Annotated in this window: 154 protein-coding genes and 1 pseudogene (1 of these 155 only partly in view); 103 read left to right on the forward strand and 52 right to left on the reverse strand. The window is 72.4% G+C overall.

Features of this window, described 5'->3' with window-relative positions; all coding sequences use genetic code 11:
- The 5 genes from FXF51_RS02295 to FXF51_RS02315 form a co-directional block, all read left to right on the forward strand.
- Nucleotides 1-47, forward strand: the 3' portion of a protein-coding gene (locus FXF51_RS02295) for a hypothetical protein (RefSeq protein WP_148432519.1). The gene continues 241 nt to the left of window position 1, outside the view; only the last 47 of its 288 coding nucleotides appear in the window; its start codon lies off the left edge, out of view; its stop codon occupies nucleotides 45-47.
- 133 nt (nucleotides 48-180) lie between these two features.
- Nucleotides 181-639, forward strand: coding sequence for a hypothetical protein (locus FXF51_RS02300; RefSeq protein ID WP_148432520.1), 459 nt, complete (start codon nucleotides 181-183; stop codon nucleotides 637-639).
- A gap of 12 nt (nucleotides 640-651) precedes the next feature.
- Nucleotides 652-1167 (forward strand): hypothetical protein, encoded by a 516-nt coding sequence (locus tag FXF51_RS02305; protein ID WP_148432521.1) that lies wholly within the window; start codon nucleotides 652-654, stop codon nucleotides 1165-1167.
- On the forward strand, nucleotides 1164-2399 hold the full coding sequence (locus FXF51_RS02310; RefSeq protein WP_148432522.1) for a hypothetical protein: 1236 nt from the start codon (nucleotides 1164-1166) through the stop codon (nucleotides 2397-2399). The genes FXF51_RS02305 and FXF51_RS02310 overlap by 4 nt, the downstream gene beginning before the upstream one ends.
- Nucleotides 2400-2445: 46 nt before the next feature.
- Nucleotides 2446-4506 carry a hypothetical protein gene (locus tag FXF51_RS02315; RefSeq protein WP_148432523.1) on the forward strand — a complete coding sequence of 687 codons (2061 nt, stop codon included), beginning with the start codon at nucleotides 2446-2448 and terminating at the stop codon, nucleotides 4504-4506.
- A gap of 11 nt (nucleotides 4507-4517) precedes the next feature.
- Here the strand turns inward: FXF51_RS02315 and FXF51_RS02320 are convergent, their stop codons facing one another.
- The gene (locus FXF51_RS02320; protein ID WP_148432524.1) at nucleotides 4518-5111 is read right to left on the reverse strand and encodes a hypothetical protein; all 594 of its coding nucleotides are present in this window, start codon (nucleotides 5109-5111) and stop codon (nucleotides 4518-4520) included.
- 155 nt (nucleotides 5112-5266) lie between these two features.
- On the opposite strand from FXF51_RS02320, the gene FXF51_RS60435 reads away from it, so the two are divergent.
- From FXF51_RS60435 to FXF51_RS02360, 11 genes are all read left to right on the forward strand, one after another.
- Nucleotides 5267-5416, forward strand: a complete 150-nt coding sequence (locus FXF51_RS60435; protein ID WP_187414120.1) for a hypothetical protein — start codon at nucleotides 5267-5269, stop codon at nucleotides 5414-5416.
- A gap of 71 nt (nucleotides 5417-5487) precedes the next feature.
- Nucleotides 5488-6027 (forward strand): NUDIX hydrolase, encoded by a 540-nt coding sequence (locus FXF51_RS02325; protein ID WP_148432525.1) that lies wholly within the window; start codon nucleotides 5488-5490, stop codon nucleotides 6025-6027.
- A complete protein-coding gene (locus FXF51_RS60440; protein ID WP_187414121.1) occupies nucleotides 6027-6170 on the forward strand; it encodes a hypothetical protein in 144 nt (47 codons plus the stop codon). The genes FXF51_RS02325 and FXF51_RS60440 overlap by 1 nt, the downstream gene beginning before the upstream one ends.
- 165 nt (nucleotides 6171-6335) lie before the next feature.
- Nucleotides 6336-6560 carry a hypothetical protein gene (locus tag FXF51_RS02330; RefSeq protein WP_148432526.1) on the forward strand — a complete coding sequence of 75 codons (225 nt, stop codon included), beginning with the start codon at nucleotides 6336-6338 and terminating at the stop codon, nucleotides 6558-6560.
- Nucleotides 6554-7402 (forward strand): hypothetical protein, encoded by an 849-nt coding sequence (locus FXF51_RS02335; RefSeq protein ID WP_148432527.1) that lies wholly within the window; start codon nucleotides 6554-6556, stop codon nucleotides 7400-7402. The genes FXF51_RS02330 and FXF51_RS02335 overlap by 7 nt, the downstream gene beginning before the upstream one ends.
- Nucleotides 7399-7599, forward strand: coding sequence for a hypothetical protein (locus FXF51_RS02340; RefSeq protein WP_148432528.1), 201 nt, complete (start codon nucleotides 7399-7401; stop codon nucleotides 7597-7599). Before FXF51_RS02335 ends, FXF51_RS02340 begins: the two co-directional genes overlap by 4 nt.
- Nucleotides 7599-7865 carry a hypothetical protein gene (locus FXF51_RS02345; protein WP_148432529.1) on the forward strand — a complete coding sequence of 89 codons (267 nt, stop codon included), beginning with the start codon at nucleotides 7599-7601 and terminating at the stop codon, nucleotides 7863-7865. Before FXF51_RS02340 ends, FXF51_RS02345 begins: the two co-directional genes overlap by 1 nt.
- Complete coding sequence (locus FXF51_RS02350) at nucleotides 7862-8203, forward strand: hypothetical protein (RefSeq protein WP_148432530.1); 342 nt, start codon at nucleotides 7862-7864, stop codon at nucleotides 8201-8203. The genes FXF51_RS02345 and FXF51_RS02350 overlap by 4 nt, the downstream gene beginning before the upstream one ends.
- A gap of 217 nt (nucleotides 8204-8420) precedes the next feature.
- Nucleotides 8421-8585: a hypothetical protein gene (locus tag FXF51_RS60445; RefSeq protein ID WP_187414122.1), complete on the forward strand. Its 165-nt coding sequence runs from the start codon at nucleotides 8421-8423 to the stop codon at nucleotides 8583-8585.
- A 65-nt stretch (nucleotides 8586-8650) separates the two neighbouring features.
- Nucleotides 8651-8920: a helix-turn-helix transcriptional regulator gene (locus FXF51_RS62370; protein ID WP_262379242.1), complete on the forward strand. Its 270-nt coding sequence runs from the start codon at nucleotides 8651-8653 to the stop codon at nucleotides 8918-8920.
- The gene (locus FXF51_RS02360; RefSeq protein ID WP_148432531.1) at nucleotides 8917-10281 is read left to right on the forward strand and encodes a tyrosine-type recombinase/integrase; all 1365 of its coding nucleotides are present in this window, start codon (nucleotides 8917-8919) and stop codon (nucleotides 10279-10281) included. Before FXF51_RS62370 ends, FXF51_RS02360 begins: the two co-directional genes overlap by 4 nt.
- A 103-nt stretch (nucleotides 10282-10384) precedes the next feature.
- On the opposite strand, the gene FXF51_RS60450 is transcribed toward FXF51_RS02360, so the two are convergent.
- Complete coding sequence (locus tag FXF51_RS60450) at nucleotides 10385-10537, reverse strand: hypothetical protein (RefSeq protein ID WP_187414123.1); 153 nt, start codon at nucleotides 10535-10537, stop codon at nucleotides 10385-10387.
- The gene (locus FXF51_RS02365; RefSeq protein ID WP_148432532.1) at nucleotides 10534-10869 is read right to left on the reverse strand and encodes an ArsR/SmtB family transcription factor; all 336 of its coding nucleotides are present in this window, start codon (nucleotides 10867-10869) and stop codon (nucleotides 10534-10536) included. Before FXF51_RS02365 ends, FXF51_RS60450 begins: the two co-directional genes overlap by 4 nt.
- A 61-nt stretch (nucleotides 10870-10930) precedes the next feature.
- Between FXF51_RS02365 and FXF51_RS02370 the strand changes: the two genes are divergently transcribed.
- On the forward strand, nucleotides 10931-11272 hold the full coding sequence (locus FXF51_RS02370) for a VOC family protein (RefSeq protein ID WP_187414124.1): 342 nt from the start codon (nucleotides 10931-10933) through the stop codon (nucleotides 11270-11272).
- A 140-nt stretch (nucleotides 11273-11412) separates the two neighbouring features.
- Here FXF51_RS02370 and FXF51_RS02375 read toward each other — a convergent pair whose 3' ends face one another.
- The gene (locus FXF51_RS02375; protein ID WP_148432534.1) at nucleotides 11413-12291 is read right to left on the reverse strand and encodes an SCO6745 family protein; all 879 of its coding nucleotides are present in this window, start codon (nucleotides 12289-12291) and stop codon (nucleotides 11413-11415) included.
- A gap of 118 nt (nucleotides 12292-12409) precedes the next feature.
- On the opposite strand from FXF51_RS02375, the gene FXF51_RS02380 reads away from it, so the two are divergent.
- Nucleotides 12410-12895, forward strand: coding sequence for a CGNR zinc finger domain-containing protein (locus tag FXF51_RS02380; protein ID WP_148432535.1), 486 nt, complete (start codon nucleotides 12410-12412; stop codon nucleotides 12893-12895).
- Nucleotides 12896-12968: 73 nt separating this feature from the next.
- Here FXF51_RS02380 and FXF51_RS02390 read toward each other — a convergent pair whose 3' ends face one another.
- From FXF51_RS02390 to FXF51_RS02400, 3 genes are all read right to left on the reverse strand, one after another.
- Complete coding sequence (locus FXF51_RS02390; RefSeq protein ID WP_148432536.1) at nucleotides 12969-13928, reverse strand: hypothetical protein; 960 nt, start codon at nucleotides 13926-13928, stop codon at nucleotides 12969-12971.
- A 14-nt stretch (nucleotides 13929-13942) separates the two neighbouring features.
- Nucleotides 13943-15127, reverse strand: coding sequence for an ROK family transcriptional regulator (locus FXF51_RS02395; protein ID WP_148432537.1), 1185 nt, complete (start codon nucleotides 15125-15127; stop codon nucleotides 13943-13945).
- Nucleotides 15128-15209: 82 nt separating this feature from the next.
- Nucleotides 15210-16400, reverse strand: a complete 1191-nt coding sequence (locus FXF51_RS02400) for an aminotransferase class I/II-fold pyridoxal phosphate-dependent enzyme (protein ID WP_187414125.1) — start codon at nucleotides 16398-16400, stop codon at nucleotides 15210-15212.
- A gap of 167 nt (nucleotides 16401-16567) precedes the next feature.
- Here FXF51_RS02400 and FXF51_RS02405 point away from each other — a divergent pair, with 167 nt between their 5' ends.
- Genes FXF51_RS02405 through FXF51_RS02415 form a run of 3 tightly spaced genes read left to right on the forward strand, consistent with a single transcriptional unit; the run spans nucleotide 16568 to nucleotide 19050 of the window.
- On the forward strand, nucleotides 16568-16816 hold the full coding sequence (locus FXF51_RS02405) for an acyl carrier protein (protein WP_148432539.1): 249 nt from the start codon (nucleotides 16568-16570) through the stop codon (nucleotides 16814-16816).
- A gap of 27 nt (nucleotides 16817-16843) precedes the next feature.
- Nucleotides 16844-18001, forward strand: coding sequence for a hypothetical protein (locus FXF51_RS02410; protein WP_222871081.1), 1158 nt, complete (start codon nucleotides 16844-16846; stop codon nucleotides 17999-18001).
- Nucleotides 17998-19050: an NAD-dependent epimerase/dehydratase family protein gene (locus tag FXF51_RS02415; protein WP_222871082.1), complete on the forward strand. Its 1053-nt coding sequence runs from the start codon at nucleotides 17998-18000 to the stop codon at nucleotides 19048-19050. The genes FXF51_RS02410 and FXF51_RS02415 overlap by 4 nt, the downstream gene beginning before the upstream one ends.
- Here FXF51_RS02415 and FXF51_RS02420 read toward each other — a convergent pair.
- The 3 genes from FXF51_RS02420 to FXF51_RS02430 all read right to left on the reverse strand — a co-directional run bounded on the left by FXF51_RS02420 (nucleotide 19001) and on the right by FXF51_RS02430 (nucleotide 23507).
- Nucleotides 19001-19813 (reverse strand): phosphatase PAP2 family protein, encoded by an 813-nt coding sequence (locus FXF51_RS02420; RefSeq protein WP_187414126.1) that lies wholly within the window; start codon nucleotides 19811-19813, stop codon nucleotides 19001-19003. The genes FXF51_RS02415 and FXF51_RS02420 overlap by 50 nt on opposite strands.
- A 178-nt stretch (nucleotides 19814-19991) precedes the next feature.
- Nucleotides 19992-21971, reverse strand: a complete 1980-nt coding sequence (locus FXF51_RS02425) for an MMPL family transporter (RefSeq protein ID WP_187414127.1) — start codon at nucleotides 21969-21971, stop codon at nucleotides 19992-19994.
- A gap of 384 nt (nucleotides 21972-22355) precedes the next feature.
- Entirely contained in the window at nucleotides 22356-23507 is a 1152-nt protein-coding gene (locus tag FXF51_RS02430; protein ID WP_148432542.1) for an endonuclease/exonuclease/phosphatase family protein, read from the reverse strand.
- 98 nt (nucleotides 23508-23605) lie between these two features.
- Between FXF51_RS02430 and FXF51_RS02435 the strand changes: the two genes are divergently transcribed.
- Nucleotides 23606-25036 carry an FG-GAP repeat domain-containing protein gene (locus tag FXF51_RS02435; protein ID WP_148432543.1) on the forward strand — a complete coding sequence of 477 codons (1431 nt, stop codon included), beginning with the start codon at nucleotides 23606-23608 and terminating at the stop codon, nucleotides 25034-25036.
- A 188-nt stretch (nucleotides 25037-25224) separates the two neighbouring features.
- Here FXF51_RS02435 and FXF51_RS02440 read toward each other — a convergent pair whose 3' ends face one another.
- Together FXF51_RS02440 and FXF51_RS02445 are read right to left on the reverse strand one after the other, a co-directional pair.
- Nucleotides 25225-26400 (reverse strand): hypothetical protein, encoded by a 1176-nt coding sequence (locus tag FXF51_RS02440; protein ID WP_222871083.1) that lies wholly within the window; start codon nucleotides 26398-26400, stop codon nucleotides 25225-25227.
- 103 nt (nucleotides 26401-26503) lie between these two features.
- A complete protein-coding gene (locus tag FXF51_RS02445) occupies nucleotides 26504-27496 on the reverse strand; it encodes a LacI family DNA-binding transcriptional regulator (protein WP_148432544.1) in 993 nt (330 codons plus the stop codon).
- Between the two features lie 268 nt (nucleotides 27497-27764).
- On the opposite strand from FXF51_RS02445, the gene FXF51_RS02450 reads away from it, so the two are divergent.
- The 6 genes from FXF51_RS02450 to FXF51_RS02475 all read left to right on the forward strand — a co-directional run bounded on the left by FXF51_RS02450 (nucleotide 27765) and on the right by FXF51_RS02475 (nucleotide 37053).
- Complete coding sequence (locus tag FXF51_RS02450; RefSeq protein ID WP_148432545.1) at nucleotides 27765-29312, forward strand: ABC transporter substrate-binding protein; 1548 nt, start codon at nucleotides 27765-27767, stop codon at nucleotides 29310-29312.
- Between the two features lies 1 nt (nucleotide 29313).
- The gene (locus tag FXF51_RS02455; RefSeq protein WP_187414128.1) at nucleotides 29314-30249 is read left to right on the forward strand and encodes a carbohydrate ABC transporter permease; all 936 of its coding nucleotides are present in this window, start codon (nucleotides 29314-29316) and stop codon (nucleotides 30247-30249) included.
- A complete protein-coding gene (locus FXF51_RS02460; RefSeq protein WP_148432547.1) occupies nucleotides 30246-31088 on the forward strand; it encodes a carbohydrate ABC transporter permease in 843 nt (280 codons plus the stop codon). Before FXF51_RS02455 ends, FXF51_RS02460 begins: the two co-directional genes overlap by 4 nt.
- Entirely contained in the window at nucleotides 31085-32719 is a 1635-nt protein-coding gene (locus tag FXF51_RS02465; RefSeq protein ID WP_222871084.1) for an alpha-L-arabinofuranosidase C-terminal domain-containing protein, read from the forward strand. Before FXF51_RS02460 ends, FXF51_RS02465 begins: the two co-directional genes overlap by 4 nt.
- Before the next feature lie 11 nt (nucleotides 32720-32730).
- The gene (locus tag FXF51_RS02470; protein WP_222871085.1) at nucleotides 32731-34551 is read left to right on the forward strand and encodes a glycoside hydrolase family 2 protein; all 1821 of its coding nucleotides are present in this window, start codon (nucleotides 32731-32733) and stop codon (nucleotides 34549-34551) included.
- Nucleotides 34552-34731: 180 nt separating this feature from the next.
- Nucleotides 34732-37053: a WD40 repeat domain-containing protein gene (locus FXF51_RS02475; protein WP_148432548.1), complete on the forward strand. Its 2322-nt coding sequence runs from the start codon at nucleotides 34732-34734 to the stop codon at nucleotides 37051-37053.
- A gap of 19 nt (nucleotides 37054-37072) precedes the next feature.
- Here the strand turns inward: FXF51_RS02475 and FXF51_RS02480 are convergent, their stop codons facing one another.
- The gene (locus FXF51_RS02480) at nucleotides 37073-38194 is read right to left on the reverse strand and encodes a cobalamin-independent methionine synthase II family protein (RefSeq protein WP_148432549.1); all 1122 of its coding nucleotides are present in this window, start codon (nucleotides 38192-38194) and stop codon (nucleotides 37073-37075) included.
- Between the two features lie 184 nt (nucleotides 38195-38378).
- On the opposite strand from FXF51_RS02480, the gene FXF51_RS02485 reads away from it, so the two are divergent.
- From FXF51_RS02485 to FXF51_RS02505, 5 genes are all read left to right on the forward strand, one after another.
- On the forward strand, nucleotides 38379-41726 hold the full coding sequence (locus FXF51_RS02485) for a hypothetical protein (protein WP_148432550.1): 3348 nt from the start codon (nucleotides 38379-38381) through the stop codon (nucleotides 41724-41726).
- A gap of 154 nt (nucleotides 41727-41880) precedes the next feature.
- The gene (locus FXF51_RS02490; protein WP_148432551.1) at nucleotides 41881-42294 is read left to right on the forward strand and encodes a molybdopterin-binding protein; all 414 of its coding nucleotides are present in this window, start codon (nucleotides 41881-41883) and stop codon (nucleotides 42292-42294) included.
- A 66-nt stretch (nucleotides 42295-42360) separates the two neighbouring features.
- On the forward strand, nucleotides 42361-42717 hold the full coding sequence (locus FXF51_RS02495) for a hypothetical protein (protein ID WP_148432552.1): 357 nt from the start codon (nucleotides 42361-42363) through the stop codon (nucleotides 42715-42717).
- A gap of 29 nt (nucleotides 42718-42746) precedes the next feature.
- Nucleotides 42747-44006: an MFS transporter gene (locus FXF51_RS02500; RefSeq protein ID WP_148432553.1), complete on the forward strand. Its 1260-nt coding sequence runs from the start codon at nucleotides 42747-42749 to the stop codon at nucleotides 44004-44006.
- Nucleotides 44007-44009: 3 nt separating this feature from the next.
- Entirely contained in the window at nucleotides 44010-44609 is a 600-nt protein-coding gene (locus FXF51_RS02505; protein WP_148432554.1) for a VOC family protein, read from the forward strand.
- Nucleotides 44610-44622: 13 nt separating this feature from the next.
- Here the strand turns inward: FXF51_RS02505 and FXF51_RS02510 are convergent, their stop codons facing one another.
- From FXF51_RS02510 to FXF51_RS02570, 13 genes are all read right to left on the reverse strand, one after another.
- A complete protein-coding gene (locus FXF51_RS02510; RefSeq protein WP_262379243.1) occupies nucleotides 44623-46230 on the reverse strand; it encodes an arylsulfatase in 1608 nt (535 codons plus the stop codon).
- Nucleotides 46203-47708, reverse strand: coding sequence for an alpha-N-arabinofuranosidase (locus FXF51_RS02515; RefSeq protein ID WP_148432555.1), 1506 nt, complete (start codon nucleotides 47706-47708; stop codon nucleotides 46203-46205). The genes FXF51_RS02510 and FXF51_RS02515 overlap by 28 nt, the downstream gene beginning before the upstream one ends.
- Nucleotides 47702-48940, reverse strand: a complete 1239-nt coding sequence (locus FXF51_RS02520) for a family 1 glycosylhydrolase (protein ID WP_148432556.1) — start codon at nucleotides 48938-48940, stop codon at nucleotides 47702-47704. The genes FXF51_RS02515 and FXF51_RS02520 overlap by 7 nt, the downstream gene beginning before the upstream one ends.
- A gap of 12 nt (nucleotides 48941-48952) precedes the next feature.
- Nucleotides 48953-49786, reverse strand: a complete 834-nt coding sequence (locus FXF51_RS02525; protein ID WP_148432557.1) for a carbohydrate ABC transporter permease — start codon at nucleotides 49784-49786, stop codon at nucleotides 48953-48955.
- Nucleotides 49783-50733: a carbohydrate ABC transporter permease gene (locus tag FXF51_RS02530; RefSeq protein ID WP_148432558.1), complete on the reverse strand. Its 951-nt coding sequence runs from the start codon at nucleotides 50731-50733 to the stop codon at nucleotides 49783-49785. The genes FXF51_RS02525 and FXF51_RS02530 overlap by 4 nt, the downstream gene beginning before the upstream one ends.
- 2 nt (nucleotides 50734-50735) lie before the next feature.
- Nucleotides 50736-52016, reverse strand: coding sequence for an extracellular solute-binding protein (locus FXF51_RS02535; RefSeq protein WP_148432559.1), 1281 nt, complete (start codon nucleotides 52014-52016; stop codon nucleotides 50736-50738).
- 183 nt (nucleotides 52017-52199) lie between these two features.
- A complete protein-coding gene (locus FXF51_RS02540) occupies nucleotides 52200-53393 on the reverse strand; it encodes a flavin-dependent oxidoreductase (protein ID WP_148432560.1) in 1194 nt (397 codons plus the stop codon).
- Between the two features lie 121 nt (nucleotides 53394-53514).
- Nucleotides 53515-54894 (reverse strand): TrpB-like pyridoxal phosphate-dependent enzyme, encoded by a 1380-nt coding sequence (locus FXF51_RS02545; protein ID WP_262379244.1) that lies wholly within the window; start codon nucleotides 54892-54894, stop codon nucleotides 53515-53517.
- Nucleotides 54895-54905: 11 nt separating this feature from the next.
- The gene (locus FXF51_RS02550; RefSeq protein WP_148432561.1) at nucleotides 54906-55622 is read right to left on the reverse strand and encodes a transglutaminase-like domain-containing protein; all 717 of its coding nucleotides are present in this window, start codon (nucleotides 55620-55622) and stop codon (nucleotides 54906-54908) included.
- Nucleotides 55619-56770, reverse strand: coding sequence for an acyl-CoA dehydrogenase family protein (locus tag FXF51_RS02555; protein WP_148432562.1), 1152 nt, complete (start codon nucleotides 56768-56770; stop codon nucleotides 55619-55621). Before FXF51_RS02555 ends, FXF51_RS02550 begins: the two co-directional genes overlap by 4 nt.
- Nucleotides 56771-56785: 15 nt before the next feature.
- Nucleotides 56786-57160, reverse strand: a complete 375-nt coding sequence (locus FXF51_RS02560; protein ID WP_148432563.1) for an ectoine synthase — start codon at nucleotides 57158-57160, stop codon at nucleotides 56786-56788.
- Entirely contained in the window at nucleotides 57157-57426 is a 270-nt protein-coding gene (locus FXF51_RS02565; RefSeq protein WP_222871086.1) for an acyl carrier protein, read from the reverse strand. The genes FXF51_RS02560 and FXF51_RS02565 overlap by 4 nt, the downstream gene beginning before the upstream one ends.
- A gap of 103 nt (nucleotides 57427-57529) precedes the next feature.
- On the reverse strand, nucleotides 57530-57943 hold the full coding sequence (locus FXF51_RS02570) for a hypothetical protein (RefSeq protein ID WP_148432565.1): 414 nt from the start codon (nucleotides 57941-57943) through the stop codon (nucleotides 57530-57532).
- Nucleotides 57944-58184: 241 nt separating this feature from the next.
- Between FXF51_RS02570 and FXF51_RS02575 the strand changes: the two genes are divergently transcribed.
- From FXF51_RS02575 to FXF51_RS02585, 3 genes are all read left to right on the forward strand, one after another.
- Nucleotides 58185-59078 carry a DMT family transporter gene (locus FXF51_RS02575; RefSeq protein ID WP_148432566.1) on the forward strand — a complete coding sequence of 298 codons (894 nt, stop codon included), beginning with the start codon at nucleotides 58185-58187 and terminating at the stop codon, nucleotides 59076-59078.
- Between the two features lie 82 nt (nucleotides 59079-59160).
- Nucleotides 59161-60615 (forward strand): AMP-binding protein, encoded by a 1455-nt coding sequence (locus FXF51_RS02580; protein ID WP_148432567.1) that lies wholly within the window; start codon nucleotides 59161-59163, stop codon nucleotides 60613-60615.
- 99 nt (nucleotides 60616-60714) lie between these two features.
- A complete protein-coding gene (locus FXF51_RS02585; RefSeq protein WP_148432568.1) occupies nucleotides 60715-62028 on the forward strand; it encodes a cation:proton antiporter in 1314 nt (437 codons plus the stop codon).
- Nucleotides 62029-62376: 348 nt separating this feature from the next.
- Here the strand turns inward: FXF51_RS02585 and FXF51_RS02590 are convergent, their stop codons facing one another.
- Nucleotides 62377-62685, reverse strand: coding sequence for a hypothetical protein (locus FXF51_RS02590; RefSeq protein ID WP_148432569.1), 309 nt, complete (start codon nucleotides 62683-62685; stop codon nucleotides 62377-62379).
- A 223-nt stretch (nucleotides 62686-62908) separates the two neighbouring features.
- Here FXF51_RS02590 and FXF51_RS02595 point away from each other — a divergent pair, with 223 nt between their 5' ends.
- From FXF51_RS02595 to FXF51_RS02610, 4 genes are read left to right on the forward strand one after another with little or no spacing between them, the layout of a single operon-like run.
- Nucleotides 62909-63775 (forward strand): alpha/beta fold hydrolase, encoded by an 867-nt coding sequence (locus FXF51_RS02595; RefSeq protein WP_187414129.1) that lies wholly within the window; start codon nucleotides 62909-62911, stop codon nucleotides 63773-63775.
- Nucleotides 63776-63804: 29 nt separating this feature from the next.
- Nucleotides 63805-64671, forward strand: coding sequence for a thioesterase domain-containing protein (locus FXF51_RS02600; RefSeq protein WP_148432571.1), 867 nt, complete (start codon nucleotides 63805-63807; stop codon nucleotides 64669-64671).
- Between the two features lie 33 nt (nucleotides 64672-64704).
- Nucleotides 64705-65760, forward strand: a complete 1056-nt coding sequence (locus FXF51_RS02605) for a glucose-1-phosphate thymidylyltransferase (RefSeq protein ID WP_148432572.1) — start codon at nucleotides 64705-64707, stop codon at nucleotides 65758-65760.
- Nucleotides 65761-65785: 25 nt separating this feature from the next.
- Nucleotides 65786-67333, forward strand: coding sequence for an MFS transporter (locus FXF51_RS02610; RefSeq protein ID WP_148432573.1), 1548 nt, complete (start codon nucleotides 65786-65788; stop codon nucleotides 67331-67333).
- A 145-nt stretch (nucleotides 67334-67478) separates the two neighbouring features.
- Here the strand turns inward: FXF51_RS02610 and FXF51_RS02615 are convergent, their stop codons facing one another.
- On the reverse strand, nucleotides 67479-68681 hold the full coding sequence (locus FXF51_RS02615) for an acyl-CoA dehydrogenase family protein (protein ID WP_148432574.1): 1203 nt from the start codon (nucleotides 68679-68681) through the stop codon (nucleotides 67479-67481).
- Nucleotides 68682-68847: 166 nt separating this feature from the next.
- On the opposite strand from FXF51_RS02615, the gene FXF51_RS02620 reads away from it, so the two are divergent.
- From FXF51_RS02620 to FXF51_RS02630, 3 genes are read left to right on the forward strand one after another with little or no spacing between them, the layout of a single operon-like run.
- The gene (locus tag FXF51_RS02620; protein ID WP_222871087.1) at nucleotides 68848-70029 is read left to right on the forward strand and encodes an acyl-CoA dehydrogenase family protein; all 1182 of its coding nucleotides are present in this window, start codon (nucleotides 68848-68850) and stop codon (nucleotides 70027-70029) included.
- Nucleotides 70030-70049: 20 nt separating this feature from the next.
- Complete coding sequence (locus tag FXF51_RS02625) at nucleotides 70050-70454, forward strand: SgcJ/EcaC family oxidoreductase (protein ID WP_148432576.1); 405 nt, start codon at nucleotides 70050-70052, stop codon at nucleotides 70452-70454.
- A gap of 1 nt (nucleotide 70455) precedes the next feature.
- Nucleotides 70456-71820 (forward strand): FAD-dependent oxidoreductase, encoded by a 1365-nt coding sequence (locus tag FXF51_RS02630; RefSeq protein WP_148432697.1) that lies wholly within the window; start codon nucleotides 70456-70458, stop codon nucleotides 71818-71820.
- Nucleotides 71821-71874: 54 nt separating this feature from the next.
- Here FXF51_RS02630 and FXF51_RS02635 read toward each other — a convergent pair whose 3' ends face one another.
- Both FXF51_RS02635 and FXF51_RS02640 read right to left on the reverse strand, forming a co-directional pair.
- On the reverse strand, nucleotides 71875-73017 hold the full coding sequence (locus tag FXF51_RS02635; protein ID WP_148432577.1) for an epoxide hydrolase family protein: 1143 nt from the start codon (nucleotides 73015-73017) through the stop codon (nucleotides 71875-71877).
- A 14-nt stretch (nucleotides 73018-73031) separates the two neighbouring features.
- Nucleotides 73032-74561 carry a 4-hydroxyphenylacetate 3-hydroxylase family protein gene (locus tag FXF51_RS02640; protein ID WP_262379245.1) on the reverse strand — a complete coding sequence of 510 codons (1530 nt, stop codon included), beginning with the start codon at nucleotides 74559-74561 and terminating at the stop codon, nucleotides 73032-73034.
- A 136-nt stretch (nucleotides 74562-74697) separates the two neighbouring features.
- On the opposite strand from FXF51_RS02640, the gene FXF51_RS02645 reads away from it, so the two are divergent.
- Nucleotides 74698-75690, forward strand: a complete 993-nt coding sequence (locus FXF51_RS02645; RefSeq protein WP_262379246.1) for an acetylserotonin O-methyltransferase — start codon at nucleotides 74698-74700, stop codon at nucleotides 75688-75690.
- On the forward strand, nucleotides 75687-76925 hold the full coding sequence (locus tag FXF51_RS02650) for a cytochrome P450 (protein ID WP_148432579.1): 1239 nt from the start codon (nucleotides 75687-75689) through the stop codon (nucleotides 76923-76925). Before FXF51_RS02645 ends, FXF51_RS02650 begins: the two co-directional genes overlap by 4 nt.
- A 42-nt stretch (nucleotides 76926-76967) precedes the next feature.
- Here FXF51_RS02650 and FXF51_RS02655 read toward each other — a convergent pair whose 3' ends face one another.
- Nucleotides 76968-77840 carry an arylamine N-acetyltransferase family protein gene (locus FXF51_RS02655; RefSeq protein ID WP_148432580.1) on the reverse strand — a complete coding sequence of 291 codons (873 nt, stop codon included), beginning with the start codon at nucleotides 77838-77840 and terminating at the stop codon, nucleotides 76968-76970.
- A gap of 164 nt (nucleotides 77841-78004) precedes the next feature.
- Here FXF51_RS02655 and FXF51_RS02660 point away from each other — a divergent pair, with 164 nt between their 5' ends.
- Genes FXF51_RS02660 through FXF51_RS02670 form a run of 3 tightly spaced genes read left to right on the forward strand, consistent with a single transcriptional unit; the run spans nucleotide 78005 to nucleotide 81116 of the window.
- Nucleotides 78005-78799: an FkbM family methyltransferase gene (locus FXF51_RS02660; RefSeq protein WP_187414130.1), complete on the forward strand. Its 795-nt coding sequence runs from the start codon at nucleotides 78005-78007 to the stop codon at nucleotides 78797-78799.
- Complete coding sequence (locus tag FXF51_RS02665) at nucleotides 78796-79542, forward strand: enoyl-CoA hydratase/isomerase family protein (protein WP_148432582.1); 747 nt, start codon at nucleotides 78796-78798, stop codon at nucleotides 79540-79542. Before FXF51_RS02660 ends, FXF51_RS02665 begins: the two co-directional genes overlap by 4 nt.
- An 8-nt stretch (nucleotides 79543-79550) precedes the next feature.
- Nucleotides 79551-81116 carry a CoA-transferase gene (locus tag FXF51_RS02670; protein WP_222871088.1) on the forward strand — a complete coding sequence of 522 codons (1566 nt, stop codon included), beginning with the start codon at nucleotides 79551-79553 and terminating at the stop codon, nucleotides 81114-81116.
- Here the strand turns inward: FXF51_RS02670 and FXF51_RS02675 are convergent.
- Complete coding sequence (locus tag FXF51_RS02675; RefSeq protein WP_148432583.1) at nucleotides 81088-82311, reverse strand: kynureninase; 1224 nt, start codon at nucleotides 82309-82311, stop codon at nucleotides 81088-81090. The two genes, FXF51_RS02670 and FXF51_RS02675, sit on opposite strands and share 29 nt — an antisense overlap.
- A complete protein-coding gene (locus FXF51_RS02680) occupies nucleotides 82311-83096 on the reverse strand; it encodes a tryptophan 2,3-dioxygenase (protein ID WP_148432584.1) in 786 nt (261 codons plus the stop codon). Before FXF51_RS02680 ends, FXF51_RS02675 begins: the two co-directional genes overlap by 1 nt.
- Before the next feature lie 182 nt (nucleotides 83097-83278).
- Here FXF51_RS02680 and FXF51_RS02685 point away from each other — a divergent pair, with 182 nt between their 5' ends.
- Nucleotides 83279-84565: an acyltransferase family protein gene (locus FXF51_RS02685; RefSeq protein ID WP_187414132.1), complete on the forward strand. Its 1287-nt coding sequence runs from the start codon at nucleotides 83279-83281 to the stop codon at nucleotides 84563-84565.
- Between the two features lie 55 nt (nucleotides 84566-84620).
- On the opposite strand, the gene FXF51_RS02690 is transcribed toward FXF51_RS02685, so the two are convergent.
- The 4 genes from FXF51_RS02690 to FXF51_RS02705 all read right to left on the reverse strand — a co-directional run bounded on the left by FXF51_RS02690 (nucleotide 84621) and on the right by FXF51_RS02705 (nucleotide 88407).
- On the reverse strand, nucleotides 84621-85079 hold the full coding sequence (locus tag FXF51_RS02690; RefSeq protein WP_148432586.1) for a DUF1579 family protein: 459 nt from the start codon (nucleotides 85077-85079) through the stop codon (nucleotides 84621-84623).
- 73 nt (nucleotides 85080-85152) lie between these two features.
- Complete coding sequence (locus FXF51_RS02695) at nucleotides 85153-85560, reverse strand: DoxX family protein (RefSeq protein WP_148432587.1); 408 nt, start codon at nucleotides 85558-85560, stop codon at nucleotides 85153-85155.
- 17 nt (nucleotides 85561-85577) lie between these two features.
- Nucleotides 85578-87047 carry a multicopper oxidase family protein gene (locus FXF51_RS02700; RefSeq protein ID WP_148432588.1) on the reverse strand — a complete coding sequence of 490 codons (1470 nt, stop codon included), beginning with the start codon at nucleotides 87045-87047 and terminating at the stop codon, nucleotides 85578-85580.
- 67 nt (nucleotides 87048-87114) lie between these two features.
- Nucleotides 87115-88407, reverse strand: coding sequence for an extracellular solute-binding protein (locus FXF51_RS02705; RefSeq protein ID WP_148432589.1), 1293 nt, complete (start codon nucleotides 88405-88407; stop codon nucleotides 87115-87117).
- A gap of 146 nt (nucleotides 88408-88553) precedes the next feature.
- Here FXF51_RS02705 and FXF51_RS02710 point away from each other — a divergent pair, with 146 nt between their 5' ends.
- The 10 genes from FXF51_RS02710 to FXF51_RS02755 are packed head-to-tail and all read left to right on the forward strand — an operon-like array spanning nucleotide 88554 to nucleotide 99759.
- Nucleotides 88554-89771, forward strand: coding sequence for an NAD(P)/FAD-dependent oxidoreductase (locus FXF51_RS02710; protein ID WP_222871089.1), 1218 nt, complete (start codon nucleotides 88554-88556; stop codon nucleotides 89769-89771).
- Between the two features lie 11 nt (nucleotides 89772-89782).
- Nucleotides 89783-91546 carry a non-ribosomal peptide synthetase gene (locus FXF51_RS02715; RefSeq protein WP_148432591.1) on the forward strand — a complete coding sequence of 588 codons (1764 nt, stop codon included), beginning with the start codon at nucleotides 89783-89785 and terminating at the stop codon, nucleotides 91544-91546.
- Between the two features lie 11 nt (nucleotides 91547-91557).
- Nucleotides 91558-91770, forward strand: coding sequence for an MbtH family protein (locus FXF51_RS02720; RefSeq protein ID WP_148432592.1), 213 nt, complete (start codon nucleotides 91558-91560; stop codon nucleotides 91768-91770).
- 3 nt (nucleotides 91771-91773) lie between these two features.
- A complete protein-coding gene (gene hppD / locus FXF51_RS02725; RefSeq protein WP_148432593.1) occupies nucleotides 91774-92835 on the forward strand; it encodes a 4-hydroxyphenylpyruvate dioxygenase in 1062 nt (353 codons plus the stop codon).
- Nucleotides 92832-94184, forward strand: coding sequence for a condensation domain-containing protein (locus FXF51_RS02730; protein WP_148432594.1), 1353 nt, complete (start codon nucleotides 92832-92834; stop codon nucleotides 94182-94184). The genes hppD and FXF51_RS02730 overlap by 4 nt, the downstream gene beginning before the upstream one ends.
- Before the next feature lie 5 nt (nucleotides 94185-94189).
- Complete coding sequence (locus tag FXF51_RS02735; protein ID WP_148432595.1) at nucleotides 94190-95542, forward strand: nucleotide disphospho-sugar-binding domain-containing protein; 1353 nt, start codon at nucleotides 94190-94192, stop codon at nucleotides 95540-95542.
- 35 nt (nucleotides 95543-95577) lie between these two features.
- Complete coding sequence (rfbB, locus tag FXF51_RS02740; RefSeq protein WP_148432596.1) at nucleotides 95578-96561, forward strand: dTDP-glucose 4,6-dehydratase; 984 nt, start codon at nucleotides 95578-95580, stop codon at nucleotides 96559-96561.
- An 18-nt stretch (nucleotides 96562-96579) separates the two neighbouring features.
- On the forward strand, nucleotides 96580-97851 hold the full coding sequence (locus FXF51_RS02745) for a class I SAM-dependent methyltransferase (protein ID WP_148432597.1): 1272 nt from the start codon (nucleotides 96580-96582) through the stop codon (nucleotides 97849-97851).
- A gap of 13 nt (nucleotides 97852-97864) precedes the next feature.
- Nucleotides 97865-98605, forward strand: a complete 741-nt coding sequence (locus FXF51_RS02750) for a class I SAM-dependent DNA methyltransferase (RefSeq protein ID WP_148432598.1) — start codon at nucleotides 97865-97867, stop codon at nucleotides 98603-98605.
- Complete coding sequence (locus FXF51_RS02755; protein ID WP_148432599.1) at nucleotides 98605-99759, forward strand: aminotransferase class I/II-fold pyridoxal phosphate-dependent enzyme; 1155 nt, start codon at nucleotides 98605-98607, stop codon at nucleotides 99757-99759. The genes FXF51_RS02750 and FXF51_RS02755 overlap by 1 nt, the downstream gene beginning before the upstream one ends.
- Nucleotides 99760-99768: 9 nt before the next feature.
- Here the strand turns inward: FXF51_RS02755 and FXF51_RS02760 are convergent, their stop codons facing one another.
- Together FXF51_RS02760 and FXF51_RS02765 are read right to left on the reverse strand one after the other, a co-directional pair.
- A complete protein-coding gene (locus FXF51_RS02760; RefSeq protein ID WP_148432600.1) occupies nucleotides 99769-102891 on the reverse strand; it encodes an AfsR/SARP family transcriptional regulator in 3123 nt (1040 codons plus the stop codon).
- A gap of 261 nt (nucleotides 102892-103152) precedes the next feature.
- Nucleotides 103153-103344, reverse strand: coding sequence for a hypothetical protein (locus FXF51_RS02765; protein ID WP_148432601.1), 192 nt, complete (start codon nucleotides 103342-103344; stop codon nucleotides 103153-103155).
- A 298-nt stretch (nucleotides 103345-103642) separates the two neighbouring features.
- Between FXF51_RS02765 and FXF51_RS02770 the strand changes: the two genes are divergently transcribed.
- From FXF51_RS02770 to FXF51_RS02830, 13 genes are all read left to right on the forward strand, one after another.
- Nucleotides 103643-103987, forward strand: coding sequence for a hydroxyisourate hydrolase (locus FXF51_RS02770; protein ID WP_148432602.1), 345 nt, complete (start codon nucleotides 103643-103645; stop codon nucleotides 103985-103987).
- Nucleotides 103988-103992: 5 nt separating this feature from the next.
- A complete protein-coding gene (locus tag FXF51_RS02775) occupies nucleotides 103993-105726 on the forward strand; it encodes a 2-isopropylmalate synthase (protein WP_148432603.1) in 1734 nt (577 codons plus the stop codon).
- 16 nt (nucleotides 105727-105742) lie between these two features.
- Complete coding sequence (locus tag FXF51_RS02780) at nucleotides 105743-108517, forward strand: AAA family ATPase (RefSeq protein ID WP_148432604.1); 2775 nt, start codon at nucleotides 105743-105745, stop codon at nucleotides 108515-108517.
- A 62-nt stretch (nucleotides 108518-108579) separates the two neighbouring features.
- Nucleotides 108580-108789: an acyl-CoA carboxylase epsilon subunit gene (locus tag FXF51_RS02785; protein ID WP_148432605.1), complete on the forward strand. Its 210-nt coding sequence runs from the start codon at nucleotides 108580-108582 to the stop codon at nucleotides 108787-108789.
- Nucleotides 108790-108860: 71 nt separating this feature from the next.
- A complete protein-coding gene (locus tag FXF51_RS02790) occupies nucleotides 108861-109778 on the forward strand; it encodes a hypothetical protein (protein ID WP_222871090.1) in 918 nt (305 codons plus the stop codon).
- A gap of 10 nt (nucleotides 109779-109788) precedes the next feature.
- Entirely contained in the window at nucleotides 109789-110754 is a 966-nt protein-coding gene (locus tag FXF51_RS02795) for a DUF1702 family protein (RefSeq protein ID WP_148432606.1), read from the forward strand.
- 156 nt (nucleotides 110755-110910) lie between these two features.
- Complete coding sequence (locus FXF51_RS02800) at nucleotides 110911-111894, forward strand: DUF1702 family protein (RefSeq protein WP_262379247.1); 984 nt, start codon at nucleotides 110911-110913, stop codon at nucleotides 111892-111894.
- Nucleotides 111891-113834, forward strand: coding sequence for a CRTAC1 family protein (locus tag FXF51_RS02805; RefSeq protein WP_222871091.1), 1944 nt, complete (start codon nucleotides 111891-111893; stop codon nucleotides 113832-113834). The genes FXF51_RS02800 and FXF51_RS02805 overlap by 4 nt, the downstream gene beginning before the upstream one ends.
- A 4-nt stretch (nucleotides 113835-113838) precedes the next feature.
- On the forward strand, nucleotides 113839-114813 hold the full coding sequence (locus FXF51_RS02810) for an enediyne biosynthesis protein (protein WP_148432608.1): 975 nt from the start codon (nucleotides 113839-113841) through the stop codon (nucleotides 114811-114813).
- On the forward strand, nucleotides 114810-120527 hold the full coding sequence (locus tag FXF51_RS02815) for a type I polyketide synthase (RefSeq protein WP_148432609.1): 5718 nt from the start codon (nucleotides 114810-114812) through the stop codon (nucleotides 120525-120527). The genes FXF51_RS02810 and FXF51_RS02815 overlap by 4 nt, the downstream gene beginning before the upstream one ends.
- Entirely contained in the window at nucleotides 120524-120958 is a 435-nt protein-coding gene (locus FXF51_RS02820; RefSeq protein WP_262379248.1) for an acyl-CoA thioesterase, read from the forward strand. Before FXF51_RS02815 ends, FXF51_RS02820 begins: the two co-directional genes overlap by 4 nt.
- Before the next feature lie 22 nt (nucleotides 120959-120980).
- Nucleotides 120981-121511, forward strand: coding sequence for a flavin reductase family protein (locus FXF51_RS02825; RefSeq protein ID WP_148432610.1), 531 nt, complete (start codon nucleotides 120981-120983; stop codon nucleotides 121509-121511).
- Between the two features lie 35 nt (nucleotides 121512-121546).
- Nucleotides 121547-122884 carry a cytochrome P450 gene (locus tag FXF51_RS02830; protein WP_262379249.1) on the forward strand — a complete coding sequence of 446 codons (1338 nt, stop codon included), beginning with the start codon at nucleotides 121547-121549 and terminating at the stop codon, nucleotides 122882-122884.
- 70 nt (nucleotides 122885-122954) lie between these two features.
- Here the strand turns inward: FXF51_RS02830 and FXF51_RS02835 are convergent, their stop codons facing one another.
- The gene (locus FXF51_RS02835; protein WP_148432612.1) at nucleotides 122955-123719 is read right to left on the reverse strand and encodes a helix-turn-helix domain-containing protein; all 765 of its coding nucleotides are present in this window, start codon (nucleotides 123717-123719) and stop codon (nucleotides 122955-122957) included.
- Between the two features lie 420 nt (nucleotides 123720-124139).
- Here FXF51_RS02835 and FXF51_RS02840 point away from each other — a divergent pair, with 420 nt between their 5' ends.
- Genes FXF51_RS02840 through FXF51_RS02860 form a run of 5 tightly spaced genes read left to right on the forward strand, consistent with a single transcriptional unit; the run spans nucleotide 124140 to nucleotide 128809 of the window.
- Entirely contained in the window at nucleotides 124140-124643 is a 504-nt protein-coding gene (locus FXF51_RS02840) for a SigE family RNA polymerase sigma factor (RefSeq protein ID WP_148432613.1), read from the forward strand.
- A gap of 9 nt (nucleotides 124644-124652) precedes the next feature.
- Nucleotides 124653-125222, forward strand: a complete 570-nt coding sequence (locus FXF51_RS02845; protein WP_148432614.1) for a DUF5987 family protein — start codon at nucleotides 124653-124655, stop codon at nucleotides 125220-125222.
- Nucleotides 125219-126856 (forward strand): GMC family oxidoreductase N-terminal domain-containing protein, encoded by a 1638-nt coding sequence (locus FXF51_RS02850; protein WP_148432615.1) that lies wholly within the window; start codon nucleotides 125219-125221, stop codon nucleotides 126854-126856. The genes FXF51_RS02845 and FXF51_RS02850 overlap by 4 nt, the downstream gene beginning before the upstream one ends.
- A 10-nt stretch (nucleotides 126857-126866) precedes the next feature.
- On the forward strand, nucleotides 126867-128006 hold the full coding sequence (locus FXF51_RS02855; RefSeq protein ID WP_148432703.1) for a carboxymuconolactone decarboxylase family protein: 1140 nt from the start codon (nucleotides 126867-126869) through the stop codon (nucleotides 128004-128006).
- Nucleotides 128003-128809 (forward strand): TIGR03084 family metal-binding protein, encoded by an 807-nt coding sequence (locus FXF51_RS02860; RefSeq protein ID WP_148432616.1) that lies wholly within the window; start codon nucleotides 128003-128005, stop codon nucleotides 128807-128809. Before FXF51_RS02855 ends, FXF51_RS02860 begins: the two co-directional genes overlap by 4 nt.
- 72 nt (nucleotides 128810-128881) lie before the next feature.
- Here FXF51_RS02860 and FXF51_RS02865 read toward each other — a convergent pair whose 3' ends face one another.
- Both FXF51_RS02865 and FXF51_RS02870 read right to left on the reverse strand, forming a co-directional pair.
- Entirely contained in the window at nucleotides 128882-129100 is a 219-nt protein-coding gene (locus FXF51_RS02865) for an EF-hand domain-containing protein (RefSeq protein ID WP_148432617.1), read from the reverse strand.
- A gap of 44 nt (nucleotides 129101-129144) precedes the next feature.
- Entirely contained in the window at nucleotides 129145-130641 is a 1497-nt protein-coding gene (locus FXF51_RS02870; protein ID WP_148432618.1) for a benzoate-CoA ligase family protein, read from the reverse strand.
- Between the two features lie 195 nt (nucleotides 130642-130836).
- Here FXF51_RS02870 and FXF51_RS02875 point away from each other — a divergent pair, with 195 nt between their 5' ends.
- The 5 genes from FXF51_RS02875 to FXF51_RS02895 all read left to right on the forward strand — a co-directional run bounded on the left by FXF51_RS02875 (nucleotide 130837) and on the right by FXF51_RS02895 (nucleotide 136003).
- Nucleotides 130837-131868, forward strand: coding sequence for a hypothetical protein (locus FXF51_RS02875; protein ID WP_148432619.1), 1032 nt, complete (start codon nucleotides 130837-130839; stop codon nucleotides 131866-131868).
- Nucleotides 131869-131960: 92 nt separating this feature from the next.
- Complete coding sequence (locus tag FXF51_RS02880) at nucleotides 131961-132947, forward strand: LuxR C-terminal-related transcriptional regulator (RefSeq protein WP_187414133.1); 987 nt, start codon at nucleotides 131961-131963, stop codon at nucleotides 132945-132947.
- Between the two features lie 87 nt (nucleotides 132948-133034).
- Nucleotides 133035-134645 (forward strand): acyl-CoA carboxylase subunit beta, encoded by a 1611-nt coding sequence (locus FXF51_RS02885; RefSeq protein ID WP_222871092.1) that lies wholly within the window; start codon nucleotides 133035-133037, stop codon nucleotides 134643-134645.
- A 312-nt stretch (nucleotides 134646-134957) separates the two neighbouring features.
- On the forward strand, nucleotides 134958-135239 hold the full coding sequence (locus tag FXF51_RS02890) for a hypothetical protein (protein WP_148432621.1): 282 nt from the start codon (nucleotides 134958-134960) through the stop codon (nucleotides 135237-135239).
- Nucleotides 135236-136003 (forward strand): 4'-phosphopantetheinyl transferase family protein, encoded by a 768-nt coding sequence (locus tag FXF51_RS02895; protein WP_148432622.1) that lies wholly within the window; start codon nucleotides 135236-135238, stop codon nucleotides 136001-136003. The genes FXF51_RS02890 and FXF51_RS02895 overlap by 4 nt, the downstream gene beginning before the upstream one ends.
- Before the next feature lie 118 nt (nucleotides 136004-136121).
- On the opposite strand, the gene FXF51_RS02900 is transcribed toward FXF51_RS02895, so the two are convergent.
- From FXF51_RS02900 to FXF51_RS02910, 3 genes are all read right to left on the reverse strand, one after another.
- On the reverse strand, nucleotides 136122-136580 hold the full coding sequence (locus tag FXF51_RS02900) for a hypothetical protein (RefSeq protein WP_148432623.1): 459 nt from the start codon (nucleotides 136578-136580) through the stop codon (nucleotides 136122-136124).
- Nucleotides 136580-137122, reverse strand: coding sequence for a hypothetical protein (locus FXF51_RS02905; protein WP_148432624.1), 543 nt, complete (start codon nucleotides 137120-137122; stop codon nucleotides 136580-136582). Before FXF51_RS02905 ends, FXF51_RS02900 begins: the two co-directional genes overlap by 1 nt.
- Nucleotides 137123-137188: 66 nt before the next feature.
- Entirely contained in the window at nucleotides 137189-137803 is a 615-nt protein-coding gene (locus FXF51_RS02910) for an isochorismatase family protein (protein WP_262379250.1), read from the reverse strand.
- 436 nt (nucleotides 137804-138239) lie between these two features.
- Here FXF51_RS02910 and FXF51_RS02915 point away from each other — a divergent pair, with 436 nt between their 5' ends.
- Nucleotides 138240-139481, forward strand: a complete 1242-nt coding sequence (locus tag FXF51_RS02915; RefSeq protein ID WP_148432626.1) for an acyl-CoA dehydrogenase — start codon at nucleotides 138240-138242, stop codon at nucleotides 139479-139481.
- Nucleotides 139482-139508: 27 nt separating this feature from the next.
- Here FXF51_RS02915 and FXF51_RS02920 read toward each other — a convergent pair whose 3' ends face one another.
- Nucleotides 139509-140459, reverse strand: coding sequence for a prephenate dehydrogenase (locus FXF51_RS02920; RefSeq protein WP_148432627.1), 951 nt, complete (start codon nucleotides 140457-140459; stop codon nucleotides 139509-139511).
- 162 nt (nucleotides 140460-140621) lie between these two features.
- On the opposite strand from FXF51_RS02920, the gene FXF51_RS02925 reads away from it, so the two are divergent.
- Both FXF51_RS02925 and FXF51_RS02930 read left to right on the forward strand, forming a co-directional pair.
- Nucleotides 140622-141485, forward strand: coding sequence for an alpha/beta hydrolase (locus FXF51_RS02925; protein ID WP_187414134.1), 864 nt, complete (start codon nucleotides 140622-140624; stop codon nucleotides 141483-141485).
- A gap of 87 nt (nucleotides 141486-141572) precedes the next feature.
- Nucleotides 141573-142181 carry a carboxymuconolactone decarboxylase family protein gene (locus tag FXF51_RS02930; RefSeq protein ID WP_262379251.1) on the forward strand — a complete coding sequence of 203 codons (609 nt, stop codon included), beginning with the start codon at nucleotides 141573-141575 and terminating at the stop codon, nucleotides 142179-142181.
- 56 nt (nucleotides 142182-142237) lie between these two features.
- On the opposite strand, the gene FXF51_RS02935 is transcribed toward FXF51_RS02930, so the two are convergent.
- Nucleotides 142238-142630 carry a nuclear transport factor 2 family protein gene (locus FXF51_RS02935; RefSeq protein WP_187414135.1) on the reverse strand — a complete coding sequence of 131 codons (393 nt, stop codon included), beginning with the start codon at nucleotides 142628-142630 and terminating at the stop codon, nucleotides 142238-142240.
- Between the two features lie 186 nt (nucleotides 142631-142816).
- On the opposite strand from FXF51_RS02935, the gene FXF51_RS02940 reads away from it, so the two are divergent.
- Both FXF51_RS02940 and FXF51_RS02945 read left to right on the forward strand, forming a co-directional pair.
- Entirely contained in the window at nucleotides 142817-143380 is a 564-nt protein-coding gene (locus tag FXF51_RS02940; protein WP_148432631.1) for a carboxymuconolactone decarboxylase family protein, read from the forward strand.
- On the forward strand, nucleotides 143377-144915 hold the full coding sequence (locus tag FXF51_RS02945) for an NAD(P)-binding domain-containing protein (RefSeq protein ID WP_148432632.1): 1539 nt from the start codon (nucleotides 143377-143379) through the stop codon (nucleotides 144913-144915). Before FXF51_RS02940 ends, FXF51_RS02945 begins: the two co-directional genes overlap by 4 nt.
- Here FXF51_RS02945 and FXF51_RS02950 read toward each other — a convergent pair.
- Entirely contained in the window at nucleotides 144912-146030 is a 1119-nt protein-coding gene (locus tag FXF51_RS02950) for a glutamate--cysteine ligase (RefSeq protein WP_148432633.1), read from the reverse strand. The genes FXF51_RS02945 and FXF51_RS02950 overlap by 4 nt on opposite strands.
- A gap of 139 nt (nucleotides 146031-146169) precedes the next feature.
- On the opposite strand from FXF51_RS02950, the gene FXF51_RS02955 reads away from it, so the two are divergent.
- Nucleotides 146170-149343 (forward strand): hypothetical protein, encoded by a 3174-nt coding sequence (locus FXF51_RS02955; RefSeq protein ID WP_148432634.1) that lies wholly within the window; start codon nucleotides 146170-146172, stop codon nucleotides 149341-149343.
- 96 nt (nucleotides 149344-149439) lie between these two features.
- Here the strand turns inward: FXF51_RS02955 and FXF51_RS02960 are convergent, their stop codons facing one another.
- Entirely contained in the window at nucleotides 149440-150378 is a 939-nt protein-coding gene (locus tag FXF51_RS02960) for an AraC family transcriptional regulator (protein WP_148432635.1), read from the reverse strand.
- 108 nt (nucleotides 150379-150486) lie between these two features.
- Between FXF51_RS02960 and FXF51_RS02965 the strand changes: the two genes are divergently transcribed.
- The 12 genes and pseudogenes from FXF51_RS02965 to FXF51_RS03020 all read left to right on the forward strand — a co-directional run bounded on the left by FXF51_RS02965 (nucleotide 150487) and on the right by FXF51_RS03020 (nucleotide 167314).
- Nucleotides 150487-151335, forward strand: coding sequence for an NAD(P)H-binding protein (locus FXF51_RS02965; RefSeq protein WP_148432636.1), 849 nt, complete (start codon nucleotides 150487-150489; stop codon nucleotides 151333-151335).
- Between the two features lie 14 nt (nucleotides 151336-151349).
- Nucleotides 151350-152351, forward strand: a complete 1002-nt coding sequence (locus FXF51_RS60455; protein ID WP_222871093.1) for a hypothetical protein — start codon at nucleotides 151350-151352, stop codon at nucleotides 152349-152351.
- 179 nt (nucleotides 152352-152530) lie between these two features.
- Nucleotides 152531-153901, forward strand: coding sequence for a three-helix bundle dimerization domain-containing protein (locus FXF51_RS02975; RefSeq protein WP_262379253.1), 1371 nt, complete (start codon nucleotides 152531-152533; stop codon nucleotides 153899-153901).
- A 666-nt stretch (nucleotides 153902-154567) separates the two neighbouring features.
- Nucleotides 154568-155791: a hypothetical protein gene (locus tag FXF51_RS02980; protein ID WP_148432638.1), complete on the forward strand. Its 1224-nt coding sequence runs from the start codon at nucleotides 154568-154570 to the stop codon at nucleotides 155789-155791.
- Nucleotides 155792-156790: 999 nt separating this feature from the next.
- Complete coding sequence (locus tag FXF51_RS02985) at nucleotides 156791-157714, forward strand: hypothetical protein (RefSeq protein WP_148432639.1); 924 nt, start codon at nucleotides 156791-156793, stop codon at nucleotides 157712-157714.
- 176 nt (nucleotides 157715-157890) lie between these two features.
- On the forward strand, nucleotides 157891-158898 hold the full coding sequence (locus FXF51_RS02990; RefSeq protein ID WP_148432640.1) for a hypothetical protein: 1008 nt from the start codon (nucleotides 157891-157893) through the stop codon (nucleotides 158896-158898).
- Between the two features lie 60 nt (nucleotides 158899-158958).
- Complete coding sequence (locus tag FXF51_RS02995) at nucleotides 158959-160038, forward strand: helix-turn-helix domain-containing protein (protein WP_148432641.1); 1080 nt, start codon at nucleotides 158959-158961, stop codon at nucleotides 160036-160038.
- 118 nt (nucleotides 160039-160156) lie between these two features.
- Entirely contained in the window at nucleotides 160157-162196 is a 2040-nt protein-coding gene (locus FXF51_RS03000) for a SpoIIE family protein phosphatase (RefSeq protein WP_148432642.1), read from the forward strand.
- A 52-nt stretch (nucleotides 162197-162248) separates the two neighbouring features.
- Entirely contained in the window at nucleotides 162249-163418 is a 1170-nt protein-coding gene (locus FXF51_RS03005) for an erythromycin esterase family protein (RefSeq protein ID WP_187414136.1), read from the forward strand.
- Nucleotides 163419-163449: 31 nt separating this feature from the next.
- Nucleotides 163450-163953: a MarR family winged helix-turn-helix transcriptional regulator gene (locus tag FXF51_RS03010; RefSeq protein WP_148432644.1), complete on the forward strand. Its 504-nt coding sequence runs from the start codon at nucleotides 163450-163452 to the stop codon at nucleotides 163951-163953.
- Nucleotides 163954-164084: 131 nt separating this feature from the next.
- Nucleotides 164085-164972 (forward strand): annotated as a pseudogene (locus tag FXF51_RS03015) (LLM class flavin-dependent oxidoreductase); the annotation flags it as partial.
- Nucleotides 164973-164977: 5 nt separating this feature from the next.
- Nucleotides 164978-167314 carry an LLM class flavin-dependent oxidoreductase gene (locus tag FXF51_RS03020; RefSeq protein ID WP_222871094.1) on the forward strand — a complete coding sequence of 779 codons (2337 nt, stop codon included), beginning with the start codon at nucleotides 164978-164980 and terminating at the stop codon, nucleotides 167312-167314.
- Nucleotides 167315-167321: 7 nt separating this feature from the next.
- Here FXF51_RS03020 and FXF51_RS03025 read toward each other — a convergent pair whose 3' ends face one another.
- Nucleotides 167322-168131, reverse strand: coding sequence for an aminoglycoside 3'-phosphotransferase (locus FXF51_RS03025; protein ID WP_148432646.1), 810 nt, complete (start codon nucleotides 168129-168131; stop codon nucleotides 167322-167324).
- A gap of 131 nt (nucleotides 168132-168262) precedes the next feature.
- Between FXF51_RS03025 and FXF51_RS03030 the strand changes: the two genes are divergently transcribed.
- On the forward strand, nucleotides 168263-169492 hold the full coding sequence (locus FXF51_RS03030; RefSeq protein WP_148432647.1) for an alpha/beta fold hydrolase: 1230 nt from the start codon (nucleotides 168263-168265) through the stop codon (nucleotides 169490-169492).
- 31 nt (nucleotides 169493-169523) lie between these two features.
- Here FXF51_RS03030 and FXF51_RS03035 read toward each other — a convergent pair whose 3' ends face one another.
- Nucleotides 169524-170267 carry an SAM-dependent methyltransferase gene (locus tag FXF51_RS03035; protein ID WP_148432648.1) on the reverse strand — a complete coding sequence of 248 codons (744 nt, stop codon included), beginning with the start codon at nucleotides 170265-170267 and terminating at the stop codon, nucleotides 169524-169526.
- Nucleotides 170268-170439: 172 nt separating this feature from the next.
- Between FXF51_RS03035 and FXF51_RS03040 the strand changes: the two genes are divergently transcribed.
- Nucleotides 170440-171753 carry an FAD-binding oxidoreductase gene (locus tag FXF51_RS03040; RefSeq protein ID WP_148432649.1) on the forward strand — a complete coding sequence of 438 codons (1314 nt, stop codon included), beginning with the start codon at nucleotides 170440-170442 and terminating at the stop codon, nucleotides 171751-171753.
- Between the two features lie 73 nt (nucleotides 171754-171826).
- On the opposite strand, the gene FXF51_RS03045 is transcribed toward FXF51_RS03040, so the two are convergent.
- Nucleotides 171827-173512 carry an RICIN domain-containing protein gene (locus FXF51_RS03045; protein WP_262379254.1) on the reverse strand — a complete coding sequence of 562 codons (1686 nt, stop codon included), beginning with the start codon at nucleotides 173510-173512 and terminating at the stop codon, nucleotides 171827-171829.
- Nucleotides 173513-173763: 251 nt separating this feature from the next.
- On the opposite strand from FXF51_RS03045, the gene FXF51_RS03050 reads away from it, so the two are divergent.
- Nucleotides 173764-174393, forward strand: a 630-nt coding sequence (locus tag FXF51_RS03050; RefSeq protein ID WP_148432651.1) for a GNAT family N-acetyltransferase, incomplete at its 3' end; no start/stop codon positions are given.

The raw sequence follows: 174393 nt of genomic DNA on the forward strand, positions 1-174393 counted from the left end.
AGAATCAGATCACCATTCGCCAGCGCGCCCACCTCCGACGCCGCTGAACCCCAGGCCCCGGCGAGCACCGCAGCGACGCCGCCCACCGCACAGCCCGTCGAGCAGCCCGAACCCGCCGCGCAGCCTGCGTCGTCGCCGGCCCGGCCGCGGCGCACGTGGCTGGCCCGGTTGGAGGCCCGGATGCCCGCCCTCGGCGCCCAGCGACTGCCGTCCACGGCGGTCGTGCGCGCCTACCACGCGGACGGTGGCTACGTGCCGTGGGAGTCGGGCCTGCTCGCTGCGGTCTGCCGCGTGCACGGGGTGTGGATCGCGACGCCGTGGTGCTTCATCTTCACGGCGGTCGCGTGGCTGGGCGCGGGCGACTACCGCCGCCGCCTGCGGAAATTCCGCCAGGAGGGGCTTCCCGGCCTGTGCCGGTCGCAGCTCCCGCCGCTGGACGCCCTCCACGGGTTCTCCCGCGTGTGGGTGGCGGGGTGGTCGGCGGTGGCGTGGACGAACCTTAAGATCACCCGGCTGCCGGTGACGCTGTGCTACGTGTTCCCCGCGACTGGCCCTCTCTGGTGGCCGCCACTGTGGTCGCTGTTGCGGCCCTTCTTCGCGCCCTTCTTCGCAGGCCTTCTATCGGTCTTCTCCAGGTGAAAGGGACATCTCATGTACTGGTGGGACTTCGCCTCCGCTTTCCTCCTCGGCGTCGGCCTGGTCATGGGCCGCTTCCGCCGCAAGGACAAGAACAAGCCGCTCAACGGCCCCGCTGGGGGCGCCGCGGCGCAGGGTGCCCCCGGCGCCGCTCCGGGCGGGGGCGCCCGTGGTGCCGCACGCGGCAAGCTCGGCATGTGGGCCGCCTTGGTACTGCTCGTGTCCAGTCTGCTCGGCACGTTGACGATCGTTGGTGGCTGGGCGGCCAGCATGGGGTCGTGGTTGGCGGTCAGCTTCATTCTCGCGGCGATCGTGCTCACGACCACGTCCGGCATGCTCGTGGCCGGGGTGGTTCTTGATCTCAAGGACGGCGTGCCCGACCGGCGCACGCTGCTGGCGTGCATCTGCGGCCCGCAGATCGTCATGATCGCGCTCGGGGCGTTCCTCGGCGCTGGCGTGCACGACACCTTGGTCAACCAGATCAAGGTCACCCAAGCCGAGGTCTTCAACGTGGCACAGGGCGGCCGATGAACACCGTCCTCGCCGCCATCGTCACGATCGCCCTCTTCGTGCCGGTCGCGATCTACTTCTTCAGCGTGATCGGCCGCGAGCGCGAACAGCCGGAACCCCAGCGGCAGGAAGCACCGCAGGTCGAAGAGGGCGGCACCGCAGTCGCCGTCACCGTCAATCGTCCCGAATCCGGCCGGACGACGAACGTTGCGCTCACCTGGATCAAGCAGGTGATCAACGGGGGCCGGGACAAGCCAGCGATCGAACCGCCACCACCCCCTCCGCCCAAAGACGACGTCGGGCCGGAGTGGACGCCGCCGGCCGACCTCGACGACCTGCCCGACCTGCGCGACTTCGACGTCCAGGTGGAGGTCAACCGGCCCGCCCCCGACACGACCTCGCCGCCGGAGAACCCTCCGGCGGCCGAGGCCGTCGCGATCGAACGCGGGCTGCTCGACCGTGTGCGGGACTGGCTCGGCAGCGCAGGCGACGCACCTCCGCCGCCGATCAAGCCGGTCCGGCCGGACCCAGACTGGCTCGACATCACCGCAGACCCCCGCCGCCTCCCGGAACCGCGCCTACCGGGCCTGCCCGCCTCCGACGCTCCGGCCATGCCGGAAGTGCAAGTCGAACGGCTCCCCGACGTGGCAACCATCGGGACCGGCGAGCCGACCGCGCCGCCGCCCCCTGCCCTTCCACCGGCCGACTCCGTCGTCGAGATCGAACCTGTCGAGGTCATCGCCCCCATCGAACTGCAAGGAGTGGACGACGTGGACCTTGTGCCCACCGGACGCAGGACCATGGCCCGCGTCCCCACGCCGCACGGCATCCAAGCCGCGATGCGCACCATCGGCTACACCATCCTCTACACCTGGCTGAAAGCCTTCCGCAAAGCCAACGGCGACGATCTCGGCAACGCCCAGCGCATGCACCGCATGGCACTCGGGCACGCCCAGCGCGCTCGGGTGAAACTGGCGATCGCCTCCAACCTGCTGCTGGCCGTCCAAGCCGACAGGCTCGGCCCGCACGTGATCCGCAACTGCACGGCGACCTGGATGCACGCCCACCGCGAGGCCTCGGCCGCCTACAACGTGGCCATCTACACCGGTGAACTCGTCCGGGCCTCGGGCGGAGTCCCCCTGTCGATCAAGGCCGCAATGAAAGCGCTCGAACGTGACCACGGCGGCATGGCAGCCGCCGCGCGCAAGATGACCGTCGAACCCGTCCGCGACATGGGCTGGTACCGCCGCTAACCCCCTCACACCCACGCCCATGCATCACCCTGAAGGAGTACATCTCGTGGCCGCCACGCCCACCGCACCCGCGCAGCCCCAGACGGAGCAGGTGCCGCCGACCAGCCCTCCTGCACCACCGCAGCAGGAGAGCCAGTCCGGGCTGGCCAACGCCACCGCCTGGAACTGGAACCAGATCCTGAACCGGCGCCACCGGTTCCGCCACACCTGGCCCGCGCACGCCGCCGTACCCGCCATCTGGGGCGCAGGCACTCTCCTCCACGCTCTCGGCGTGCCCGGCTTCTACGTCGCCGCCGGCGGAGCCACCGCCTACGGAGTGACCGCCCTCGTGCGCACGTTGTGGCCGAAGCTGCGCACCACGCTCGCATCCCGCCTGTGGTGGGCGGGAGCCGGCGTGTGGCTCACCCTCGCCTCCGAAGTCGGCGCGACGGGGCTCATGCAGACGCTGATGTTTCTCGGCGCCGGAGCCACCGTCCTTCCGCGCATCTACCGCTACCGAACCCGCATCAGCCTGCCGACACGGCCACGGCGGGAAGCCCTGCCCACGGCGGACAAGCCGCAGGAGCAGGCACCGGACCCGTACGTGGTCCGATGGGACGCCACCACCGGCAAGACGAACCGTGGCGTGCTGCCCGGATCCAAGCTCACCCAGCGGACCCCGTTCGCGTACGGCGGCGCCCGCGGCATTCACTACCGGCTCATCCTCGATGGACAGATCACCCGAGAGGCCACTTCCGCCCGCGAGAAGGTCTGTGGTGACTTCGGCGTCACGATCGACGAGATCCAGATCGAGGCGCCTTCGGACCGGCGGCTGAACGCGGCCGAGGTGACCTTCCTGAACAAGCTCGCCGTCGAAGACGTGCAGTGGTGGACTCAGCCCGGGTTGGACATGGAGACCGGCGTCTGGCGCATCGGCCCGTTCGCGGACGGGCGCGGCGACGCTGCCCTCCAGCTGTGGGAGCCGGAGTCGGGGCCGCTGCCGGTCACGATCATCGGCGCGCAGCGGACCGGCAAATCCACGCTGCTGCGGTCGGCCGCGTGCGAGTTCAAGGACAAGCCGATCCGGCTGCTGTACGGCGACCCCATGAACGGCCAGTCCTGCCCCGAACTGCTGCCGTATCTGCCGAAGAACGGCGTCGGGCTCGGCCTGGACGGGATCAAGACTCTGGTCGAGTACGTCCACGCCGAGATGCAGCGACGCAGCCGCATGCTGGCCACGGTGGAGCGGACAGACCGGCACGGCAACAGGGTGCGCGGGGTCCAGTCCTACGACCGGCCCGGCGCGCACGGCCTCGACATGCTGGTGCTCGCGATCGACGAGTTCCACAAGGTGGCCCGCGACCCCGACATCGTGGACCTGGTGTACGACATCCTCGCCGAAGGGTCGAAGACCGGCATCGTCCCGTGGATCATCGACCAGAACTCCTACGTCGCCTCGTTTGGCGGCGGCGACATGCTGGGCCTGCTCAACGCGGGCAACACGATCCTGCTCCGCAACGGCGACCCGTCCATCGCCCGCGACACCATCGGGGACGTCATGGACGTCTACCCGCACATGATCGAACTGACCTTCCCCGGTGGCGGGCACACGAAGGGGTGCGGCTACGTGAAGGGCGCCACTAAGCGGCCGGTCATGATGCGGATCAGGGATGTGGACAATCTGCACGCCGTGCTGGGCGGCGCGCCGCCCGCACCGATCACGTGGCTGCCTGCCGCGCCTGGCGAAGCTGACACCCCACCTGTGACCGGGATGACGGCCAGCACCGATGAGAACGATCCGGGCGGTGACACGACGGGCGACGACCTGCCAGAGAACACGCCCACGCTCGGCGACGACTCGGCCAGCCTGCTCGCCGACCCCACCGACATCGGCCAGTTGATCGAGTTCGTGAAGCTCGACCCGGCCGAACTCGCGGTGGCCGAGTCCGCGATTCTGCCCCTGCTCGACGGGGCCGAGCAGGGGCTCACCCTCACTGACCTGGAGCTGGCCACGCAGATGCAGCCGATGGCCGTGCTGATCGCCGTGCGCTCCCTGGAGGGCAAGGCGGAGATCAAGCCGGTTGACGAACACGGCACACGGTATCGGCGCGTGAGGAGGGCGTCATGACCGGCGGGTGGTCATGCACCGAGACGCGTCAGCCGATCGTTGAGGGTCGGCGGGTCCAGCCGCCCGCCGCCGAGATGGCTGTGGTTGGAGCGGCCAGCCAGCCACCGCAGAGCCTCTGTCACGCTCTGCCGCCCCACCCAGGAGACGGCCAGCTCGTCCGCCTCATGCACCCGGCCGCGCAGCGCGTGCGCGGACTCGATCCGGGAACGCCACCCCAGCACGCTGAAAATCAGGCCAATGCCGCCCACGAACAGGAACGGGGCCAGCCCGATCAGCAGCCCGAACAGAGCGACGATCGTGCTGCACCCCAGCAAGAAAGGCGCCCACAACCCGGCCAGCTCAGGCGTACCGAGGTGGACACGGGCCAAGTGCACGGCGACGATGCCCTTCACCACGTCACGCGGCGCCTCCACAGCCAGACGCTCACCCACCGTGAGCACCGGCCGCGGCCGACCTGCCACGGGCGCGGCGATCGCCACCTCAATGCCGTCACCGGCGATGAGCACCTCAGGATCGCGGAACCAAGCTGCCTCAGCCGGAAGCGGGATCTCCGCGACCCGCTCGGAGATGAGCTGGGCGTACGACTGCGCGTGGGAACCCTGCATGTCCGCAGGGTAAGCGCCGCCCGGCTTCCCGTACAGCACAGGAGGCCGTGCTGTCTCCATGTTGGCGAAACCGCCAACTAATTTTCGCGCTTCCTCCGGCCGCCCGGCCGGAGGGGAACCGGCCCCGCTCGGGGGTCACGGACGAAGGGAAACGCATGGTGATCAACACCGGGATCTACTGCTCGAACGGCGGATCCATCTCGCTGTCGGGTGTCGCCATCGGCGACGGCGCCACCGTGATCCTCGGCGTTGACGAAACGCAGACCGACACCGACGTCACCGTCACCGTCACCGACCAGGAGTAGTACCCGACCGGGTTGGCGCGGCACAGCCGTTGCCGCGCCAGCCCCGACCATCAAGGAGACCGAACACCCCCATGAAGACCTGCGACAACACCAGCGTCGGCGCCATCATCCTCGACCAGCACGGGCGGCTGCTCGTGTTCGACCGCAACACCGACCCGCCCGGCGTCGCCGGCCCCGCCGGGCACATCGACGACCACGGCACCGCCGCCGACGCGGTCATCGCCGAGGTGGCCGAGGAGGTCGGCCTGACCGTGACCACGCTCGACCTCATCGCCGAGGAGTGGCAGCCCAACCAGTGCCGCCGGCTGCCGGGCCCGGCCGGTGTCGGTCACCACTGGGCCATCTACCGGATGCAAGTCACCGGTGACCTCGCGCCGAGTGCGAGGGAGACGCGCAACGCCCGGTGGGCTGGCCCCGCCGAACTGCAGTCGCTGACGCAGCGCACGCTCCAGCACGCCTACAGGCTGGTCTCCAACGAGGAGTTCCGCGCTCGTCCGGGGATCGAGCCAGTGTGGCTGCTGTGGCTGGCCGCTGCGGGCCTCGTTGAGGTGCATCCGGAGTACACGCCGCTCGTGCACGAGCTGATCGCGCGGCCCCTGGCGGTGGGGTAGTGCGCTACATCGACGCTGCGCACCAGCAGGCCTACCAGCATCCGGGCGACGACGTCTTCACCGCGCTCGCGTGGCTGGACACCAAGCACCTGACCGGCGAGACCCCGTTCGAGGGCAGCCGAACCGAAGGGCTCGTCACCTGAACGAGCGCCGACACCGGCAAGCAGGACATGCAGCTCACCGGAGGACCCCGGCTGGCTGGCCGACCACTTCGCGGAGCACTGCTCCGAGTTCACCGACGTCCGTATCTACACCCGCGACGTCCGGCTGACGATGTCGGCCTGGACGGAGATCGAGAGGACATCCGCATGAGCAACACCGTCACTGCGCTGGGCAAGACCGCCGCCCTGCTACGTGCCGACAACGAGACCCTGACCGACCAGCAGATCATCGATGCCCAGCTCGCCATCGCGGTCCTGCTGGAGACGCTCGACGCCTTCAGCACCACTCTGCCGCCGGAACTGGTGGCGGTGGCGCAGCATGCAGCCGAGACCGTGCTCGCGATGTACCCGCCGGAGGTTCAGCCGTGCTGACCCTGCCTCCCATCGACCTGCCCGGGAACGTCCACCACGTCAAGGAAGACAATCCCGTTTATGTCACCGGCGCCGACAGCTACCGGATGAGCTGGGCCGCCGTCATCGAACGCACCGACCCTCGGTGGGACGGACTCACTGCAGGATTCATCGAGGAGTACCGGCCGACCAGCACGTTCGGCGTCGCCGGGATTGAGAGCCAGGAGCACTCGCTGATGTGGTTGGGCGCGGCCGACGTCATCGCCCGGTTCGTCGCCAACCCGGTGGCCGTACCGTGGGGGGAACTCGGCGAGCACGGCGGCTACGGCGACAAGTGGCCGAACGGCGACGCGTGGAACGCGTTCATTCCCCACACGACGTGGAACCCTGGCGGGCAGGGCGTCGTCACCGAGTACTCGTTCGACGACGGCAACGGCAGCGTCGTCGTGTACGAGCTGCTCGGCCGGCCCGCGCTGCTCTCTCCCGGCGTGCGCGAGATCGGGGATGGCCCGGTGCCGGTGGTGACGTTCCACTGCACCCGCTGCCACTACGACGGCGACCACAGCGACCGGTACATGTCGGCCCGTCCCGACGACCGCCGCACCGTCTGCCGGAAGGCGCGGCAGCACATGCGGCCGGGCCGCTGCCGAGGAGAGGAGGCCAACGCGCGCGGCGACCAGATGATCGCCGCTGTGCGAGAGGTCGTCGGCAGGCCCGTCACCGGCAGCACGAAGGGCCTGCACGCGGCCTGGTGCCAGAAGCGGGATCTCGACTCGGACGGCGTCATGGTGTCGAGCTCGTGCGCGGAAGTTCAGGCGGCGCGTACGCACACAGCCCAGCACCAGGCGGCGGTGGCGAGATGAGTGACATCCCCTCGGCGATCGAGGAACTGCGTGCTGACGTGGCCAAGCCGTACAACGCCAAGCACACCTCGTACGTGGAGCTGGTCGGATCGGCGGCGGACCTGCTCCAGGCGATCCACGACACCCGGTCCGGCTGCTCTGAGCGGGTGGTCGTGGCGGCCGAGCGGTTCGCAGCGGCAACGCTGCTGGAGGACTGATGCGGAGCCTTCTGATCGGCCTCGCTGCCGCGGGCTACTTCGCGGCGGCGAGCTGCCAACCCGCCACGCAGGAGCTGACCGGTGTCGTCATCGGCTCTCAAGGCGGCGATGACATCAACGCGGCCGACCCGTACGAGCGGCCCATCGTGAACGTTGAGGACGCCCACAGCCAGATCTGGAGCGTGTGGGTCTCCCCGCAGGAGCGGGACGCCTGTGCCGAAGTCAACAGCCCCTACCCCGACTGCAAGAAGGCGGCCAGGCCGTGACGTACGCGCACGCGGACGGGCGGCCGGCGGGCGCCCGGATCACGCCGGAGACACATCCATGCCGGTGGCTGGCCGAGGAGGTGGTGCTGTTCCGGCAGGGCATCTGCTCCTACCAGGTCGAATACGGCAACTGGGGACCGCCGAAGCACTGCGGGGCCCCCTCGGACCCGGAAGCCGACTTCGGGCACTGCCGCGAGCACGCGCTCCAGATCGAGGAGGAGCGCAGCGCGAACTGGTGGCACGGGCTGGGTGAGGAGCACGACGATCCGTCCATCGACTGGAGGCGTCACTCGGAGCTTCTCGTGGAGGCCGAGACCGGTGGTGTGTCCGCCGGATGATCCAATGCTCCGACGATCGAATGATCAAGCAAAGCAGCAGGTCGCAGGGTTAGTAGACAGAATCAGAACGCCGACCATATGGTGATAGCGACGCGCGCTGATCGCGTCTCCCGCGCCGCACGCCGACACGTGATCAGCTCGGTGGTAGCAGGGAAGACGCGGTCACGCGGCCTCCAATCTCTCAGGTCGCGCGGAAAAGCCCCCAAGGAGGAGCGCCGTGAAGATCCGCATCGTCGGCCTGCCTGACGAAGCGCCCCAGGCCGCCAACCTCATCGCCCGCACCTTCGACGTCATCGAGATCTCCGAACCGATCCCGTCCCGTGGCGCCAGCCGCAACGTGCGCATCTACATCGAGGCGCGACTCCCGGAATCCACCGAATAGCAAAACGGCCCCGGGCTGCCACCCGAGGCCGTACCGCCTACAAACGAATAGGAGTACTCACCATCATGTCATCATTACCCGGTCGCAGCCAAGCCCCAGTTGGCGGAACCGCCAACGAACGCTCCAAATCACATCCGAGCAGGTCCCGCTCCAAGGGCCCGCAATGGCTCACCATCGACGAGATCCTGCACGAGCTCGGCGTTCCCCGCCGCACCTGGCAGAAGTGGCACACCCGCAAGCAAACACCCAGGATGCTCAGACTCCCGAACGGGGAGTACCGCATCCACCGCGACGACTACCAGGCATGGCTGGCCGGTCTGGAGGTGGACGCGTGAGCCGGTCGTACAAGGTCACCTTCTGGAAGATCAAGCGCAACACCTCCAGCAAAAAGCCCTCGTACGTCGTGCGCTGGACCGTCGAAGGTAAGGAGAACTCCAGAACACTCGGCGGCAAGGAACTGGCCGAGAACTTCCTCTCCGACCTCCGCCAGGCCGCCCGGCGCGGCGAATGGTTCGACACCGAAACCGGCCTGCCCGAATCAATGCTCAAGGCCCAGAATTCGCGCACCTGGCTGGAGTTCGCGCGGGCCTACATGACCTCCCGGTGGCCGCACTTGGCAGCGAAATCCCGGGAGAACATCGTCGAGAGCCTTGTCGTGGTCACGATGACGCTGACGCTCGACCGCAAAGGCCGACCCGACACCGAGATCCTTCGACGAGCGGTGCGCAAGCATGTGTTCCTTCCCGAGGAACGCCAGCCAGACCCTGACGCCCAGATTGTTGCCGCGCTGCGGTGGCTCAACGCGGCCTCGCTGCCAATGAACGAACTCAAGGAGGCGCGCCACACCCGCGCGGTACTGGAGGCCCTGGCCGTGGTGCAGGACGGCACCAAGGCGGCGACCACGTCATTCCGGCGCAGACGGGCCGCGTTTCACACCGCTTTGGAGCACGCCGTCGAACTCGGTGATCTCGATTTCAATCCGCTCGATCGCGTCAAGTGGAAGCCCGCCAAGTTGTCCAACGTGGTGGATCGACGGGCGGTCGTCAACCCCCGCCAGGCGCGCGAATTGCTTACCGCCGTGACGTATGTCGGGCGCACGCGTGGGCCAATGATGGCGGCGATGTTCGCCTGCATGTACTTCGCCGGCTTGCGCCCCGCCGAGGCGCAAGGACTTCAGAGGAAGGGCTGTGTCCTGCCGGTCGAAGGATGGGGCCAGGTCACGCCGTCCAAGACTCGGCCGCAGAGCAACAGCGACTTCACCGACTCTGGAGGGTTGTTCGACGAGCGCGGCCTCAAGCACCGTGCGGAGAACGAGGAGCGGCCCGTGCCGATCCCGCCCGAACTGGTCGCCATCCTGCGTGCCCACATCGAGACCTTCGGCGCCGCATGGGACGGCAGACTGTTCTACACCCGCGGCGGCGGCACCTTCACCGTGTCCGCCTACACGCAAGTGTGGAAACAAGCACGGGAACTCGCTTTCACCCCCGAGCAGGTCGATTCCCCGCTGGCGGGGCGCCCCTACGACCTGAGACATGCAGCGGTGTCACTGTGGCTTAACGCCGGAGTTCACGCCCCCGAGGTCGCTGAGCGGGCCGGACACAGCGTGGACGTGCTCCTGAAGATCTACGCCAAGTGCATCGACGGGCAGCGCGAGATCGCCAATCAGCGCATCGAAAAGGCGCTGGGGGAAGAATGATTTACAGGACGCCGCTCCGGAATAGAAGCGGAATGACCAGTGTGACCGCACTCCACAGATCGCACTCCGTAGCAGGTCCGAGGGTCTTTCCGGGTGCGAAGCGCTATTCCTCCTGGAACCGGATGCCCACCGCGCGGGCCGGATCGACCCAGCTGTGGCGGCCCCGCACGTACCAGGCGTCGATCTCGTCGGTGAAGACGCGGAACGCGGTGTCCGGGTCGACGGGCACGGTGACGCTGGCCCGCACGGAGTTCATCGGGTGCGCTCCACGTGGTCCTTGAACGAGCCGAGCTGCTCGGCCCAGAACGCCTGCACCTGGTCCAGCCACGCCTGCAACGCCGTGAACGGCTGCTGGCGCAGGGTGTAGAGGCGCAGCCGCGCGTCGGCCCCGCCGGCCTCGGCCTGCACGATCCCGCTCGCGCGCAGCACGCGCAGGTGCCTGCTGAGCGCGGGCGCGCTCATCTGGACGGCCTGCGCCAGCTCCCCGGCGGGACGCGGGCCCTCCCGCAGCAGGTCGATCACCTTGCGGCGGGTGGGGTCGGCGAGCGCCGCCAGCGTCGCGTCAATTTCGTTAACGTTAGTGTTAATTGTTGCCTACTTCCGCTAGGCTGTTAACGCTTCAGGCAACAATTATCGCGGAGGTATGCGGATGGCTGTCCAGCTCGGCTACTACACCCTGTCCGTGCGGGACCTGGACCGGGCGGCGGCGTTCTACGGGGCGCTGTTCGGCTGGGAGTTCAGGCGCGAGCACGAGACGTACCTGCACGTCACCAACACCGCCGTCGCCATGGGCTTCGTCGCGGGCGGGCCGTCGTCCCAGCCGAACGTCTACTACCACGTGGATGACATCGGCAAGGTCGTCGAGCGGGTGCGCGAGCTCGGCGGCACCACCGGCGAGATCCTCGACAGCAAGTCGGGGCGCGGCTGCTCCTGCACCGACGACCAGGGCACCGAGATCAGCATCTGGCAACCCGCCCCGGGCTTCGCCTGACCCGGCCGCCCAGCCGGACCCGGCTGATCCGCTGGGCTCGGCTGACCTGCTGGCCCGCTGGCCCGACAGATACTGCTGACCTGCTGGCCCGCTGGCCCGACAGACCCTGCTGGCCTGCTGACCGCATGGTTTTGCCGGCCTCAGTCGGGCACCTGGACGGTCGCGATGCCGAGCGTGCTGGTCATCGGCAGCAGCCCCGCCTCGAACACCGCCCCGAGGAACGGCGCGGCGAGCTGCCCCAGCCGCCCCGCCCGCTCCTCGCCGAACCGCCGCCACGGCTCGAAGGCCAGGTCGTCCGTCATCCGCTCGACCTGGTCGCGCAGCGCCCTGCCGCGCTCGGTGGCCTGCCCGTCCGGCTTCACCAGGCCGCGGGCGGCCAGCCGCTCCAGCGCCTCGGCCCACTCCTGCTCGCTCCAGCCCCGCCCGGCGAAGTTCTCCACCGGCGCGGCCCCGACCGCGGCGAACGACACCAGCGACTCGCACCCGTCCAGCCCGGCCGCGGCCAGCGCCGCCAGGTGGCCGTCGCCGCGGTGCTCGCGCAGCACGGTGGCCGCCTGCCAGAGCACCAGGTGCGGCTCGTCCGGCCAGGGCAGGTCCAGGTTGGCCGCCGCGAACGGCCGTCCCTCCACCGGCACGCTCTCGGCCACCCGCCTGGCCAGCTCCGCCGCCTCCGTCACCGCCGGCCCCGCCACGCGGTCGCCCAGCAGGTGGCGGTACGTCTCGTCCACCGCCTCCAGCCGCGCCCGCAGCACCTGCTCCGGCGCGGCCACCTCCCACACGGCGGGGAAATGCTCGGCGATCATGCGCGGGCTGAAGCTGTAGCAGGCGGCCGTGGCCAGCCGCGCGCCGGCCCGCCCGAGCGGGGCCGTGCGGTAGGCGAAATAGCTGGGCCAGCGCGACTCCACGTCGTAGCCGAGCGCCGCCGCCCGCCCGAACGCCTGCGGGGAGAAGTACAGCACGGCGTGGATCGGCTCCAGTTGGTGCCACATGCGGCGGGCAAGCCTGGATGGTGCGCTCATGACGAATCCCTCACTGTCTAGATAAGCTATGCCAGTGACGATAGAGGCATGGCGCATCACTGGTCAATCGCAAATAGACAGTTATGTCGGGAGGTGGGCGGAGCTCGCCGTCCTGCTCGTGAACGAGCTGCACGTCACCCAGGCCCGCGGCCGGGCCGTCACGCCGCCGCCCGACCGGCGCGCGGCGCTGGAGGAGGCCTTCACCCGCCAGGACTGGACACCGGGCCACACCTTGACGTCCGCGGACGTGGACCGCCTGGCGGAGGTGGCCGCCGAACTGCACCCCGCCTTCTCGGGCGACGTCACCTCGCTCAACCAGGCCCTGGTGCGTCACGCCGCCGTGCCCAACCTGCACGGCGACCCGCCGGTCCTCGCCTTCCACGCCCCCGACGCCGAGTGGGCGGACGCCTGGGCCGCCGACGCCGGCACCGCACTGGCCATGGTGATCGGGGTAGGGCAGGGGCGGCGGCTGCGGTCGTGCGAGGCGGACGGGTGCGAGCTGGTGTTCTTCGACGTCACCAGGAACGCGTCACGGCGGTTCTGCGGGCTGCCGTGCCAGAACCGCGCCAAGGCCAGCGCCTACCGCGCCCGCCGCCGCACCTGACGCGCCCCCCTCCGCGCCCGCTGCCGCGTCCCCTTCGCGCCCCCCTCCGAGCCCGCCGCCGCGCGTGCAGCGCTCACTCAGCCGGGAGCCGCAGCACCCGCAGCTCGTGCGCGCCGTCCTCGCGGGTCATCTCGTAGTACAGCCACCACTGCCCCTCCACCACCAGCGCGTCCAGGTACCGGACCGACCCGCTCCGGTGCGGCGAGGTCACCCAGGGCCGCTCACCCGACAGCCGCCGCCAGCCGAACAGATCACCGGACACCGCGACCCCGCACCGCTCCTCGTAGTTCTCCTCGTGCGAGCCCGACCCGTCGTAGAACCCCACGAACCCGCCCGGCACGGCCACCACGCTGTTGAGCCGCGCCTGGAACCGGTCCCATCCCTGGCCGACCCCCAGTACCTCCCCCTGCCAGGTGAAGCAGGCCCCGCCGTCCAGGCTGGTCGCCAGCCCCGTGGGATGCGTGGTGGCGCCCACGTTGTAGATGTCGGCGCTGGCGTGCGCCTCGCCGCCGAGCCCGGGCAGCGCCGCCGCGTAGCTGGCGAACAGGTACGTGACGGGCCCGACCCGCAGCACGTACGGATCCTTGACCCCCTCGGTCCCGGTGGAGGCCGCGGTCAGCACCGGCCGCGCCGTGGCCACGTCGAACTCCGACGGATGCGCCACCGGGCCGAGCGCGTCGATCCGCCACCGGTTGTCGGCCGGGTCCACGTACGACAGGTAGAGCAGGAACCCGCCCCCGTCCGCGGGCGTCAGGCAGAACCGCTCCATGGACGGCGTGCGCAGCTCGTCCTTGTGCACCGACCACACGTCGGTGAAGCTCACCCCGTCGTCGCTGACCGCCACCGCGCAGCGCCACCCGCGCTCAGCCCCGGCCCCGCGGGGACGCCGCCGCCGGTAGGTCAGCCAGAACCGCTCACCGTCGTGCAGCACGCCGGGGCAGCCTGCCCAGTAGCCCTCCTCGTCCTTCTCCGGAGCGAGCACCACCGTGCCCGCCAGCGGGTCGAACGCGGGAAGCGGAGCGTGAGAGATCATTTCGTCCTCGTCTTTCAGGCGTCGTAGAAGAACCGGTCCAGGGCGACGGCGGCGCTGCCGATCACGCCGGCGTCCGGGCCGAGGGTGGCGCGCCGCACCTGGACGGCGTCGCGCAGCACGGGGAACGCCCTGGCCCGCAACGCCTGCCTGACCCGGTCGAAGATCGGCTCGGGAGCGGTGCGGAAGGCGCCGCCCAGCAGGATCAGCGCAGGGTTGAGCAGGTTGACCGCGCTGGCCAGGCCGGTGGCGAGGTGACCGGCGACCTCGTCCAGCGCCGCGTCCGCGCGCCCGTCGCCCTCGGCGGCGGCGGACGCCAGGCGGGCGAGAGGATCGGCGCCGTCCCCGCTGTGGCCCCCCGTGATGAGCGGGCCGAGGAGGGCGCGGGCCTGTTCGGCCAGGTACGGCTCCGCCACTACGGTCTCCAGGCAGCCGGTGGAGCCGCACGCGCACGGCCTGCCCCGCTCCACCACCTTCAGGTGCCCCAGCTCCGTGACCCCATGGGTGCCCGACCTGAACGGCTGCCCGCCGATCACCACGCCCGCGCCCACGCCGGTGCGGACGTACACGTACAGGAGCGGATCCGCTCCGCCCGTGTCGCCGTAACGGGTTTCGGCCAGCGCCATCGCCCGTACGTTGTGATCGACCACCGCCGGCACGCCCAGCGCCCGTTCCAGCGGATCGGCGAACGCGACGTCGCGCCAGCCCAGGTTGACCGACAGCACGTTGCGGCGCTGCCCGGGGTCCACCGGGCCCGGGGCGGCGACGCCGATGCCGAGCAGCCGGTCGCCCGCCTGCCCGGCCAGTGCCGCGGCGGCGTCGGCGATGCGGGCCACGACCTGTTCGGGCGGCTCGCCCGCCAGGTCGAAGCCGAACGAGCGCACGTCCCGCGCGCGGGCCTTCAGGTCGCACAGCCCGAGCCGTACGGTACCCGCGCCGACCTGGACGCCGATGACCTGCCGGGCGCCGGCGCGCAGCCGGATGCCGGTCGAGGGCCGCCCGACGCGGGTGCCGGGCCCGTCCGTGGCGCCCTCGCTCACCAGGCCCTCGTCCAGAAGCTGGGCCACGACCTTGGTCATGGTCGTGGGGGACAGGCCCAGCCGGCGTGCCAGGTCGGCGCGGGGCTGCGGCCCGTGGTCGCGCAGGGTGCGCAGCACGAGGCGTCTGTGCAGCCTGCGGACGTCCTGCACCGGTGTCGGCATGGCGGCCCTCCTTAATAACTAACGGGTAGAAAATAATTAAGGGAAGCCCTTTCGTCAACGGGAGGACCCGGGGCAGAGGTGGTCAGGCGTCTTCGAGCAGGCCGAGCCGTCCGGCGACGGTGGCCACCGCGGCCAAGATGCGATCGACCTGCCCGTTCGTGTGCGCCGCCGTCACGCTCAGCCGGATCAGCGCCTCACCTTCAGGGACGGCCGGCGGCAGCATGACGTTCGCCAGCACCCCCTCCTCCAGCAGGCCCGCCCAGAATCGGCAGGCCGTCAGCCGGTCGCCCACCCGCAGCGAGACCGTCGGGGTGCCGCCCGCCGCCCGCGCGAACCCGAGCGCCACCAGCCCCGCACGCAGCCGTTCCGCCGCCGACATGACGGCCCTGCGCCGCTCCGGCTCCGTGCGGATGATGTCGAGGGCGGCCAGCGCGGCGGCCGTGCAGGCCGGGGGCAGCGACGCGGAGAACAGCGCGGACCGGGCGCTGTGCCGCAGGTACTGCACGACGTGCCGCGGCCCCGCGACGGCCCCGCCGAGCGTGCCGAAGCACTTGGAGAACGTCACCGTCTGCACGTCCACGGCCGACTGCAGCCCATGGTGCTCGGCCGCCCCGCGCCCGCCGGCGCCCAGCAGCCCGGCGTCGTGCGCGCTGTCGAGCACCACCCGCGCCCCGTGCCGCGCCGCCAGCTTGGCGATGCCCGGCAGGTCGCACAGATCGCCGCCGACCGAGAACATGCCCTCCGTCAGCACGATCGCCCCCGCCTGCGGGTCCGCCGCCTCCAGCATGCCGGCGAGCTGGGTCATGTCGTTGTGCCGGTAACGCCGCAGCGTGGCCTGGCCGAGACGGGCGGAGTCGATGAGCGAGGCGTGGATGCGCCGGTCGGCGAACAGCACGTCACGCGGCCCGAACAGCGCGCTCAGCGCGAGATTGGCCTGGTAGCCGGTGGTGACCACCATCGCGGCCTCGTGCCCGAGGAACTCGGCCAGCTCCCCTTCCAGCGTCTCGTGCAGGGCCAGCGTGCCGTTCAGCACCCGCGAACCCGAGTTGCCCGACCCCAGCCGGTGCAGCGCCTCGGCGCCCGCCTCCTTCAGCCGCGGATCGTCCGCCAGCGCCAGGTAGTCGTTGGAGCCGGCCATCAGCACCCGCCGGCCGCCCACCACCACCTCACCGCCGCCGGGCCGCCCCTCCACCGGCAGGTAGTAGGGGTACAGGCCCGCGGAGGCCAGCGTCTCGGCCTCCGGGAGACGGCACTTGCTGAAGGGGTCCGTCACTACGCGGCACTCACTTTCCGGCTCCGTCCGAAGCATTCCGGCGACTCACTCCGCATCAGGCGATCGTAGCTGACAGTGGTTGAACGTGATAGTAGAGTAATCGCTGCTGGTGTGGGGCTCGCCGGCAGTCATTGTCCCGACAAGCGACAGCCGACAAGGACGTACGCATGACAGAAGACGAGATCTTCCACCAGTTGCGCGGCCTGTGCGCCGAGATCCTCGCGGTGGATCCGGCGCTCATCACCCCCGACACCGACCTGCGCGAGGAGCTGGAGGCCGACAGCCTCGACATGGCGGAGCTGGCCGTGGCCAGCGGCGACCGCTTCAACCTCCTGGTGGACTTCGATCTCGCCAAGCACGTGCGCACCCTCGGCGACGTGACCGTCCTGGTCCGCGCCGGGGTCCGGGCCGGCTGACGCGCGCCGTCGTCGCAGGGGGTCGCCATGCCGGTCACGTTCTCGCCGCAGCGTTCCGCCGAGCCCGTCAGGGGGCCCGTCAGAGGGCGTCGCGGGCTCGCGGAGTTCATCGAGCTGCCGTACCGGCTGCACGGCGGCGATCCGCACTTCGTGCCGCCGCTGCGCGGCGACTGCCGGCGGCTGCTCGACCGGCGGCGCAACCCGTTCTTCCGGTACGGCGAGGCCGAGCTGTTCACCGTACGCCGCGGCGGGCGGGTCACCGGCCGGATCGCCGCCGTGCACAACCCCCGGCACAACGCGGTCCACGGCACGCATGACGGGTTCTTCGGGCAGTTCACGTGCGCCGACGACCCCCGGGCCGCGCGCGAGCTGCTGGAAGCGGCGGCGGAGTGGCTGCGCGGGCGCGGGCTGAATACCATGCTGGGGCCGGTCGACTTCACCATGAACGACGAGTGCGGGGTGCTGGTCGACGGGTTCGACGCGCCGCCGAGCGTCATGATGCCGTACAACCCGGCCTACTACCCGGAGCTGCTGGAGTCCTGCGGGCTGGCCAAGGTGAAGGACCTGTGGGCGTGGGACGGCGCGGGCCGGGAGCCGCACGAGCGGCTGCTGCGCATCGCCCGGCGAGCCGAGCAGCGCCACCGGCTCACCGTGCGATCCCTCGACCCGGCCCGCTTCGACGCCGACCTCGACGGGGTGAAACGCGTCTTCGACAGCGCCTGGCAGGGCAACTGGGGCTTCACGCCGATGACGGACGAGGAGTTCGCCGCGGCCAAGCAGCGGCTGCGCGACGTCGTGGACCCGCGGCTCGTCCTGCTCGCCGAGGTGGCGGGCGAGCCGGTGGCCGTCGCGCTGGTGCTGCCCGACTTCAACCAGGCCGTCGCCGCGGCGCGAGGCCGCCTCAGCCGCTTCGGCCTGCCCATCGGCCGGGTCCGGCTGACCCTGGCGGCGCGGCGCATCGACCGGGTGCGCGGCGTGCTGTTCGGCGTCGTCCCCGCCCTGCGCAGGCACGGCGTGGAGGCCGCGGTCATCGCCCGCGCCTACGAGGCCATCGCGGCGGGCGGTTACCACGGCGGCATGGAGCTCGGCTGGACGCTGGAGGACAACCAGGCCATCAACCGGTACCTGACCCTGCTCGGCTGCACCCGGTCCAAGGTGTACCGCATCTACGGGCGGGAGCTGTGACCGACGGGCACGACCTGGGCGCCGGCGTCTCCGGCAGGCGGTACCCGGTCATGGACGGCTCCGGCAGGCGGTGCCCGGTCACGGGCGTCACCGGCACGCGATATCTGGTCACCGGCGCCACCGGCTTCGTCGGCAGGCGGCTGACCAGCATGATCCTGGCGCGCGGCGGCACCGTCACGGCCCTGGCCCGGCCGTCGCCGCGCGCCAGGGCACTGCGGGAGCTGGGCGTCCAGGTGGTGCCCGGCGACCTGGCCACCGGGCGGGGCGTCGAGGAGGCGGTGCGGGGCGCCGACCGGGTGATCCACCTGGCCGCCACCCTGCGGGCGCGCACCGCCGCCGGGTTCCGGGCGGTCAACCGTGACGGCGTCGAACGGCTGGTGCGCGCGCTGGCCGCCCAGCGCAGGCCCGCGCGCCTCGTCCTGTGCTCCTCGCTCGCCGCCGGCCCCGCGATCTCCCTGTACGGGGCCAGCAAGCGGGCCGGGGAGCAGGTCGCCAGGGAGCACGCGGGGCGGGTGCCCGCGGTCATCCTGCGGCCCGGCATCGTGTACGGGCCCGGCGAGGAGGCGCTGCTGCCCGCGTTGCTGCCCATGGTGCGGCTGGGCGTGGTCGTGCAGGCCGGGTGCGGCCCCCGGCGCTTCGGGATGGTGTACGTGGACGACCTGTGCACGGCCCTGCTCGCCGCCGCCGAACGCGGCCCCGTCCTGCGACCTGCCCCCAGTCCTGTGTCCTGCCTCGGCCTGTATCCCATCAGCGACGGCAACGCCTACGACATGGCCGACATCTGCCGCGCCCTCGCCCGTGCCGCCGGCTGCCGCACCCCCCTCGTACTGCCGCTGCCGATGCCCGCCGTGCACGCGATGGCAGCCCTGGCCGAGCTCGTCACCCGGGGCGCCGTCCCCGCGCTGAACAGGGACAAGGCCCGGGAGATGGGCCGCGCCGACTGGACGTGCACCCCGGACGACGCCGTACGCGAGCTGGGGTTCGCCCCCGCCACCACGCTCACCCGGGGCTTCGAGGCCGCGCTCGCCGCGCTGCGCACCGCTCCATGACGGCGTGCACGGCCAGCGCCACCGCCAGCCCGGCGACGGCGTCGGTGAGGTAGTGGTACCAGTCGTACACGACGGCGACCGTCAGCCCTGACGTCAGCGCCCACAGCACGGCACGGACGGCCCTGGAGACGTGCCGGCGCAGGCAGAGCAGGGTGATCCAGGCACCCGCCACGTGCGTCGAGGGGAAACACGCGCCGGGCGGGTCGAAAGCGGCCATGATCTCGTTCTGCACGGCGGTGACCGCGTACCCGGACGGGCCGTGCACGGCGAACAGCTCGGGCAGCGCCAGGGCCGGGCCGGTCAGCGGGATCGCGATGAACCCCAGGTAGCTGGGCAGGAACACGGCCAGCGCGGCGAACACGTACCGCTCGGCCAGCGGAACCCTGCCCCAGGCGTACAGGATGGCCGGGATGAGGAAGACGCCGTAGAAGGAGAAGTAGCAGAGGGTCAGCACCTCCGTGGTCAGCGGGGAGCCGATGGCGGCCGTCACGGCGGAGTTGGGGTCGAAGCCGAGCAGCGCCGTCTCCCAGGCGTGCAGGTCGCCGTCGAGGTAGCGGCCGTGCAGGACGCGGGAGGTGCGGGCGGCGGCGCCGTACGCGAAGGGGAGCAGGAGGAACGGCCCGGAGAACCGGACGAACCGCACTGCCTTCACGCGGGGGAAACGCCGCTCGGCCTGTGCCAGTACGAGCAGGAACAGGCTCGCGAGCGCGTACCCCGCGAGCAACGCCTGCCCGTCGGCCAGGCGCCCACGAAACAGGACCACAATGAGCGCCATTATCGCGAAATAGCCCAGCATCAGCCATTCGGCGGGGCGGAATGTGACTCCGCGGCCATAGGCCCGCGCGAAAAAGCCGCCACGGAAATCCGTGCCCGTGACAGGGGCGTGCCGAAACGCCGCGTCGATTCCGCGCGGGCGGCTGAGCGCCTCCTCGGGCGAGAGGTCAGGAAGTGGCACGCGCGGGCCACCAGATTCGCCGCCCCATGTGGTGGGCGAGCGCCGGCACCAGGAACGACCGCACGACCACGGTGTCGATGACGACCCCGATCGCCACCAGCAGGCCGAGCTGCACGACCGGCACCAGCGGCAGCACGGTCAGCACGAAGAACGCCGCCGCCAGCACCACCCCGGCCGCGGTGATGACCCCGCCGGTGGCGCGCAGGGCGTGCAGGGTCGCCTCACGGGTGTCCAGGCGGACGGCCTCCTCGCGGACGCGGGCCATCAGGAAGATGTTGTAGTCGATGCCGAAGGCCATCAGGAAGACGAACGCGTACAGGGCGAAGGACGCGTCCACCACCGGATAGCCCAGGAACTGGGTGAACAGCGCCGAGCACAGGCCCAGCGTGGCCGCGAACGACAGCACCACCGTGCCCATCAGCAGCAGCGGCGCCACCAGCGAGCGCAGCAGCACGACCAGGATCAGCCCGACGACCAGCAGGATCAGCGGCACGACGAGGAACGCGTCGTCGAGGACCGCCTTCTGCACGTCGAGCAGCTCGGTGGTGAACCCGCCCACCAGGGCCGCGCCGCCCGCCGCGCCGCGCACCGCGCCACGCAGGTCCTCCACCAGGCGCTGGGCGTCCGGCGTGTTCGGCTCGGCGGCGAGCACCACGTCGAACGTGCGCCACGGGGCGGGCGGCCCGGGCCGCATCGCCACCACGCCCTCCGCCTCGTGCACCACCCGCTCCACGGCGGCGCTCTTGTCCTGCCTGGCCAGGACGACGACCGGCGCGCTGGCCGGATAGTGCCGCCGCAGCGCGTCGTAGCCGGCCACGGAGTCGGTGCGCATCGTGAACAGCGACGACGGCGGGATGCCCGAGGTGTCGAGCGTGGTCAGCCCCATGCACAGCATGGTCAGCAGCAGCGCGGAGCCCGCCCAGGCCAGGCGGGGCCGCTGGCCGACGAAGCCCGCGACGCCGCGCCACAGCCCGTCGCGCGCCACCTCCCCGGGGCGCGGCGTGCTCGGCCAGAACGCGCGCCGCCCGCCCAGCAGCATCAGCGCGGGCAGCAGCGTCACCATCACGGCCGTGGTGATGAGGATGCCGACGGCTGCCGCCGCGCCGATGGAGCGCAGCGCGTGCGTGTCGGCCACCACCAGGCAGCCGACGCCGCCCGCCACGGTGAGCGCGGAGGCGATGACCGTGCGGATGCCGCCCGACAGCGCGTCCTTCAGCGCCGCCGCCTGGTCGGCCGTCGCGCGCAGCCGCTCGCGGTAGCGGGCGACGAGCAGCAGCGCGTAGTCGGTGGCCACGCCGAACACCAGCACGGTGAACACCTCGGGCGTCGCGGCCCGCAGCGTCATCAGCCCCGAGCGGGCCAGCGCGTAGATCGCCGCGGCGGAGCACAGGTAGGCCACCACCACGGCCAGCATGGGAATCACCCACAGGACCGGGCTGCGGTAGACGGCGAGCAGCACCAGGAGCACCACGGCCAGGCTCAGCGCCAGAAGCGTGCCGTCGACGCGGCGGAAGGAGTCGACGTAGTCGGCCGCGGCGCCGCCCGCGCCGCTCACGTGGCTGATCAGCCCGGCGGGGCTGCCCTCGGCGGCGATCTGGCGCAGCCGTTCGACGAGCGGGCTGACGAGCACGCCCGGCTTGCCGGACAGCAGCACGGTCACCTGCAGCGCACGCCCGTCGGCGCTGGGCACGGGCGCGGACGCCATGCCGATCACGTCGGGCACGCTCGCGAACTGCCGCAGGTCCTGCCGGGCCGCCCTGATGTCGGCGCGCTGGAGCGGGCCGGGGCGTTCGTAGACGACGAGGGCGGGCACCACCCGGCCGGACTGCTTGGCCAGCAGGTCGAGAACGCGTGCCGACTCGGCGCCCCTGGCCAGCATGGAGCTGCCGCTGGTGACGCGGACGTCGTCCAGCGGGCCGCTCGCGAGCACGGCCGCGACGGCGATGGCCACCCATGCGATGACCACCCCGGCCGCGATTTTTCGCGCAACCCCCATACGAAACAAAACCGACAATTCCCGCCCACCCCCGGCCTCGGTGTGAAAGTGCCGGCCGGCACGTAGACGATAAATTCCCCGTCCTGCTTAAACAACTTTTTGCAGGAGTCTCATATTCGCGTCATGGCCGGAACAAACGGGACATCGCCGTATTCTTTTTCGGCTGCTTGACCGCTTTCCGCCCGTGATGCCGTACGCGCGGCGCGCCGCCTCTTCTCGCCCGGGCAGGCGGGCAGGCGGTGCGCCGCGCGGCCGAGGGAGGGGCGGCGGGTCGCCTTGGACTGGGGAGGGGCGGCGGGTCGGCGTCCGAGCGGGGAAGTGGCGGGTCAGGGTCCGAGCGGGAGAGGTGGCGGGTCAGCTCTGGATGCGGAGGTCCGCGAAGAGGGCGCGGTGATCGGACCCCGGCACGTCGAACACCCGCGTCGCCGCCGCGGATCCCCGCCCGTCCGTCAGCACGTGGTCGATGGCCACCAGCGGCGGCAGCGAACGCCCGTGCGGCCACGTGGGCGTCAGCCCCTGACCGGTGGAGGCCGCCGCGTCCGTGTAACCGGTGTCCAGCAGGCGGCGGAAGACCGCGTGGTCGAGGGTGGCGTTGAAGTCGCCCGCCAGGATCCTGGGCGGCCCCGAGGACGGCGCCGGCGGCAGGGTCGCGACCCCGGCCTCCCACTCGGGCACCGTCGAAGGCACGGGCGCGACCGGGTGCACCACCACCACCTCCACGGCCGACCCGCCGGGCAGAGCCACCTCGACCACCGGCATGTGGTGCCCGACCGGCTGGAACAGGCCCGTGCGCTCCGTCATCGGGTAGCGCGAGTACACGCCGCTGCCCTCCGGGCCCCGGTAGTCGGCCCTGCCTACGTGGTACGGCAGCAACCGCGCCAGCCCGGCGGCCGACAGGCGGTCCCGCGCCGAGTACGTCAGCTCCTGGATGCTCAGGACGTCCACGTTCAGCCTGCGGACCAGGTCGACGATCACTGCCGCGTCGCCGCGCCCGCCGTTGAGGTTGGCCGTCAGCACCCGCAACGTCCGGCCGGCGGCGGACTCGGACGCGGTGCCAGTGCCGGTGCCGGTGCCGGTGCCGGTGCCGGAGGCGGGCGCGGTGCCGGTGCGGGAGGCGGGCGCGGAGTCGGTGCCGGACGCGGTGCCGGACGCGGTGCCGGACGCGGTGCCGGACGCGGTGCCGGAGGCGGGCGCGGAGGCGCTGGTGCTGCTGCCGAGTGCGCGTGGCAGCACGCACCAGGCCAGGCACACGCACACGGCCAGCATGATCGCTGTCGCGGCCCTGCTGCGCAGGAGGGCCGCGATGGCCAGCATCACCAGCGCGGCGAGGGCGAAGTACGGCGTGAACGAGACCAGCGGGACCAGGATGACGCCCGACTCCAGCCCGCCGAGCCGCACCGCGGTGCCCGCCGCGAACAGTACGGCCATCGCCACGGCCAGCCGCCTGCGCCACACCCGGCGGGGGCGGGTCCGCCGTTCCGTCTCCACGACCTCTTGCACCAGCACAGCCGCACACGCTAAGCGACCATTCTTAACGCCACATGAGGATGGGGCCTCTGGGCAGATGAGGGAACGTGGGTCGTGCTGTCCTAAGCTGTCGGGCTGTGCCGCGAAAGGCGATGATCTTGCTGGTGGCCGCCCTCGTGGTGGCGGGCTGCGGGGGCGACCCGGGGGCGGGTGGCTCGGCGGCGTCGCCGCGCCCCGGCACCACCGCCTCGCACCCCAGCCCCGGCGACGAGCCGCTCGGATCGAGCGCGCCATCCGGATCGAGCGCGCCATCCGGATCGAGCGCGCCATCCGGATCGAGCGAGCCGCTCGGATCGAGCGCGCCAACCGGGTCAAGTGCACCGCCCGGCTCCGCGACGCCTGCCGGGTCCGGTGCGACGCCGGGCTCGACCAGGCCCGCGCGCGGGAAGGCCGACGACGTCAACGGTGACGGGTACGCCGACCTGGTGGCGGAGTTCGGCCCCGCCGACCGCAGGCGGCTCGGCGTCGTCCACGGCTCCCCGAAGGGGCTCGTCCCGTCGAAGGGCGCGGTCGTGCCGCCTGACACGTTCACCTCCTGGCTGATCGGCAGCGGCGGCAGCAGGGCCGACCTCGACGGCGACGGATTCGGGGACGTCCTCGGTTACGGCGGGCCGCCCGGCCGGCCGCAGGGCCCGCACGTTCTCTGGGGCGGCCCGGACGGCATCGCCGCGACGGCGTCCCCCACCCCCGTCCGGCTGCCCGCCATCTCCGGATCGGCCAGCTACCGCGCCGTCGCGGGCGACTTCGACGGGGACGGCGCCGCCGACGTGGCCGTGGCCACCCCGCCCAGGTCGGGCGGGCTCGCCGCGGACCTGACCGTCCTGTACGGCCCCTTCACCCGGGACGGCGCCGCCACCCGCAGCGGCGTCCAGCCGTCACCGACCGGCGAGGACTTCTGGCGGATGGCCGCCGACGAGATCGACGGCCGCCGCGCCACCGCCTTGATCGTGTACCAGGGGGACGACGGCGAGCAGGTCAGCGGCCTGCTGCTCGCCGCCGGGCCCGGCGGCCCCGCCCGGACGGGCAGGAAGCTCAACCCGGGCATGGCCGCCGCGTTCGGCGACTTCGACGGGGACGGGGCCAGGGACGTGGCGGTCGGCGACGACGGGAGCCGCAACAACGAGCCCGGCTACGAGACCGAGCCGCCGTCGGTGGACCGGACGCTGACCGTCTACTACGGGGACGGGCGGCAGGCGGCGTTCAAGGGCACGTCGGGTGCCGCCGTCGCTGGTGACTTCGACGGTGACGGGCGTGACGACCTGGCCTTCGGGGGCGCGGCGCAGGTGGCCGCCACTGCTCCGAAGGTGTTCTGGGGTGCGGCGGGCGGGCTTCGTGCCGGGACGAGTGTCGCCGGGGTGGGGGAGGGGGTGCCGTTGGCGGCGGGGGATTTTGACGGGGATGGGGATGATGAGCTGGTGCTCGTAATGGGGAAGGAGGACTCCGTCGTCGTGGTGACGGACGGCAGGAAGGCGCTGACCCGATTCGAAACCAACGACGTGCCGTCGTAGCGGCGCGCGGCCGGCCGCCGCGCGTGTCGTGCCGCGCGTGTCGTGTCGTGCCGGGTCGTGTCGTGCCGGGTCGTGTCGTGCCGGGTCGTGTCGTGCCGGGTCGTGTCGTGCCGGGTCGTGCGTGGCGGGCCGTGCGTGTCGTGCCGGGCCGTGCGTGCCGGGCGCGTGACCTCGCGCCCGCCACGTGATCAGTGCTGCAGCGCCTTGAAGTCCTTCAGCCAGTAGTTCGGCGCCGACAGCCCATCCCCCCGCCCCCTGACCGTGTACGGCGCGAACACGCTGTTGAGCAGCCACGGATCCTTACCGGGCCCGAAGTCCCGCACCATCAGGTCATCCTGCTTGAACCCATACGTGGCCACCGCCAACCGCCCCGTCCCCCGATAAAGCGCCATCTGCTCCCGCAAGAAGCCCGCCTGCTCCACGAACCAAGAACTGCTGGTCAGAAAGTCGGACCACTGCTTCCGGCTGAACGGCGAGTCGATGGCGGCCTTGATCACCTGCCAGACCCGGGTGTCCGGGGCGAACCCGTACCGCTCGGCGAACGACGCGGACACCGTGTCCTGGAGGTGCTGCTTCCAGTACCACACCAGCGAGAACTCGGTCACGAGGTACGTCTGGTCGTCCCGCATCCGAGGCAGGATGTAGTCGAGGAAGGCCTGCGCGTTCCCGGGCGCCGGGATGTGCGGGTGAATGTCGACGCCCTGGATCTCGGGCGTCTCCCGGACGAAGGTCATCCAGCGTTCGGCCGCCGGGGTGCGGCGGTCGGCGAGGTCGAGGCGGTTGAGCGCGCCCATGTAGAGGGTGGTGCGGCAGCCGGGGCCGCAGTGTTCGCGGCGGTGGCCGATGATGTGCCGGGCGACGGTCTCGTAGAAGACGTTGAGGCGTTCGTCGCGTTCGGCGGGCAGGCTCTCGATGAACGGCTCGTTGCCGATGGCGAGGATGTCCACCTTGTCGAGCACCGTGGGGAGCACGCGGTCCAGTCGCGCGAGTTCGGTGGCCATGGCGGCGCTGCCGGGCTGCGGGAAGGAGGCCGCGTTGTAGGGCCATTTGAGGCTGAGGATGGTGTCGTAGCCGCGCCGGCCCGCGTCGGTGATGGTGCTGATGGCGAAGTGGCCGGCGGGGTCGCCCTGGTCGGTGGCGGGCATCGGGTAGAAGCCGCGCACCCAGCGGGTGCCGGACTCGCGTAGTTCGCGGTAGTCGAGGGCGTCGAGGTTCTGGTTGAAGTTCGCGCCGAGGGCGCCGTACGCGGTGGGCAGCGGACGGTTCACGGGCTTGCCCTCCGAAGCGGCGGTGGCGGCGTGAGTGAGGGGCGAGACCGTGGCGAGGACCGCGGTCAGCGCGACGAGCGACAGTCGACGAAGCAAGGTGCCTGCTCTCTGACGGGTTGGGGGGAGATCGTCATCGGCGCGATTCATGTTTGCGCTAACTTGATCGGCCTGTCAATGGCCGTCCCGCCGGAGTGAGGGCTCAGCGAGGAGGGGCGGTGGAGGCGCGGACGATCAGCTCGGGGCGGACGAAACGGCTGCTGGGCTGGGCCGAGGCCGCTCCGGGCGGGCCTTCGACGCGCGCGATGAGGTGCTCCACGCAGCGCCGCCCGACCGTCTCCAGATCCTGCCGGACGGTGGTCAGCGGCGGCGTCAGGTACGGCGCGAAGTCCAGGTCGTCGAACCCGACGACGCTCAGGTCGTCAGGCACCCGCCGCCCCAGCTCGGCCGCCGCCCGCAGCACGCCCACGGCCATCTGGTCGTTGGCGGCGAACACGGCGGTGGCCTCGTCGTCGGCGAGCAGCCGCAGCGCGGCCTCGTACCCCGAGCGGGGCGACCAGTCGCCGGCGACGGGCGGCGGCACCGCGCGCCCGGAGCGCTTGAGCTGCCGCTGCCAGGCGGCCCGCCGCCGCTGCGCCGGGTTGGAGCCGGCCGGGCCCGCCACGTGGTGCACGGTGGCGTGCCCCAGGCCGAGCAGGTGGTCCACGGCGGCGCGGGCGCCGGCGGCCTCGTCCATGCCGAACGTCGGGTGCTTGTGCGCCGCCCTGCTGTCGGCGATGACCAGCGGCACCTCCTCGGGCAGCCGCAGGTGCGGGGTGTCGAGGACGCGGGCCTCGACCACGATCACGCCGTCCACCGCGCGGTCGGTGAGCCCGCGTACGGCGGCGCGCACCTCCTTCTCGGTGGGCCCGTCGACGATGGCCACGCTGACCGAGTAGCCGCGCGCCTGCGCGCCGGTCACGACCGCCTCGACGATGCGCACGTTCAGCACGGCGCTGAGGTTGAACGTGACCACGCCGATCGTCCCGAACCGGCCGGTGGCCAGCGCCCTGGCGGCGATGTTGGCGCGGTAGCCGAGCTGCTGCATGGCCGCCTCGACCCTGAGCCGCGTCTCGGAGGTCACCCGGTCGTTGCCGTTGACCACCCGTGACACGGTCTGGCCTGAGACTCCGGCGAGCTTGGCGACGTCCGCCATCGACGGGCCTCCGGACGCCCTCGTCCCCGGTGGTCGCACCACGCCCGGCTGTCTCCCTTCATCAGGGCAGCGCGTTACGGGGCTGCCGCGAGGTGGAACGCCGACAGGCTACATCGGTGGCGGGCCTTCACGAACATGTTCTTGACGCTGATAGGCCCGCAGCCTAAGTTAGCGCAAACATAGATCCGCTCCGGGGGATCCCTGGCTGGCCGGGGAGAGCGGACCAGGTCGGTGACCGAGTCGTACACACAGACATAGAGGAGTCGCCATGGGGCGGCATCACCACCGGATCTCTGCAACCACGGGCGCTGGGCCCGTTCGTCGGCACCCGGGCGATCTCACCCGCCGCCGCCTCTTCGGGGGCGCGGGCGCCGCCGTCCTGGCCGCGGCGCTGGCCGCCTGCACCGGCGGCGGGCAACTGGCCGAGAAGAGCGCGAGCGCGGGCAGCGGCGGCGGCGCCCTGCAGTGGTGGGACCAGTTCCGGCCGCTGACGAAGATGTTCCAGGACGCCCTGTTCACCCCGTTCACGCAGTCGCACGCGGGCGTCACCGTCGAGCGCCGCCAGATGGACGCCCCCGACCTCGGCCAGGCGCTCCAGGTCGGCAGGCGCAGCAACCAGATGCCCGACGTGCACTCGCTGGCGGGCCTCGGCACGGTCTCGCCCGCCGCCCTGGTGAGCGAGGGCTGGTTCCAGCCGATCGGCAAGCTCGCCGACTTCGCGGGCAGCCCGATCGGCGAGTTCGTCTACGACGGCATCCACCGCTTCGACGGCGAGATCTACTCCTTCCCGCCGTTCTCCGGCCGCTGGCACGAGGCCGTGCCGTGGTTCAACACCGCGATGCTCAAACAGGCGGGCGTGGACCCCGAGGAGGAGCCGGGCACCTGGGACGAGCTCCGCGAGATCGCCCGCAAGGTCGCCACCGGCAACGACGGCGGCGCCGCCGGCCTGGTGCTGCCGAGCAAGGAGCCGGAGTACCTGCGGACGCTGGTCGAGCGGCTGGCCATGACCGCCGGCGCGCCCGGCCCCGGCAACGTCGACTGGGCGACCGGCGCCTACGTCTACGACACCCAGCCCTACCTCGACGCCATCGAGTTCCTCGTCAGCCTCCAGAAGGACAAGGTCGTGCACCCCGCCTCGGCCTCGATGGGCGCGCGCGACGCCCGCGCCCGCTGGGCCGCCGGGCAGGCCGGCATCTACCTGTGGGGCGCCTGGTTCATCGGCGGCCTGCTGGTGGACGAGCCGGAGGCGGTCGAGCGCGGCGTCGGCACCTGGCACATCCCCTGCCCCGGGACCACCAGGAACTTCGTCTACAGCCCGCCCTCGTCCGGCACGTTCTGGGTGTCCAGCCAGTCCAAGCAGGCGAAGACCGCCGCCGAGCTCATGCTGCAGATGACCACCAAGGAGTTCCAGACCAGGCTGGCCGAGGCGATGGACCAGCCGCCCGCGCTGGCCGCCGAGGTCATCGAGGACGCCAAGGTGCACGACGCGTACAGGAAGTGCGTCGCCAACTTTCAGGAGGACGTGAAGATCGGCCCGGTGCCCGAGGTGGGCAACCCCGGAGTCTGGCAGGTGCTGGCCGAGATGCGCGACGTCCATCCCAACCTCGGCGACATCGTCCAGTCGGTGCTGACCGGTGCCTCCACCGACGCCGGCGGCCAGCTCCGCCGCTTCAACGACCAGATCAGCGCGGAGCGCGAGCGCGCGCTGAAGGCGGTGCGCGAGGAGAAGGGCGTCGAGGTGGACCTGAAGGCGTGGGTGTTCGCCAACTGGGACCGCGAGAAGGACTATGGCCAGCAGGACTACGCCGGGCGCTGAGATGACCACGACGACCTCCCCGCCCCCGCCCAGAGGACGGGCGCGGCGCCTGCGTCAGGACTGGTGGATCTACCTGTTCCTGCTGCCGACCGTCCTCGGCTACGGCGCCTACACCGTCTACCCGCTGCTGGCCTCCTGGTGGTACGCCCTCCTCGACTGGCCCGGCTTCGCCAGCACGGGGACGTTCGTCGGGTTCGAGAACTTCGAGCGGCTCATCGGCGACGACCTGTTCTGGAACGCGTTCTGGAACTCGCTGGTGTTCCTCGTCATCGCCGTCCCGCTGCGGGTCGGCCTGGCGCTCCTGCTGGCGCTGGTGCTGAATGCGCGCAAGACGCCGTTCAAGGGCTTCTTCCGCACCCTGTTCTTCCTGCCCGTGGTCACCACGGGCGCGATCGTGGGCGTCGTGTTCACCCTGCTGCTCGACGCGAGCGGCCCGCTCAGCCTGTCGCTGGTCTGGTCCGGGCTGATCGACTCGCCGCAGAACTTCGCCGCCAACGCCGGCACCTCCCTGTACGCGGGCATCGCCGTGTGGGTGTGGAAGTGGCTGGGCATCACGCTGATCTACTGGCTGGCCGCGCTGCAGACGATCCCGCGGGCCGTGCACGAGGCCGCGATGATCGACGGCGCCGGCGCGTGGGCGGAGTTCCGGCACGTGACGATGCCGCTGCTGGTGCCGTTCCTGGTGATCATCACGCTGATCGACACCGTGGCCGCGTTCAACGTCTTCGACCTGATGCAGACCCTGACCGGCGGCGGCCCGTCCTTCTCGTCCGAGGTGATCGAGATCTTCATCTTCCGCACGGCCTTCCAGGCCACCGTCCCCCAGCTCGGCTACGCCTCCGCCGCCGCCGTGCTGTTCGGGCTGCTGACCGTGGTGCTCGCCGTCGCCCAGGCGCTGGGCATGCGGTGGGCGCGCGGGAGGAGGGGGGAGCCATGACCTCGCGGCTGCGTCTTCCTGGCGCGCGGCAGGTGGTGACGTTCGTCCTGCTGCTGGTGCTGGGCGGGCTGTGGGTGTATCCGTTCGTCTGGCTGGTGTCGGCGTCGCTGAAGACGTCCTCGGAGATCTTCGGCAGCGGCCTCGGCCTGTTGCCCGAGCAGCCCGTCTGGGAGAACTACGCCCGCGCCTGGAGCGAGGTCGGCTTCGCGGGCTACTTCGTCAACACGCTGGTCATCACGGTCGGCACGGTGCTGCTGGTGGTCGTGCGCAGCGCCCTGGCAGGGTACGTGCTCGGCCGCTACGACTTCATCGGCAAGAAGTTCCTCATCGGCCTGTTCCTGGTCACCTTCTTCCTCCCCGAGGGCTACACGATCATCCCGATCACGCAGCTCACCGACCAGCTCAGGCTGCTCAACACGCACGCCGGCGTGATACTCGGGCTGGGCGCGGGCGGTCAGATCGCCTCGACCCTGCTCTACGCGGGCTACTTCCGGCGGCTGCCGAAGGAGCTGGAGGAGACGGCGCGGCTCGACGGCGCGGGCCCCTTCACGGTCTTCTTCCGGGTGATGCTGCCGCTCGCCTGGCCGATCACCGCCACCGTGGTGATCCTCACCTACCTGTTCGCCTGGAACGTCTACCTGCTGCCCCTGGTGTTCACGCTCAGCGAGCCCGACCTGCGCACGCTGGCCGTCGGCATGACCGTCTTCGTGGGCGAGCGGGGCACCGACTGGTCGGGCATGGCCGCCGCCGCCGTGATCTCGCTCATCCCGGTGATCGCCGTGTTCGTGGCGCTCCAGCGCAAGTTCGTCGACAGCCTCGCGGGAGCGGTGAAGCAATGACAGAAACGGAGCCCACCGGCATGCGGGAAGCACTCGTCACCATCGACACCCGCCGGCCGGCCGGCCGCATCGACGACGACGTCTACGGGCACTTCCTGGAGTCGGCGTTCTTCGGCAACATCGAGGGCGGGGTGTTCGACGAGGGCTCGCCCCTGTCCGCCGACGAGCCCGGCCTGCTGCGCGGCGTGCGCGCCGACGTCCTGGAGCTGGTGCGCGAGCTGGGCCCTGGCCCGATCCGGTGGCCGGGCGGCAACTTCACCTCCGCCTACCACTGGGAGGACGGCATCGGCCCGCGCGACGACCGGCCCAGCAGGCTGGAGCTGGCCTGGGGCGAGCGCGAGAGCAACCGGTTCGGCACGGACGAGTTCCTCGCCTGGTGCGAGGCGGTCGGGGCGGAGCCGTACCTTGTGCACTCGGCCCGGGACGTGGACGAGGCGGTGCGCTGGATCGAATACACCAACTCCGCCCGCGACACCACCCTGACCGCCCGCCGCGCGCGGAACGGCAGGGCCGAGCCGTGGAACGTGCGCTACTGGGGCGTCGGCAACGAGGTCTACGGCCCCTGGCAGATGGGGCACCGCACGGCCGACGAGTACGCCGCCGCCGCCCGCGAGCACGCCCTGTTCATGCGGCTGGTCGACCCGGACGTCAAGCTCGTCGGCGTCGGCATCCCGTGGCGGCAGGAGGAGTGGACCCGCCCGCTGCTCCAGCGGGCCGGCTCGCTGCTCGATCACCTCTCCCTGCACCTGTACGGGGCCAGCACCCACCTGTGGACCGGCGACGACTACGACGCCGTCGTCGCCCAGTCCCTCTACTTCGAGCGGGAGCTGCACACCTACTCCCAGCTCGTCACCGCCCTGGCCGCCGAAGCCGGCCTGGACCGGCCGCCCGCGCTCGCCCTGGACGAGTGGACGATGCGGCACCTCGAACCCGAGGAGTGGCCGCGGCCGCAGCCCGGCGACGACGGCGGCGTCGCCCCGCGCGACACCGCCCCAATGGACGACCCGCTCAAGGTGCGGGTCAACCGGTGGAGCCCCAGGACGGTCGGCGACGCGCTCTTCTGCGCCGGCGTCTTCCACGCCATCCACCGCACCGCCGGGCTGCCCGCCCCCGTCGCCATGGCCAACCCGGTCAACCTGGTCAACGCCAACGGCCTGGTCGTCGCCCGCCCCGGCGGTGCGCTGCGCTCGGCCATCTACCACGTCTGGCACCTGTACCGGCACCACACAGGGCGCACCGTGCTGCCCTGCGAGGTGACGGGACCGGCCAGGACCGCCTCCGTCACGCTCGGCGACAACCGCGGTCCCGACGGCCGGCTGCTCACCGCGCCCATGACCGTTCCCTACGTGGACGTGTCGGCCACCCGCGCCGACGACGGCACGCTGCGGATCGCCGTCGTCAACCGGCACCGCGACGCGGCCGTGCGGCTGCGGGTCGTGCTCGACGGCTCCCAGGCCGGCACGCCCGCCACCGCCAGGATCCGCACCCTGGGCGCCGACGTCCCTGCCCTGGACGCGGTCAACACGCTCGCCGCCCCCGACACGATCGCCGTACGCGACCTGGGCGACGTCGCGTCCAGCGGCGGCGGGTGGGACGTCGCCCCGCACTCGGTGACCGTGCTGTCTTTCTGATCAGGAGAACCGTGACCGACCACCCCCGCCCGCTGCTGGTGCGCCCGCACTGGCAGGACCTGTCAGGCCCCTGGGGATTCGCCACCGACGACGAGGACCGCGGCCTGGCCGAGGGCTGGCACGACGACCCCGCGCCGTACACCCGCACGATCACCGTGCCGTACCCGCCGGAGAGCGAGCTGTCCGGCCTGCGCGACACCGCCCCGCACCCCGTCGTGTGGTACCGCCGCACGCTGCGCCCCGACCGGGCGCCCGGACCGGGGGAGCGGCTGCTGCTGCACTTCGGCGCCGTGGACTACCGCGCCCAGGTCTGGGTCAACGGCGTGCACGCGGGCGGCCACGAGGGCGGGCACACGCCGTTCTCCTTCGACGTCACCGACGCGCTCGTGCCCGGCGCCGAGCAGGTCGTCGTGGTCCGCGCCGAGGACGAGTGCGACGACGCCACCCAGCCGCGCGGCAAGCAGGACTGGCGGGCCGAGCCGCACGACGTCTGGTACCACCGCACCACCGGCATCTGGCAGCCGGTGTGGGCGGAGGTCGTGCCCGGCCTGCACGTCCGGCGGCTGCACTGGACGCCCGACGTGCCCGGCGCCGCCGTCACCGTCGAGGTCGAGCTGTCCCGCGCGCCCGAATCCGAGGTGGACGTGCACGTCGTCCTCACCCTGGAGGACGAGGTCCTCGCCGACCAGACCTGCCGCACCGGCCGCCGCGACGGCCGCTGGACGATCGCGATCCCGGCCGCCAGGCACCAGCTCGAACAGGCGCGGCTGCTGTGGACGCCCGAACGCCCCACCCTGCTGGACGCCCGTGTCGAGGTGCTGCGCGACGGCCGCACGATCGACGCGGTCACCTCGTACACGGCGCTGCGCAGCACCGGCGTCCGCGACGGCCGCTTCCTGCTCAACGGCCAGCCCCGCTTCCTGCGGCTGGTCCTGGCCCAGAACTACTGGCCAGGCTCGCACCTGGCCGCGCCCGCAGGCGCGCTGCGCAGAGAGGTGGAGCTGGTCAAGGAGCTGGGGTTCAACGGCGTGCGCGTCCACCAGAAGGTGGAGGACCCGCGCTTCCTCGCCTGGTGCGACCGGCTCGGGCTGATGGTGTGGAGCGAGCTGCCCAGCGCCTACGAGTACGCGCCCAGGACCGTCGAGCGGCTCACCCGCGAATGGCTGGAGGTCGTCGCCCGCGACCGCAGCCATCCGTGCGTGGTGACGTGGGTGCCGTTCAACGAGAGCTGGGGCGTGTGGCACGCCGCCGACGTGCCGGAGCAGCGGCACGCCACCGCCGCGCTCTACCACCTGACCAAGGCGCTCGACGGCACCCGGCCGGTGATCTCCAACGACGGGTGGGAGCACACCGAGAGCGACATCTGGGGCCTGCACGACTACGCGCCGACCGGCGCGTCCATCCGCGAGCGCTACGCCTCCAGGGACGCGGTCGCGCGCGTCCTCGGCGACCGGCCGCCCGCCCGGCGCGTCGCCCTGCTCGGCGACCCCGTCAGGCGGGGACAGCCGGTCGTGCTGTCCGAGATAGGCGGCCTCAGCCTGCGGCCGGAGGCGGGGGAGGCCTGGCACGGGTACGCCGCCGTCGCCACCGCCGGGGAGCTGGCCGAGGAGTTCCGGCAGTTCGTGGACGCGGTGCTGGACAGTCCCGAGCTGGCCGGGTTCTGCTGGACGCAGCTCACCGACACCGAGCAGGAGACCAACGGGCTGCTGACCGCGGGGCGGGAGCCCAAGCTGCCGGTGGAGGTGGTGCGGCGCGTCCTGACCAGGCCCGCCCGGTCGGCGCCCGCCGAGGCCATCGACGCCGCCCGCCGCGCCGCCCGCCAGGAGGAATGACCGCCCCGGCGACGCGCGCCATGGGGGCGGCGGGTCCCGGTGGTGAGGCCATGGGGGGCGGTGTGGCAGGACGTGTCGCCCCTTCCGGTGAGAACGGAACCGAGACGTCCGTGGTGAGGGCGGGCGGGCCGCCGCCGGTCTACCGTGACGGGTGCCCCCTGTCGTTCGTGGAGGTCCGCGGTGCTCGACCGGCTGCGCTCATCGGCCAGACCCGCCGCGATCGCCCTGGTGATGGCGCTGGTGGCGGCGCTCGTGGCCGCCGTCGCCGTGCTGACCGTCACGAACGTGCGGGCGGGCGCAGGACGGGACCGCGCCCTCGCCCAGCGCGACCTGGCCCTCGCCCGCGCGCTCGTCGCCCAGAGCCAGGTCCTGGCCGCCACCGACCCCCAGACCGCCAGGCTGCTCGCCGTGGCCGCGACCAGGATCGCCCCGCAGTCCGCCGAGACGCGGTCCGCCGTCCGGGCGGCGGTGACCCGGCCGCAGCTCGCGGTGCTGCGCGGCTTCCCCGGCGAGGTGCACGCGGTCGCCTTCAGCCCCGACGGCGCCACCCTCGCCGCCGCCGGCCGGGCCGCTCCGCTGCGCCTGTGGGACGTGGCCCGGCTCGCCCCCGCCCCCTGGCCGGCCGGGGAGGAGCAGGGCGACGGCATGGCCGTGGCCTACAGCCCCGACGGCGGACGCCTGGCCGTGGCGGGCGCCGACGGCGGCGTACGCGTCTGGGACACCGCCACCCGCCAGGGCTGGACCGGCGGCGGCGGCGCGGCCTGGGCCAGGCAGTGGACCGCGTTCAGCCCCGACGGGAACCTCCTCGCCACCACCGGCGGCTCAGGCGGCGCCTCCCGGCTGTGGGACGCCGGCACCGGCACGCAGGTCGCCGCCCTGCGCTCGCTCGAAGGCGCTCCCGGGCCCGTCGCGTTCAGCCCCGACGGCACGCTCATCGCCGCCGCCTACCCGGGCGGGCCGATCAGGACGTTCGAGGCCGCGTCCGGCATGCTGACCGGCGACCCACTCGAACCGCCCGCCGGCAGCCTCACGCCCGAGCCCCGCGAGGAGGTGGCCGCGCTCGCGTTCAGCCCCGGCGGCGGCCTGCTGGCCGGGACCACGGGCAGCGAGCAGATCCAGCTCTGGGACGTCACCACCCGCCGGCCCGCCGGCCGCCCGCTCACCGGCCACACGGGGCTGATCACCTCGGCGGCCTTCAGCCCGGACGGCCGCGTCCTGGCCACCGCCGGCCAGGACCACACGGTCAGGCTGTGGGACGTGCGGGGGCGCAGGCCGCTGGGCGAGCCGCTGACCGGGCACACGCACGCCGTCAACGCCGTCGCCTTCAGCCCCGGCGGCGGCCTGCTCGCCAGCGCGGGCGCCGACGCCACCGTCCGCCTGTGGCGGATCCCGCGCGCCACCCGCCACCCGCTCACCCTCCCCGGCACAGGCGGCGCGGTCCCGGCCGACCGGCCGGTCCCCGAGCGCTGGTACGACCGCTCCGACGACACGCAGGCCGTGCTCAGCGCCGACGCGGGCCGGCTCGTGGTCCAGCCGTACGACGGCACCCGGCCCGGCTTCGGCAGCCTCTGGTCATGGGACGTGCGCGCGGCCCGCTGGCGCGGCGAACGGCTGCGCATCCGGCCCGACGACCTCGTGGACGGGGTCGCGGTCAGCCGTGACGGCCGCTCCGTGGCCGCCTCCGGCCGCGACGACGCCGGGCACGGGCTCCCCACCGCCGTGCTCGACGGGCCTGCCGCCGTTCGCGGCCGTCCCCTCGCCTACAGCCCGGACGGACGGCTGCTCGCCACAGCCGTGCAGGAGGCCGCCACCGTGCCGGACGCCGAGGTGCAGGTCTGGACGTTGCCCGAGGGCAGGGCCAGGGGCGAGCCCGCGGCCGGGCAGTCGGGGCGGATCACGGCGGCGGCCTTCGACGCCACCGGGGCCGTGCTCGCCGCCGGGGCTTCGGACGGCACTGTGCTGCTGGTGGAGACGGCTACGGGCAGGCGGCTCGGCCTCCTGCGCGCCCACAGCCTGCCGGTCACCGCGGTGGCCTTCGCGCCGGGCGGCGGGCTGCTGGTGACGGCGAGCGAGGACCAGACGGCCCGGCTCTGGGACGTGACCACGGGCCGCCCGCATGGTGCCTCCCTCACCGGCCACACCGGACGCGTCCACGCGGTGGCCTTCGCCCCCGGCGGCGCGTACCTCGCCACCGCCGGGCAGGACCGCACGGTCAGGCTGTGGGACACCGCCACGGGACAGCCGCTCGGACCACCGCTGGCCGGGCACGGCGGCGAGGTGCGCGCGCTGGCGTTCACGGCCGGCGGCAGGACGCTGGTCGCCGCCGCGGCCGACCTCGTGCAGGTCACCGGCGACGCCTACGCCGTCTGGAAGTGGGACACCACCACCCTTGCCACCGACCCCGCCGCCACCGCCTGCGCCCAGGCGGCCCGCTCGCTCACCCCTCAGGAGTGGGCGGCACACGTGCCCGGCCTGCCGTTCCGCGACGTGTGCCGCCGGTGATGCCTGACGCGGCCCCGGCTCAGCCCCAGACCATCCGCGCCGTCTCCACCACCAGCTCCAGCTTGCGCCGCTCCTCGTCCACGGTGAGCAGGTTGCCCCTGACGGTGGAGGCGAAGCCGCACTGCGGGCTGATCGCCAGGTTCTCCATCGGCACGAACTTGGCCGCCTCGTCGATGCGCCGCCGCAGCTCGTCCTGCGACTCCAGCGCCGGCACCTTGGAGGACACCAGCCCGAGCACCACGGCAGTGCCCTCGGGAACGAACCGCAGCGGCTCGAAGCCGCCCGCCCGCTCCGTGTCGTACTCCAGCAGGAACCGATCCACCGGCACCTCGCCGAACAGCCGCTCCGCCACCGGGTCGTAGCCGCCCTTGGCCGACCAGGCGCTGCGGTTGTTGCCCCTGCACAGGTGCAGCGCGACGGTGACGCCGGGGTCCAGCGCCTTGGCCGCGCGCACCTGCTCGGCGTCGATGGCGACGGCCGCGTCCAGGAGCGCCTTCCCGTCCGGCGCGCCCGGCCCGAGCACGCGGGCGCGGAAGCCCGCGTCGATGACGAAGTCGTAGGCCAGCGAGTCGAGCTGGATCCACCGAACGCCCTGCGCCAGCAGGCCCCTGATCTCCTCGATCCGCAGCTCGACCAGGTCGCGCAGCAGGTCGGCGGGGCTGGGGTAGGCGGCGGCGCTGAGGTCGGGACGCCACAGCAGGCTCCCCATCGAGCAGCTCACCATGGTGATCTTGTACGGGCCGGGGGCGTGCCGGGCCAGGAAGGCGGCCTCGACGGCGGTCAGGTTCGTCTTCTGGGTGAGCTTGCCGGTGGCCACCACCATGTCCCACGAGGTCTCCTCCGGCGGCACCGGCTCGCCGTCGCCGCGCCACCACTCGGTGGACGGCAGCGGCACGGGCGACACGCCGCCCAGCGACTCCAGCAGACCCGCCAGCCAGGTCTGCCGCCGCATCTCCCCGTCGGTGAACACCTCGATCCCGGCCTGGCGCTGCAGCTCGATCGCGGCCAGCGCGGCTTCGTCCGCCAGCTCGGCCAGCTCCTGCGCGCTCAGCTCGCCGCTCTCGCGCGCCTGCCGGGCTCGCAGCAGCTCGGGCGGGCGCAGGAGGCTGCCAACGTGCTCGGCATGGGGTGTCGCGGGCATGCTTCCTCCTCGGACGTTCGATGGGTGGTACGGGCGGCCCCCGGATCGTGGCGCGGGGCCGTAGGAGCAGCGTCCGCCTCACCGCGCCTGCCGTCCACCCCCGCATCACCGGCCGGCGCCTCGCGAACTCTCCGGCCCGCCCCTTCGTTGATCCACGTGTGGCAGGCACGGGAGGGGAGCGTACGTGGCGCAGGCCGGGGCGATCGCGAGCATCGACGGTTGGATCGGGCGGGAGGCGGACGTGGACCGGGTCGTGGCCGCGCTGACCTCGGACGACAGCGGGCTGATCGTGGTGGCGCCCGAGCTGGACGGCGTCGAGGGGCTCGGGGTCACCGCGGTCGTGGCGGCGGCGCTGCGCCGTCCCGAGGTGGTCGCGCGCTTCCCTGAGGGCGTCGGCTGGCTGAACGCCGGCGGCTCCCACCCGGACGAGCAGGCCGCCGAGTTCACCGAGGTGCTGGAGAACCTGCACGGGGAGGACGTCGAGCCGTTCTCGCACGTGGACCCGGACGACCTGATCAGCGCCGCCCACGACGAGGAGGCGGCCGACGAGCTGCTGCGGGGGCAGATCTTCCGGCCGGGTTCGCGGCTGATGGTGCTGGACGGGCTGCGGCACGCCGGTCTGGTGGTGCCGCTGGCGTTCACGGTGCCGGGCTGCACGTGGCTCGTCACGGTGCGGGCCGTCGGGGAGGAGCCGTCGTTCGTGACGACGGTGGGTGTCGGGCCGATGAGCGTCGCGGAGGGCACGGCGCTGCTGCGCCGCGACCTGCCCGCCCTGGACGAGGACACGGCCGCCCTGCTGGCGGAGCGCGCCGGAGGCTGGCCGCTCGCCCTCACCATGGCGCACGGGCTCATCGTCAGCCAGGTCGTCACGGGCGAGCCCGCCACCGAGGCGGCCACCCGCCTGGCCGCCCGGCTGCCCGGCCGCACGGACCTGACCGCGCCCGCGTCCCGGGCCGCCCTGATCGGGGCGCTCGTCGATCACTCGCTCGACTGGCTGCGCACCGTGGACCCCGCCGCCGCCGGACGGTTCCTCCAGCTCGGCCTGTTCGGCCCCGGCGAGGGCATCCCCATCGGGGTGGCCGCCCTGCTGTGGAGCTCCGGCGGGGGCGTCACCGGCGGGCAGATCGGCGCGCTCATCGCCCGGCTGGAGGGAATGCGGCTGGTGCGGCGGCGTACCGACCATCCGGTGCTGGGCCTCGCCGACGGGGTGGCGGAGCGGGTGCGGGAGCTGCTCGGCGGCGAGGGGCTGGAACGGGCCCGCCGCGCGCTGGTCGACGCCGACCCTGGCCAGACCCCCGAAGGCTGGGCGGACCTGCCCGGCACGGGGGAGTGGATGATGCGCAACCTGGCCCGGCTGTACGCGGAGGCGGGTGACGCGGACGCGCTGCGGGAGCTGGTGTGCGACGTGTCCTGGCTGGCGTCCCGCATCCACCACTCGGGGGTGGACGCCGCCCTCGAAGACCTGGCCAGGGTGGGTGACGGTGGCCTGGAGAGCCCGGCCGGGGCTGGTGACGGTGGCCTGGAGAGCCAGGCCGGCGCGAGTGACGGTGCTGTCGCGTCGCTCGCGCGCGTTCTGACGGGCTCGTCCCATCTGCTGGAGAGCGCGCGTGAGCTGGGTGTCGGCGTGCTGCCCACGCTCGCCGCCCGCCTGCACGCCACACCCGGCGCGGGCGAGGACATGCGGCGGTGGCTGGCGGAACGGGGATCGCCCTGGCTGGAGCACCGCGGCACCCCGCCCGACCTGCCGCACCAGGCACTCCTGCGCACCCACCACACCCCGGCGGAACGGCTGACAGGCCTGGCCATGTCCCCGGACGGCGCCTGGCTGGCCGCCACCGGTGACCAGGGGCGGGTGTCGCGGTGGGGCATGGACGGCAGGGGGATGCGGACCCTGCTCGGGCACGAGAACGAGGTCACCTGCGTGGCCGTCGCGCCCGGCGGTGCGTGGCTGGCCACCGGGAGCTGGGACGGGACCGTCCGGCTGTGGGAGGAGGACGGTCACCCGCGCGCCGTCCTCGACGACCTGCCGGGAACGCCCGAGGCGGTCGCCATCGCGCCCTGCGGCGAGTGGGGAGTGGCCGGCGGGCAGGGGTTCCTGTGGTTCTTCCACGCGGACGGCACGGTGCGCGCCGCTCCAGAGGAGGCGGTGGAGGATTACGAGGACGTTGCCATCGCGCCCGACGGCACGCGGGTGGCGGCGGTCGGCCCGGACGTCACCGAGCTGTGGGCGGCGGACGCGAGCCGCCGGACGGTCGTCGAGGCAGTGTGGGAGAGGGACGAGGACGAGGACGACCGGCCGGACGGCGATGCGGCGGGCACGGGCGAGGAGGAGGGCGGCGTCAACGGTGCCGAGGCGGTCGCCGTCGCGCCCTCCGGCGATTGGCTGGCGCTGCTCAGCCCGCACGGCACCCTCCGCCTCCTCAACCCCGACGGCACCCCGCGCACCGAGCTGGACACGGTTTTCACCCACGGCACCGGCCTGGCCATCGCCCCCGACAGCACCTGGCTGGCCGTCTCCGACTTCGACGACAACATCGCCATCCTGACCCCCGACGGCACAGTGCGCGCCCGCCTCCACGGCCACACCGCCACGATCACCGGCCTGGCCGTCACCCCGGACGGCTCCCTCCTGGCCTCGGCGAGCGGCGACCGCACGGTCCGCCTCTGGGACGTGCCGCCCACCACGGGGGAACCCCCCGCCCGCCACGACCTGCGCGGCATCGCGGTGGCGGGCGACGGCTCGTACCTGGCCACGGTGAGCGTGTCCGGTCTGACCTTCTGGAACCCCGACGGCACCGCACGCGCCAGAGGCCCGCGGGAGTGGCTGAGGAGCGTGGCCGTAGCCCCCGACGGCGCGTACGTGCTCGGCCTCGACCCCGAGGGCGGCATCCGCCTGTACGACCGGGACGGCACGGTACGCGTCACCGAGACCCCGCCCGGGACCGGCTCCATGGTGGAGCTGTCCTCGGCCATCGCCCCGGACGGCACGTGGCTGGCCGTCGCCGCGGACCGCACCGTACGCGTCCTGACCCGCGACCTCGACCCCGTCGCCATCCTGGGGCCGCACGAAGAGGAGGTGACCGCGCTGGCCATCGCCCCGGACGCGTCCTGGCTCGCGGTCGCGTCCGGCCACCAGGTGCGGCGCTGGACCCGCGACGGCCGCCCGCTGGGCCCGCCGGCGGAGACGGAGAGCCTGGTCGAGGCGCTGGCCGTCGCCCCCGGCGGCGGCCACGTGGCGGCGGGCACCATCGACGGCTCCGTCGAGCTGTTCGACCTGACGGGGACGCGAACGGCCCGCTTCGGCCAGGACGACTGGCTCGTCGATCTGGCCTTCTCCCCGGACGGCACCCGCCTGGCCACCGCCGGCAAACACGGCTGCCTGCGCGTCTGGGACGTCGCCGGATACGCGACCGAGTGCGGGATCGTCGTGGACGGCGACCTGTACGGCTGCGCCTGGCACCCGGACGGCTCGGCGCTGTACGCGGCCGGCGGCGCCGGACTGTTCGCCTTCACCTACCATCGCGGGACGTGATCCCGGGTCTGCGATCGGGGTCGTGGAGCTGTGGGAGCGTTCCGCGACCCTCGAACTCCTCGACGGCCCGCTGAGCGACAGCGCGCGGGACGCGGCAGGGCATCGATGCGGCAGGGTGATCCGGCGTGCTGATCCGCGAATAGGGTGAGATCTCGTGACGACGTTCCGGATCAGTGAGGCCGCGGCGCTGCTCGGCGTCAGTACCGACACCGTCCGCCGCTGGGTGGACGCGGGCAGGCTCGGGGCCGAGCGCGACGAGCACGGTCATCGGCGCGTCAAGGGCACTGACCTGGCCGCCTTCGCCCGCGCGCAGGTCGAGGAGAGTGGCGACGGTGGCCGCTCGTCGGCTCGTAACCGCATGCGGGGAATCGTCACCGAGGTGATCCGCGACGGGGTGATGGCGCAGGTGGAAATCGCCGCCGGGCCGTTCCGGGTGGTGTCGCTGATGAGCCGGCAGGCGGCCGACGAGCTGGGCCTGGAAGCCGGGGTGGTGGCGGTCGCGGTGATCAAGTCCACCAACGTCGTCGTGGAGATCCCCGGGCAGGAGCGCGCGGCCGGTCAGGTGTGAGGAGCCGCCGGGCCGCCGGTGGCCGGGCGTGCCGGAGCGTTCAGGCCCGCGCCTGACCTGGTGCGTGTGACGAACGTGCACCACGGCGGGGTTCGCCTCCAGGAGCCGGCAGGCACGCTGGGCAGCCCGCTGGTCGAGCTGCTCGCCGCGCCCGCGGGCGCCGACGTGCTGATCCGGCGGGTGGTCGTCGTGGAGCCGGGCGACCCCACCGAGGCGGGCGACCTCGCGCTCCTGGTCGGCGTGCGCGGCGCCGCCGCCGTACCGGCGAGTCCGGCTGAGAACGACCACCTGAGCCCGTTGTCCCGGCAGGACAACGGGACCCGCCATGCGATGTCGGATCGGACAATGCCCGGCCAGGGGACCGCAACCTACCCTTGCCCGACAATGCATCCGATTACCGACTTCATGGCAGGCCACCCGTGACCGCTGTCCCCACGGCGTCTCCGAAAGAGATGCGCAAGGTCGCAAGCGCGAGCTTCATCGGCACCGCGATCGAGTTCTACGACTACTACATCTACGGCACCGCCGCCGCGCTGGTGCTGAACGAGGCGTTCTTCCCCAGCCTGTCGCCCCTCGCGGGCACCCTGGCGTCGCTGGCCACCTTCGCCATCGGCTTCATCGCCCGGCCCTTCGGCGCGATCCTGTTCGGCCACTTCGGCGACCGCGTCGGGCGCAAGGCCGTCCTGGTGGTGTCGCTGCTGCTCATGGGCCTGTCCACGGCGGTGATCGGGCTGCTGCCCGACTTCTCCACGATCGGCGTGGCCGCGCCGATCCTGCTCGTGCTGCTGCGCATCCTGCAAGGCATCGGGCTGGGCGGCGAGTGGGGCGGCGCGGCCCTGCTGGCCACCGAGTACGCCCCGCGCGAGCGCCGCGGCCTGTTCGCCTCCGCACCCCAGCTCGGCTCACCGGTCGGGTACTTCGTCGCGACCGCCGTCTTCTGGGCGCTGTCGACCTGGCTGCCCGCCGACGCCTTCCAGTCGTGGGGCTGGCGGGTGCCGTTCCTGCTCTCGTTCGTCCTGGTCGTCGTCGGCCTGCGCATCCGGCTGCAGATCGCCGAGACCCCGGCCTTCGCCGCGTTCACCGCCAAGACCGAGGCGGCCAAGCTGCCGATCGCCCAGGTCGTCCGCCGCAACCCCAAGGAACTGCTGCTCGGCGCGGGCGCCATCGTCGTGGTGTACGTGATGTTCTACACCGCCGCCACCTACTGCCTGACCTACACCACCAAGACGCTCGGCATCCCACGGCCGACGATGCTGGCGCTCACCCTGGTCGCCGTGGTCGTGCTCGGCGTGAGCACGTACCTGGTCGCCCGGCTGTCGGACCGGCTCGGGCGGCGCAAGCTCGTCATCGCGGGCGCGGCGTTCGGCGTCGTGTGGGGCTTCCTGCTCTTCCCGCTGCTCGACACCAGGAACTACTTCCTGATCGCGGTCGCGCTGAGCGGCGCCCTGCTGTGCATGGGCATCGTGTACGGGCCGATGGGCGCGTACCTGCCCGAGCTGTTCGCCACGGACGTGCGTTACTCCGGGGCGGGCGTCGCCTACAACCTGGGCGGCGTGCTCGGCGGCGGCGTGGCTCCGCTGCTGGTCGCGCAGATCAGCGAGAGCGCGGGCACCACCGGGGCGGGCTGGTTCATGAGCGGCATGGCGCTGCTGTCACTGCTGTGCGTGCTGGCCCTGCCGGAGACGCGCGACCGCGATCTCACTAAGGTCTGACACATGCTCGACCACCTCGCCTACGCCACCCCGACCCTCGACGACACCGTCGCAGCGCTGGAGAAGGCCCTGGGGGTGCGGGCCGCCGAGGGCGGCCGGCACCCGGGCCTCGGCACCCGCAACTACCTGTACGGGCTGGGCGGGCGCCGCTACCTGGAGATCATCGGGCCCGATCCCGAGCAGCCCGAGCCGGACGGGCCGCGCTGGTTCATGATCGACGAGCTGAGCGGGCCGCGGCTGGTCAACTGGTGCGCGCGGCCCGCCGATCTGGACGCCACCGTCGCCGAGGCGCGGCGGCACGGCGTCGACCCGGGCGAGCCCCGGGCCATGTCGCGCCGCACCACGGACGGTGACCTGCTGGAGTGGCGGCTGACCATGCCGTCGCGCGACCCGCTGGTGCCGTTCCTCATCGACTGGGGCAGCACCGTGCATCCCGCCGACCGGGGGTTGCCGGAGGTGCCGCTGCTGTCCCTGACGGGGCGGCATCCCGATCCGGGGCACGCGCGAGGCCGCCTGCGGGCGCTCGGGGCGGAGCTGGAGGTCGAGCGCGGCGACACGCCCGGCCTCGTGGCGCGCTTGGCCGGAGGCGTCGTCCTGAGCTGACTCCTGGGCCGACTCAGGCGTCCAGGGGCATCGGCCGCCCGGTGCGGCGGTAGGCGTCGAGGATGCGCTCGCGCGGGATGACGCCGCACCGCGCGGCCCACTCGTCGTAGGCGGCGGCGAGCCCGGCGACCACGCCGGGCTCGCCGGCGGCGAGGTCGCGCAGTTCGGTACGGTCGGCCGCCATGTCGTACAACTCCCACGCCCGGCCGTGCTTGCGCACCAGCTTCCACCGCCCGCGCCGCACCCCGGCGTTGCCCTCGTGCTCCCAGAACAACGTCCGCTCCGCGGTCTCCCGCCCGTGCAGGAGATCGAGCATGCTGGATCCCTCCAGCGGCGGGCCGGCGGTAACGCTCGCGGCGTCAAGCAGCGTCGGCAGGACGTCCACGAGCTGGCGGGGCGCGGCGCACAGCCGCCCGGGGGAGCCGATCCCGGCGGGCCAGTGCACGATGAGCGGGGTGGCGATGCCGCCCTCGTGCACCCAGTGCTTGTACTCGCGGAACGGCGTGTTCGACAGGTTCGCCCAGTTCCGGCCGTAGCTGGCGAAGGTGTCCTCGGGGCCGGGCAGGATGCCGGGGCTGTTGCCGTAGCGCATGGGCGCTCCGGCGCGGGTGCGGCGCGGCATGGTGGGGTGCTGGGGAATGAAGCCCGGACGGTCGTCGCCCAGTTCCTCGGCGCAGCCGCCGTTGTCGCCGAGGAAGAGCAAGAGCGTGTCGTCCAGGCGGCCCAGCCGTTCGAGCGTGTCGAGGATGCGGCCGACACCCCGGTCCATCCGCGTCACCTGGGCGGCGTACACCTCCATCCGGCGCGCCTCCCACTCCTGGTCGGCGACCTCGTCCCAGGCGGGCACGCGCGGGTCGCGGCCGGTGAGGTCCCAGGCGGGGTCCAGGATGCCCTCGTCCCGCAGGCGCCGCAGCCGATCGGCGCGCAGCCGGTCCCAGCCCGCGTCGAAGCGGCCCCGGTAGCGGGCGACGTCCTCCTCGGGGGCGTGCAGCGGCCAGTGCGGCGCGGTGTAGGCGAGGTAGAGGAAGAACGGGTCGCCGGCAGGGGTGTCCTCGATGAAGCGGACGGCGTTGTCGCTGATGGCGTCGGTGTAGAAGAAGCCGGGCTCGTTCGCCTCGTGCTCGATGTCCCGCTCGTCGCGGGTGAGGGTGACGGGCTGGTAGTAGCTGCCCGCGCCGTCGATCGTGCCGTAGAAGCGGTCGAAGCCGCGGCGGGTCGGCCAGGCGCCGTTCGGCGCCGACATGTCCGCCGCGACGTGCCACTTGCCGCTCAGGTACGTGCGGTACCCCGCGGCCCGCAGCGCCTCCGCCGCGGTGACGCTGCCGGCGGACAGGTCGCCGGGGTAGCCGTCCGGACGCTCGTCGCCGGTGAGGATGCCGACGCCCACCTGGTGCGGGTGCAGGCCGGTCAGCAGGGAGGCGCGTGACGGGGAGCACCGGGGCGAGTTGTAGAACTGGGTGAAGCGCACGCCGGCCTGGCCGAGCCGGTCGAGGTTCGGCGTGTCGATCTCGCCGCCGTAGCAGCCGAGGTCGGAGAAGCCCAGATCGTCGGCCAGGACGAGCACGATGTCAGGACGCCGGGAGGGGGTGCCGGTCATCCGGCCGCCCTGATCACGTTCCACGACAGCGGCGGCAGCTTCACCTGAAGCGTCCGGCCGTCCACGGACACCTCGGGGTTGCCGCGCGGCAGCACGGCGGACGGGTGCTCGGCGGTGTTGCGCAGGTCGGGGTCGTCGCCGGTCAGCGTGGTGGCGGCGATCAGCCGGGCCTGCTTCGCGTCCCGCAGGTCGATCTCCAGCAGCACCGGCTCGCCGGTCGACCGGTTGACCGCGAACAGCGCCGTCTCGCCCGTCTCCTCGTCGCGGGTCGCGACCGCGTCCACGACCGGCACGTCACCGAAGCGGGCGGTGTCGTGGCGCGGCGAGCTGAGGCTGACCCGCAGCACGTCGCCCCTGGCGTGCCGGGAGGCGTCGGCGAACGGGAAGAACGTGGTCTGCCGCCAGATCCGGCCGCCCGGCTCGGTCATGATGGGCGCGATCACGTTGACGAGCTGGGCGAGGCTGGCCGCGTGCACGCGGTCGCTGTGCCGCAGCAGGGAGATCAGCAGGCTGCCGACCACCACGGCGTCGGTCAGCGTGTACCGGTCCTCCAGCAGCGGCGGCGCGACGGGCCAGCCGTCCTTCGGCGGCTCGGACTCGGTGCGGTGCTGGTACCACACGTTCCACTCGTCGAAGGAGATGTTGACCCGCTTGGCCGCCTTCTTCTTCGCCCGCACGTAGTCGGCCGCCGCGACCACGGACTCGATGAAGTGGTCCAGGTCCACGGCCGAGGCCAGGAAACTGGCGGTGTCGCCGCCCTCCTCCCAGTAGTAGGCGTGCGCCGAGATGAGATCGACCTGCTCGCACGCCTCCTCCAGCACGGTCGCCTCCCACGCGCCGAACGTCGGCATGGCCGAGCTGGAGCTGCCGCAGGCGACCAGTTCGAGCGACGGGTCCACCAGCCGCATGGCCCGCGCGGTCTCGGCGGCCAGCCGGCCGTACTCGCGCGCCGTCTTGTGCCCCACCTGCCAGGGCCCGTCCATCTCGTTGCCGAGGCACCACACGCGCACCCCGTACGGGTCGGCGGCGCCGTAGCGGCGGCGCAGGTCGGAGAAGTGCGAGCCGGACTCGACGTTGCAGTATTCGAGCAGGTCCACGGCCTCCTGGATGCCCCTGGTGCCGAGGTTGACCGCCATCATCGGCTCGACGCCCGCCTTGCGCGCCCAGCGCATGAACTCGTCCACGCCGACGGTGTTCGGCTCGGTGCTGTGCCAGGCCAGGTCGAGGCGGCGTGGCCGTTCGGCGACGGGGCCGATGCCGTCCTCCCAGCGGTAGCCGGAGACGAAGTTGCCGCCGGGGTAGCGGACGGTGCTCACGCCCAGCTCGCGGGTCAGCTCGATGACGTCGCCGCGGAAGCCGTCGGCGTCGGCCGTCGGATGCCCGGGGTCGTGGATGCCGGTGTAGACGCACCGGCCCAGGTGCTCGACGAACGAGCCGAACGTCCTCCTGCGCACCGGCGAGATCCGGAACTCACGATCGACGGCCACGCGCGCGTTCAGCACGATGTCACTCCCTTGGTGTGTGTGAGGAACCGCTCGGCGAGCGGCGTGCGGATCCGGGCCAGGGCCCCGTCGGGCTGCTCCTCCAGCCGCCACAGCCCCATCGGCAGCCGGTAGTCCATGGGGGCGCCGTCACCTTCGCGGTAGGTCCACTCGACCATGTCGAAGACCGGCCACCAGGTGTATCCGACCAGGTCGAGGCCGCCGGCGCGGAGTTCGCGCACGCAGGCGACGGACGCGTCGAGCCAGGCGGCCCGCTCGGCCAGGGTGCCGGTCCAGGCGGTCTCGGTGAGGTGGACGGGCCTGCCGTAACGCTCGGCGAAGCCGGTCAGCACCTCGGCCAGCCCGCCGGTCCACCCGTTGACCGGCGGGCGCGGCTCGAACGGGCGGCCGTGCCGCGACATGCCAGGCAGGTAGCGCTCCGTCGAGTGCTGCGGGTAGTAGTTGACGCCCATCACGTCGGGCACGGCGGGCCGGGACAGGAAGAAGGCCAGGTCGTCGTCCGTCATCCCGTGCGCGGCCAGGTATCCGGCCAGCGGGTGAGCGGCGTCCACGCGGCCGGTGACGAGGTCCTCGACCGCGTACGCCGAGTGCCGCAGCCACTCCAGCTCCTCCGATTCCGTGTCGCTCTCGTACCGGGCGGACACCTCGACGTGCACGAAGCTCGCCTCCGGGCTGACCTCGGCGATCGCGTGCTGGGTGCGCACGATCCCGGCGGCCAGCGCGTTCAGCAGCCGGACGAAGCCGTCGTCGCCCGTCAGGTACGGCGGCCAGTAGCCGGACAGGCCGCAGAACCGGGCGGTCAGCAGCGGCTCGTTCATCGGCGTGAAGATCGACAGCCGGTCGCGGTAGCGCTCGGCGACGGCTGCGCCGTACTCGGCCACCCGCAGCGGGTAGTCGGGCGCGGCGAACTGCCCGTCCAGCCAGAGCGGGGTGCCGTAGTGCATCAGATCCACGATCGGGGTCAGGCCCAGCTCGCCGAACCGGGCGACGACCCGGTCCAGCCAGGACCAGTCCCACCGGCCCGGCTCGGGCTGCACCCGGTGCCACGGGACGCCCCAGCGGATCTGCGTGGCCCCGGCCTCCGCGGCCAGCGCGAGGTCGTCGTGCCACCGGTCGTAGTGCTGGGTCAGCTCGTACTCGTCGATCGGGCGGGCCCCGGGAGCAGGCTGCGGCACGAAGGTGTCCTCGATGCCGAGCGCGAAATGCAGCTCCCCGGTCTCATACCACTTCACGAAAAATCCCCTCTATTTCATTCCTGTTGTGGCGACGCCTTCGACGAAGCGGCGCTGGAAGAACAGGAAGATGATCACCAGCGGCGCGGTGGTGATGAGCGCGCCGGCCATCATCACCCCGTACGGCGCCGTCCCTGACTGCCCCGTCAGCAGCGACAGCCCGGACACGGCCGTGGCCATCTCGGGCGTCGTGGTGAAGATCAGCGGCCACAGCAGGTCGTTCCAGTTGTTGACGAACGAGAACAGCCCCAGGGTGATCAGCGCCGGTGTGGCGTTGGGCAGCACGATCGACCAGAACACCCGGAACTCGCCGGCCCCGTCGAGCCTGGCCGCGCTGTCGAGGTCGCGGGGCAGCGCGACGAAGAACTGCCGCAGCAGGTAGATGCCGAAGACGCTGGCCGCCCGCGGCGTGATCATCCCCTGGAAGGTGTTCACCCAGCCGAGGTCGGCCACGATCTGGTAGACGGGGATGAGCGTCGCCTGGAACGGCACCATGAGCGTGGCGATGAGCACCAGCAGCAGCGCCCGGCGTCCCCGGAAGTCGATCCTGGCCAGCGCGTACGCCGCCAGCGAGTCGAAGACCAGCGTCAGCGCCGTCACCCCGGTGGCGAACACGAGGCTGTTGAGGAACATCCGCCCGAACGGCAGCGTGTCGAGGATGGTGGCGAAGTTGTCCAGCGTCGGCGCCCCCGGCAGCAGCGTGGGCGGCCACCGGTCGATGCTCGCCTGCGGCTTGAACGCGGTCAGCAGCACGATCAGCGTCGGCAGCACCATGAACGCGATCGCCGCCAGCGTGAGCACCAGCAGCAGCGCCCGGCCGGCCCGGGTGCGCGTCGCGGCCGTCATGCCTGGTCTCCCTCACGTCGTCCGAACCACCGGTACTGGATCGCGCTGAAGATCAGCGTGATCACCATGAGCGTCATCGCCAGCGCTGAGGCCAGCCCGCGTTCGAGGTTGCCGAAGCCCTCCGTGAACAGCGTCATCACCACGGTCTCCGTGCTGCGGTAGGGGCCGCCCTTGGTGAGGATGTAGATCTGGTCGAAGGCCTGGAGCGCGGCGATGAGCGCGAAGATCATCACGAATTCGAGGCTGTTCATCAGGCCCGGCAGCGTCACCGAGGTGAACCTGCGCCACACCCCGGCGCCGTCCACCATCGCCGCCTCGTACAGGTGGCGCGGGATGCCCTGCAGCCCCGCCAGGAAGATGATCAGGTAGAAACCGGACATCTTCCAGACCGCCACGAACACCACGGTCGGCATCGCCCAGGCCGGCGACTCCAGCAGGTCGCCCAGATGCACCCCGGCGTTGCTCAGCCAGTAACTCACCAGCCCCACGTTCGGGTCCAGCAGGAACTGCCAGGCCAGCGCCGCCACTGCGAACGACATCACGAACGGCATGAAGAACACCGTGCGGGCCAGGCCGCGCACCGGCATCCTGCGGTTCAGCAGCAGCGCCCCGAGCAGCGCGACCACCACCACCGACGGGGTGAACAGCAGCGTGTAGATCCCGGTGTTCAGGAACGACCTGCGCACGTCGGGGTCGGTGACGATCTCGGCGTAGTTGCCGAGGCCGACCCAGCTCGCCTCGTTGAAGCCGCTGGAGTCGGTGAACGACACCAGCAGCGTCGAGACGATGGGCCAGAACTGGAAGACGGCGAGGAGGGCGAGCGCGGGCGCGAGGAACGACGCGGCCCGCACGCCCTTGCCTCCCGCCGCGCCGCCGCGTGGCGGCCCGTCGCCGCCGAGCCGCCGGGGCGCGCGGTAGGCGCGCGCACCCTGCTGCGTGGCTGTCATCCCTACTCCTCGTTCAGCTTCGCCTGGATCTTGCGCTGGGAGTCGGCGAGCGTCCGCGGGACGGGCTCGCCGCTGATCGACTTCTGGGTGGCGGTGTCGAAGTCGGTGCCGACGCCGGTGAAGTCCACGACGCCGGAGAAGTCGACCACCGCGTCCTCGCTGGACGTCGAGATCGCCGCGACGTCGGCGTTGGCCGACAGCTCGCCGGGCGTCACGTCGATCCTGTTCGGCGGCCAGCCGGAGCCGACCGACCACTCGATCTGCCGCCGCTTGCCGTTGAAGAAGGCGAAGAAGCGCTCCGCCGCCGCCAGCTTCGCCGCGCCGGCCTGGACGGTGGCGTACATGCCGATCGAGTGCGTGCCCACCGCGGCCGAGACGGGGCCCGCCGGGATGGGCGCGATGCCGTAGTCGATGCCGGCCTGCTTGGAGCGTTGCGCCATCCACGGGCCGAGCACGATCATGGCGGCCTTCTTCGCCGCGAACAGGTCGGTGGCCGCCAGGTCGTCCATGCCGGGCGGGCTGATCCGGTGCTCGCGCACCGCCCGCTGCCAGTAGGTCAGCGTCCGCACGTTCTGCGGGCTGTCGAGCACGGCGGCGCCGTCGCGGACGACGGCGCCGCCGTTCTGGGCGAGCATGCCGCTCCAGATGACCTGCGAGGCGGCGCCGTGGCTGGTCAGGGCCAGGCCGTACTGCTCGGGGACGCCGTCGCCGTTCTTGTCGGCGGTCAGCCTCCTGGCCGTCTCGACCCAGTCGTCCCAGGTCTTCGGCGGCTCGGTGACGCCCGCCGCGGCGAACATGGTCTTGTTGTAGTAGAGCATGTCGGGGGCGAAGGCGAACGGCACGCCGTACTTCCTGCCGTCCACCTCCGCGGCCTGGACGGCCGCCGGCGCGTAGTTCGCCGCGTCGGCGGCGTGCCGGCGGTAGTAGCCGTCGAGCGGGACGAACGCCGCCTTCTTGATGTAGGTCACCGCGGACGAGGTGGGCTGCGCGACGATGTCGGGCCCCAGCTTCGCCGACAGGGCGGGCAGCAGCTTGTTCGCGATCACGTCCCAGGTGTTGGCCTGGGGTCTGATCTCGACGTCGGGGTTCTCGCGGTTGAACTCGCCGATGAGCTTCTCGTACATCTTGCCGTCGGCCTCGGTGAAGCCGTGCCACAGCGTGAGGACGACCTTGCCGCCGCCATCGGACGCGCCGCCGCCGCAGGCTGCCGAGCCCGCGAGGAGGAGCGCGGCGGAGGCCGCGGCCGCCGCCGCTCTGCGAATGGGTCGCGCCTGATCTCTCATGATCTCCCCTCGGTCTCACTGTCCGAAGATTGATAACGTTAACAGGCGCTGTCGTCAACCATCGGCGCGGCATCTGGCCAGTTGGAAGCGAAAACTTGGATGCGGAAAGGCGTGATTGACAGGGCCTACCTGTTAACGATAACAATCTCGCGACGGCGAAACACGGGAGACGAGACGGCTGGCTCAGGGCTTGGGCGGGTGTACCGACCAGCTACGGCGCGCGTTCAGCGTGGCCGGTTCGAACCCGGCGAGCTTCTTGTAGCGCAGCGCGATCTCCTCGCGCTCGGCCAGCGGCATGACGTCCTCGATGTCGCCGAACCCGTCCGGCGCCCGCTCGTGCGTCAGCCGCAGGATCACCTCGGGCCCGTCGCCCCGGTTGGCCAGCACCACGCCGCTGGTGACCGGCCGCCGCTGCTCCTCGTAGAACTCCAGGCCGAGGCCGTTCGCCAGCGCGTACGCCAGCACCCGCGCGTCGATCACGGCCTGCGTGCCGCCGTTGGAGCCCGTCGGGTACATCGGGTGCGCCGCGTCGCCCATCAGCGTGACCGTCGGGGTCGACCAGTAGGGCAGCGGGTCACGGTCGACGAGCGGGTACTCCAGCACCTGGTGCGCGCCGGCGATGAGCGCCCGCACGTCCAGCTCGTCGCAGTGCCAGCCGTCCACGTGCGGGAGCACCTTCTCCACGCTGACGGGCTGGTTCCAGTCGCCGCGCGGCACGCCGTCCACGCGCGCCGCGCGCTGGACGGCCCAGTTGATGAGCTGGGCGCCGTCGTCCCCGGGCGGCGCGATGGGGTAGATGACCAGCTTCTGCGTGCTGTCGCCGACCATGAGCATGGACCTGCCGGTCATGAACGGCCTGGCGTACGTGGTGCCGCGCCACAGCACGTCGCCGCCGGGCAGCGGCTCGCCCTCATCGGGGAAGAGCGCCTGCCGGACGCCGGAGCGGATGCCGTCGGCGCCCACGAGCAGGTCGGCGTCGTGGTCGAGACCGGTGACGGGGGAGCCCAGCACCACCGAGTCCGGGCCGAGCCGCTCGCGCACGGCCTCCAGCAACATCAGCTGCAGCCGCCCCCGGTGGATCGAGTACTGCGGCCACAGGTAGCCCGCGTCCAGCCCGCGCGGCTCCGACCAGATGCGCTGCCCGCGGGAGGTGAGGAAGGTCAGGTCGGCGGTCGCCACGGCGATCGCCGCCAGGCGGTCGCCCAGGCCGAGCTCGATCAGCTCGCGGATGGCGTGCGGCAGGATGTTGATGCCGACGCCCAGCGGGTGCAGCTCCCGCACCGCCTCGTGCACGGTCACGTCGGTGATGCCGGCGGCGTGCAGGCTCAGGGCGGCGGTCAGACCGGCGATGCCGGCGCCGGCGATGACCACGCGCATGGGCCGCTCCTCGAAGCCGTCTGGCGGTCAATCCGTTCGTAAAGATACTTGAGCGGCACTTGATCGACCAGAGCGGGAAAACGGGGGCCTCCGTAAGGAGACCCCCGTCATGGGCGTTACGTCACAGGGTGGCGAGTTGCGGGATGCTGTCCAAGCCCTGCTGGAACACTTCCTCGCTCGGCTCGTCGTCGGGCAGCGTGCCGCTGAGGTACTTCTCGTAGGCGGCCAGGTCGAAGTGCCCGTGGCCGGACAGCGCGATGAGGATCGCCTTCGAGCGCCCCTCCTCGCGGCACCGCAGCGCCTCGTCGATGGCCGCCCTGACCGCGTGGCTGGACTCGGGCGCCGGCAGGATGCCCTCCGCGCGGGCGAACATGATGCCCGCCTCGAAGACCGCGACCTGACGCAGCGCGACCGCCTCCATCAGCCCGTTCTCCACCGCCCTGCTGATCAGCGGCGAGCTGTCGTGCGCCCGCAGCCCGCCGGCGTGCACCGGCGGCGGCACGAACCGGTGGCCCAGCGTGTGCATCCGCGACAGCGGGGTGAGCCGCGCCGCGTCGGAGTGGTCGTAGGCGATCCGGCCGCGGGTCAGCGTCGGGCAGGCGACCGGCTCGGCCGCGATGAGCCGGATCTCACGGCCGCCCCGCAGCTTGTCCCGCAGGAACGGGAAGCACATCCCGGCCAGCGTGCTGCCGCCGCCGCACGGGCCGACCACGATGTCCGGGTAGTCGTCGGCGAGCGCCATCTGCGCCATCGCCTCCTGGCCGATGACGGTCTGGTGCGCGCACACGTGGTTCAGCGAGCTGCCCCGCGTGTACCCCAGCTCCGGGTTGGCCCAGGCCACCTCCATCGCCTCGGACTTGGCGATGCCCAGGCTGCCCGGATGGTCCGGGTCCTCCGCCAGGATCGCCCGGCCCGCCGCGGTCTCCGGGCTGGGGCTGGCGGAGCAGATCGCGCCGTACGCCTCCATCAGCGCCCGCCGGTACGGCTTCTGCCGGAAGCTGACCCCGACCATGAACACCTTCGCGGTCAGCCCGAACATCGCGGCGGCCGACGCGATCGCGGTGCCCCACTGGCCCGCGCCGGTCTCCGTGACCAGCCCGGTCCGGCCGGCCTGCTTGTTGTAGTACGCCTGCGGGACCGCGGAGTTGGGCTTGAGGCTGCCGCTCGGCGCGACGCCCTCGTACTTGTAGTAGATGCGGGCCGGGGTGTCGAGCACCCGTTCCAGCCTGCGGGCCCGGTACATCGGGGTCGGCCGCCACTGCCGGTAGATGTCGCGGACCGGGCCGGGAATCTCGAACTCCGGCTCGGTGCTCAGCTCCTGCTCGATCAGCGGCTCCGCCATCGACCTGGCCAGCTCGTCCCGGCTGACCGGCTCGCCCGTGGCCGGGTCCAGGATGGGCGCCGCCGTGCCCCCGAAGTCCGCGGCGATGTTCAGCCAGGAAGTCGGGATGTCGTCCTCGGACAGGGTGTACTTCACGCGCTCGTTCAAGGTGAACCTCACACGATCGATGTTCAGACGCTCGCCTCGGCTGTCAGCGAGCCCTTCACGGTTTGGTCGTGGCCGTCCAGCAGCCGCGGGTGGTCCGTCCTGAACGCGTCCAGGACCAGCTCGTACGGGAAGTCGCCGAACTCCCCGTGCCAGCGCAGGAACTCCATGTGCCGCCGCCCCGACTCGTCGAACGGGTGGTAGACGCTGTCGGCGGTGCCGTCGAACTCCAGCGGCTTGAGCCGGTACAGGCGGCACAGCGTCTTGTTGAACACCGGCGTCGCCTTCACCCAGCGGCCCTCCAGCCCGACCGAGACCAGGCCGTGGAAGCGGAACACGTCGCCGCCGACCAGTTCCTTGAGCCGCCCGGAGGCCAGGTGGTTGCGGACGTCGGCGAACACCAGCCTGGCCGGGATGCCCAGCGAGCGGGCGGCCGCGGCGTACACGATCGACTTGTGCAGGCAGAAGCCGCTGCCGCGGGAGATGATCGTGCTCGCCCGCAGCCCGTGGCGGGACATGTCGATGTCGTAGACGTCGTACAGGATGTCGTCCCGGACCGCGTAGTACAGCCGGACCGCCCGCTCGGTGACGGTCTCGGCGCCCGCCGTCGCGCGGGCGGCGAACTCCCGCACCGCGGGGTGGCCGGTGTCCAGGAACGCGGTGGCGGCCAGGTCAGCGGCCAGGTCGGCGCTCAGGTCGGCGCTCAGGTCGGCGCTCAGGTCAGCGCTCAGGTCAGCGGTCATGTCTGTGACTCCTTCAGGCCGAGCATCCGCGCGATGCGGATCCGCTGCATCTGCGAGGTGCCGGAGTAGATGGTGCCGCCGACCGCGTCCCGGAGGTCCTTCTCCAGGCCGGTCTCGGCCAGGTAGCCGCGCCCGCCGAAGATCTGCACCGCGGACAGCGCCGACTTGACGTTCGCCTCGCTGGCCACCACCTTCGCGATCGCGATGTCGGTGGTGACGTCCCGGCCCTTCACCAGGCCCTCCGCCGCGTCGTACAGCCAGCGCCTGGCCGTCTCCACGCCGATCTTCATCTCCACGATCTGGTCGGCGATCATCTGGAAGGAGCCGATGGGCCGGCCGAACTGCCGCCGGCTCGTGGCGTGCGCCACGCACCGGTCGAGCCGGTGCCGCATCGCGCCTGCCTGGACGATGAACGAGCACAGGATCTCCCAGCGCATCACGTGGTCCAGCACCGTGAACCCCATGCCGGGCCTGCCCAGCACGTTCGCCGCCGGGATCCGGCAGTCGCGCAGGGACAGCTCGCCGAGCGGCGAGGTGCGCAGCCCCATCTTCGGCACGTCGGGACCGGCCTCCAGCCCCTCGGTGCCCCGCTCGACCAGGAAGGCCGTCAGGCCGAACGGGCCCAGGCTCGCGTCGGTGACCGCGTACACCACGATCAGGTCGGCCACCGGGCCGTTCGTCACGAACACCTTGTCCCCGTCGAGCACCCAGTGGTCGTCGCCGTCGGGCTTGGCGGTCATGCCCATGCCCAGCACGTCGGAGCCGCCACGCGGGTCAGTGATCGCGTGCGCGGTGATCGTGCCGCCGTCGCAGATGCCCGGCAGGTAGCGGGCCTTCAGCTCGGCGCTGCCGAAGCGCTGCAGCGGGATCCCGGCGCTGACGAGCTGCGTGCAGATCGAGAAGCACAGGCCCCCGTCCCGGCAGCCCTCGCCGAGCCCCTCCAGGACGTACATGGTGCTGAGCAGGTCGAGCCCCCGGCCGCCCCACTCGGCGTGGAACGGCAGGCGCAGCAGCCCGGAGGCCCGCACCCGCTCCCACTTGGGCAGCCCGGCTTCCCTGTCGGCTTCGAGATGGTCTTCGCCCAGTGCCTCGTACCAGTGCGCGAACTCGGCTCTGAGCTCGCGATGCTCTTCGCTCCACTCGTACATGCGAGATCAGATCCGTCAGTAGCAGGAGAACGCGGCCTCGTCGAGCGCGTGGCGCTCGTCGCCGCGCAGCGCGGGGGAGAAGACGCAGATCAGCCGCATGTCCTCGCCGGGGTAGGCGATCAGGTGGTGCGGATCGTTCTGGTCGAGGGCGTACATGGTGCCCGGCTCCAGGGCGTGCGTGCGCCCGTCGGCGTCGACCACCGCGCCCGCGCCGCTGATGCAGTAGCAGGCCTCCAGGTGCTTGCGGTACTCCAGGGGGGAGCTGGTCCCGGCCCAGACGGTCGTGTCGGTGAGCGTGTAGCCCATGCCGTCGTCCTCGACCAGGAAACGGCGGCTGAGGCCGTTGCCCCACTCGACCGGCTCCACGTCGGAAATCTTGCGAATGATCATGTGCGTGTCCGTTCTGCTGATGCCGGCAGGGCTGACGCGACGAAATCGCGGATGTTGGCCACCGTGCGGAAGTTCTCCGGGACGATGTCGAGCTCGTCGACGGGGATGCCGAAATGATCCTTCAGCCAGGAAATGAGCCTCAGCAGATCGAGGCTGTTGATCACCCCGTTGCGGAAAAGGTCGTAATCGACCTCGAGCTCGTCGGCGGGAGTATCCGGAAGATACTCCGTCACCACGAATTCTCTAATCACCTGTGTGATGTCCACGAATCGCAGCATCACCTCTGCGCACAGCCCGGCGCATCTCGCAGAATGCGCGGTGCCGGACGGTCAGCCGGCACCGCGCGCAGGAAACGGACGGTCGAAAGTGTCAGGCCCTGACCATGGTCGACCGAAAACCGCCACCCGGCCATTCCCAGGCCCCGGTGTTGGACTTGCGGTCCTCGTCGAACGTGCCGGTGAAACGGGCGGGCGAGCCCGGGTCGCCGTACCAGATCGTCAGGGTGTCGTCCTTGACCTCCCAGGTGTACTTGAGGATCTCGTGGGACTGGCCGAACAGGTGAGACTTGAGCGTGCCGGTCTCCGGGTCGTAGCCGATGTACTCCACCGACCTGCTCACGCCCAGCTCGACGTGCTGGATCAGGTAGAACCCTCCTTCCAGCCACTCGAACCTGACGGTGCCCTCGTCGGTCTGCTCGCCGTTCTCGTCGAAGTTCGTCACCTTCCAGGCGCCGACGAGAACGTCGAGCTGCCGCATCGCGGGATTCGGGGTTTTGTCGGCCATCGTGTTTCTCCTCCGTTTCGCTGGCGGGGACTACGGGCCAGATCGTACACTGCCGCCAGATGGCCGCCAATACATGCGCAATGACGATCCTGACCGCATCCATCAAACAAAGTCAATGGCTCTGTCCGCCCGTAAGTGAGCACGTTGGAAGAAGACCCGGGGCTGGCTCCCGTGTTAGTACTCGAAGAAGTGCCGGCACGCAGAAATTCGCCGTACAGGCGAATTCTGGAAGGAGAAGCTCATGAGTCGCCGTGGCTGGGTGCTGTTCGCCCTGATATCTGTCATGTGGGGCATTCCCTACCTGCTGATCAAGGTCGCGGTGGCCGAGGTGCCGGTGCCCGTGCTGGTCTTCGCCCGCACCGCCATCGGCGCCGCGCTGCTCCTGCCCCTCGCGCTGCGCGGCGGGCAACTCGGGAGGCTCAGGAAGCACTGGCGGCCGGTCGCCGCGTTCGCGTTCCTGGAGATCCTCGCCCCCTGGTGGCTGCTGTCCGACGCCGAACGGCAGCTCTCCAGCTCCACCGCCGGGCTGCTGATCGCCGCCGCGCCCATCCTCGGCGTGCTGCTGGCTCGCATGACCGGCGGCGAGGAGCGCCTGGGCAGGGCCCGCTGGGCCGGGCTGGCACTCGGCGTCGTCGGCACCGCCGTGCTCGCCTGGCCGCACCTGGGCGGCGGGAGCGCCTGGTCGATCACCGAGGTGCTGCTGGTCGTGCTCGCCTACGCCATCGCCCCGCTGATCGCCGACCGCTACCTGCGCGACGTGCCCACCATCCCGCTCACGGCGGCCTGCCTCGGCCTCGCCGCGCTCGTCTACGCGCCCGCCGCCGCCTGGACCTGGCCGTCCGCCATGCCCAGCGGCGCCGTGCTGGCCGCGCTGCTCGGGCTGGGGGTGCTCTGCACGGGGCTGGCGTTCGTGGTGTACGTCGAGCTCATCAAGGAGGCCGGGCCGTCGCGGGCGCTGGTCTCCACGTACGTGAACCCGGCCGTCGCCATCGCCGCCGGGGTGCTCGTCCTGCAAGAGCCGCTGACCGGGCTGATCGTCGCCTCCTTCGTGCTCATCCTCGCCGGGTCCGTGCTGGCCACCCGCGCCGAGGCCGAGCCCGCCCCCGCTCCCGAGCTGGAGGACGTGCGGTCCTGACGGCAGGAAGCTGACGGTCACCGGCACGTAGCTGACGCCCCTCCGCCTGGTTCCCGGCCCCCCGGTCGCCGAAGCTCGACACATGACGACAACGGAACTGCTGAACGGTTTCCTCGCCCGGACGAAGTCCGACCCGGCCGCGCCTGCCCTGCGTACCCGTAAGGGGGTGGTCAGCTACGGCGAGCTCGCCGCACTCGCCGGACACGCCCAGGCGGAGCTGACCACCCTGCCACCCGGGCCGGTCGCGGTCCTGGCCAAGAAGTCGCCGGAGGCGATCGCGCTCGTGCTCGCCTGCCTCGCGGCGGGACGGCCGGTGCTGCTGCCGCCGATCGACCTCGGCGCGGTGGCGTTGCGCGAGCTGTGCGAGCGGGCCGGATGCGCCCAGGTGCTCGCCACCGACCCCGAACAGGCTGCGGAACACCCCGGCCTCGTCACCCGCGTCATCGCCGGCGCGGACGGCCCCGCCCTTCCCCAGCCCGCGCCGGTCACCGCCGCCCACACCGCCTTCATCCTGACCACCTCGGGCTCCACGGGCACCCCCAAACTCGTCCCGCTGTCCGCCGGCGCCGTCAGCGGCTTCACCGGCTGGGCGGGCGACGCCTTCGGCCTCGGCCCGGGCGAGGTGGTGCTCAACTACGCGCCGCTCAACTTCGACCTGTGCCTGCTCGACATCTGGGCCACGCTGCGGCACGGCGGCTGCGTCGCCCTCGTGGACCCCGCCGTGGCCGCCAACCCTCGGCACGTCGGCGACTTCTTCGCCGCCTGCGACGTGACCGTGGTCCAGGGCGTGCCCATGCTGTACCAGCTGCTCGCGGAGGGCGCCTTCCCCGGAGTCCGGCACGTCATCGTGACCGGGGACCACGCGCCCGCCTCCGTACGGGCGACCCTGCCGGACAGGTTCCCCAACGCCCGCTACTACAACGTCTACGGCTGCACCGAGACCAACGACAGCTTCTGGTACGAGTTCGACGCGGCCGAGGCCGCCGCCCCCGGCCCGCTGCCCATCGGCGAACCGCTGCCCGGCGTCGTCGCCGTCCTCGAACGCCCCTCGGACCCGGAACGTGCGGACGCCGCGGAGCTGCTGGTCCGCACGCCGTTCCAGACCACCGGGTACCTCACGGCCGAGCCCGGCGCCTCGAACGGCCGCTTCGTCACCGGCGCCGACGGGCACGCCTACTTCCGCACCGGCGACCTGGTCCGCCGCGACCCCGGCGGGCGGCTGTTCCTCGTTGGCCGGGACGACTTCCAGCTCAAGGTGCGCGGCGTCCGCGTCAATCCCGAGCAGATCGAACGCGTCCTGCTGGAGCACGACGACGTCGTCGAGGCCGTGGTCGTGCCGGACGGCGAAGGCGCCGACGTCCGGCTCACCGCGTTCGTCCGCAGGACCCGCACGAGCGGGCTGTCGGGGCTGCGGCTGCGCGCGCACTGCGCCACCCGGCTGCCGCGAGCGGCCATCCCGTCGGCCATCCGGCTGGTCGAGCACCCGTTCCCGCGCACGTCCACCGGCAAGGTGGACCGCAAGCGCATCGCCGCCTGACGACCACCCCCATCACTTTTTCCGGCTTTTTCCGGGCTTTTACCGTGCTTTTTCTGGGCGCCGCGCACCCTCGCGGCGCCGCGATCTGAGGAGAACGTCATGACCCCCGTCGCGCCCATCGGTGCACACCAATTGCTGATCTTCCTGCTCCAGATCGGGACGTTGCTGCTCCTGGCGCTCGCCCTGGGCGCCCTCGCGACCCGGCTGAGACTGCCGTCCGTGGTGGGTGAGCTGCTCGCCGGCGTGCTGGTGGGCCCCTCGCTGCTGGCCCACCTCGCGCCGGACTTCCAGCAGTGGCTGTTCCCCGCCCAGCCCGGCCAGTTCCACCTGCTCGACGCGGTCGGGCAGCTCGGCGTGATCCTCCTGGTCGGCCTGACCGGCATCCACCTGGACATGGGCCTGGTCCGCAGACGCGCGGCGACGGCGGCGGGCGTCAGCGTGGGCGGGCTCGTGGTGCCGCTGGGGCTCGGCGTCGCCGCGGGCTTCCTCATCCCCGGCTCCCTCATCCCGGACGGCGCCGACGGCACGGTCTTCGCGCTGTTCCTGGGCGTGGCCATGTGCGTCAGCGCCATCCCCGTGCTCGCCAAGACGCTGATGGACATGAAGCTCATCCACCGCAACGTCGGCCAGCTCTCGCTCACCGCCGGGATGATCGACGACGCGTTCGGCTGGTTCATGCTGTCGATCGTCAGCGCCATGGCCGTGCACACCGTCTCGACCGGGACCGTGCTGACGTCCCTGGCCTACCTCGCCGCCATCGTCGTGTTCGCCCTCACCGTCGGCAGGCCGCTGGTGCGCGGCTCGCTCCGGCTGGCCGCCAGATCCGAGGGGGCCGGGCCCACGGTGGCGACCACGGTCGTGCTCATCGTGCTCGCCGGCGCGGCCACGCACGCCCTCGGCCTGGAGGCCGTCTTCGGGGCGTTCGTGATGGGCATCCTCATCGGCGGCGCGGGCAAGGTGGACCCGGCCAGACTGGCGCCGCTGCGTACCGTGGTGCTCGGCGCGCTGGCGCCCGTCTTCTTCGCCACGGCGGGCCTGCGCATGGATCTGACCGCGCTGTCCGAGCCGCCGGTGCTGCTGGCGGGGCTGGCGGTGCTGGCCGTCGCCGTCGTCGGCAAGTTCCTCGGCGTGTACGCGGGAGCCAAGCTGAGCAGGCTCAACCGGTGGGAGGCGCTCGCCCTGGGCGCCGGGCTGAACGCGCGCGGGGTCATCGAGGTCGTGGTGGCCATGGTGGGGCTGCGGCTGGGCATCGTCAGCGTCGAGGTGTACACGATGATCATCCTGGTGGCCGTGGTCACGTCCGTCATGGCGCCGCCCCTCCTGCGCATGGCGATGGCGCGGGTGGAGCGGACCGCCGATGAGGAGCTGCGGGAGACGGCGTACCGGGCGTGGGAGCGGCAGCCGTCGGGGTGAGCGCGGAGCCTTCCGCGCCTGCCGCGCCTTCCGCGCCGAGGAACCCGCGCCGAGGGGCTCGCCGTCGACACGGCGAGCCCCTCGGCGTGCCGTGGCACCTTGTTGCCGCGGGTGCCGGAGCGGCCCCGCAGCGGCCCCACAGCGACCCCACAGCGGGACGGCTGCACAGCAGGACGGCGCGCCGGGACGGCCGCGCAGCAGGACGGTGAGAACGCGCACGCCCGGCCTTTTGTCCGGGCGCGCAAAAACGAAGACCCCCGCGGCGTCCGCGGGGGTCTTTCCGTGGTGTTCGTTTTATATCGCTCCCTTCATCGTCAATGTCCGGCGCAATTTCCTGGAAACTCCTTCCTAGGCGGACGGCCAGGTGTTGTCGGGGTCGTCGGCGGGAACCGGCCAGGTGTTGCCGGGGTCGCCGGCCGGGACCGGCCACGTGTTGGGGTCGGGGGCCGCGACCGTCTTCGGCCAGGTGTTGGGGTCAGGGGCGGCGGCGGGCACCGGCCAGGTGTTCGGGTCGGCCTGCACCGAGTCGATCCCGCGCTCCGCCACCAGGTCCAGCGCGCCGGCACCAAGTCCGAAAGCCGCACCGAAGGTGGCGACCGCCGCCGCGAGCTTGACAATGTTGCCGGAAATCCGCGGGGAAAGAATCGCGTTCGTCATTTCACTGCCTCTTTCTCAAGTTTGGTTTTTCGGAGCCGTTCTCGCTTGCACTTCCAACTTTGCGATCCCGGCGTCCGGCAAACCAGATAAAACGGAGTCAGCAAGCTGCAGGCGCGTTGCACCTTCCTGCCACGCGCTCCCGTGGAGGAGGACGACGGCCGGCCCGACAGTGAGAGGACAGGCATTGACGTGAACTGATCGCAGTTGGTGAATGGAGAGCGCCATGAAGACACAGATCGTCCTCGTGCCCGGTCCGTGGATGGGCGCCTGGTGCTGGGAGACGGTGTCGCAGCGCCTGCGTGAGCTCGGCCACGACGCGCTGGCCGTCACCCTGCCCGGGCTAGCCAGCGCGCGGGAGGACGTGTCCCACGTCGGGCTGGAGTGCCACGTGGAAGCCGTCATGGCGGTGCTGGACGAGCGGGACCTGCGTGACGTCGTGCTGGTGGGCCACAGCTACTCGGGGCTGGTGGTCGGCCAGGTCGCCGACCGGATGCCGGACCGGGTGGCGCACACCGTGTACGTCGAGGGGTTCCTGCCGCACGACGGCAAGTCGCTGTTGCACGCCTTTCCCGAGCGGTTGCGTGAGAGCGAGTTGCGGCAGATCGCCGACAACGAGGGCCGGTGGCCGGCGCCCGACGCGTCCGTGGTGGGGGACGGGCAGGGGCTGACGGCGCGGCAGGCCCATGCGCTCGCCCGGCGCTTCGTGGGCCACCCAGGGCGGACCGTGGCCGACCCCGTGAAGCTGGCCCGGCCGCTCGCCGACCAGCGGGCCACCTACGTCGTCTGCTCCATGGAGCACGTGGACGGGCAGATCGCCGCCGACGTGACGGCCATGCGGATGGCGCCCTCCTGGGACTTCGAGACCCTGCACACCGGGCACTGGCCGATGATCTCCGCGCCGGGGCCGCTGGCCGGTCTGCTGGCCGGGATCGCCGACCGCACCCCCGACCGCACCCCCGACCGCGCTGCCGACCGCACTCCCGACCGCACCCCCGACCGCACCCCCGACCGTCCCATCGGTCGCCCCGCCGACCGGGCCGCCGTTCCCGAGGTCGCGGGGGAGCGGCGGCGCACGCATGAGGGTGCGTGAGCGGCCGGCCGGACGCAAACTGACCGCTCATGAACACCGATGTGCTGCTGCCGCTGCGGACGACCGGCTCCGGCGTGCCACTGTTCTGCGTCCACCCCCTGTCAGGGCTCGGCTGGTGCTACGCGGGCCTGCTGCCCTACCTGGGCCGCCGCCCCGTCCACTGCTTGCAGGCCAGGCGGCGGCCCGCACGCGACCTGGCCGCGATGGTGGCCGACTACCTGGCCACGATCCGCGCGGCGCAGCCGGACGGGCCGTACCAGCTCATGGGCTGGTCGGCGGGAGGCAGCATCGCGCACGCGGTGGCGTGCGGGTTGCAGCGGCAAGGCGCGCGCGTCGCGTTCCTGGCGCTGCTCGACTCGTTCCCGAGCACAGGCGAGGAGCCGCGTCCGGTGGACAGCGAGAGCGACAGGCTGGACCTGGCCCGCACGCTCGCCACGGACCTCGGCACCCGCGCACGCCAGGACCCAGGAGAGGACGCCACACGAGTCCTGCGGCGGCTGGCCCGTCACAGCGGTCTGAGCGAGCGGCTGCTGTCGGAACTCGTGGACACCGCGCTCGGCACCCGCGCCGCCGTACGGCGCGCGCTGCCCGGCACCTTCCACGGCGACGTGCTCCACCTGGAGGCGGCGAGGGAGAGCAGGGGCACGCTGACGCCGCGCGCCTGGGAGCGCCACATCGACGGCCGCCTGGACGTGCGCCGCGTCGACTGCCGCCACGTGGACATGATGCGCCCAGGCCCGCTGAGCGTCATCGGCCCCATCCTGGCCGCCGAGCTGAGCTTGGTCCGGGACAGGACCCGCATCGAGCCGAGCCAGGTCCGGGACAGGACCCGCATCGAGCCGAGCCAGGTCCGGGACAGGCCCGCACCCCTTGTCATCCAGCACGGTCAGAGATGATGTGGGCACCCGCGCGTTGGGATTCTGGCCACCATGAAGGCTCTGGTGCTGTCCGGCGGGTCAGGCACCCGCATGCGCCCCCTGAGCCACTCCATGCCGAAGCAGCTCATCCCGATCGCGAACAAGCCGGTCCTTGAGCACGTGCTGGAGAGCCTGCGCGAGCTGGGCGTGACCGAGATCGGTCTCGTCGTCGGCGACAGGCGGGCGCAGATCGCCGAGGTCGTCGGCGACGGCTCCCGGTTCGGGGCGCGCGTCACCTACATCCGCCAGCTCCGTCCGCTGGGGCTGGCCCACTGCGTGAAGCTGGCCCGCGGCTTCCTCGGCGACGACGACTTCGTCATGTATCTCGGTGACTGCGTCCTGACCGGCGGGATCGGCCCGATCGCCGAGGAGTTCCGGGCGCTGCGGCCCGCCGCGCAGCTCGTGGTCCGCCGGGTGGCGGACCCGCGCGCGTTCGGGGTGGTCGAGGCGGACCCGGCGGGCGCGGTCCTGCGCGTGACGGAGAAACCCGAACGGCCCGCCAGCGACCTGGTGATGGTCGGCGTCTACTTCTTCACCGCCGCCGTGCACGAGGCGGTCGAGCGGATCACCCCCGGACGGCGCGGCGAGCTGGAGATCACCGACGCCGTCCAGTGGCTGGTCGACCACCGCCACGAGGTCAGGGCGAGCGTCTACGACGGGTACTGGACCGACGCCGGCCGAGTGGACGACGTCCTCGACTGCAACCGCAGGATGCTGGCCACGCAGGCGCGCGGCATCGCCGGCCACCTGGACGCGATCAGCGACGTGCGCGGCGAGGTGGTCATCGAGCCCGGCGCGCGGATCGTCGCCTCCACGATCGAGGGCCCCGCGATCATCGGCGCGGGCACCCTGATCGAGGACAGCCACGTCGGCCCCAACACTTCCATCGGCACGGGCTGCGTGGTCCGCGCCACCCGCATCGCCGACTCGATCGTGCTCCACGGCGCCTCGATCGAGGAGGCCAGCCTGCGCGGCTCGCTCATCGGACGCTTCACCACCGTGGCGCCCGGACAGGCGCACCACCGGCTCGTGGTGGGCGATCACACCCGGATCGAGCTGACCACATGACCGGCAACAGACGAGGAGTGAGGACGTGACCCACGACGGCGCCCCGCGCGCGGGGCGGAAGGAATGGATGGGGCTGGCGGCGCTGGCCCTGCCCACCATGCTCGTGTCCCTGGACATCAGCGTGCTGTTCCTGGCGTTGCCGCACCTGAGCGTCGATCTGGGCGCGAACGCCACGCAGCAGCTCTGGATCACCGACATCTACGGCTTCATGACCGCGGGCTTCCTGGTCACCATGGGCTCGCTGGGCGACAGGATCGGCAGACGCAGGCTGCTGCTCGTCGGCGGCGCGGCCTTCGGCGTGGTCTCGCTGGTGGCGGCCATGTCCACCAGCCCCGAGATGCTGATCGTGTGCCGGGCGTTGCTCGGCATCGCCGGAGCGACGCTGCTGCCCTCGACACTGGCCCTGATCGGCGTCATGTTCCGCGACCCGAAGCAGTTCGGGCAGGCCATGGCCGTGTGGGGGACCGCGTTCATGGTCGGCATCGCGCTCGGCCCCGCCGTCGGCGGCGCGCTGCTCGAACGGTTCTGGTGGGGCTCGGTGTTCGTGATGGGCGTGCCGGTCATGTTGCTGCTGATCGCGGCGCTGCCGCTGCTGCCGGAGTTCCGCGATCCGGCCGGCGGGCGGCTGGACCTGGTCAGCGTCGTGCTGTCACTGGGCGCCATCCTGCCGCTGATCTACGGGCTGAAAGCGGTGGCCAGGGACGGCTGGGCGGCCGGGCCGCTGGCCGCGGTCGCCGCCGGGCTGGTCGTGGGCGCGGTCTTCGTCCACCGGCAGCGGAGGCTGGAACATCCGCTGTTCGACCTGCGGCTCTTCCGCCACCGTGCCTTCACCGCCGCCGTCGTGATCGGGATGCTCTGCGGCTCGCTGCAGACGGGCACGGGCATGGAGGTCGCGCTGTTCCTCCAGACGGTCGAAGGGCTGTCGCCGCTGGTGGCCGGGCTGTGGCTGCTCATCCCCTCGCTCGTGCTGATCGTCTCCATCAATCTCACGCCCAAGGTCGCGGCCAAGGTGCGGCCGGCGTACGTGCTGGGGGGCGGCATGCTCATCGCGGTGCTGGGCCAGGTCCTCATCACCCAGGTCGCGGTGGGCGGGGTGATCCTGCTCGTCGTGTTCCTGTCCGTGTGCTACTTCGGCGTCGGCCCCGTCGGCGGTCTGGTCAACCAGGTCGCCATGGCCAGCAGCCCGCCGGAGAAGGCCGGTTCGGCCGCGTCGATGGTGGCCACGGGCGGCGAGTTCGGCGTGGCGCTGGGCATCGCGACGCTGGGCACGCTCGGGACCGCCGTCTACCGGAGCGAGCTGGTCCTGCCGGCCGGCGCGCCCGCCGTGGCCGGTGACAGCATCACCGGCGCCGTCGGCGTGGCCGCCGCGCTGCCTCCCGCGCAGGCGGCGGACCTGCTCGACGCCGCCCGCGCCGCCTTCACGACGGGGCTGCACGCGGTCGGGGCGGTCAACGCCGTCCTGTTCGCCGGGCTCGCCCTGCTGGCGCTGACCCAGCTCCGCCACCTGGCCCCCTTCGCCGGCCACCACCACCCGGAACCGGAGAAGGAGCAGGAGCCCGCCCTGACAGCCTGACCACCGCAAGGCCGCGCCCGCAAGCAAGGCCGCGCCCGCAAGCAAGGCCGTGCCCGGAAGGCCGTGCCCGGAAGGCCGCGCGCGTCGGATGCCACACGGAAGGGGGCCCGCCCCGCAGGGCGGACCCCCTTCTTCGGCGGGCCGGTCAGCCGAGGCCGAAGTGGGCGCGGGCCAGCTCCCTGTTGGCCACCGTGGACAGAAAGACGGCGAACCCCGCGTGGCTGTGCAGCGTGGACATGTCCCGCCAGATCCGCTCGATCCGCTCCCCGTTGCGCACCGCGCTGGACCCCGCCGTCGGGAACAGGCAGCGCTCCACCGCGCGCCAGGACAGCCGGGCGACCTCCCGGCTGATCGTGGCGATCCGCAGATCGCGCTCCCGGGTGAAGGCGCCGTCGGCGCAGGCCCGCTGCCACTGCCGGATAGCGTCCGACCAGGCCGCCTCCGCCGTGGCGAGGAGACCGGCCGCCTCGCCGTACCAGAACTGGTAGTCAGGGTCCTCGGCGCGCAGCGAGAACGGCGGGAACACCGTCGTCCTGACCCGCATCAGCTCCTCGTAGGCGTCCAGCGCGCCCTTGGCCATGCCCAGCATCACGGTGGCGCTGTCGAGCAGCATGAAGCTGAGCGGCCCGCCGCCGTACTCGGGGTTGCCGTGCAGCGACAGGCCGGGCGTGCCGCCGTCCACGGACGTCTGGCTGAGGTGCAGCGGCAGCGTGAAGTGGGCGGGGACGGCGGCCTGGTCGAAGGCGACGCTGTGCGACCCGCTGCCCTTGAGGCCGAGCTGGTTGCCCCAGTCGTCCAGGCGGCGCCACCGCTCGCGCGGCGCGACGAACAGCATGGGCGCGCCGTCCACCACCACGTGGCCCATGAAGTGGGTGGCGTAGGGGGCGCCCGAGCAGTAGTTCCAGGTGCCGTCGAGGATCCACTGGCCGTCCGCGCCGCGTGTCGCGGCGCCGCTGGGCGCCACCGTCGCGGGGCAGACGAAGTCGCCGCCGGCGAACAGCTCGGCCTGCGCCCGCTCGCCGAACAGGGTGGCGACCGCCAGCGCGTGCGCCGTGCCCAGCGAGTACATCCAGCCGGTCGAGGGGCAGCCGCGCGCCAGCGTCATCGACACGCGCAGGAACGTCTCGACGCCGAACTCGTAGCCGCCGAAGCGGCGCGGCACCAGGATGCGGTAGAAGCCGGCCCGTGCGAAGGCCTCGTGGGTGTCCTGCGCGTAGTAGGTGCGCTGTTCCGTCTCGGCCTGGCGCGCGATGAGGGCGGGCACCATGGCCTCCGCGCGCGCGACGATCATCTCGGGGGTGAGACCGGGCTCGGGCGGAGCCCCTGGGGCATCGGTGACGACTGTCATGCTGCGCGGACCCTTCGTCTCGGGTTTTTCCCCAGCCTCGCCCGCGCCGCGCCCGCCCGCATCTCCTGGCGTGCCACGCAATCACGCACGTCAGGAGATGCGCACGTCAATGTCCGAATGGGACGTTCAGGTGGGCAGTTCCTCGACTGACGTCTGGGAGGACATCGTGTTGGTGACCGATGCTCCGGCGCGGGAAGACTTCGTTCGCCGCGCCTCGGAGATCGTCCCTGTTCTGCGCGGGCACGCGGCATGGGCGGAGGAGAACCGCAGGCTCCACGAGGAGTCGATAGCAGCAATGGCCGACGCGGGCGTCTTCAGGCTGAGGACGCCACGCCGTTACGGCGGCCACGAGGCGGACACCAGGACGCTGGTCGAGGTGGCCACCGAGCTGGGCAGGGCGGACGGCTCGACCGCCTGGACCGCCTCCGTCTACTGGATCCCCACCTGGATGGCCTGCCACTTCCCCGAGGCGGTCCAGGACGAGGTGTTCGCCACGCCTGACGTGCGCATCTGCGGCACGCTCAGCCCGACCGCGATGGCCGCGCGCACCGACGGCGGCATCGTCGTCAACGGCAAGTGGGGGTTCGTCAGCGGCGCCCACCACAGCCACTGGCAGGAGATCGTGGCCGTCGTCCTCAGCGAGGACGCGCCGCCCGAGCCCATCATGGCGCTCGTCCCGATGTCGGACCTGATCGTCATCGACGACTGGCACACCTCCGGCCTGCGCGGCACCGGCAGCGTGAGCACCGTGGCGCAGGACCTGTTCGTCCCCGCCGAGAGGGTCATGCCGCTCGGCGCGATCCTGGAGGGCGCGCACGCCGACGGCGCCAGCGCCGGCTCGGCGATCTACCGGCCGCCGCTGCTGCCCGTGGCCTCCGCCTCGTCCGTCGGCACCGTGCTCGGCCTGGCCAAGGCCGCCAGGGAGGTCTTCTTCGAGCGGCTGCCCCAGCGCAAGATCACCTACACCGGGTATGAGAGCCAGAGCGCCGCGCCGCTGACCCACCTCCAGGTCGCCGAGGCCACGTTCAAGATCGACCAGACCGAGTTCCACGCCGGCCGGCTCGCCGCCACGGTGGACGGCAAGGCCGCGCAGAGCGCCACGTGGAGCGTCGAGGAGCGGGTGCGCGCCCGCGCCGACCTGGGCGCCGTGTGCAGGCTCGGCAAGGAGGCCGTGGACATCCTGGCCACCGCGAGCGGCGGCTCGTCCATCTACAGCGACGTGCCGATCCAGCGCATCGCGCGCGACATCCACGCCGTCAACCAGCACGCGCTCATGCACCCCAACACCAACGCCGAGCTGTACGGCCGCATCCTGTGCGGCCTCGAGCCCGACACGCTCTACATCTGAACACGCCCGGAGGAGACACCATGACCACCGCACCCGCACACGCCCCCGACCAGGCAGCCGTGGCAGCGCTGCCGCAGCGAGTGATCGAGGCCTGGGCGGCGCACGACGCCGACGCCTTCGCCGCCGTCTTCACCGAGGACGCCACGATGATCCTCCCCGGCCAGTACCGCAAGGGCCGCGAGGAGATCCGCGGCTTCATGACCGCCGCCTTCGCCGGGCCGTACAAGGGCACCCGGGTCACCGGCACGCCCATCGACGTGCGCTTCTTCAACGACGACTGCGGCGTGCTGATCACCCAGGGCGGCGTGCTCGCCCCGGGCGAGAGCGAGGTTCCCGCCGAGCGGGCGATCCGCGCGTCCTGGCTCGTCGTCCGGCAGGACGGGCAGTGGCGGCTGGCCGCCTACCAGAACAGCCCGCGTGACTGACATGGCCGGCCACGTCGCGGACCGCGCGGTGGTGCTCGGCGGCGGCATGGCGGGCCTGCTGTCGGCCCGCGTGCTGTCCGAGTTCTACACCGAGGTCCTGGTGATCGACAGGGACACGCTGACGGGGGCGAGCGGCCCGCGCAGAGGCGTTCCCCACGGCTGCCACGCGCACGCCCTGCTCGCCCGCGGCCAGCAGATACTCGACGAGCTGTTCCCCGGCCTGACCCAGCGGCTCATCGACGACGGCGTGCCCGCGGGCGACATGGCCACCCGGCTGCGCTGGTACTTCAACGGCCGCAGGCTGCGGCAGGCGCCCAGCGGGCTGGTCAGCGTATCGGCCACCAGGCCCGTCCTGGAGGAGCAGGTCAGGCTCAGGGTGGCGGCTCTGGACAACGTGCGCTTCCTGGAACGCACCGACATCCTGGCCCCCACCGTGACCGGCGCCCGCGTCACGGGCGTGAGGGTGCGGCACAGCGACGGGCAGGAGGAGCCGCTCGCCGCCGACCTGGTGATCGACGCGACAGGACGGGGCTCGCGCACGCCCGCGTGGCTGCGCGAGCTCGGCTACGAGCGGCCGGACGAGGACCGGGTGAAGATCGGCCTGGCCTACACCACCCGCCACTTCCGGCTGCGGTCCGACCCGTACGGCGACGACCTGTCGATCAACCCGGTGGCCTCCCCGGCCAACCCGCGCGGCGCGTTCTTCCCCAAGCTGCCCGGCGACATGAGCATGCTCTCGCTCACCGGCATACTCGGCGACCACCCGCCCGCCGACTACGAGGGCTTCCTGGCCTTCGCCAAGTCCCTGCCCGTGCCCGACATCTACGAGGCGATCCGCGACGCGGAACCGCTGGACGAGGGGGTCACCTTCACCTTCCCCGCCAGCGTGCGGCGCCGCTACGAGCGGCTGCCCGGCTTCCCCGACGGCCTGCTGGTGCTCGGCGACGGGGCGTGCAGCTTCAACCCCGTGTACGGGCAGGGCATGACCGTGGCCGCCATGGAGTCCATCATCCTGCGCGACCACCTGCGGCGGGGCGGCGAGCCGCGGTGGAAGGCGTTCTTCCAGGACATCTCCCGCGTCATCGACGTGCCGTGGGAGATCTCCGCGGGCGCCGACCTGGCCTTCCCCGGCGTGAGCGGGCCGCGCACGCTGAAGGTGCGGATGGCCAACGCCTACATGGGACGGCTGCACGCCGCGGCGGCCCGCGACGGCGCGGTCACCGCCGCATTCATGCGGGTGGCCGGGCTCGTCGATCCGCCGCAGGCGCTCATGCGGCCAGGACTGATGCTGCGCGTGCTGGCCGGCGGCGGCAGGCACGCGACGGAGGAGGAGGCGGCCCAGCCGCTCCCGGTGCTGCGGGGGTGACGGCCAGAAAGGGAAAGGCGCCGGCGGTCTGTGACCGCCGGCGCCTTCTCGATCTCAGATCAGTGACCGCGCGAACGCCCTGACGTCGCCGACCAGCAGCTCCGGCTGCTCCAGCGCGGCGAAGTGCCCGCCACGGTCGAACTCGGTCCAGTGCGTGATGGTCGGGATGTCGCGGTCGGCGAGCCTGCGTACCGGCACGAAGATGTCCCGGGGGAAGACCGCCACGCCCACCGGCACCGTGATCGGCGGCGGGGTGTGCCCCTCTGCCGCCTGCCGCAGCCCCTCCGCGCCCTCGTAGTAGAACCGCGCCGACGAGCCGGCCGTCGCGGTCAGCCAGTAGATCGACACGTTGGTCAGCATGCGGTCCCTGGCGACCGCGTCCTCGGGCGCCTGGGCGGAGTCCGTCCAGTCGCGGAACTTCTCCACGATCCAGGCGAGCTGCCCCACCGGAGAGTCGGTGAGCGCGTACGCGAGCGTCTGCGGGCGGGTGGACTGCAGCTTCATGTAGCCGGACAGCTCCTGGTCGAACCGGGCCAGCCCGCCCAGCCGCGCCAGGTCGGAAGGCGGCAGCCCGTCCAGCTCGGCCGGGTCGCCGGAGGGGAAGGCCATGAGCATGTTGACGTGCGCGCCGATGACGGCGTCCGGCGCGAGCCTGGCCAGCTCCAGCGAGATCACCGCGCCGGCGTCGCCGCCCTGGACGAGGTAGCGGTCGTAGTCCAGCCGCCGCATCAGCTCCGCCCAGGCCAGCGCCACCCGGTACGGATGCCACCCGGCCTCCCGCGTGTGGCCGGAGAAGCCGAAGCCCGGGATGGACGGGATCACCAGGTGGAAGGCGGGCCCGTCGCCGTCCGGCTCCGTCAGCGGCCCGATCACGTCCAGGAACTCCGCCACCGAGCCGGGCCAGCCGTGCGTCAGCAGCAGCGGGACCGCGTCCGGCCGCGACGACCTGACGTGCAGGAAGTGCACCGTGGCGCCGTCGATCTCGGTGACGAACTGCGGGTGGCGGTTCAGCTCCGCCTCCGCCGCCCGCCAGTCGAAGTCGTGCCGCCAGTAGGTGGCCAGCTCCTTGAGGTACGTCAGCGGCACCCCACGCTCCCAGCCGGTGCCGGGCAGCTCGTCCGGCCAGCGGGTGTCGTCGATCCTGCGGTGCAGGTCACGCAGGTCGTGATCGGGAATCTCGATACGGAACGGCCGCATGCTTCCGCCCTTTCTCAGAGGCTGTCTGTCTGTCGTAAACCGTCGAACGAGGACAGGTCGGGCACCGTCCAGCCGTCCAGGTCGTACTCGCTGAGGCACTGGTCGGCGAACGCCGCGTACTCCTCCAGCTGGCCCGACGCCATCTGCCCGAACAGCAGCTCGATCCTGGTGTTCTCGTGGTTGCCCGCGTAGTTGCGCTCGTACAGCTCGTGCCGGCCGCCGAACTCCGAGCCGACGGCGTCCCACAGCAGCTTCATCACCTTCACCCGCTCCCCGGCCCCCGACCCGTCCGAGCCCCGCAGGTACTTGTCCAGGTAGGGGCGGATGTCGGGGTTCTTGAAGTCGGCCGCGCCCGAGTTGACGTAGATGAGGCCGCTGGCCACGTCCTGGAGGATGATCTCCCTGATCCTCGGGTAGCCGACCTGCGTGAACCAGCGGTAGGCCATGCCGTACTGCGGGTTGGGCAGCAGCGCGCCGTTCTTCCACGTCACCGGGTTGCGGGCGGCGGCGTCCGACAGCGCCCAGAACAGGTTGCGCCAGGCCAGCACCTCGCCGACCCGGCTCTGCACGCCGCGGAAGTCCTTCGTGCCGGTGATCTCCAGGGCGCGCAGCAGCAGGCCCGCCAGGAACTCCAGCTTGACCGCCAGCCTGGTGCAGCCGTGGAAGGTGAAACGCTCGATGAAGCCGGAACGGCCGGTGAAGAGCTGCACCTTGCCCAGGTCGCCGTAGATGAACACGTTCTCCCAGGGGATGAGCACCTTGTCCAGCACGAGGATGCTGTCGTTCTCGTCCAGCCGCGACGACAGCGGATAGTCGAAGGGGCTGCCCGTCAGCGCCGCCGCCACCGTGTACGACGGGCGGCAGATCAGCTTCAGCCCGGGCGCGTCCATCGGCACCGTCGCCACCAGGGCGAACTCCCGCTTCTTGACCGGCAGGCCGTAGTGGGCCAGGAAGTTGTAGTGCGTCAGCGCCGAACCCGTCGCCACCACCTTCGCGCCGCTCACCACCAGCCCGGCGTCGGTCTCCCGCTCCACGTGCACGTACACGTCGCCGACCTGGTCGGGCGGCAGGTTGCGGTCCACCGGCGGGTGCACGATCGCGTGGTTCCAGTACAGGACCTTCTCCTGCGACTCGCGGTACCAGCGGCGGGCGTTGTCGGCGAAGGGGGCGTAGAAGTCGGCGTTGGCGCCCAGCGTGCCGAGGAAGGAGGCCTTGTAGTCGGGGCTGCGGCCCATCCAGCCGTAGCTCATCCTCGCCCACGTGGCGATCGCCCGCTGGTCGGCCACCAGGTCGTCCACGGTGCGCGGCGTGGTGAAGAAGTGGTGGGTGTAGCCCTCGCCGCCGCCGTCCGTGGGGCAGGTGAGCTGGTCGCGGGTCGCCGGGTCGTGCAGGGCGTCGTACAGCCTGGCCGTCATCCGCACCGGGTTGTGGAAGGCGGGATGCTCGGTGACGTCCTTGACGCGGTCGCCGTAGAGGTAGATCTCCCGGGTGTCACGCAGGCTCTCGACGTACTCGCTGCCGGTCATCGGGCGCGTCGCGGGCATCGGCATCTCCCTGCTCCAGGCGGCGTTTTCGCCCCTCCAGCCTGGCATCCTGGCCCGCCGCGGCCATCTCGCGCCGTGCGCTGTTGCGGCACTCTGGGAGGTGCCGGGCCGCGAGGGCCGGTGTGACGATGGCCGCGTGAGCGAGCAACGGCTGTGGGCGCTGGCCCATCTGGGAACACCAATGGCCCTGCGGGTGGCCGCGACGCTGCGGATCGCCGACCGGCTGGCCAAAGGGCCGGGCACCGGCGAGGAGCTGGCGAGCGCGGTGGGCGCCGACCCCGGCGCGCTCGAACGGCTCATGCGCTACCTGGCCGCCAGGGGCGTGTTCGGCAGGGACCCCTCAGGGGCCTACACGCTGACCCCCCTGGGCGAGGAGCTGCGCGACGACCATCCGGCCGGCATGCGCGCCATGCTCGACCTCGAAGGCTGGGAGGGGCGGGCCGAGCTGTCGTTCGCGCACCTCCTGCACAGCGTGCGCACGGGCGAGGCGGCCTTCCCCCGCCAGTTCGGCCGCTCCTTCTGGGACGACCTGGCCGCCGACCCGGCCCGCGCCGCCGCCTTCGACGCCCGCATGGCGGCCGAGATGCCCGCCAGGGCGCCGGCCATCGCCGCCGGGTACGACTGGGGCACGCTCGGCCACCTCGTGGACGTCGGCGGCGGCAACGGCTCGCTGCTCGTCGCGCTGCTCACCGCCTACCCCACGCTCCACGGCACCGTGCTCGACCAGCCGGACACCGCGCGCACCGCGCAGGCGGCGCTGGAGGCGGCCGGGCTGTCGGAACGCGGGCGCGCCGTGGGCGGCAGCTTCTTCGACCCGCTGCCCGCCGGGGCCGACGGGTACCTGCTGTCGTGGATCCTGCACGACTGGAGCGACGACGACGCCCGCGTCATCCTGGGCCGCTGCGCGCAGGCGGTGCGGCCGGGCGGGTCGGTGTTCGTGATCGAGGACTTCGGCGCGGACGGCGAGTCGCCGCGGACCGGGATGGACCTGCGGATGCTCGTGTACTACGGGGGCAGGGAGCGGGGGATCGGCGATCTGCGGCCGCTGGCCGCCGACGTGGGGCTGGAGGTCGCGTCCGTGCATCCCGCCGACAACCTGAAGATCGTCCGTCTGGTGGCACGCGCGTGAGCACCGCCGGTGTGATCGGGACGACGCCCGGGGAGGCGGTGGCGGCGCTGGTGTCGCCCGCAGGCCGCCGCGACCCTTACCCGCTCTACGAGGCGCTGCGCGCGCACGGCCCCGTGGTCCCGGTCCGGCCGGGCCTCACGGTCGTCGTCGGCTACGCCGAGATCTCCCGCGCGCTGCGCGACAACCGGCTCCGCGTCCAGGACGCGGCCAGCTACGACGTCATCTACCCGCCCTGGCGCGACCACTCGTCGCTGCGCGGCTACACCGACTCCATGCTCTACCGCAACCCGCCCGACCACGCCCGCATGCGCCGCCTGGTCAGCAGCGGCTTCACCGCCGCGCGCGTGGCGGCCATGCGCGAGTCGGTCGAGCGGATGGTGCACCGGCTCCTCGACAGGCTGGACGACCTCGGCGCGGGCGGCGCCCCGGTCGACTACATCGCCGAGTTCGCCTCCCGGCTGCCGATCGCGGTCATCAGCGCGCTGATCGGCGTCGCGGAAGAGGACCAGCAGTGGTTCCGCGCGATGGCCTCCGACCTGACGATCGCCCTCGAAGGCATCACCAACATCTCCCGGCTCGGCGCAGCCGACCAGGCGATGGACGAGCTGGCCGGCTACTTCGGCGACCTCATCGAGCACCGCCGCCGCCACCCCGCCGGCGACATGCTGACCGCGCTGGTGCGCGCGCACGACGACGGCGGCGCCAGGCTCGGCCACGACGAGCTGGTCGGCAACCTGATGCTGCTGCTCACCGCCGGCTTCGAGACCACCAGCTTCCTGCTCGGGCACGGGCTCAGGCTGGCCTTCGAGCATCCGGCGCAGGCCGCGCGGCTGCGCGAGGAGCCGGAGCGGGCCACCGCGTACGTCGAGGAGGTCCTGCGCTTCGAGACGCCCGTCCAGGCCACCAGCCGGTGGGCGGAGACGGGCATGGAGCTGCTGGGCACGCCGCTGGAGGGCGGCACGAAGGTGGTGCTCATGCTGGGGGCCGGGAACCGGGATCCGCGCCGCTTCCCTGACCCCACCCGCTTCGACCCTGACCGGGGCGACATCCAGCCGCTCAGCTTCGGCGCCGGGGCGCACTTCTGCCTGGGGGCGCCGCTGTCGCGGATGGAGGCGCGGATCGCGCTGCCGCTGCTGCTGCGCAGGTTCCCCGCGCTGGCCGCCGCGGAGCCGCCCGACCACCGGGACCGCTGGGTCGGGCGCGGGCTGCGCCGCTTCCTCATCAGGGTGTCCTGAGAAACGACAGAGGGCTGTGGCTTCGGCCACAGCCCTCACGCCTCACGCGACAGCCACGGCCGCCTTGCGCTGCTGCCACGCCTCGTGCGCACCCCGCACCTTCGCCCACAGCTCGGCCCGGTCCTTGGTGTTGACGTCCCCGAGGTGCAGCCCGAACACCGAGCTGAGCGCGTCGTACCACTCTGCCCGCGTGGCCAGCTCGACCTCGCTGACCCCCTCGCCGCTGATCCGCCGCAACATGCACCCCACCAGCGCGTCCGCCCCGCCCGCGTCGCGCCGCAGCACGACGGCCGCGCGCACCAGCCGCGACTCGGGCGAGGTGCACAGGTACGGATGCCACTGCACGAAGTCCACCGCCATGGCGGGCTCGCTCTCCATGTCGAGCCCGGCGATCGACCCCCGGGGGTCGTGGTCGAAGCGCCACCCGCCGGGCTGCACGTCCGACGCCGACAGGCGGAACTCGAACGGCCCCTGCCGGTAGCTGCCCGCGCGCAACGGCAGCGGCTCCAGCAGCCCGTCGCCGAGCCCGATGTCGACCAGCCACGGCAGCCCGTCCAGCGTGACGGTCAGCGCCAGGTGAGGCGCGAAGGAGACGTCGCCCGCCGGTGCCCGCCTGCCGGCCTGGACGCCGGCGCGGTGCCAGCTCACCTCGTACCCGAGCGCCGTCAGCAGCGTGGCGAACGCGCTGTTGAGCTGGACGCAGTAGCCGCCGCGCCCGCGCAGGATCCGGTCGATCGACTCGCGCGGGTCCAGGGTGGTCCGGCGGCCGAGCTGGACCTCCAGCGTCTCGTACGGCACGCGTTCGACGTGCGCGCGATGCAGCGCGCGCAGCGCGTCGAGCGACGGCTCGCCGGGGTCGCGGATCTCCAGCCGGTCGAGGTAGGTGATCAGGTCGCGGTCATGGGGTCGCCGCATGGCTCCTCCACTTAAGTCGAAGTTCCTCCATCATGCGCGGGTGGGCGGCCCCGCCGCATCTCGCGGAGTGCTGCCCGTACCGCGCAATACGCGAGATGCGGCGGGCTCGGGGCGTGATCGACGATGACACTGGCCTGAGCCATCCACCGGGAGGAGACGAGCAGATGCGCAACCAGGTAATCGTGCGGGATCAGGTGACCGCCCGGTGGGAGGACCACCTGCCGGGCCTGCTCGGGCAGGTGGGCGTGCCGGCGCAGGGTGTGGTGCAGGTGGGTGCGCACCGTGGGCAGGAGGTGTCGGCGTTCACGGCGTGCAAGTTCCGCCGCCTGGTGATGATGGAGCCGAACCTCGACCATCTGTCGGCGTTGCGTGAGCAGTTGCGCGTGCACCACCTGGCCGCCGGGCTGCCGGAGCCGGCCGACGGGCACCTGCCGCGCGTGGTGGTGGCCGCGGCGGCGGGCCGCGTGCGCGGCCGGGCGACGTTGAACATCACGCCCTATGACAAGCAGTCCAGCATGCTGGAGCCGTTGCAGCCGATGGCCGTGGTGCGGCAGGTCAGCGTGCCGGTCATCCCCGTCAGCGAGGTGCAGCACGGCTGCAACGTGCTGGTCGTGGACGCCCAGGGCGCCGAGCTGGACGTGCTTTCTGGCACCGACCTGAGCAGGTTGCGGCTGGCCGTGATCGAGGGCAGCGTGTCGGCCCGCTACAACGGCGGTTCGACGCTGGACAGCATCGCCGCGCACATGACCGCGCACGGCTGGCGGCCGGTGGCGTCGTGGGCGCACGAGCGTCCCGGCGTCGTGGACGTGGCGTGGCTGGCCCCCGACCGCCCGGCCCCCACCCGGCCGGTCATGGAGCGGTCGGCGGAACGGTCCGCGGAGCGGTCGCCGGAATGGCCGGCAGAGCGGCCGGCTGAGCGGTCGGCTGAGCGGGCGGTCCCCGAGCTCGCGGGCAGATGAGCCTGCTGCGGGAGCGCGGCGACGGCGTGGCCGTCCTGCGGCTGGACCGGCCGCGGGTCCGCAACGCGCTCGGCGGCGAGCTGGTGGAGGCGCTCGGCGCCGCGCTCGCCGGCCTGGACGACGACCCCGGTGTGCGCGTGGCCGTGCTGACGGGCACGCCGCCGGGGTTCTGCGCGGGCTCCGACCTCAAGGAGCTGTCCCGCCTGGACAGTGACGCCATGGTGCGGCACGAAGCCGCCACGGGACGGCTGGCCAGGCAGATCCAGCACCTCGGCATCCCCGTGATCGCCGCGGTCGAGGGCTTCGCCATGGGCGGCGGTTTCCTGCTGGCCACGAGCTGCGACATCGTCGTCACGGCCGGGGACGCCCGCTGGCACCTGCCCGAGGTCCAGCTCGGCTGGGTGCCGCCGTGGGGCGTGCAGAGCCTGGTCGCCAGGGTGGGGCCGGTGACGGCCCGCCGCCTGGTGTGGGGCGAGCGGCCGCTCACGGGCGGCGAGGTGTACGCGCTGGGCGCCGCCGACGAGCTGACCGTCCGGGGGGAGGCGCTGGAGCGCGCCCTGGAGGTGGCGGAAGGGCTGGCGCGGCTGCCCGCGCACGCGGTGGCCTCGGCCAAGCGGGCGCTGGCCGACGCCGTCGGCGAACGCGCGGAGACCCTGGACGCGCGTACCGCGTGGATGTTCGGCGCGGACTGCGGCTCCGAGGCCGCCCGCAGGAGCCTGACACGATTCCACTCACCGGTGTGAGGCACCCCATGATCGGTAAGGTGTGCGACGCGGCGCAGGCGGTGGCGCTCATCGGCGACGGCCAGGCCGTCGCGAGCACGGGCGTGATCGGCTGGCTCACGCCCGACGCCCTGCTGGCCGCGCTCGGCGAGCGCTTCCGGAACGGCGGCACGCCCCGCGACCTGACCTTCTACTTCCCGTGCGCCACGGGCGACGGCGTGGGCATCCGCGGCATGGACCACGTGGCGGTGAAGGGCCTGATGCGCCGCATCGTGTCGGGCTCGTTCATCAACCCGCGCCACCCGGAGACGGGCGCGCGGCCCGCGCTGACGGAGCTGATCCAGAACGACCTCGTCGAGGCCTACACCTGGCCGATGGGCGCCACCATGCACTGGCTGCGCGAGGTGGCCAGGCGCGGCCCCGGCTACCTGACGCGCGTCGGCCTCGGCACGTACGCCGATCCGCGGCACGGCGGCGGCAAGTTCACCCGCCTGGCCACCGACGACCTGGTGCGGCTCGTCGAGCTGGGCGGCCAGGAGTACCTGTGGTACCCGGCCTGGCCGCTGGACGTGGGCCTGATCCGCGCGGGCAGCGCGGACGCGGACGGCAACCTGTCGTTCGAGGACCAGCCGCTGCTGTCGAGCGCGCTGGCGATCGCCCTGGCGGTGAAGGCGTGCGGCGGCACCGTGATCGCGCAGGTGTCGCGGCTGGTGGAGCCGGAGGAGCGGCCGGCGCGCGAGGTGCGCGTGCCCGGCGCGCTGGTCGACCGGGTGGTGGTGGTCCCCGACGCGCCCACCGGGACGGGCGTGCGCGACGACCCCGGCTATCTGGGGCACGTGCCCGGCGCGGTGGCGCGCGTGCCCCGGCTGCCCGCCGGGCCCGACAAGGTCATCGCGCGCCGGGTGGCGCGGGAGGTGCGCAGGGGGGAGACGTCCATCTTCGGGTTCGGCGCCTCGTCGGACGCCGTGCTGGTCATGGCGGAGGACGGCGCGCTGGACGGCGAGGGGCTGCGCGACCACCTGTTCACCACCGAGCACGGCTCGTTCGGCGGCATCGTGATGAGCGGCTGGCAGTTCTCCGCGAACTACGCGCCGCGCGCGCTGCTCGACGGGCCCGCCCAGTTCGACTTCATCGACGGCGGCGGCTGCCCGTTCGCGGCGCTGGCGTTCGCGCAGATCGACGCGCTCGGCCGGGTGAACGTCAGCCGCTTCGGCGCGGCCAACCCCGGCGCGGGCGGCTTCGTGGACATCGCGCACGGCGCCGCGCGCCTGGTCTTCGCGGGCACCCTGACCACCGATGGGCTCAGGGCCGAGTGCACGGCCGGCCGCCTGCGGATCCTGGAGGAGGGGCGGGTGGCCAAGCTGGTGCCCAGTGTGGATCACGTGACGTACCGGCTGCGTGAGGGCGTCGCGGCCGGCCAGTCGGCGCTGGTCGTCACCGAGCGCGCGGTCTTCGACGTGACCGCGGAAGGGCTGGTGCTGACCGAGGTCGCCCCTGGCGTGGACGTCGAGCGCGACGTGCTGGCGCACATCGGCTTCCCGATCGGCAAGGCGCCCGGCGTCACGCTCATGGACGCGAGCCTGTTCCGGCCGTAGACGGGCGCCCGCCGACCGCGCGCACCAGGTCGCGTAGCTCCTCCCCGAGCAGCTCCACGGCCCGTTCGAGCTGCTCGTCCGACAGGTACGGCGCGGGCCCGAGCCGCAGCCGGTCACCCCGGCTGTCCGCCTGCACCCCACGCGCCGCCAGCGCGGCCCGCAGCCGCCCCGCGTACGGCGACCGCAGCGCCAGGAACCCGCCGTAGTCCTCGGGCCGCCCCGACCTGTCGCGGCAGGCCACGTGGGCGGGCACGTCCAGGGCGTCGAACCGGGAGTCGAGCAGCCCGACCTGCCGCAGCGACACCGCCCGCAGGAACTCGGGCGTCAGCCCCTGCTCGGCGAAGAAGTCGAAGACCCGGGCGGCGCGGTAGTGGCTGGTCGGATCGTAGGTGGCGCCCGCCCAGCGCGGCGCGCCCACGGGGTAGCCGACCGCGCCGCCCGGCCGCTGCTCGTCGGCCAGCTCCGCGAACTCGGAGAACCAGCCGGTGATCACCGGCCGCAGCCGGTCGGCGTGATCGGGCAGGCGCAGGAAGCAGTTGCCCTCGCCGAGCTGCAGGTACTTGTACCCGCCGCCGACCACCCAGGCCTGCTCGATCCCCGCCGTCGTGAACGGCACCACCCCGAGCGCGTGGTAGGCGTCCACCAGCAGCTCCGCACCGTGGTGCAGGCAGGCGGCGGCCAGCGCGTCCAGGTGCGGCACGATGCGGGCGTCCTCGTACAGCACGGCGGAGACCAGCACCGCCGCGGTGCCGCCGTCGAGAGCGGCGGCCAGCCGGGCGGCGAGCGTGCCCGCGGGCCGCGCGGGCACCACGGTCACCTCCACGCCTTCCTCGGCCAGCCGGGCGAGCTGCCTGCGCAGCGTGTGGAACTCCCCGTCGGAGGTGACCAGCCGGGGGCGGCGCCGCAGGTCGAGCGCGGACAGGAAGCGCAGCACCAGGTCGTGCGTGCTGGCGCCGAGCGCCAGCTCCGCGTGCGGGTCGCCGAGGAAGCGGCGCAGCCCGTCCCTGACCCTGTCGGCCGTCTTGAACGCGCCGGCCCACTTGTCGTCGGCGTCCCTGGCGGCGTCCAGGAACGCGTCGATCTGCCCGGCCAGCGCCACGTCGGGCCAGGCCTGGTGCGAGTGGCCGGTGAGCAGCAGCCGCTCGGAGACGCGGAAGCGGGAGTAGTGCGGCGCGAGCCGCGCGGACTGGTCCATCACATCGCGCTCCTGATCGCCCACAGGTCGGGGAAGCAGGGCGCCAGCGACGCCCTGAGGTAGCCGCCGCCGCTGGAGCCGGCGGTGCCCGGCCTGGCGCCGATCGTGCGCTCCACCATCTTCAGATGCCGGTAGCGCCACTCCTGGATGCTCTCGTCGAGGTCCACCATGCGCTCGCAGAGCTGCGCGGCGCCCGTGTCGTCCTGGTAGACGCGCAGCAGCAGGCTCTGCAGGTCCTCGGAGGGTTCGAGCTGCTCGGTCACGTCCCGGTGCAGCTTGTCCTTGGGCACCTCGTAGCCGCGCAGGTACAGGTAGGTGATCAGGGAGTCGTACAGCGACGGCTTGGCCATCGCGGCGGCGATCCTGTCGCGGGCGGGGTCGCCTTCCGGCTGGCCGAGCAGGATGCGCTCGTCGCGCCGCCCGAGCACCGCCTCGATCTCCCTGAACTGCGCCGACTGGAAGCCGCTGCTGGTGCCGAGCTTGCCGCGGAAGGCGGAGAACTGGGCGGGCGTCATCGTCTCCAGCACGTCCATCTGGGCCGCCGCCAGCTTCATGATGCGCAGCAGCCGATGCAGGGTCCGCATCGCGTGCGCGGTGAATCCGCCCGCCAGCTCCAGTTGCAGCTCCGCCATTTCGTGCAACGTCTGCTTGAACCACAGCTCGTAAACCTGGTGAACGACGATGAACAACGTCTCGTCATGGGCGTCGGAAACCGGTCGTTGCGCGCCGAGAATCTCGTCGAGCGCCAGGTACGAGGAATACGTGAGATCAGTTTTTTCCGTCATGTGCATAACGGTGCGCCTCAGGAAAGGCCCGCACCATGCCCGTGAGCAGCAGCTACCTGCGCGGGATCGGCCGCTTCCTGCCATCGCGGCGAATCCAGCACGCCACGAGATGCGCCTGTGAAGAGCGCGGCGTGACTATGGCGCCAGGTCCCACCAACGAACGGACTGCGAGGAAGCATGCCATGACATCACCGGAAATCATCAGCAATGGCGGTGGCGGCGGGAAACGCGCGCCACGGCTCGACGGCTTGCGCGGATATCTGGCACTCGGCGTGATCATCGTGCACGTCGCCTTCGCCGCCGGCGTCATCGGCTTCTACGACAAGCCCGCCGACAGCATCTGGGCCGTTCTGGTCCAGGGATTCAACGTGTTGCTGCCGCCCTTCTTCGTGATGTCCGGACTGCTGCTGTACCGGCCGTTCGCCAGAGCGACCATCGTCGGCACGCCCCGCCCGGCCATCAGGAGCTACCTCATCAAGCGCATGCTGCGCATCCTGCCCGCCTACTGGCTGGTGGCCGTCGCGGCGCTGTTGCTGCTCAACGCCAAGAGCGTGGACGGCGTCTGGTACGTGCTCAGCCCGCTGCTTCTCATGCACAACTACGTGCCGGGCCCCGAGCTGGGCTACGCGGGCCTCGAACCCACCTGGACCGTCCCCGCCGAGGTCACCTTCTACCTGGCGCTGCCGATCCTGGCGTGGATCTTCGACAGGTACGCCAGGAAGGCCGCCACCCCCGCCGGCAAGGCGCGCCGCCTCATCGTCCCGCTCGCCGTGTTCGTGCTCGTGGGGCTGGCCTGGACCGTCTACACCCACCTGGAGTTCATGGGGCCGTTCCCGTACGAGTACTTCTGGGTGATCGGCTTCACCGGGTTCCTGGCCATCGGCATGGGGCTGGCGATCCTGGCCGCGTACGCGGAGGCCACGAACACCACGCCGCGCTTCTACCAGGCGGTCGCCCGCCGGCCGCTGCTGTTCTGGCTCGGCGCGCTGGTGATCTACGTGGTCAACTGCATCCGGCCGTTCGGCAAGCCCGGCATGGCCGACTACGCCACCGTGCCGGAGGCGCTGGCGGAGATGGTGCTGTTCCTCGTCTTCGCGCTGCTCATCATCGCGCCCGTCGTCGTGCCGAACGTGCGGTCCGCGGTCATCGACGGCGTGCTCACCAACCGCCCGATGCGCTTCTTCGGGCGCATCTCCTACGGCGTCTACCTGTGGCACTTCGTGCTGCAGTACCTGTGGCTGGAGAACGGCAGCATCTTCGGCGCCGCGCCGCTGCCCATGCCGGCGGTGATGGGCAAGGCCGGGTTCTGGGAGCTGCTCACGGTCGTGCTGGTCGGCACCGTGATCATCGCCACCATCAGCTACTACCTGGTCGAGCTGCCCGCGATGCGGCTGCGCGAGCGCCTGGTCGCCTCCTCCGGGCGGCGGCAGGCCGAGCGGGAGGAGGAGAGGACCCGCGTGCCCGCCTGACGGACGCGAAAAGGTGGCGGCGGGCCGAGGGCCCGCCGCCACCTTTCGCGCGTGCTCAGCTCACCTTGGTCATCGTGGCCTCGTAGCCGCCGCCCGGCCACGCCCAGCGGCCGGAGATGGTGGCGCCGTCCGCGCTGAACGTGCCGGTGAAACCGGCGGGGGAGCCCTCCTCGCCGAACCAGATGCTCAGCTCGCCGTCCTGGAGCTTCCACACGTAGGTGAAGGCGTTGCCCGTGCTGTCGAAGTACCGCGAGCGCAGCGTCGCCGTCTCGGCCTCGTAGCCGATGTACTCCACGCCCTTCATGGTGCCGTGCCCGTGGTCCATCTCGTGGTGCTGGACGAGGAAGAAGCCGCCCTCCATCCACTCGAAGGACAGCCGGCCGCCCAGGGGGTCGCCCGAGCCGAAGTCCTTGCCGGTCATCTGCCACGTGCCGACGAGCGGTTCGAGCGTGCCGAGCGCCGGGTCGGGGGTGGGGAACTGGTTCTGCGGGTTGTCGGTGACGGTCTCCGTCATGTCTCCTCCAGAAGTTTCTCGGTCGGACAGGCCGACGCCCGGTACGCCGGGTCGCGTACCGGGCGTCGCGGACTCACTTGGCGCCGAAGAACGCCTTGACGCGGGACCAGCGGCCCCAGGCGACCAGGCCGGCGACGACGAGCAGGACGGCCTCGATGATCGGCGGGCCGCCGAGGACGAACGCGTTGGTGCCGGCGGCGCACACCAGCAGGCCGATGAGGCCGAGGGCGGCCACGCCGGTCAGGCGCGGGATCAGCAGGCCGATCGCGCCGGCGATCTCGATGACGCCGACCACGTACCTGAACCACTGGCCGGCGCCGATGGCCTCGAACATGCCGACCATCGTGGGATCGCCGATCAGCTTCAGCACGCCACCGAGGCCGATCTGGTAGGCCAGGAGTACCTGGCCGACCCAGAGGGCGATGTTCTTGCCGCGACCCGTCTTCTTCTGGGTCGTGGTGATGCTTTCTGTGGTGCTCATCCAGTCCTCCTTGAGAACTAATCGACGATCTCCATCTGGCCCATCATTCCGAGGGCGGAGTGCTCCAGCATGTGGCAGTGATAGACGTATCGGCCCAGGTGAGAGCCGATATCGACCTGTAGGCGTACGGTCTCGCCCGGCTGGATGAGTACGGTGTCCTTCCAGCCGCCCTCGCCCGGCAGCGGCGGCTTGCCGTCCCGGTCGAGGAGCAGGAAGTGCGACAGGTGGGTGTGGAAGTTGTGCGGCACGCCGAACCCTGAGCCGCCGACGTTCGTGTCGGTGTTGGTGATCTCCCAGATCTCCGTGGTGCCCCGCTTGACCTGCATGTCCACCCGGGCCGGATCGAACACCTGGTCGTTGATCAGCGCCCTGATGTTGACCGGGTCCAGGCTGAGCAGCAGCTTGCGGTCCCGCACGGCCGTCGGGGCCGGCGTCTGGGGGCGCAGCAGGGCGGGCACCCGGCTGCGGTCCACGGCCGGCCGTACGACGTCGAAGCGCAGCACGGCGCCGGCCACGTCGTTGAGCGTGACGTGGCCGCCCAGCGGCACCTTGGCGAAGTCGACGACGATGTCGGCGCGCTCGCCCGACGACAGCACCAGCCTGTCCACCGCGACCGGCGCGGGCAGCAGGCCGACGTCGGTGGCGATCTGCGTCATCTTCGCGCCGTCGAGCGTCAGCTCGAAGACCCGGTGGGTGGAGCCGTTGAGCAGCCGCAGGCGGTACTTGCGCGCCGCGACCTCGAAGTACGGCTGCGGCTTGCCGTTGGCCAGCAGCGTGGGACGGTTGTAGGGGTCGGCGGGGTCGAAGACCAGGTTGCCCGCGTCGTCGAGCAGCGCGTCACGCAGCATGATCGGCACGTCGTAGCCCCCCGACGGCAGGCCCAGCCTCCGCTCCGCCTCGTCGTCGATCAGGTAGAACCCGTGCAGGCCGCGGTAGACGTTCTCGGCCTCCAGGTGGTGCGCGTGGTCGTGGTACCACAGCGTGGCGCCCGGCTGCGCGTTCGGGTAGAGGTAGGCCCGGCCGGAGCCCGGCGCGATCACCTCGGTCGGGTAGCCGTCGTGCGCGGCGGCCACGCGGCCGCCGTGCAGGTGCACGTTGGTGTCGTGGCCGAGCTTGTTGTCGAAGGTGATCAGCGTCTTGCGGTCGCGCCGCGCGCGGATGGTGGGGCCGCAGAAGGAGCCGCCGTAGGTCAGCACGGGGGTGCTCAGCCCCGGCAGGATCTGCGCCGTCGCCTGCTGCACCGACAGCCGGTAGATGTCGGTGTCGGCGGTCCGCACCGACGGGATGCGGGTGGCGGGCACCGGCATCCTGACGGAGAAGGGGGTGACGGCGGGGCCCGACCTGACCGCGGGGACCCGCCCCGCGTGGTCGTGGACGTGCACGTGCCGCGCGTCCCCTGACGGGGACAGCTCCGACTGGACGAACGGGGCCAGCGCCGCGCCTCCCGTCAGCCCGCCGAGAACGAGTAAGCGCCGTCGGCTCAACATGGCTGAACTCCTATCGCCAGCTCCGAGCGTGGCAATTCCACCCCGGAGCGGTCATCTTCCGTATTGCTCACTTGACGGCCAGCCGCCGCGGCGTGCGGCCGCGGGCGCAGTCGTCGTTGTAGGCGTCGAGCAGGCGCTGCGCCGCGACCGTCGCCTCGGCGAGCCGCGCGCCCGGGTCGGCGCCGGCCAGCACGCCGGCCATGGCGCCGGTCATCAGGTCCTGGATCCCGGCGAAGTCGCCGAGGATCGCGCCGAGCGCGGCCGGCGAGCCGTCGGCCGCGCGGACCTGTTCGGTGGCGGCCCGGTGGACCGGGTGCCTGTCGTACCAGCCCTCCCGATCGAGCAGCTCGACCGAGGCGCCGGTGACCGGCAGGAACCCGGTGCCGCGGTGCCACTCGGCCACGTTCTCCGCGTCGAGCAGGTACTGCAGGAACGCCAGCGCGCCGTCCGCCCTGTCGCGGGGCAGCCCGTCGGCGAGCCAGAACGCCTGGCCCGAGACCAGGTGCCCGGCGCGCGGCGCGGCCTCGTTGTACGGCAGCGGGCCGGCCGCCACCTCGAAGCCCGCCTCCGCGCAGGCCCGCGCGATCATCCCGACGACGACGGAGGAGGCGATGGTGAAGGCCGTCCGCTGCTCGGTGAAGGCCCGCAGCGTGCCGCCCCAGTCCTCCGGCGTCCCGGTGTCGAGGTAGTGGCCCCGCTCGTGCAGCCGCCGCCACCACGTGGCGTAGGCCAGCAGCTCCGCGGAGTCCAGCGTGACCTTCTCGGCCCGCCCCGACCTGCCGTTGTCGTGGTCGGCCAGCAGCCCGCCCTGACCGGCCACCGCCTGCTGGATCAGCCAGCCGTGGTTGGCCCAGGTCACGCCGTGTGAAGTGGCCGCGCAGGCCGACTCCAGCTCGCCCCAGGTGCGCGGCATCGCAGTGACGCCCGCGGCCTCCAGCAGGGCGGTGTTGCCGAGCAGCACCGCCGTGGTGGCGGTCATCGGCGCGGCGGCCAGCTCACCCGCGTACGTGTAGAAGCCGCGCACCGCGGGCTCCAGATCGGCCAGCACGACGCGCTCGCCGAGGATCTCCCCGCGGCCCGCGACGGCCCGCTCGATCGGGACGAACAGCGGCGCCCCCGACGGCCCGCGCGTGTCCAGGGCCAGCCGGGTGGCGGTGGCGTAGTACTCGGCGAGGTCAGGGGCGCGGCCCTGCGCGGCGGCCCTGGCCACCTCGGCGGGCAGCTCGCGGAAGCCGTGCCCGGTGACCTCGATCCGGTAGCCCGGATGGGCGGCCTCGAAACCGGCGGCCATCTTCTTGATCGGATCCAGGTAGCCCGGCAGCGGATGCTCCGCCAGCCAGACGTTGACGACCGTTGTCATCGCCTCATCATGAACACGGCCCCGCGCCCGCACATCTCGTGACGTGCGCTGTTGCGTGAAACGACACAGCAATACAGAGGATGAGTGATCGAAGAGGGAAATGTGACCCTGGCTCCGAGTCGCATGGCGGCGAATGGAGGAGCACGGTGATCAGTACCCATGACGAGTTCGATGTTGTCGTGATCGGTGGCGGGCCCGGCGGATCGAGCACGGCCGGACTGCTGGCCAAACGTAACCATCGCGTGCTGGTGCTCGAACGTGAGAAGTTCCCCCGTTACCACATCGGCGAGTCGCTGATCACGGGGTCCATGCCCGCCCTGGAGGAGCTGGGCCTGCGTTCGAAGCTGGACCAGATGGGCTTCGTCAAGAAGTACGGCGGCACGCTGCTGTGGGGCAAGAACCAGGGCACCTGGGACTTCCGCTTCGCCGAGGCGGCCAACTATGAGCACACCTACCAGGTGCGGCGGGCCGACTTCGACTCCGTCCTGCTGGCCAGGGCCAGGGAGCTGGGCGCGACGGTCCTGGAGGAGGCTACGGTCAAGCACTTCCTGTTCGAGGGCGAGCGCGTCGCCGGCGTCACGTACACGGTCAAGGGCGACCCGGAGCCGCGCACCGCGCGCTGCCGCCTGCTCGTGGACGCCTCCGGACAGCAGCACGTGCTGGCCCGCCACTTCGACCTCGTCGAATACCACGAGGACCTGCGCAACATCGCCGTCTGGTCCTACTTCCAGGGCTGCAAGCGCTACGGCGGCACCAGGGCGGGCGACACGGTCACCGAGAACAGGCCGAACGGCTGGTTCTGGTTCATCCCGCTGCACGACGGCACGGTGAGCGTCGGCTACGTCACCCCTATCGAGGAGTACAAGAAGTCGGGCAAGAGCCTGGAGGAGCTGTTCACCTCCGAGCTGGCCGGGGCCGAGGAGGTCAGGGCGCTGACCGAGGGCGCCACCCGGGCGGCCGCCTTCCGCAGCATCCGCGACTGGTCCTACACCTGCAAACGCTTCCACGGCCCCGGATGGGCGCTGGTCGGCGACGCGGCGGCGTTCATCGACCCGCTGCTGTCCACGGGCGTCGGCCTGGCCCTGCGCGGCTCGCTCGGGCTGGCGGGCGCCGTGGACGCCGCCCTGCGCGACCCGTCCTGCGAGGAGCAGGTGCTGGCGCGCTACGAGAAGGACTACCGCACCTTCCTCAACTCCCTGCTGGCCTTCGTGCGCTTCTTCTACGACCGCACCCGCCACAAGGAGGAGTACTGGGAGAAGGCGCAGGAGCTGCTCGACCCGCGCAGGCTGCGCCCCCGGAAGATCGACTTCGCGACGATGCTCTCCGGCGTCTCGGGCGTCCACGACATCTTCCACACCGACTGACGGAGCGCGTGATGGTGCCGACATCTGTTCATGGACACGTCGCCGGGCAGGCGGCGCGGACGCCGGACGCGATCGCCGTCCGCGACGGCTCCGCCACCCTGACCTACCGGCAGCTCGACGAGCGGGCCAACCGCCTGGCCCACCGCCTGCGCGGTCTCGGCGTGGGGCCGGAGACGCCGGTCGCGGTCCTGATGGAGCGCTCGGCCGACCTCGTCGTGGCGCTGCTCGGGATCCTCAAGGCAGGCGGCTGCTACCTGCCCGTGCACAGCGCCTACCCGCCCGACAGGCAGCAGTGGATCCTCGACTCGTCGGGCGCTCCCGTGCTGCTCGCCGACCAGGCCAAGGCCGGCGCGGGCCTGCCGTCCGCCCCCAGGACGCTCGTCCTGGACGAGCCGGACGAGCGGGCGGAGATCGACGCGCGCCCGTCCACGGCGCCCGAGGACACCACGCTGCCGGACAACCTGGCCTACGTCATCTACACCTCGGGCTCGACCGGCCGCCCCAAGGGCGTGGCCGTCACCCACTGGGACGTGCTCGGCCTGGCGCTCGACCGGTGCTGGGACACCGGCAACCACCAGCGCGTGCTCATGATCGCCCCGTACGCCTTCAACGTCTCCACCTACGAGCTGTGGGTGCCGCTGCTGCACGGCGGCCGGATCGTCGTGGCGCCGCCCGGCGAATTGGACCTGGCCGGGCTGAAGGAGCTGGTGACCCGCGAGGAGATCACCGCCCTGCACCTGACCGCCGGGCTCTTCCGCGTCGTGGCCGAGGAGGGCCCCGGCTGGCTGGCCGGGGTGCGCGAGGTGCTCACCGGCGGCGACGTGATCGTCCCGTCGGCGGTCGGGCAGGTGCACGCCGCCTGCCCGGACACCGTGGTCCGCGCCATGTACGGCGCGACGGAGGTCACCCTGTTCTCCACCACCGCCGAGTTGCGGCCCGGCGCCGCTTCGGACACGTGCGTCCCGGTCGGCGGGGCAATGCAGGACGTCAGGCTCTACATCCTGGACGACCGCCTCAGCCCGGTCCCCGGCGACCTCGAAGGCGAGCTCTACATCGGCGGCAGGGGAGTGGCCCGCGGCTACTACGACCGGGCGGACCTGACCGCCGAGCGGTTCGTCGCCGACCCGTTCGCCGGCGGCGGCGCGCGCATGTACCGCACGGGCGACCTGGTCAGGCGCAACGGCGACGGGCAGATCGAGTTCATCGGCCGGGCCGGCGACCAGGTCAAGATCCTGGGCTTCCGCGTGGAGCTGGCCGAGGTCGAGGCCGCGGTGGCGAGCTTCCCCGGCCTCGCCCACGCCGCCGTGGTCGCGCGCGAGCTGCACGAGGGCGAGAAGCGGCTGGTCGCCTACGTCGTGCCGGCCGGTGAGCCGCCCGCCGTGGGCACGCTGCGCGCGCACGTCAAGACCGTGCTGCCCGACTACATGGTGCCCGCGGCGTTCGTGCTGCTGGACGCGCTGCCGCTGACGGCGAACGGCAAGGTGGATCGCGCGTCGCTGCCCGACCCCGAGCCGGACACCGCCACCGCCTACCGCGCGCCCGCCAATCCTCGCCAGGAGGTGCTGTGCTCGGTGTTCGCCGACGTGTTCGGCGTCGACCGGATCGGCGTGGACGACAGCATCTTCGACCTCGACGTGCAGTCGCTGCTGGCGATGCGGCTGGTCAACCGCATCTCCACGACCCTGGACGTCGAGCTGACCATCGGCGACCTGTTCGACGCCCCTACCGTGGCGAGCCTGGACGAGTGGCTCGGGTCCGCCGTGCCGAGCCAGTGAGAAGAGACGAGATGAGCAACCCCTTCGACGACCAGGACACCACCTTCCGCGTGCTGGTCAACCACGAGGACCAGCACTGCCTGTGGCCGGCGTTCGCCGACGTCCCCGACGGCTGGCAGAGCGTGTACGGCCCGTCCGGCCGCCCGTCCTGCGTCGCCTACGTCACCGCGCACTGGACCGACCTGCGCCCGCGCAGCCTCGCCGCCCGGATGGAGGCGAGCTAGGCCATGAGCAAGGACGACCTGCGCCTCGACCACATCGGCTACTACACCGCCGACCTGGCGGCCGAGACGGGCAGGCTGAGCCGCGGCTACGGCCTCCAGCCCTACGCCCGATCCACCGCCGGAGACTCGGTCGCCGTGGGCGGCGGCCTGGTCAGGCTGGTGCTCACCCAGCCGGACGCGGACGACCACCCGGGCGCCGCCTACCTCGACCGGCACGGCGACGGCGTGGCCGACATCGCGCTCGGCGTCACCGACGCGGCCACCGCCTTCCGCACGGCCGTGGACCGGGGCGCCGTCCCGGTGTCCCCGCCGCACGCCGGGGACGGCTTCGTCACCGCCACCGTGCGGGGCGCCGGCGACCTGGTGCACACGTTCGTGCAACGCCCGGCGGGCGCGGACGAACGCGCGCTGCCCGGCTGCACGCCCCTCCCTCCGGTGACCGGCGGGCTCGACGCCGGCCTGACCGAGGTGGACCACCTGGCCGTGTGCGTGCCCTCCGGCGACCTCGCCGCCACCGTGGACTTCTACCGGCACGTCCTGGACTTCCAGCTCATCTTCGCCGAGAGCATCACCATCGGCGACCAGGCCATGCGGACCGAGGTCGTCAAGAACGGGTCGGTGACGCTCACGCTCATCGAGCCGGACGCCGCCAGGGAGCCGGGCCACATCGACGAGTTCCTCGCCGCCCACGGCGGCGCCGGCGTCCAGCACCTGGCGATGAGCACGGTCGACATCACCGCGGCCGTGGACGCCGCGGGCGGCGGCGGAGTGGAGTTCCTGCCCACCCCCGGCACCTACTACGACCTGCTCACCGACCGGCTGCGGCCCGTCAAGTACCCGCCGCACGAGCTGCGGCGGCGCAACATCCTCGTGGACGAGGACCACGACGGCCAGCTCTACCAGATCTTCGCCCGCTCCGCGCACCCGCGCGGCACGTTCTTCTTCGAGCTCATCGAGCGGCTGGGAGCACGCTCCTTCGGCAGCGGCAACATCGCCGCGCTCTACCAGGCCGTGGAGCTCCAGCGCGCCAACCACCGCGACACCCGTACGGAGGCGGCAGCATGACTGCATCCCTGACCACCACCGGCCACCCGCTGTCGTTCACCCAGCAGTTCCTGCGCCTGTTCGACCAGGGCGACGGCCAGGGCCCGTTCAGCGCCCGCTACAACATCGTCGTGGGCTGGCGGGTGCGCGGCCGGCTCGACGTGGAGACGCTGCACCAGGCCATCAGCGAGGTCGCCGCCAAGCACGACTCGCTCAACGCCGTCATCACCAGGGGCGACGGCGTCGCCCACCAGAGCATCCAGCCGCCCTCGCCCGCCCGGCTGCTCGTGGTCGACCTGCCGAAGGCGTCGCCCGAGTACCGCGGGCGCAAGGCCGAGGAGCTGCTGACCGAGATCGAGTCCGGCTCCTACAGCCTCCAGGAGCTGCCGCACCTGCGGGCGGTCCTCGGCCGCTTCGACGACGAGGACGCCGTGCTCGCGCTGATCGTGCACCACACCGCCGGCGACGGCTGGTCCATGCAGCTGCTCATCCGCGACATCGTCACCTGCTACGCCCGCAGGCGCGGCCACGACGTGCCGGAGCAGCCGGCGCCGCGGCCTTACCACGAGTACGCCGCCTGGCAGCAGGAGAACGCGGAGTCCAAGAGCGCCGTGGCCGCGCGCGCGTACTGGCGCGGGAAGCTGCGCGGCGCGCGCATGCTGTCGGTGACGACCGACCACGCCAGGTCGGCGGGGCTGGCCAAGGTCTGCCCCGTGTACCGGTTCACGCTGACGCAGGAGCTGTCGGCGGAGGCGCTGGCGTTCGCCAAGCGCACCCGCAGCTCACCCTTCATGGTGCTGCTGGCCGCCTACAACGTGCTGCTGCACCGCCTCACCGGCGCCACCGACCTGGTCATCCCGGCCATCACCTCGGGCCGGAGCCAGCCGCAGTTCCAGGAGACCGTCGGGCCGTTCTTCAACTTCCTGCCGCTGCGCACCGACATCACCGGGTGCGAGACCTTCCGCCAGGTGGTCGACAGGACCAGGAGCACCTGCGTCGAGGCGTACGCGCGGGAGATCCCGTTCCTGCAGATCGCCGCCGAGTCCCCGGAGCTGATGGCCGACGCGGCGCTGGACGACAAGGCGCTGTGCGCGCTGCAGGTCTGGCAGTTCGCCACCGTCATGGAGGGCGAGCGGTTCGGCGACCTGGAGGTGCAGGAGGTGCGCGGGCGGCTGTTCTCCCAGCCCAACGGCACCGACATCCCGGACGGCGCGCTGCTCACCTTCGACATCGACCCGTCGGGCGAGATCTACGGCAACTTCGCCTACAACAGCAACCTGTTCACCGAGAGCTCGATCATGTCGATGGTGGCGGAGTTCTCCGGCATCCTCCGCTACGGCGTCGCCGCGCCCGACTCGCCGATGGAGTGATCGCGATGCGCGTGATGTTCACCGTCTTCCCCGCCCCGGCCCACTTCCTGCCCATCGTGCCCTACGCGTGGGCGCTGCAGGCGGCCGGGCACCAGGTCTGCGTGGCCGCGCCGCCCGGCGTGGCCACGGGGGTGGCCGTGCCCGACTTCCACAAGGCGGTCACCGCCGCGGGCCTGACGGCGGTGTCGTGCGGCGAGCCGGAACGGCTGTCGGTGCACGACCGGGGCTATCCGGGCTTCGCCGACCTCATCCCCACGATCGAGGAGAGCGAGCGGCTGGTGGGCGCGCTCGGGATCAGCCCGGCCGAACGCGCGCCCTGGGACGTCTTCCACCACTTCGCGCTGCTCACCATGCGCAACTACCACCCTCCAGTGCCGCGCCAGGACGTCGTGGCCGTCGTCGAGTTCGCCAAGGAGTGGCGGCCCGACCTGGTGCTGTGGGACCCGTGGTTCCCCTGCGGGGCGGTGGCCGCGCGCGCCTGCGGCGCCGCCCACGCCCGCGTGCTGCACTCGCCCGACTACACGGCCTGGGCGACGGAGAAGTACGCGGGAAGCGGCGAGCGCAACCCCCTCATCGGGGTCGTCGAGCCGCTGGCGGAGCGCTACGGCCAGCAGGTGGACGAGGAACTGCTGCTCGGCCACTGGACCGTGGACCCGTTCCCGGCAGGGATGCGCCTGCCCACCGGCGTCACGCGGCTGCCTGCCAGGTACGTCCCGTACACCGGCGGCGGCCTCATGGCGGACTGGCTGCGCAGGCCGCCGTCCCGCCCCCGCGTCGCCCTGTCGCTCGGCGTGTCCATGCGGTCGTTCTTCAAGGGCGACTGGGGCCGCCTGGCCAAGCTGATGGAGGCGGTGGGCGGCCTGGACATCGAGGTGATCGCCACGCTGGACGCCAACCAGCTCCTCGACCTGCCGGGCCCGCCGCCCGGCAACGTGCGCGTGCTGGAGTACGTGCCGCTCGACCAGCTCCTGCCGACCTGCTCGGCGATCATCCACCACGGCTCCATCGGCACGTTCGTGGCGGCCTCCGCCGCCGGCGTGCCGCAGCTCATCTGCGACACCGACGAGCCGAGCCGCATCGTCGGCACCCCCGTCGAGGGCGGCATCGACTGGGACCTGAAGTGCCAGAAGCAGCTCACCGCCGGCCGCACGTCCCGGTACGTGACAGAACGCGGCGCCGGCGTCCGGCTGAACCACCAGACGCAGTCCGCCGCGGACATCCGCGCGCAGCTGCGGCGCGTGCTCGACGAGCCCTCCTTCCAGAAGGGCGCGCAGGGCATCCACGAGGACTGGCTGGCCACGCCGAGTCCGACCGACATCGTCACCGAGCTGGAGCGGTTGACCGCCGCCGCCAGATGACCGGCGACCCTTCAATCCTCAGAGGAGACGGACAAGTGCGGATCCTGGTCACCGGCGGTGCCGGTTTCATCGGCTCGGAGTTCGTCAGGGCGACGTTGCGCGACGAGCCGGCCACCCGGGTCACCGTCCTGGACAAGCTCACCTACTCCGGCAACCTGGCCAACCTCGACCCCGTCGCCGGCCACCCCGGGCTGCGCTTCGTGCACGGCGACACCGCCGACCCGCTCGTCGTCGACGAGGTGACGGCGGGACAGGACGTCGTCGTGCACTTCGCCGCCGAGACGCACGTGGACCGGTCGATCATCAGCGCCACCGACTTCGTCAGGACCAACGTGCTCGGCACGCAGACGCTGCTGGAGGCGGCGCTGCGGCACGGCGTCGGCCGGTTCGTGCACGTCTCGACCGACGAGGTGTACGGCTCCATCGAACGCGGCTCGTGGACCGAGGAGACGCCGCTGGCGCCCAACGTGCCCTACGCGGCCTCCAAGGCCGGCTCGGACCTGCTGGCCCTGGCCTTCCACCGGACGCTCGGCCTGGACGTGGTGGTCACCCGGTGCACCAACAACTACGGCCACTACCAGTTCCCGGAGAAAGTGATCCCGCTGTTCGTGACCAACCTGCTGGAGGGCCGCCCGGTGCCGCTCTACGGCGACGGCGACAACCGGCGCGACTGGCTGCACGTCTCCGACCACTGCCGGGCCATCCGCCTGGTGCTCGAACGCGGGCGCCCCGGCGGGGTCTACCACATCGGCGGCGGCTGCGAGCTGACCAACCTGGAGCTGACCGCCCTGCTGCTCGACGCGTGCGGCGCCGACTGGGACCTGGTCCAGCACGTGCCCGACCGGCCCGGCCACGACCTGCGCTACTCCCTGGACATCTCCAAGATCCAGCGGGAGCTGGGCTACGCGCCCGCCGTCGCGTTCACCGACGGGCTGGCCGCGACCGTCGAGTGGTACAGGAACAACCGGTCCTGGTGGGAGCCGCTGAAGCACCGCGAGCTCGCGGCCGCCATCCGCTGAAGATCACTAGGAGTAGTCATGCAGGAGATCGTCCGACGACTTGACACCTGCCGGGTCTGCGGCGGGGACGACTGGCTGGAGGTCACCTCCTTCGGGCCGGTGCCGCTCGCCAACGGCTTCCTCGACCCCGCCGACCTGCCCGCGCACGAACCCGCCTACCCCGTGGACGTGATCGTGTGCCGCGGGTGCAGGCTGATGGCCATCAGGCACGTGATCCGGCCCGACGTGTTGTTCCGCCACTACGTGTACGTCACCTCCGAGTCCGACCAGATGACCGGCCACATGAGCCGCATCGTCAGGTGGTGCGACCGCCGCGCCGGGCTCGCACCCGGCGACCTGGTGGTGGAGCTCGGCAGCAACGTCGGCCTCCAGCTCGCCATGTTCCAGGAGCGGGGTCAGCGGGTGGTGGGCGTGGACCCGGCCGAGAACCTCGCCGAGATCGCCAACGCCCGCGGCGTCCGCACGCTGCCCGAGTTCTTCGGCGGCGACCAGGGCAGGCGCGTGGCCGCCGAGCTGGGCCAGGCCAAGCTGGTGCTGGGCCGCCAGTGCTTCGCGCACATCGACGACGTGCACAACGTGCTCGACGGGGTGACGGCCGTGCTGGCGCCGGACGGCGTGCTCGCCATCGAGGTGCCCTACCTGGTGGACCTGCTGCAGGAGAACCAGTTCGACACCATCTACCACGAGCACCTGTCGTACTACTCCGTCCACACGCTGGGACGGCTGTTCGCCCGGCACGGGCTGCGGCTGATCGACGTCGAGCGGGCCGCCGTGCACGGCGGCTCGATCGTGGTCTTCGCGGCCAGGGAGACCGCGCAGCGCGAGCCGGCGCAGGTCGTGGCGCGGATGCACTCCCTGGAGCGCCAGCTCGGCCTGGAGTCAGACGAGGTCTTCCTGGAGTTCGGCGCCCGCGCGCACGAGGTGATCGCGCAGGTCCGCGACCTGGTGCGCGGCCTGGCCGCCGAGGGCAAGGTCGTCGCCGGGTACGGCGCGCCGTCCAAGGGCACCACGCTGCTGCAGTTCTGCGGCCTCGGGCCCGCCGAGCTGCGCTTCTGCAGCGACACCACCACCCTCAAGCACGGCAGGCTGCTGCCGGGCACCCGCATCCCGGTGTACTCGCCCGAGCAGGCGCGCGCCGAGCAGCCCGACTACTACCTCCTGCTGGCCTGGAACTACGCCGCGGAGATCCTGTCCAAGGAGGAGGACTTCCTGCGGCGGGGCGGGCGGTTCATCATCCCCATCCCGCAGCCGAGAGTCGTCGCCGCCGAGCCGGCCGCGGCAGTGGCCTGAAGGAGGTCGTCCGATGGAATACGGGTCCGATCACGCCGAGTACTACGACCTCATCTTCCGCAGCCGCGGCAAGGACTTCGAGGGCGAGGCGAAAGACCTCGCCGCGATCGTCCGCACCCGCGCGCCGCGCGCGGCGTCCCTGCTGGACGTGGCCTGCGGCACGGGCGCGCACCTGGAGACGTTCGCCAAGATCTTCGACCACGTCGAGGGGCTGGAGCTGTCGCCCGACATGCGGGCGGTGGCCGGGCAGCGGCTGCCCGGCGTCCGCGTGCACCCCGGTGACATGCGCGACTTCGACCTCGGCCGCGTCTTCGACGCCATCACCTGCATGGGCAACGCGGTCGGCGAGCTGGGCTCGCCCGAGGACCTGCGGGCCGCCATCGGCGCCATGGCCGCGCACCTCGCGCCGGGCGGCGTGCTGGTCGTCGAGCCGTGGTACTTCCCCGACAACTTCCTGGACGGCCACGTCGGCGGGCACCTGCACGTCGAGGAGGACCGCGTCGTGTCCAGGATGACGCACTCGCGCCGCGAGGGCGGCAAGAGCCGGCTGGAGGTGCGCTTCCGCGTCGCCGACGCCGCCGGGTTCAAGGACTTCTCCGAGGTGCTGCACTCCAGCCTGTTCACCCGCGAGCAGTACACCGCGGCGTTCGAGGCGGCCGGCTGCCGCACCGAGTTCCTGCCCGGCTTCCAGCTCTCCAACGGCCGCCCTAACAGCCCCGGGCTCTTCGTCGGCATGCTCGACGGGGTGGCGTGATGGCGTCCTGGGACACCCTGGTCGTCGGGCGGCCCAACGTCGGCGAGCGCGACCGGCTGATGCGGCGCCTCGACGGCGTGCTCGACCGGCTCTGGCTGACCAACAACGGCCCGCTGGTGCGCGAGTTCGAGGAACGCATCGCCGCGGTGGCCGGCACCAGGCACGCCGTCGCCACCTGCAACGCCACCACCGGCATTCAGATCGCCGCCAGGGCCGCCGGCATCAGGCCCGGCGACGAGGTCATCGTCCCCTCCTTCACCTGGGTCGCCACGGCGCACGCGCTGGAGTGGATCGGCATCGTCCCCGTCTTCTGCGACGTGGACGAGACCACCGCCAACGCCGATCCCGAGCACGTCGCCCGGCTGATCGGGCCCAGGACGCGCGGCATCCTCGCCGTGCACGTCTTCGGCCGGCCGTGCGACGTGGACGCGCTGACCCGGCTGGCCGCCGAGCACGGCCTGACCCTGCTGTTCGACGCCGCGCACGCGCTCGGCTGCACCTACCGCGGCAAGCCGGTCGGCGGGTTCGGCACGGCGGAGATCTTCAGCTTCCACGCCACCAAGTTCGTCAACAGCGTCGAGGGCGGCGTCATCACCACCGACGACGACGCCTACGCCGCCCGCGTCAGGGCCCTGCGCAACCAGGGCATCGACCCGGCCGGGCGGATCGCCGGCCCCGGCACCGTCGCCAGGATGAACGAGTTCTGCGCCGCCATGGGCCTGACCTCGCTCGACGCCATCGACTCGATCGTCTCGGCCAACCGGCGCAACCAGGCGGTCTACGAGGAGCACCTGGACGGCGTGCCGGGCGTGCGCGTGCGCGGGCAGGCGCCCGGCGAGCGCGCCAACTTCCAGTACCTGGTGATCGAGGTGGACGAGGCCGTGGCCGGGATCCCGCCCGAGACGGTGCTGGAGGACCTGCTGCGGTACGACGTGCACGCCCGGCGTTACTTCTCGCCGATCTGCCACCAGGTCGAGCCGTACCGGTCGGCGCCCGAGCGGCACATCCCGCTGCCGCTGCCGCGCGCCGAGGCGCTGGCCCGCCGGGTGCTCTCGCTGCCGACCGGGCCCACCGTGGGGCCGGGCGACGTGGCGGCCGTCTGCGGGATCATCAAGGAGTCGGTCTCCCGCGCCGGACGCCGCCTCGTCGCTTGACGATCGCTGTCAGGACGTGGCCTCGGTGATCGGGAGGTCCGCGGGGCCCGCCCGGTGGCTGACCGAGGCCAGGTGGTCGAGCACCAGCTTGCCCGTCCGCTCGTCCACGTGCTCGACCAGCTCCATCACCCGCGTCACGGCCCGGTCCGACGCGGTCGTGTCGCCGATCGACCAGAGCGCGTCGCTCAGCTTGATCAGCGTGCGCGCCTCCAGCAGCGGGATCCGCGTCTGGCGGTAGAGCAGCGCCGCCTTGCGCAGGTTCTCCACACCGTCGCGGGGCCGGTCGGCGGCCACGGCCAGCTCGCCCAGCCCCGCCAGCGCGTGCGCCTCGACGAGCTTGTGCCGCGACCGCCTGGCCAGCGCCAGCGCCTTGTCCAGCAGGGTGTCGGCGTCGGCCAGCCGGCCGCGCCGCACGTTGGCGACGCCGAGCCCGTGCAGCGCGTACGCCTCGCCCGTGGTGTCGCCGATCTCCTGCACGATCGTGAGCGACTCCTCGAACGCGCCCGCCGCCAGGCCGAACTCGTTGGCCTGGAGGTGGATGCGGCCCATCCGGTGCAGCACCTGGGAGACGATGCGCCTGCTGCCGCCGTCGCGCCCGCGTACCAGCGCCTCGGCCAGCAGGATCTTGGCCTCGTCGATGTCGCCGCACTCGGCTCTGATCGCCGCGAGGTTCTGCAGCGTGATCGCCGCTTCGAGCTGGTCGCCGATGTCGGTGAAGATGATCAGCGCCTGCTCCAGGTGGTGCATCGCCTCGTGCAACTGGCCGTCGATGCGCTTGAGGAAGGCCAGGTTGCGGGTGGACCTGGCGACCAGCGGCACGTCGCCGATGCGCTCGAAGATGGTCAGCGCGGCCTCGAAGTCGCGCCTGGCGTCGTCGAAGCGCTGCTCGGTCTGCGCCAGCGAGGCGCGCACGATGAGCATCTCCGCCTGGCCGCGCTCGTCGCGGCCCTGACGGGCGGCGTCCAGCGCGATCTCGTGCGACTCGCGCCAGTCGTCGAGGTAGCCGCGCAGCTCGAAGAACGGCTCGGCGTTGCTGGCCATGCGCCAGCACAGCTCGATCAGGCCCGCCTGGGCGGCCTGCCTGATGCCGGAGACGAGCAGGTGGCGCTCGCGCTCGAACCAGCCGATCGGGTTGGAGACCAGCCTGTCCACCAGCGCCTCGGGCAGCCAGGAGTCGATGCCGACCTTCTCGCGCGACTGGTCGGAGGCGCCGTACTCGCGGTCGTGGGCCGCCTTCAGCAGGCAGTGCAGCGCGTTCAGCACCCGGGTCAGGGCCGCGGTGCGCTCCGCAGGGTCCTCCTCGGCGGCCAGCCGCTCGCGGGCGTACACCCTGATGAGGTCGTGGAAGCGGTACTGCACCCGGGAGGCGCCGCCGGTGCCGATGACCTCCACGAGGTGGGCGTCGGCCAGGTCGTCGAACAGGTCCTGCGCGCTGGTCAGCGGCTGGGCGAGCACCGCGGCGCCCGCCCAGGCGGAGAAGACGGGCGAGTCGAGCAGGGCCAGCCGCCTGAACAGGCAGCGGGCCGGCGCGCTGATGTTCTCGTAGGTCAGCGACAGGCTGGCCCTGATGCCCATGTCGCCGTGGCTCAGCTCGTCGAGCCTGCGGGCCTCGTCCCTGAGGCGGTCGACCAGGTGGTCCACGCCCCAGTGCATGCGCACGGCCAGCCGCGCGCCCGCGATGCGCAGCGCGAGCGGCAGGCAGCAGCACAGCTCGGCCAGCGCGGCGGCGGACTCGGGCTCGGAGAGCACCCGCTCCTCGCCCGCGATGTGCGACAGCAGCTCCACCGCGTGCGAGACGTCGAACTCGGCCACGCCCACCTGGGTCGTGCCGGCCAGGCCGCCGAGCCGGTGCCGGCTGGTCACGATGACGGCCGACGGCGGGTTGCCCGGCATCAGCGGCAGCACCTGGCTCTCCGACTCGGCGTCGTCGAGCACGATCAGCACCTTGCGGTCGGCCAGCAGCATGCGGAACATCTCCGCCCGCTCCACCAGCGTCTCGGGCAGCTCGGAGCCGCGCACGCCGAAGGCGCGCAGGAACCGGTCGAGCACCTGCATGGGGCTGACCGGCCTGGCCAGGGCGCCGTGCAGGTTGGCGAACAACTGGCCGTCGGGGAAGTGCTCGGCGATGGTGTGCGCCGCGTGGATGGCGATGGTCGTCTTGCCGATGCCGGGACGCCCCGCGATGGCGACGATGGGCACGGCGAAGCGGGCGTCGCCGTCCAGCGGCATGGTCAGCCGCCTGCTGATCCGGTCGATCTGGTCCTGCCTGCCGACGAAGTCCGCGATGTCCGCGGGCAGCATGCGCGGCACGGCGGGGATGGGCGTGACCGCGACGGGCTCGGCGGCCGGCGTCACCGCCGCCGCCGCCGCGGGCGGGCTGGGCGCGGCGAGGCTGTCGTCGGCGCCGAGAATGGCGGCCTCCAGCTGCTGGAGCCGCTCGTTCGGCTCGATGCCCAGCTCGTCGACCATGCTGCGCCTGGCGTCGCGGTAGGTCTGCAGCGACTCGGCCTGCCTGCCGGAACGGTACAACGCGGTCATGAGCTGGGCGATGAGCCCCTCGCGCAGCGGGTTCTCCTTGACCAGCCGGCTCAGCTCGCCGACCAGCTCCTGGTGGCGGCCGAGGTCCAGTTCGAGCTGGACGCACTCCTCGTTGGCGGTGATCCGCTGCTCGGTGAGCCAGCTTCCCAGCGCCTGCACGTACCTGCTCTCGATGCCGTCCAGCGCGGGCCCGCGCCACAGCGCGAGGGCGCTGCGGTAGTGGCTGATGGCCTCTTCGGGCTGCCGCTGCTCGCGGGCCTTGCGGGCCCTGCCGACCAGGTTGTCGAAGCGGTGCGCGTCGATGGACTCCATCGGCGCGCGTAAGGTGTATCCCTGCCGGGTCGTGACGATCATTTCCGCGTGACCGTCTCTGTTGATCAGCCGGCGCAGCGCCGAAATACAGATCTGCACTTGCGCCCGCGCCGTCGCTGGCGGATCATCGTCATAGATCGCCTCGACCAGGCGGTCAAGCGTGACCGAACGATTGGCGTTGAGCAGCAGCACCGCGAGCACGATTTGTTGTCGCGCTCCGCCAGGGCCGAGTTGCCGACCGTCCGCGGATACTTCGAGGGCCCCCAGTACACGAAATTCCACGCATATCTCCTCGAAGAGATTGTCCGCAACGATGGTCGTTCTGACGTGCGTGGTCCAATAAGCTCACAGTCGATGTAAGGCCAGTGGTCCAGCACCCCCGTACGGCCGCCCGCCATTGGGACGGCCGAGGCGATAGGGCAGACTGCTCGCAGTGTGACACCTTGTTTGCCTTTGGGCGGACCCTGGTTTGGTTGTCCAGGATCGTACATCGCTGGGCGATGTGTTACCAGCTACTGCGTGGCTTGAGCTTGCAGTCCGCCGCTACTCCCAGGGGCTGTCGGCCAGTTCCCACGGGCTGTCGATCTCCCAGGGGCTGTCGATCTCCCACGGGCTGTCGATCTCCCAGGGGCTGTCGGCGGCGGCGGCGGGGGAAGCCAGGCCGGCGATGGAGCCGAAGATCGCGACGATCGAGATGAGAATCAGGGCCGCCAGCTTGCTGAAGCGTGTACTCATTTCGATCTACCTCCGTGTCGTCTTTCGCACCGGTTGTGCGTTCGGCGACGACGCTCACAGCAGCCGCAATTCACTCCGCATCGCGCGGCTTTCACCCGGATATCGGCACTGGTAGAAGCGCGGGACTATCGCTTCGCAATGGCGTTCCATCGCCCCGCCTTCGGCTCGCTATCGTCCGGCGATAGCGGTTCGATAGAACACGAAAGGGCGGGCGATAGCCGGGCTGTGCATGGTGGGGGAGAACACGCGGGCAAGGTGCCCGCGGTAGCTCGTTTCTAGCCCTGATGGGTGTGGTGACATGGGAATCTCGGTAGAGGCGCAGGACGCGGTCTACGGCCGCCCTGCCGCGGGCATGGAGGTGCGCCTCGAACGCATGGCCGACACCCAGTGGGTGCTCGACGGGAAATCCGAGATCGGTCATGAAGGCTATGTCGAAGAATGGCTGACGCTCGATCTGAGCCGCGGGCTCTATCGCGTCGTATTTTTCGGCGAGCGCTACTTCGGGGCGCTCGGGCTCAGCTCCGCTTATCCGGAGATAAGCGTGACGTTCCGCATGCTGGGCGATCAGGACGCGAGCGAGTACAAAATTCAGGTCTGGCTCTCGCCGTATTCCTATTCCACTTACTTCGGTTCGAGGATCTGATCGACATGAAGGCCTCCAGGTACAGCTCGCCCCCGCGGATCCCGCTCGACGACCGCTCCTGGCCGGACGCCACCCTCGGCGCGCCGCCCCGATGGCTCTCGACCGACCTGCGCGACGGCAACCAGGCGCTGTCCAGGCCCATGTCGCCCGAGCGCAAGCTCGTCATGTTCGACCTGCTCGTGGGCATGGGCTACAAGGAGATCGAGATCGGCTTCCCCACGGCGAGCCGCGACGAGCACGACTTCGTGCGCCTGCTCATCGAGCGCGGCCACATCCCCGACGACGTGCTCGTCTCGGTGCTCACGCCGGCGCGCGAGGAGCTCATCGAGGCCACGATGGCGAGCCTGCGCGGCGCCGCCAGGGCCACGCTGCACCTCTACAACGCCACCTCGCCGGCCGCCAGGCGGCTGGTGCTCGGCGTCAACCGCCAGGAGTGCAAGGACCTCGCCGTCCACGGCACCCACCTGGTCATGAAATATGCCGACTCGCTGCTCGACGGGTGCGACCTGCGCTTCCAGTACTCACCCGAGCACTTCAACGACACCGAGCCGGACTTCTCCCTGGAGGTCTGCGAGGCCGTCATGGACGTCTGGCAGCCCGGCCCCGACCGGCCGATCACGCTCAACTTCCCCACCACCGTCGAGCGCTTCACGCCCAACCTGTTCGCCGATCAGATCGAGTGGATGGACCGCCACCTGAGCCACCGCCCGCACCGCTGCCTGTCGGTGCACCCGCACAACGACAGGGGCACCGGCGTGGCGGCGGCGGAGCTGGCCATGCTGGCCGGCGCGGAACGCGTCGAGGGCTGCCTGTTCGGCAACGGCGAGCGCGCCGGCAACGTCTGCCTGGTCACGCTCGGCCTCAACCTGGCGGCCCAGGGCATCGACCCCGGCATCGACTTCGGCGACCTGGACGGCGTGCGCCGCATCGTGGAGGAGTGCACCGGCATCGCCGTCTCGCCGCGCCACCCCTACGGCGGCGACCTGGTCTACACGGCCTTCTCCGGCGGTCACCAGGACGCCATCAAGAAGGGCTTCGACGCGATGGCCTCGCAGGCGGCGGTCGCCGGGCGCGACCGGTCCGAGCTGCCGTGGGCGGTGCCGTACCTGCTGGTCGACCCGCAGGACGTGGGCAGGACCTACGAGGCCGTGGTGCGCGTCACCAGCCAGTCGGGCAAGGGCGGCGCCGCCTACGTGATGAGCTCCCGCTACGGGATGAACCTGCCCAGAGGGCTGCAGGCCGAGTTCGCCCGGCTCGTCCAGTCGCTGGCCGACGACGGCGGCGAGGTGGCGCCCGAACGGATCATGGAGGCGTTCGCCGACGAGTACGTCGTGCCCGGCGTGCCCGCGTTCGAGGCGCCGGGCGCGGTCGCCACCCTGCACATCGACGGCGAGCCCGACGGCGCCGACTGGGCGGCGACGATCGCCGCGATCCGGACGGCGATGGAGCGGCGCGGCCTGGTGACCCGGGTGGTGCGGCTCATGGGCGGGGCGTCGGTGCGGCGCGGCGAGGAGATCGCCGTGTACGCCGAGTGCGACCTGGACGGCGACGCGGTCTGGGGCGTGGGGATCGAGCCGGACGTCTGCGCGGCGGCGCTGGCCGCCGTCGGCTCCGCGATGGCCAGGGCTCGGCGCGACGGCCTGCTTCCCAGCGGGCTCCCCGGAGGGACGCGCGACGACGGGCCCAGGGCCCGGCGGCTCGGGCCCATCAGGCTCAGACGCGTGATGGCGAAACGATAGAGATCGGAATAGGGCCATGGCCTTGATCGAGCGCCAGGAAGAGCTGTCGAGCCTTGAGAGGCTCATCGCGGGCGCGGCGCTGGGCGAGGGCAAGATCGCCCTCGTCAGCGGCCCGTCGGCGATGGGCAAGAGCGCGCTGCTGGACGCCCTGGCCGAGCAGGCGATCGACGTGGGCGCCCTGGCGATCACGGCGACCGCGTCCAGGATCGAACAGGGCCTGCAGCTCGGCGTGCTGCGCCAGCTCATCCAGGACGCGCCGCTCGTCCCGGCGGAGCGCGAGCGCGCCGAGCGCCTGCTGGAGGAGGGCCGCAGGAGCGCCACCGAGCGCGCCGGCAGCGAGCTGCTCATGGAGGAGCAGGTCGTGCACGCGCTGATCACCGTGCTGCTGGAGCAGTCGGAGCGCTACCCGCTGGTCATCCTCGTGGACGACGTGCACCACGCCGACCGGGCCTCGCTGATCTGCCTGGCCTACATGGCGCGCAGGGTCAGGGGCGCCAAGGCCGTGACGGTGTTCGCGCACAACGACGGCTACGCCCACGACGACGTGTTCGGCACCGACGTGCTGCGCCTGCCGCACTGCCGGCGGCTGCGGCTGGCGCCGCTGTCGCGCCGGGGCGTGGCCGCGCTGATGGCGGGCCGGGTCGGCCTGGGCGCCGTGGACCGCTTCATCGACGAGTGGTACGCGCTCAGCGGCGGCAACCCGCTGCTGGCCGCCGCGCTGGCCGAGGACTACCGCGGGCTGCTGCGCACCGCCGACGCGCCGCCGTCCGAGCTGGTCGTCGGTGAGCAGTTCGACCAGGCCGTGCGCGAGTGCCTGCGGCGCGCCCATCCGCGTACGGCGCAGGTGGCGCAGGGGCTGGCGATCCTCGGCGCGCGCGAGGGGCTGGAGGAACTGCTCGGCCTGCCCGGCTTCGACGTCGGCAGGGAGCTGGACGCGATGGCGGCCATCGGCCTGCTGGGCTCCGGCACGTTCCGGCACGAGGCCGTCAGGTCGGCCGTCCTGGCGGGCACCGAGCTGGACCGGCGCCGCGAGCTGTATCGCGGCGCGGCCGAGCTCGCCTACACCAGGGGCCTGCCGCCGTGCGTCGTGGCGGACCTGCTGCTGCACGCGACCGGCGTCGACGCCTCCTGGGTGGTGCCCACGCTGGAGGAGGCCGCGATGATCGCCCTGCGCGAGGGCCGGGTCGAGGAGGCCATCTCCTACCTGAAGCTCGCCTGGCGCCAGTGCGCGGACGAGTCGCGCCGCGCCGAGATCATGACGATGCTCGTCCGCGCGCAGTGGCGGCTCAACCCCGCCGCGCCCGCGGGCCACCTCGACCTGCTCGCCGAGGCCATGACGAACGGCAGCCTGCGCGGCAGCGACGCCATCGTGCTGGCCCGCGCCCTGCTCTGGCACGGGCGGTTCGACGACGCCCGCGAGGTGCTCGACCGGCTGACCGGCGAGATGGACGCGGCGGACCACGAGACGCGCGCCGAGCTCCTGGTCACCCAGCTCTGGCTGCGCGCCACCCACCCGCCGCTCGTCGCCCGCACGCGTTACCCGCGCAAGGCGGACGTGCTGGCCGGCATGGTGTCGGGTGCCGTCAGCAGGCGGATGGAGTCCACCCTGGCCCTGGCCGAGGTGGTCACGCGCGGCCCGCGCGAGTCCAGCCTGAGCACCGTCGAGCGCATCCTGGAGAGCACCCACCTGGACGAGATGTCCATGGACGTGGTGGAGAACTCGCTGCTCGCCCTCACCTACGCGGGCCGCTGCGGCCGGGCCGCCCCGCTGTGCGACCAGTTCAGCGCGGAGGCCTCGGCCAGGCAGGCGCCGAGCAGGCAGGCCAGGCTGGCCGCGATCCGCGCCGAGATCGCGATCAGGCAGGGCGACCTGCCCGCCGCCGAGCGGCACGCCCGCACCGCGCTGGAGACGATCCCGATGAGCAGCTGGGGCGTGGCCATCGGCGGCCCGCTGGCCAGCATGATCAACGCGCTCACCGCGATGGGCCGCCACGACGCCGTGCGCGAGTACCTCGACCGCCCGGTGCCCAAGGCGATGTTCCAGACCAGGTACGGCCTGCACTACCTGCACGCCCGCGGCCGGCACAACCTGGCCGCCGAGAGCTTCACCCTGGCCATCCACGACTTCCTGCGCTGCGGCGACCTGATGACGACCTGGGGGCTCGACAACCCCTCGATGATCCCGTGGCGGGCCGACGCGGGGGAGGCGTGCCTGCGCGTGGGCCAGGCGGAGGAGGCCATGAACCTCATCGAGGCGCACCTGGCCGCCTGCGACCACGCCGCCCACCGCGCCAGGGGCATCGGCCTGCGCCTGCGGGCCGCCGGGGCCGAGCCGCAGCGCCGTCCCGCCCTGCTCAGGCAGGCCACGGAGTACCTGCAACTGGCCGGCGACAGGTACGAGCTGGCCAGGGCGCTGTCCGACCTGGCGGAGGCGTACGACGCGCTGGGCGACGGCAGGCGCTCCCGCACCATCGCCGGCCGGGCGCTGGCGGCGGCGGAGGAGTGCCGGGCCACCCCGATGATCAGCGCGCTGAGCCGGGCGACGGAGGCGGACGACGTGCCCGCGCCACTGCCCGCGCCGCTGTCCGAGGCGCTGATCGAGGCGCTGAGCGAGGCCGAGCGGCGAGTGGCGGCCCTGGCGGCGGCGGGATACGCCAACCACGAGATCGCCGACAAGCTGTACATCACGGTCAGCACGGTTGAACAGCACCTCACCAGGACCTATCGCAAGCTGCACATCACCGGCCGCGCCGACCTTCCCCTGATCCAGGAGTTCGGCGACCGGCCCTGAGCCTCCCCGCAGGGCATGCGGGAAGTTGCCGCCGCCCGCCCGCGCGGGTGATCGTCGATGGTATGGAACTGACCGTGGTCCGGGGCACGGCGACCCCGGACGAACTGGCGGCCATCGCCGTGGCCGTCGCCCGGTGCCTGGCACGCGCCGGAGGCGACAGGGAGACCCGATGGGCCGAGTCCGGCAGGCCGTCGCCGCGCGGGCCGCTGCCCCCCGCCGGGCCTGACGGCTGGCGGCTGAGCGGCTGGTCAGCCGGGCGCGATCTGTGGTGATCGCCGCCGTTGCCCGAGATCAACTCCCGCCTCATATTGGGGGTGACGATCGACAACCGCGGAGGTCAGGCATGAGCGAGACGGCGAGGGTCGAAGTACAGCCGACGGGCGCGCGGGCGCCCCGCAGGAGATGGCTGCTGGTCACGATGAGCTGCCTGGCGGGGTTCCTGCTCACCGTCGTGTGGTCGGCGAGCTTCGTCGACACCACCATCGGCGGCACCGTGACCGACACCCTGCTGGGCGAAGGGGCCGGTGAGCGGCCCATCGCGGGCGCGGTGGCCGGCGTCGTCTTCGCGTTCGTCAGCGGCCTGGCCGGCACGTTCACCGCCTGCAACATCGCGGTCTTCGGCGCGGTGGCGCCGCTGGTGTCGGAGGGCGGGCAGGCCAGGCGCCTGCTGGCGCCGCTGGGCTGGCTGGCCCTGGGCATGACCGCCGTGTCGGCGCTCTACGGCGCGCTCGTCGGCGCCGTCGGCGTCGCGATGCCGCAGTTCTCCACCGCCCAGAACGTCGCCGGCGTCCTGTCGGCGCGCAGCGTCCAGTCGATGGTCGTCTTCGGCGTCATCGGCCTGGCCATGCTCTACCTGGGCCTGGCCGCGATCGGCCTGGTGCCCGACCCGTTCGCCCGCGCGCCGCGCGCCCGCCTGGTGTTCCTGGGCGCGCTGGTCGGCGGGTTCCTCATCGGCCGTCCCTTCCCGCTGTTCCGCCACCTGTTCAGGCACGCGGCGGAGAGCGGCAACCCGCTGTACGGCGCGGCGGCCTTCACCCTGCAGTCCCTGGGCAACGTCGTCCTCATGGCGGTGCTCTTCCTGCTCGTGGCGAGGTTCGGCGGCGGCCTGCGGCGCTGGCTGCAGGCCAGGCCCGGCCGCGTCGCCGCGGTGACCGCGGCCACCCTGATCGTGGCGGGCGTGTTCACCTTCCTGTACTGGGACCTGCGGCTGCTGGCCCGCAGGGAGATCATCCCCTGGTACCCCGTAGCGCCGTGGTCCTAAGGAGACGACCATGTCAACGTTGCTCGGCTCGCTGCGCAGGCTCGTCCTCGCCCCTTCCCTGGAAGCGGTGAGTTTCGCCGGGCGCGGCTTCCCCGGCGCGCCCTCGGCGGCGACGGCCCGGCTGGAGGCCATCCCCCAGGCCGTGGTGTGCGGCTTCGAATGGGGCATCGACGCGCGTGACCAGTGGGAGGTGGAGCGCAGGCTGGCCCTGGTGGACCCGGAGCAGCGCGGCTTCGCCTACGAGGGCGCCACGATGGCGTTCACGGTGCGCGACGTCATGCCGGGAGGGGGCGCCCACCGCACCCGCGACCTGCTGCTCGGCCCCGGGCAGCCGCACATCTTCCTGGCCTACATCGGCATCGGCTTCGCCATGGCCCGCCTGCCCCGGCCGCTGTGGAAGAAGGTGCTGCCCGACCTGTCCGGCACGCCGTACCATCCCACGATGAGCTGGCTGGCCGTGGACGGCTACGGCTTCGACCTGGCCTACTTCCACACCCGTACCTGGGTGGAGGGGCAGCGGCAGCCGGACCCGTACCCGTGGCTGGGCGATCCCGGCTACTTCACCCGCGCGGCCGACCAGGGCGTCGGCCGCGCGCTGTGGTTCATCCACGGCGGGCGGGTGGCGGACGTGTCGGCGGCGGTGCGGGCCTTCGCCTCGCACCGGCAGCCCGACCTGTGGAGCGGCGCCGGCCTGGCCGCGACGTTCGCGGGCGGGTGCGACGGCGAGGGCCTGGACGCGCTGCGAGAGGAGGCGGGCGAGCACCGGGCGCACCTGGCGCAGGGGTCGGTGTTCGCGGTGAAGGCGCGCCATTACGCGGGATTCCTCCCGGCGCACAGTGAAGCGGCGGGCGCGGTGCTCACCGGCCTTTCCGTGGCCGATACGGTCGCGCTCGCCGACAGTACGGCGGATGAGGAATACGAAGTGTGGCGCGGTCGTATCCGCGCGCATTTCGCCACGGAAAAAGCCGGTCGCTGAGCGAATCCCGTTCCTCCTGACCGGACGGGTGGCTCGACGCTGCGCTGAAAACGCCCCCTGAGCTGAGCAAATCCGGAGTTGTCCGACTGTCGGACCGGATGGGCTAATTAGTAGGGGTTTATCTGACCACAAGGTTGGAGGGCGATTTTGGCCAGTGTGTTGCGGTCACTGAGGAAGAAAATTCTGACGCCCCACATCCGGGAGACCACGCTCGAAAGGCGTGGTTTCCCGGTGAAGAACGCGGCGGCCAAAGAATTGCTGGAGACCGTCGGCGAGAGCTTTCTCGCCGGCTACGCCCACGCCGTCGAGGCCGGCAGCCTCGCCGAGGCCGAGCAGCGGCTCGAACAGGTGCCGGCGCGGTTCAAGGGCTTCGCCTACGAGGGCGCGGGCATGGGCTTGGCCGTCCTCGACTGTATGGCCTTCTCCGACCTGCGCAGGACCCGGCAGTTCCTGAGCGGCGCGGGCGACAGGCACAACTACATGATCTACGTCGGGATCGGCTGGGCCATGGCGCGGCTGCCGCGCTTCCTGTGGCCGTCGAGCCGGCGGCTCGACCCGCTGCTGCTGTGGCTCGTGCACGACGGCTACGGCTTCCACCAGGCCTACTTCCACACCCGGCGGTACGTGCACGAGCAGTACCAGGAGCCGCGCCTCTCCTGGCCCCCGGGCTACGAGAGCTACGCGGCCCGCGCCGTCGACCAGGGCATCGGCCGCGCACTGTGGTTCGTCGGCGGCACCGACGTGGACAGGGTCACCGCCCTGATCGACGGCTTCCCCGCGGCACGCAGGCCCGACCTGTACGCCGGGACCGGCCTGGCGGCCACCTACGCGGGCGGCGCTCCCGAGTCCGAGCTGCGCGAGCTGCGCCGGCGGGCCGGCGACCACGCGCCCCAGCTCGCCCAGGGCAGCGCCTTCGCCGCCGAGGCCAGGATCCGCGCCGACCTGCTGTGCCCGCACAACGAGCTGGCCGCGCAGGTGCTGTGCGGCACCAGCGCGCTGCGCGCGGCCACGCTGTGCCGGGAGACGCGGCCCTCCTCCCCGGAGGTGGCCGCCCAGCGACCCGGTGACCTGCCGGTCTACGAGACGTGGCGCGCGCGCATCGCCGACAGTCTTCACACCTTTGGAGGTGTTACCCCGTGACCGTAGTGGCCGCATGGCTGCGCAAGCAGCTCGCGGGCGTGATCGCCCTGGTCCTGATGATCGCCGTGTTCCTCGTGGGCCGCCCGACCTTCGCGTCGCAGGCCGACCGGGAGGAGCTGGCGGGCGCGTACGGCTTCGCGCCCATGAGCATCGCGATGCCGGGCGGGGCGGCCCAGCAGACGATCCGCAAGGTGAACAAGGCCTACAAGCACATCGACGCGTGGATCTCCTCGGTCGGCGCGGCCATCGCGATGAACGACCTCGACGGCAACGGCCGTGACGACGACCTCGTCATCGTGGACACCCGCACCGACAAGGTGGTCGTCACCCCCGTCCCCGGCCAGGGCGCCGCCCGCTACCAGCCGTTCGAGCTGTCCTACGGCTCCTTGCCCACCGGCGAGGCCATGGCGCCCATGGGCGCGGTGCCCGCCGACTACAACCAGGACGGCCGCACGGACCTGCTGGTGTACTGGTGGGGCCGCACGCCGACGCTGCACCTGCGGCGCTCGACCGCGACCACGCTCGGCGCGGGCGCCTTCCACGCCACCGAGCTGGTGCCCGCCTCCCGCCGCGGTGAGCTGTGGAACAGCAACGTGGCGACGGTCGCCGACTTCGACGGCGACGGCAGGCCCGACATCTTCGTCGGCAACTACTTCCCCGACGGCAGCCCGATCCTCGACAGCCGCGTCGACGGCGGCGTGGAGATGAACGACTCGCTGTCCAACGCCCTCAACGGCGGCAGGAACTACTTCTTCCGCTGGACGGCGGGCACCTCAGGCGACCAGCCCACCGCGAGCTTCACCACGCTCGACGACGTGCTGCCGTCCGACCTGTCCACGGGCTGGGAGCTCGGCGCCACCTCGGTCGACCTGGACGGCGACACGCTGCCCGAGCTGATGCTGAACAACGACTTCGGCCACGACCACCTGCTCTACAACACCTCCAGGCCCGGCTCGATCTCCTTCACCCGGGTCCAGGCCGCCCGCGGCCCCGGCGTGCCCAAGTCCAAGATCCTCGGCAACGACTCGTTCAAGGGCATGGGCTCCGACGCCGGCGACTTCAACCACGACGGCATCTACGACTTCTTCGTCAGCAACATCACCACGCCGTACGGCATCCAGGAGAGCAACTTCCAGTTCATCTCCACCGCCAAGGACAAGGCCGAGCTGCGGACCCAGCTCAGGAACGGCGGCGCGCCCTGGCAGGACCTCAGCGCCGAGCTGCGGACCGCCTGGTCCGGCTGGGGCTGGGACCCCAAGATCGAGGACTTCGACAACGACGGCGAGCTGGAGATCGTCCAGGCCACCGGCTTCGTCAAGGGCGACGTCAACCGCTGGCCGCCGCTGCAGGAGCTGGCCGCCGCCAACGACCAGGTGACCAGCAACCCCAAGTCCTGGCCCAACGTCACCAAGGGCGGCGACATCGCCGGCAGCCAGTACCTGGCGTTCTTCGCGCCGGACGGCAACGGCCGCTACGCCAACCTGTCCGAGGAGCTCGGCCTGGCCGTGCCGGTGCCCACCCGCGGCATCGCGACCGGTGACGCCGACGGCGACGGCCTGCTCGACTTCGCCGTGGCGCGGCAGTTCGACGCGCCCGTCTTCTACCGGAACACCAGCACCTCCAAGGGCGCCTTCCTCGGCCTGCGGCTCACCCATGAGGATCCCGCCGCCGCGCCCGGCACCGGCTCGCCCGTGATCGGCGCGCAGGCCACCGTCGTCACCCCCGACGGGCGCACCCACGTCGGCCGCGTGGACGGCGGCAGCGGCCACTCCGGCAAGCGCGCGCACGCCATCCACCTCGGCCTGGGCCAGAACGTGACAGGGCCGCTGAAGGTGCACCTGACCTGGCGCGACCGCACCGGCCAGCCGCGCAGCCAGGATCTGCAGCTCACCCCCGGCTGGCACGCCGTCCAGCTCGGCACGTCCGCGAAGGAGAAGTGACGACATGGCAGACAAGGCGGTCACCATCAAGCCGGGTCACGATCCCAAGGTCATCACCGCGCTGCGCAGGTTCGCCATCTCCATCACGGTGTTCAACGTCCTCGGCTACACCTGGTTCGGCTTCGAACAGCCGTGGACCTGGCCCTTCGTGGCGCTGGCCACCGGCTACACCGTGGAGATCGTGCTGGAGGTCATCGGCGCCCGCTCCGAGGGCAGGGCGCCCAGGTTCCTCGGCAACGGGCCGCGCGGCCTCATGGAGTTCCTCCTGCCGGCGCACATCACCTCGATCGCCCTCAACATGCTGACCTACGTCAACGACCAGGTGCTGGTCATGATGTTCGGCGTCGTCGTCGCCGTCGGCGCCAAGTGGGTGCTCAGAGCGCCGGTCCGCGGCCGGCTGCGGCACTTCATGAACCCCTCCAACCTCGGCATCGCGGTGATCCTGCTCATCTTCCCGTGGGCCAGCATCGCGCCGCCGTACCACTTCACCGAGAACGTCGGCAACCCGATCGACTGGATCATCCCCGCCGTCATCATCGTCGGCGGCACCATGCTCAATGGCAAGCTGACCAACCGGATGTGGCTGATCGGCGCCTGGGTGGGCGGCTACGCGCTGCAGGCGATCGTGCGCGGGCTCCTCATCGACGACATCTCCATCCTGGGCGGCCTGTCGATGATGACCGGCGTCGCGTTCATCCTCTTCACCAACTACATGATCACCGACCCCGGCACCACGCCGTCCAGGCCGCTGTCCCAGGTGGCCTTCGGCGGTGGCGTCGCCGTCGTGTACGGCCTGCTCATGGGCATGAACATCCCGTACGGGATCTTCTTCGCCACCGCGGCCGTCTGCCTGATCCGCGGCGGCTTCCTCTGGTCGCTGCACATCGTGGAGAAGGCCAGGGCGCTGGACGCCGCCAGGGTGACCGCGGCCGCCGCGCAGGCGGTCGCCGACTCACGCAGAGAGGTCGCGAAGGCATGACCAGGATCGCGATGGTCGGCATGGCCTGCCGCTACCCCGACGCCGCCTCACCCCGCGAGCTGTGGGAGAACGCCGTCGCCGGGCGCAGGGCCTTCCGCCGGCTGCCCGACGCGCGCATGCGGCTGGAGGACTACTGGGACCCCGACCCGGCCACGCCCGACACCTTCTACGCCAGGACCGCCGCGGTCATCGAGGGCTACACCTTCGACCGGATGGCGCACCGCATCGCGGGCAGCACCTACCGCTCCACCGACCTGACCCACTGGCTCGCCCTCGACATGGCCGGCCGCGCCCTGGCCGACGCCGGCTTCCCCGAGGGCGACGGGCTGCCCCGCGCCCGCACGGGCGTCGTCGTCGGCAACACGCTGACCGGCGAGTTCACCCGCGCCAACGTCATGCGGCTGCGCTGGCCGTACGTGCGGCGCACGCTCGCCGCCGCCCTGAAGGAGCAGGGCTGGGACGACGACCGGCTGGCCACGTTCCTGGCCGGCTATGAGGAGGTCTACAAGGACCCGTTCCCGCCCGTGGACGAGGACACCCTCGCAGGCGGGCTGGCCAACACGATCGCCGGCCGCATCTGCAACCACTACGACCTGCACGGCGGCGGCTACATCGTGGACGGCGCCTGCTCCTCCTCGCTGCTGTCGGTGGTCACCGCCGCCAAGGCGCTCACCGACGGCGAGCTGGACGTGGCGATCGCCGGCGGCGTGGACCTGTCCATCGACCCGTTCGAGGTGATCGGCTTCGCCAAGACGGGCGCGCTGGCCAAGGGCGAGTTCCGGCTCTACGACCGGCACTCCAACGGGTTCTGGCCAGGCGAGGGCTGCGGCATCGTGGTGCTGATGCGGGAGGCCGACGCGCGGGCCGCCGGGCACCGCGTCTACGCCACCGTCGCCGGATGGGGCATCTCCTCCGACGGCAAGGGCGGCATGACGCGCCCCGAGATCAAGGGGTACCGGCTGGCGCTCGACCGCGCCTACGAGCGGGCCGGGTTCGGCATCGAGACCGTGTCCCTGTTCGAGGGCCACGGCACCGGGACCGCCATCGGCGACGCGACGGAGCTGACCGCGCTGTCGCAGTCCAGGGCCGCCGCCGACCCGTCGGCGCCGCCGGCGGCCGTCGGCTCCATCAAGGGCATGATCGGCCACGCCAAGGCGGCGGCCGGGGTGGCGGGCCTCATCAAGGCCGCCATGGCCGTCCACGAGCAGGTGCTGCCGCCGACCATCGGCTGCGTCGACCCGCACCCCGTGCTCGCCGAGGAGCCCGCCGCGCTGCGCGTGCTGCGCCAGGCGGAGCCGTGGCCCGACGGGCGCCCGCTGCGCGCCGGCGTCACCGCCATGGGGTTCGGCGGCATCAACACGCACGTCGTGCTGGAGGCCGACGCGCCGAAACGCAGGATGTCCAGCAGGACCAGGGCGCTGGCGACCGCCCAGCAGGACGCGGAGCTGTTCCTGTTCGACGCGGCCACCCGCGAGGAGCTGCGCGGGCGCGTGGCCGAGGTGGCCGCGTTCGTGCCCGCCGTCTCCTACGCCCAGCTCGGCGACCTGGCCGGGACGCTGCGCGGCGGGCTGCGCGGCCTGCCGTACCGCGCGGCGGCCGTCGTCGCCTCGCCCGAGGACGCCGAACGGCAGCTCGGCCGGGTGCTGACCGCGCTGGACTCCGGCGAGGACGAGCTGTTCACCCCGGACGGCAAGGCGTGGCTGCGCCGCGCCTCTGCCAGGCCCCGCCTCGGCTTCCTCTTCCCCGGCCAGGGCTCGGGCCGCGGCACCGGCGGCGGCGCGCTGCGCAGGCGCCTGCCGTGCGTGGACGAGCTCTACCGGACGGCGAACCTGCCCGCCACCGGCGACATGGTGGCCACCTCGGTGGCCCAGCCGCGCATCGCCACCGGCTCCATGGCCGGGGTGCGCGCGCTGTCCGCGCTCGGCATCGAGGCGGAGGTCGGCGTCGGGCACAGCCTCGGCGAGCTGTCCGCCCTGTGCTGGGCCGGCGCGATGGACGAGGACGCGCTCCTGCGCGTCGCGGGCAAGCGCGGCCGGGCCATGGAACGGCACAGCGACTCCGGCACGATGGCCGGGCTGCGCGCCGGGCCCGAGGACGCCCAGCGGCTGATCGGCGACCTGCCCGTGGTGATCGCCGGCTACAACTCGCCCAACCAGACCGTCGTGGCCGGCCCCGTGGACGCGATCGAGCAGGTCGGGCAGGCCGCCGCCAGGCAGGGCCTCACCTGGACCAGGCTCAACGTCTCGCACGCCTTCCACTCGCCGCTGGTGGCGCCCGCCGCGCAGGCGCTCGGCGAGGCCCTGGACGGCGAGCGGTTCACGCCCCTCGCCCGCCGGGTCGTCTCCACCGTCACCGGCGCCGAGCTGAACGGCGGCACCGACGTCACCGCGCTGCTCCTGCGGCAGATCACCGCCCCCGTGCGATTCGCCCAGGCCGTGCGGGCCGCCGCCGACGGGCTCGACCTGCTCGTCGAGGTGGGCCCCGGCCGGGTGCTCAGCGGGCTGGCCGGCGAGCTGACCGACGTGCCCGCCGTCGCGCTGGAGACCGACGGCGAGTCGCTCACCGGGCTGCTCGCCGTGGTCGCCGCCGCCCACGTGAGCGGCGTGCCCGTCGCGCACGAGGAGCTGTTCCACGGCCGCCTCGTGCACCCCCTGGAGATCGGGACAGAGTTCTCGTTCTTCGCCAGCCCGGCGGAGTCCGCGCCGAAACCCTTCGTCAAGGCGGTCCCCAAGGCCGCCACGCGGGCCGCCGCCGGACAGCCCCCGCAGGAGGGCGCCAAGCGCGACGGCGAGTCCACCACGGACCTGCTGCGCCGCCTGGCCGCCGAACGCGTGGAACTGCCGCTGGAGCTGGTCACCGCGGACAGCAAGCCGCTCGACGGCCTGCACCTCAGCTCCGTCACCGTCATGCACATCCTCGACCAGGCCACCCAGCACCTCGGCATGCCCGCCGTGCAACTGCCCAACGTGGCCACCGCCACCCTGGGCGAGCTCGGCGAGGCGCTCGACAGGCTGGCGGCCCAGCCGCGCGACCGGCGGGCCCACGGTGTCGCCGCCGCGGCCACCTGGGTGCGGCCGTTCACCGTCGACCTGGACGAGCTGCCGGTGCCCCGGCGGGCGGCCGAGGAGCGGCAAGGCCGGTGGGAGCTGTTCGCGCCCGCGGGCACGGCACTCGCGCGACCGCTGAAGGAGGCTCTCGAACAGGAGAAGGTCGGTTCAGGTGTGCTGGTGTGCCTACCGCCGCACTGCGCTGCAGAGGATCTGGAGCAGGCACTGCTCGGCGCCAAGTCGGCGCTCTCGGCGGGGCCCGGCGCCCGGTTCGTCCTCGTCCAGCACGGCAGGGGAGCGGCCGGGCTGGCCAAGACGCTCCACCTGGAGGCCCCCGGGCTGCGCACTACCGTCGTGCACGTGCCGGAGACCCCCGAGCTGATCGGTCAGGTGGTCGCCGAGGTAGCCGCCACCTCGGACTTCTCGGAGGTGCACTACGACAGCGCCGGGGTGCGGCGGGTGCCCACCCTGCGCGCCATGCCCGCCGGTCAGGAACGCGAGGAGCAGCCGCTCACGGCGGACGACGTGCTGCTCGTCACCGGCGGCGGCAAGGGCATCACGGCGGAGTGCGCGATCACCATGGCGGGTGAGGTTCCGGGCGCTGCCAAGCTGCTGCTGCTCGGCCGCTCCGACCCCGCCCAGGACGAGGAGCTGGCCGCCAATCTGCGGCGGATGGCCGGCTCCGGCCTGACCGTCCACTACGCCAGGGCCGACGCCGCCGACCCCGATCAGGTACGCCAGGCCGTCGCCGCGGGAGAGCAGGCGCTCGGCCCGGTCACCGCGATCCTGCACGGCGCCGGCTACAACGCCCCCGCCGGCATCGGCAGCCTGACCCTGGACGCCTTCGCCCGCACGTTCGCCCCCAAGGTGGACGGCCTGCGCAACGTGCTCGCCGCCGTGGACCCCGGCAGGCTGCGCCTGCTGGTCACCCTGGGCAGCATCATCGGCAGGGCGGGGCTGCAGGGCGAGGCGCACTACGCCACCGCCAACGAGTGGCTGGCCGACCTCACCGCCGAGGCGGGCGCGGCCAACCCGGACACCAGGTGCCTGTGCCTGGAATGGTCGGTGTGGTCCGAGGTCGGCATGGGTGAACGCCTGTCCGTGGTCGACAAGCTGACCGAGCAGGGCATCACCCCGATCCCCGTCGAGCAGGGCGTGCGGATCATGCGCAGGCTCGTCACCGACCCCGCGGTCGAGGGCGTCGTGGTGATCAGCGGGCGCACCGAGGGCGTCGGCACCGTCCGGCGCGACGAGCCCGAGCTGCCGCTGCTGCGCTTCGTCGGCACCCCGCTGATCCGCTACCACGGGGTGGAGCTGGTCAGCGAGGTCGAGCTGAACGCCGGCACCGACCTCTACCTGGCCGACCACCTGCTCGACGGGAACCTGCTGTTCCCCGCCGTGATCGGCATGGAGGCCATGAGCCAGGTGGCCTGCGCCGCCACCGGCCGTCAGGAGGCGCCGGTCATCGAACGGGCCGCGTTCTCCCGGCCGATCATCGTGCCGCCCGGGTCGAGCACCACCCTCAGGATCGCCGCCGCCGCCACCGGCGACGACACGGTGGCCGTCACCATCCGCAGCGCGGAGACCGGCTTCGAGGTCGACCACTTCAGCGCCGAACTCCGCTTCGACGCCGGGCCCGCCCCCGAGGGCCCGCCCGGCCAGATCCCGGACGGGCTGCCCCCTGTCGCCCTCGACCCCGACACCGACCTGTACGGGCAGGTGCTCTTCCAGGGCAGCCGCTTCCAGCGGCTGCGCCGCTACCACCGGGCGGCGGCCCGCCACGTGGACGCCGACCTCGCCGTGGAGCGGGACGGCTCCTGGTTCGCCGGATACCTGCCGGGCGACCTGCTGCTCGGCGACCCCGGCATGCGGGACGCGCTCATGCACGGCAACCAGGTGTGCGTGCCCGACGCCACGCTCCTGCCCACCGGCATCGACCGGGTGCGCCCCGGCGGGGCCGCGCTGGACGACCTCGACGAGGTGCGGTATTGCGCGGCCGAGCGGAGCAGGGACGGCGACACCTACGTGTACGACATCGCGGTCCGCACCAAGACCGGTGACCTCGTGGAGCGCTGGGAGGGGCTGCGGCTGCAGGCCGTGCGCAAGCAGGACGGCCGCGGGCCGTGGGCCGCGGCGCTGCTGGGGCCGTACGTCGAGAGGCGGCTCGGGGATCTGGTCGGCGCGAGTGTCGCGGTCGTCGCGGAACCCGGCGACGAGCTGACGGAGCTGGCGCGGCAGCGGCTGCACGACGCGCCGGCGGGTGGCAGCGCGCTGGCTCACATACCCGGTCTGACGTTCTGCGTCGCCGGTGCCGGGACGGTGGCCTGCGCCGTCACACCGGTCGGCGAGGCAGCGCAAGGGCCGGTCGGCGCCGAGCCGCAGGAGCCGGCCGGCGTGGCGGAGGCCGCGTACACGGCGCTCGCCGAGCGGATCGCCACGCAGGCGGGGGAGAGCGGCGACGTCGCCGCGGCCCGCGTCCGCGCCGCGACCGCCTGCCTGCGCGACGCCGGGCTTTCCGCGCCCGGTGCGCCGGAGGCGCGTGCGGGCTCCGGCGACGGCTGGGTGGTCCTGGACACGCCGGACGCCCGCATCGCGACCCTCGCGACCACCGTGCGCGGCCTCGACGCCCCCGTGGTGGTCGCGGTACTCACCGAAGGGCGGTCATGACCATGGACAAGTACTTCGAGTATCGCCACACGGTGGGTTTCGAGGAGACCAACCTGGTGGGCAACGTCTACTACGTCAACTACCTGCGCTGGCAGGGCAGATGCAGGGAGATCTTCCTCAAGGAGTGCGCCCCCGAGGTGCTCGCCGACCTCCAGGACGACCTCAAGCTGTTCACCCTCAAGGTCGACTGCGAGTTCTTCGCCGAGATCACCGCCTTCGACGAGCTGTCGATCAGGATGCGCCTGATCGAGCTCGCCCAGACCCAGCTCGAGTTCGGCTTCGACTACGTGCGTGTCGGCCCGGGCGACGGGGAACTGCTCGTCGCCCGCGGCCGGCAGCGGGTCGCCTGCATGCGGGGCCCGAACACCAGGACCGTCCCGTCGAGGGTGCCGCCGGCTCTGGTGGGCGCGCTCGAACCGTACGCCGCCTAGACGCCGATCACAGGAGGTCAGCGTGCACGTCTCCTCATCAACCGCACTGACCGAGAGTGTGACCGACGCCGCGGCGTTGCGTCACGCGTTCGGCGCCTTCGCCACCGGCGTGACCGTGGTGACGACGGGCGGTCCGGTCCCTCACGCCATGACGGCCAACTCCTTCACCTCTGTCTCGCTCGACCCGCCGCTGCTGCTGATCTGCGTGGCGAAGTCGGCGAGCATGCACAGGTTCCTCGACGGAAGCTCGTTCTTCGGCGTGTCGGTGCTGGCCGCCCACCAGGAGGCCGAGGCCAGGCACTTCGCCAACCGCTACCGCGAGACGGGCGCCGCCCAGTTCGCCGCGGTGGACGTGGTGCCCGGCGAGCTCACGGACGTGCCGCTGATCGCGGACGCTGCCGTGTGCTTCGAGTGCGACCTGTGGCGCACCTACGACGGCGGCGACCACACGATCTTCCTCGGCAAGGTGCTGTCGATGCGGCAGCGTCCGGGCAGCGACGGGCTGCTGGTCTACCGGGGCAGGTTCGCCTCGCTCGAACAGGCCGCGGCGTGATGGCCGTTCAGACTCGACCGGCGGCGCCGGCACGCGTGCGTGCCACGCCGCCGGGCCCGCCGCTGTGGGCCGGGCCCGCCCTGTTCAGGCAGCTCGTCTCGGACCGGCTGGGCATGCTGTCCGGCGCCGTGGCCAGGTACGGCGACGCCGTCAGGCTCACCATCGGCCCGAAGAGCCTGTACCTGTTCAACCACCCCGACCACGCCAAGCACGTGCTGGCCGACAACAACGCCGGCTACCGCAAGGGCCTCGGCCTGTCCGAGGCCAGGCGGGTGCTCGGCGACGGGCTGCTGACCAGCCACGGCCAGGTGTGGCGCGACCAGCGCAAGGCGATCCAGCCGCTGTTCCAGAACAAGCGGCTGGCCAGGCAGGACACGGCCGTCGCCGAGGAGACGGGCAGGCTGGTGGCCAGGCTGCGCGCGCACGCCGGCGGCGGGCCCGTGGACGTGGCGCACGAGATGACCGCGCTGACGCTCGGCGTGCTCGGGCGGACGCTGCTGGAGGCCGACCTCGGCGCGTACGAGTCCATCGGGCACGGCTTCGAGGGTGTCCAGGACCAGGCGATGTTCGAGATGGTGACGCTGGGCGCGGTGCCGCTGTGGCTGCCGCTCCCGCTGCACCTGCGCTTCCGCCGCTCGCGCCGCGAGCTGCACCGGGTCGTGGACGCCCTGGTCGCCCACCGGATCGAGCATCCGACCGGCGGGGAGGACCTGCTGTCCCGCCTGATCGCCGCCGCCGGGCGTGCGCCCGACCCGCGGATGGGCCGCGACCGGCTGCGCGCCGAGCTGATCACGATCCTGCTGGCCGGGCACGAGACCACCGCGAGCACGCTGTCGTGGGCCTTCCACCTGCTGGACCGCCATCCGGACGTGCGCGAGCGGCTGCGCGAGGAGGCCGTCTCCGTGCTGGGGGACCGGCCGCCGACCGTGGACGACCTGCCGAGGCTCACCTACACCACCATGGTGCTGGAGGAGGTCATGCGGCTCTACCCGCCGGTGTGGGCGCTGACCCGGGTGGCGGTGACGGGCGACGAGGTGGGCGGGTACCGGGTGCCCGCCGGGGCGGACGTGCTGATCAGCCCGTACACGCTGCACCGGCATCCGGCGTGGTGGCCGGACCCGGAGCGGTTCGACCCCGGCAGGTTCGCGCCGGGCGCGCGCTCCGACCGGCCCAGGTACGCCTACATCCCGTTCGGCGCCGGCCCGAGGTTCTGCGTCGGCAGCCACCTGGGGATGATGGAGGCCGTGTTCGTGCTGGCGTCGGTGGCGCGCGAGCTGCGGCTGACGAGCCTGCCGGGGCGGCCGGCGGTGCCCGAGGCGATGCTGTCGCTACGGGTGCGCGGCGGGCTGCCGATGACCGTCGAAGTCCTGTAGAAGCGCTGAAAAAAGGGCCGCGAGCGGTGATCTCTCACCGCTCGCGGCCCCTGCGCGTCCGTGGTCGCCTTCACCCGGTGTCCTCCTGCCACGCGGCCAGCACGTCGCCCAGGGCGAGCAGGTGCGGCGGGTCGAAGCTGCCCATCGGCCTGAGCGTGAGGTCGGCCCGGTGGCTGCCGCCGCCGGCGCCGACCGCGATGGGGCCGCGGCGCGCCACGCACAGCGAGACGTCGCTGGCGGGCGGCAGGTTGACGGCTTCGTCGCAGCCGTCGGCCACCGACTGGGCCAGCAGGTACCAGTGCCCCGCGGGCACGTCGTCCATGACGAACGGGCCGGGCCGGCTGAGCACCGTGTAGCTGGCGGGCTTGCCCTCCAGGAGCTGCCCGGTGAACATCCCGGCGAAGACCGGCCGGTCGGGCAGCGGCGAGATGACCGTGCCGTGCACGGTGGCGGTGCCGCCGCCCCGCGACCGGCTCGCCCCGCCCACCGAGCTCATCCTCGGCACGCCCAGGACCTGGCGGTACCGGCTGGGGGACAGGCCGACGCTCCGCGTGAACCGGCTGCTGAACGTGCCGACGCTGGAGTAGCCGACCTGATGGCTGATGTAGGCGATGTTCAGCGAGGTCGAGGCGAGCAGCCGCTTGGCCTCGCGCAGCCGCACGGCCGACAGGAACCGGCCTGGTGACAGCCCCGTGACCCGCTGGAACACCCGTGAGAAGTGGAACTTGCTGAACATCGCGGTGTGCGCCATGTCGTCGATCGTCAGTTGCTCACCGAAGTTCTGCTGAATGTCGTCGATCACTCGCATGACCGCTCGTTCGATGACGTCGTCCATGTGGCCTCCCGCTTCCGGATCGGCCGGCGATGCGCGTTTTCCGGATCCCCGTCGATAAATTCGCTTCGGTGGTACACGCGCTGGGACCGGGTTAATGCTGCACGGTTCGCGAAACTATTTCGAAGAAAAGTCGCGACGGCTTTCCTTGCAAAACCCTGTTGATTGTTGTCAACTGTCGTGAGGAGGCCGGAGCGAGGCGGGGGGCCACGCGGGCGACCAAGGGAATCGGCCATCCTTCGAGCGTACGAGCGCCTCGGCCGCGAGCCGGCGGGGAGGCGGCGGAATTAGGGGTGCCGCGACCGAGAATAGGGGTGCCCGCTCGAATAAGGGCGCCGGGCGCGCGGATAGGGGTTGTGCCGCAAAGTACGCCGATCGATTCTCTGAATATCGACCGACGGCGGAAACCGGGGAGCGAACATTATGGCCGAAGGGCGGGGCGAACAAGAATTCACGCGCTTCGTCCAGCAGACCAGGCCCGCACTGCGGCGCATCGCGTACGCGCTGTCCGACGACTGGTACGAGGCGGACGACCTGGTCCAGCGGACGCTCATGACGATCTTCCTGCGCTGGCCGGAGCTCGAACGGCGGGACAGGATGGCGCCCTACGCGCGCCGTGTCATGACGCGGCTGCTCATCAGCGACCGCAGATCGTCGCGGTGGACCAGGGAGGTCCTGTTCGGCGTGCCGCCCGAGGCCGGCGCCGCCCACGACCCCTACGTCCCGGTGAGCCAGCGCATGATGCTGCGGGACGCGCTGGCCAGGCTCGGCCCCCGCCAGCGCGCCACCATCTTCCTGCGCTTCTGGGAGGACCGCAGCGTGGAGGAGACCGCGCGGGTCCTGGGCAACGAGTCATCCACGGTACGCAGCCAGACCGTCCGCGCGCTGAACACCCTGAGGGACGCGCTGGACGCCTCATCCACGTAAGGAAGGCCCATGAGCGCACAGCTCTCCACGGACCACGAGACGATGGTCACCACGCTCGAGGCGTTCGCCGACACGATCATCCCCGGCGCCAAGCGCTCCGGCCAGGACAGGGCGGTGGCCGGCGCGAGCCCCACCGGCGGCGCGGTGGCCGCGGGCGCGATGGAGCTGATCACCTGGGACGCCACCGGCATCCACGCGAGCCTGGACGGCTACGCCCGCGCACTGAACGAGCACGCGCGCGAGCACGCCGGGCAGCACGGGCTCGACCTGGACGGGGACGTCCCGCCGTTCGTGGCGCTGGACTTCGAGCAGCGCACCGCCCTGGTCCGCGTGCTCACCGCGCCCGGCCACCCCGACAAGGCGCTGTGGGTGCTGCTGTCCCTGTTCTGCTACATGGCCTATGACTCGGCCGCGCACACCGGCACCGTCGCCGCGCTGGAGGCCGGGCACCCGGGCCTGACCTCCATGCGGCTGGCCCGGCCGGACCCGGACGGCCTGTGGCGCTTCCGCGCCTGGTCGTACGGCAGGCAGCTCGCCGACCTCCACCCCGGCACCACCGACACAGGGAGTCCCGCATGAACAGCGTCGAGCGCACCGACGTGCTCGTGGTCGGCACCGGCTTCGGCGGCGCGATCACCGCCTACCACCTGGCCGCCGGCGGGGCCGACGTGGTCATGCTGGAGCGCGGCCCGTGGCTGACCGCCGACGAGTACGACCACGACTTCAAGCTCGGCTCGTCCTACACGCGGATCTTCGACTTCACGGTCGGCGACGGGATGAGCGTGCTCGGCGGCAACTGCGTGGGCGGCGGCAGCGTCGTCTACTTCGCCGCGATGCCGCGCGCGCCCCGCTTCGTGTTCGACCGGCGCGGCAGCATCAACCGGCGCATGTGGCCGTCGTCGATCACCCGCGACACGCTCGACCCCTGGTACGACCGCGTCGCCGAGTCGATCGCGATCACCCGGCAGGGCTGGGACGACGTCTCCTACTCCGGCGGGCTGTGGGCCGCCGCCTGCCGGCACGCCGGCCGCACCGCCAACCCCGTCCCCGCCGCCGTGGACACCGCCGCCTGCGTCAACTGCAACTGGATGATGGCCGGCTGCCGCTTCGACGCCAAGCAGTCGCTGCTGCTCAACTACCTGCCCGCCGCGCTCGCCCACGGGGCGCGCATCAGGCCGCTGCACGAGGTGCAGAGCATCGCCAAGAGCCCGGACGGCGGCTACCGCGTGCACTACAAGCTCGTGGACGCCGAGGACTACCGGATCACGGCCGGCGAGGGCAGCATCGACGCCAAGGTCGTCGTGCTCGCGGCGGGCGCCGCCGCCACGCCCGTCATCCTGCAGCGCAGCGCCGCCGGACTCGGCCCGATGCCGCACGCCGTCGGACGCTACTTCTCCGGCAACGGCGAACGCCTCAACACCGCCGTGCTGAACGAGGACCGGGTCCGCGAGGTGCTCGGCCTGGAGCTCGATCCGGCGGCGTTCCAGATCGGCAAGGGGCCCACGGTGGCCAACTGGGACCGGCTGGACGGCTCGCTGCCCGAATACACCCGCTTCTCCCTCGAACAGCTCTACTTCCCGCCCGGCCTCGGCACCATCCTCGCGCTGACCGGCGGCCAGGACCCGCGCTGGTTCGGCCTGGACAAGAAGGAACTGCTCAGCCACTGGCAGAAGTGGCTGATCATCTTCCAGATGATCGAGGACGACAACGAGGGCGTCTTCGGCCCGCCGCCCGCGCGCGGCAACGCCGACCGGGTCTCCCAGCAGATGCTCGGGCTCGGCACGCTCAGCTACAAGCCGACGCTCAACACGCAGGCCGCCTGGGCGATGGCCGACGCCGAGTGCAAGGACATCCTCGAACGCGACGGCCTGGCCAGCGTCACGCCGTGGACCAACGACCTGGTCGGCGCGTACACGGTGCACCCGCTGGCCTCCTGCCGCATCGGCGACGACCCGCGCACCTCCGCCCTCGACGACCGGCACGAGCTGCGCGGCCACCCGGGCATCTTCGTCACCGACGGCTCCGCCGTGCCCGGCGCGCTCACCGTGAACCCGGCCATGACCATCTCCGCCCTCGCCGAACGCGCCGTGCCCGCCATCGTCCGCGCGGCCCGCGAACGCGGGGTGGACGTCACCTACGGCGCGCCCGCGCCCGGCGGCTCGACCACCGGCCGGCGCGGCACCGCGCCGCTGGTGCCCGCCCTGGGAGGGTGACGTGGGCCGGATGCTCGCCCTCGCGACGGCGCGCGGCGTGCTCGCCCAGGTGCGCCACGTGTCCCCGGTGCCGCCGCGCGCGGCACACGGGCTCGTGGCGCGGGTGTACGCGCAGCTCGTCCGGGACTTCGGCATGGCCGCCCCGCCCGTCCTGCTGCACTCGCCCGCGCCCGAGGTGCTGGCGGCCTGCTGGGTGATGCTGCGCGAGTCGCTGCTGTGCGGGGGTGCCGCCGAGCGGGTGGTCAAGGAGGTGGTGGCGAGCGAGGTCTCGGCCGCCAACGCCTGCCCGTACTGCGTGGACGTGCACCGCGCCACGTTGCGCGGCCTGCCGGGGCACGACGACCCCCGGCTCGCGTCCGTGGCGGCCTGGGCCCGCGCCATGGGCGGCGGGGGAGCGGCGGCAGGACTGTCCTGCGTACCTGACACGAGCCTCGTCGCCGTGGCCGTCACCTTCCACTACCTCAACCGGATGGTGGCGGTGTTCCTCGGCGACTCGCCGCTGCCGCCCGAGTTGCCCCGCCGCGCCCGCGGCCCCGCGCTGCGCCTGTTCGGCCGGATCATGAGCCCGGCCGCGCGCAGGACGCCGCCGCCCGGTCTGTCGCTGCCGCTGCTGCCGGCCGCTCCCGTGCCGCCGGACCTGGCGTGGGCGGGCACCGGCCGCCTCGCCGACGCGTTCGCCAGGGCGTCGGCCGCCATCGAGACGGCCGGGCAGCGCTCGGTGCCCGCCCCGGTCCGCACGCTGGTCACGGAACGGCTCGCGGCATGGGACGGCGGCCCGCCCGCCATGCCTTCGGGCAGCGGCCCGCCCGCCATGCCTTCGGGCAGCGACCCGGCCGCTTCGGTGAACGGCCCGCCCCTCCTCAAGCTGGTCGGCCCGCCGAGCCGCGCCTGGGCCACCGAGGCGGCGGCGGGCCTGCCGCCGAGCCTCCGCCCCGCCGCCACGCTGGCCCTCCTGACCGCGCTGGCCCCCTACCAGGTCGACGACGGCACCATCGCGGCCTACCGCAGCACCCGGAGCGGCGGCCACGACGACCGCACGCTCATCGAGCTCACCGCGTGGGCGAGCCTGTCAGCCGCGCGCCGCGTCGCCGACCGGCTCCCCACGCTCACCCCAGTCAACGCTTCATCGGTGGAAAGGACGGACCCGTGAGCGAACTCGACGCCGTACTCGGCGACCTGGCCTCGGACGGCGACCAGCTCGACAGCCTGGTGGCAGGACTCGAACCGGCCCAGTGGCAGTTGCCCACCCCCGCGCCGGGATGGACGATCGCCGACCAGATCGCGCACCTGACGTTCGTGTTCCGGCTGGCCGCCACGGCGGCCACGGACGCCGCGGCCTTCGAGAACCTGACGAAGGACGCGCAGCACAACTTCGACGGCGCGGTGAACGCCGCGCTCAAGGCCTTCGCCGGCGACACCCCCGCCACCCTGCTGACCAAGTGGCGCGCCCAGCGCTCCGCCGCCGTCAGCGGGCTCGCCTCGGTGCCGGCGGATCAGACGGTGCCGTGGCTGGTCAACCCGCTGCCGCCGATCGTGCTCGCGTGCGCGGGCATCATGGAGCAGTTCGCGCACGGCCAGGACATCGCCGATGCGCTCGGGGTGTCGCTCCGGCGCGGCGACAGCCTGCGGCACCTGGTGGTGTTCGCGGTGCTCACGAAGGACTTCGGCTACCTGTCGCGGGGCGAGACCCCGCCGGGCGCCGAGTTCCGCTTCGAGATCACCGGGCCTGGCGGCGAGCTGTGGGCGTACGGGCCCGAGGACGCGGAGCAGCGCGTCAGCGGGCTCGCCGAGGACTTCTGCCTGCTGGTGACCCGGCGCAGGCACCGCGCCGACGTCGCGGTCACCGCGGTGGGCGAGGAGGCCGACCGGTGGCTGGACATCGCCCAGGCCTACCGCGGCCCCGCGGGCGCAGGACGGCGTCCCGGCCAGTTCCCGCGCAGGAGCGCGGCCTGAGAAGCGTGTGTCCCGGCCGGGTCCCGCGCGGGAGCCCGGCCTGAGGGACGCGCCCGCGGCGGCGGGCGCTCGTCACTTGTGCCAGGCGACCAGGAACTCCGCCAGTGAGATGCGCCCGTCCACGTCGCCGTCGTGCTCGTCCGACACCTTGAAGATCGAGTCGAGCTCGGCGGCGGTGACCTCCTCGCCGCGCGACCTCATCGCGAGCACGAACTCCTCGCGCGTGATGTAGCCGTCGCTGTCGCGGTCGAACTCCTTGAACGCGGCAGTCGGCTCGTCCAGATCCGGCATGGGGCGACCTCTTCACTCGGGGGGTGTGACTACAGGGACGGATTCTAGGCGGCCAGAGCACGGCGATCGACCTTGCCGTTGGCCGTCTGCGGCAGTCCGGGCACGAGCGTGATCTCCCTGGGATACTTGTGCGGCGCCAGCCTGCCCCGCACGTACGCCTTCAACTCCTCCGCGGACACCGGCGCGGTGGCCACCACGTAGGCGCGCGGCCTGCTCAAACCCCCTGACTGCTCGCCCACCACCACGCACTCCGACACCGCCTCGTGCGTCAGCAGGCAGTTCTCGATCTCGGCGGGCGCGATCCACACCCCGCCCACCTTCAGCATGTCGTCGGCCCTGCCGTGGAAGCGGTAGAACCCGTCGGCGTCCCTGCTGACCAGGTCACCGGACAGCACGGTGCGCTCGCGGACGAACGTGCCCGCCGACTTGACCGGCTCCTGCCAGTACTCCGTCGCCACCGTGTCGCCCGTGACCTCCAACCGGCCCACCTCGCCGTCGCTCACCCGCGCGCCGTGCTCGTCCACCACCCTGGCCGAATACCCGGGCACCAGCTCGCCCAGCGTGCCAGGACGCACGCGCCCGGGCCGGTTGGACAGATAGATGTGGTAGGCCTCCGAGGAGCCGATGCCGTCGATCACCTCCACCCCGAACGTGTCGAGCCAGCGCCGGTGCAGCTCGGGAGGCAGCGGCTCGCCCGCCGACGTGCACAGCCGCAGGCAGCTCAGGTCCTGGCGGGCGGCGCCGGGGTGGGCCAGCATCGCGCTCATCATGGTCGGCACGTTCACCAGGATCGTCGGGCGGTGCTCGGCGATCAGCTCGAAGATCGTCTCGGCCCTGCTCCGCTCGGGGAAGACCACGCCCGCGGCGCCCGCGCCGAACGGGAACAGCGCGGCCAGGTCGCGGGCGTAGCCGAAGAACAGCTTCGGCACCGGTAGCACGACGTCGTCCTCGCGGATGCCCAGCACGCCGCGCGCGTACCACTCGAAGCTGCGGTGCGGGCTGCGCGCGGGCAGCACGCAGGCACGCGGCGCCCCCGTGCTGCCGGTGGTGAACTTCCAGATCGCCGGGTCCTCAGGCCCGACGGGGACGGGGTCGAGCCTGTCGGACTGGGCGCCGACGAGCGTGTCGAAGTGGTGCTCGCCGGAGCGCGGCCCGCCGCGCGGGTATCCCGTCACCAGCAGGCTGGTCGCGCCGGCGGCGCGCAGGTTGTCCAGGACGGCCGGGTCGGCCAGGACGACCTTGGGCTTGGTGTAGTCGACGAAGTAGCGGTAGTCCTTGGGCCGCAGGTAGGTGTAGACCTCGGCGGTGATCGCGCCGATCTGCTGCGCGCCGTACCAGGTGGCGACGAACTCGGCGCCGTCGCCCGCCGCGATGAGCACCCGGTCGCCGCGCCGCACGCCGAGCGCGCGCAGCGCGTTCCCGGCCCGGGCGGCCAGCGACCGCAGCTCGCCGTAGCTGATCGGGCCCGCGCGGGTGATGAGCGCGGTCGCGTCCGCCCGGCCCGCGCCGAGGAACCGTGTGGTGATGTTGTAGGAGTCCATGTCTCCACGGTGCACGCGGGCACCGGCGCGGGGACAGCGGCGGGCCGGGCAGCAACCTGGGCGTGCCTGGCAGGTTGCTGTCAGCGGCGGGCTTCTCTGCGATTGCTCGATCAGGGGCGGCACGTTGACTGCCGTGGCGGGCGCCACCTGTACTGAAGGCACGCAGGCTTTCCTGTACCCGGCTGAGGAGTGGCAATGGCGTCGGTGCCCGCAGGCTCGTGGTCGACCGCCGGAGTGGACGAGGTGGTCGACTGCCTGGGCGGCGCCGTTCACCTGGCCTACGCGGAGGCCGCCGGCGAAGGGGGCGCGGACGTGGCGGTGATCGTGGCCGGCTTCTCCGGTCACGAGGCCCGCACGCGCGCCCGCGCCCGAGCCAGGGCGGAGGCCGTGCGCGCCCTGTGCGAGCCGTCCGGGGCCGGGCGGCCGTCCAGGAGCGCGGGCGGGCGCGCCGCCGCCAAGGAGCTGCGGCTGGACGACTTCGTCGGCGACCCGCCCGGGAGCACGGGCGTCACCGTGCCGGGCGTGGGCCTGCTGACCGGCAACCGCTACCTGCTGCCCGCCGAGGTCGTCTGGCTGGACCGGCAGGAGTGCGGCGTCGAACCGGCCACCAGCGGGGTGGTCGGCCACGGCGTCCCGGAGGCGATCGCGGAGATCTTCGCCCACGACGTGGTCGCGCGCTGGTGGGCCGATCCGCGCCGCCCGCTGCTGCGGGTCTCCGAGCAGCTCGACCGGCTGCTGCCGCCGGGGGTGATGGACGCGGCGGCAGGCCTGGGCCTGCGGGTGTCGGCGTTCGTGCTGTCGGCCCAGGACGCCAGCGTCGCCCTGGTGACCGTCGGCGGGGACGCGGGCGCGCTGGCCGTCGCCGCCGACCGCACCGTGAAGTCGGCGGTGAGCGAGGCGTTCCTGCTCGCCATGGCGTCCAGGGCGCAGCCGTGGCACACGCTGCCGCTACCCGACTCGATGCGGCGCTTCGCGGTGTGGCACCGCGAGGGCGACTACGCCGCCTACCTGGAGGGCATGGCCGTCGAGGCCGACACGTCGCTGGTGCACGAGCTGGGCGGGCTGCGCCCGGCGAGCTGGCCGGAGATCGCCGCCCACCGGTTCGGCCACGAGCCCGTCGCGGTGGAGCCAGGGACGCCCGGCCAGGTGGCCAAGGTGGTCTGTCCCGGCGCGGCCTGCTACCGGGCCACCCGCTCGGCCACCGTCCTGCCCTGCCCGATCCCTTAGGGTCCCCGCACACAGCACGATGCGAGGGGACGCGCGGCCGCCGGGCACCGATGATGGTGCCACGAGCTCCATGTGCAGGCAGGAGGTGCGCGATGGATCTCTCGGTCATTGGCATCACCCCGCAGGCGGAACAGGTATACCGCTTCTTCCTCAAGCACAAGGGCGAGGGCGTCGGCTCCGTGCCGGAGGCGCTCGGCATGGACCCCGACACGGTCGAGGAGGCCGTGGACCTGCTCAGCAGGCTGTCCATGCTGGACCTCACCGACCGCTACCGCGTCACCGCCACCGACCCGCGCGTCGCCATCGAACGCCTGGTCGAGCAGCGCATGGAGGAGCTGAACGCGGAGATTCGCCGGGTGTTCAGCGCCCGCGACGCCATTTCCTCCTTCCAGGACGACAAGCGGGAGGGCGACAAGGTCGCCGCCGTCCTCGACATCGAACGGGTGGAGGACGGAGCACGCGTCCGTCAGCGCCTGGACGACCTGGCGTTCTTCTGTTACAAGGAGACGCTCTGCCTGCATCCCGGCGGCCCGTTCACCGAGGTGATGATCGAGTCGGCGCTGCCGCTCGACCAGCGGTCGCTGCGCCGCGGGCTGGCGCTCAAGCAGATCTTCCACCCGAAGGCGGTCGAGGACCCGCGCATGGTGTCCTACCTGCGTGAGCTGGTCAACCTCGGCGCGGAGATCCGCATCACCGAGGAGCACATGGACCGCATGCTGATGTACGACCGCAGCGTGGCCGTCGTGCCCATCGACCCCTCGCACCACTCCGCAGGAGCGCTGCTGGTGCGCGAGCCGGGGCTGATCTCGCAGCTCTACATCTACTTCGAGGGCCTGTGGAAGGGCGCCGTGGACCTGCGCCGCCACCTCGACCCGCAGGAGGAGGAGCCGGCGCTGTCGCAGATGGAGCAGCGCATCCTCACCGTGATGGCGACGGCCGACAAGGACGAGATCGCCGCCCGCGAGCTCGACATCTCCGTACGCACCTACCGCCGCTACGTGGCCGACCTCATGGCCAGGCTCGGCGCGGCCAACCGCTTCCAGGCGGCGCTGCGGGCGAAGGAGGAGAACTGGATCTGACGGCCCGGTCCGGCACACCAAGAGGTGACACCCAGCGGGCTCCGATCTTTCACTGAAGGAATCGGAGAAGCCTGTTAGGAGAAGACGATGAGCATCTCTGAGCTGGACATCACCGCAGAAGAACTCGAACGGGCCGTACGGCCGGCGCCCCCCTCGATGGACCGGCTCCGCGACGACCTGGGCAGGCTGCGCCAGGACATCGCCGACGGCGACCACCGGGGCGTGGAGCGGCAGCGCAAGCTCGGCAAGCGCACCGCCCGCGAGCGGCTGGACCTGCTGCTGGACGAGGGCTCGTTCGTCGAGCTGGACATGTTGCGCAGGCACCGCGCGCAGGGCCTGGGCATGGAGCGGCAGCGGCCGCACACCGACGGCGTGGTGACCGGCTCCGGCACCGTGGACGGCCGCCGCGTGTTCGTCTACGCGCAGGACTTCACCATCTACGGCGGCTCGCTCGGCGAGGCGCACGCCCTGAAGATCCAGAAGGTGATGGAGCTGGCGCTGTCGACCGGCGCGCCGTTCATCGGGCTGAACGACAGCGGCGGCGCGCGGATCCAGGAAGGCGTCATGTCGCTCAACGGCTACGGCGGCATCTTCCAGCGCTACGTGCAGGCGTCGGGCGTGATCCCGCAGATCAGCGTGGTGCTGGGCCCGTGCGCGGGCGGCGCGGCCTACTCGACGGCGCTGGCCGACTTCACGTTCATGGCCGGCGACACCGCGCAGCTCTACCTGACGGGCCCGGACGTGGTGGAGGCCGTCACGGGCGAGCGGGTGACGCACGCAGAGCTGGGCGGCGCCCAGGTGCACGGCAGCCGTTCCGGCGTGGCCACGTTCGTGCACGACGACGAGGAGGAGTGCCTGGCCGCCGTGCGGGAGCTGCTGTCGATGCTGCCGAGCAACAACCTGGGCAGGCCGCCCGCCGCGCCGCCCTGCGGCGCGGCCACCGACGTGCGCCCCAGGCTCGCCGAGATCGTCCCCGCTGAGCAGCACAAGTTGTACGACATGCGGGAGGTGCTGGCGGAGCTGGTGGACGACGGGGACTTCCTGGAGACCCACCGGAACTGGGCGGGCAACGTGATCTGCGCCTTGGCCAGGATCGACGGCGAGGTGGTCGGCCTGGTGGCCAACCAGCCGACGGTGCTCGCCGGCGTGCTTGACGCGAAGGCCGCCCAGAAGGCGGCGCGTTTTGTCAGATTCTGTGATGCCTTCTCCATTCCGCTGGTGACGCTCGTGGACGTGCCGGGCTTCCTGCCGGGCAAGGACCAGGAGTACGAGGGCGTCATCAGGCACGGCGCCAAGCTGCTGTACGCCTACTGTGAGGCGACGGTGCCGCGCATCTCGGTCATCCTGCGCAAGGCGTACGGCGGGGCGTACATCGTCATGGACTCCCGCTCCATCGGCACCGACCTCTCCCTGGCCTGGCCCACGAACGAGGTCGCCGTGATGGGCGCGGAGGGCGCCGTCAACATCATCTACCGCCGTCAGCTCGCCGCGGCCGCCGACCCCGTCACCGAGCGGGCGGAGCTGCTCGAACGGTACAAGCGCGAGCTCATCCACCCCACCTACACGGCGGAGCGGGGGCTCGTGGACGACGTGATCGACCCGGCGGACACCAGGGCGGCGCTCGCCCGCGGCCTGGCCATGCTGCGCGACAAGCGCAAGCACAGCGCGCCGCGCAAGCACGGCAACGTCCCGCTCTGACCCTCCCGCGGCCCATTCCCTGAGCCCTTCGACCCGTACCTGACCCTCCCGCGGCCCATTCCCTGAGCCCATCAACCCGTACCTGACCCTCCCTTCCCCCAGCCCGGCCTCGGCGTGACCGAGGCCGGGCTCTTTCGTGTGCTCACCGCCCCTCCGTGACAACATGCGGTGCCCCGCATGCAGCTTCCTGCCTCCTCAACGCCTCGATCGGCGCCTCCCGCCACCGCACAGTGGAGCTGTGAGGACATGACCAGGAGCAGGGAGGCCCGACATGAAGCGCACTTTCCTCCACGGCCGGAGGGACATGCCGCCATGGTGATCCAGTTGACGATGCGCCAGGCGCACGGCCTGCCGCTGCCGGCCTCACCGGTGGACGGCATCCGCATCATGGCGCTGCTGCCCTCCGGCTGGCACAAGGACCTCGCGCAGGCCACCGGCGCCATCGTCATCCGCGTGCGCCCCGACGAGCCGCTCACGAGCGCTCAGGTGGGCGAGCGGGTGCGGGAGATCCTCGCCAATCCGGAAGTGGACCGTTGGGAACTGGTGGGCTGCCACCGCCTTGTCACGCGTAACGCCAGGGAGGACGACAGATGATTGCTTCGGTGCTGACGCAGGGCCAGTGCCAGATCTGGTGGGCGGGTCCGGACGACCGGACCGAGGAGAGCATGGCCGTGGTGCTGAGCGAGCGTGAGCTGGGCAGGGCGGCGAGGTTCCGCCGCGCGGCCGACCGCCGCCGTTTCGTCACGGGAGCGTGGCTGCTGCGGACGGCGAGCGCCGCCCAGCTCGGCACCAGCCCGCAGGACGTGGCGGTGGACCGGTCATGCCCGGACTGCGACCGCTACCACGGCAAGCCTGAGCTCAAGGGTGACGGCGCCCACCTCCACGTGTCGATCTCGCACTCGGGCGACCGGGTCGTGGTGGCGCTGACCGAGGAGGGGCCGCTGGGCGTGGACGTGGAGGCCGTTCCCGCCGAGCCTGTGGACGACCTGGCGCGCTGCGCGCTCACCCCGTGGGAGCAGGCTCAGCTCGACGCGCTGCCGCGGCACGAGCGCTATGAGGCCTTCGTCCGGCTCTGGGTGCGCAAGGAGGCGGCGCTGAAGGCCACCGGGCACGGCCTGCGGGTCCCGCCCACGGAGGTCGAGGTGAGCGGCCCCTACGCCGAGCCTGCGCTGCTGAGCTGGCCGCTCGACGTGCCTCCCGAGCACGTGCGCTTCCGCTCGCTGCACCCCGGTGACGGGTACGTCGCCGCGGTGGCGGTCATCACGCGGGAGAGCACGGTCACCGTGGCCGAGCGGCGGGCGATGCCGGGGCGCAGCACGGCGCGCGTGGCGGACGACGCCCTGCTCGTGGCGGCCTGAGACGCCGGGGCCCCGCCGGGTCCGGCTGCCACGACGGTGTGGCAGCGGGACGACGGCGGGGCCTCGTCATGCGGGACGACGGCGGGGCCTCGTCATGCGGGACGACGGCGGGGCCTCGTCATGAACGGGCGGCGACCGGGACGGCGGCGGGGGCGCGGCGGGGCCGCCTGCCGTACAGGAACCACAGGACGGCCGCGGCGGCGCCCAGCAGCAGCACGCGGAACATCCACTCGCCGGAGCCGCCGGGGCTGTAGACCCGGGCGGGCGCGCCTACGTCCACGGCGGGCACCGGCCGCCCCGCCTGGTGCGTGGCGCGGTCGCTGCCGTACAGCTCGACACCGCGCCGCAGGACCGCCCCGCCGCCGGCGCGGAAGTCACCGGTCCACACGCACGACTCGTGCCCGGGATGCTGGACGCAGCTCAGCTCGACCGGCACGAAACGGCCCGCCTCGCCCTCCGCGAACGCCGCGCGCAGCACCGTGCCGGCGTCCTGCGCCCCCAGGTAGACGAGCAGTGCCGCGAAGAGGGTGAGCACCACGGAGAAGGCGGACAGGCGGGCCCGCCTGGCGGGCGTCATCACCAGCTCGGGGCGACGGCGCAGGTGCAGCGCATGCCGGCGCCTTCGGACACGCGCGGACGCCGGTGCAGGATGACCGCCACCACCATCGGGGCGAACACCAGCGCGTTGTAGAACAGGTGCAGCTCCATGCGCGGCACGAGGAGCTGGATGAGGCTGGTCGGCGCGGGACGGCCCAGCAGGTTCGCACCGGCGAGCGCCTGGACGAGCAGGAGCAGGTGCTCCAGGTGGTGCCAGACCTGGATGCCGAGCGAGACGTTCCACCACGTACGGGACCTGCCGGCGAATCCGCCGCGCAACATGATCAGCCCGGCCAGCATGAGCAGCGCGTAACCGTAGTGCATCCACTCCGACGAGATCAGCCACGGGAAGGGCACGCCGAGCAGGCCGCGCGCCTCCTTCAGCGGCCAGCCGAGCGCGTAGACCTGCACGGCCTGCGCGATGTGCTCGCCCCAGTGGGCGACCACGACGACCATGAACGCGGTGAGCGCGGCCTTGTGATGGCGCGCGTTCAGACCGGTGGGCAGAGTTTCCGTGCGCATGCGCGTACCTCGATTCTGACCTGGAGTTTTCTCCCCAGCCTGAATCGAGGCGCGGTACGCGGCATCTCAGAGCGTGCGCAGTTGGAACAGGAGCTGTTTGGTGGTCAGCGTGACCCCGCAGGAGCCGGCCACGAAGCGGAGCGTCTGCAGGTGGTCGGCGGCGGTGCGGTCCGCGATGGCGTCGGCCACGATGTAGGGCTGGATGTCGTGGGTGAAGGCGTCGTGCGCCGTCGCCAGCACGCCGGCGTGCGCGTACACGCCGGCGACGACGAGCTGGTCGCGGCCGGACTCGCGCATCCGCCACAGCAGCGTGGACTCGTGGAAGGCGCTGTGACGCCGCTTGGCGATGAGCCAGTCGTGCGGCCTGGGCGCCACGCAGTCGGGGAAGCGCCGCTGCGCCGCGTCGAGCCGCGGGCCGCGCTCCTCCTGGAAGTCCTTGAGCAGGCCCTGCTGCTGCTCGGTCATCAGGCCGGGCTGGGCCGCGTACGCCACGGGGACGCGCAGCCGCGTGCACTGCTCGCGCAACTCGGCGACGTTCCTCAGCAGGTCGCGCAGCGGGGCCTCGCCGTGCGGGAAGGCGTCGAGCACGCTGTTGCGCATGTCGAGCAACAGGAGCACGGCACGCCGGGGATCGGGCGTCCACGGCGGGGTGTTCTCGGGAAGCTCTCCCGTGTCCGGCATCGGATAAGGCTCGAATTCCGCAACAATCGTCATGTCAGCTCACCCGTATTATCTCGGCTTTCCCTCATGATCCGCCTGGGGCGAATGCCGCCGGAAGGTGGTACGGCGGCAGGAAGCTGCCTTCCTGTCGCCGTTTCTTGCCAGCCTAGAAAGGCAGCTTCTTGCCGGCCGGTGTGCGCAGGTCGAGCGAGGTGGGCGCGGGCTTCTTGGTGGGCTTCGAAACGCGAATACGTCGCATGATGAACTCCGTTCGGATTCCCCTTGCAGCGACGGTAACCGCTTGCCGGAATGCGGAGTTCTCGCGCCGTGCCCGGCCCGGAACAGCGCAATTTGGAAGATGTCCGCGCGGGCGCGGGATGCGAGCCTCGTTGACGACGGGCGGGCGCGGGACGCGGGCGCCGCCGACGACGGGAACGCCGCCCGGCGAGGAGGCGCGATGCTGAAGCTCCCGACCCCCAGCGGAGCCGAGCTCGTCGCCCGCGCCGCCGACCTGGCGCGGGCCCTGCGCGGCAAGACCGCCCAGGCCGGACGCGACGGCGGCCCGCACCCCGAGACCCTGCCCCCCAAGACCCCGCACCACGAGACCCCGCGCTCCGAGACCCCGCGCTCCGAAACCCTGCGCTCCGAGACCCTGCGCTCCGAGACCCTGGACGCCATGACGCTCGCCGGCGTGTACCGGCTGTGCGTGCCCGCCCGCTTCGGCGGCTACGCGGCGGACGCGGGCACCGTCGCGGCGGTCGCGGCCGAGCTGGCCGGGGCCGACGGCGCCGCCGCCTGGGCCGCCGCCGCCTCGTGGAGCGCGGCATGGGCCTGCGCGATGTTCCCCGGCCAGGCGCAGGACGACGTGTTCTGCGGCGGCGACGTGCGCATGAGCGGCACCCTGCGGCCCACCGCGATGGCGTTCGAGACCGGCGGCGGCATCGAGATCAACGGCCGGTGGGGGCAGATCGCGGGCGCGGCCCACAGCCAGTGGCAGCTCATCGCCGCGATGCGGGTGGGCGCCGACGGCCGGCCCACCCACGTCCTGGCCCTCGCCCGGACGTCCGACCTCGAGCTCGTGGGCGGCTGGGACACGCCGGGGCTGCGCGGCTGCGGCGGCGCCGGCGTCGTCGCGGACCACCTGTTCGTCCCGGCCCACCGCGTGCTTCCGCTGCGCGACGCCCTGCGCGGCTCCGCCTCCCACGCGCCGCTGGTGCCCTTCGCCTCCGTCTGCGCCGCGGGCGCCGCGCTCGGCCTCGCCCAGGCCGCCCGTGAGGCGTTCGACGAGCGCGTCACGTACGGCAGGCTCGCGGACACCGACTACGAGAGCCGCGCCGCCGCGCCCACCACCCACCTGCGGGTCGCCGACGCCACCATGAAGATCGACGAGGCGGAGTTCCACACGCGCCGCCTCGCCGGGCTCCTCGACGGCAAGGCGGCGCGCGGCGAGGACTGGAGCCTGGCCGAGCGGGCCAGGGCGCGGGCGGAGGCGGGGGAGGTGTGCAGGCTCGGGCGGCTGGCGGCCGACACGCTGGCGGCGGCGGGGGACGAGACGTCCGTACGCGACGACGAGCCGCTGCACCGGATCGCCCGCGACCTGGGGACGCTGTCACTGCACAGCCTGACCCATCCGGCCACCGGGGCCGAGCTGTACGGCCGCACGCTGTGCGGCCTGCCACCGCACACGCTGTACGTGTGAGGGCGCGCCATGGGTGTGCTCTCCTCGTCAACCGGCGGCGGCCGTCTCCCGCCTGCCGTGCGGCCCGCCCGCCGTGCCCGGCCAGGAGCTGACGATGCGCGAACGTCCCGCGTTCCCCGCGCCCAGCACGTCGGTGAGCGCGCCCAGGAGCGCGGGGTCGGCCGAGCGGAGCGCCGCCACCACGGAGTTGAGGTCACCGGCGACGGCCTCCAGCACGTCGGCGACGGGCTCGGCGTTGTGCTCCAGGATGTCGCGCCACAGCCCGGACGGCCCGCCCGCCACCCGCGTCACGTCCAGCAGCCCGCGCCCGGCGAGGACCAGCGCCCCCTCACCCGACCCCGCGAACCGCGCCGCCAGCGTCGACGACACCACGTGCGGGGCGTGCGACACGGCGGCGGCGGCCCGGTCGTGATCCTCCGGCTCGATCGGCACCACCCGGGCGCCGCACGCCGTCACCAGCGTCGTCACGGCCCTGACGGCGTGCGGCGACAGCGCCGGATGGTGGCACACCGCCCACGGCCGCCCCTCGAACAGGTCGGCGCTGGCGGCGGCCGGCCCGGACGACTCGCGCCCGGCCATCGGGTGGCCGGGGACGAAGCTCTCCAGGTCGCATCCGGCGGCTTCGGCCTCGGCGAGCAACCGCGCCTTGACGCTGGCCACGTCCGTGTAGAGCACGCCGAGGCCGCGCTCCTGCGCCCACCGCAACATCGGGACCACGGCGGAGGGCGGCGTGGCGATCACCACCACATCGGCAGGCGAGGCCGCGCCAGGTTCCGCTGACGCGCTCACCTCGAGCGGCACCCCCGCGCCCCTGCTCACGGCCGTCGCCACCGCCCCGGGATCCCGGTCGGCGAGCGCCACGCGCACGCCGGCCCGCCGCAGGGCGAGCGCCACCGACGTGCCGATCAACCCGCACCCGATCACCGTGACCTTGCGGACCGCCCAACCGGGCGTCGTTGCGGTGCCAGATCCTGACATGGCAGTGCCTTCCCCTGACGTGGCTTCACGCTCCCGACCATGGTGCGCGACCCCCACGGCCCCGGGCAGCGTCCCGCCAGGTCCCCTTGCTGCACCGGCACGGCACCTTCCTGCCACGCCGGGCCAGGGCGCCACGCCACCGCCGCGACCTACGCTCGCCGCATGTCCTTCCACGAGCTGCTGACCAGAACCGTCAGGGACCCCGACCGCGTCATCCGCTTCGGCCCGCACCCCGACCAGGTCATCGACGTCCACCTCCCGCCACGGGAGACGGCGCCGGCGGTGGTCCTGCTGCACGGCGGGTTCTGGCTGTCGCGCTACGACAGGACGCACGCGCGCCCCATGGCCGCCGCGCTGGCCGCCCTCGGGCACCGGGTGTACGTGCCGGAGTACCGCAGGCTCGGGCAGGAGGGCGGCGGCTATCCCGGCACGTTCGACGACGTGGCCGCCGCGGTCGATCTCGTCGCGCGGGAGCGGCGGGGGATCGTCGTGGCGGGGCACTCGGCGGGCGGGCACCTGGCCCTCTGGTCGGCGCTGCGCCACCGGCTGCCGGCCTCCTGCCCGTGGCGGGGTGAGCCCGCCATCGACGCGGTGGTGGGGCTGGCGGCGCTGTCGGACCTGGGGGAGGCGTACACCAGCGGGCTGGGCGACGGGGCGGCGGTGCGGCTGGTGGACGGCCGCCCGGAGCTTCTCGCCCGCACCGACCCCGCCCGCCTGCTGCCACCCGCTCCCGCGCCCGGGCCGGCCCTCGCGGCCCTGCCCGCCTCCGCGGTGCGCCTGGCGCTCGTGCACGGGGCTCGGGACCGGCTCGTGCCCGTGGACATGAGCCGCAGGTTCGCGATCCGGGCGGGGGCCGAGCTGACCGAGATCGAGGACGCCGGGCACTTCGCCCTCCTCGACCCGCTCTCCACCGCCTGGCCCGCGGTGATCCGCGCCATGGCGCAGGCCCGTCCGCCCGCCGATGGCAGGAAGCGGTCACCGGCCTGCACCTTGCTGGCCGCCCGCGACCCCCTTCCCGCATTCTGATCACCGCACACTGAAAGTGCCGTAACACCGACCGACGACGAAGGGCACAAAATGACCAACGTCACTTTTTTGGATAACCGCAATTCCGTGAATGGGTCACCGCGCTGGCGCGAATTCGTCAATCACGCCGGCGGCAGATCCGCTCACATCACGTTACGTTCGGACGAGCCGGGAATTCGCGGCCTGTTCCGCTACCGCCCGGAGGCGGCGCAACCGCTGAACCTGCTCTCCGAGGTGCTCCTGTGCGGCGACGGCACCCTGACCAGGGGTGAACGCGAGCTGATCGCCGCCTACGTGTCGTCGCTCAACCACTGCCGGTTCTGCTACCACACGCACGCCGCCTTCGCCGCGGTTCGCGTCCCCGGCGGCATGGAGCTGGTGGGCCAGGTGCGCGACGACCTGCACAGCGCCCCGGTCCCGGCCAAGCTCAAGGCGCTGCTGGCGATCGCGGCGGCCGTCCAGCGCGGGGGGCAGGAGGTGACGCCCGAGCACGTGGCGGCGGCCAGGCGGGAGGGTGCCACGGACGAGGAGATCCACGACACGGTTCTGATCGCGGCGGCGTTCTGCATGTACAACCGGTACGTGGACGGCCTGGCCACGCTGGCCTGCGACGACCCCGAGCACTACGCCGAGCGGGCCCGGCTGACCGGCGGGTACGTGGCCACCTGGAACGACGCGCTGGAGGAGGCCTGCTGAGAAGCCCGCGGAGCCGCGGCGCGGGCTCCGTGCGGCGCCCGCGCCCGAGACCTCCGTCAGGCGAAGAACTCGTCCACCGAGTACGGATCGTACGGGTAGCTCGTCCGCTCGCTGATCCTCCCGCCGCTCAACCGGAAGAGCTGCAGCCCGTGGTCGTTGAGGGTGCGGCCGTCGCGCTCACCCCGGATCGACAGCACCGCGGCCACGCGGTCACCGCTGACGAGGTAGTCCTCCGGCTCCAGCCGCAGCCCGCCGGATGCGGCCTCGGCCAGCCGGGCCAGGTAGCCGAGCACCTCCTGCTTGCCCCGGTAGTCCTTGGCCATCGGGCCGCGGCCCGGGACGTGGAAGACGACGTCGTCGGTGAGGAGGTCTCGCAGTACGTCCAAGTCGCCCTTGGCGAGGGCGTCGTAGAAACCGCTGGCGACAGTGATGCTGGAATGTTCGGTCATGGATTCCGTCCATCGCAAACAGGGCTTATGGGCCGTTCGCGACCTTACGCTGCGTAGATCCGCAAAACAAGAAGCCGTCCGGAATGGGCGCATAAATGGAGAAAAGGGGGACGTTGACAGTGGATGAGCGACCACCCGATCATGCAGGAGGTGACCGACCCGACCGGCCGAAAATGAGGAGCATTAATGCCCCACATCACCATCGATTCTGGTGAGCCCGGAATTCGTGGCCTCTTCGCCTTCCGCCCCGAGACGGCCGGACCGCTGAACGCCCTGGCCGAGGCGCTGCTGCGCGGCGACAACACGCTGACGCGCGGCGAGCGGGAGCTGATCGCCGCGTACGTGTCGGGGCTCAACGAGTGCCGCTACTGCACCGCCTCGCACGCCGCGTTCGCCGCCGCCCAGCTGCCCGGCGGCATGGACCTGGTCGACCGGGTACGCGCCGGCGAGGCGGGCACCGAGATCTCCCTGAAGCTCAGGGCGCTGCTGGCGATCGCCGCCGCCGTGCGGCGGAGCGGCCGCGAGGTCACCGGCGACCTGGTGGACGCGGCCAGGGCCGAGGGCGCCACCGATCGCGAGATCCACGACACCGTGCTGATCGCGGCGGCGTTCTGCATGTTCAACAGGTACGTGGACGGCCTGGCCACGCACGCCCCCGACGACCCTGGCTTCTACGCCACCTCCGCCGAGCGCATCGTGGAGCACGGCTACGGTCATCCCGCCCCGCAGCAGGCGGGACACGCCGGGTGACGCACGACCACCGCTACCTGATCATCGGCGCGGGCCCCGGCGGGCTCCAGCTCAGCCACTTCCTGCAGCGGGCCGGCGCCGACTACGTCACGCTGGAGCGGGAGGATTCGCCCGGCGGCTTCTTCCGCCGCTACCCGCGCCACCGGCGGCTGATCTCGCTGAACAAGGTCCACACCGGCGAGAAGGACCGCGAGATCCAGCTCCGCTGGGACTGGAACTCCCTGCTCAACGAGGGCCCCGAGCTGGCGTTCCCGAGCTACTCGCAGGAGTACTTCCCGCACGCCGACGACCTGCTGCGCTACCTCGCCGACTTCCAGCGCGTGCACGACCTGCGGGTGCGTTACTCCACGCCGGTGCTGCGGGTGGACAAACAGGACGGCCGCTTCACGGTGCACACGGACGGCGACGTCTACCGCGCCGACTGCGTGATCGTGGCGACCGGGTTCGGCGGCCCGCACGTGCCCGCCATCCCCGGCATCGAGCTGGCCACCGGCTACGAGGACGTCCCGGCCGGCGGCGAGAACTTCGCAGGCAAGCGGGTGCTCATCGTCGGCAAGGGCAACTCGGCGTTCGAGACGGCCCAGGCGCTGCTGCCGTACGCGTCGGTCATCCACCTGGCCAGCCCCAGCCCCGTCCGGCTGACCTGGACCAGCAAGCACCCCGGCCACGTGCGCGGCCAGTACGGCGCGCTGCTGGACAGCTACTGGTTCAAGACCCTGCACGCCGTGCTGGAGTGCACGGTGGACCGGATCTGGCGCGAGGACGGCGGCTTCCGCGCCGCGATCACGTACACGCTGGCCGACGGCGAGCAGGCGGTGCTCGACTACGACGCCGTGCTGCGCTGCACCGGCTTCACCATGGACACCGGCCTGTTCGACGAGTCCTGCCGGCCCGAGCTGGCGCCGAACGGCCGCATCCCGGCCATCCGCCCCGACTTCCAGTCCGCCGACGTGGACGGCCTGTACTTCGCGGGCACCCTCATGCAGGCCCGCGACTTCAAGCGCGCCTCCTCGGCGTTCATCGACGGCTTCCGCTACAACCTGCGCACCCTGGCCGCGCTGCTGCGCGAACGCTACGACGGGGTGCCGCTGCGCTCGCGCGAACTGCCCGCCGACGCCGGCCTGCTGACCGACGACGTGCTCGGCCGCGTCAACCACAGCTCGGCGCTGTGGACCCAGTTCGAGTACCTGGCGGACGCGTACGTCATCGACGCGGCGAGCCGGACGGCGCGGCACTACGAGGATCTGCCGGAGGACTACGCCGTCTCCCGCTTCACCGGCGAGGACCTGCTGCTCACCGTCACCCTGCGCTGGGGCCCGCGCGACCGGCACCCCGACGTGTTCGCCATCCGCCGGCACCCGACGCCTGACCGCGCCGACGAGTGCGCCTTCCTGCATCCCGTCGTCCGGGTCTGGCGGGGCGGCGAACAGGTCGCCGAGCGGCACCTGCTGGAGGACCTGCAAGCCCGCTGGCAGGACCCGGTACGCCACGTCGCCCCGCTGCGCGCCTTCCTGTCCGAGCACCTGCCCGTCTAGGAGAGGAAGCGCTCCACCAGATCGTCCACCACGCCCTCGAAAGAACCGCGCGCCTTCAGCGCGGCGCGCTGCCTGGCGGCCCCGCTCCCCGCCTCGCGCAACCACCGCCACTCCCGCGCGACCGCCTCCAGGTCGCCGCTGTCCGACAGGGCGGGCCGCACGTGCTCCAGCAGTCCCGCCACGATCTCCGCCACCGGAACCGCCCGCCCGGTGTGCGGGTCCACGCCGTGCCCGTCGAGCCCGTCCCTGGCCGCCCGCCAGTACGCCGCCCGCAGCAGCTCGCCCGGCGTCCGCGGCCCGGGATCGCCGTCCCGCACCCGCCCCAGTGACACCGTGACCAGCGCCCTGACCACCAGCGCCAGGAGCAGCGACTCGCGCGCCGAGGCGGGCACGTCCGTCACCCGCACCTCCACGGTCGGCAGCCGCGGCGAGGGCCGCACGTCCCAGAAGACGGTCGCCGGATCGACCAGCGCGCCGCTCGCGTTCAGCGCCGCGACCACGCTCTCGTAGTGCTCCAGGCTCTCCAGGTACGGCGGCGGCCCGGCCACCGGCCACTTGCTCCAGGACAGCACCCGCCAGCCCGCGTAACCGGTGTCGCGGCCCGTCCAGAACGGCGAGTTGGCCATGAGCGCGATCAGCGCGGGCAGCCAGGGCCGCAGATGGTTGCAGACCAGCGGCGCCAGCTCCCGCTCCGGCAGGTGCACGTGCACGTGACCGGCGCAGATGGCCTGCTCGTCGTGGAGCGCCCGGTAGTTCTCGATGCCGAGGTCGTAGCGGGGGTCCTCGGTGATGGGCGGCGGCACCGCGTCGCCCAGCACGGGCGTGCCCGACGCGAGCACGGCCAGCCCTTCGGCCCGCGCGGCGGCGGCGACCACGTCCCGCATGCGCCGCAGCTCCCGCTCCAGCTCCGCCGGGCCGGCGACGGGCGGCGTCTTGGCCTCCACCTGGAACTGGGTGATCTCGGTGCACACCAGGTCGCCGAGCTCCCCGGCGGCCCGCCGGACGACCGGCCCGGCTCCCGGCGCGACCTCGCGCGTGCGGGGATCGACGACGAAGTACTCCTCCTCGACCCCCATCAGGGGCCGGACGGGGTCGAACGCGGCGGTCACGGTCATGCGCTCCCTTGCCGGAGGTGGACGGTCAGGTCCGATCTTGCCGCCCCCGCAGCCCGTCCCGCTGCCTTTAGGTCTAGGCGACCTATTGGACGCGACGTACAGTCCCGGTCAAACCCCCGTCCCGAGGCGGTCGATGGCCATGTCGTCGCGATTCCTGGTGCCCTTAGTCGCCCTCCTGCTCGTCCTCGCCACGGGAGCCGCTCCCGCCTGGGCGGACACGGCGGCGGGGTCGAGCGCGTGCACGGCCGGCGGCGTCACCTGGCGGGCGGCCTGGACGGTGTCCGACTCCGTCTACGGCCCGCTCGCCAGGGTGACCGGCCTGACCAGGACCGACGGCTCGGGCACGGCCGACGCCGGCGGGTCGCAGTGGGAGCTGCGCTGGGACAACGTCCCCGCCCAGTGGCCGCCGAGCACCCCGCAGGCGGCGCCGTTCCAGCAGGTCACCGGCACGCTCGCCGGCGTCGGTGGCCAGCCGGTCGCCACGTACCTGTCGCCGCGGCTGGTCGCCCCCGACGGGGGCTGCCAGATCTACCTGTCGCCGTACGCCAACGCGCACGGGCAGCCCGGTCAGCCGCGGATCGCGGTGCTCGGGGACAGCCTCGTGCAGCAGCTCAACGACTCCGGCTACAACGCCGCCCACGGCGTCCAGGGCTACGTGGAGGGCAACCTCAACACCGCGGGCCTGCTCGCGGAGGTCGAGGGGCAGGGCGGGCGCCGCTGGACCGACGGCGGCGGCGCCGGCCTGGCGAAGGCCGGTAGCTACCTGCTCGACGAGTTCCGCGGGCTCACCGAGCACGAGACGAGCGGGTTCGTGGTCGCCCTGGGCGCCAACGACGCGCTGCACGTCGCGCTGGGCGCCACCCAGCAGGAGCGCGACGCCCGCTGGGCGGCCGTGTACGACAAGCTCCTGGCGGTGCTGGGCGAGATGATCGCCGGCACCGGCTGCCTGGTCGCGATCACCGCGCCCGAGCACGGCAACGTCTACAGCGCCAACTACGCCGCCGCGGCCACCACGCTCAACGACGTGCTGCGCTGGATCGCCGCCGCCGACGGCTCCGACTCCTTCACCCTGCTCGACTTCGCCGCCGAGGCGAAGCAGCACCAGCACGGCGCCGCGCACCCCTGGTTCGACACCGACAACCTGCACCTCGACCTCGCCGGCAAGCTCGTCTACACCGCGAAGATCACCGAGGCCGCGCAGCGCTGCGGCCAGGTCTCGCCCGCGCGGGCCGTGCAGGTCTACGGCGCGCCCGGCACGTTCGGCACGCTCACCGACGGCGGCACGGCGCCCACCGGCCAGCCCATCGGCGCCTCCCCGGTCGCCGGATGGGACGTGCCGCCGGGGCAGAGCGCGTTCTTCTCCGCGGTCGCAGCCGACGGGACCATCTTCACGGCGGGCCTCGACCACAACGCGGTCTTCTTCTTCCCGACGGCCGACGACAGCGTGATCATGTCCTTCGACCCGGCGCGCCGCGCGTACGAGAACATCCGGATCCGCTCCACCACCGGCGCCACCCACGGCAGGTACCCGCCCGCCTCGCCGGGCGGCAGCTCCATCGCCGACCTGCAAGCCATCGACGGCGGCGACGCGATCGCGTTCACCGTCTTCGCGCCCAACCAGAGCGGCCACGACGGGCAGGGCGTCTGGCCGACGTTCGGCGTCCTGACCAAGACCGGCGGGCACTGGCAGGTCGCGGACGGCAACCAGTGGACGGCGGCCCAGCTGCGCGACTCCAGCGCCACCCTCGGCCAGGCGGCGTGCGGCGGCTCCGCCCCCTACTGCCGCGGCATGAACGAGATGTCGCTCCTGCCCGCCTCCCAGGACATCGTGGTCGCGCAGTACACCTCCGGCACCGGCGACGCGAACAAGAACGGCGCCATCGTCGTCCTGCGCGTGGAGGGCCCCGACGCCGGCGGCCGGTACACCGCCCGGATCCGCGGCCACTACCAGCTTCCCCGCTTCCCGAACCCGCAGACCGCCGCCCCGGACGACTACGCCGACCTGTCGGTGCTCGCCGTCGAGGCCGACCCCACCGGCACGCTCGGCGACGAACGCTTCACCGCCGTCTTCGACGCCTGGAACGTGCACAACCCCGTCGTCGAGTTCAGCTACGACGCCGCCACCGGGACGATCACCCCCGTCTCGGCGCCCCTCATCGCCGGCGACCGCAACGGCGGCGGCGAGTTCTGGGGCTACAGCGCCAGCGCCTACGACGGCGACGGCAACCTGTGGATCCGCCGCAGCCGCGGCTTCGGCAACGGCCCGCTCGCCGTCTACGCCCGCCAGGCCGGGCAGGACAACATCGGCGGCCAGAGCTGCGCCCACGACCCCGCCAAGACCTGGGACGCCTACACCTCCACCGCCGGCGGCACCACCGTGTGGGGCCTGACCTGCCCGCCCGACTACGACCTCCTCCAGGGCGCGGAGACCGGCCCCGCCACGGGCGTCGCGTACAACCCGGCCAACGGCGACCTCGTCACGCTCGGCGCCGGCGGCGAGATGCTGGCCATCCGCACCAGCGGCCAGGGCCGCGCCATGTCCTTCACCATCGGCTCCTTCGCCGACCCAGGACGCTCCCGGCTGCCCGTCGGCGCCAACCCCGCCGACCCGTCCCGCAAGTCCATCACCGACACCCGGCTCGGCGGCTTCGACGCCTCCGGCCGCTTCTTCTACTGGCTCGGGCAGCGGGTCGCGCCGAGCTGCGCCGCGCCGGTCGAGGGGCCGTGCCGCAGCGACAACGCCTACGCCGAGCTGGACCAGTGGCTCGTCACCGCCGACCCCGGCGCCCTGTTCGACCCGGCCCCGGCCGTGCTGCCCGTCGAGCAGGGACAGCGCGTCACGATCGAGGCCGAGCACACCGCGACCACCGCCACCACCCTGACCCAAGGGACGACGATCAAGGTCGACTCGCACGCCTACGTGCACAAGTGCCTGTGGGGGTGGGGCACCACCCAGTGCGCCGACAAGGGGGCGGACAACTCGTACCAGACCGAGGGGCGGGTGCTCGCCGACGACACCGGCACGGCCGGGCACCCGGGGACGCCCGTCACGTACAAGGTGTTCGCGCCACGCGGCGGGCAGTACACGATCGCGTACCGGGCCCGCATGCGCGGCGCGGCCACCGGCCGCATCCACGTCAAGGCCGGCTCCACCACCTACCCGGCCACCACTCTTGCCGAGGGCGGCTGGGGAGTGACGACCGGCCCTGCGCTGACGCTGGCGCCCGGCGAGAACACCCTGACCATCTCCGCGCCGGCGGGGGAGGCGGGCTGGTACCTCAACTGGTTCACCCTCACGCGCACGTCACCGTAGGAGAGCGGCGCGGTGACCTGCGCGGGTCACCGCGGGAGGCCGGCGCGGTGACATGCGCGTGCCACTGCGGGAGGCCGGCGTGGTGACCTGCGCGGGTCACCGTGGGAGGCCGGCGCGGTGGCGGCTCGGGGACACGCCGCGCACCCGCTTGAACGCCACACTCAGCGCGAACGCGTTGGCGTAGCGGACATGCCGGGCGACCGCCTCGATCGTGGTCTCCGGCGAGCGCAGCAGGTCGGCCGCCAGCGCGATCCGCCAGCCCGTCAGGTACGCCATGGGCGGCTCCCCGACCAGCGAGGCGAACCGCCGCGCGAACGCCGCCCGTGACGCGCCCACCTTCCCGGCCAGCGCGGCCACCGTCCACGGGCGGGCCGGATCGTCGTGGATCAGCCGCAGCGCCGGGCCGATCAGCGGATCGCTCTGCGCCCGATACCAGCCGGGCGCCCGCGCCTCAGGCCGGGCGAACCAGGCACGCAGGGTCGAGATCAGCGCCAGGTCCAGCAGCCGGTCGAGGAACACCCGCTGCCCCGGCCCCTCGCCGCTGAGCTCCTGGCCCAGCAGTTCCATGATCGGTTCCTGCGCGCCCGGCCGCGGCACGACGAGGATCGGCGGCAGTGCGTTCAGCAACCGGCCGCTCACGTCGCCGCTGACCTGGTAGGTGCCGCTGGCCACGATCGCCGACCCGTCGGGGGCCAGCCCGCTCGTCCGCGGCCCGAGCCGCAGCTCCTCGGTGACGTCCACGCCGTCCATGGTGGTCAGGCGGTTGCCCGCGTGGACGATCGTGTGCGGCTCGGTGGCCGGGTCGTCGCCGATCGTGTACGGGTCCGGGCCCTTGACGATGGCCACGTCGCCGGTGCGCATCAGCACCGGCTCGCCCCCGTCGGGCACGATCCAGGCGTGCCCGCGCAGCGCGGTCGCCAGCGTGAGCATGGCCCCGTCGGCGATGCGCAGCGCCCACGGCGGCTCCAGGACGGCCCGGCAGAACTCCGCACTGCGGGCACGGACACCATCGAGCAGGTCGGCCAGCGGGTCCACGCCCTCAGCCTAGACGCGCGGACAGGGAAGCGAGCGTCCCGAATATGGAGCCTCCCGCCCCGCGCGACTTCACTGGAGCCATCCCAACCGGACCGCAGGAGGAAGCACATGTACGCCATCACCGGAGCGACAGGACACGTCGGCGGCGCGGCGGCCAGGGAGCTCCTGGCCAGGGGCGAGCGGGTGCGGGCCGTCGTCCGCGACCCGGCCGCAGCCAAGACCTGGATCGACGCCGGGGCCGAGACGTCCGTCGCCGACCTCGGCGACAGGGCGGCCCTGGCGGAGGCGTTCCGCGGCTGCCGCGCCGCGTTCGTCATGCTCCCCACCGACCCGGCGGCCGACGACGCCGCACACCGCGCCCTGGTCGGCTCCATCGCCGGCGCGGTCCGTGACAGCGGCGTCCCGCACGTCGTGATGCTCTCGTCGCTCGGCGCCGAGCTGGCCGAGGGCACCGGTCCCGTCCGCTGGCTGCACCACCTGGAGAACGCGCTGCGCCAGACCGGCGTCCTGCTGACCGCCGTCCGCTCGGGACACTTCCAGGAGAAGGCCGAGGCCGTGCTCAACGCCGCACGCGGGGCCGGCGTCTACCCGGTCTTCGGCGACTCGGCCGACACGTCCGTCCCGATGATCGCGACGCGAGACGTCGGCAGGGTGGCGGCAGAAGCCCTCCTGACGCCGCCCGCCCGCAGCGAGGTCGTCGACCTGGACTCGCCGTCCTACACCGAGCGGCAGGTGGCCGGGGAACTGGCGGCCGTGCTGGGGCGGCCGCTTCAGGTGGTCACCGTCCCGCGGGAGCAGTGGATACCCAGCATGGTGGAGGCCGGTCTGCCGCCGCAGCTCGCGCGGGAGCTGGCCGAGATGTACGACGCCGTGGAGCGCGGGCTGCTGCGGCCCGCCGGGGATCGGCGGGTCGCCTGCCCTACGGGGATCGGCGAGACATTGCGCCGGCTCGTGTGACGCGGGGTGGCGACGTGTCGACGATCGTGATGACGGGGGGCACCTCGGGGTTCGGAGCCGTCGCCGCCGGGCGGCTGGCGCGGACGGGCGGCGTCCGGCTGATCCTGGGCAGCCGCCGCTCAGGCCCCTTCCGGTTGGCGGGCGCCGGGCCGGGCTCGGGCTCGGGCACCTTCCGGCCGGCGGGCGCCGGCTCGGGCTCGGGCACCTTCCGGCCGGCGGGCGCCGTCGAGCTGCTCCCGCTCGACCTCGCCCGGCTCACCTCGGTACGCGCCTTCGCCGCCTCCCTGCGCGAACTTCTCGGCGGCACCTCCGTGGACGCGCTGCTGCTCAACGCCGGGATGATCCTCCCCGACGTCACCGGCCGCACCACGGACGGCTTCGAGACGACGTTCGCCGTCAACCACCTCGCCCCCTACCTGCTCGCCCGCCTCCTCCTGCCCGTTCTCGAGGACAAGGCCGTGGTCGTGCTGACCACGAGCGGCACCCACGACCCCGCCACGGGCGCGAGCCTGACCCCGCCGCGTCACGCCGACGCGCGCCTGCTGGCCCACCCCGACCGCGATCCCGGTCTGGACCTCCGCCCGGCCAAGGCGGGAGAACACGCGTACACCGCCTCCAAGCTGTGCGCGGTGCTCACCGCGCGATCACTGGCGGCCGGCCGCGACGGCGGGGGGAGGCGGTTGTCCGTGGTCGCCTACGATCCGGGGCAGGTGTTCGGGACGGGCCTGGCCAAGGACCTGCGCCTCCCCCTGCGGGCGGCCTGGGCGGTGCTGGGCTCGCCGGTGCTGCGCCGGCCGCTGAGCAGGCTGAACCCGCATCTCAACAGCCGCACCGCCGTCGGGGACGCGCTGGCCGACCTGGCGCTCAAGCTCGCCGCGCCGCCGGACGGGCACGTCTACGCCGCGCTGCGGCACGCACGGCTCACGTGGCCGGATCCGTCGGAGGCGGCACGCGGTGCCGGGCAGGCGCGGGCGCTCTGGGACGACAGCGCCCGGCTCGTCGGCCTGCCGGAGTGAACGAAAAGCCGCCGATGATGAACAATCAGTTTCGCGAGATGTCGTTTTTGTTCTTTCACATAAAGAGCGGTCATGATTATCAGCACGACCGAAAATGCCTATATGGTGAGGTCCCGGCGCTCGGGCAGGCCTGATGGCTTGCCGTGAAATACGACAAATGCGACGTCGGGGAGAAATTGGTGAGTGTCGATAACCTCCGCGAGGAACAGGCGATTCGCCGGACCACCGATCACCTGGTTCAGGTTTTCGCGGACACCCACTCCGCCGAGCACGTCGAGCGGGTGATGCAGGCCGCATATCGCGGTTTCGACGGTTTTCCCGTCCGGGACTTCGTGCCCGTCCTGGCGGAGCGCCTGGCCCGCAGCGAGCTGAACGCCCCACCACAGGCGGACACGGCCGCCGAGGCCCCCGCCGAATCCCCGGCGGCCGAAACACCCTCGGCAGGTACGCCCTCGGCGGGAACGCCTCGCCGCAAGCTGCTGCTCCCCATCGGTGCCGGCGCCGCGGTCGCCGTGCTCGCCACCGTCCTCGTCGTCGTGAACCTCGGCCAGGAGGAGACCACCTCAGCCGCCCCCCTCACGACCGTCCGTGGCGTCATCGGCTCAGAGAAGCAGGCCTTCTTCGAGGACCCGCAGGTGGTCGAGGCCCTCGCCGCCCACGGCCTCAAGGTCGAGATCCAGACGGCGGGCTCCCGCCAGATCGCCACCTCCATGGACCTCACCGGCTACGACTTCGCCTTCCCCTCCAGCGCCCCCGCGGCCGAGTACATCCAGCGCAGCCGCAAGGTCAGCACCAAGTACACGCCGTTCTCCTCACCCATGGCGATCGCCACGTTCCAGCCGATCGCCGACCTGCTCACCAAGGCGAACGTCGTCAAGCAGACCCCGGTCCCCACGTTCGACGTCAGCCGCCACCTGGACCTGGTCACCTCGGGCCAGAAGTGGGACCAGCTCAAGGGCAACTCCACGTACCCGGTCGACAAGAACATCCTGATCTCCACCACGGACCCCCGCACCTCCAACTCCGCCGCCATGTACCTGGCCATCACCAGCTACGTCGCCAACGGCGGCAAGGTCGTGCACGGCGCCGCCGCGGAGAGGGCCGTGCTGCCCCTGCTGACACCGCTCTTCACCGGCCAGGGATACACCGACAACACCTCGGAGGGCCCGTTCGAGGAGTACCTGACGGTCGGCATGGGCCCATCGCCGCTGGTCTGGATCTACGAGGCGCAGTTCGTGGACGCCGCCGCGCGCGGGCAGCTCAAGCCGGGGATGGTGCTGCTGTACCCGTCGCCGACGGTGCTGTCGAAGCACACGCTGGTGCCGTTCGGCCCCTCGGGCGACCGCCTCGGCCGCCTGCTGAGCACCGACCTGCGACTGCAGCGGCTCGCCGCCGGGCACGGGTTCCGCTCGGGCGACGCAGGCCGCTTCGCCGAGGTGGCCGCGCAGCATGACGTACGCGTCGCGGCCGACCTCATCGACGTGGTCGACATCCCGTCCTACGACACCCTGGAGCACCTGCTCGACGGCGTCGCCAAGGCGTACGGCTAACCGGCGGGCACCGCGCCGGCCACCCACGCCCACGGCACGCCGGGTGCCAGGGCGAGCACCGGCAGCCCGGCTGTGACGGTGCACGTGCTGCCCAGCAGACTCGCCGAGACGTTCTATCGGGACGGGTATGACGGCCGCCCGCTCGTGCGCGCCGGTCGGGTGGTCGCGCTCTCCTGCCGCCTGGTCGCGCACGACGTCGTACGGGACCGTAGCCCCTGGTGGCGGCAGCTCCACGCCGCCGGGCCGCCAGCCCAGCAGCACCACGCCCCGTCCGACGGCGCGTCCAGGCGTACGGCCGTACCCACGACACCCAGCGCGACCGCCACCACAGCGGGAGCCCTGAACCCCCGCCGGACCGGCGCCGCCCCCGGCCACCAGGCGGACGTGCACCCATCGTCACCGAGGTCTCAGCAGGACGCCATCACTCCGGCGCCCACGGTTCCTGACCGGGTCGCGGATAGAGGCGGTGTCCTGCGTGTACGGCGATGTCCACGCATGTCGTACGGCGGCTGGACGCTTCCGGTTGCCGTCCTCTGGCCATGTGGCGGAGCGCCATGGGCGACTACTGGACGATCTCGGACAAAACCCCCTGGCTGGTCAACGTGCGGAGCCCTAACAAGGCCTTCAGGAAGGTCCGACGGACCAAGTCCCTCACGGAGGCACTAAATGCATATTCGCTCAAGGCGACGCATCACGTACGCCGCCCTGGCCGGCGTGCTGGCGCTCGGCGGAACGGGGCTCACCATAGGGGTCGCGACGGCACAGCTCGGGACCGACGACCCGGATCTGGCCATGGTGCAGGCGGCGGCGGCCAAGAAAAGCGCCGCGGCCGCGGCCCCCACCAGCAAGGCCGCCGACTCGGCGGCGGCGGACGCCGAATCCGAGGAGATCAGCGTCGCCGACGAGGCCGACGACCCCGCGGAGTCGGACGGCTCCTCCTCGGAGACCTCTTCCGACACCTCTTCGGACACGTCTTCGGAGACCGGCGAGGACGACACGACCACCGAGGCCGACGACGACTCCACCACCACGGAGTCCGACGACGACGCCGGCACCGACTCCGATGTGGAGCAGGCCGACGGCACCGAGGTGACCGACAAGACCGACACCGGCGAGACCGACACCGGTGAGACGGACACCGGCGACACCACGGAGACCGACGACACCGAGACGGCCGACGACACCGACACCGACACCGACGAGATCGAGGAGGGCACGGAGGAGACGGCGACCGGCGCCGAGGAGACCATGTCCGACCTCACCGAGGAGCAGGCCCGCTGCCCGTTCACCACGCTCTACAAGGGCAGCGTCAAGCAGATGCTGATCAAGCGTGAAGGCGTGCGGACGAAGGCCGAGACCGTCACGGTGAAGACCAAGAAGGGCAAGACCCGGACCAGCGTCACCATCGGGATCGGCTTCGACATGAACCGCGGCGACGCGCGGACCACCATTACCGGCATCCTGAAGGAGACCACGGCGCCGTCCGAGCTGGACGACGTCAAGTCCGGCAAGGCGTTCGACGACCTCAAGGCGGGGGCCAGCGAGCTGACCGAGGAGCAGGTGAACGCGCTCTTCGACGTCTCGTACGAGGAGGCCAAGGAACTGGTCACGCGCCGGGGCATCGAGAGCTTCGACAAGCTGCCCCGGTCCGTGCAGGCCGCGTTGGTCGACTTGGCGTTCGCCCGGCCGAGCAAGATCCGCGACATCGCCGACGAGGTGAACCTGGGCACCCAGGCGGCGCTGGCCAAGAAGCAGTCGCTGAGCAGCGCCAACTACGGGCCTGCCGCCAAGCGCCTGGAGGCCTTCGGTGACGCCGCCGCCGAGCGGGGGCAGTCGGCCGACAAGCTGCGGTTCGAGCTGGATGCCGCGATGCTGCGTAACAAGTGCTAGTGCTGTACTGCTGAAGTTTCACGGGGTCGTGCCCGGGTTTCCGTCGGAGCCCGGGCACGACCCTTTTCCACGCCCGCCCACCACGGCCTCGCTACGGTCCCGGGCACGAGGGCCACCACCTCGCGCCGTGCTGCCTCGCGCCGTGCTGCCTCGCGCCGTGCTGCCTCGCGCCGTGCTGCCTCGCGCCGTGCTGCCTCGCGCCGTGCGCGCCCCGCGCCGTGCTGCCTCGCGCCGTGCGCGCCCCGCGACCGCCACCGCCTCCCGCCTTGTGCGAAGCACCGCGCCCCGCGCCACCTCGCGCCGTGCGCGCCTCGTGACGACCACCGTCCTCGCGTGCCGAGCGCTGCCTTGCGCCGCGCCCCCCGCCCCGCCCTGCGCCGCCCCGCCCTGCGCCGCCCACCCCGCCCCGCGCCGCCGCGCCGCGCCGCCCCGCCTCGCCTCGCGCCCCCTCATGACGGACACCGCCTCCCACGAGCCGAGCGCCGCGCTGTGCCGAGCGCCTGGCGCCGAGCCTTGCCCTGCCGTTGCCCTGCCCGTGCCGAGCCCCGCCCCGCGAGGGCCGCAGCGCGAACCCCGCCCCGCGAGGGCCGCAGCGCGAACGCCGCAGCGCGACGGGCCGCAGCGCGTGGGCCGGCACCGCGCGAGGCCCCCGCACGACAGCCCACCACAGCAATTCGCCCGCCACCCCACCCCTCCAAACCCCGCCCCCCGTGCCGGCCCACCACCGAGAAGCCCCCCACGTCCAGCCCCCCGAACCCACCCCCCAGTGGACAGCCGCCCCCACAACCACCCCCCGATCCAGGCCAACCCCAAGCCCAGCCGTGACGCCCACACCCCCGCCTGGACATCGGTTTGCGGCGCTGGACAACGTCCTCACCTGGATGGTCATCGCCCAGCCCCGTAATCAGGAAGTCGCTGGAAAACATTCCGACGCGTTTCGGCACCCGGGGGAGCACGCCGCTCCCCGCCGATCGCGTCACCATGAGAGAGGAAACCAAGGTGAAAGCACCTTCGAAGCTTCGTCTTGCGGTGGCCGGCCTGGCGGTCGGCGGTGTGCTGGCCGGTAGCGGCCTCACCGCGGGAGCGGCACACGCGCAAGTGGACGACCCGTTCGGTTTCGGCGGCTCGTCCGGCGGCAGCTCGTTCGACTTCGGTCTGACCGCGCCCCAGCCCGGTAGCGGGAGCAGCGGCTCCAGCAGCTCCGGCGGGTTCGGCGACTTCCTGAAGGACCTCGGCAAGGACCTGGGCAAGCAACTCGGCCAGGAGGCACTGAACAAGCTGCTCAAGCGCGACAAGAACAACAACAACACCACCCAGACCCAGCCCCAGGTTCCGGCCGAGACCGGCACCGTCCCGTCCGAGGACCTGACCTTGCAGGGCCCGGCCACGACCACGTCGAGCAAGCGGGTTCCAGAGTCGGTCGAGAAGGTGCTGCGCGAGGCCGGGATCAGCCTCGTGGACTGGATCGTCAAGCGGCAGCCCGGCGACAGGCGCAGGGGTTTCGGCTCGTTCAAGGAGCCGGACCGCTTCTTCCGTCCGGAGCTGCAGCGGCAGTTCTGCCGGGTGCCCGGCAACGTCCGCCTGTTCGGCACGACGGTCCGCAGGGGCCGCTTCCAGCCGACGAACTTCATCGGCGGCGACAACCTGGGCCGCACGCTCGTCCTCGGCCGGAACTCGTTCCTGGCCCCGTCGGGCAACAAGCTGAAGAGGTTCAGCACGGTCAACTACGTGTTCGTCTCGAAGAGGGGCGCCGAGGTCCTCAGGCCGCAGCCCCGCGTCGCGAAGAACACGGTGCTGGAGGACCGCGACAGGTACCCGACGGACTTCCTGAAGAGGGGCGTCAAGTACACCGTGGTCGTCCGTTACATCAACACCTGTAACGAGCCGGTCGTGGACGTGATCGGCAAGGTCCGCCGGCGATAGCCGGAGGTTCCGGATCGTCGTGCGGGGCGGCCCCCAGCCAGGGGCCGCCCCGCAGTCGTGTGGATTTCGGACGGGCTCTGTCTGGTCAGTGTCAATTCCGGAACGGAAAGGATCAGTCCGCGGGGCGTGCGTCCGCGAATAGGAGGCCGAGAGCTTCAAATCGTCCAGGGGGCACGATGATCCAACACGACACCACCACCCGGGGAAGACGGGAACGGCCGGTTCCGCCCGGCCCGCTCCAGGAGTTCGCGCAGGGGCTACGCGACCTGCGGATGGCGGCGGGCAATCCGAGCTACCGGGCCATGGAGCGTAAGGCGGGATATTCGTCGTCGGCACTGTCCGCGGCCGCGTCGGGGGACCGGCTGCCGAGTCTGGCGGTCACGAAGGCGTACGTGGGGGCGTGCGGCGGTGACCAGGACGCGTGGGCCAGGAAGTGGAACGACCTGCGGGAGGAGCTGGACAACAAGCCCCACGACGGCGAGGCGCTCGCGCACCCGTCACCCGCGCGCCGCCCGCGGCGGGTACGGCTGAACCGCGGCGTGGTCAAGCTGTCCGCGCTTCTCGTCGCGATCGGCGTGACGGGGCTGGCCACGGCCGGAGCGCTGCGCGACGACCTGCTGTTCCGCGCCATCTCGACCACGGACGACAAGAAGGACGACGGCAAGACGGAGGCCAGGGACAACCGGCCCGCCTTCACGGCGGTCGCCGGGCCGAGCTGCCCGCGCGACACGACGCGCAGCGTGCGCATCGACGGCATGCCCGGCAGGGACGGCTGGAAGGACGCCGCCGCGTCCGGCTGGACCGGCGCGGGCTGCGGCGACAGCTTCCTGTTCTCCGAGCTGAAGCCGAAGAGCGGCGAGAACCCGCGCAACTCCTTCCAGTGGCGCTTCACCACGGGCCTGCGCGGCTCCCACGACTGCACGCTGACGGTGTACGTCCCGAAGTCGGAGCTGGCCGGGCAGCGCGTCTGGTACACGGTGAGCGACGGCTTCGACGAGGAGGCGCGCACGGTCGGGGAGTTCACCCTCGACCAGGGCGTGCGCCAGGGCCAGTGGGTGCCGGCGCCGGTTCCCCTGGTCGTCACCAGCGGCCTGGTGATCGTGCAGATCACCGACACGGGGCGCGGCAACACCACGGGAAACCAGGCCATGGCCGCCGGCCCGGTCCGGCTTTCCTGCCCATGACCTCACCACTGACCTCACCACTGACCTCACCACGGGCCGACACGATCGCTGGGGGGCACGATGACGAACAAGGAAAGGCTTCGTGAGTTACCGCGCAGACCTCGGGGACGGCACGCGCGTCCGGCGGCGCCCGACCCGCTGAAGGAGTTCGCCCGCGGGCTGCGCGACCTGCGGGCGGCGGCGGGTGAGCCGAGCCGCCGCGCGATGAGACGCAGGACGGGAGTCCCGGCGGCCGAGCTGGCGGCGGCGGTGTCGGGGGAGGAGCTGCCGAGCCTGACGGTCACGCTCGCGTACGTGGCCGCGTGCGGCGGCGACCGCAACGAGTGGACCAGGAAGTGGCACGTGGTGGACGCCATGCTGCGGGTGCGCCACAGCGACCGCGTCTACGAGACGGTGGAGTTCCCGCGCATGGGGCCGCCTCCGGAGCCGCCCGTGGCCGAGCGGCGGCGCACGTCCATCAAGACGTGGGTGATCCTCGGGGTGCTCGCGCAGATCGCGGTGCCCGCGGCGCTGGTGATCTACCAGAACCAGGTGCCGATGGCCGTCTCCGTCGCGGGCCGCCAGGACGCGTTCACCACCACCTCGCTGCGGCCGGCCGGCCCGTCGCCGCGGACCACGGCGACGGGCGCCGCCCGCCCGGCCTTCGTGGCGGTCGCGGGCCCCGGCTGCCCGCGCGACGCCAGGCGCAGCGTGCGCATCGAGGGCGTGCCGGGCCGGGACGGCTGGAAGGACGCCAGCGCTCCCGGCTGGACGGGCGCGGGCTGCGGCGACGGCTTCCTGTTCTCGGCGCTGACGTACGACCCGGGCCAGGCCGTCCCGCGCAGCAACAGCTTCCAGTGGCGTTTCACGACCGGGCTGGACGGGCGCCACCAGTGCCAGGTGAAGGTGTACGTCCCGAAGACCGGCTTCGCGGGCCAGCGGGTCTGGTACACCGTCACCGACGGCTTCGACCAGGACGCCCGCACGGTCGCGGAGTTCACCCTCGACCAGCGCATGCGCCAGGGCACCTGGGCTCCGGGCCCCGCTCCCGTCACGATCACCAGCGGGCTGGTGATGGTCCGGATCACCGACACCGGCAGGGGCAACGCGACGGGCGACCAGGCCATGGTGGCCGGGCCGGTGCGCCTGTCCTGCGCCTGACAGAGGTCATGAGGAGGCCGCGGCGAGCCCGCCGCGGCCCCCCTTCCAGGCCTGATGCGTTCTCACCCGCCGTTGAGGGGTATCAGAGGCGAGAGGTGACCATCGGGGGGAGGTCACGATGGAAGGGGCCGGGGACGGCTCGCGCTGCGGCCTGGCGTTCGAGGTGCTCGATCCTGCGCCGGTGGGGGTGGCTGTCACCAGCGGCCCCGAGCACCGCCTGCTCTACACCAACGCCATGTACCGGGCACAGTTCGGCGAGAGACCCATGGGGCTCCCGCTGGAGAAGGCCTTTGCCGAATTCGTCCAGAAACGTTACGGAACGCTGTTCGACCAGGTGTACGAGACGGGCGAGCCCGTCGTCCTCAACGCCGCTCCGGCGAGCATGGCGGACGAGGGGGAGGAGCGCTTCTTCACCTCCAGCCTGTCGCGCGTGTCGCTGGAGGGCGGCGCGCACGGCGTGCTCGTGGTGACGACGGAGGTCACCGAGCAGATCAACGCCACGCAGGAGTTCCGGGCGATCGCCGACGAGCGCAGCCGCATCCTGCGGCGCTACGAGAGCCTGATGCGCGTCAGCGCGGAGATCATCTGGGTGGCGGGCGCCGAGGGCGAGGCCATCGAGCCGAGCCCTAGCTGGCAGCGGGTGACCGGGCAGCCGTGGGAGGAGTTCAAGGGCCAGGGCTGGCAGCGGATGCTGCATCCGGACGACCGCGAGCCGACGCTCCGGGCCTGGTGGCAGGCGGTCCACGGCGGCGCGGACGTCTGGGAGCAGGTCTACCGGCTGCGCACCGCCGACGGATGCTACCGGCACTTCCGGGCGCAGGCCGTGCCGATCCGCGAGAACGGCCGGGTCCTCGAGTGGGTGGGCACCTGCAGCGACATCGAGCAGCAGTGGCGCGACCGGCGGCGCCAGCAGGTGCTGGACCGCGCGACCGCCGCCACGGCCGACCTGACGAGCCTGCCCGAGATGCTCGGCGCGCTGGCGGACGTGATCGTCCCCGAGCTGGCCGACGGGTGCGGCGTGCACCTCATCACCGACCTGACCAGCATCAGGCAGGGCGGCGTGCCGTTCGTGGTCGAACGCCTGGCCACCTCCGCCCGCAGCGGCCTGAGCCGGCTGCCCGCCTACAGCGAGGAGCACCTGCCCGCCGACAACACGCTGGTCAGAGCCGTCCAGGAGCGCCGCCCGCTGCTGAAGATCTTCCCGAAGGGCGCGCCGCCGCCCAACCTCGCGCCCGCCGACTTCCAGTCGTGGCTGACGGCCAGCGAGGCCAACAGCCTGCTCACGCTGCCTGTCGTGGTGGACGGGGCCGTCCCCGCCGTCGTCAGCGCCGTGACCTGCGAGGACCGGGCGCCGATCGGCTGGGACGACATCGAGCTGCTCGACGAGATCTTCGACCACGCGCATGACGCGCTGAGCAACGCCATCCGCTTCCAGCGCGCGCAACAGGTGGCCCTGGCCCTGCAGCACAGCCTGCTCGCCGAGCCGCCCACCCTGCCCGACCTGGAGATCACGGCCCGCTACCAGGCGAGCCCGACAGCGGCGGAGGTCGGCGGCGACTGGTACGACTCCTTCGTCCTGCCCGACGGCGTCACCGTGGTCGCCATCGGCGACGTCGCAGGCCACGACCTCGGCGCCGCGGTCGCCATGAGCCAGCTCCGCAACATGCTGCGCGCCCTGGCCATGGACCGCTGCGAACCGCCCGGCGAGATCCTCACCCGGCTCAACCTCGCGATGGAGTCCCTGTCGGACGACGTGACGGCCACCGCCGCGCTCGCCCGCGTGGAACGGGTCGAGGGCGGCCACCAGCTCCACTACGCCGTCGCCGGCCACCCGCCGCCGCTCCTGGTCACCGCCAAGGGGGAGAGCTACTTCCTGGACGGCGGCGCCAGCCCCCTGCTGGGCTTCCGGCACGAGCAGCCGTGCTCGTCGGAGGTGATGCCGTTGCCGCCACGCAGCACGTTACTGCTATACACGGACGGTCTCGTCGAGCGGTCGGGCGAGCATCTGGACCGGGGGCTGGAGCGGCTGCGCCGGCTCGCGGGGTCGCTGGCGGACGAGCCGATCGACGCGTTCTGCGACAATCTGCTCAGCGGGCTGCCCACCAGCGGGCAGGACGACATCGCCGTCATCGCGCTGCGGCTCCCGGCCGAGCCGTAACCGCCGCCCGGCGGCCCGTCCGGCAGGCGCTTGAGTGCAGGGGATGGACGTGATGGACGAAGTGACGGCCTGGCTGGCAGGGCGGGCCGTGCCGCTGGCGGACCTCGCCCCGCTCAGGACCGCGCTCCAGGACGCCCGCGTGGTCGGCCTGGGCGAGGCCACGCACGGCAGCGCCGAGTTCTTCCTGCTCCGCGGGCGCCTGACCGAGCTCCTCATCGAGGAGCTCGGCTTTACCACGCTCGCCATCGAGGCCAGCGCCGCCGCCGCGCGAGCCGTGGACGCCTACACCGCCGGCGGGCCGGGCAACCCCCGCGAGGTCCTGGCCGGGCTGCGCTTCTGGACGCTGCACACCGCGGAGATGCTGACCGTCCTCGAACGGCTGCGCGACCACAACCGCACCGCCGCCCGGCCCGTCCGCTTCGTCGGGATAGACCCGCAACACCCGCAGTCCGCCCTTCAAGCCCTGCGCGCCTGCCTGGGCGAGCCCGCCGCGCCCCTGCTCGACCCGCTCGGCGACCTCGGCCGCGACGGCTTCATGCGGCCACTGGACCGGCAGGCCGAGGCGGACGCGCGGCGCCTGGAGGAGCACGTGGCCGCGCACGGGCCGGACGAGGCCCGCGAGCACGCCAGGATCGTCCGGCAGTTCGCCGACGTGGCGAGCAGGCCGCGCGTCCACACCGATCCGGAGCGCACCCTCGCCGCCGCCCGCGACCGCTACATGGCCGAGAACGTCGCCAGGCTCCTGACCGTGCCCGAGGACAAGGTGGTCGTGTGGGCGCACAACAGCCACATCGCGCGGAGCGCCCGCGGTGTTCCGCCGATGGGGGCGCACCTGGCGAGGGAGTTCGGTGAGGCGTACTACGCGCTCGCGGTGCTGTTCGGTCACGGCGAGTTCCGCGCCCACCGGCGGCGCTTCGGCCGGCTGGTGCGCAAGCCCCCGGCCCTCTTCCGCGTCCCGGCGGGCGGCGCGCCGGGCGACGTGGCGGGCGACGTGGCGGCGCGGCTGGCCGCCGCCCACCCCGGCGACTACGTGGTGGACCTGCGCGGCGGCGACCGCCCGGAGCCCGTGGCCGCCTGGCTGGCGGACACCAACCAGGTGCGCGGCTTCGGCGGGATGGCGCGCCGGGTGCGCGCCAGGTCCGCCTTCAGCGACACGGTCCTGGCGGACGAGTTCGACGGCCTCGCCTTCCTGCGGCAGGTCAGCGCGTCCACACCGTTATGACCCCGCCAGGACGCCTGGATAGGATGCGGCCATGAGCACCGACCGGCCAGGAGACGCCCCCGGCGGCGACAACCTCGGCTGGACGCTCGGCGTGCTGCTGCGCGCCTACCACGGCACGGTCGTCACCGTGATCGGCGATCTGCCGCACGGCCCGCGCGGCTACCAGACGCTCGCCGCCGTGGTCGGCGGCGAGCACCCCACGCAGCTCGCCCTGGCCGCCCACCTGGGCATCGACCGCACCGTGCTGACGTACCTCCTCGACGACCTGGTCCAGGCGGGGCTGGTCGAGCGGCGGCTCAACCCGGCCGATCGGCGGCAGCGCAGGATCGTGGCGACGGCGGGCGGCGAGAGCACGTTCAAGGAGCTGGAGCGGCGGGTGCGCGAGGCCGAGGACGGCCTGCTCGGCGCGCTCGACCCGGCCGAGCGCGACACCTTCAGGAAGCTTCTGCGGCGGGTGGCCTGCGACGTGCGCGACGTGGACGCCGCCGCCGACCCGTGCACGGTGGCCGAGGAGCTGCTCTCGGACGGGCGCTGAGTCTCCCGCTAGTTCCTTGCACACGCGTGGAATGCCCATGCGCAATTTGCTGTTGTGCAACTCGTCTGGCGCAGAGATAGTCTGCTCCACAACACATCTGCCTCGCTCGGGCGGAGGAGGAACACACAGCCATGCCTGACTACGGGCACGACCTGACGTTCGGGTCGTTCATCACGCCGGCCAACGCCACGCCGCAAGAGGTCGTCGCGCTGGCGCAGGAGTCGGAGGCCGCCGGGCTCGACCTGGTCACCTTCCAGGACCATCCCTACCAGGCCGCCTTCCTCGACACCTGGACGCTGCTGTCGTACGTCGCCGCGCGCACCGAACGCGTCCACCTGTCGGGCAACGTCATCAACCTCCCGCTCCGCCCGCCGGCCGTGCTCGCCAGAGCCGCCGCCAGCCTCGACCTGCTCAGCGGCGGCCGGTTCGAGCTGGGCCTCGGAGCAGGCGGCTTCTGGGATGCCATCGAAGCCATGGGCGGCCGGCGGCTGACCCCCGGCCAGGCCGTGGACGCGCTCAGCGAGGCCATCGACGTCATCCGCGGCGTCTGGGACGCGGGCAACCGCGAACGTTTCCGCCTGGACGGCGCCTACTACCAGGTGGACGGCGCCAAGCGCGGCCCGGCCCCGGCGCACGACATCGGGATCTGGCTGGGCGCCTACAAGCCCAGGATGCTCCGGCTGACCGGCGCCAAGGCCGACGGCTGGCTGCCGTCGCTGCCGTACATGCGCAGCCTCGACCAGCTCGCCGAGGCCAACGCCATCATCGACGACGCCGCCGCCGGGGCCGGGCGCGCGCCCGCCGCCGTCCGCCGCCTGCTCAACCTCACCGGACGCTTCGGCCCGCCCAGCGACCGGCTGCTGTCGGGGCCGCCCGAGCAGTGGGCCGAGCAGCTCGCGGTGCTGACCCTGGAGTACGGCTTCTCCGGATTCATCCTCATGGCCGACGACGCGGCCACCATCCGGACGTTCGGCGAGCAGGTCGCGCCGGGCGTGCGGGAGCTCGTGGCGCGGGAGCGGTGATCGTGGATCACGGACATGCGCTGCGGTTCGGGGTGCTGCTCGGTGCGGGCGGTGACGTGGTGGAGCGGGCTCGGCTGAGTGAGGAGCTCGGCTACGACGTGGTGTCCTTCCGGGACGAGGGTGCCGAGCTGGATGTGTGGACGTTGCTGAGCTGGGTGGCGGCTCGCACCAGCCGGATCCGGCTGCTGGCCGGGCCTGTTGCCGAGCTGGGCAACCCGGCGGTGCTCGCTCGTGCGGCGGCCAGCCTTGATCTGCTGTCGGGCGGGCGGGTCGAGCTGGCTCTGGACGGTTCGGGCGGAGGCACGTCCGGCGCGCCGGGCGAGGCGATCGGCGTCGGCCCGCGCGGGGAGGCGGTCGACGTCGGCCCGCGCGGGGAGGCGGTCGGCGTCGGCCCGCGTGGGGAGGCGGTCGGCGTCGGCCCGCGTGGGGAGGCGGTCGGCGTTGGCGCGCTGGGCGAGGCGATCGACGTCATCCGCGGCATCTGGGCGGCGAACGTGCGTGCCCCTCTGCACTTCGACGGGCGGCACCACCGCGTGTCCGGCGCCGAACGGGGGCCGGCGCCGGCGCACGACATCCCGCTCTGGCTCGCCGCCGGCGCCGGCCCGGACGCCCTGCGGCTCGCCGCGGCCAAGGCCGACGGCTGGCTGCTCACCGCGCCAGGCGTCGAGCCGGCGGCGACCGGCGCGCTGATCGCCGAGGAGGCCGTGGCGGCAGGACGCGACCCGCGCGAACTGCGCCGCCTCGCGATCGTCACCGGCCGCTTCCAGCCCACCCCCGGCATCACCCCAGGAGGGGGCCATGAAGCGTTCCTCGCAGGCCCGCCCGGCCGATGGGTGGCCGACCTCCTCCCCCTGATCGACGACGGCGCCGTCACCACCCTCCTCCTCGCCACCGACGACGAGGACACCCTGCGCCGCTTCGCCACCGAGGTGGCCCCCGCCCTCCGCGCCGCCACCACCACCGGACAGCATCCCGGCCACCGCCCCGCCCGCAGCGTCTTCGCCCGCCGCCACCGCCGCGAGGGCATCGACTACGACGCCATCCCCCCGGCCCTCACCGAACAGGCCGTCGAACCGGGAGACGCCGCCTTCGCCCGCGTCCGCTCCACGTACCTGCGCGGCGGTTCCCCGGGCCTGGTCCTGCGCCCGGGCACGCCCGACGAGGTGAGCCAGGCCGTGCGCTACGCCCGTACCCAGCCGGTGAAGCTCTCCATCCGCAGCGGCGGGCACGGCATCAGCGGCCGCTCCACCAGCAACGGCGGCATCGTCATCGACGTGTCCCGCCTCAACGCCATCGAGGTGGTCGACAAGGCCACCCGCCGCGTCCGCGTCGGACCCGGCGCGCGCTGGGGTGAGGTGGCCGCCGCGCTGGCCCCGCACGGCTGGGCGCTCACCTCCGGCGACTACGGCGGCGTGGGCGTCGGCGGGCTGGCCACGGCGGGCGGCATCGGCTGGTTCGTCCGCGAGCACGGCCTGACCATCGACCACCTGCGCGCCGTGGACCTGGTGCTGGCCGACGGCAGCCAGGTGCACGCGGACGACGAGGAGAACGCCGGCCTGTTCTGGGCCGTGCGCGGGGCGGGGGCGAACCTCGGCATCGTGACCGCGTTCGAGTTCGAGGCACACGAGGGCGGGGACGTGGGGTTCGCCCAGCTCGTCGTGGACGCCACCGACACGGCGGGCTTCCTGCGGCGCTGGGGAGCCGCGATGGAGGCGGCCCCGCGCGACCTCACCAGCTCGCTCATCATCGGCCAGGCCCGGCCCGGGCAGCCGCTCATCGCGCAGATCATGGCGGTCGTGCACTCCGGCGACGCAGAGACGATCATCAACCGGCTGCAGCCGATCGCCGCCGCCGCTCCGCTGCTGGACCACTCGATCCAGGTGCTGCCGTACGAGGCGATCATGCAGGTGCCGCACGGCCCGCACGACGCGCAGGGCGAGCCGGTCACCAGGGCGGCCCTCGCCGACCACCTCACCCCCGAGCTGGCCGCCGCGGCCGCGCGGCTGGTCGCGAGCGGGCGCACGTACTTCTTCCAGGTGCGTTCCGCGGGCGGCGCCGCCTCCGACGTCGCCCCGGACGCGACCGCGTACGCGGGCCGGTCGGCGAACTTCTCGCTCGTGGCGTTCGGGCCGGGCCGCCGTGCCCTCGACGAGCTGTGGGACGGCATGCTGCACCACTTCTCCGGCCAGTACATCAACTTCGAGACCGACCTGCGGCCGGAACGCGTCCTGGAGGCCTACCCGGAGCCGACGCTGCGGCGGCTGCGCGCGCTCAAGCGGCGCTACGACCCGGCCAACGTCTTCCGCGACAACTTCAACATCACCCCGTCGGACCCCTGACGGGGGCTCACGCCAGATCCCACAACAGGCGGTAGTACGCGATGCGCTCCTCGTCCGGCTCGATCCCGTAACCCTCGTAGACGTGGCCGTCGTAGCCGGGGCCGTAGTCGTACACGGTGCTCCAGGCGGCCACCGCCAGATCCGCCCACCGGTCGGCGAGGCCGAGCGAGCCGAGATCGACGTGCGCGGCGAACGCGCCGTCGTCGTGCAGCAACGTGTTCGGGACGCACGCGTCGCCGTGGCAGACGACCAGCCGGTCGATCGGCGGCGGGGCACCGATCCTGGCGCGGGCCTCGTCCGGACGCAGACGCCGATGCTCGGGCGCCCACTCGGCGGGCCCCTCGCCCTCGGCGATGCGCTCGTCGGCGCGGCGCAGCCGCCGCGCCACCCCCCAGTCGAACGGGCACCCCTCCACGGGCAGGGCGTCGTGCAGCAGCCGCAGCCCCCGCCCGATCGCCGTCGCCGCGACGGCCGGCTCGGCCACCCACCGCGCGTCCATCGCCGACGTCCCGGGCACGGCCGCCGTCACCAGCCATTCACCGCCGGCGTCCTTGCCGTGGCCGAGCACGCGCGGCACGGTCGCCCACCGGCTCGCCCACGTCAGCCGCTCGGCCTCGCCCGCCAGGTCGATCTCCGGGGTGCCCGCCGCCACCCACTTGGCGTAGCGGGTGCCGCCGCGCGGGTCGTCCAGGCGGAACGTCAGGCCGCCCAGTTCGTTGCGCCACACGGGGGTGACGGCGCCGGCGTCGCGCGCCAGCGCGGCGATCGCGTCGGGGACGGGCACGGGGCCGGTCGGGACCTCGGAGTTCACGCTCACAGGGACCTGATCCTTCCAGCCGCGTCGCCACCCCGGCAACGGCTTTTCCACCCACCCCGCGGCTCCCGCGCACCTTCAGCACCTTCGCCATACGCTGGATCACAAACCCCCCGCGGCCCCTGGGAGAGGCGATGAGCACGGGCGTGCGAGCGAAGGCGGCGGCCGTTCTGCTCTTCCTCCTGACCCTCCCGGCCGGCCTGCTGGCGGGCCTCACCGCGCTGTGGGCCACCGCCACGGCGACCGGCGACCGGTGGGCCGCCGTCGTCGTCGCCGCACTGGCCATGGCCGCCGTCGTGTGGTGGATGTGCCGGTCGGCGCTGCGGCGCCTGGCGGCCGGACGGGCACAGCGCTGGGTGCCGATCGCGGTCGCCGCCCTGGAACTGGCGATCGCGGCCGTCCCCCTGGCGGGCCTGCTGTTCGGCGGCCCGCCACCCCGCCCGATCGCCACCGACCCCGCCACCCGCTACTGGAACCTGCCGACCGGCTCGCGTATCGCCTACACCCACACCCCCGCCCAGGGCGAACGCCGCCGGCCCACCCCGGTGCTGCTCCTGCACGGCGGCCCCGGCGCACCGCCCGCCGAGCCGTCACCGCTGGCTCCCGCCCTCGCCGCCCAGGGGTTCGACGTGTACGCCTACCACCAGGTGGGCGCGGGCCTGTCCAGCCGCCTCCCCGACGTCACCGGCTACACCGTGCGACGGCACGTGGCCGACCTGGACGCCATCCGGGCCGCGATCGGCGCCGGCCGCGTCGTGCTGGCCGGCACCTCGTGGGGCGCCCAGCTCACCGCCGCCTACCTGGCCGCGCACCCCGGCCGGGTGGCCGGCGCGGTCGTCGCCTCGCCAGGGACGATCTGGCCCGCCGCCTACACGGACGACCAGAAGATGACGGACGGCGGGCTGCGCGACCAGAACCAGGCGGTGTGGGACCGTCCCCGCTTCCTGCTGGCGCACCTGCTCATGCAGGTGGCGGGGCCCGGCACCGCTCAGGCGCTGCTGCCGGACGAGGCGATGGACGGCGAGTTCGACGCCCTCATCGGCTCGTTCGACATGCGGGCCGGGTGCCAGGGGCAGCCGTTGCGGACGCCGATGTCGGGGGCCGGGTTCTGGGCCAACGCCATGACGGCCCGCGACGCCGGTCAGGCCACCGACCCACGGCCCGCGCTGCGTCAGGTCGCCGTGCCCGTGCTGGTGCTGCGCGGCACGTGCGACTACCTGGCGGCCGAGGTGGCCCGCGAGTACGCCGAGGTGCTGCCGAACGCCGTCTTCCGCGCGATCGACGGGGCCGGCCACGACATCGCCCACGACCGGCCCGCCGAGTACCAGGAGCTGGTCACCGAGTTCCTGCGCGGCCAGGAGTGAGCGCGGCTCGATCAGAACCCGGCCGCTCGCCTCAGACCCGGCGCAGCATCAGCGTGACGAAGCCCAGGACACCCCGATAACCGCCGAGCCACAGCTCACGATGCTCACGGGCGGCCGACAGCGCGCTCTCACCCTCCTCACCAGGGTGGTCGAGCGCCCAGCGGGTCAGCGTGCCGGTCCACGACCACTCGTACTCGTCCCACTCCTCCACCGTGCTGGCGTGCGCGTAGACGGTGGCGTACCCGGCGTCCTCCGCCCGCGCCACCGTCCCGGCCAGGTCGGCGTACTCGTCGGGCTCGGCGCCGAACCGGGCGAGCAGGCCGGGGGACGGCGGGCGCTCCCAGAAGCCCTCGCCGACCAGGGCGAGCCCGGAGGAGGGCCGCAGGTGATCGCGGACGGCGTCCAGGGTCGGCGCCAGACCGCCGAAAGCGTGGGTGGCGCCGACGCACAGCACCAGGTCGTACGGTTCTTCGGCGGTGAAGTCCGTGGCGGGGGCGCGGTGCAGGCGGAGCCGGTCGGCCACCCCGCGGCGTTCGGCCTCCTCCTTGGCCCTGGCGAAGCCGGAGTCGGAGATGTCCACGCCGTCGGCCGTCGCGTCCGGATAGAGGGACAGAGCTCTGACCAGCCACGCCGCCTCGCCGCAGCCCAGGTCGAGGATGCGGGCCCGCGCGGGTGGTTTCGCCCGGACGAGCAGGCGTTCCAGGTTGTCCTCGCTGATCGGGGCGGCGATGGGGTGGTCGGCGTGGGCGAGGTGACTGATCAGATCACGTTCCATCCGGCGAAGGATGCCGCATCCGAGGCGCGAGCGGCAAAGCCGGGGCGCGGATGCGGCCACCTGACACATCCGGAAATGTCAGCCGATGCCGTCACACTCTCCCCACGGGATCCGTCATATCCGTGCCCCGGACAACCCGGGAACGACCATGACATGGGGGACTGAGGACAACATGACGAACACGGAACTGCGCACGGCGGTACGCGGCCAGGTGCTGCTCCCCGGCGACGACGGCTTCGAGCAGGCGGCCAAGCCCTGGAACCTGTCCGTGCACCAGCCGGTGGCCGCCGTCGTGGAGGCCGAGGACACCGCCGACGTGGCGTCCCTGGTCCGGTACGCGGCAAGAACCGGCCTGACGGTGACCGCCCAGCCCGGCGGCCACGGCGCCACCGGCGGCACCGACGGCGTGATCCTGCTGCGCACCGGGCGGCTCGGCGGCGTCCAGGTGCGTCCCGGCGAGCGGGTGGCCAGGGTGGGCGCAGGCGTCAAGTGGGGCGAGGTGCTGGCCGGGACGGGCCCGCACGGCCTGACCGGCCTCGCGGGCAGCAGCCCCGTCGTGAGCGTGACCGGTTACACGCTGGGCGGCGGTCTGAGCTGGTTCGGCCGCCGGTACGGCTTCGCGGCCGACAGCGTGCGCTCGTTCGACGTGGTGCTGGCCGACGGCGAGCCCGCCACGGTCACCGCGAGCTCCGACCCCGACCTGTTCTGGGCGCTGCGCGGCGGCGGCGGCGACTTCGCGCTGGTCACCGCGATCGAGTTCGACCTGCACCCGGCGCCCGCCCTGTACGGGGGCCGCGTCATCTGGCCGGGGCACCGTACCCGCGAGGTGTTCGAGGCCTTCAGGGAGATCACCGCCGAGGCGCCGGACGAGCTGTCGGTGTGGTTCAACAGGTTCCAGTTCCCGCAGGGGCCGCCCATGGTGGCCGTGGACGTCGCGTTCCTCGGCGAGGAGGGCGACGGCCGGACGCTGCTCGCCCGCCTGGACAAGATCGACGACGTGATCGCCGACCAGCGGGGCCCGGTGCCGGTGGCGAGCCTCGGCGACATCACCGACGAGCCGACCGACCCCGCGCCCGGCCGTACCCGCGCCGAGCTGCTCACCGGGCTGGACGACACGGCGGCCGAGGTGCTGCTGGACACCCCGCTGGAGCCGGTGCTCGCCGTGCAGCTCAGGCACCTGGGCGGGGCGCTGGCCGCCACCCGCCCTGACGCGGGGCCGAGCGGGCCCCTTTCTGAGCCGTACCTGCTCTACACGCTCGGCCTGGCGCTCAACCCCGAGCTGTCCGCGGCCGTGGGGGAGCGGCAGGAGCGCTTCGTCGGGGAGCTGGGGTCGCTGGTCAGCGGGCGCAAGCCGTACACGATGCTGGGGCGCGGCGACCGTGCGGCGGCGGCCTTCACCGAGGGGGACCTGGCGCGGCTGCGGGACATCAAGCGGGCCCGCGACCCGCGCGGCGTCCTGCGCGCCAACTTCCCCGTCCTGGCCTAGCCCGGAGCGGGGCCGCGGGGCGGGACCCTGGGGCGGACCCTGCCCCACAGCCTGCCCCACGGCCCCGGCCCGTTCAGCCGCCGAACGTCACGACGAGCCGGCCGTCCGAGGCGAACGACCACCGCGGCGTGCCGGAGTAGGACGAGCAGCGGGAGCCGTTCGAGCCGGTCCAGAACTGGTTGGAGCTGTCGGAACTACCGACGATCTTGTCGTTGGTGCCGCTGCCGCTGCGGCACGAGGTGTTGTTCCTGAACACCGACGTCCCCCCGTCGAAGGAGAAGTTGCGCTCGGCGTTGTCGATGCTGACGTTGTCCGCGATCGACATCGTGCCCAGGTTGCGGTTGTAGGTGAAGCCGTGCTTGCCGTTGTTGTAGGCGATGTTGCGGCGGATGACGTGGTTGACGCCGATGTCCTCGCCGCCGAGCTTGTAGCCGTTGCGGTCGCCGTTGCCGGCCTGGCTGCCGTCGCTGAGCGTGCCGTTGTCGTACGACAGGGAGTCCTCGATGGTCACCGGGCCGATGGGGCCGGTGTCGGTCTTGGTGTAGAGGTCCCAGCCGTCGTCGATGTTGTTGCGGGCCACGGCGTAGCGGAAGACGTTGCCGGAGCCGACCGTGAGCTTGGCGGCGAAGCCGTCGGCGTCCTCACCGTCGGAGTCGGCGTTGTCGTGCGACAGCGCGCTGAGGATCAGGTTGCCGGCGGGCCACTGGGAGTTCGGGGTGTCGGAGGCGATGCGGGAGAGCTGCAGGCCGGTGTCGCGGTTGTAGCGCGTCACGGTGCGCTCCAGGATGTTGCCGCTGCCGCCGACGAAGATGCCGTTGTCACCGGCCCGCTCGACGACCACGCCGTAGACGTGCCAGTACGAGCCGTTCACGGCCAGGCCGCGGTTGGCCGGGTCCTCGCTCTGCGCCGAGAAGTTCAGCACCGGCGTCTCGCCCGGGTAGGCCGACAGCTTCTTGCGTGCGCTGGAGGTGCCGTTGTTGCCGGGCGCGATGGTGACCGTCTGCGCGTAGTTGTAGGTGCCGCCGCGCAGGTAGATCGTGCCGCCGGCGGCGATGCGGGTGATGGCGGAGGTGAGAGTGGTCGGGTTCGCCTGCGTCCCGGCGGCGCCGTCCGTGCCGCCCGGGGCGACGTACAGGGTGCCGCTGGACGGCGGCGGCGTCACGGTCGGGGTGACGGTGGGCGTCACGGTGGGCGTCACGGTGGGGGTGGGGCTCGTGGTGGGGCCGCTCCCGGCGGGCCGCAGCGTCCACTGCTTGGTGGCGACCGAGTCGCAGGAGTTCTGCTGCAGGACGGCGCCCGCCGCCGTCGAGTTGTCCTTGACGTTGAGGCACTTGCCGCCGTTGCCGTTGACCACCCGGTACGCCGATCCGGACGCGGTGAGCTGCCATGTCTGCGACGCCGCCCCTGTGCAGGACTCCTGCTGGACGGCCTTGCCCGCGCTCGTCGAGGCGTCGCGCACGCCGGCGCACTTGCCGCTGTGCTCGGCCTTGATCGTGTAGGTGCTCCCGGAGGCGGTGAGCGTGAAGACCTGCCCGGCGCCGTCGGTGCACGCGCTCTGCACGAGCTGCACGCCGTCGCCGGTGCTCTGGTTCGGTACGGCCGCGCACAGCCCGCTGCCCGCGTTCACCAGGGTGTACGAGCCGCTGGACGGGGCCGCCGAGGCGGGCAGGTTGAACACGGCGATCAGACCGCCGGTGGTGAGCAGACCGGCGGTCGCCACGACCGCCAGCCTCTGCGAGAGGGTTTGGTTCTTGGGCACGTTTTCATCCATTCCGCAGGGGGGTGTGCACATGGACGCCAACCGGTTGCGGTCACAGTGACGTTACCTGCCGGAAACGTCAATAAGCGCAGGTAAAACTGCAAACGGGGGAGGGAGTCGTGGCTGGTAGTGCCGCCTTTTCTGCAACAACCGATTGCAAGATTCGAGCGTGAAACTTTCACGGACTCCGCCGTTCGGCGGGGTTTGGTACGTTATGTCGCCTTCCTTCGTTGTAATCATGGAGCTGTCATATGTTCGCGACTTCCCTTGGAGACGACGGCGCCGTGCTGCGTCCGCTCGAACCGTGGCGCGCCGAGGAGTTCCTCGCCCACATGGAGCGCGGACGGGAGTTCATCGGACGCTTCATCGGGTTGCCGGACGTCGTCGTGGACCCGGCTTCGAGCAGGGCGTTCCTTCAGGCGTACGCGGACAAGACCGCCGCCGACACGGCCCGCATCTACGGCATCTGGACGGACGGCACCCTCGTCGGGGGTGTCCTCTTCCGCACGATGGACCTCGCCACGGGCATCGCGGAGGCGGGATGCTGGCTGGAACCCGCCGCGGCCGGCAAGGGGCTCGTCACCCGGGCGGCGCGCGTCATCATCGACTGGGCCGTTGAGGAGCGCGGCATCCACCGGGTGGAGTGGCGCGCCGCGGCGGCCAACTCGGCCAGCATCGCGGTCGCCCGGCGGCTCGGGATGAGCAAGGACGGGGTGCTGCGCGGCGGGACCTTGCATCGGGGGGAGCGGTACGACATCGAGGTGTGGTCGGTGCTGGCGCCGGAGTGGCGGGCGGCCCACGCGGCCCCCCCCTGTCGTCCGCCCCCGTCCCCCCCCGCGCCCCCCCCCCCCCGCTCCCCCCGCCTCCTCCCCGCCGCCCCG

This window comes from Nonomuraea sp. PA05 (genome assembly GCF_008086045.1).
Taxonomy (GTDB): domain Bacteria; phylum Actinomycetota; class Actinomycetes; order Streptosporangiales; family Streptosporangiaceae; genus Nonomuraea; species Nonomuraea monospora.

What these genes read in the sequence shown, in the direction of transcription:
- FXF51_RS02410 (WP_222871081.1), top strand. Translation starts at nt 16,844, where the DNA reads ATGCCGGTCACGTTCTCGCCGCAGCGTTCCGCCGAGCCCGTCAGGGGG.
- FXF51_RS02955 (WP_148432634.1), top strand. Translation starts at nt 146,170, where the DNA reads ATGTCGTCGCGATTCCTGGTGCCCTTAGTCGCCCTCCTGCTCGTCCTC.
- FXF51_RS03010 (WP_148432644.1), top strand. Translation starts at nt 163,450, where the DNA reads ATGAGCACCGACCGGCCAGGAGACGCCCCCGGCGGCGACAACCTCGGC.
- FXF51_RS03005 (WP_187414136.1), top strand. Translation starts at nt 162,249, where the DNA reads ATGGACGAAGTGACGGCCTGGCTGGCAGGGCGGGCCGTGCCGCTGGCG.
- FXF51_RS02325 (WP_148432525.1), top strand. Translation starts at nt 5,488, where the DNA reads ATGAAGACCTGCGACAACACCAGCGTCGGCGCCATCATCCTCGACCAG.
- FXF51_RS02370 (WP_187414124.1), top strand. Translation starts at nt 10,931, where the DNA reads ATGGCTGTCCAGCTCGGCTACTACACCCTGTCCGTGCGGGACCTGGAC.
- FXF51_RS60435 (WP_187414120.1), top strand. Translation starts at nt 5,267, where the DNA reads ATGGTGATCAACACCGGGATCTACTGCTCGAACGGCGGATCCATCTCG.
- FXF51_RS02785 (WP_148432605.1), top strand. Translation starts at nt 108,580, where the DNA reads ATGGAACTGACCGTGGTCCGGGGCACGGCGACCCCGGACGAACTGGCG.
- FXF51_RS02640 (WP_262379245.1), bottom strand. Translation starts at nt 74,561, where the DNA reads ATGCCCGCGACGCGCCCGATGACCGGCAGCGAGTACGTCGAGAGCCTG.
- FXF51_RS02705 (WP_148432589.1), bottom strand. Translation starts at nt 88,407, where the DNA reads ATGACAACGGTCGTCAACGTCTGGCTGGCGGAGCATCCGCTGCCGGGC.
- FXF51_RS02615 (WP_148432574.1), bottom strand. Translation starts at nt 68,681, where the DNA reads ATGACAGTCGTCACCGATGCCCCAGGGGCTCCGCCCGAGCCCGGTCTC.
- FXF51_RS02875 (WP_148432619.1), top strand. Translation starts at nt 130,837, where the DNA reads ATGGCGTCGGTGCCCGCAGGCTCGTGGTCGACCGCCGGAGTGGACGAG.
- FXF51_RS02570 (WP_148432565.1), bottom strand. Translation starts at nt 57,943, where the DNA reads ATGGCCGACAAAACCCCGAATCCCGCGATGCGGCAGCTCGACGTTCTC.
- FXF51_RS02885 (WP_222871092.1), top strand. Translation starts at nt 133,035, where the DNA reads ATGAGCATCTCTGAGCTGGACATCACCGCAGAAGAACTCGAACGGGCC.
- FXF51_RS02600 (WP_148432571.1), top strand. Translation starts at nt 63,805, where the DNA reads ATGAACACCGATGTGCTGCTGCCGCTGCGGACGACCGGCTCCGGCGTG.
- FXF51_RS02720 (WP_148432592.1), top strand. Translation starts at nt 91,558, where the DNA reads ATGAGCAACCCCTTCGACGACCAGGACACCACCTTCCGCGTGCTGGTC.
- FXF51_RS02790 (WP_222871090.1), top strand. Translation starts at nt 108,861, where the DNA reads ATGAGCGAGACGGCGAGGGTCGAAGTACAGCCGACGGGCGCGCGGGCG.
- FXF51_RS02390 (WP_148432536.1), bottom strand. Translation starts at nt 13,928, where the DNA reads ATGATCTCTCACGCTCCGCTTCCCGCGTTCGACCCGCTGGCGGGCACG.
- FXF51_RS02690 (WP_148432586.1), bottom strand. Translation starts at nt 85,079, where the DNA reads ATGACGGAGACCGTCACCGACAACCCGCAGAACCAGTTCCCCACCCCC.
- FXF51_RS02730 (WP_148432594.1), top strand. Translation starts at nt 92,832, where the DNA reads ATGACTGCATCCCTGACCACCACCGGCCACCCGCTGTCGTTCACCCAG.
- FXF51_RS02580 (WP_148432567.1), top strand. Translation starts at nt 59,161, where the DNA reads ATGACGACAACGGAACTGCTGAACGGTTTCCTCGCCCGGACGAAGTCC.
- FXF51_RS60450 (WP_187414123.1), bottom strand. Translation starts at nt 10,537, where the DNA reads ATGAACTCCGTGCGGGCCAGCGTCACCGTGCCCGTCGACCCGGACACC.
- FXF51_RS02320 (WP_148432524.1), bottom strand. Translation starts at nt 5,111, where the DNA reads ATGCAGGGTTCCCACGCGCAGTCGTACGCCCAGCTCATCTCCGAGCGG.
- FXF51_RS02815 (WP_148432609.1), top strand. Translation starts at nt 114,810, where the DNA reads ATGACCAGGATCGCGATGGTCGGCATGGCCTGCCGCTACCCCGACGCC.
- FXF51_RS02675 (WP_148432583.1), bottom strand. Translation starts at nt 82,311, where the DNA reads ATGGACCAGTCCGCGCGGCTCGCGCCGCACTACTCCCGCTTCCGCGTC.
- FXF51_RS02745 (WP_148432597.1), top strand. Translation starts at nt 96,580, where the DNA reads ATGCAGGAGATCGTCCGACGACTTGACACCTGCCGGGTCTGCGGCGGG.
- FXF51_RS03035 (WP_148432648.1), bottom strand. Translation starts at nt 170,267, where the DNA reads ATGGAACGTGATCTGATCAGTCACCTCGCCCACGCCGACCACCCCATC.
- FXF51_RS02310 (WP_148432522.1), top strand. Translation starts at nt 1,164, where the DNA reads ATGAACACCGTCCTCGCCGCCATCGTCACGATCGCCCTCTTCGTGCCG.
- FXF51_RS02935 (WP_187414135.1), bottom strand. Translation starts at nt 142,630, where the DNA reads ATGACCGAACATTCCAGCATCACTGTCGCCAGCGGTTTCTACGACGCC.
- FXF51_RS02405 (WP_148432539.1), top strand. Translation starts at nt 16,568, where the DNA reads ATGACAGAAGACGAGATCTTCCACCAGTTGCGCGGCCTGTGCGCCGAG.
- FXF51_RS02555 (WP_148432562.1), bottom strand. Translation starts at nt 56,770, where the DNA reads ATGTACGAGTGGAGCGAAGAGCATCGCGAGCTCAGAGCCGAGTTCGCG.
- FXF51_RS02845 (WP_148432614.1), top strand. Translation starts at nt 124,653, where the DNA reads ATGAGCGCACAGCTCTCCACGGACCACGAGACGATGGTCACCACGCTC.
- FXF51_RS02915 (WP_148432626.1), top strand. Translation starts at nt 138,240, where the DNA reads ATGCTGAAGCTCCCGACCCCCAGCGGAGCCGAGCTCGTCGCCCGCGCC.
- FXF51_RS02540 (WP_148432560.1), bottom strand. Translation starts at nt 53,393, where the DNA reads ATGCGCGTGGTCATCGCCGGCGCCGGCATCGCCGGTCTGACCGCCGCC.
- FXF51_RS02465 (WP_222871084.1), top strand. Translation starts at nt 31,085, where the DNA reads ATGACAGAAACGGAGCCCACCGGCATGCGGGAAGCACTCGTCACCATC.
- FXF51_RS02340 (WP_148432528.1), top strand. Translation starts at nt 7,399, where the DNA reads ATGAGTGACATCCCCTCGGCGATCGAGGAACTGCGTGCTGACGTGGCC.
- FXF51_RS03000 (WP_148432642.1), top strand. Translation starts at nt 160,157, where the DNA reads ATGGAAGGGGCCGGGGACGGCTCGCGCTGCGGCCTGGCGTTCGAGGTG.
- FXF51_RS02700 (WP_148432588.1), bottom strand. Translation starts at nt 87,047, where the DNA reads ATGTTGAGCCGACGGCGCTTACTCGTTCTCGGCGGGCTGACGGGAGGC.
- FXF51_RS02375 (WP_148432534.1), bottom strand. Translation starts at nt 12,291, where the DNA reads ATGAGCGCACCATCCAGGCTTGCCCGCCGCATGTGGCACCAACTGGAG.
- FXF51_RS02695 (WP_148432587.1), bottom strand. Translation starts at nt 85,560, where the DNA reads ATGAGCACCACAGAAAGCATCACCACGACCCAGAAGAAGACGGGTCGC.
- FXF51_RS02775 (WP_148432603.1), top strand. Translation starts at nt 103,993, where the DNA reads ATGAAGGCCTCCAGGTACAGCTCGCCCCCGCGGATCCCGCTCGACGAC.
- FXF51_RS02840 (WP_148432613.1), top strand. Translation starts at nt 124,140, where the DNA reads ATGGCCGAAGGGCGGGGCGAACAAGAATTCACGCGCTTCGTCCAGCAG.
- FXF51_RS02890 (WP_148432621.1), top strand. Translation starts at nt 134,958, where the DNA reads ATGGTGATCCAGTTGACGATGCGCCAGGCGCACGGCCTGCCGCTGCCG.
- FXF51_RS02595 (WP_187414129.1), top strand. Translation starts at nt 62,909, where the DNA reads ATGAAGACACAGATCGTCCTCGTGCCCGGTCCGTGGATGGGCGCCTGG.
- FXF51_RS02810 (WP_148432608.1), top strand. Translation starts at nt 113,839, where the DNA reads ATGGCAGACAAGGCGGTCACCATCAAGCCGGGTCACGATCCCAAGGTC.
- FXF51_RS02980 (WP_148432638.1), top strand. Translation starts at nt 154,568, where the DNA reads ATGCATATTCGCTCAAGGCGACGCATCACGTACGCCGCCCTGGCCGGC.
- FXF51_RS02445 (WP_148432544.1), bottom strand. Translation starts at nt 27,496, where the DNA reads ATGGCGGACGTCGCCAAGCTCGCCGGAGTCTCAGGCCAGACCGTGTCA.
- FXF51_RS02635 (WP_148432577.1), bottom strand. Translation starts at nt 73,017, where the DNA reads ATGCGGCCGTTCCGTATCGAGATTCCCGATCACGACCTGCGTGACCTG.
- FXF51_RS02920 (WP_148432627.1), bottom strand. Translation starts at nt 140,459, where the DNA reads ATGTCAGGATCTGGCACCGCAACGACGCCCGGTTGGGCGGTCCGCAAG.
- FXF51_RS02305 (WP_148432521.1), top strand. Translation starts at nt 652, where the DNA reads ATGTACTGGTGGGACTTCGCCTCCGCTTTCCTCCTCGGCGTCGGCCTG.
- FXF51_RS02870 (WP_148432618.1), bottom strand. Translation starts at nt 130,641, where the DNA reads ATGGACTCCTACAACATCACCACACGGTTCCTCGGCGCGGGCCGGGCG.
- FXF51_RS02660 (WP_187414130.1), top strand. Translation starts at nt 78,005, where the DNA reads ATGCGCAACCAGGTAATCGTGCGGGATCAGGTGACCGCCCGGTGGGAG.
- FXF51_RS02850 (WP_148432615.1), top strand. Translation starts at nt 125,219, where the DNA reads ATGAACAGCGTCGAGCGCACCGACGTGCTCGTGGTCGGCACCGGCTTC.
- FXF51_RS02590 (WP_148432569.1), bottom strand. Translation starts at nt 62,685, where the DNA reads ATGACGAACGCGATTCTTTCCCCGCGGATTTCCGGCAACATTGTCAAG.
- FXF51_RS03040 (WP_148432649.1), top strand. Translation starts at nt 170,440, where the DNA reads ATGACGAACACGGAACTGCGCACGGCGGTACGCGGCCAGGTGCTGCTC.
- FXF51_RS02865 (WP_148432617.1), bottom strand. Translation starts at nt 129,100, where the DNA reads ATGCCGGATCTGGACGAGCCGACTGCCGCGTTCAAGGAGTTCGACCGC.
- FXF51_RS02455 (WP_187414128.1), top strand. Translation starts at nt 29,314, where the DNA reads ATGACCACGACGACCTCCCCGCCCCCGCCCAGAGGACGGGCGCGGCGC.
- FXF51_RS02665 (WP_148432582.1), top strand. Translation starts at nt 78,796, where the DNA reads ATGAGCCTGCTGCGGGAGCGCGGCGACGGCGTGGCCGTCCTGCGGCTG.
- FXF51_RS02575 (WP_148432566.1), top strand. Translation starts at nt 58,185, where the DNA reads ATGAGTCGCCGTGGCTGGGTGCTGTTCGCCCTGATATCTGTCATGTGG.
- FXF51_RS02940 (WP_148432631.1), top strand. Translation starts at nt 142,817, where the DNA reads ATGCCCCACATCACCATCGATTCTGGTGAGCCCGGAATTCGTGGCCTC.
- FXF51_RS02330 (WP_148432526.1), top strand. Translation starts at nt 6,336, where the DNA reads ATGAGCAACACCGTCACTGCGCTGGGCAAGACCGCCGCCCTGCTACGT.
- FXF51_RS03030 (WP_148432647.1), top strand. Translation starts at nt 168,263, where the DNA reads ATGAGCACGGGCGTGCGAGCGAAGGCGGCGGCCGTTCTGCTCTTCCTC.
- FXF51_RS02715 (WP_148432591.1), top strand. Translation starts at nt 89,783, where the DNA reads ATGGTGCCGACATCTGTTCATGGACACGTCGCCGGGCAGGCGGCGCGG.
- FXF51_RS02895 (WP_148432622.1), top strand. Translation starts at nt 135,236, where the DNA reads ATGATTGCTTCGGTGCTGACGCAGGGCCAGTGCCAGATCTGGTGGGCG.
- FXF51_RS02530 (WP_148432558.1), bottom strand. Translation starts at nt 50,733, where the DNA reads ATGACAGCCACGCAGCAGGGTGCGCGCGCCTACCGCGCGCCCCGGCGG.
- FXF51_RS02750 (WP_148432598.1), top strand. Translation starts at nt 97,865, where the DNA reads ATGGAATACGGGTCCGATCACGCCGAGTACTACGACCTCATCTTCCGC.
- FXF51_RS02395 (WP_148432537.1), bottom strand. Translation starts at nt 15,127, where the DNA reads ATGCCGACACCGGTGCAGGACGTCCGCAGGCTGCACAGACGCCTCGTG.
- FXF51_RS02835 (WP_148432612.1), bottom strand. Translation starts at nt 123,719, where the DNA reads ATGGACGACGTCATCGAACGAGCGGTCATGCGAGTGATCGACGACATT.
- FXF51_RS02480 (WP_148432549.1), bottom strand. Translation starts at nt 38,194, where the DNA reads ATGCCCGCGACACCCCATGCCGAGCACGTTGGCAGCCTCCTGCGCCCG.
- FXF51_RS02855 (WP_148432703.1), top strand. Translation starts at nt 126,867, where the DNA reads ATGCTCGCCCTCGCGACGGCGCGCGGCGTGCTCGCCCAGGTGCGCCAC.
- FXF51_RS02625 (WP_148432576.1), top strand. Translation starts at nt 70,050, where the DNA reads ATGACCACCGCACCCGCACACGCCCCCGACCAGGCAGCCGTGGCAGCG.
- FXF51_RS02670 (WP_222871088.1), top strand. Translation starts at nt 79,551, where the DNA reads ATGATCGGTAAGGTGTGCGACGCGGCGCAGGCGGTGGCGCTCATCGGC.
- FXF51_RS02900 (WP_148432623.1), bottom strand. Translation starts at nt 136,580, where the DNA reads ATGACGCCCGCCAGGCGGGCCCGCCTGTCCGCCTTCTCCGTGGTGCTC.
- FXF51_RS02680 (WP_148432584.1), bottom strand. Translation starts at nt 83,096, where the DNA reads ATGACGGAAAAAACTGATCTCACGTATTCCTCGTACCTGGCGCTCGAC.
- FXF51_RS02795 (WP_148432606.1), top strand. Translation starts at nt 109,789, where the DNA reads ATGTCAACGTTGCTCGGCTCGCTGCGCAGGCTCGTCCTCGCCCCTTCC.
- FXF51_RS62370 (WP_262379242.1), top strand. Translation starts at nt 8,651, where the DNA reads ATGTCATCATTACCCGGTCGCAGCCAAGCCCCAGTTGGCGGAACCGCC.
- FXF51_RS02300 (WP_148432520.1), top strand. Translation starts at nt 181, where the DNA reads ATGCCCGCCCTCGGCGCCCAGCGACTGCCGTCCACGGCGGTCGTGCGC.
- FXF51_RS02765 (WP_148432601.1), bottom strand. Translation starts at nt 103,344, where the DNA reads ATGAGTACACGCTTCAGCAAGCTGGCGGCCCTGATTCTCATCTCGATC.
- FXF51_RS02655 (WP_148432580.1), bottom strand. Translation starts at nt 77,840, where the DNA reads ATGCGGCGACCCCATGACCGCGACCTGATCACCTACCTCGACCGGCTG.
- FXF51_RS02585 (WP_148432568.1), top strand. Translation starts at nt 60,715, where the DNA reads ATGACCCCCGTCGCGCCCATCGGTGCACACCAATTGCTGATCTTCCTG.
- FXF51_RS02685 (WP_187414132.1), top strand. Translation starts at nt 83,279, where the DNA reads ATGACATCACCGGAAATCATCAGCAATGGCGGTGGCGGCGGGAAACGC.
- FXF51_RS02905 (WP_148432624.1), bottom strand. Translation starts at nt 137,122, where the DNA reads ATGCGCACGGAAACTCTGCCCACCGGTCTGAACGCGCGCCATCACAAG.
- FXF51_RS02525 (WP_148432557.1), bottom strand. Translation starts at nt 49,786, where the DNA reads ATGACGGCCGCGACGCGCACCCGGGCCGGCCGGGCGCTGCTGCTGGTG.
- FXF51_RS02755 (WP_148432599.1), top strand. Translation starts at nt 98,605, where the DNA reads ATGGCGTCCTGGGACACCCTGGTCGTCGGGCGGCCCAACGTCGGCGAG.
- FXF51_RS02820 (WP_262379248.1), top strand. Translation starts at nt 120,524, where the DNA reads ATGACCATGGACAAGTACTTCGAGTATCGCCACACGGTGGGTTTCGAG.
- FXF51_RS02950 (WP_148432633.1), bottom strand. Translation starts at nt 146,030, where the DNA reads ATGACCGTGACCGCCGCGTTCGACCCCGTCCGGCCCCTGATGGGGGTC.
- FXF51_RS02910 (WP_262379250.1), bottom strand. Translation starts at nt 137,803, where the DNA reads ATGCCGGACACGGGAGAGCTTCCCGAGAACACCCCGCCGTGGACGCCC.
- FXF51_RS02605 (WP_148432572.1), top strand. Translation starts at nt 64,705, where the DNA reads ATGAAGGCTCTGGTGCTGTCCGGCGGGTCAGGCACCCGCATGCGCCCC.
- FXF51_RS02505 (WP_148432554.1), top strand. Translation starts at nt 44,010, where the DNA reads ATGCTCGACCACCTCGCCTACGCCACCCCGACCCTCGACGACACCGTC.
- FXF51_RS02995 (WP_148432641.1), top strand. Translation starts at nt 158,959, where the DNA reads ATGACGAACAAGGAAAGGCTTCGTGAGTTACCGCGCAGACCTCGGGGA.
- FXF51_RS02735 (WP_148432595.1), top strand. Translation starts at nt 94,190, where the DNA reads ATGCGCGTGATGTTCACCGTCTTCCCCGCCCCGGCCCACTTCCTGCCC.
- FXF51_RS02780 (WP_148432604.1), top strand. Translation starts at nt 105,743, where the DNA reads ATGGCCTTGATCGAGCGCCAGGAAGAGCTGTCGAGCCTTGAGAGGCTC.
- FXF51_RS02345 (WP_148432529.1), top strand. Translation starts at nt 7,599, where the DNA reads ATGCGGAGCCTTCTGATCGGCCTCGCTGCCGCGGGCTACTTCGCGGCG.
- FXF51_RS02990 (WP_148432640.1), top strand. Translation starts at nt 157,891, where the DNA reads ATGATCCAACACGACACCACCACCCGGGGAAGACGGGAACGGCCGGTT.
- FXF51_RS02965 (WP_148432636.1), top strand. Translation starts at nt 150,487, where the DNA reads ATGTACGCCATCACCGGAGCGACAGGACACGTCGGCGGCGCGGCGGCC.
- FXF51_RS02880 (WP_187414133.1), top strand. Translation starts at nt 131,961, where the DNA reads ATGGATCTCTCGGTCATTGGCATCACCCCGCAGGCGGAACAGGTATAC.
- hppD (WP_148432593.1), top strand. Translation starts at nt 91,774, where the DNA reads ATGAGCAAGGACGACCTGCGCCTCGACCACATCGGCTACTACACCGCC.
- FXF51_RS02925 (WP_187414134.1), top strand. Translation starts at nt 140,622, where the DNA reads ATGTCCTTCCACGAGCTGCTGACCAGAACCGTCAGGGACCCCGACCGC.
- FXF51_RS02535 (WP_148432559.1), bottom strand. Translation starts at nt 52,016, where the DNA reads ATGAGAGATCAGGCGCGACCCATTCGCAGAGCGGCGGCGGCCGCGGCC.
- FXF51_RS02500 (WP_148432553.1), top strand. Translation starts at nt 42,747, where the DNA reads ATGCGCAAGGTCGCAAGCGCGAGCTTCATCGGCACCGCGATCGAGTTC.
- FXF51_RS02450 (WP_148432545.1), top strand. Translation starts at nt 27,765, where the DNA reads ATGGGGCGGCATCACCACCGGATCTCTGCAACCACGGGCGCTGGGCCC.
- FXF51_RS02770 (WP_148432602.1), top strand. Translation starts at nt 103,643, where the DNA reads ATGGGAATCTCGGTAGAGGCGCAGGACGCGGTCTACGGCCGCCCTGCC.
- FXF51_RS02630 (WP_148432697.1), top strand. Translation starts at nt 70,456, where the DNA reads ATGGCCGGCCACGTCGCGGACCGCGCGGTGGTGCTCGGCGGCGGCATG.
- FXF51_RS02460 (WP_148432547.1), top strand. Translation starts at nt 30,246, where the DNA reads ATGACCTCGCGGCTGCGTCTTCCTGGCGCGCGGCAGGTGGTGACGTTC.
- FXF51_RS02550 (WP_148432561.1), bottom strand. Translation starts at nt 55,622, where the DNA reads ATGACCGCTGACCTGAGCGCTGACCTGAGCGCCGACCTGAGCGCCGAC.
- FXF51_RS02560 (WP_148432563.1), bottom strand. Translation starts at nt 57,160, where the DNA reads ATGATCATTCGCAAGATTTCCGACGTGGAGCCGGTCGAGTGGGGCAAC.